Annotated in this window: 145 protein-coding genes, 1 tRNA gene and 1 pseudogene (1 of these 147 cut by a window edge); 82 read left to right on the top strand and 65 right to left on the bottom strand. The window is 66.8% G+C overall.

Annotated elements, in window-relative coordinates; genetic code table 11:
* The 4 genes and pseudogenes from DDE10_RS05480 to DDE10_RS05465 form a co-directional block, all read right to left on the bottom strand.
* Nucleotides 1-109, bottom strand: a pseudogene (locus DDE10_RS05480) (electron transfer flavoprotein subunit beta/FixA family protein); the annotation flags it as partial.
* Entirely contained in the window at nucleotides 106-858 is a 753-nt protein-coding gene (locus tag DDE10_RS05475; RefSeq protein WP_284734452.1) for a nitroreductase family protein, read from the bottom strand. The gene DDE10_RS05475 and the pseudogene DDE10_RS05480, both read right to left, overlap by 4 nt.
* Entirely contained in the window at nucleotides 855-1601 is a 747-nt protein-coding gene (locus DDE10_RS05470; RefSeq protein ID WP_114951641.1) for an antibiotic biosynthesis monooxygenase, read from the bottom strand. The genes DDE10_RS05475 and DDE10_RS05470 overlap by 4 nt, the downstream gene beginning before the upstream one ends.
* A gap of 16 nt (nucleotides 1602-1617) precedes the next feature.
* Nucleotides 1618-2382 (bottom strand): glucose 1-dehydrogenase, encoded by a 765-nt coding sequence (locus tag DDE10_RS05465; RefSeq protein WP_114951754.1) that lies wholly within the window; start codon nucleotides 2380-2382, stop codon nucleotides 1618-1620.
* 120 nt (nucleotides 2383-2502) lie between these two features.
* Here DDE10_RS05465 and DDE10_RS05460 point away from each other — a divergent pair, with 120 nt between their 5' ends.
* From DDE10_RS05460 to DDE10_RS05440, 5 genes are read left to right on the top strand one after another with little or no spacing between them, the layout of a single operon-like run.
* The gene (locus DDE10_RS05460) at nucleotides 2503-3297 is read left to right on the top strand and encodes an enoyl-CoA hydratase/isomerase family protein (protein WP_114951640.1); all 795 of its coding nucleotides are present in this window, start codon (nucleotides 2503-2505) and stop codon (nucleotides 3295-3297) included.
* A 38-nt stretch (nucleotides 3298-3335) separates the two neighbouring features.
* Nucleotides 3336-4271, top strand: coding sequence for a 3,5-dioxohexanoate:acetyl-CoA acetone transferase (gene kce, locus DDE10_RS05455; protein WP_114951639.1), 936 nt, complete (start codon nucleotides 3336-3338; stop codon nucleotides 4269-4271).
* 40 nt (nucleotides 4272-4311) lie between these two features.
* On the top strand, nucleotides 4312-5847 hold the full coding sequence (locus tag DDE10_RS05450; protein WP_114951638.1) for an acyl-CoA synthetase: 1536 nt from the start codon (nucleotides 4312-4314) through the stop codon (nucleotides 5845-5847).
* Nucleotides 5844-6644 (top strand): enoyl-CoA hydratase/isomerase family protein, encoded by an 801-nt coding sequence (locus tag DDE10_RS05445; protein ID WP_162806335.1) that lies wholly within the window; start codon nucleotides 5844-5846, stop codon nucleotides 6642-6644. The genes DDE10_RS05450 and DDE10_RS05445 overlap by 4 nt, the downstream gene beginning before the upstream one ends.
* Nucleotide 6645: 1 nt before the next feature.
* A complete protein-coding gene (locus DDE10_RS05440; protein ID WP_114951636.1) occupies nucleotides 6646-7833 on the top strand; it encodes a CaiB/BaiF CoA transferase family protein in 1188 nt (395 codons plus the stop codon).
* On the opposite strand, the gene DDE10_RS05435 is transcribed toward DDE10_RS05440, so the two are convergent.
* The 3 genes from DDE10_RS05435 to DDE10_RS05425 are packed head-to-tail and all read right to left on the bottom strand — an operon-like array spanning nucleotide 7830 to nucleotide 11101.
* Complete coding sequence (locus DDE10_RS05435; protein WP_114951635.1) at nucleotides 7830-8672, bottom strand: enoyl-CoA hydratase/isomerase family protein; 843 nt, start codon at nucleotides 8670-8672, stop codon at nucleotides 7830-7832. The genes DDE10_RS05440 and DDE10_RS05435 overlap by 4 nt on opposite strands.
* On the bottom strand, nucleotides 8672-9865 hold the full coding sequence (locus DDE10_RS05430) for an NAD(P)/FAD-dependent oxidoreductase (protein WP_114951634.1): 1194 nt from the start codon (nucleotides 9863-9865) through the stop codon (nucleotides 8672-8674). The genes DDE10_RS05435 and DDE10_RS05430 overlap by 1 nt, the downstream gene beginning before the upstream one ends.
* A gap of 3 nt (nucleotides 9866-9868) precedes the next feature.
* Nucleotides 9869-11101 carry an acyl-CoA dehydrogenase family protein gene (locus DDE10_RS05425; RefSeq protein WP_162806333.1) on the bottom strand — a complete coding sequence of 411 codons (1233 nt, stop codon included), beginning with the start codon at nucleotides 11099-11101 and terminating at the stop codon, nucleotides 9869-9871.
* A gap of 106 nt (nucleotides 11102-11207) precedes the next feature.
* Between DDE10_RS05425 and DDE10_RS05420 the strand changes: the two genes are divergently transcribed.
* Nucleotides 11208-12053 (top strand): enoyl-CoA hydratase/isomerase family protein, encoded by an 846-nt coding sequence (locus DDE10_RS05420; RefSeq protein ID WP_114951632.1) that lies wholly within the window; start codon nucleotides 11208-11210, stop codon nucleotides 12051-12053.
* Nucleotides 12050-13183 carry an NAD(P)H-dependent flavin oxidoreductase gene (locus DDE10_RS05415; protein ID WP_114951631.1) on the top strand — a complete coding sequence of 378 codons (1134 nt, stop codon included), beginning with the start codon at nucleotides 12050-12052 and terminating at the stop codon, nucleotides 13181-13183. Before DDE10_RS05420 ends, DDE10_RS05415 begins: the two co-directional genes overlap by 4 nt.
* Before the next feature lie 29 nt (nucleotides 13184-13212).
* On the opposite strand, the gene DDE10_RS05410 is transcribed toward DDE10_RS05415, so the two are convergent.
* The 3 genes from DDE10_RS05410 to DDE10_RS05400 all read right to left on the bottom strand — a co-directional run bounded on the left by DDE10_RS05410 (nucleotide 13213) and on the right by DDE10_RS05400 (nucleotide 18794).
* Nucleotides 13213-15348 carry a CoA transferase gene (locus tag DDE10_RS05410; RefSeq protein ID WP_114951630.1) on the bottom strand — a complete coding sequence of 712 codons (2136 nt, stop codon included), beginning with the start codon at nucleotides 15346-15348 and terminating at the stop codon, nucleotides 13213-13215.
* A 13-nt stretch (nucleotides 15349-15361) separates the two neighbouring features.
* Complete coding sequence (locus DDE10_RS05405) at nucleotides 15362-16516, bottom strand: acyl-CoA dehydrogenase family protein (protein WP_114951629.1); 1155 nt, start codon at nucleotides 16514-16516, stop codon at nucleotides 15362-15364.
* 64 nt (nucleotides 16517-16580) lie between these two features.
* The gene (locus DDE10_RS05400) at nucleotides 16581-18794 is read right to left on the bottom strand and encodes a TonB-dependent receptor (protein WP_162806331.1); all 2214 of its coding nucleotides are present in this window, start codon (nucleotides 18792-18794) and stop codon (nucleotides 16581-16583) included.
* Between the two features lie 306 nt (nucleotides 18795-19100).
* Here DDE10_RS05400 and DDE10_RS05395 point away from each other — a divergent pair, with 306 nt between their 5' ends.
* Entirely contained in the window at nucleotides 19101-20492 is a 1392-nt protein-coding gene (locus tag DDE10_RS05395; RefSeq protein ID WP_162806329.1) for a FadR/GntR family transcriptional regulator, read from the top strand.
* A gap of 44 nt (nucleotides 20493-20536) precedes the next feature.
* On the opposite strand, the gene DDE10_RS05390 is transcribed toward DDE10_RS05395, so the two are convergent.
* Nucleotides 20537-21547, bottom strand: coding sequence for an NADP-dependent oxidoreductase (locus DDE10_RS05390; protein WP_114951626.1), 1011 nt, complete (start codon nucleotides 21545-21547; stop codon nucleotides 20537-20539).
* 136 nt (nucleotides 21548-21683) lie between these two features.
* Between DDE10_RS05390 and DDE10_RS05385 the strand changes: the two genes are divergently transcribed.
* From DDE10_RS05385 to DDE10_RS05370, 4 genes are all read left to right on the top strand, one after another.
* A complete protein-coding gene (locus DDE10_RS05385; RefSeq protein ID WP_114951625.1) occupies nucleotides 21684-22829 on the top strand; it encodes an acyl-CoA dehydrogenase family protein in 1146 nt (381 codons plus the stop codon).
* 117 nt (nucleotides 22830-22946) lie between these two features.
* Nucleotides 22947-24110, top strand: a complete 1164-nt coding sequence (locus tag DDE10_RS05380; RefSeq protein ID WP_114951624.1) for an acyl-CoA dehydrogenase family protein — start codon at nucleotides 22947-22949, stop codon at nucleotides 24108-24110.
* 73 nt (nucleotides 24111-24183) lie between these two features.
* Nucleotides 24184-26394 (top strand): CaiB/BaiF CoA-transferase family protein, encoded by a 2211-nt coding sequence (locus tag DDE10_RS05375; RefSeq protein WP_162806327.1) that lies wholly within the window; start codon nucleotides 24184-24186, stop codon nucleotides 26392-26394.
* A gap of 12 nt (nucleotides 26395-26406) precedes the next feature.
* Nucleotides 26407-26718, top strand: coding sequence for a hypothetical protein (locus DDE10_RS05370; RefSeq protein ID WP_114951622.1), 312 nt, complete (start codon nucleotides 26407-26409; stop codon nucleotides 26716-26718).
* 17 nt (nucleotides 26719-26735) lie between these two features.
* Here DDE10_RS05370 and DDE10_RS05365 read toward each other — a convergent pair whose 3' ends face one another.
* From DDE10_RS05365 to DDE10_RS05355, 3 genes are read right to left on the bottom strand one after another with little or no spacing between them, the layout of a single operon-like run.
* Entirely contained in the window at nucleotides 26736-26978 is a 243-nt protein-coding gene (locus DDE10_RS05365) for a DUF768 domain-containing protein (protein WP_162806325.1), read from the bottom strand.
* Between the two features lie 11 nt (nucleotides 26979-26989).
* Nucleotides 26990-27415 (bottom strand): PRC-barrel domain-containing protein, encoded by a 426-nt coding sequence (locus DDE10_RS05360; protein ID WP_114951620.1) that lies wholly within the window; start codon nucleotides 27413-27415, stop codon nucleotides 26990-26992.
* Between the two features lie 55 nt (nucleotides 27416-27470).
* Nucleotides 27471-28622 carry a CaiB/BaiF CoA transferase family protein gene (locus DDE10_RS05355; RefSeq protein WP_114951619.1) on the bottom strand — a complete coding sequence of 384 codons (1152 nt, stop codon included), beginning with the start codon at nucleotides 28620-28622 and terminating at the stop codon, nucleotides 27471-27473.
* 146 nt (nucleotides 28623-28768) lie between these two features.
* Here DDE10_RS05355 and DDE10_RS05350 point away from each other — a divergent pair, with 146 nt between their 5' ends.
* From DDE10_RS05350 to DDE10_RS05335, 4 genes are read left to right on the top strand one after another with little or no spacing between them, the layout of a single operon-like run.
* Nucleotides 28769-29554 (top strand): SDR family NAD(P)-dependent oxidoreductase, encoded by a 786-nt coding sequence (locus DDE10_RS05350; RefSeq protein WP_114951618.1) that lies wholly within the window; start codon nucleotides 28769-28771, stop codon nucleotides 29552-29554.
* Nucleotides 29555-29564: 10 nt separating this feature from the next.
* A complete protein-coding gene (locus DDE10_RS05345; protein ID WP_114951617.1) occupies nucleotides 29565-30209 on the top strand; it encodes a glutathione S-transferase family protein in 645 nt (214 codons plus the stop codon).
* 11 nt (nucleotides 30210-30220) lie between these two features.
* Nucleotides 30221-31396 carry an acyl-CoA dehydrogenase family protein gene (locus DDE10_RS05340; RefSeq protein WP_114951616.1) on the top strand — a complete coding sequence of 392 codons (1176 nt, stop codon included), beginning with the start codon at nucleotides 30221-30223 and terminating at the stop codon, nucleotides 31394-31396.
* A gap of 19 nt (nucleotides 31397-31415) precedes the next feature.
* Nucleotides 31416-32567: an acyl-CoA dehydrogenase family protein gene (locus DDE10_RS05335; protein ID WP_114951615.1), complete on the top strand. Its 1152-nt coding sequence runs from the start codon at nucleotides 31416-31418 to the stop codon at nucleotides 32565-32567.
* A gap of 49 nt (nucleotides 32568-32616) precedes the next feature.
* Here DDE10_RS05335 and DDE10_RS05330 read toward each other — a convergent pair whose 3' ends face one another.
* The 11 genes from DDE10_RS05330 to DDE10_RS05280 form a co-directional block, all read right to left on the bottom strand.
* Nucleotides 32617-33333, bottom strand: a complete 717-nt coding sequence (locus tag DDE10_RS05330) for an SDR family oxidoreductase (protein ID WP_114951614.1) — start codon at nucleotides 33331-33333, stop codon at nucleotides 32617-32619.
* A 1-nt stretch (nucleotide 33334) separates the two neighbouring features.
* On the bottom strand, nucleotides 33335-34636 hold the full coding sequence (locus tag DDE10_RS05325; protein ID WP_114951613.1) for a spinster family MFS transporter: 1302 nt from the start codon (nucleotides 34634-34636) through the stop codon (nucleotides 33335-33337).
* A complete protein-coding gene (locus tag DDE10_RS05320; protein WP_114951612.1) occupies nucleotides 34633-35490 on the bottom strand; it encodes a MaoC/PaaZ C-terminal domain-containing protein in 858 nt (285 codons plus the stop codon). The genes DDE10_RS05325 and DDE10_RS05320 overlap by 4 nt, the downstream gene beginning before the upstream one ends.
* A 10-nt stretch (nucleotides 35491-35500) precedes the next feature.
* Nucleotides 35501-36379, bottom strand: coding sequence for an HpcH/HpaI aldolase/citrate lyase family protein (locus tag DDE10_RS05315; RefSeq protein ID WP_284734451.1), 879 nt, complete (start codon nucleotides 36377-36379; stop codon nucleotides 35501-35503).
* 4 nt (nucleotides 36380-36383) lie between these two features.
* Nucleotides 36384-36842, bottom strand: coding sequence for a MaoC family dehydratase (locus tag DDE10_RS05310; protein WP_114951610.1), 459 nt, complete (start codon nucleotides 36840-36842; stop codon nucleotides 36384-36386).
* Between the two features lie 29 nt (nucleotides 36843-36871).
* Nucleotides 36872-38074: an acetyl-CoA acetyltransferase gene (locus DDE10_RS05305; RefSeq protein ID WP_114951609.1), complete on the bottom strand. Its 1203-nt coding sequence runs from the start codon at nucleotides 38072-38074 to the stop codon at nucleotides 36872-36874.
* Between the two features lies 1 nt (nucleotide 38075).
* Nucleotides 38076-39512: a hydroxymethylglutaryl-CoA synthase family protein gene (locus tag DDE10_RS05300; protein WP_114951608.1), complete on the bottom strand. Its 1437-nt coding sequence runs from the start codon at nucleotides 39510-39512 to the stop codon at nucleotides 38076-38078.
* A 16-nt stretch (nucleotides 39513-39528) separates the two neighbouring features.
* Nucleotides 39529-40704, bottom strand: a complete 1176-nt coding sequence (locus DDE10_RS05295) for an acyl-CoA dehydrogenase family protein (protein WP_114951607.1) — start codon at nucleotides 40702-40704, stop codon at nucleotides 39529-39531.
* Nucleotides 40701-41846 (bottom strand): acyl-CoA dehydrogenase family protein, encoded by a 1146-nt coding sequence (locus DDE10_RS05290; protein ID WP_114951606.1) that lies wholly within the window; start codon nucleotides 41844-41846, stop codon nucleotides 40701-40703. Before DDE10_RS05290 ends, DDE10_RS05295 begins: the two co-directional genes overlap by 4 nt.
* 68 nt (nucleotides 41847-41914) lie before the next feature.
* Complete coding sequence (locus tag DDE10_RS05285) at nucleotides 41915-42319, bottom strand: SgcJ/EcaC family oxidoreductase (protein WP_162806324.1); 405 nt, start codon at nucleotides 42317-42319, stop codon at nucleotides 41915-41917.
* A 22-nt stretch (nucleotides 42320-42341) separates the two neighbouring features.
* On the bottom strand, nucleotides 42342-43583 hold the full coding sequence (locus tag DDE10_RS05280; protein ID WP_114951604.1) for an Rv3169 family protein: 1242 nt from the start codon (nucleotides 43581-43583) through the stop codon (nucleotides 42342-42344).
* Between the two features lie 151 nt (nucleotides 43584-43734).
* Here DDE10_RS05280 and DDE10_RS05275 point away from each other — a divergent pair, with 151 nt between their 5' ends.
* The 14 genes from DDE10_RS05275 to DDE10_RS05210 all read left to right on the top strand — a co-directional run bounded on the left by DDE10_RS05275 (nucleotide 43735) and on the right by DDE10_RS05210 (nucleotide 59533).
* Nucleotides 43735-44640 carry an SDR family oxidoreductase gene (locus DDE10_RS05275; protein WP_114951603.1) on the top strand — a complete coding sequence of 302 codons (906 nt, stop codon included), beginning with the start codon at nucleotides 43735-43737 and terminating at the stop codon, nucleotides 44638-44640.
* A 22-nt stretch (nucleotides 44641-44662) separates the two neighbouring features.
* Entirely contained in the window at nucleotides 44663-45592 is a 930-nt protein-coding gene (locus DDE10_RS05270; protein ID WP_162806322.1) for an NADP-dependent oxidoreductase, read from the top strand.
* Between the two features lie 74 nt (nucleotides 45593-45666).
* A complete protein-coding gene (locus DDE10_RS05265) occupies nucleotides 45667-46995 on the top strand; it encodes an aromatic ring-hydroxylating oxygenase subunit alpha (RefSeq protein ID WP_162806320.1) in 1329 nt (442 codons plus the stop codon).
* Nucleotides 46996-47036: 41 nt separating this feature from the next.
* On the top strand, nucleotides 47037-47531 hold the full coding sequence (locus DDE10_RS05260; RefSeq protein WP_114951753.1) for an aromatic-ring-hydroxylating dioxygenase subunit beta: 495 nt from the start codon (nucleotides 47037-47039) through the stop codon (nucleotides 47529-47531).
* A 27-nt stretch (nucleotides 47532-47558) separates the two neighbouring features.
* Nucleotides 47559-48473, top strand: coding sequence for a VOC family protein (locus DDE10_RS05255; RefSeq protein ID WP_114951600.1), 915 nt, complete (start codon nucleotides 47559-47561; stop codon nucleotides 48471-48473).
* Nucleotides 48474-48480: 7 nt separating this feature from the next.
* A complete protein-coding gene (locus tag DDE10_RS05250; protein WP_114951599.1) occupies nucleotides 48481-49266 on the top strand; it encodes an SDR family NAD(P)-dependent oxidoreductase in 786 nt (261 codons plus the stop codon).
* Nucleotide 49267: 1 nt separating this feature from the next.
* Nucleotides 49268-50284, top strand: coding sequence for an amidohydrolase family protein (locus DDE10_RS05245; RefSeq protein WP_162806318.1), 1017 nt, complete (start codon nucleotides 49268-49270; stop codon nucleotides 50282-50284).
* A gap of 45 nt (nucleotides 50285-50329) precedes the next feature.
* Nucleotides 50330-53821, top strand: coding sequence for an indolepyruvate ferredoxin oxidoreductase family protein (locus DDE10_RS05240; protein ID WP_114951597.1), 3492 nt, complete (start codon nucleotides 50330-50332; stop codon nucleotides 53819-53821).
* A 9-nt stretch (nucleotides 53822-53830) separates the two neighbouring features.
* A complete protein-coding gene (locus tag DDE10_RS05235; RefSeq protein ID WP_284734450.1) occupies nucleotides 53831-54601 on the top strand; it encodes an enoyl-CoA hydratase-related protein in 771 nt (256 codons plus the stop codon).
* Nucleotides 54586-55392 carry a nuclear transport factor 2 family protein gene (locus DDE10_RS05230; protein ID WP_114951596.1) on the top strand — a complete coding sequence of 269 codons (807 nt, stop codon included), beginning with the start codon at nucleotides 54586-54588 and terminating at the stop codon, nucleotides 55390-55392. The genes DDE10_RS05235 and DDE10_RS05230 overlap by 16 nt, the downstream gene beginning before the upstream one ends.
* Before the next feature lie 97 nt (nucleotides 55393-55489).
* Nucleotides 55490-56629: an Rv3169 family protein gene (locus DDE10_RS05225; RefSeq protein ID WP_114951595.1), complete on the top strand. Its 1140-nt coding sequence runs from the start codon at nucleotides 55490-55492 to the stop codon at nucleotides 56627-56629.
* Nucleotides 56626-57678 (top strand): phosphotransferase family protein, encoded by a 1053-nt coding sequence (locus DDE10_RS05220; RefSeq protein ID WP_114951594.1) that lies wholly within the window; start codon nucleotides 56626-56628, stop codon nucleotides 57676-57678. Before DDE10_RS05225 ends, DDE10_RS05220 begins: the two co-directional genes overlap by 4 nt.
* An 11-nt stretch (nucleotides 57679-57689) precedes the next feature.
* Nucleotides 57690-58172: a hypothetical protein gene (locus tag DDE10_RS05215; protein WP_114951593.1), complete on the top strand. Its 483-nt coding sequence runs from the start codon at nucleotides 57690-57692 to the stop codon at nucleotides 58170-58172.
* Entirely contained in the window at nucleotides 58172-59533 is a 1362-nt protein-coding gene (locus tag DDE10_RS05210) for a phosphotransferase family protein (protein WP_114951592.1), read from the top strand. The genes DDE10_RS05215 and DDE10_RS05210 overlap by 1 nt, the downstream gene beginning before the upstream one ends.
* A 61-nt stretch (nucleotides 59534-59594) precedes the next feature.
* On the opposite strand, the gene DDE10_RS05205 is transcribed toward DDE10_RS05210, so the two are convergent.
* Together DDE10_RS05205 and DDE10_RS05200 are read right to left on the bottom strand one after the other, a co-directional pair.
* Nucleotides 59595-60683, bottom strand: a complete 1089-nt coding sequence (locus tag DDE10_RS05205) for an NAD(P)-dependent alcohol dehydrogenase (RefSeq protein ID WP_114951591.1) — start codon at nucleotides 60681-60683, stop codon at nucleotides 59595-59597.
* Nucleotides 60684-60697: 14 nt separating this feature from the next.
* Entirely contained in the window at nucleotides 60698-62155 is a 1458-nt protein-coding gene (locus tag DDE10_RS05200) for an aldehyde dehydrogenase family protein (protein ID WP_114951590.1), read from the bottom strand.
* A 170-nt stretch (nucleotides 62156-62325) separates the two neighbouring features.
* Between DDE10_RS05200 and DDE10_RS05195 the strand changes: the two genes are divergently transcribed.
* The 4 genes from DDE10_RS05195 to DDE10_RS05180 all read left to right on the top strand — a co-directional run bounded on the left by DDE10_RS05195 (nucleotide 62326) and on the right by DDE10_RS05180 (nucleotide 67462).
* The gene (locus tag DDE10_RS05195; protein WP_114951589.1) at nucleotides 62326-64599 is read left to right on the top strand and encodes a TonB-dependent receptor; all 2274 of its coding nucleotides are present in this window, start codon (nucleotides 62326-62328) and stop codon (nucleotides 64597-64599) included.
* A gap of 16 nt (nucleotides 64600-64615) precedes the next feature.
* The gene (locus tag DDE10_RS05190; RefSeq protein WP_162806316.1) at nucleotides 64616-65869 is read left to right on the top strand and encodes a cytochrome P450; all 1254 of its coding nucleotides are present in this window, start codon (nucleotides 64616-64618) and stop codon (nucleotides 65867-65869) included.
* A 91-nt stretch (nucleotides 65870-65960) separates the two neighbouring features.
* On the top strand, nucleotides 65961-66626 hold the full coding sequence (locus DDE10_RS05185) for a TetR/AcrR family transcriptional regulator (protein ID WP_162806314.1): 666 nt from the start codon (nucleotides 65961-65963) through the stop codon (nucleotides 66624-66626).
* Nucleotides 66627-66682: 56 nt separating this feature from the next.
* On the top strand, nucleotides 66683-67462 hold the full coding sequence (locus DDE10_RS05180; protein WP_114951586.1) for a tyrosine-protein phosphatase: 780 nt from the start codon (nucleotides 66683-66685) through the stop codon (nucleotides 67460-67462).
* 42 nt (nucleotides 67463-67504) lie between these two features.
* Here DDE10_RS05180 and DDE10_RS05175 read toward each other — a convergent pair whose 3' ends face one another.
* Nucleotides 67505-67837: a non-heme iron oxygenase ferredoxin subunit gene (locus DDE10_RS05175; protein ID WP_114951585.1), complete on the bottom strand. Its 333-nt coding sequence runs from the start codon at nucleotides 67835-67837 to the stop codon at nucleotides 67505-67507.
* A gap of 128 nt (nucleotides 67838-67965) precedes the next feature.
* Between DDE10_RS05175 and DDE10_RS05170 the strand changes: the two genes are divergently transcribed.
* From DDE10_RS05170 to DDE10_RS05150, 5 genes are all read left to right on the top strand, one after another.
* Nucleotides 67966-69024, top strand: a complete 1059-nt coding sequence (locus DDE10_RS05170) for an NADPH:quinone oxidoreductase family protein (RefSeq protein ID WP_114951584.1) — start codon at nucleotides 67966-67968, stop codon at nucleotides 69022-69024.
* Nucleotides 69025-69142: 118 nt separating this feature from the next.
* On the top strand, nucleotides 69143-71491 hold the full coding sequence (locus DDE10_RS05165; RefSeq protein ID WP_162806312.1) for a TonB-dependent receptor: 2349 nt from the start codon (nucleotides 69143-69145) through the stop codon (nucleotides 71489-71491).
* Nucleotides 71492-71562: 71 nt separating this feature from the next.
* A complete protein-coding gene (locus DDE10_RS05160; RefSeq protein ID WP_162806310.1) occupies nucleotides 71563-72534 on the top strand; it encodes a DUF7064 domain-containing protein in 972 nt (323 codons plus the stop codon).
* Nucleotides 72531-73763 (top strand): phosphotransferase family protein, encoded by a 1233-nt coding sequence (locus DDE10_RS05155; RefSeq protein ID WP_114951581.1) that lies wholly within the window; start codon nucleotides 72531-72533, stop codon nucleotides 73761-73763. The genes DDE10_RS05160 and DDE10_RS05155 overlap by 4 nt, the downstream gene beginning before the upstream one ends.
* A complete protein-coding gene (locus DDE10_RS05150; protein ID WP_114951580.1) occupies nucleotides 73750-75048 on the top strand; it encodes a spinster family MFS transporter in 1299 nt (432 codons plus the stop codon). The genes DDE10_RS05155 and DDE10_RS05150 overlap by 14 nt, the downstream gene beginning before the upstream one ends.
* A 24-nt stretch (nucleotides 75049-75072) precedes the next feature.
* On the opposite strand, the gene DDE10_RS05145 is transcribed toward DDE10_RS05150, so the two are convergent.
* From DDE10_RS05145 to DDE10_RS05135, 3 genes are read right to left on the bottom strand one after another with little or no spacing between them, the layout of a single operon-like run.
* Nucleotides 75073-75834 carry an SDR family NAD(P)-dependent oxidoreductase gene (locus DDE10_RS05145; protein ID WP_114951579.1) on the bottom strand — a complete coding sequence of 254 codons (762 nt, stop codon included), beginning with the start codon at nucleotides 75832-75834 and terminating at the stop codon, nucleotides 75073-75075.
* Between the two features lie 12 nt (nucleotides 75835-75846).
* Nucleotides 75847-77004 carry a Rieske 2Fe-2S domain-containing protein gene (locus tag DDE10_RS05140; RefSeq protein WP_114951578.1) on the bottom strand — a complete coding sequence of 386 codons (1158 nt, stop codon included), beginning with the start codon at nucleotides 77002-77004 and terminating at the stop codon, nucleotides 75847-75849.
* A gap of 48 nt (nucleotides 77005-77052) precedes the next feature.
* Nucleotides 77053-77982 carry an SDR family NAD(P)-dependent oxidoreductase gene (locus DDE10_RS05135; protein ID WP_114951577.1) on the bottom strand — a complete coding sequence of 310 codons (930 nt, stop codon included), beginning with the start codon at nucleotides 77980-77982 and terminating at the stop codon, nucleotides 77053-77055.
* A 554-nt stretch (nucleotides 77983-78536) separates the two neighbouring features.
* Here DDE10_RS05135 and trbB point away from each other — a divergent pair.
* From trbB to DDE10_RS05085, 10 genes are all read left to right on the top strand, one after another.
* Complete coding sequence (gene trbB, locus DDE10_RS05130; protein ID WP_114951576.1) at nucleotides 78537-79532, top strand: P-type conjugative transfer ATPase TrbB; 996 nt, start codon at nucleotides 78537-78539, stop codon at nucleotides 79530-79532.
* Nucleotides 79532-79864 (top strand): TrbC/VirB2 family type IV secretion system protein, encoded by a 333-nt coding sequence (locus DDE10_RS05125; RefSeq protein WP_114951575.1) that lies wholly within the window; start codon nucleotides 79532-79534, stop codon nucleotides 79862-79864. Before trbB ends, DDE10_RS05125 begins: the two co-directional genes overlap by 1 nt.
* Nucleotides 79861-80133 carry a VirB3 family type IV secretion system protein gene (locus DDE10_RS05120; protein ID WP_114951574.1) on the top strand — a complete coding sequence of 91 codons (273 nt, stop codon included), beginning with the start codon at nucleotides 79861-79863 and terminating at the stop codon, nucleotides 80131-80133. Before DDE10_RS05125 ends, DDE10_RS05120 begins: the two co-directional genes overlap by 4 nt.
* Nucleotides 80127-82574, top strand: coding sequence for a conjugal transfer protein TrbE (gene trbE, locus DDE10_RS05115; protein WP_114951573.1), 2448 nt, complete (start codon nucleotides 80127-80129; stop codon nucleotides 82572-82574). The genes DDE10_RS05120 and trbE overlap by 7 nt, the downstream gene beginning before the upstream one ends.
* Nucleotides 82571-83296 carry a P-type conjugative transfer protein TrbJ gene (gene trbJ, locus DDE10_RS05110; RefSeq protein WP_114951572.1) on the top strand — a complete coding sequence of 242 codons (726 nt, stop codon included), beginning with the start codon at nucleotides 82571-82573 and terminating at the stop codon, nucleotides 83294-83296. Before trbE ends, trbJ begins: the two co-directional genes overlap by 4 nt.
* A 104-nt stretch (nucleotides 83297-83400) precedes the next feature.
* Entirely contained in the window at nucleotides 83401-84708 is a 1308-nt protein-coding gene (gene trbL, locus DDE10_RS05105) for a P-type conjugative transfer protein TrbL (RefSeq protein ID WP_114951571.1), read from the top strand.
* A 3-nt stretch (nucleotides 84709-84711) separates the two neighbouring features.
* Nucleotides 84712-85542: a conjugal transfer protein TrbF gene (gene trbF, locus DDE10_RS05100; protein ID WP_114951570.1), complete on the top strand. Its 831-nt coding sequence runs from the start codon at nucleotides 84712-84714 to the stop codon at nucleotides 85540-85542.
* Nucleotides 85539-86537, top strand: coding sequence for a P-type conjugative transfer protein TrbG (gene trbG, locus DDE10_RS05095; protein ID WP_114951569.1), 999 nt, complete (start codon nucleotides 85539-85541; stop codon nucleotides 86535-86537). The genes trbF and trbG overlap by 4 nt, the downstream gene beginning before the upstream one ends.
* Complete coding sequence (locus DDE10_RS05090) at nucleotides 86534-87751, top strand: TraB/TrbI/VirB10 family type IV secretion system protein (protein ID WP_114951568.1); 1218 nt, start codon at nucleotides 86534-86536, stop codon at nucleotides 87749-87751. The genes trbG and DDE10_RS05090 overlap by 4 nt, the downstream gene beginning before the upstream one ends.
* A 4-nt stretch (nucleotides 87752-87755) precedes the next feature.
* Nucleotides 87756-87977: a DUF2274 domain-containing protein gene (locus DDE10_RS05085; protein ID WP_114951567.1), complete on the top strand. Its 222-nt coding sequence runs from the start codon at nucleotides 87756-87758 to the stop codon at nucleotides 87975-87977.
* A gap of 252 nt (nucleotides 87978-88229) precedes the next feature.
* On the opposite strand, the gene DDE10_RS05080 is transcribed toward DDE10_RS05085, so the two are convergent.
* The 3 genes from DDE10_RS05080 to DDE10_RS05070 all read right to left on the bottom strand — a co-directional run bounded on the left by DDE10_RS05080 (nucleotide 88230) and on the right by DDE10_RS05070 (nucleotide 90745).
* Nucleotides 88230-88934, bottom strand: a complete 705-nt coding sequence (locus DDE10_RS05080) for a CoA transferase subunit A (protein ID WP_114951566.1) — start codon at nucleotides 88932-88934, stop codon at nucleotides 88230-88232.
* Nucleotides 88931-89758, bottom strand: a complete 828-nt coding sequence (locus DDE10_RS05075) for a TauD/TfdA dioxygenase family protein (RefSeq protein ID WP_114951565.1) — start codon at nucleotides 89756-89758, stop codon at nucleotides 88931-88933. Before DDE10_RS05075 ends, DDE10_RS05080 begins: the two co-directional genes overlap by 4 nt.
* 102 nt (nucleotides 89759-89860) lie before the next feature.
* Nucleotides 89861-90745: a LysR family transcriptional regulator gene (locus DDE10_RS05070; protein ID WP_114951564.1), complete on the bottom strand. Its 885-nt coding sequence runs from the start codon at nucleotides 90743-90745 to the stop codon at nucleotides 89861-89863.
* 129 nt (nucleotides 90746-90874) lie between these two features.
* Here DDE10_RS05070 and DDE10_RS05065 point away from each other — a divergent pair, with 129 nt between their 5' ends.
* Together DDE10_RS05065 and DDE10_RS05060 are read left to right on the top strand one after the other, a co-directional pair.
* The gene (locus DDE10_RS05065; RefSeq protein WP_114951563.1) at nucleotides 90875-92080 is read left to right on the top strand and encodes a mandelate racemase/muconate lactonizing enzyme family protein; all 1206 of its coding nucleotides are present in this window, start codon (nucleotides 90875-90877) and stop codon (nucleotides 92078-92080) included.
* On the top strand, nucleotides 92077-93060 hold the full coding sequence (locus tag DDE10_RS05060; protein WP_114951562.1) for a D-2-hydroxyacid dehydrogenase: 984 nt from the start codon (nucleotides 92077-92079) through the stop codon (nucleotides 93058-93060). Before DDE10_RS05065 ends, DDE10_RS05060 begins: the two co-directional genes overlap by 4 nt.
* 13 nt (nucleotides 93061-93073) lie before the next feature.
* Here the strand turns inward: DDE10_RS05060 and DDE10_RS05055 are convergent, their stop codons facing one another.
* Nucleotides 93074-93865 carry a DNA-binding transcriptional regulator gene (locus tag DDE10_RS05055; protein WP_114951561.1) on the bottom strand — a complete coding sequence of 264 codons (792 nt, stop codon included), beginning with the start codon at nucleotides 93863-93865 and terminating at the stop codon, nucleotides 93074-93076.
* 131 nt (nucleotides 93866-93996) lie between these two features.
* Here DDE10_RS05055 and DDE10_RS05050 point away from each other — a divergent pair, with 131 nt between their 5' ends.
* The 10 genes from DDE10_RS05050 (at nucleotide 93997) to DDE10_RS05005 (ending at nucleotide 106330) form a co-directional block, all read left to right on the top strand.
* Entirely contained in the window at nucleotides 93997-94806 is an 810-nt protein-coding gene (locus DDE10_RS05050) for a cupin domain-containing protein (protein ID WP_114951560.1), read from the top strand.
* 27 nt (nucleotides 94807-94833) lie between these two features.
* A complete protein-coding gene (locus DDE10_RS05045; RefSeq protein WP_114951559.1) occupies nucleotides 94834-97830 on the top strand; it encodes a TonB-dependent receptor domain-containing protein in 2997 nt (998 codons plus the stop codon).
* A 96-nt stretch (nucleotides 97831-97926) separates the two neighbouring features.
* The gene (locus DDE10_RS05040; RefSeq protein WP_114951558.1) at nucleotides 97927-99111 is read left to right on the top strand and encodes a mandelate racemase/muconate lactonizing enzyme family protein; all 1185 of its coding nucleotides are present in this window, start codon (nucleotides 97927-97929) and stop codon (nucleotides 99109-99111) included.
* A complete protein-coding gene (locus tag DDE10_RS05035; RefSeq protein WP_162806306.1) occupies nucleotides 99108-100136 on the top strand; it encodes a TauD/TfdA family dioxygenase in 1029 nt (342 codons plus the stop codon). Before DDE10_RS05040 ends, DDE10_RS05035 begins: the two co-directional genes overlap by 4 nt.
* A 255-nt stretch (nucleotides 100137-100391) precedes the next feature.
* Complete coding sequence (locus tag DDE10_RS05030) at nucleotides 100392-101723, top strand: ABC transporter substrate-binding protein (protein ID WP_162806304.1); 1332 nt, start codon at nucleotides 100392-100394, stop codon at nucleotides 101721-101723.
* A gap of 23 nt (nucleotides 101724-101746) precedes the next feature.
* A complete protein-coding gene (locus DDE10_RS05025) occupies nucleotides 101747-102628 on the top strand; it encodes an ABC transporter permease (RefSeq protein ID WP_114951555.1) in 882 nt (293 codons plus the stop codon).
* 13 nt (nucleotides 102629-102641) lie between these two features.
* Complete coding sequence (locus DDE10_RS05020) at nucleotides 102642-103559, top strand: ABC transporter permease (protein WP_114951554.1); 918 nt, start codon at nucleotides 102642-102644, stop codon at nucleotides 103557-103559.
* A 26-nt stretch (nucleotides 103560-103585) separates the two neighbouring features.
* Nucleotides 103586-104551 (top strand): ABC transporter ATP-binding protein, encoded by a 966-nt coding sequence (locus DDE10_RS05015; protein WP_162806302.1) that lies wholly within the window; start codon nucleotides 103586-103588, stop codon nucleotides 104549-104551.
* The gene (locus tag DDE10_RS05010; RefSeq protein WP_114951751.1) at nucleotides 104548-105534 is read left to right on the top strand and encodes an ABC transporter ATP-binding protein; all 987 of its coding nucleotides are present in this window, start codon (nucleotides 104548-104550) and stop codon (nucleotides 105532-105534) included. Before DDE10_RS05015 ends, DDE10_RS05010 begins: the two co-directional genes overlap by 4 nt.
* 58 nt (nucleotides 105535-105592) lie before the next feature.
* Nucleotides 105593-106330 carry an HpcH/HpaI aldolase family protein gene (locus DDE10_RS05005; RefSeq protein ID WP_114951552.1) on the top strand — a complete coding sequence of 246 codons (738 nt, stop codon included), beginning with the start codon at nucleotides 105593-105595 and terminating at the stop codon, nucleotides 106328-106330.
* Between the two features lie 257 nt (nucleotides 106331-106587).
* Here the strand turns inward: DDE10_RS05005 and DDE10_RS05000 are convergent, their stop codons facing one another.
* The 3 genes from DDE10_RS05000 to DDE10_RS04990 form a co-directional block, all read right to left on the bottom strand.
* A complete protein-coding gene (locus DDE10_RS05000; protein WP_114951551.1) occupies nucleotides 106588-106968 on the bottom strand; it encodes a VOC family protein in 381 nt (126 codons plus the stop codon).
* Complete coding sequence (locus DDE10_RS04995) at nucleotides 106965-107999, bottom strand: alpha/beta fold hydrolase (RefSeq protein WP_162806299.1); 1035 nt, start codon at nucleotides 107997-107999, stop codon at nucleotides 106965-106967. Before DDE10_RS04995 ends, DDE10_RS05000 begins: the two co-directional genes overlap by 4 nt.
* 118 nt (nucleotides 108000-108117) lie before the next feature.
* Nucleotides 108118-111066, bottom strand: coding sequence for a TonB-dependent receptor domain-containing protein (locus DDE10_RS04990; RefSeq protein ID WP_162806296.1), 2949 nt, complete (start codon nucleotides 111064-111066; stop codon nucleotides 108118-108120).
* A 472-nt stretch (nucleotides 111067-111538) separates the two neighbouring features.
* Here DDE10_RS04990 and DDE10_RS04985 point away from each other — a divergent pair, with 472 nt between their 5' ends.
* Genes DDE10_RS04985 through DDE10_RS04975 form a run of 3 tightly spaced genes read left to right on the top strand, consistent with a single transcriptional unit; the run spans nucleotide 111539 to nucleotide 114214 of the window.
* Nucleotides 111539-111994, top strand: a complete 456-nt coding sequence (locus DDE10_RS04985) for a type II 3-dehydroquinate dehydratase (RefSeq protein WP_284734449.1) — start codon at nucleotides 111539-111541, stop codon at nucleotides 111992-111994.
* Nucleotides 111991-113295: an MFS transporter gene (locus DDE10_RS04980; protein ID WP_114951547.1), complete on the top strand. Its 1305-nt coding sequence runs from the start codon at nucleotides 111991-111993 to the stop codon at nucleotides 113293-113295. The genes DDE10_RS04985 and DDE10_RS04980 overlap by 4 nt, the downstream gene beginning before the upstream one ends.
* Nucleotides 113285-114214: a shikimate dehydrogenase gene (locus DDE10_RS04975; protein WP_284734448.1), complete on the top strand. Its 930-nt coding sequence runs from the start codon at nucleotides 113285-113287 to the stop codon at nucleotides 114212-114214. The genes DDE10_RS04980 and DDE10_RS04975 overlap by 11 nt, the downstream gene beginning before the upstream one ends.
* 18 nt (nucleotides 114215-114232) lie before the next feature.
* Here DDE10_RS04975 and DDE10_RS04970 read toward each other — a convergent pair whose 3' ends face one another.
* Entirely contained in the window at nucleotides 114233-114808 is a 576-nt protein-coding gene (locus tag DDE10_RS04970) for a TetR/AcrR family transcriptional regulator (RefSeq protein WP_284734447.1), read from the bottom strand.
* Nucleotides 114809-115095: 287 nt separating this feature from the next.
* Here DDE10_RS04970 and DDE10_RS04965 point away from each other — a divergent pair, with 287 nt between their 5' ends.
* The 6 genes from DDE10_RS04965 to DDE10_RS04940 all read left to right on the top strand — a co-directional run bounded on the left by DDE10_RS04965 (nucleotide 115096) and on the right by DDE10_RS04940 (nucleotide 124325).
* Entirely contained in the window at nucleotides 115096-116952 is a 1857-nt protein-coding gene (locus DDE10_RS04965) for a bifunctional sugar phosphate isomerase/epimerase/4-hydroxyphenylpyruvate dioxygenase family protein (RefSeq protein ID WP_114951545.1), read from the top strand.
* 598 nt (nucleotides 116953-117550) lie between these two features.
* Nucleotides 117551-119755: a TonB-dependent receptor gene (locus DDE10_RS04960; RefSeq protein WP_162806294.1), complete on the top strand. Its 2205-nt coding sequence runs from the start codon at nucleotides 117551-117553 to the stop codon at nucleotides 119753-119755.
* Between the two features lie 43 nt (nucleotides 119756-119798).
* On the top strand, nucleotides 119799-120575 hold the full coding sequence (locus DDE10_RS04955; RefSeq protein ID WP_162806292.1) for a VOC family protein: 777 nt from the start codon (nucleotides 119799-119801) through the stop codon (nucleotides 120573-120575).
* Between the two features lie 10 nt (nucleotides 120576-120585).
* Entirely contained in the window at nucleotides 120586-121290 is a 705-nt protein-coding gene (locus tag DDE10_RS04950; protein ID WP_114951542.1) for a VOC family protein, read from the top strand.
* A 21-nt stretch (nucleotides 121291-121311) separates the two neighbouring features.
* Complete coding sequence (locus tag DDE10_RS04945) at nucleotides 121312-122541, top strand: acetyl-CoA acetyltransferase (protein WP_114951541.1); 1230 nt, start codon at nucleotides 121312-121314, stop codon at nucleotides 122539-122541.
* Nucleotides 122538-124325 carry an AMP-binding protein gene (locus DDE10_RS04940; protein WP_114951540.1) on the top strand — a complete coding sequence of 596 codons (1788 nt, stop codon included), beginning with the start codon at nucleotides 122538-122540 and terminating at the stop codon, nucleotides 124323-124325. Before DDE10_RS04945 ends, DDE10_RS04940 begins: the two co-directional genes overlap by 4 nt.
* 109 nt (nucleotides 124326-124434) lie before the next feature.
* Here DDE10_RS04940 and DDE10_RS04935 read toward each other — a convergent pair whose 3' ends face one another.
* Together DDE10_RS04935 and DDE10_RS04930 are read right to left on the bottom strand one after the other, a co-directional pair.
* The gene (locus DDE10_RS04935; protein WP_114951539.1) at nucleotides 124435-125586 is read right to left on the bottom strand and encodes a thiolase family protein; all 1152 of its coding nucleotides are present in this window, start codon (nucleotides 125584-125586) and stop codon (nucleotides 124435-124437) included.
* Nucleotides 125583-126596 carry an NAD(P)H-dependent amine dehydrogenase family protein gene (locus DDE10_RS04930; RefSeq protein ID WP_284734464.1) on the bottom strand — a complete coding sequence of 338 codons (1014 nt, stop codon included), beginning with the start codon at nucleotides 126594-126596 and terminating at the stop codon, nucleotides 125583-125585. Before DDE10_RS04930 ends, DDE10_RS04935 begins: the two co-directional genes overlap by 4 nt.
* Before the next feature lie 122 nt (nucleotides 126597-126718).
* Here DDE10_RS04930 and DDE10_RS04925 point away from each other — a divergent pair, with 122 nt between their 5' ends.
* Nucleotides 126719-128419, top strand: a complete 1701-nt coding sequence (locus tag DDE10_RS04925; protein ID WP_114951537.1) for a class I adenylate-forming enzyme family protein — start codon at nucleotides 126719-126721, stop codon at nucleotides 128417-128419.
* Between the two features lie 11 nt (nucleotides 128420-128430).
* Here DDE10_RS04925 and DDE10_RS04920 read toward each other — a convergent pair whose 3' ends face one another.
* Nucleotides 128431-129903 carry a carotenoid oxygenase family protein gene (locus tag DDE10_RS04920; RefSeq protein ID WP_114951536.1) on the bottom strand — a complete coding sequence of 491 codons (1473 nt, stop codon included), beginning with the start codon at nucleotides 129901-129903 and terminating at the stop codon, nucleotides 128431-128433.
* A 151-nt stretch (nucleotides 129904-130054) separates the two neighbouring features.
* Here DDE10_RS04920 and DDE10_RS04915 point away from each other — a divergent pair, with 151 nt between their 5' ends.
* The 4 genes from DDE10_RS04915 to DDE10_RS04900 all read left to right on the top strand — a co-directional run bounded on the left by DDE10_RS04915 (nucleotide 130055) and on the right by DDE10_RS04900 (nucleotide 133265).
* Nucleotides 130055-130462 carry an SgcJ/EcaC family oxidoreductase gene (locus DDE10_RS04915; protein WP_284734446.1) on the top strand — a complete coding sequence of 136 codons (408 nt, stop codon included), beginning with the start codon at nucleotides 130055-130057 and terminating at the stop codon, nucleotides 130460-130462.
* A gap of 21 nt (nucleotides 130463-130483) precedes the next feature.
* A complete protein-coding gene (locus DDE10_RS04910) occupies nucleotides 130484-131440 on the top strand; it encodes a winged helix-turn-helix transcriptional regulator (RefSeq protein WP_114951534.1) in 957 nt (318 codons plus the stop codon).
* 838 nt (nucleotides 131441-132278) lie between these two features.
* The gene (locus DDE10_RS04905; protein WP_114951533.1) at nucleotides 132279-132485 is read left to right on the top strand and encodes a helix-turn-helix domain-containing protein; all 207 of its coding nucleotides are present in this window, start codon (nucleotides 132279-132281) and stop codon (nucleotides 132483-132485) included.
* 183 nt (nucleotides 132486-132668) lie between these two features.
* Nucleotides 132669-133265, top strand: a complete 597-nt coding sequence (locus tag DDE10_RS04900; RefSeq protein ID WP_114951532.1) for an SOS response-associated peptidase — start codon at nucleotides 132669-132671, stop codon at nucleotides 133263-133265.
* Between the two features lie 266 nt (nucleotides 133266-133531).
* Here DDE10_RS04900 and DDE10_RS04895 read toward each other — a convergent pair whose 3' ends face one another.
* The 9 genes from DDE10_RS04895 to DDE10_RS04855 form a co-directional block, all read right to left on the bottom strand.
* A complete protein-coding gene (locus DDE10_RS04895) occupies nucleotides 133532-133801 on the bottom strand; it encodes a hypothetical protein (RefSeq protein ID WP_114951531.1) in 270 nt (89 codons plus the stop codon).
* A gap of 245 nt (nucleotides 133802-134046) precedes the next feature.
* Nucleotides 134047-134259 carry a DUF6961 family protein gene (locus DDE10_RS04890; RefSeq protein ID WP_114951530.1) on the bottom strand — a complete coding sequence of 71 codons (213 nt, stop codon included), beginning with the start codon at nucleotides 134257-134259 and terminating at the stop codon, nucleotides 134047-134049.
* A 6-nt stretch (nucleotides 134260-134265) separates the two neighbouring features.
* Nucleotides 134266-135492, bottom strand: a complete 1227-nt coding sequence (locus DDE10_RS04885) for a tyrosine-type recombinase/integrase (protein WP_114951529.1) — start codon at nucleotides 135490-135492, stop codon at nucleotides 134266-134268.
* Nucleotides 135493-135657: 165 nt separating this feature from the next.
* Nucleotides 135658-135733, bottom strand: a tRNA-Thr gene (locus DDE10_RS04880).
* Between the two features lie 81 nt (nucleotides 135734-135814).
* Nucleotides 135815-136252, bottom strand: coding sequence for a YqaA family protein (locus tag DDE10_RS04875; protein WP_114951528.1), 438 nt, complete (start codon nucleotides 136250-136252; stop codon nucleotides 135815-135817).
* Nucleotides 136253-136295: 43 nt separating this feature from the next.
* Entirely contained in the window at nucleotides 136296-136745 is a 450-nt protein-coding gene (locus DDE10_RS04870; RefSeq protein WP_114951527.1) for a DUF983 domain-containing protein, read from the bottom strand.
* 113 nt (nucleotides 136746-136858) lie between these two features.
* Nucleotides 136859-138043 (bottom strand): glycosyltransferase family 87 protein, encoded by a 1185-nt coding sequence (locus tag DDE10_RS04865; protein WP_114951526.1) that lies wholly within the window; start codon nucleotides 138041-138043, stop codon nucleotides 136859-136861.
* 65 nt (nucleotides 138044-138108) lie between these two features.
* Complete coding sequence (locus tag DDE10_RS04860; RefSeq protein WP_114951525.1) at nucleotides 138109-138531, bottom strand: hypothetical protein; 423 nt, start codon at nucleotides 138529-138531, stop codon at nucleotides 138109-138111.
* A 328-nt stretch (nucleotides 138532-138859) separates the two neighbouring features.
* Nucleotides 138860-142024 carry a TonB-dependent receptor gene (locus DDE10_RS04855; RefSeq protein ID WP_114951524.1) on the bottom strand — a complete coding sequence of 1055 codons (3165 nt, stop codon included), beginning with the start codon at nucleotides 142022-142024 and terminating at the stop codon, nucleotides 138860-138862.
* A 492-nt stretch (nucleotides 142025-142516) separates the two neighbouring features.
* Here DDE10_RS04855 and DDE10_RS04850 point away from each other — a divergent pair, with 492 nt between their 5' ends.
* Nucleotides 142517-142717 carry a hypothetical protein gene (locus DDE10_RS04850; RefSeq protein WP_114951523.1) on the top strand — a complete coding sequence of 67 codons (201 nt, stop codon included), beginning with the start codon at nucleotides 142517-142519 and terminating at the stop codon, nucleotides 142715-142717.
* Between the two features lie 204 nt (nucleotides 142718-142921).
* Here DDE10_RS04850 and DDE10_RS04845 read toward each other — a convergent pair whose 3' ends face one another.
* The 7 genes from DDE10_RS04845 to DDE10_RS04815 form a co-directional block, all read right to left on the bottom strand.
* Nucleotides 142922-144172 carry an SGNH/GDSL hydrolase family protein gene (locus tag DDE10_RS04845; protein WP_284734445.1) on the bottom strand — a complete coding sequence of 417 codons (1251 nt, stop codon included), beginning with the start codon at nucleotides 144170-144172 and terminating at the stop codon, nucleotides 142922-142924.
* Between the two features lie 57 nt (nucleotides 144173-144229).
* Nucleotides 144230-145081, bottom strand: a complete 852-nt coding sequence (locus DDE10_RS04840) for a hypothetical protein (RefSeq protein ID WP_114951522.1) — start codon at nucleotides 145079-145081, stop codon at nucleotides 144230-144232.
* Between the two features lie 109 nt (nucleotides 145082-145190).
* A complete protein-coding gene (locus tag DDE10_RS04835; protein ID WP_114951521.1) occupies nucleotides 145191-145553 on the bottom strand; it encodes an MmcQ/YjbR family DNA-binding protein in 363 nt (120 codons plus the stop codon).
* A 5-nt stretch (nucleotides 145554-145558) separates the two neighbouring features.
* The gene (locus tag DDE10_RS04830; protein ID WP_284734463.1) at nucleotides 145559-146842 is read right to left on the bottom strand and encodes a serine hydrolase domain-containing protein; all 1284 of its coding nucleotides are present in this window, start codon (nucleotides 146840-146842) and stop codon (nucleotides 145559-145561) included.
* Between the two features lie 79 nt (nucleotides 146843-146921).
* Nucleotides 146922-148247, bottom strand: coding sequence for a replication-associated recombination protein A (locus tag DDE10_RS04825; RefSeq protein ID WP_432653700.1), 1326 nt, complete (start codon nucleotides 148245-148247; stop codon nucleotides 146922-146924).
* 47 nt (nucleotides 148248-148294) lie between these two features.
* Nucleotides 148295-150520, bottom strand: coding sequence for a M28 family peptidase (locus tag DDE10_RS04820; RefSeq protein ID WP_114951520.1), 2226 nt, complete (start codon nucleotides 150518-150520; stop codon nucleotides 148295-148297).
* Between the two features lie 92 nt (nucleotides 150521-150612).
* Nucleotides 150613-151431, bottom strand: coding sequence for a DUF2189 domain-containing protein (locus tag DDE10_RS04815; protein ID WP_284734444.1), 819 nt, complete (start codon nucleotides 151429-151431; stop codon nucleotides 150613-150615).
* 214 nt (nucleotides 151432-151645) lie between these two features.
* Between DDE10_RS04815 and DDE10_RS04810 the strand changes: the two genes are divergently transcribed.
* The 3 genes from DDE10_RS04810 (at nucleotide 151646) to DDE10_RS04800 (ending at nucleotide 153443) form a co-directional block, all read left to right on the top strand.
* Nucleotides 151646-152674, top strand: coding sequence for an aspartate-semialdehyde dehydrogenase (locus tag DDE10_RS04810; protein ID WP_114951519.1), 1029 nt, complete (start codon nucleotides 151646-151648; stop codon nucleotides 152672-152674).
* A gap of 120 nt (nucleotides 152675-152794) precedes the next feature.
* Nucleotides 152795-153049 (top strand): FitA-like ribbon-helix-helix domain-containing protein, encoded by a 255-nt coding sequence (locus DDE10_RS04805; RefSeq protein WP_284734443.1) that lies wholly within the window; start codon nucleotides 152795-152797, stop codon nucleotides 153047-153049.
* Between the two features lie 31 nt (nucleotides 153050-153080).
* Complete coding sequence (locus tag DDE10_RS04800) at nucleotides 153081-153443, top strand: type II toxin-antitoxin system VapC family toxin (protein ID WP_114951518.1); 363 nt, start codon at nucleotides 153081-153083, stop codon at nucleotides 153441-153443.
* Here DDE10_RS04800 and DDE10_RS04795 read toward each other — a convergent pair.
* On the bottom strand, nucleotides 153438-154406 hold the full coding sequence (locus tag DDE10_RS04795) for an NAD(P)H-dependent flavin oxidoreductase (protein WP_114951517.1): 969 nt from the start codon (nucleotides 154404-154406) through the stop codon (nucleotides 153438-153440). The two genes, DDE10_RS04800 and DDE10_RS04795, sit on opposite strands and share 6 nt — an antisense overlap.
* Before the next feature lie 58 nt (nucleotides 154407-154464).
* Between DDE10_RS04795 and DDE10_RS04790 the strand changes: the two genes are divergently transcribed.
* On the top strand, nucleotides 154465-155445 hold the full coding sequence (locus tag DDE10_RS04790) for a zinc-dependent alcohol dehydrogenase family protein (RefSeq protein WP_114951516.1): 981 nt from the start codon (nucleotides 154465-154467) through the stop codon (nucleotides 155443-155445).
* Between the two features lie 22 nt (nucleotides 155446-155467).
* The gene (locus DDE10_RS04785) at nucleotides 155468-156406 is read left to right on the top strand and encodes an aldo/keto reductase family protein (RefSeq protein ID WP_114951515.1); all 939 of its coding nucleotides are present in this window, start codon (nucleotides 155468-155470) and stop codon (nucleotides 156404-156406) included.
* A 106-nt stretch (nucleotides 156407-156512) separates the two neighbouring features.
* On the opposite strand, the gene DDE10_RS04780 is transcribed toward DDE10_RS04785, so the two are convergent.
* From DDE10_RS04780 to DDE10_RS04755, 6 genes are all read right to left on the bottom strand, one after another.
* A complete protein-coding gene (locus DDE10_RS04780; protein ID WP_114951514.1) occupies nucleotides 156513-157391 on the bottom strand; it encodes an RDD family protein in 879 nt (292 codons plus the stop codon).
* Complete coding sequence (locus DDE10_RS04775) at nucleotides 157384-158382, bottom strand: stage II sporulation protein M (RefSeq protein ID WP_114951513.1); 999 nt, start codon at nucleotides 158380-158382, stop codon at nucleotides 157384-157386. The genes DDE10_RS04780 and DDE10_RS04775 overlap by 8 nt, the downstream gene beginning before the upstream one ends.
* Before the next feature lie 214 nt (nucleotides 158383-158596).
* A complete protein-coding gene (locus tag DDE10_RS04770; protein ID WP_114951512.1) occupies nucleotides 158597-159916 on the bottom strand; it encodes a DUF58 domain-containing protein in 1320 nt (439 codons plus the stop codon).
* 61 nt (nucleotides 159917-159977) lie between these two features.
* On the bottom strand, nucleotides 159978-160934 hold the full coding sequence (locus DDE10_RS04765) for an AAA family ATPase (RefSeq protein ID WP_114951511.1): 957 nt from the start codon (nucleotides 160932-160934) through the stop codon (nucleotides 159978-159980).
* Between the two features lie 103 nt (nucleotides 160935-161037).
* Nucleotides 161038-162294: a hypothetical protein gene (locus DDE10_RS04760; RefSeq protein ID WP_114951510.1), complete on the bottom strand. Its 1257-nt coding sequence runs from the start codon at nucleotides 162292-162294 to the stop codon at nucleotides 161038-161040.
* 4 nt (nucleotides 162295-162298) lie between these two features.
* Nucleotides 162299-162982 (bottom strand): hypothetical protein, encoded by a 684-nt coding sequence (locus DDE10_RS04755; protein WP_284734442.1) that lies wholly within the window; start codon nucleotides 162980-162982, stop codon nucleotides 162299-162301.
* 139 nt (nucleotides 162983-163121) lie between these two features.
* Here DDE10_RS04755 and DDE10_RS04750 point away from each other — a divergent pair, with 139 nt between their 5' ends.
* Nucleotides 163122-163694, top strand: partial view of a YciC family protein gene (locus DDE10_RS04750; protein ID WP_114951509.1) — the 5' portion only. 186 nt of this gene lie beyond the right edge of the window; the window shows 573 of its 759 coding nt (coding positions 1-573); its start codon is at nucleotides 163122-163124; its stop codon lies off the right edge, out of view.

Below are 163694 nucleotides of genomic sequence, written 5' to 3'. Positions count from 1 at the left end.
GGTTCATGCTCATCTTCACGTTGGCGAGGTCGATCCCCGTGCCGTCCGCCTTCACCCGCGGCTTCACATTATAGTCGATCACACGCTTCACAGCGGCGAGTATCTTCACAACTTTCCTCCAAATGGGATGGTGGTTTCTGCTTGTTCGAGGCCGATGAACGTCGCGAATTCTTCGAGCGGCGCTCGTGCGGTCGGGAATGAATTGACCGGGGCTTCCGGATCGGCTTCGCCGATGGCCATTCCGCAGAACAGCATCAGCCCGTCCGGCGCCGACAGGAAATCGGCGATGGTGCGGGGAAACAGGGCCCATGCTTCCTGCGGGCACGAATCCAGCCCTGCCTCGCGCAGGAGCAGCATCACCGACTGCAGATACATGCCGAGATCGGCCCATTGCGGCGGACCCATCGATCGGTCGACGAAGCAGAACAGCCCGACCGGCGCGTCGAAGAAGCGCCAGTTGCGAGCGAACCAGCGGCGGCGCGCGTCGCGATCCTCACGAGGGATGCCGAGGCTGCGATACAGGGCCTCGCCGACTGCAAAGCGCCGATCGGCATATGGGGAAGCGAGATCGGGCGGATAGACGTGATATTCGCTGCCCTCGCCACGCGGGCTGGAAGCCAGCTTCTCGTCCATGAGTCGACGGAGCCGTTCCAGCGGCTCTCCGGCGACGATCCATATCCGCCACGGCTGAAGATTCCCGCCCGAGGGGGCTCGCGCTGCCTTCTGGACGATATCGCGGATGAGTTTCGCATCGACCGGGCGATCGAGGAAGGCGCGAACCGACCGACGCGTCGCGAGGGCATCGCTGACGCTGGTCGCCGGGCGCGATCGCGAAGTGCTGGGGGAGGTGGGCCTCACAAGATTCCCTGGAACCTCGGCCCGAAGAAGCATGTACCCAGACCCTCCCTGAACCGGTCGGTCATGGCAGCCGGCACTGCGCCGAACAGCTCCACCTCGCTGTCCACCAGCTCGAGAATGCGGGCCATGAGGGGGCCCGCATTGGCCATATGGTCCTTGAGCGCGCCGATATCCCGATAGATGTCGATGGTGGTGCAGCGTGTGCCGCTTTCGTCCATGAACCACTCGTATCCGATGGTCCCCGGTTCCCGGGCCTCGATGGCGGCATGACATTGGCTCGCCAGATCGCGGAACGCCGCCTCGTTGCCCGGACGGACACTGAAGTGGGCGACGGCGAGGATCATCTCCGCGCCGGTCCCGCCCACCCGGCCCGGAGCAGGCGAGGAAAGTCGACCGAGGAGTCGTTTCCCGCCATTCTCGACCGCGCCGAAGCGTCCGCTCATCCGCTCAAGCATCTCGGCCGGGACGTCGCCGAGCAAGGCGAGCTGCTTCTCCTCGACATGCTCGAGCAGCGGCGGGATCGTGTGACCGACGCAGCGGCCGTGATGGGTCACGGCCGGTGCGCCGTCGTAGATTTCGACGACGATGCAGGCGTCGCCAGCGGGCGACAGGAACCATTCATAGGCATGGGTGCCGTCGAGATCGGTGAGCGCGGCGGCCATCGTCTCGTGCGCGCGGGTGACGAACGCGTCCGTCTGACCCGCCTTGATGTTGAAGCGCGCGATCCCGAAAATCTTGTCCACGAGGGCCTCCTTCGTCTCAGACCTGGGTGCCGCCGTCGATCGGCATGGCGATGCCGGTAACAAGGCGGCTCTCGTCCGAAGCGAGCCAGAGCACGGCGTCCGCCACCTCGTCGGGCTCGCCGGTGCGCTGCATCGGGATCCGCGCGGTCAGCATCGCGAGCTTCTCCTCCGCCCCGGCGAAATTGTTCGCGATCAGATCGGTCATGACCAGCCCTGGGCAGACGGCGTTCACCCGGATTCCCCGCGCCGCATATTCGAGCGCTACGGACTTGGTCATGCCCAGCACCGCATGCTTGCTCGCATAATAAGCGCTGGACCGCGGACCGCCGCGCAGCCCCGCATAGGAGCTGCAGTTGACGATCGCGCCGCCGCCGGCTTCCAGGATCGCCGGGATCTCGTATTTCATCGAAAGCCACACGCCGCGGACGTTGATCGCCATGACCTGGTCGAACATCGCTTCGTCGGCATCGGCGATCTCGGTGGTGACGTGGCCAGTGATGCCGGCATTGTTGTAGGCGACGTCGAGGCGCCCGAACGTGCCGAGACAGGAACGGACCATCTCCCGGACCGAATCGCGATCGGAGACATCGGTTTCCACGAAGGCGGCCTCGCCACCCGCGGCGCGGATGGATTCGACCGCTTCGTCGCCCTGGCTTCGGCGGCGCGCCGCGATCATCACCCGGGCGCCCTCGCGGGCGAAGGCGCGGGCCGCGGCCAGGCCGATACCGCCATTGCCGCCGGTGACCAGCGCGACCTTGCCCTCGAATCGGGGTGCTCTCATTTCCGCCATGGCTGCCTTTTCCGGGCTTTTTTGGTTGTGCAATCCGTACGCATCATTATCATAAGCCTGCGGCCTTTCAAGCCTCGGCGAGAGAAAGGCGCGCCAATGTTGGAGAGGTGAATGAGCAAGGCCTATCAGACGCTCACTTATGTCGAGGAAGGCGGCATTGCCCGGCTCACCCTGAACCGGCCGGAGCTGCTCAATCGGATGGATGACGTCACCACGGAGGAGCTGGTCGAGATCATCGAGCGGCTGCGGCGGCCCGGTGACGTGCGCGTTCTCATAATAGCTTCCACCGGAACGGCTTTTTCGGCGGGCGGCGACCTGGCCGAGGTGCTTCGCCTCGTCGAGGATTATGAACGGCGGCTCGACGCCTGGGACATGGGCCGCCGCCTCATCTACGGAATGTCCGAGATCCCGGTCCCAGTGGTGGCCGCCCTGCAGGGCGACGTCTACGGCCTGGGCACGTCGATGGTGCTTTCGGCGGACATCATCATCGCCAGCCGCAACGTCAAGATCGGGGATCCGCACGTCAAGGTCGGCCTCGCCGCGGGCGACGGCGGTTGCCTGGTCTGGCCGGCGGCATTCGGCATGGTGCGGGCCAAGCGCCACCTGCTCACCGGCGATCCGATCGGCGCGGAAGAGGCGCACCGCCTCGGCGGCGTGACCGACCTCGTCGATTCCCCAGACGACGTCCTGCCGCTGGCCGAGAAGCTGGCCGCCAAGATCGCAGAGCTGCCGCCGATCGCCGTCCAGTTCACCAAGCGCTCGCTCAATCACGCGATGCATCGCCAGGCGGTGGAGGTCTTCGAATTCTCCCTGGCCCTCGAGCAATATGGAATGGTGAGCGAGGACCTGAAGGAGGCGATCGCCGCCTTCAAGGAGAAGCGCAAGCCCGTCTACCGCAACCGCTGAGACGCGGATCGAACCGAGTAGCCGAGAGAGGACGAGACATGAGGAAGGCGGACAAGGTCATCATCACCTGCGCGGTCACGGGGTCGATCCACACCCCGTCCATGTCCGAGCATCTCCCGATCACGCCGCAGCAGATCCAGGACGAAGCGGTGGCGGCGGCCGAGGCCGGGGCGGCGATGCTGCATCTCCATGCCCGCGATCCCGAGACGGGCCAGCCGTCGGCGGATCCGGCGCTCTTCATGCAATTCCTGCCGCAAATCCGCCAGCGTACCGATGCCATCGTCAACATCACCACCGGCGGCGGCCTGGGCATGAGCCTGGATGATCGCATCGCGGCCGCCCGCCAGGTACAGCCCGAAGTGGCGTCGCTCAACATGGGCTCGATCAATTTCGGAATCTTCGAGGCGGTGAACGCGGTCGACCAATTCAAATATGACTGGGAGCGGCCCTATCTCGAGAACACCCGGGACTTCGTGCTCAAGAACACCTTTCACGACATCGAGCGCGTGGTGCGCGAACTCGGCGAGGAATATGGCACTCGCTTCGAGTTCGAGTGCTACGATGTCGGGCACCTCTACAATCTCGCCTATTTCGTCGAGAAGGGCCTCATCAAGCCGCCTTTCTTCGTCCAGTGCATCTTCGGGATCCTCGGTGGCATCGGTCCCGATCCGGAGAATCTGATGCACATGAAGGCGACCGCCGATCGCCTCTTCGGCGACGATTATTACCTGTCGGTACTCGGCGCCGGCCGCCACCAGATGCGCTTCGTGGCGATGAGCGCATTGCTCGGCGGCAATGTGCGCGTCGGGCTCGAGGACAGCCTCAGCCTCGGCAAGGGCGTCAAGGCGAAGAGCAATGCCGAGCAGGTCGCCAAGATCCGCCGCATCATGGAAGAGTTGTCGCTCGAAGTCGCCACTCCGGCCGAAGCGCGCGCGATGATGCAGCTGAAGGGCGGCGACCGGGTGAACTTTTAGGCAGGCGAATGAAGAACCGTTCCGAGACCTCGTGCTGACCATGCATCCACGCGACCAGCTGGCCAAGGATCCCGATCGCCCGGCATTGATCATGGCCGCGTCCGGCGAACGCATTTCCTTCGCTGAGCTTGATGCGCGCGCCAATCGATGCGGCCATCTGCTGCGTGCGCGCGGCCTTGTCCCAGGCGACCGAGTGGCGATCTGGATGGACAATATCCCGGCCTTCTTCGACGTCTGCTGGGGCGCGCACAATGCGGGCCTCCTCTACGTGCCGGTGAGCGCAAGGCTGACGATCGAGGAGGCGGCCTACATCGTTCGCGACTGCGATGCGAAGCTGGTCATCGCCTCGGCCGCGCTGGATCACCGAGACCTGGCGGAGGCGCTCGGCACGGCCTGCGACATGCTCGTCGCCGGCGGTCCATCGACTTTCGAGGCGGCGCTCGCCGAGCAGCCGGCGATGCCACTGCCCGATGAAGAACGCGGCGCCGCGATGGTCTATTCCTCCGGCACGACCGGGCGGCCAAAGGGGATCACGCCGGTGCTGGAGCCGGTCGGCATCGACGTCCCGCCGACCGTCACGGCGACGGTTGTCCGGCTCTACGGTTTCGACCCAGACACGGTCTATCTGTCGACGGCGCCCCTTTACCACACCGCCCCGCTCAAATTCTCGATGTCGGTGCAGCAGGCGGGTGGCACCGTCGTGATCATGGAGAGATTCGAGGCGCGGGCGGCGCTCGCCGCGATCGAGCGCTATCGAGTCACCCATTCGCAATGGGTGCCGACCATGTTCGTTCGCCTGCTCGCACTTCCCAAGGCCGCGCGCTCGGCCTTCGACCTGTCGACCCACCGACTGGCCATCCATTCCGCCGCGCCCTGCCCGGTCGACATCAAGACGCGGATGCTCGACTGGTGGGGCCCGATCATCCACGAATATTATGGGGGATCGGAGAGCGTCGGGATGTGCGCGATCACGCCGGAAGAGTGGCGTCGAAAGCCTGGTTCGGTCGGGCGCGCTTCCAGAGGACGGATCCACATCCTGGACGAGGAGGGCGGCGAGCTTCCGCCGAAGAGGATCGGCCTCGTCTATTTCGAGGGCGGAAGTCGTTTCGAGTATCACAAAGACGAGGCGAAGACCGCCCGCTCGGTTACGCGCGAGGGCTGGGGCACGTTCGGCGACATCGGCTATGTCGACGAGGACGGCTATCTTTTCCTCACCGACCGTCGCGATCACGTGATCAATTCGGGCGGGGTCAACATCTATCCGCAGGAGGCCGAGAACGTTCTGGCGTCCCACCCGGCCGTGGCCGACGTCGCCGTGTTCGGCATTCCCCATACCGAATATGGCGAGGAGGTGAAGGCCGTGGTGCAGCCGGCGGATCCCGACTCGGCCGGCCCCGAGCTGGAGGCCGAGCTGATCGAGCATTGCCGATCCCGTCTCGCGTCCAACAAATGCCCGCGTTCCATCGACTTCGAGGCCGAGCTCCCGCGCGAGCCGACCGGCAAGCTTCTCAAGCGCCTGATCAAGGCGCGCTACTGGCCCGCCCGCGGCGAGCCCAATCAGAGGATCCCCGCATGAGCGACCAGGAACTGATCACCGAAATCGACGGGCCGATCGCCCGGATCACCTTCAACCGTCCCCACGTCCGCAACGCGCTGACCAACAATATGGTCGTCTCTATGCGCGAGTTCCTGAAGACGATCGAGCACGATCCCGAAGTGCGCTGCGTGGTCATGACCGGCGCCGGCGACCATTTCATGGCGGGCGGCGACGTCGGCGGCTTTGCCGCGGCGATCGACGCCGGCCCCGAAGAGAGACGCCGCGATTTCGAGCAGCGTGCCGTCGCCGCCATGCCGCTCTTCGCAGTGATGGAGCGCTTGCCGAAGCCGATCATCGCCAAGGTCCGCGGCGCGGTAGCGGGGGCGAGCGTGGGATGGGTCGCGGCAAGCGACTTCGTCCTCGTCTCCGACACCGCCTTGTTCGTCGTCGCCCATATCGCCCTCGGCACCAGTCCCGACGGTGCGGTCACCTGGCACCTGCCGCGCGCTATCGGGCTGCGAAAGGCCAAGGAAATGGCGTTGCTCGGCGATCGGCTCTCGGCCGCTGAGGCGGTCGAGTTCGGTTTGGCCAACCGGCTCGTAGCGGACGCCGAGCTCGACGAGGAAACGGAGACGCTTGCCCGTCGGCTCGCTTCGGGCCCCAGCTATGCGATCGGCCGGGCGAAGCTCCTGTTGAACCAGTCATCTGCCAACACCCTGGCCAGGCAGATGGAGCTGGAATGCGAAGCGTTTGGCGCCTGCGCGGCGAGCGAGGATTTTGCCGAGGGCGTCCGCGCCTTCACCGGCAAGCGCAAGCCCGCCTTCCTGGGGCGCTAGGATGGGCGGGATCCTCGAGGACGTGCGGGTGCTCGACGTGACCCGCTATGTCGCCGGGCCGGTCGCTACGGCCCTGCTGTCGGACTTGGGGGCGGACGTCATCCGGATCGAGCCCCCCGGCGGCGGCGAGGACCGCACGCCCCTGCCATTCGCTGAGGGGTTTCACGGCGGCGTCGGCTTCACCCAGGCGGGACGCAACAAGCGCGGGCTCACGCTCGATCTGGCCTCGGAGAAGGGGCGGGCGGTGTTCGACCGGCTGCTCGCCACGGCGGATATCGTCGTCGCCAACCTTCCGCCCAAATCGGTGCGGTCGCTTGGACTCGATTACGAGCGCCTCGCCGCTCTCAAGCCGGACATCATCTTCGTCCACATGACGACCTTCGGCAGCGAAGGCCCCTATGCCGATCGCCTGGGATTCGACGCGATCGCTCAGGTGATGAGCGGCCTTACCCACATTTCCGGCGAACCGGGTAGGCCGATGAAGAACAACTCGGCCTGGGTCGACATGTCCACCGGGTTCATCGCCGCCTTCGGCGCGATGGCGGCGCTGCGGCATCGCGACCGCACCGGTGAGGGCCAGAAGGTGGAGGCCAACCTCCTCCAGACCGCCCTCACCGTCGGCAATTATTTCCTGATCGACCAGGCGTTCAACAAGACGGACCGGGGCGGGACCGGCAATCGGGCGCAATCGGGCGGGCCGGCTGACCTCATCCGCACCCGGGACGGATGGGTGTACATGGTGGCGCTGGGCAATCCGATGTTCCGGCGGTTCGCCCGGATGGTCGGCCGCGAGGAGGAGCTTCTCGCCGACCCGCGCTTCGCCGACGACGAGAGTCGGGCCGAGCACGGCGAGGCGCTGAGCGCGGTGGCGAGCCAATGGGCCAAGGACTACACCAATGCCGAGGTGCTCGAGATCCTGGCGAGGAACAATATCCCGGCCGGTCCCTTGCTGACCCCCCAGCAGGCGCTGGACGATCCGCACGTCCGCCAATGTTTCGTCGAACCGCTTGCGGTGGAAGGCCTGTCGCAGCCGGTGCCGTTCATCAAGCCTCCTGCTAGCTTCAGCCGGACGCCGGGCGCCATCCGCAAGGGACCGCCCCGTCCCGGCGAGGATAATGAGGCGGTCCTGGCCGAGGCCGGATTCAGCGCGGCCGAGATCGAGGAATTGCGCGCGGGCGGGGTGATCTAGGTGCGCGCCGCGCGCCGGGCGAAGAAGGCTTGCCGCATCGCGTGGGCTTCGTCGGAGCCCTTGCGCTCCGTCACCAGCGATCGCTCGAGCTCTACCCCGTCGTCGAAAGGCAGCGTCAGGGCGGCCCGTACCGCTTCGATCGCCTTGAGCGGTGCGGTCTCGCCGGGGCGCTCGACGGCCGCCCTGGCGAGCGCTCCCACGATGACGCGTTCCGGATCGGCCGGGCGTTGTACCGGCAGATCGCGCGTGCGCCTGATGCGCTTGCCCCGGAGGCTGCGCGCCCAAGCGACGGCGCGGCCGCGAAAGTCGGGACCGGGCCGGATACCGTCCAGCAGTCCCAGGCGCAGCGCGGTCTGCGCATCGACCCGGTCGCCGAGGGCGGCCATCGCAAGCGCCGCTTCGAGCGGGACGAGGCGCGGCAGCCGCTGCGTGCCGCAGGCGCCCGGTATGATCCCGACGTCGACTTCGGGGAGGCCGAGGGTCGCGCGGGGACCGGCGAGGCGGTAGTGGCAGGCAAGCGCGAGCTCGAGCCCGCCTCCCAGCGCGGCGCCGTTGATCGCCGCGGCGAGCGGCTTGGATAACCGGTCCATCGCGTCGAGCGCAGGGTGAAGCAGGAAGGGCTCGCTGCGCGGCGCCGTCTTCTTGAGGTCGACTCCGGCGCAAAAGGCCGAGCCGGCACTGACGATCAGCACCACCTCGACCTTCGGATCCGCATCGAGCCGTGGCAGAGCCGCTGCGATCCCGTCGCGCATCTCGTCGAAGAGCGCGTTTACCGGAGGGTTGTCGAGCTCGATCAGCGCGACGCCGTCCACAAAGCTGAAATTGAGCGGCTGTTCCATCAGGCGGCGAGCTTTCTCAGATCCTGCTTCGGATCGGCGAGCAAGCCCGGGTCGATGGCCCGGCCCTGCTCGATGAGCCGCTGGGCAAAGCGCATGTCCTTGGCCTGGTTGATGCCGACCGCTCCGGCGAGGCCGCCGGAGGCATCGCGATAGAGGAACATGAACCGCCCGCCGGCGGCATCGCCGCGCACGATCGGATCGCCGTGACCGATCCGGCCGCAGGTCTGCAGCTTGATGTCATATTGGTCGGACCACATGCTCGGCGCGGCACGATAGATGAGCCCGTGGCCGAGCATGTTGCGCGCCGCCGTCGCGGCATGATCCTGGGCGTGGCGCCAATTCTCGCAACGGATCAGCCTCCCTTCGTAGGAGCAGGGATAGCGGGCGACGTCGCCCGCGGCGAAGATGTCCGGCGCACCGGTCCGGGCGAGCTCGTCGACGATGATGCCGTTGTCGCAGGCGATGCCGGCCGCTTGCGCAAGCTCGCTATTGGGGACGACGCCGATGCCGACCACGATGAGGTCCGCCTCGATCCGGCCGAGGCGGCCGGTCGCAATGGCACTTCCCTCGATTCGGACCTCGCCGGCCGACAGGTGCAGCCGGACGCCGCGATCACGGTGCTGGCCGGCGATATACTCCGAGAAATAGGGCGGAACGACGCGGCTCATGACCCGATCGGCGAGATCCACCACGTCCACGCTGCATCCCAGCCTGACCGCGCTCGCCGCCACCTCGAGGCCGATCACTCCGGCGCCGACGATGCCCACCCGGGTGCCGGGCTTCAGGCTCGCCCGAAGGCGCTGGGAATCGGCGAGCGTGCGAACGACGTGCACTTCGCCCGTCGCGGCGTCGACGGGCAGGGTGCGCGCCCGTGCCCCCGTGGTCAGCAGCAGCTTCTCGTAGCGAATTGACTCGCCGTCCCGGAGCGTCAAGCGATGCGCGGCGACGTCGATCCCCGAAGCGCCGTTGCCAAGGCGCAACTCGATCCCCTGCTCATCGTACCAGCTCTCCGCGCGCAGGAAGAGCCGGTCGGGCGCCATGTCCTCGAACAGCATCTCCTTGGACAAGGGCGGCCGATCATAAGGCGGCAGGGCCTCGTCGCCGATCAGCAGGATGCGGCCGTCATACCCTTCCGCCCGCAAGGTCGCGGCCGCCGTGTCGCCCGCGAGGCTCGCGCCGACGATGCAGAACATGGTTCAGGCGGCCGCTGCGGAGGCGGCGGCCGATGCCGCGGCCCGACGCTCGGCCTGCCGCCGCAGCTCCAGCTTGGCCACGGTTTCGCGATGGACTTCATCGGCGCCTTCGCCGATGCGGACGGCGCGCTGATGCGCCCACAATTCAGCCAGGGGCGTGTCCCAGCTGAGGCCGGCGCCGCCGTGGAACTGCATCGCCCGGTCGATGACGTCGAGCGCGATATTGGGCGCGAGCACCTTCAGCTGAGCCACCGCTCCGCGCACCGCCTTGAGGCCGTGGGCTTCCATGTCCCTGGCCGTCTGCGCGATGAAGGCGCGGGCCTGGTCGATATCGATCCGGGAGCGGGCGATGGCGTCCGTGACCACGCCGCGATCCGAGAGCGGGCGGCCGCCGATCACCCGTTCCTCGACCCATTGGCACATCTCCATCATCGCTCGCTCGGCCGCTCCGACCGCGCCCATGCCGAGTTGGATCCGGCCGACGCCCAAGGTTGCCTGGATAAGGGTGAAGCCCTGACCTTCCTCGCCGAGCCGGTTTCCGGCCGGGACACGGACGTCGTCGAAAACGAGATCGCAATGGCCGAAGGGCGCGTCGTCGAACCCCATCACGGTCTCGATGCGGCCGAGGGTGAGGCCGGGCGTATCCTTCGGCACCAGGACCAGCGAATGGCGTTGATGTCGGGGAGCGTCCGGCGCGGTTGCCGCGAGGACGAGGATGAACTCGCATTCGCGCATCGCCGCGCCCGTCGCCCAGCTCTTGACCCCATTCAGCACATAGTCGTCGCCGTCGCGTCGTGCCTCGAACTTCAGCTCCGTGGGGTCGGAGGAGGGGATTCCGCGCTCGGTGATGCTGATGCAGGAGCGCGCCTCGCCCGACAGCAGCCGGGACAGATAGCGGGCCTTGAGCTCGTCGGACGCATTGGCGTCGAGCACGGTCGCGTTCGAGATGGTGCCGGAATAGCAGTTGAAGATTTCGGGCCCGAAGTTGCACCAGTTCATGCACTCGGCGATCGGCCCGAATTCGGTGAGGCTCAGGCCTCGCCCACCGAGTCGCTCGGGCAGCGGGAACAGCCACAGGCCGCGCGCCTTCGCCTCGGCGCGCAGCTCGCGCATGATCGGCGTATAGGTCCAACGGTCGGCAGCCTGCGCCAGCTGCGAGTGGTGGATCGGCTCTGCCGGGATGACCCGTTCGAGCATGAACTGCTCGACCTCGCGAAGCAGCCGTTCTTCCGCCATCATCATCTCCATCCTATATCGTACGCTTCCTAACTTCCCGACCCCGGTTGCGCAACCGAAGAAAGTACCCTAGCTTACTTTGTGGTAGCGATATTTCGGGCGGATCATGGGCGGGAGCGGGCAGGACGGGCGAATTACCCTGACGGTAGACCAGGGCGTCGCCCGCATCCGGTTCGACCGGCCGAAGGCGAAGAACGCCCTGACCTTCGTGATGTGCCGCTCGCTCGTCGGGATCATCGCCGCAATCGCCGCCGACGATTCGATCGGAGCCGTCCTGATCGACGGTGCCGGTGGCGATTTCTGCGCTGGGGCCGATCTCGGTGATCTCGGCTCGCTCCTCGAAGGCTCCCCGGACGCGCGCGCCGAGGCCGTGGCCGGCTCGGTCGTCGAGCTGACCCATGGGATCTTCGCCGCGCTCGCGGCGCTCCCCATTCCGGTGGTCGCCGCCGTTCGCGGATGGGCGGTCGGCGCCGGTTTCCAGTTCGCGCTCGGAGCGGACCTCTTGTTCGTTTCCGAGACGGCGCGCTTCAGGGCGCCGCAGATTGCCCTCGGCCACGTTCCCGACCACGGCGAGAGCTGGTTCCTGCCGCGCAAGGTGGGCTGGGCGAGGGCGGCGCAGGTCCTGTTGCTGGGTGAGACGTTGGACGCCGCACAGGCGGAACGATGGGGCCTGGCCAGCCGGATGGTTCCCGACGCCTCGCTCGATTCATCGGCGCTGGCGGCGGCACGGCAACTGGCCGACGGTCCCCGCCTCGCGATAAGGGAGACCAAGGCGCTGCTCCAGGCGGAGTCGGACAGCCTGTCGGCGCAATATGAGGCGGAGCTGGCCGCGGTCCGCCGCTGCGCGGCCAGCGAGGATTTCACCGAGGCCCTGACCGCCTTGCGGGACAGGCGGCCGCCGCGTTTCGGTGCGCGCGGCGTGGGCGACGGCATTCAGGAGAGAAGACAATGAGCAACAAGATCTGCGAGATGCTGCGCATCGAATTCCCGCTTTTCGCCTTCAGCCACTGCCGCGACGTGGTCGCTGCCGTCAGCAAGGCCGGCGGATTCGGCGTCTTTGGTGGCGCCATGATCGGACCCGATCAACTCAAGATCGAGCTGGACTGGATCGATGCGCATGTCGACGGCAAGCCCTACGGTGTGGATCTCGCCATTCCCGAGAATATGGCCGATCGCGATCAGTCGCAGCAGAGCAGCCGTCAGCTGTACGACAAGATCCCGCAAGCGCACAAAGACTTCGTCGATGGCCTGCTCACCCGCCACGGCGTCAATCCGAAGACGCCGGTCCCCGCGGACGAGGATCACGACATCTCCCACTTCCTCGATACCGCCGAGGCGATGGTCGACGAAGCGCTGCGCCATCCCATTCGCCTGTTCGTCAACGCCCTTGGCGTCCCGCCGCAGTTCATGATCGACAAGTCGCACGCCGCCGGCGTGCCGGTCGGCGCCCTGGTCGGTTCGAAGGAGCATGCGCTCCGCCAGCTCGCTTTGGGCGTGGATGTCCTGGTCGCGCAGGGAACCGAGGCGGCCGCCCATTGCGGCGAGGTATCGACGATGGTGCTCGTCCCCGAGGTGGTCGCAGCCGTGCGCGATGCGGGGTCAGATGTTCCGGTGCTGGCGGCGGGTGGGATCGTCACCGGCCGTCAGATGGCGGCGGCGATGACCATGGGCGCTGCCGGAGCCTGGACCGGATCGGTGTGGCTGCCCACGGTGGAATCGGGCGTCTCGGAGGCGGTGAAGCGCCGTCTGCTCGCCGCCCGGTCGCGGGATACCCTGCGGTCGCGGGCCATGACAGGAAAGACGGCGCGCCAGCTCCGCTCGGCCTGGAACGAGGCCTGGGAAGGCGCCGACAGCCCCGGTCCGTTGCCGATGCCTTTCCAGCATCTGCTCACCGATCGCGCCTTTCAGCAGATCGAGAAATCGGTCGCGGGTGGAAACGAGGGGGCCATGCCGCTCGTCACCGAGGGCGTCGGCCAAGGCATCGGCATGATCTCCAGCGAGAAATCCTGCCGCACCGTCGTCCAGGAATTCATGGAAGACTTCGCCGACGCGGTCGAAAACATGAAGGTCTGGACCGCCTAAAGCCGCGCACAGGCCGCGTGCGCGCCGGGTCAGGCGCGCAAGGGGTCGAGTATCTCCTGGTCATGCTCGCCAACCTCGTGCAGCGGCACATCGTTGCCGACCGGCGAGCGGGAGAGTGTGAAGAAGAGCCCGAGATCGCGCGTCCTGCCGTAAATCGCATGGCGCGTGATCCGGACGAGGCCACGTTCGGCGAGCGCCGGACTGTCCAGAAGCCGCTGCGCAACGCCCGTCCGGCAAGGTTCTGCCCAGATGCCGGCTTCGCGGAGCCGGGCCAGCGCGATTTCGGTTGCCAGGCTGGCCAGGGCGGCCGCAAGGGCGTCCCGGCCCGCTTCCGTCACCCCGAGAGCGGCTCCGATGCGGTTGGCCGCGCCCTTGCCGCGACCGACCAAGGCGATCCAGCCGTCGGCGGTACGGTAGAGCGAGTCCAGCGAATCGAAGCCCGTCCCCGCTTCATTGACTTCAGGGGCGCCGACGAATCGCCCGTCGCTGCGCTGGACCAATTCCGACAGCAGGAACAGGCCGGCATTGACCAGTGGCGCTTCCAGGCTGACCCCGACGCCCTGGCGGCGACGGGCGACGAGGGCGCACAATAGGGCGATCGCGCCTATCGTGCCGCCGGCGAAATCGACCATCGAAAGGCGGTTCCACATCGGCAGGCCGGAGGCCGCCCCGGCGCGATGCTCGAGCCCGGATACCGCCTGAATGACCATGTCGAAGCCGGCCCGTTCCGCGCTCGGCCCCTCGCAGCCATAAGCCGGGCTCTCCAGGACGATGAGATCCGGCTGCAACCGGCCCAGCGTTTCGGGATCGATGCCGAGCCGCCTCGATACGCCAGCGCGAAAGTTGCTCGTCACGACATGCGCCCGGGTCGCGAGCCTGCGCGCGAGTTCCTGCCCTGCGTCGGTCTTGAGGTCGAGTGTGACGCCCTTCTTGCCGCGATTGGCGGCGAGATAGCCGCGGACCAGGCCGCGGCTCGGCTCGCCGGCGGGCGGCTCGACCTTGACGACCTCGGCACCGAGGCCGGTGAGCAGCTGCGAGGCGAGCGGTCCGGCGACGAAAGCGCCGAAATCAACCACGCGCACGCCCTCGAGCGGCCGGTCGCCGCCCGGCAGCGGTCGCGGCTTGGCGGGCGAGCGAAGGCTGGCGCGGAACGGCAGCCCGACGCGGCGGCTCCCGTCCGGCTCGAGGACAATGACCCCGTTGCGCGCGATCTGCGGGTCGTCCCAGGCGCCGCCGGGCGGCAGCACCGGCTCCGCCGGAAGCCCGGCGGCCCAGAGCGCCTCGAGCAGCTCGTCGCGATCGCGCTGGGCGCAGCGCTCGGCGAGCAGGTCGATGTCTCCATAGAAGTTGCGCGGGTCACCTCCGGGCCGGGGCATGCCGCTGTCGCCAGGCTGGACCGTGGGATCGTCGATCCCGAGCACCTGGTAGAGCTTGTACTTGGAGCCCGCGGCGCCGATGACGAAATGCAGGAACTGCCCGTCGCGGCAGCGAAAGACGAGCGGCACCGCATCCTTCGGGGTGATGAAGGCGGCAGCCGGCGTCGGCGTCTCGAAATCCGCCCAGAACATGGGCAGCCACGACATCGCGCCTTCGAGGAGCGATGTGCGAACCGTCTGGCCGAGGCCGCTGCCCTCTCTTTCGAAGAGGGCGGCAAGGCCACCGAGCAGAGCCTGGAAGGCCGCGCCGATGCTCGCCGGCGCGAAGCACATCGCCACCGGCCGGTCGGGAAATTGCTCCCAGACCAGACCTGAGAGCGCCTGGGCAAGCAGCTCCGTGCTTGGGCGTCCCTCGCCGGCAAGGTCGGCCGGATTGCCATCGATCCGGACGATCACCAGCCGCGGATAGCGGCTGGCATCGACGAGATGATCGTGGCTTCGTCGGGCCTCCGGATGATCCTCTCCGCCAAGGATGCAGAGGTCGGCCTCGGCGAGAAATGCACGAAGCTCTTCGGACGAACCGGCGACCCGTGAACCGGAATGCCAGGCCCGATAGGCTGGATAGAGCGCATTGAAGGGGGAATCGGTCGCCGGCTCCGCCCGCATCACGTCCGCGCCGGCATCGGCCAGAAAGCGGGCGACGATCGCCGCCGCCATGCCCTGGCCGAGATCGGCCACGCGAAGGCCCGACAGCAGCTGGGCGGCCTCATTCTCGGAGCTCGTCCTCATGTCGCTTGGCTCCTCAGATGGAATGGGCGATTGCGTTCTTCTGGATTTCGGACGTGCCGAGGAAGATGCGATGGATTCGCGCTGTGGCCCAGATTCCGGAGATCGGCGTTTCCAGCGCGATACCCATGCCGCCGTGTAGCTGAAGGCAGCGATCGGCGACGCTGAATTCGGTTTCGGACGCGGCGAGCTTCGCCATGGCGGATTCAGCCGGGGTGAGCGTCCCGTGTCGGATCTTGTCGAGACACTGGTCGACGAACGGCCGCAAGGTCGCAATGGCGGTCTTCATCTCGGCGAGCGCATGCTGGGTGGCCTGGAAGTCGTAGACGGTCTGGCCGAATGCTTTGCGGCTGCGGACATAGTCGACGGTGAGATCGAAGGCCGTCTCCGCGCCGGCGAGGAAGCGGCAGGCCTGGGCGACCCGCATGTCGGTGATGATCTTGAGGACGCTCGCCATGGCGTTGCCCTGGCTCTCGCCGAGCAACCGGTCCGCCGGAACGCGAACGTCCTCGTAGAAGATCTCGGTCTCGGCGCCGCATCCGCGGTGGATGGTCTCGATCGGCCGACTCTTGGTCACGCCCGGCATGTCGCCGTCGACGAGGAAGATTCCGGCGCCGACGGAGCCGTCTTCCTTCTCGACCAGCGCATAGGTCAGCAGAAGATTGAGGTGGACGCCATTGGTGCACCACATCTTGGCGCCGTTGATGACATAGTCGCTTCCCGAGCGGCGGGCTATCGTCCGGATGGCGCGCAGATCGCTGCCGGCATGCGGCTCGGTGAAGCAGGCTTCGGCGATGACCTCGCCGCTCGCGTAGCGCGGCAGCCATTCCCGCTTCTGTCCCTCGGTGCCGCCGGCGAAGATGAGATAGCTCGAGCTGTCGGTGCTGAGTCCGCCGCCCATGCTGATCCCGCCCAGGGAGTAGCCGGCCTCCTCGTGGAGGATGGCGTGGTGGAGGAAGTCGCCGCCCATGCCGCCATATTCGGCGGGGATCCCCGCCTGCAGGATTCCGTATTCCCCGGCCTTGCGGAAGATTGCCGGATCGTAGATCCCGACCTTCTCCCAGGCCTTGTAATGGGGGTCGACCTCGTCGCGAAAGAAGCGGCGCACGGTCTCGCGAAACTGGTCATGCTCGCTCGAGAAGACCGGGCGTTCCTGTCGGGCCAACGTCATGGGATTTCCTTGCTTCGGAAAGGCGAGGGGAGGGGAGCGCCGGGGAGCGGGGGAATTCCCTGCATCAGTAATGGGCGCTCAGGGTGAGGCCGTAGGTGAGGGGCTCGCCGGCCGAATAGATCCTTCCGGCCGAGGTGCTGTTGGCCGCCGAGAAGAAGTGCGCATCGTTGAGGTTGCGTCCCCACAACCTCAGCCCCCATCGCTCGCTCGGCGATCGCCACGCCACCGATGCGTTGAGAAGGCCGTAGCCGTCCTGCACGACCGACTGGTCGGGCTCGAAGGCGTAGGCCCCGGTATGGAAGTAGCTCGCGGCAAGGGTGAGATTTCCGATGCGGGTGTCGAAGCTGTAGGACGCGCCGAGATTCAACGTGTATTTGGGCGCGAAGATCATCCGGTTGCCGGAGAGGTCGCAGCCCCCGGGAACCTGGGTCTGGCCGCCGGGCGCGCCGGCAGGGTAGGGAATGATCGCGCAGGTCGGCGGCGCTCCGTTGGGCGAGAAATGGGGGCCGTTCGGGAAGCTGGTATATTTGGCGTCGAGCAGGGACGCCGATGCGGTCAATTCCAGGCCCCGCAGCGGCCGCGCCGTGACCTCGATTTCCGCGCCGTCCAGCTTGGCGCGCGCCGCGTTCACGGTCACCGCCGTGGTTCCCAAGATCTGGGTCACCTGGATGTCGGAATAGTCGTAGTGGAAGGCCGAGACGTTGACGCGGAGGCGCCGGTCGAACCAGTCGCTCTTGAAGCCGATCTCATAGGAGTCGAGAATCTCGGGATCGACCGCCGGCGCCGCATAGCTGGTGATGTCGAAGACGCCGCTCTTGAAGCCGCGATTGTAGGACGCATAGGCAAGCAGATCGTCATTGATCCGGTGATCGACCGACAGGCGCCAGGTAAGGCGGCCGAACTCGGCTTCCTGCTCGGCGGAGGCGATCTGGGTGCCGTTGAACGTCGTGATGCCCGCGATCGAGCGCTCGTCATGCGTGTAGCGCAGACCGGCGGTCAGATTGGTACGGGGGAGGATCTCGTAGGTGGCCTGGCCATAAGCTGCGAGCGACCGGGACTTCTGAGCGGAGAAGACGAACTGCTGATTGGTCGATTGAATCAGCACTCCTTGGGGCGCGAAGCGGGTACTATTGTCGAAGAAGTAGGCGCCGAGAATCCACTCCAGCCGCGAGCCCGGCAGCGAGCGCAGCTGAAGCTCCTGGGTGAACGTGTCCGCCCGCGTGTCGAGCGTCACCCGCGTGATGTCGAGCCGTGACGTGTCGAGATCGTAGACGACGTCCTGGCGCACTTCACGATAGGCTGTGATGCTCGTGACGCCGAAGCCACCAAAATCATGGTCCACGCGCAGACTGCCGCCATAGGTGTCGACTTCGTTGGTCGCGTCGACATTGTTGGCCACGTTGTAGAACCCGGCATTGGGCGTCGCACCCGCGGTGACGGTGCCGGGAACGGCTGTGCGCAGCACGCCCTGCGCGCCCTCAAAATGATCATAGTCGCCGGCCAGCAGGATGCGCGTGTCAGGGCCGGGCTCGAACAGCAGCTTCGCTCGGCCGGCAAGCGACGAATAGGTGTAGGTGTCGCGACCGGTCACGGCGTTGCGTCCCCAGCCTTCGCCGCGGTCGCCGAAATGGATCGCGAGATTGGCGGCCAGGTTGGGTGCGAGAGCGCCGCTCGCATAGAGATTGCCGGTGATCGTTTCGTAATTGGCGATGCCGAGATCGGCATCGAGCGCAAGATCGTAGCCGGGGTCGCGGGTGATGACGTGGAGGACGCCGCCGACGGCATTGCGGCCGAACAGCGTACCCTGCGGACCTCGCAGCACCTCGATCCGTTCGATATTGTTGAAGTCGAACACCGTCGCGACGTTCGACGGGATGTAGATATTGTCGACATAAGTGGCGACCGACGGCTCGTTCGACGGCGATGCCGCCGCGGCGCCGATCCCGCGCATGAACGGCGTGTTCGAGGTGGCGCTTCGCACCAGCACGAGACTGGGGACCGCTTCGGTCAGGCCCTTGAGATCGCTGAGGCCGCGCGACGTCACCATCTCGCTCGAAACGGCGGTGACGGAAACCGGCACGTCCTGAAGCCGCTGCTCGCGGCGGTTGGCGGTGACGACGATGTCGCCTCCGGTGTCCGCCTCCCCGGCTTCGCCGGCCGGCGTCTCCGCCGGATCGGGGGACGAGGCGACATCCTGGGCACGAACGGCCGTCGAGGTCACGGCGAGGGCGGCCAGGCCAAAGCTGGCCGTGGTCCGGACGAGGATTAAACCTGTCACTCTTTCTCTCCCCTGATCGTCGCAACTTGGCCCGGACAGGACGAACATGGTCCGGGTGTCGCTTGTGATTGTCGTCAGCCTGATGATGATACACAGACGTACGAACTAGGGCAACACGGTAGAGAAGAGCGGCATCCGGCCAGGAAGGATTTTGAAAATTCCGACTTTTTCGGGATGTCTCGTATGCGGACGGACGCCGTGCCCGACCGAACAGGTTCGTGAAAGATGACACTCTTTATGGGTGTAGAGGGGCGATTCGCGCTGCCGGCGCTTGACGGGACAACCCGCACGCTCGACAGGGCCCTGATGTCAAAACTGAGCGCCGTCACTGCCGATCGCATGGTCGAACTCATCGCGGATGCCGGCTGGCCGGTCGGCGCGATGATCGCCACGGAAAGCGAGCTCAAGGAACGGTTCGGGGTGAGCCGCGCGGTCATCCGCGAAGCGCTCGGTCTGGTGGAATTGCGCGGGATCGCGGCGATGAAATCCGGCAAGGGCGGCGGCCTCGTCGTCTCGGCGCCGGCGTGGGACGCCGCGGTGATGGCGCTGGCCACGTTCCTCGAGGTCAGCGATGCCCGTCTCGAGGACATGATCTCGGTGATGCAGCGCCTGGAGTCGCTCGCCGTGGACCTCGCCATCGACCGGATCGACGAGGATTCGGCGGCCCTCCTCGAAGGTTTCGCCGCGGAGATGATCGAACCCCCGCGCGACGTGGATGCGGAGACGGCGACCTTTCGCGCCCATCGCAATGCCTTGGCGACGGCCTCGCGCAATCCCGTGCTCGCCATGATCGTCGCCGGCTTCCAGATTGCGCTCGCCGGCCTCTCCATGGCGCGGGTCTACGAAGCGACAGAATTCGAGCGACATCTTCGCATATCGAAGGCGGTGAAGGCGGAGCTGCTGAGCGCGGTTCTCGCCTGCGATCCCCATCGCGCGCAAACCGCGATCCGCAGCGACTATGGCAACCAGCTGCGGTCGATCAAGGCTTCAGGTATCGGCACGATGAGCCGGATCAACGCCGATGCCGCGCGGCACGGCATGAAGCTGCCGAGGTGGATCGCGCTCAAGATCAGCCGTCGCATCGCCGATCATGCGCTCGCGCCGGGCGAGCCGCTCGGATCCGAAGCGGAACTGATGGCGCAGTTCGGCGTGGGCCGATCGGTCCTCCGAGAGGCCATCCGGATGCTGGAAGCCTATTCGGTGGTGGCCATGAAGAGAGGCAAGGGCGGAGGCCTTCGCGTCGCCATTCCCGACCCCGAGTCCACCTTTCAGGCCGTGGTGCCCTTTCTTCGGTCACTGGACGGCGCGGACAGGCATGCCTTCGAGGTCCGGACCTGCCTGGAGGTCGAGGCGGCCGGCCTTGCCGCCCAACGTCGGGACGGACCGTCGATCGATGCGATCCGATCGGTCATCGCTTCGGCCCGCGAGCGTGCCGAACGACGCCCCGAAGAGACGCTCGAGGCCCTGGCCGAAATTTCTCGTACGGTCGTGGCGGCTTCCGGAGACAGGGTGCTGGAGGTCATTGCGGCCCTCACCCAGAGGGTGGTTCCGGGACGGCCGTCGGCGGACATCGACAGCACGGTCTTTCAGCGGTGCGATGCCATCGCAGGCGCACTTGCAGCGGGAGACGCGCCTCTTGCCCGTCGGCTCGTCCATGTCCAGCTGCGGGCGGTCCGGGAGGCCCATGCGAGAACTTGATCCATGAGCGACGAAACGCGCCAGACCGATCGGGGCGGGACGGGTCATTGCCCCAGTCGAATGATCAGCTTGCCCTTGTTGGCACCCAAATAGAGCTTGGCGATCGCCCCCGGGCAGCTTTCGATTCCTTCCTCCATTTCTTCCCGGAATCGGAGACGGCCGTCGCGGACCAATTCGGCGAGCCTTGCCGCCGTCGGATCGAAGGCGTCCATATGATCGAAGATGACGAATCCTTCCATTCGGGCCCGTTTCGTCAGGATGTGACGCTCGACGCGAGGGCCCGTCGGCGGCGGATCCCAGCGCGCGATCGCCGCCGTGCCGCAGACGACGACGCGAGCGCCAATGGCGAGATGCTTGAGCGCGGCGTCGCTGATCGATCCGGCCGTATTGTCGAAATAGACATCGACCCCCCGCGGGGCGAGATGCGCCAGCGCGGCGTCAACATCCTCCGACCTGTAGTCGATGGCGGCATCGTAGCCGAAATCGGACAGGCAGGCCGCCACCTTGTCCGGGCCGCCGGCAATGCCGATGGTGCGGCATCCTTGCAGGCGCGCCAGCTGGCCGACCGCCGAGCCGACGGCGCCCGCGGCGGTGGAGACGAGCACGGTCTCGCCGGGACGGGGGCGGCCGATCCGGTCGAGCCCGAGCGAGGCGGTCACTCCGTTCAGTCCGAGCACGCCGAGGGCAAGGGAAGGCGACAGGTCGGTTTCCCTGATGCGCCGGATCACCTTGTCCGGCGTTGCCGCCGCCCATTCTTGCCAGCCGAACCAGCCGAGCAGCAGCGCTCCCTTCTCGAAGCCGTCGACATTCGTCTGCTCGACGCAGCCGACGGCGAGGGAACGCATGACCTCGCCGATCGCGACCGGTGCCGAATAATTGCCCTTGTCCACGATCCAGCCGCGCATGGCGGGTTCGACGGAGAGATAGAGATTGCGGACCAGCAACTCTCCGTCGGCCGCCTCAGGGACGTCGTCCTCAATCATCGCGAAATTGTCGGCCTGCGGAATTCCATCGGGGCGCGAAGCGAGCCTGATCTGGCGATTGCGTCCGGTCATCGCTGAGCTCCATCTTGCACGGTAACGAACCGGCGTGCCGGCGCGTCGATCATGCCGCGGCATCCATCCCATTTGACATCGGCCGATTAGTCCGCTTCCTTATAATTCGCAAACGGACAATCACCAGGAGGGAAAGATGGCGCGGATCGGCTATTCTGACGAACATGAGCAGTTTCGTCGCACGGCCCGCGCGTTCTTCGACCGCGAGCATGAGCCGCAGCTGAAGAAGTTCGAGGCGGCGGGGGGAATCGACAAGGATTTCTGGCGGCGCGCGGGACAGGCCGGTCTGCTCGGAGCGTGCATCCCCGAGGAATATGGCGGCGCGGGGGGCGATTTCACCTTCAATGTCATCCTGGCGGAAGAGCTGGGCCGCACGCCGGGATCGGCCACGACCGGTTCTTCGCTGATGGCGGATATCGCTACCTACATTCTCGTCCTCCACGGCGATGACGCGCAGAAGCAGCGCTATCTTCCGGGCATCCTTGCGGGGGAGATCAGCCAGGCGATGCCGCTGACCGAGCCGGACGCCGGAAGCGACGCGACCGCCATCAAGACGACCGCGATCCGGGACGGCGACGATTATGTCATCAGCGGCGAGAAATATTTCATCTCGAACGGGGCCGGCGCCGACGTCCTCTATGTCGTCGCCAAGACCGATCCCAGTCAGCGGGGCCGGGGCATGAGCGTCATCATCGTCGATGCCGACACGCCCGGCGTCGCGCGACACAAGATCCCGATGATGGGCTGGGCCCATGGCGATACCGGCGCGCTCTCGTTCGACGATGTCCGCGTCCCCGTTTCGAACCTGATCGGCCGTGAAGGCATGGCGATGAAGATCCTCATGGACACGTTTCTCGAGGATCGGCTTCAGATTGCCGGCCGCTGCCTCGGCGCCGCCAGCGCCGCCCTCGATCTCACCTTGGCCTATGTGAAGAGCCGGATGGTCTCCGGCCAGCGCGTCTTCGATTTCCAGAACACGCAGTTCGTGCTGGCCGAGTGCAGGACCGACATTGCCGTCACCGAAAGCTTCCTCGACAGCTGCGTCGTCAAGTTCCGCGACAAGGCGCTGAGCTTCGACGAGGGCGCGATGCTCAAGCTGTGGGCGACCGAGATGGAAGGACGCGTGCTCGACAAATGCGTCCAGCTCTTCGGCGGTGCCGGGCTGATGGACGAGAATCCGATCTCGCGCATGTACACCGCCGCGCGCATCCAGCGCGTCTATGCGGGCACGTCCGAGCTTCAGAAAGTCGCCATCGCAAAGGGTCTGGAGGCCTTGGCCTGACCGGTGCTCCGTCCGGCCCGAAGGGGTTGCCCGACGCTTGGCCAGCGCTTACGGTGAGCATGCGAACGATATGGAAGCGACCGGTCCGCCGCTGAGCGGTCGGCGAGGAGAGACGAAATGCTGCAGACTGCGTCCTTGCCCGCTGGCGACGTCGAGTCGCCCTATGGCGAAGAGCTGGAAATGTATCGCGAGACCGTCCGCGCCTTCTTTCGGCGCGAGGTGGAGCCGCGCGTTCGCGAATTCGAGGAGCATGGATCGGACCGCGCGATATGGCGAAAGGCCGGCGAATATGGGATCCTCGGCGCGACGATTCCCGAGGAATATGGCGGCGCCGGCGCCCACCGGATGGCGATCATGGTCGCGGCGGAAGAACTCGGTTACGCCCCTTCGGGCGCCACGATGGGGTCCTTCATCGGCACCGACATCTGCACCAATTTCCTCGTCGACCACGGCACCGAAGAGCAGAAGAAGGCTTGGTTTCCGGGCATCCTGACGGGCGACGTCATCCAGGCGATGGCGCTCACCGAGCCCGAATCGGGCAGCGACGCCACCTCGATCCGCACGACGGCCGTTCGCGACGGCGACGACTATGTCATCAACGGCAGCAAGTGCTTCATCTCGAACGGCTCCAAGGCCGATCTCATCTACGCCATCGTCAAGACCGATCCGGCCGCGAAGGGCAGGGGGATGAGCGTGATCCTGGTACCGGGCGACACGCCCGGCGTCACCCGACGCCGCATGATTACCCAAGGCTATAAGGGCGGGGACACCGGGGAGATCTTCTTCGACAATGTCCGCGTGCCGGTCTCCAACCTCCTCGGCGAGGAGAACAAGGCCATGGCCATGTTCATCCCGACCATCGGACTCGACCGGATGCAGATCGTCGCCCGCTCGGTCGGCGCGGCGCAGGCTGCCTTCGAGCTGACGGTGGAGCATTGCCGCAACCGCAAGATCTTCGGTCAACGTCTCGTCGACTTCCAGAACACGCAGTTCATGCTCGCGCAGATGGAGACCGAGATCTCGGTCGGCCGCGCCTATCTCGACAATCTCATCCGCAAGATGTGGGCCGGGACGCTGACCGACGCCGATTCCTCGATGGCCAAGATCTGGCTGTGCGAGCTCGAGTTTCGCACGCTGGACAGCTGCGTCCAGCTATGGGGTGGCAATGGCTGGATGGACGAGAATCCGATCTCGCGCATGTTCACCGCCGCCCGTGTCCAGCGCATTTTCGCGGGCGCTACCGAGCTGATGAAGAGCCTGCTGGGCCGTCGCTACCTCTAGATCGGCCGACGACGGCCAATCAGGCTCGCGGTCGAAGCCGGAAAGAGCTGCCAGTGAACAGGAGTGGGCGCAGGTGTCGGAAGCAAGGTTGTTGGAAGGTCTCAACGTCGTCGATCTGGGCGTGGGCATGGCGCCTGCCCTGGTCGCGAGGTTTCTCGCGGATTCGGGGGCCCGGGTCACGCGCATCCCGCCGGAGCCAGGCGATCCGTTCGACTCTTATTATGCGGCTTATGGCGTGTGGCGCCGCGGCGCGACGTTCGAGGCGGGGGCATCGGCCGAGCGGCTCGAAGACTTGCTCGGTCAAGCCGACATCTGTTTGATCGGGGGCGAGGATCATCCGGACATCGAGCGGCGCTGCGACGGTCGTGCGATCGCCGCGCGCCATCCGAGGCTCGTGCTGCTCGACTTCACCGATGGGCCGGCCGGGACCGCTTATGCCGGCAAGCCGCAGACCGACCTGCTCGCGCAAGCGCGCTCCGGCCTGGCTTGGGAGCAGCTTCCCGACCGGCCGATCGTGAATGCCTTCGAGCCTGGCAATTACGGAGCGGCCCTGCAGGGGCTGATCGGATTGCTGGCCGCGCTGTACGAGCGGGAAGGCAGCGGGCTGGGCCAATATGTCGCGACATCCCTGTTCGAGGGAGCTCTGGCCTGGACCGGCTTCAACTGGGCCATTCTCGAGAAGCCGACGCCGGCGGCCGACTATGTCGTGCCCAGAGGCGTGTCGCCGCTCGTCTTCCAGACTCGAGACGGCGCCTATATTCACCTCGTCATCGGCGGGGCCGGCTCCAAATACGGCATGTACCAGGCGCTCGAGATCGACGATCCGACGGTGCTCCCCACCGACAGCGGGATGCCCAAGCCCGGTGCAAGCCCGCGAAACTTCTACGGCGACTACGATCTCCTCGCCGTCCATGTCGCGAAGAAGGACAAGGACGAGCTGCTCGAGGCGATCTGGTCCCGCGGGCTGCCGGCTGAACCTGTACTGGAGCCCGGCGCCTGCTGGGACGAGCCTCAGATCGCCCGCAACGGGATCATCGTGCGCGATTCCGACGGCACCCGCCGCGTCGGCCTGCCGTTCCTGGTGAGCCTGTCCCCGGCCAACGGACCGATGCGCCCTCCGGCGGCGCCGCGGCGGCCGCTCGAAGGGATTCGGGTCATAGACTGCGGGGCCTTCGTCGCCGGACCGCTCGCCGGCGTCTTCCTGGCCGACCTTGGTGCCGAGGTGATCAAGGTCGAAGCCAAGGCCGGCGATCCGAATCGATCCTTGTTCAAGGCGTTCACGCTCGCCAACCGGGGCAAGAAGGCGATCGGCGTCGACCTCAAGGACCCCGACGGGCGGGCGATCCTGGATGCCCTGTGCGCGAGCGCCGACGTCGTCATGAGCAACTTCCGGCCGGGCGTATCGGCCCGGTTGGGCGTGGATCCCGCGACGCTGCACGGGCGCAAGCCCGACCTCATCGTGGCGGAAGCGCCGGCTTATGGCACGGAAGGGCCGCTGGCGCTCAAGGCCGGCTTCGACATGGTCATGCAGGCCTGGTGCGGCCATGAGGCCAAAGCCGCCGGCCGAGGCAATCCGCCGCGCTGGAATCGCTCGAACCTCGTCGATTCGACGGGCGGAATGATCGGCACGGTCGCGGTGCTGGCGGCACTCTATCATCGCGCCCGCACCGGCGACGGCGCCGCGCTCGAGCTTCCCCTCGTCAATGCCGGCATCTTCGGCCACTCCGAGCTCTTTCAGCATCCGGACGGCCGTTTCGACGGCGCGCGGCAGCTGAGCTCCGGCTTGCGCGGCTATCATCCGGCCGAGGCGCTGTACGAGGCGAGCGACGGCTGGGTGGCGGTTGCGGCGCGGGGACGCAAGGCAGCGCTTGCGCTGCGCGACCGCCTCGGCCTGGCGGGCAGCCTTTCCGACCGTCCGGAGACATGGGAGGAAGCGGAGGAAGATGCGATCGCCGCGGCCCTTCGCGCGCAAAGCAGCGACGAGATTGTCCGATCGCTGGGATCGGCGGGTATCTGGGTCGAGCCGGCGCGCACCGACATGGAGCGCAGAATCCTCACCGACGAAGCGCTCGTCGCCCGCGGCACGGTGCGGACGGTGCCTCATCCGACTTTCGGGGTCGTTCGCGAGATCGGCTCGCTCGTGACCTTTTCGCGGTCGGCCTATGGCAATGACATACCCGCCCCGATCCCCGGAGGGTCGACGCGCGAGATCCTGGCGGATCTCTCCTATGACGAGAACCGGATCGAGGATCTCGATCGCCGCGGCGTGGTCGTCATTGCCTGAAGGAGACCCGAGGTGACCGAGATCATGCGCTGTCTGTTCGTCAACGAGACCGAAGCGGCCCGCGCCATGTCGCAGCTCGGCGCCGCGGGTATCCAGGACGAGGAAATGGACCTGATCCTTCCCGATAGGGATACGGATTCGCGGGCGGACGAGGTCGGGGTTCCCGATAGCGCCGCCTCCTTCTCTGGCCTGCGCGGTGGCGAGGGCGGAGAGAAGGGAGAGGTCGCGCGCGTGTGCCTGACCGTGCGGCTCGATCAGGCGCGTGTCGGACGCGAGCAGGTGGTGGCCATCATCCGCGCGGCTGGCGGAACGATCGACGACTGAGCCCGCGGACGACGCGATCAGGTGTCGCTCGTGCCGCTCTCCCCCATTCGGCGAAGTTGCTCGGCGGAGCGATCAAGGATCGCCCGTTCCAGATAGGCATCCAGACTGCCCGCTTCTTCCTCGATCTCGGCAAGCCCGATTCCGAGCGAATGCGCGTCACGAAGCAGGGCTTCACGGCAATCCTCGATACCTTTCGGCCCGATTTCGAAATGATTGTCCCGGACCCATTCCTCGAGGAAGGCAACGGCGCGGTGGCTCAAGGTAGTCCTCCTCAGACCGTCTGCGAGTTGAAATCATTCTCCTCGATCGGGAGCGGCAAGGCCGCCTCTTCCGAAGAGAGCCCGTAATAGCGGGCGAGTTCGTTGTCGCCGATCTCGCGGGGCCGCTCATCCTCGTCGAGCGTGAGGCGCGGCGCACGCGCGAGCAGGTCGGGCGTCAGCGCCACCCGGTAGCCGGGCAAAGCGGGATCGTAATCGAGCATTCCCCAGGGAAGCGGATGGACGCGCAGCGTCTCGTCGCCGCCATCGAGAAGCATGACCGCGTAGCGGACGCGCCCGCTTCTCTTGTCGATCATCAGGGAATGCACCGACCCCAGTCTTTGGCCCTCGAGGTCGTGGACGGCCGCGCCATCGATCCGCGCCGTCGAGACGAGGTCGTGCGACCGATCCAGAAGGCGCAGGGCCAATTCCCTGTTCATCCTCTTCTCCCTCGATGCTCCGCGCCGGACCGGCGATCGATGCCAGATGAACCCGTCAGGCGGCCTCGCGATCCTCCAGCCACTCGATTCCGGTGAGGCCCCATTCGCGCAGGGCGGCGAGGCCGCCGCTGTCGTCGGCGGGCGGCGGCGCGGCGATCCGTCCCGGCGTGCGGCTGAAGCGCGGCGCCGGCAGCGGCTGCTGGACTCCCGAATACATGCCGAATACCTCGCGCGCCCGGTTGTGGGGGTGCGCCGCCGCCTCGTCGGGGCTCAGGACCGGCGTTGCGCAGGCATCGAGCGCGCCGAAGATCTCTTCCCATTCCGCACGGGTGCGTTCGGCGAAGATCTTGGCGAACCGCGCCTTCATCGCAGGCCAGCTGGCGCGGTCGTGCTGGTGGGGGAAATCGGCAGGATCGATGCCGAGGCCGCGCAGCAGGTCGGCGTAGAATTTCGATTCGATGGCGCCGACCGCCATCCAGCCGTCGTCCGCCGTCCTGTAGACCTCGTAAAAGGGCGCGCCGCCATCCATGAAATTCTCGCCTCGTCGGTCGGACCAGCGGCCCATCGCGCGATAGGAATGGATCATGGTCGCGAGCAAGGCCGCCCCCTCCGTCATCGCGGCGTCGATCACCTGGCCCTGGCCGGACCGCCCTGCCTCGAGCAGGGCGCAGGCTATCCCGAAGGCGAGCATCATGCCGCCCCCGCCCATGTCGGCGACGAGGTTGAGGTTCGGCAGCGGGGCCTCTCCGGGTCGGCCGCACAGGCCGAGGCTTCCCGACAGCGCGAAATAGTTGATGTCGTGACCGGCCTTGTCGGCGAGCGGCCCGGTCTGGCCCCATCCCGTCATCCGCGCGTAGACGAGGCTTGGGTTTCGCTCGAGGCAGATTTCCGGGCCGACCCCGAGGCGTTCCATGACCCGGGGGCGATAGCCTTCGAGCAGGACGTCGGCCTTCTCGACAAGATCGAGAAGGACGTCGCGCTGGCGGGCGTCCTTGAGGTTGAGCGTGACGGAGCGGCGCCCGCGATGGAGGCTGTTCTTCACCGGGTCGATCGGAGGCACCAACGGCTCGGCACCCGCCCGCTCGATCCTGAGCACGTCGGCTCCCATGTCGGCGAGGAGCATGGCGCAAAAGGGTCCCGGCCCGACTCCTGCTACCTCGATCACCCTGAAGCCCGCGAGCGGCCCCGAACGCTCCACCTTACCCATTCCTGCTCCTGACATACGCAATTATAGTCTTCGGTCCAAACTGTCCGTACACGAACATTACGCTAGCGGACTTTATGCATGCATGCTAGTCCGTTTGCCAAGCGGGGCCACAGACCCGGCCTCGTCGCAGAAGGAGAAGCGCGCGCATGGCGAGTGAGGATTTTCCAGTCGGAACGGCGTTCGTCGCCGGTGGCAGCGGCGGGATTGGCGGTGCGATCGTGGAGGCATTCGCCCGGGCCGGTTCGGATGTCGTCTTCACCTATCGCAGCGGCGCCGGCCGCGCGGAGGAGGTTCGCAAGCGCGCGGCGGCTCATGGCGTCAGCGTGGAGGCGCGAGAGGTCAGGCTCGAGGATCCCGCATCGATGGCGGCGCTGCTCGGCGAATTCGCGAGCGCGAACCGGAAGATCCACAGCTTCGTCTATGCCTCCGGGCCGCGGGTGAAGGTCGGTTTCGTCAGCGACCTCGATGTCGATGACTGGCGCTTCACCTTCGAGCACGACACGATCGCCTGCTTCTCCTTCACCAAGGCCGCCATCGCCTATCTGAAGGCCAATCCCCTCTCGGAGCGGCAGGCGGGATCGATCACCGCCATCACCTCTTCGCAGCGTTTCCGCCCCGAAGCCCGGGGCATCCTCTCCGCCTCTCCCAAGGCCGCGATCGAGGCGCTGTACATGGCGGTGGCCAAGGAGAATGCCCGGTTCGGAATCCGCGCCAACATCATCCAGTCTGGCTGGGTCCTTGCCGGCCAGATCGCCGACAGCATGGAAGGCCAGCTGGACGATGCCGCGATGAAGTCGATCGTCGCCCAGATCCCGCTACGGCGCCTGGGCTCCCCGACCGAGGTGGCCGAAGGCGCCGTGTTCGTATCCTCGGCCCGCGCCAGCTTCATCACCGGCGCGACGCTGGCGATCGACGGCGGCATGCATCTTTGAGGACCGCCCGATGCTGACGCTCTACGGCCGAAAGCTGAGCCGTGCCGCGCGCTGCCTGTGGGCGCTCGAGGAACTCGGCCTTCCCTATCGCCAGGTGCCGATCGACACGAACAATGGCGAGAGCCGCCGCGAGGGCTATCTGGCGCTCAACCCGGCCGGCAAGGTGCCGACGCTCGTGGACGAGGATTTCGTCCTTCGCGAGTCGGTGGCGATCAACCATTATCTCGTCGGGCTCGCCCCGAACCCGCTCTGGCCGGATCAGCTTCGCGTCCAGGCGCTCATACTGCAATGGTCGAGCTGGTCCGTCACCGAGGTCGAGTTCCACTTCACGCTGGTCGTGCGCGAGCTTCGCCGAGCCGCGGCGGCCGAAGAGGCCCCTGACGCGAAGCTGGTCGGCGATGCGCTCTCGGCCGTCTCGGGGACGCTGGCCACGCTCGAGGCGCATCTCGCCGGCGGTACGGCATGGGTGGCGGGAGACGCGTTCACCATTGGCGACGTCAACACCGCCTTTCCGATCATCGGCCTGTCCCAGCGCATCGACATGGCTCCCTTCCCGGCGATCCGGGACTGGCTCGCCCGCTGCACCTCGCGCCCGGCCTGGCACCGGGTCCAGGCCATCGACGAGGAAAAGCTGCGCGCGGCATTCCTGGCCTGAGAGGAGCTTCCATGCCGACCCTGTTCGAAACCTGGCGCAACGCCTCGCCCTTTTATGACGAGAGCCACCAGGCGCTTGCCGACAGCGTCCGCCGTTTCATCGAACGCGAGGCCGTTCCTCATGTCGAGGGCTGGGAGGAAGCCGGCATCGTCCCCCGCGACTTTCATCGCAAGGCGGGCGGGGCCGGCCTGCTCGGCCTCGGATTTCCGGAGGCTCAAGGCGGCACGTCCGAGGGGATCGACATCTTCCACAAGCTCGTCCTGGTCGAGGAGACCGCGCGCTCCGGCGCCGGCGGAGTCCAGGCGGGCTTGTTCACCCACTATGTCTCGCTGCCGCTGCTCATCGAGCATGGCGACCCGACCCTCGTCGACCGGATCGCGCCCGAGGTGCTGTCGGGCGAGAAGATCCTGGCCATCGCCGTCACCGAGCCGTCCGGCGGCTCCGACGTTGCCGCGCTCAGAACGCGGGCCGTGCGGGACGGCGGCGACTATGTCGTCAACGGCTCCAAGACCTTCATCACCAATGGCATGCGCGCGGACTATTATCTGGTCGCCGTGCGTACCGGCGATGCCGAGACCGGCGGCATCTCGATGCTGCTGATCGAGGCCGACCGCGCCGGCTTCAGCCGCACCTCGCTCAAGAAGATGGGCTGGCATGCTTCCGATACCGCGACCCTCCATTTCGACGATGTTCGCGTGCCCGTCTCCAACCGGATCGGTGAGGAGCATCGGGGCTTCCGCAACCTGCTCAAGAATTTCAACGCAGAGCGACTTCAGGCGGCGCAGCAATGCACCTCCTTCGCCCGGATCTGCCTTGAGGAGGCGATCGCCTGGGCGGGCGAGCGGGCCACATTCGGCAAGAAGCTCGGTCAGCACCAGTCGATCAGGATCAAGCTTGCCGACATGGCCCGGCGGATCGGCGCCACCCAGGCCTGGATCGACCTCGCCGCCTGGCAATTCCAGCAGGGCAAGGCGAGCGCCGCGGACCTGTCCCTGCTCAAGGTCCAGGCGACCCTGATGTTCGAGAAGGTCGCGCGCGAGGCGGCGCAGATCCTTGGCGGCGCCTCCTATATCCGCGGCTCAGTCGTCGAACGCATCTACCGCGAAGTCCGGGTCGTCGCGATCGGCGGCGGCTCGGAGGAGATCCTCCTCGACATGGCCGGGCGCCAGATGGGCTTCGGCGAATAACAAACGGAGATCGGAGAGAATGTCCTATCCCTACAACCCGGATCTGTACGGCCCTGAGCACGAGATCTTCCGCGAGACCTTTCGTCGCTTCATCGCGGAAGAGATGGAACCCCATGTCGACGAATGGACCGAGAACCACCTGATCCCGCGCGAATTCTGGCGCAGGGCAGGCGAGGCCGGCATGCTCGGCGTGGACATTCCCGAAGACTATGGCGGCCCGGGCGGCGACTTCCTCCACCGCCTCGTCATCGCGGAGGAGCTCGGTTACAGCCGGGCCGGGGCGAGCATCGCCCCCGCTTTCATCGGCGACGGCACGGCCGAGATCCTGCGTCGCAACGGCACCGAGGAGCAGAAGCGCCATTGGCTTCCGCTGATGGTCAAGGGCCAGGCGCGCTTCGCCTTCGCCCTGACCGAGCCCGACAGCGGCAGCGATCCCGGGAGCATGCGCTCCACCGCGGTTCGGGACGGCGATGACTATGTCATCAACGCCGCCAAGACCTACATCTCCAACTTCGTCCATGCTGACGCGGTGATGCTGGCGGTCAAGACCGATCCGGAAGCCGGCAGCCGCGGCATCTCCGTGATCATCGTCGAGACCGACCGTCCCGGCTTCCGGCGGGGACGCAGCCTACGCAAGATGGGCAGCAATGCCGCCGACACGGGCGAGATCTTCTTCGACGAGGTGCGGGTGCCGGTCACCAACCGGATGGGCGACGAAGGCGGCGGCTTCAAGATCATGATGAGCGGCATCAACATGGACCGCATCACCTGGCCACTCATCGCCCATGCCGCCGCCACCCGCGCCTATCACGAGACGGTCGATTTCGTGAAGAACCGCAAGGCGTTCGGGCAGGCGATCTGGGATTTCCAGAACACCCAGTTCAAGCTCGCCGAGATCAAGACCGAGCTGGCCGTCGGCCGCGCCTTCCTGGACGAGGTGATCCGCGACTTCATCGCCACCGGAAAGCTCGATCCTCTCAAATGCGCGATGGCCAAGATGTGGCTTCCGGAGATGGAAGGGCGGGTGATCGACCAGTGCGTCCAGCTTCACGGCGGCGCCGGCTACATGGACGAATATACCGTTTCGCGCCTCTATACCGCTGCCCGGCTTCATCGCATCTTCGCCGGAACGGCCGAGATCATGCGGGTCATCGTCGCCCGATCGATCTGACGCGGCTTCCCGCCCGGGGCGGCCCCGGGCGGGGACGCTCCATTGCCGACTAGTTGCCGGCGGAGAGCAGGGGCTTGCCGCTGGCGTCGCGGCGCGAGATGCGCTGGATCGTCTCGGGGAAGGCGCCCGGGTCGGCGACGATCGCGGCGACCTGCTCCCCGATCTCCCGATCGGTGACCCAGAGCGGATCGGCGGCGTCGCGCGTGCTGGCGCCGTTCACGACCGACGCGACGATGAGTTCCCTCAGATGGATCGGACGGTCGCTCGTCTCGCGGGCGATGCCGCGATACATCATCCGAAGCGCCGCCTGGCCCAGCGACATATAGACTCCGTCCGGCAGCAGGAAATCGGCGGTGCCGCCGCCAATGCCGACATAGGTGCCGCCGCTCGTCAGGGCGGGCAGGAAGGCGCGGGCCGCCGTGAAATGGCTGATCAGGTCCTGGCGGACCAGACTCGCCACCTCCTCGGTCGTCTTGTCCAGGATCGGTCCCATCGATTGGCGCGGGGCATTGACCGAGACGACGACCGCGTCCAGCGGCGCGATGAGGCGCTGCGCCGCCTCTCGGAGCGCCTCGGCCTCGGCGTCCGATGCGAGCGAGCCGGCGACGGTCGCGAAGCGCGGCGGGTGGCCGAGCGCGTTGGCCAGCGCTTCCAGGCGGCCGGCCTTTCGGGCCGCCCCGACCACGCGGTGACCATGCTCGAGCAGGATCTCGACGATGCCGCGGCCGACGTCGCCGGTGGCGCCGATCACCAGGATGTTCGACATCTCACCCCTCCGACGAGAAATGGCGGCGGGTCTCGCCCAGCGCCTTGATGAACAGGAGCCCGGAGGCAAGGATGAACACGGTCGCGATGGACAGGGCCCAGCGCAGGGCTTCACTGCCGGCTGGCGCGATCAGCGCATCGCTCATCATCCCGACGAAGAGCGGCAGCAGGCCTTGGCCGACCACGCCGTTGAGCACGTTCGAGACCGCGGCTCCGGTTGCCCGGACATCGGGATCGCAGACATTCTGCATCGAAGCCTGGAAGGCGGGCGCGTAGAGGACGCTGAGCGCCATCGCCACGAAGGTGCCGGCGAGCGCGAGCGGCAGCGAGGATGTCCACAGCACCATCAGGTAGAGCGGCGGCAGGAGCAGATTGGCGACCACGCACAGGACGATCGGCCGGTGCAGCGACCGCGCCGACAGCCGGTTGCCCGCCCATGATCCGGCGATCATTCCCGCCAGCAGCCCCAAGGCCGCCGCGGGGCCGAAGAAGAGCCCGACCTGCTGGAGGCCGAGGCCGTGGGTGCGGATGAAGAATTGCGGCAGCCAGATCATCATGCCGAGGCTGGAGAAGACGCCGAGCGAGGCGGCGATGCAGAGCCAGATATAGGCCCGGTTGCCGGCCAGGAGCTTCAGCGAGGAGGCATAAGAGAGGCGGCGGGGCGGCGCGCTTTCGAACCGGCCGCGCGCCGGCTCCTTCACCCAGAGAATGACGGCGAGGCTGAGCAGGATCCCGGGAATGCCGGCCACGAGGAAGACCGCGCGCCAGCCGAAATTGGCGCCGATCCAGCTGCCGACGACGAAGGAAAGGAACAGGCCGACCATGCCGCCGGCGGCGAAGAGTCCCAGCGCCATCGGCCGCTTGGCGGGCGGGAAATGATCGCTGAGCAGGGACATCCCGGCCGGATTGGAGCCGCCTTCGCCGACGCCCACGCCGGCTCGGGCAAGCGCCAGCATCGGGAAGTCGCGGGCGAGACCGCAGAGCGCGGTCATGATGCTCCAGGCGGCGAGCGCGACGGCGATGACGGTCTTGCGGCTGCGGCGGTCGGCGAGCCAGCCGAAGACGAGGCTGGAGACGGCGTAGACGATGACGAAGGCCGGGCCGGTCAGCAGCCCATATTGCGTGTCGGTCAGCGAGAAGGCCTCGCGGAGCGGCTGCGACACCACCACCACGAGCATCCGGTCATAATAATTGAGCAGATTGACGAGCGCGAGGATCAGGCAGGCGGCCATCGCCCCCGTCCCGACGGCAGCGCCGCCGGCGGGGCCCGGCGCCGCAACCGCCGCTCTCGCCCAGAAGCTCATCCCGCGATTTCGGCCGTGCCGCGGTCGAGCACGACCAGGTCGCGCTCCGGCACGCGCGCCCGGAAGCGGACGATGCCGGGTGCAGGGTTCCAGAATTCGAACCTGATCCGGTCGCCGGGCAGCACCGGTCGGCTGAAGCGAAGGGCCATCGCCTTGAGGCGTGCCGGATCGAAATCGCAATAGGTCTTGAGGAGCGCGTATCCGGCCAGGCCCTTGGTGGCGAGGCCATGGAGGATCGGGCGCTCGAAGCCGGCATGGCGCGCCACCTCCGGATCGACGTGCAGCGGATTGCGGTCGCCGCTGAGGCGGTAGATGAGCGGCGCGATCTCCAGCGTCGGGACGTCGACCACCTGATCGGGCTCGGAGTCGGGGAGCCTTTCCAGCTCGGGCGGTGCCTCGCCATGATCGCCGCACCCGCCGTCGCCGCGAAGCAGGAGGCTGGTTATCACGGACGCGATCGGATCGCCGCTGGCGGCGTCGACCACCTGCTTGCGCTGGTAGAGGAACGCGCCCGATCCTTCGCCCTTGTCGCGCACGCCCATGATGTCGTGCCGGCCGATGACGTCACCGGTCGGCGGCAGCGGCCGATGCAAGGTGAGGCGCTGCTCGGCGTGGAGGAGCTTGCGCCAGTCGATGCCATATTCCGGATCACGGGCCCAAAAGCCGGGATGGCCGAGCACATTGGCGTAGGTCGGCGCGGCGACGAGGCCGTCCTCATAAACGAAGCGCAAATGCTTGGGATCGAGCGGCTCGGCGCCGAAGCCGACGCCGAGAGCATAGAGGATGGTGTCGCGGTCGTCGTAGCGGTGGCGGTTTTCGGGGAAGACGCGATTGACCACCTTGTCGAGATGCATGCTTCGTTCCTCAGGAGGAGGGGCTGGCGGCGAGCGCGACGATCTTCCGCGCCTGCACGAGATGGGGCATGTCGAGCATCCGGCCCTCCAGGCTGAGCGCGCCGGCGCCGGGATTGGCTTCGAACAGGGCGATCACGCGGCGGGCATGGGCGAGCTCGTCGGCGCTCGGCGTGAAGGCGCCATTGATCGTCTCGACCTGGCCCGGATGGATCGCGATCATGCCGGCAAAGCCGTCCCGCCGCGCGCGTGCCGCGGCCTGCGCGAGGCCCGCCTCGTCGCGGAAGTCGGCAAACAGGGTCTCTATGGCCGCGACCCGGGCGGCCGACGCCGCGAACAGGCAGAGTGAGCGCGCCACCGCATAAGGCTGGGTCCAGCCGCCGCTTTCGTCCTTGTTGGTCATCGCACCGATCGCGGCGCTGAGATCTTCGGCGCCCCAGGTGATCGCCGCCAGGCGATCGGCGACGCCGGCATAGCCGGCGAGCGCGAACATCGCTTCCGGCACCTCGGTCGCGACCGGCACGATGCGCGTCGCGCCGCGGGCAAGGCCGTGCTGCGCCTCGAACGCATCGAGATAGTGGCCGAGGCGGCGCACCTCCTCCGGCGACCCCGCCTTCGGCTGGACGATGCCGTTGGGCGCGCCCACCATGACGGCGGCGAGGTCGTCGAGCGCTTCCGGCGTGGTCAGCGGATTGATCCGGACGAAGAGCGGGACCCGGCGCTTGCCCCGTCCGGCGACCAGATAGTCGCGGACCAGCGCCCGGGCGGCCGGCTTGTTCGCCGGAGCGACCGCATCTTCGAGGTCGAGGATGATCGCGTCGGGGACGACCTGCTGCGACTTCGCGATCTTCTTCTCGCTGTCGCCCGGAACGAAGAGCATCGATCGGTACAAGGGTTCAGCCCTTCGGCTTGCGCAGCATGAGCGCCGAGCGCTTGCACCGCGCGACGAGCTGGTCCTTCTGGTTGAAGGCGCGATGTTCGAAGATCGTGATGCCGTTGTCCGGCCGCGACTTGCTCTCGCGCAGTTCGATCACCTCGCTCTCGACCCGGATGGTGTCGCCGTGGAAGAGCGGATGCGGGAAGCGGACCTCGTCCCAGCCGAGATTGGCGACGGTGGTGCCCAGCGTCGTGTCGCCGACCGAAATGCCGACCATGAGCCCGAGGGTGAAGGCGCTGTTGACGATGCGCGTTCCGAACTCGGTGTGCTCGCGGCAATATTCCTCGTCGAGATGCAGCGCCGCCGGATTGTGGGTGAGGGCGGTGAAAAAGACGTTGTCGGCCTCCGTCAGCGTTCGGCGAATGGCATGATGGAAGATCTGCCCGACATGGAATTCCTCGAAATAGAGCCCCGCCACCTGATTGATTCCCTTCGGTCCTGATGCCGTCAGTCGCCGTGGCGGCCGACGATGGTGATGGCGGCGACACCGTTGAAAGGCACGCCGCCGAGATTGTGGCTGAGCCCGTAGCGGACGTCGCCGAGCTGGCGGTCGCCGGCCCGGTCCTGGAGCTGGAGATAGTTCTCGTAGACCATGCGCAGTCCGGAGGCGCCGATCGGATGGCCGAAGCATTTGAGCCCGCCGTCGATCTGGCAGGGTATCTTGCCGTCGGCGTCGTAGAAGCCGTCGAGGATGTCCCTCACCGCCCCGCCGTCGCCGGAAATTCCGAGATCCTCCATCGTCACCAGCTCGGTGATCGAGAAGCAGTCATGCACCTCGATCAGGCTGAGATCCTCGCGCGGATCGTCGATGCCTGCCTCCTGATAGGCCTTGCGCGCCGCATTCCGGGTATTGGGCACATAGCTGCCGTCCCATTGGCCGGTTCCTGATTCCCGTCCGGCGCTGATCGACAGCTGGATCGACTTGATCGTCACCGGATCGGCCTTGCCGAGCGAGCGCGCGATCTCGGGCGTGGTGACGATCGCCGCCGCCGCGCCGTCCGACACCCCGCAGCAATCGAACAGCCCAAGGGGCTCGGCGATCATGGGTGCGCGCAATATCTGGTCGAGCTCGATCTCCTTGCGGATGTGCGCCTTGGGATTCTTGACCCCGTTGCGGTGGCTCTTCCAGGAGACACGGCCCATCGCCGTCTTCAGGTCTTCCTTCGAGATTCCGTATTTGGAGCGGTAGGCCGAAGCGAGCTGGGCGAAGCCCGCGGGCGCCGAACCCAGCGGCATCCAGGCGCTGTTGAGCGTGCCCTTGAACGGCACGGGCAGGCCGCCATAGCCGGTATCCTTGAGCTTCTCGGCGCCGATCGCGAGCGCGATGTCGACCGCGCCGGACGCGACCGCATAAGCGGCGCCGCGAAGCGCCTCGGTGCCGGTGGCGCACATATTCTCGAGCCGGGTCACCGGAATGCCTTCCAGCCGCAGGGCCATCGCCGCCGGGATCGCCGAGTTGCCGACATTCACATTGTCCATGCAGCTGCCGTACCAGGCGGCCTCGATCTGGCTTCGGTCGATGCCGGCATCGTCCAGCGCTTCGCGGAAGGCCTCGACCAGCAGATGCTCGGTGCCCGCATCCCATCGCTCGCCGAACCGGGTGCACCCCATTCCGACGATCGCGACCTTGTCCCTGATGCCCGTGGCCATGTCAGTCTCCTTGGCGGGCGACCGGCGTCGCCTTCCAGAAATAGCGGTGGAAGTGGCGTTCCGGATCCTTGCTTTTGACCCGGTAGACCATTCGCAGCGGTGTCCCCACGTCGATCCCGCCGGCGTCGACGTCGACGATCTCCATCATCACCCGGGCGCCATTGTCGAATTGGACGAGGCCGAAATAGAGCGGCGGAGCCGGGTAATATTGCAGCCAGTCGGCAGTGTAGGTCGCGATCCGCGCCGGCTCGTCGCGCAGCGAGAGCGGCCGCAGCGGATCGAAGGCCCCGCAATTGACGCAGCTCGCCAGTTGCGGGAACTGGACGGCGCCGCACCGGCCGCATTCGCCGGCGACGAAGGTGGCGAGCTGCTCGCGCGCTCGATATTGCTGGGTGAGGGCGATCTTCTCCCCGCCCTCGGAGCGCATGCCCCAGTCGAGCCCGAGCTCGCCGTGGAAGGAGAGGAGCTTGGTATAATGGCTCTCGCTGCGGCCGGAGGCGAGAGCATCGGCGACGCTCCGCCTCGGCTGATAATCGGCGATCGCCTCGGTCGCCTCGAACAGGAGGACGTCGCAGCCGGCGCCGAAGCTGGCCACGAGGATGCGCTCGCCCGGCTTCGCCCGCTCCAGCACCGAGGCGAGCATCAGCAGCGGATGAGCGGCGCCGGTGTCGCCGCATTGGCCGGCAAGTCCGTCGGCGACCGCCTCCGCGGCGATCCCGGCCTTGCGACCTACCGCTACAGCGATGCCCGGCAACAGCCCCGGCATGCAGAAATGGGCGATGTCGGTTGCGGCGAGGCCGGCCTGGTCCAGCGCCGTCTTGATCGCGGCGGGCACGATCTTGAGATAGCCTTCGTCACGGACCCAGCGCTCTTCCCAGTAATAATCGAACTTCTCGCCGGTGGCGCGGAAATGATCGACGAACGGCTCGGCCCGGCTGGCATGGCCGATCAACCGCGCGATGACGTCGCCGCCGCCGATCCGGAATGCCGCCGCGCCGGCGCCATAATGCATTTCCTGCGCGCTGCCGGGCTTGGCGGGACGAGCGTCGCCGGCAACGACGAGCGTCGGCGTCTCGTCGCGGCTGCGCAATGCGTTGAGCAGCGCCGACGTGCCGGCGCGAAGGGAGCCGGCAAGGTCGGCCGTGGCCACGTCGCCTGCGAGGCCGACCGCGGCGGCGACGAGCGTCGCATTCTGAAGGTCAGCAAAGGGCGGGTTGGTCGAGGCGAACAGGATCGAGCCCGCGTCGGCCGCGTCCACACCGCGTGTCGCCTCGACCGCCATGGTGACGGCGTCTTCGTCCCAGCTTGCGAGCGCCCTGCTGCCCTTGCCGAGCCCGCGCAGGGCGGGAAAGGACCAGCTGTGGGCGGCGGCGATCGCTGCGCGTTCGAGCCGGATTCGGGGGATGTAGGCGCCAAAGGCGGTGATGCCGCGTTCCATGGTTTTCCCGTCGTCGTCAGTAGGATTTGGGAAGGTCGAGCACCTTCTCGGCGATGAAGGAGAGGATCAGCTGCTCGGTGATCGGCGCGATCCGCAGAAGGATCGATTCGCGGAACAGGCGCTCGACCTGATACTCCTTCGCATAGCCCATTCCGCCATGGGTCATGACCGCGCGCGTGCAGGCGTCGAAGGCCGCCCGCGCGCCCAGGAACTTGCCGGCATTCGCCTCCGCGCCACAGGGCTTGCCGGCGTCGTAGAGCTGCGCGGCGCGCATGATCATCCAGTAAGCGGACTCCAGATAGGCCCAGTTTTCCGCGAGCGGGTGCTGGATCCCCTGATTCTCGCCGATCAGCCGGCCGAAGACCTTTCGCTCACGAGCATAGCCGGCGGCCCGCTCGAGCGCGCCGCGGCCGAGGCCCACCGCCTCGATCCCGACCAGGATGCGCTCGGGGTTGAGGCTGTGCAGGATGTAGTGGAAGCCCTTGCCCTCCTCGCCGATCCGGTCCTCGTCGGGCACGAAATAGTCGTCGAGGAAGGTGGCGTTCGAGTCGACCGCGTTTCGCCCCATCTTCGGGATGCGGCGGACCTCGACTTCCGACCGGTCGAGGTCGGTATAGAAGAGCGTCATTCCATCCGTCGGGCGCTTGCACTGCTCCTTCGGGGTGGTCCGCGTCAGCAGGACGATCTTGTCCGCCACCTGACCCGACGACGTCCAGATCTTGCGGCCGGAGACCCGATAGCCGCCCGGGACCTTGGTGGCGAAAGTCTTGATGCTGGTGGTGTCGAGGCCGGCATCGGGCTCGGTCACCCCGAAGCAGGCGCGCTCGGTGCCGGCGACCAGCGGCTTCAGCATCCGTTCCTTCTGCTCCGGAGTCCCGAAGACGACGATCGCGTGCGGCCCGAACAGGTTGAGGTGGATGGCGCTTGCCGCGGAATAGCCGCCGGCGCTCGACGTCACCGTATGCATCATCAAGGCGGCCTGGGTGACCCCAAGTGCCGAGCCGCCCGCTTCCTCGGGCATGGTAATGCCCAGCCATCCGCCCTCGGCCATCGCTTTGTGGAACTCGAAGGGGAAGCTCTTCTCGTCCTCGCAGCGGGTCCAATACTCGTCGTCGAACCGGTCGCAGACCGCCTTCACGCCATCGACGATCGCCTGATTGTGCTCGTCGTCCAGCTGGTCGGCGGCGCTCATCGCCCGAAGACCTTGCGGCTGATGATCTCGCGCATCACCTCCGAAGACCCGCCGGCGATGCGCCGGATGCGGGCATCGAGATAGGCGTGGGCGATCTGATACTCCATCATGTAGCCGTACCCGCCATAGAATTGCAGGCATTCGTCGGCGACGCGGCACTGGAGCTCGCCGGCCAGCATCTTCGCCATCGCCGCCGTGGTCGGATCGAGCGACTTGTCCACCGCCAGCTCGACGCACCGGTCGACGAAGACGCGCAGCGCCTGCGTCTGGGCCATGAGTTCGGCGATCTTGAAGCGGGTATTCTGGAACTCGGCGACGCTCTGGCCGAAGACCTTCCGCTCCTTGGTATAGGCGATGGTGTAATCGAGGATACCCTCGCAGGCGCCGATTGCGGAGACGGCTATGCTGAGCCGCTCTTCGGCCAGGTTGTGCATGGCGATGGCGAAGCCCTGGCCTTCCTCGCCGATCCGGTTGGCGACCGGCACCCGGACGTCGGTGAAGAACAGTTCCGACGTGTCCTGGGCCTTGAGGCCGAGTTTTTCGAGATTGCGGCCCCGCTCGAAGCCGGGCCGATCGGTCTCGACGATGATGAAGGTCATCCCGCGGGCGCCCGCCTGGCTGTCGGTCTTGCACGCCAGGATGACGAGGTCGCACAGCTGCCCGTTCGAGATATAGACCTTCTGGCCGTTGATCACATAATCGTCGCCTTCGCGAACGGCCGTCGTCTTGATCGCCTTGAGGTCGCTGCCCGCGCCGGGCTCGGTCAGCGCGATCGCTGCTATGGCCTCGCCGGAGATCATCTTCGGCAGCCATTCGGCTTTCTGTTCGGGGCTGCCGAAATTGAGGATGTAGCTCGCCGCCATGTCGGAATGGACGGCAAAACCGGGACCGGTGGCGCCCGCCCGCCCCAGTTCCTCCGTGAAGATCGCATTATATTTGAAGTCGGCTCCGGCACCGCCGAATTCGGCCGGGGCGTTGGAACAGAGGAAGCCGGCGGCGCCGGCCTTCAGCCAGACCTCTCTCGAAACCTTCCCTTCCTTTTCCCACTGCCGGTGGTGCGGGGTGATCTCGGTGGCGATGAACCGACGCACGGAATCCCGGTAGAGCTCATGCTCCTCGGTAAAGATGGATCTCGGGATCATCGCCCCTGCGACTCCTTTGGTATGCGTCGTTTACTGACAGCTGACGAATAATACACGTGCGTACAATGTCAACTGCCTGGGGCCGTGGGCTCGTCGGCTCGCTGCGCCTGGAGCGATCCGAAATCGAAATAGTCGCGGATCTGCGTGATGAGGCCATCCTCGACGACGACTGCCCCGGCGACGGGAATGTCGAGCTGTCGGTCCCCATAGTCGAGCACGTCGACCCGTTCGCTGAGCACCGTGCGTCCGTCCCTTGCTGTCGCGATCGCCGTCACCTTGAAGGCGATCGCGCGGCAGGCCTCGAAATAGGGGGCATACATGGCACGGATCTCGTCCGCGCCCCGAAGCACGTTCACCGCGCCGTTCACGAAGACGCAGTCGGGTGCGACGAACGCCATCACCTTCTCGAGATCATGACTGGCCCAGGCATCGAAGAAGCCGCGGGCCACCGCCTCGGCGTCGATATGGTTCATTTCAGTTTCCATTGGTCGGGATTCAGGCGATGCCGCGGCCGGTCAGGCCGCCCTGGTCGGATTGCCCCTCGAAGCCATAGGGCGCGTAGCGGCCGTTCAGGAAAATCTCGATCTGAGCGCGTCCAACGGTGACGGACCCGTCCGGCGCGGTCACGCGGACGGCCGCCAGATGCTCCACGCCGAACAGCTTTCGGGTTTCCCCAGTGCCCGGGAAGACATGGTCGCAAGGCTGGCTGGAGAAATCGAACTCGTCCCATTCGAGGGCCGGGCTGGCGCCATGATAAGTGTGGATGGTGCCGCCGTCGCGCCAGGCGCCGACATGATAGCCGATCGTCCCGAGCACATGTGGCGGGAGCTTCACCTCCATCTCCAGCGTCCAGTCGCCGCCCTTCTCGTCGGTGATGACCACGGTGCCCGAGGTCATCGAGCGCGTCCCCGGCCGCCAGGCGAGGGCGTGGCGGTGGCCGACGAGCTTCAGCTCCGGGCCGTCCCAGCCATGATTGATCCATCCCTCGAACGGCGTGCCGAACGCGTCGTTGAGCGGGACGTTCTCGCCCTCCGGTCCTTCATGGAAATGGAAATAGGACGAGAAGCCCTCGCTCTCGAGAAAGCAGGAGAAGCGCAGCGCGCGAGCGATCGGCGGCGGCGGCGCGGGGGGCAGCCACTTGCCGGGCCCGAGCAGGGGCGGGCGGCTTTCGTAGACGCCCCATGACCGGTCGCGTGAGCCGCCCCAGGGCCGGGCCTCGTCGATGATCGTCCGTTCGCCGTCGATCTCCAGCCAGCCGGTGGCGGTCCCGACCTGGTTGTAGCGGCTCTGATCCGTGGTGAAGCGGCCGTTGCGAACCGCCCGGTGGTGCGCCGACAGGTGGGGCGGCGCGAGCCCGCGCCAGACGAGGTCGTAGCTCATCCCGGATTCGTTCGGCTCGAGCACCATCCGGGTGGCGCGCAGCGGCTCGATGAACTCGTAGCGGAGCGGGCCGATCGCCACGCTGAAATCGTCCCGCCAGATCCGGCTGAGCCTGAGCGTGCGCTGGACGCCCCGGACATTGAACGCGCTATGCCCGCCGATGATGTTGCTGTTCGGGGCGATCCTCATGCCGTTCCACATCTGGATGCCGGCATCGAGGTCGTAGATCATGAAGAAGTAGCCATCGTCCCAGGCATAGTCCGTGTTGGGCACGTAGCTCATCGGATAGGGCGTGGCGTGGACGGGATACTCGTCATACGGCGTCAGCGGCATCCGCTCGAAATCCTGTTCGGTCATCGCCTCATCTCCCGCTTCCGATGATCGTCGCGGCGGTCCGCACCCCTCCGCTCCGTCTACATAACCGGTTGCAAAAGTGGTTTGCAATATGACAGTAAGCATGCTTTCTATTTTTGGAGCCGGGTCAGGCCGGCAGTGACTGGGGAAGAATATGACGAAGCTGTGCGAAGGACGTGTAGCCATCGTGACGGGTGCGGGCCGCGGCGTCGGCCGCGCTTACGCGGTCATGCTGGCGGCTCATGGCGCCAAGGTGGTGGTCAACGATCTCGGCTCGACGACGAGCGGGGAAGGAGCGGACCTCTCGCCCGCTCAGCAGGTGGTCGAGGAGATCGTCGCTGCGGGCGGCGAGGCGTATGCGGATGGATCCGACGTCTCCGACTGGGCCCAAGCGCAGGCGATGGTGGAGACCTCGATCGAGCGCTTCGGCCATCTCGACGTGCTGGTCAACAATGCCGGCATCCTGCGCGACCGGATGATGGTCAACATGACCGAGGAGGATTGGGACTCGGTCATCAAGGTCCACCTCAAGGGTACCTTCGCGCCGACCCACCATGCGGCGAATTACTGGCGCCGCGAGAGCAAGGCCGGCCGGCAGCGCGATGCCCGCATCATCAATACGTCGTCGGGCTCGGGGCTGTTCGGCAATATCGGCCAGGCCAATTACGGCGCGGCGAAGGCCGGCGTCGCTTCCTTCACCGTCATCGTCGCTCGCGAGCTTCAGCGGATTGGCGTGACCGTCAATGCCATCGCGCCGCGGGCGCAGACGCGGATGACGGAGGGGCTGCGCGAGGTGGAAGGGGAGATGCTCCTTCGCCGCGATCCGGAATGGATCGCTGCCCTCGTCACCTGGCTGTCCAGCGCGGAGGCCAAGGACGTCACCGGCCGTGTCTTCGGCGAGGTCTGGGGCTTCGGCTACTCGCTTGCGGAAGGATGGAGGCACGGACCGAAGGCCGAGGCCAGCCGGGACCCCGGCGAGCTCGGCGAACGGCTGCGCCATGTTCTGGCGGCGACCCGCTACAACCAGGGCATCGAGCGCGACACCTGGCAGATGCCCTGAGCCGGCGGCGGGAGAAAGCGCGATGAAGGCAGTACGCATTCATGATTATGGCGGCCCGGAAATGCTCCGCGTCGAGGATGTCGCCGACCCCAGTCCCGGACCGGGCGAAGTGCTGATCGACGTGGCGGCGACGAGCGTCAATCCGGTCGACTGGAAGATCCGCAGCGGGGCCGCCAAGGCCATCGTCCAATATCCGATGCCGCTCGTGCTGGGCGGCGACGTTGCCGGCACGATCGCGGCCGTCGGCGAAGGCGTGTCCGAATTCGGCGTGGGCGACGAGGTCTTTGCGTTGCTCGGCCTGGTGGGCGCCTATGCCGAACGGATCGTGGCCAGCGCGGAGATCGCCGCGCCCAAGCCCGCCGGTCTGAGCTTCGCCGAAGCGGCCTCCCTGCCACTGGTGGCGCTCACCGCGTGGCAGGGGCTTCTCGGTGACGGGCGCGATCTAGCCGATGCCCGTATCCTCGTTCACAATGCGGCCGGCGGCGTGGGCACGGTGGCCGTCCAGATCGCCAAGGCCAAGGGCGCCCAGGTGGTCGCGACGGCGTCGCAGAAGAATGCGGATTTCGTCCGTGGGCTGGGTGCCGACGAGGTGGTGGATTTCAGGCAGAGCCCCGTCTCCGGCTATCCTCAGGACATCGACCTGCTGCTCGACCTGGTCGGCGATCAGGACGCCCTCCGGCTCTGGTCTTTGGTCCGTAGAGGGGGAACGGTGGTCAGGATCGCCGGCGGCGCCGACGCCGCGGCCCTCGCGGAGGAGGGCGGGCTGAAAATCATCAAGGCACGGGTGCGCCCAAACGGCGAGCAATTGCGGGAGATCGCCGCGCTCGTGGAGGCCGGAAAGCTGCGGCCGGTCGTCTCCGCGATGATGCCGCTCGAACAGGTTGCTGACGCGCATCGGCTCAGCCAGAGCGGACATGTCCGCGGAAAGATCGTCCTGACGGCAGGGGCTTAGCTGGACCTTGAAAAGTTCGGTAGCTTACGATAAGAGAGCGTATCGCGTCGGCAGCACGCAAGAAGGATAGGATGATGGCACTGGAAGATCCCCAATGGGCCCTGGTCCAGGCGGACCCGGAGAAGCGCAGCTTCCGGGTTCACCGGAGCGCTTATAAGAGCCAGGAAATCTTCGAACGCGAAAAGGCGCTGATCTTTGGCAAATGCTGGCTCTATCTGGGCCACGGCAGCGAGCTGAACAAGAAGGGCGACTTCGTCACGCGGCGCGTCGGCGGGCGTGACATCATCTTCATCCGCGACAAGAGCGGCGAGATCGGCGCCTTCTTCAACACCTGCACCCATCGCGGTGCCAAGGTGTGCCGTGAGCGCAACGGCAATGCCCGCAATTTCAGCTGCCCCTATCATGGCTGGGTGTTCAGCTCGGAAGGGAAGTTGGTCACCACCAACGCCAATGGCGGCTATGGCGAAGACCTGAATGCCGACGGGCATCTCGATCTCAGGCGGGTGCCGCGCCTGGAGAATTATCGCAACTTCTACTTCATCAATTACAATCCGAACGCGATCAGCCTTCACGACTATCTCGCCGGCGCACGCGACGCGATCGACGCGGTGTGCGACCAGGCCGAGACGGAGCAGGTGATTCTGTCGGGCGAGCACAGCTATTCGATCCGTGCCAATTACAAGCTGCTCGTCGAGAACAGCTATGACGGCTACCATCTGGTGTCCGTCCACGCCTCCTATTTCGATCACCTGCGCGACCAGTTCGCCGGCACGCCGGCGGCGAGCATGATCGACGACACGATCGCGAGCTACAATACCCGCGGCGCGGCGCGCGGCCTCGGCATGGGCCATGCGGTGCTCGATTCCTACGTGCCGACAGGGCGGCCGGTGGCGCAGTGGCTGCCGTCGATGGGCGCGCACCTCAAGGCGCCGATCGAGGCGCGTCGGGCCCAGCTCATCGCGCGCTACGGCGAGGAGCGGGCCGACTATATCGCCGATACCCAGAAGAACCTGGTTATCTTCCCCAACCTGGTGATCAACGACATCATGTCGATCACCGTGCGCTATATCGAGCCTGAGGCGCCCGACTTCATCAAGGTCACCGCCTGGGCGATGGGGCCGGCCGAGGAGTCGGAGGAGCTGCGCGCCATGCGGCTCGACCAGTTCGTCTCGTTCCTCGGGCCGGCCGGCTTCGGCTCTCCCGACGACATCGAGATGCTCGAAATCTGCCAGGACGCGGCGCAGCATACGCCCGTCGAATGGTCGGAGCTGTCCAAGGGGATGGATTGGACGGACGACCCACGCACGCTGTCCAGCGCGCCGGACAACGAGCTGCAGATGCAGGCCTATTGGACGCAGTGGGACCGGGTCATTCGCGGCATCGAGAAGCTGGAGAGGGAATGATGGCTTCGCAGGCTGATCTGGCGAGAAACGAGGAGCCCGTCATGGCTGAGCTTCTGTCGCGCACCGAGGCCGAGGATTTCCTCTATCGTGAGGCGGAGCTTCTCGACGAGTGGCGGTTGCCGGAATGGGCGGAGCTCTACACCGAGGACGCGACCTACGAGGTGACGTCGCCGACGACGGCGGATCCGGTGAATGCCGATCCGGACCGCACCCTCTTCCTCATCTCTGATCGTATCGACCGCATCCGCGGCCGGGCAAACCGGCTGATGAAGAAGTCCGCCCATGCGGAATATCCGCGGTCGAAGACTCGCCATCTCGTCACCAACGTGCGCGTCATCGGCGGCGCGGAAGGGGGCACTCGAATCCGCTCCAACTTCGCCGTCTTCCGGACCAAGGAGGACACGACCTCGGTGTTCATGGGCGAGGTCTATCACATCCTGGTACGCGAGGCAGGCGAGCTCCGCATTCGCCGCAAGCGGGCGATCCTCGATCTCAACAGCCTCTACAATCAGGGTCGGCTGACGATCATCCTCTAGCGTCGATTCTTCTCACAGGAGCGGTCAATGTCCGTCGATTTCAGGTACAGGAAGCTCGGTTATCTGGTCCTCAACGTCAGCGATCTCGAGCGCTCGACGCACTTCGCCACCGACGTCTTCGGCCTGGACCTGGCCGGCGAGGCGGGCGACGGCGCCCGCTTCTTCCGCGCCGGGCCTGCGCATCACGACTTGATCCTCCAGCAGGCGGACTCGCCGGCTTTCGCCCGCAGCGCCTGGGAGCTCGAGACCGAGGCCGATCTCGACAAGGCCTTTGCCCATTATGAGCGTATCGGCCTTTCGCCGCAGTGGGTCGGCGACAATGAATGCGCGAACCTGCGCCTCGAGCGCGCCTTCCGCATCGTCGAGCCGGTGCTGCGCACGACGTGGGAATATTATTCGCGCATGTCCTACACCTCGGTCCCGCGCACGAATAGGCTGACCAAGTTCCAGGGCGGCAAGCATTACGGCCTCACCGTCACCGACTGCAAGAAGGTGACCGACTATATGGTCGAGAATATGGGCTTCCTGGTTTCCGACTATCTGGAAGGCTGGTTCGCCTCGCTGCTCCGGGCCTATCCGACCAGCAATCACCACAGCTTCGCGCCGCTCCAGCTTCCGGGCGCGAAGCCGGGCTTCCATCATCTCGCCTTCATGGTCGAGGAGATTGACGACATCGGCAAGCTCTTCAACCGGATCAAGCGCTACGACGTGAAGGTCCAGTTCGGCATCGGCCGCCACCCGACGTCCGGCAGCATCCACCTCTACATCTACGATCCCGATTACTTCGTCTGGGAATATACGCTCGGCATGGAGCAGTTCCCGGAAGTGGGTGCCCGCGAGCCGCGCCGCATGTCCGCCGCGCCGGAGAATTTCGACCTTTGGGACGCCGTTCCGGACCGGGAGCATGCCCATCTCTTTCCGCCCATCCTCCAGGCGGCCTGAGGCAGGCATGGCCAATCTCGAGGAGCGGGTCGCCGTCGTCACCGGCAGTGCGGGCGGAATCGGCCTCGCCATCGCCGAGCGGCTCGCCGCGGAGGGCGCGTCGATCGTCCTCTCCGACGTCAATGGCGAGGGGCTGGACGCGCTCTGCGGCCAGCTGAAGGGGAAGGGCGCGCCGGACGCGATCGGAGTGACCGGCGATCTCAGCCGCGAGGAAGGCGCATCGGCGCTTCTCGAGGCGACGCTGGGTCGCTTCGGCAAGGTCGACATCCTCGTCAACAATGCCGGCGGCGGCATCATCCGCCCGTTCCTCGACCATACGCCCGAGACGCTTCGCGCGACGATCGACCGCAATTTGTGGACGACACTCTGGTGCTGCCGCGCCTTCCTGCCGCCGATGCTGGAGCGCAAGAGGGGGCGGATCATCAACATCAGCGCGGACTCGGTCCACACCGGGACCTTCTCCCACGCCGGCTACAATGCGGCCAAGGGCGGCGTGAACGGCCTGACGACCGGCCTCGCCTTCGAATTCGGCAAACATGGCATCACCGTCAACGCCGTCTCGCCAGGCGGCGTGATGACGCCCGATCTGCGCAAGCTCATGGAGGCGGATCCCGAGACCGAGAAGAAGTACGCGCTCAAGGTCCATCCCCGCGTCGTGCTGGAGACAATCCCCACCCGCCGCTTCGCCGAGATGCACGAGGTGGCGGCGCTCGTCGCCTTCCTCGCCACGGATGATGCCGGCGCGATCAACGGGCAGGTGTACAGCGTCAATGGCGGGCAGTGGATGCTCTGACATGATCGTCGATTTCCACAACCATTTCCTGCCCGAGCGCTTCCCGGTCCTGCCCGCGGGGGTGACCGAGCCGGCCTGGCCGACGATGCGCCACGACCAGGGGGGCGGCGCCACCCTGCTCGTCGGCGAACGCCCCTTCCGCGCCTTCGAGGACATCTACTGGAACGTCGATCGTCGCATCGCCGCGATGGACTCGGACGGCGTCGACCTCCAGCTCATCTCGCCATTGCCCGAAATCCTGTCTTACTGGCTCGATCCGACGGCCGGGGCACTGCTCTGCTCCGAGGTCAACCGCCAATGCGCGGCCATGGTTCGCCAGGCGCCGGACCGGCTGAAGGGACTGGCTGTGCTGCCGCTGCAGGACATCGAAGCCGCCCTCCGGGAGATCGAGGAAGTCGGCCGGACGGGCGGGCTCGCCGGCCTCTTCGTCGGCAGCAACGTCAACGGCGTGTCGATCGCCTCCGAACGCTTCGATCCCGTTTTCGCGGCGGCCGAACGGCTCGGCCTGGTCGTGTTCGTCCACGGCATCCGGCCCGGCTCGCTGGAGCGGTTGGAAGGACCGCCGCTGATGGGCGCGGTGATCGGCATTCCCCAGGAGAATATGCTCGCCGTCGCCTCCTTCATGGCCCGCGACGTGCTCGGCCGCTTTCCCGGCCTCAAGCTCGTCTTCAGCCACGGCGGCGGTGGCCTGGGATCGGTGCTCGACCGGATGGACCTGGTGTGGAGCAAGTTCCCGGCGCTGCGCGAAGGGATCCCGACTCCGCCCACCGAATATGCCCGGCGGTTCTGGTACGATACGGCCGTCTTCGGGGCTCCCTATCTGCGCTATCTGGTCGAGCGCCTCGGCGCGGACCGGCTTCTCGCCGGCACGGACGGGCCCACCGAGATCGGCCAGAAGGACCTGCTCGGCTTCGTCGCCTCGGCCGGTGTCGAGGGCGAGGCGCGCGCGGCGATCTGCGGGAAGAATGCGGAGGCGCTGATCGCCTCGGCCACGTCCGGCGCGGCGCTGGCTGCCTGATTGAACGGCGCCCGCGCGGTGCGGGCGGTTGACCAAGGGAATGTGATGAAAACCGCAGTCAAGCTCGACGACAAGTTCACGCAGGATCATGGACGGATCTACATCTCGTCCAATCAGGCGCTCGTCCGGCTGCCGATCATGCAGCGCCAGCGCGACGCCGCCGCGGGTCTCAACACCGCCGGCTACATCAGCGGCTATCGCGGCTCGCCGATCGGCGTCTACGATACGGCCCTTTGGTCGGCGGCCGGCCACTTGCGCGACAACCACATCCATTTCCAGCCGGGCGTGAACGAGGAACTCGCCGCGGCCTCGATCCGCGGCACCCAGTGGCTCCATTACTACAAGGAGGCGCGCTACGACGGCGTCTTCTCGATCTGGTACGCGAAGAATCTCGGCGTCGATCGCGCCTTCGAGGTCCTGCGCCAGGGCAATCTCGAGGGCTCGGCGGCCAAGGGCGGCGTCCTCGTTGTCGGCGCGGACGATGTCGGCGGCAAGTCGACGGTAACCGCGACCTCCTCCGACCCGGTGTGGAAGGCGGCGCTGATGCCGATCCTCTACCCGTCGAACACCCAGGAATATCTCGATTACGGCCTGTACGGGTTCGGACTGTCGCGCTTCGCCGGCGTCTGGACCGGGTTCAAGGTGGTCACCGACACGATCGAGCTCACCGCCACCGTCGACGTCGATCCCGAACGCTCGCGCATCATCCTGCCCACCGATTTCGAGATGCCGCCGGGCGGGCTCAACAAGATCCGGGGCGACATCATGCCGCTGCCGATCGAGCGGCGGCTGGTCGAGTTCAAGCTGCCGGCCGCCATCGCCTTCGCTCGCGCGAACCGGCTCGACCGCGTCGTCTTCGACGGCGAGCGCCGCGAGCTCGGGATCGTCACCGCTGGCAAGCCCTACCTGGACGTCCGCGAAGCGCTCAGCGAGCTGGAACTGGACGAGGCCCGGGCCCGCGCGCTCGGCATCCGCCTTTACAAGCTCGGCATGATCTATCCGATCGAGCCGGCGGGGATGGAAGCGTTCGCGCTCGACCATAAGGAGATCCTCGTCGTCGAGGAGAAGAGCGCCTTCGTGGAGGAGCAGCTCGTCTCGCTCCTCTATCACGCGGACGCGTCGCGTCGCCCCCGCGTGGTCGGCAAGAAAGACGAGCAGGGCCGCCGACTCGTCCCCGATTTCGGCGAGACCAGCGTCCAGCTGATGATCGACGTGCTGGCGGCGCGCATCGAGGCCTTGGGCCTGGCCGACGATCGGCTAAGGGCGCGGATCGCGCATCTGCGCGAGCGCCGGGACAATGTCCGCCCGATCAAGCCGACCGGTCTCGTCCGGACCGCCTATTTCTGCTCAGGGTGCCCGCACAACACCTCGACCCGGACCGTGGACGGTAGCCTCAGCTTCGCCGGCGTCGGCTGCCATGGCCTCGCCAGCATGTTCATGCCCGATCGCCCGACCGAATGGGCGGTGCAGATGGGCGGCGAAGGCATGTTGTGGGCCGGGCTCCATCGGTTCGTCGACGTTCCGCACGCTTTCCAGAATCTCGGCGACGGCACCTATTTCCACTCCGCCATCCTGGCCATCCGCGCCGCCGTCGCGTCGGGCGCCAGCATGACCTACAAATTGCTCTACAACGATGCGGTCGCGATGACCGGGGGGCAGCCGGTCGACGGCACGCTGACCGTCGAGGCGATGGCCAACCAGGTCTATTGGGAAGGCGTGAAGCCGGTCGTCATCGTCACCGACGAGCCCGAAAAATATCCAGCCGGCATTCGCTGGCCCGAAGGCACCACCGTCCGCCATCGCCGCGATCTCGAGCAGGTCCAGCGCGAGATGCAGAAGCTGCCCGGAGTCTCGGCGATCATCTACGACCAGACCTGCGCCGCCGAGAAGAGGCGCCGGCGCAAGCGCAAGACCTTCCCGGATCCGCCGCGCCGGGTGTTCATCAACCAGGACGTCTGCGAAGGCTGCGGCGACTGCTCGAAGAAGTCGAACTGCGTCAGCGTCCAGCCGCTCGAGACCGAGTTCGGCCGCAAGCGCCGGATCGACCAGTCCAGCTGCAACAAGGATTTCTCCTGCCAGGAGGGCTTCTGCCCGTCCTTCGTCAGCGTGCTCGGCGGCAGCGTCCGCAAGTTCGGCGCGGCATTCCGTGACGAGGAGCTGGCGCACCTGTTCGCGGAACTGCCACGGCCCGCCCCGGTGTCGACGGCGGACGTCTACAATATCGTCCTCACCGGCATCGGCGGGACCGGGGTCCTGACCGTGGCGGCGATCGCCGGCATGGCCGGGCATATCGACGACAAGGGCGTCAGCGTGATGGACATGACCGGCATGGCCCAGAAGGGTGGTGCCGTTCTCAGCCACATCCGCATCGCCGCGACGCCGGACGCCCTGCATGCGCCGAGGTTGTGGTCCGGATCGGCCGACCTCGTCCTCGGCTGCGACCTCGTCGTGACGGCGAGCCCGCAGACTCTGGACATGGTCTCGCCGGGCACGCGCATCGTCGTCAATACCGACATCGTGCCGACGGCCCAGTTCCAGTCGAACAATGCGATCCGTCTGGACCCGGACGTGCAGCTGCAGCAGCTGCGGGACGTCGTCGGCGCCGATCATCTCGACGGCTTCAATGCGACCTCGATGGCGGCGCGCCTGATGGGAGACAGCATCACCACCAACATGTTCATGCTGGGCTTTGCGGTGCAGAAGGGCCTGGTGCCGCTGTCGATCGAGTCGATCGAGGAGGCGATCCGGCTGAACGGAACGCAGGTCGCGGCGACGCTCCAGGTCTTCAACTGGGGCCGGCTCGCGGCGCACGACCCGGCGCGACTCCAGCAATATCTGGACCGTCTCGGCGCCCGCGACGAAGGTGAGGGCTTCTCCGCCAGCCTCGACGAGCTCGTCGACCGACGGGTGAAGCTGCTCACCGACTATCAGAACCGCGCCTGGGCCGACCGCTATCTCGCCTTCGTGAACGAAGTCCGGGCGGCCGAGACCGCCGCGGTCCCGGGCGGCGCGCTCAAGGTCACCGAAACAGTGGCCCGCCAGCTCGCGCGGCTCATGGCCTATAAGGACGAATATGAGGTGGCCCGCCTCTACACCAATGGCGAGTTCCTGCGGCGCCTGAACCAGCAGTTCGAAGGCGACTTCAAGCTGCAATTCCATATGTCGCCGCCCATCCTGATGAAGACGGACAGGCCGGGCGGCGAGCCGCGCAAGATCGCCATCGGCGGCTGGATGTTCAACATGCTCAAGCTGCTGGCGAAGATGCGCGGACTGCGTGGCGGGGTCCTCGACGTCTTCGGCTATAATCGCGAGCGGAAGATGGAGCGGCGCCTGATCGACGAATATCGCACGCTGGTCGCGGACCTGCTGCCGCGCCTCGATGCCGGCAGCCAGGAAGGCATCGAGAAGATTGCGGCGCTGGCCGACATGGTCCGCGGCTATGGTCCAATCAAGGAACGCAACGTCGCGCAGTATGAGAAGGAGAAGGCGCGGCTGCTCGCCGAACTCGACGCGCCGGCGTCGCGGCTCGCGGCCTGAGCCGCGGCGGTGGCGGATTTCTGCACCGTCGAGCGCGACGGCGGCCTGCTCGTCGTGACGATGAACCGGCCCGAGAAGCTCAACGCCTTCCAGGCCGACGCGCACGAGCAGATGGCGGCGATCTTCAACGCCTTCGAGGACGATGACGCGCTGCGCGTCGCCATCCTGACCGGCGCGGGCCGCGCCTTCTGCGCCGGATCGGACATTTCCTGCTATGTCGACGGCACGTCGCGGCCGCTTCCCCCGGAAGGCGGCGCCGGCATCACCCACAATCGCCGCCTGTCCAAGCCGATCATCGCCGCCGTGAATGGCCTCGCCATGGGCGGCGGCTGCGAGGTGGCGCTGGCCTGCGACCTCATCGTCGCCGCCGAGGACGCCGCCTTCGCGCTTCCCGAGCCCCGGGTCGGCGCCGCCGCGCTCGGCGGCGGGCTGGTCCAGCTCTGCCGCAAGCTTCCCTTCTCGGTGGCGATGAGCCTGATCCTGACCGGCGACAGGCTGTCCGCGGTCGAGGCGCACCGCTTCGGTCTCGTCAGTGAGCTGTCGCCGGCCGGGAAGGTGCTGGAGACCGCCCGCGCCTTGGCGACGCGCATCCTGGCCGGAGCACCGCTGGCCATCCGCGCGACGCGGGCGATCGCCCGCGCCGCCCTCGAGGGAAAGCCGTCGGACGAGATCGACCGGATCGAGGCGACGCTCCGGGCCGATCTGATGGCCAGCGCCGACTTCACCGAAGGCATGACCGCCTTCATGGAGAAGAGGGCACCGTCATGGCAGGGTCGATGAACCCGGCCGATGCGGAAGCGCAGCGGCACTGGGTCGCCGATTATTATGTCCAACTATATTCCGCGGGCCGTGAGGCGGCGATGGAGCGATGCCTCGCCGACGACTATGTCGAACATCAATATACGGCCGGGTTCAGCCGCGACGGACTGGCGGCCTATGTCGACCAGCGCCTGCGGGATCACCCGGACCATGCGCTCCTCCTTCATCATATCCTGAGCGACGGCCCCTTCGTCTTCCTGTTCGTCGAGGAGCGCCTCGGCGGCGGTGTCGATTTTGCGCGCGCCGAGCTTTTCCGCCTGGAGGGCGGCCGGGTCGCCGAGCATTGGGGCTCGCACGTGCTCGACGAGAAGAACCGCAAGAACGACAACGGCACGTTCGACGGTGCGCGGGTCGACCGCCGGCTCGACCATGCTCGCCGCTTCGGCGCGCGATTCGAGGCGCTCGACCTTGCCGGCTTCAACGACCAGCAGCTCGACGCCTTTCTTGTCAGCCGCACGCCGGAATATCGCCAGCACAGCCCCAAAGGGGGCGATGGCCGCGACGGCCTCGTCGAGATCCTCACCGCATTGAAGGCCAATGGGACCTGGATGACGATGCGGCCGATCCGCAGCCTCGCGGACGGGAACATGCTGGTCAGTCACCGGCTCTACGACACCGACCCGCCGCATCCCCTGATCAACAGGATCAACACGTTCGACGTCTTCCGCCTCGATGGGGAGGGAAGGGCGGTCGAGCATTGGGACGTCATGGAGGAAGTGCCGTCGCCGGAGCTGCTCGAGCGCATGTTCTGACGGCAAGCAGAACGTAATGCTACCGCACAATATGCATGCATACGATATTGACCCCCGGGTCCGCGGCTCCTAGGGTCGACGGGAAGGAGACGGATCGATGCTGACGGCGATGGATGAGACGCTCCACCACCAGGGGCCGCTCACCTTCGATCACGTGCTCTCGACCGATCACCGCTTCTACGACCGGCAGCTGATGGGCGGGTTCAGCCGCGACGGGGAAGCCGCGTTCCTGGCCGGCATTTCCGTATTCAAGAACATGAACGTGATCGAAGGATTCGTGATCGTTCAGTCCCATTCGCGCCGGCAGCACAATGTCCGCTTCACCCGCGCGCTGAGGCCGGTGACCAGCGCCGATGCCCGGATCGGGCCGCTGCGCCTTGAGATCGTCGAGCCGTTCCGGGAGCTGCGCTTCGTCCTCGAGCCGGGCGACTATCCGATCGCGCTCGACATCGCCTTTCGCAACGTGCTGCCGCCGCGGCTCGAGCATCCTCATGTCCACCGGACCGACGGCCGGCTCCACACGGATTATCTGCGCTACAATCAGCTCGGCACGATCAGCGGCAGCGTCGAGATCGACGGCGAGCGTTTCGAGGCCTCGGACTGGTTCGGCTGGCGGGATCACAGCTGGGGCGTGCGCCCCGGCGTCGGCGGCTTCGAGCCGTTCACCGGCACCCGCTCGGGCGGCGGCGTCGCCTCCGCTTCGCGGACCGGCGGCAAGGGTCTCTTCCTGCTTCATGCCGGCTTCTGGAACGGCCGGCAGGGCGGCGCCGTCCAGGTGATCGAGGATGGCGAGGGCAACCACATCTATACCGACGGCGAGGTCCGGGACGGCGACGGCGAGCCGGTCGAAGTCGTGAAGATCCGGCACGACATCAGCTTCGTGCCCGGCACTCGGGTCTATGACACCGCCCGGCTCGAGCTCGACCTCGCGAACGGCGACACGTGGACGCTGGAGGCGAGGGCGGTCGGGCGACCCTGGGTCTATCGCGGCGCCGGCTATGACGGCGGCTTCGTCGACGGCCAGGGCCAGGGCGTCTTCCGCAGCGCCGAGCTGCTGACCGAGGTCGACAGCTACGATCTCACCCATCCCGAGCTGGTTGGATTTCCGGACGGCAGCACGGGCAAGACGAAGCATCGCGAGCAGCTTTCGGTCTGCGAGATCAACGGCGTCCCCGGCTCCGCCTACACGCCGCTGTTCGTGATCGGCGACCACCCCCGGTTCGGATTTGAAGGATGATCGACGAAGCCAGCATCGGCGCCTATTTCGAGGCACGCTTGGGAAGCGGCGCGCGCGTGACGCGGATCAAGCGCACCTTTCCGGGGATTTCCCGCGAAACCTATCTGGTGTGGACCCAGGAAGGCGCTGCCGAGGGCGGCTACATCTTCCGCACCGACTCCGTCGGGGGGCCCATCTGCCCGGTTCCGCTCGAGTTCGAATGGAAGGTGATGCAGCACCTCTATCCGACCGCAGTCCCGGTGGCGGAGCCGCTCTGGTTCGACGCGGCGGCAGAGGTGGCGAACGGTCGGCCGGTGATGGTCAGGCGCCTGGTCGACGGATCGAACGATCTGCCCGGCCTCTATGACGAAGGCGCCGAGGCGGCGGCCCGGCGGCAGCGCGTGGCGCTCGATCACGCCGAGAAGCTGGCGACGTTGCATACGCTCGACCTGGAAGCCGGCGGCTTCACCCGGTTCATGGATGTGCCTGCCTCGCCGGAGGAGGCAGCGCGTCACGATTTCGATCTCTGGATCGGTCGCTGGCAGACGATCCGCACCGACCCAATGCCGCTCGTCACCGAGGCGGCCTACTGGCTGGAGGAGCATCTCCCCCGCAACGCGCCCCGCGTCTCCGTGTGCAAGGGAAATAACGGCATGGGCGAGGAAATATGGAAGGACGATCGGATCGTCGCGATGAGCGACTGGGAGCTCGCCTTCGCCGGCGATCCCACCCAGGACTGGGCGCTGTCGCAGGGCATGCTCACGCTCGGCGATCCCGAGGTCACCATCGCCCATTATGAGGACGTCGCCGGCTTCCGGCTGCCGATGGAGAATCTCGACTTCTACCGGGTGTGGGAGGTGTGGAAGGCCGTGCCGACGTTGAACAACGGCCTGCGCGCCTTCCTGTCCGGAGAGGATAGGAGGGTGTCCCGGCTCAACCTCGGCTTCGGCCGGGTCAAGCTGTTCGAGCAGCTGCTCGGCATGATGATCGGCAAGCCCATCGACGAGGCGGCCGCCATCGTCACCCAGTGGCGCAAGAGTCCGTACCGCCCTGAAAACGCGGCCAGCTGAGCGAGGATTGGATGAAGCCGACCGTGCAGCAGATGATCGACGCGTCCCAGCAGGCGCTGCGCGACTATGTCGCGCCGACCGTCACCGACCAGTGGGCGGCGAGCGCGCTGCGCAGCGTGGACGTCATCCTCTCTCACCTCCTCGCGCGGGTTGCCGGCGAAGGACCGATGCTGTTCGAGGACAATGCGGACCTGGCCGAAACGCTCGCCGCGGCCAGCGCTTCCGGATTGGCCGCCGACGGGATCGCCTCCAGGATCGACGACTTCAGGACCCGACAGAGCGACCTCTCGATCGGATATCCTGCGGTGGACCAGCTCCTCGACCTCAATCTTGTCGGCCGTACGCTCGTCGACGAGCTGCTCGTCGCCTGCCACGCCCGCAAAGGGGCGGCGCAGGCCGATGATCTGCACGCCCGTCTTCGCGCCTATCTCGACCGCCACCTTGAGCGCGAGCGCGCCTATTTCTTCCCGGTCTATGTCGGGCGGCCGGTCTGATGGCCGCGCCCGCACCCCTTCTCGCCGCCAAGCTCCGCGCGCTGCTGGCGGCGCTGCGCGATGATCTCAAGCTCGACCTGCAGTCGCCTCAGGCACGCTTCCGCGCCGAGCTGATGGACATGCTGCTCGCGCGGCTTGCGGTCGAGGCGGAAACGGGGTTTGACGAGGACAGCCTCCTCGCTTCCCTCGAGCCCGTGATCGGCGAGGCGCTCACGCCGGAGGAGCTGGCCGCGCGGCTGGGCGAGGCCGGTGGCGAATGGTCGGACGGTGTCATTGCGGCGGTTTCGGCGGCCGAGCAGGAGCGTCGGGGGGCACTGGAATCGGCCATCGTCGCGGCCGCCAAGGCGCCGGCCTCGCAGAAGCGATCGGCGGGCGAGCTGAGCGTCGACCCGCAAGCTTTCACCGCTTATTTGCGCGGCCGCTTTCCCGACGATCCGGAGATAGCCGCAGGCCGCATCGTCCCGGTTCCCGGCGGGCGATCCAAGGGCACGATCCTGATCGACATCGCCTCGGCCAAAGGCGCGCGCGAGATCGTCGTGCGCAAGGACTTCGAAGCGAGCGTCACCGGCACTTCGGTCACCTACGAATACCCGGTGGTGCGGGCGGCTTTCGACGCCGGGCTGCCCGTCCCCGAGCCACTATGGCTGGAAACCGACACTGGCCCGGTCGGCGGCAGCTTCATCGCCTTCGCCCGCGTGCCCGGCCGGGCCATGGGCACCTTGTTCGAGAGCGACGCGTCGCCGGCATTCGTCCGGGCCTTCGCCGCCGCTCTGGGGCGGCTTCATGCGCTGGACATCGAGGCCGCCGGCCTCGCCGACACGCTGACTTGGGGCCGGGAGGCGCATCCGGTCCGGGCGATGCTCGACTCCTTCTATGACCGCTATCGCAGGAACGTTGTCCCGACTCCGCTCATGGACAGCGCCTTCGCCTGGCTGCGAGGACAGCTCGATGCCATTGGCGATGAGCGGGCGCTCGTGCACGGCGATGCGGGTCTCCACAACACGCTCGGCGAAGGCGATCGCCTGACCGCCTTGCTCGACTGGGAATTCGCCCACGCCGGCGATCCGGCCGAGGATCTGACCTACTGCAAATATCTGGTCGAGCGGATCCTTCCCTGGACCGAGTTCATGGAGGCGTATGTCGCGGCTGGCGGAAGACCGATTCCGGACGCGCGGATGAATTTCTTCACGGTGTGGCGCACGCTGCACCTGTCGATCCTCACCGGCGGTGCGCGCAAGCTGTTCGAAAGCGGCGGCGATCAGGATCTCCGCATCGCCAGCATCGGCTACAATACGTTCCCCAAGCAGCTGCGCGACCTCGCCGCGGACTTGGCCCGAGTCGCTCGGGATCCGCCAGCCTGATCCGATTCGACTGGGCGCCAAGACCGATCGCCGGCGTCTCCGGGGCGGCGGCAACGATGGGTCAGAAGCGGATGATGGGTTTCACCGTCTTTCCGGAGAGGCTGTCGGCCACCGCTTCGTTGATCCGCTCCAGCGGATAGAAGGCGACCAGCTTCTCGATTGGGAACGCGCCTCGCCGGTGCATCTCGACCAGCCGCGGGATCAGGATCGCAGGGTCGCAGTCGCCATGGACAACTCCGCGCAGCACCTTGCCGTTGATGAAGGGCAGGATGTCGACGCGGATTTCTCTGTCCGATCCCGCTCCGAGCAGGGCACAGGTGCCTCCCGGCCTGAGCGCGGCGACGGCAGCCTCGATCAGGGTCGCGGCGCCCGAGGTATCGACCGCCTGGTCGATACCGCCGATCGCGGCCATTCCCTCGGCGAGATCCTCCCGGCCGGTGTCGATGACGTCGGAAGCGCCGAGCTCGCGCGCCAGCTCGAGCCGCGCCGCGACCCGGTCGACGGCGACGATCCGCTCCACGCCGAGGCTTCGGGCGGCGAGGATGGCGGCCATGCCGAGCGCCCCGGCCCCGAAGATGGCGAGCACAGTGTGCGGCGCTGGTTTCAGCACGTTGAAGATCGTGCCGGCGCCGGTCGACAGGCCGCAGCCGAGCGGGCCGTACAGCTCCAGCGACCCCGCGGAGTCCAGCTTCACCGCGTTGCGGGCCTTGGCGATGGCGTGGCTGGCGAAGGAGGACTGGCCGAAGAACGCGGCGCCAACCGGCGCACCGGATGCGTCGGTGACAAGTGGGGTGCCATCGAGGCGGGTGCCGGCGAAGTTGAGCGCCGGATAGTCTGTGCAATAGGCCGGATGATGGTCCAGGCAGCTGCCGCAATGGGCGCAGCTCATGAACGTGAGGACGACCGGGTCGCCCGGGACCAGCGCAGTCACCGCATCGCCGACCTGTTCGACGATGCCGGCGCCTTCATGCCCCAGCACCATCGGCAGCGGCAGCGGCAGGAGCTGATCGACGATCGCGAGATCGGTGTGGCAAATGCCGGTGGCGACCAGGCGCACCACGATTTCGTCCTCGCGCGGCGTGTCCAGCTCGGCAGGCTCGATGACGAACGCGCCGTGGGGCTCCCGCGCAATGGCGGCGTTGATCTTCATGGCTCTTCCCTTCTTCAGATCTGCGCGAAGACGGACTTGGTCTGGAGATAGGCCTCGATGCCGTCCCAGCCATTCTCGCGCCCCCATCCCGACTGCTTGTAGCCGCCGAACGGCATGCCGAGATCGTTGGCCAGCTGGCAGTTCAGCCAGACTGTTCCCGCCTGCAGCTCGGCCGCGAGGCGATGGGCGCGGCCGATGTCCCGGGTCCAGACGGCGGCCGCCAGCCCGTAGCTGCTGTCATTGGCGGCGGCGAGCGCTTCCTCTTCCTCGTCGAAGGGGATGACGGCGAGGACGGGCCCGAATATTTCCTCCCGGTAGAGGCGCATGTCGGTGGTGACGCCGGTGAGCACAGTCGGCTCGACGAAATTGCCCGGTCGGTCGAGGCGCCGGCCACCGGTCACCACTTCCACGCCCGCGCTGCGTCCCTCCTCGATGAAGCCGATCACCCGCTCGGTCTGGCGCGGGCTGATCAGTGGTCCGAGATCCGTGCCGGAGTCGAGCCCGCTGCCGAGGCGCAGCGACTTCGCGATCGCGGCGAGCCCTTCCACGACTGGCTCAAAGACTTTCCGGTGGACGAACAGTCTCGAACCGGCGATGCAGGCCTGGCCCGAATTGGCGAAGATCCCAATTGCCGCGCCGGGGACCGCGGCGGCCAGATCGGCGTCGTCGAACACGATCACCGGCGATTTGCCGCCGAGCTCGAGCGTCACTTTCTTGAGATTCCCGGCGGCTGCCTTGACGATCTGCTTGCCGACCTCGGTCGATCCGGTGAAACCGATCTTGTCGACGTTGGGATGTGCGGCCAGCGCCGCGCCGGCGCGCTCGCCGCGACCGGTGACGACGTTGACCACCCCTTCGGGAATGCCCGCTTCCACCAGGATCGTCCCAAGCTCCATCGTGGTCAGGGGCGTTTCCTCGGCTGGCTTGATGACGGCGCTGCACCCGGCGGCGAGAGCGGGCGCAAGTTTCGCGCAGGCCATGGCGATCGGCACGTTCCACGGCGTGATCAATCCGGCGACGCCGATCGGCTCCCGCCGCGTATACGCATGATATTCCGCCCGGCCGCCGCCGATTGCCCCTTCAGTGACGATCCCGCTGGTCTGGCCGTGGATCTTCGTCACCCAGCCGGCATGGTAGCGAAAGGTCTCGGCCCCGTTGCGGATGGTGAACTCGGCCAGGGTCCGCGGCATGCCGTTGTTGCGCGATTCGAGCGCGATCAGCGCCTCGGCCTTGTCCTCGATGAGATCCGCCGCGCGCCACAGGGTCCGCGCGCGGACGGAAGCCGGGAGCCCGCGCCAGACCGCCGAGTTGAAGCTCCCCCGGGCCGCGCCGACGGCCTCATCGATCTCGGCTTCGCCGCCCGAGCGGACCTGTGCGATCCGCTCGCCGGTGGCCGGATCGTAGACCGGAATGTCCGTCTCTTCAGTCGGCTGTCGCTCCGCCCTTCCGCTCATGCCTGCTTGTTCGCTCATCGTCTCGCCTCTCCCGGACGTCGGCGTTCGCCGGTCGTTAATTAAACTGTTGCGTACGATTATTTCGTCGGATACGCAACTGTTACGTCAGCATACGATCAGGACGCTGAACTTTTCGCTTCCGCACTGAAATTTCGGGCGGGCCAAGCGGTTGACGGGGAGAGGAATCGATGAAGATCAGTGACCTGCGGAGTGCGTCCGGTCTGGCGATCGCCACGGCGGCTTGCTTGTGGAGCGTCGCTGCGCCGGCGCAGACGATCGATTCGGCGGTCGAGTCCGGCGCGGTGGAAGCAGAAAGCGGAGCGGTCTCCCAGGACGATCAGGGCCTCGCCGACATCGTCGTTACGGCACAGCGCCGGGCGGAGAATCTGCAGGACGTGCCGATCTCGGTCGCTTCCGTCGGCGGCGGTGCGCTCGAGGCCAATGGCATCGAGACCACCCGCGACATCCAGTTCGCCGTTCCTACCCTCGTCTACAACCAGGCCTCTTCCTTCGCTCAGCCATTCCTGCGTGGGATCGGCTCCGACATCACCGCCCCGAACGCGGATCCGAGCGTCGCGACCTATGTCGACGGCGTCTTCGTCGCCAACACGACGGCGGTGCTTCAGGGCCTGCTCGGCGTCGACCGGATCGAGGTGCTGCAGGGGCCCCAGGGCACGCTCTACGGGCGCAATGCGGTCGGCGGCGCGGTCAACGTCTACACGCTGACGCCGCGTCAGGAGCTCGAGGGACGGCTCACCGCCACCTACGGCAATTACGATCTCACCCAGATTTCGGGTTTCGTGTCGGGTGGCGTCACCGACACGCTCGCGCTCGGCATCTACGGTGCCTTCAGCCGCCGCGACACCTACCTGACCAAGATCAACCCAAACATCGTCGGCGAGCCGGATCATCAGACCTCTTACGGCGTTCGCGTCCGCGGCGTCTGGAACCCCGCCTCGAACTTCACGCTCACCGGCAGCTTCGAATATCAGCGTTCGCGCGGCTTCGAGGAGGCGGCGTTCCGCAATATCCAGCCTGACGCGCTGGCTTATCTACTCGGCGCGCCGGTCATCATCCGACGCCGGACGATCGACTCGGATTATCCTCAGATCTTCGAGCCGCAGCAGATCTCGGCCATGCTCCGTGCCGATGTCGACTTCGGCTGGGCCCAGTTCGTCAGCCTCAGCGGATATCGCGACCTCGACGGCGGACTCAGCATCAACGACCTCGACGGCACGTCGGCGCCGGTCCTCAATTCCTACGCGAATCCGATTTCGAGCCGCGCCTTCAGCCAGGAGCTCCAGCTGCTCTCGCCGAGCGGGAGCCGGATCAGCTGGATTCTCGGTCTCTATTACTACAATGAGCGCTCCGCCTTCGAACCCCAGGCTACCATCTCGCCGGGTAGCATCTTCCTGCCGCCCCCGATCGTCGCCGCGTTCAACAACAGCGTCGTCCATCTGAGCTCCTACGCGGCGTTCGGACAGGCAACGATGCCGCTGGGCTTCCTCAGCGACGATTTCCGGCTCACGCTCGGCGGCCGCTTCACCCGGGACGAGAAACGGTTCGACGCTTTCAGCTATCTGACCGGCGCCGATCTGGTGGAACTGCCGGGCACCCGAACGACCTATCCGCGGGACACGATCGGCTGGAGCCGGTTCACGCCGAAGATCACGCTCGATTACCGGATCGGCGAGACCCTGCTCTACGGAACATACAGCTCCGGCTTCAAGTCGGGCGCCTACAACGTCGCCTCGCCGGCGACGCCGGGCCCCGTTGATCCCGAGACCCTGGATGCCTTCGAGATCGGCGCCAAGAACGAATTTGCCGGCGGACGCATCCGGCTCAACCTCGCCGCCTATTTCTACAGCTTCAAGGACATCCAGGTTCAGCGGATCGATCTCGCCGCGGGCGGTGCGACGACGCTGCAGAATGCGGCGGAAGTCGAGGCCTATGGCATCGACGCCACGCTGACGGCGCGGGTCAGCCGCCATCTGACCCTGAACGCCTCGGCCGCCTGGGAACATGGGGAATATGTGAGCTTCCCGGACGCCGCGACCTTCCTGCCGCCGAATCCGGCCAGCCCCACATTCCCGGCAAACACTCCGGCTTCGGTGGACGTCAGCGGCAATCGCCTCCAGCGGACGCCCGAATGGACCTTCTCCGCCGGTGCCGATTTCCGATATCCGCTGGCCAATGGCGGCAGCATCAATGCGACCGCCAACTGGTATTATAATGACGGCTATTTCTGGGAGCCCACCAATCGCTTTCGGCAGTCCTCCTACCACTTGGTTAATGCGACTCTCGGCTATACCTTCCCCGGCGATCGCTTCACCGTGACTGCCTTCGTCCGTAACCTCACCAACTCCTATTATTCGAACTCGCTGCTCGTCGTTCCGACCGCGATCGTGGTCCAGGATGGCGAGCCGCGGATGTACGGCGTCACCGCCTCGGTGCGGTTTTGAGGCGGGGCGTGGGCCGATGAGCCAGACCGACCAAGCCGCCGCCGCGCTGGACTTCGCCCTGGATCCGCAGGCTTTGGGCGACGGCCTCTTCGAGAAGCTCGACGCCTTGCGGGCTGCGGGGCCGATCTTCTGGAGCGAGCAGAACCGGGCCTGGATCGTGACCGGGCATGAGGAGGTCCTCGCCGGCTTCTACGGCAAGCTCCCGCTGTCGGCGAACCGCCTTCCGCACCTCGCCGTCGGTCATATCCCCGAGCCGCTGCGCTACGAGCGATTCCCCAATCTGATGGAGGCGCCGAAGGCCTGGCTGCTCAACATGGACGATCCGGAGCACCAGCGGATCAGGCGCCTCGTCCAGAAGGCGTTCAGCAGGCCCGTCGTCGAATCCCTCCGCCCCGACGTCAGGCGCTATGTCGAGGAAGCGCTCGACCGAGCAGCCGGCATCGACGGAGCATTCGACTTCGTCGCCGAGGTGGCCCGGCTCATCCCGGGGCGGATGATCCTCAAGGTTCTCGGGCTCGGGGACGAGCTTATCGGGCGCCTCCACCATTGGTCGATCCTGTTGAACTCGGTCGGCAACATCAACGTCCCGCTCGAGCGGCTGGAGGAGATCGACGGGGCGCTCGTCGAGATGCGTCAATTGTTCGAGCCGGAATATGAGAAGCGCCGGCAGGCGCCTTGCGGCGACTTCCTCTCCGCGCTCGTCACGGCCACGGAGGATGGCGACCAGCTCTCCAATGACGAGATGTTCGGCATCTGCGTCATCACCCTCATCGCCGGCCATGACACCACGGCCAATACGATCGCGCTCGGTGTCGCCGCCCTCGCGCGTGAGCCCGGCGCGGCGGACGAGATCAGGGCGCGCCCGGACATGGTCGCCAATGCGGTGATGGAGCTGCAGCGCAAGGTGATGATGTCGACCCTGATGTCGCGAGTCGTCGCCGAGGATTTCGAATGGGCGGGGCACCAGCTTCGCGCGGGCGACTTCGTCCTCCTGGCCCAGGGTGCCGCCAATCGCGACCCCGCGATCTTCCCGGAGCCGGACCGGATCGACCTGGACCGCAGACAGACTCAGAATCTGGTCTTTGCGCCCGGCCTTCACCATTGCATCGGCCATCTTCTGGCGAAGATGGTCCTCGGCGAGTTCTTCCCGGAATATCTGCGCCGGTTCGACGCCGAGCTGGTCGACAAATCGCTCCTCTTCGGGCCGACCATCAGCTTTCGGGGACTCGATCGCATGCAGGTCCGACTGAAAAAGCGCCCGGCTGGCTGAAGCTGCCCCGGCGGCGGGACTTGGGCCCGGCCCGGGTTGCCGCTATCGCCGGTCCGCGATGGAGGCCGGTATAGAACAGGCGAGGCGAGCCTTGCGCCGACGGCGCGGCGCGGGACGACCGACGCGGGAAGAGGGAGAGAAGCTCGCCGCCCTGATCGTCGGCGTCGCGACGAGCCTCTTCCTCAAGCACGGCTATGGCGGAACCAGCATCGACCTGATCGCCGAGCGCGCGCGCATCTCCAAGGGCACCTTCTACACCCGCTTCGAATCGAAGGCCGCCGTGTTCGAGGCGGCGATGATCGAGATCGCGCGGCTGTTCATTCCCCCGCGCTTCGTGCCCGAAAGGGGCGAGGGGCCGATCGCCACCCGGCTCGAGCGACTGGCCGAGAATCTGCTCGAGATCGTGTTCCGCCCCGAAGTCATCGCGCTCGAGCGGGTGGTCACATCGGAAGGGGCCCGATTCCCGAACATGGCCCGCAGCGTGCATGAAAAGGGCACTCTCGAGGTCGTCCGGCGAATGACCGCCTTCTTCGCCGATGCCATGGCGAACGGCGAGCTCAAGCCGGGCGACCCGAGCCTTCTCGCCGAGCAGTTCCTCCAGCTCGCCGCCTTCCAGTTCCTGCGTCCCGCCGTCCATGGCGTCGGGCCGACGCGGCTCGACGCTGCACTCCGTTCGAGGCTCGCGGCCGTCGTCCAGCTCTTCCTGAACGGGTGCGGGGCTGATCGTGCCGAGGACGTCCCAATCCCGCCAACCTGACCGGCGACCAAGCGACGAAGCTGGATGGTAAGCAAGCTTACTGCTATAACAGTCGCATGAACGCTGACTCCGCCGTCTTCGAATTGCTGCTCAACTTTAGGGATTTCGGCGGTCAGGCGTGCGGGTCGGGCCGCGTGCGCCGCGACCGGCTTTTCCGGTCCGCGGCCCATGACCGGCTGACCCCGTCCGACCTCGCCCGGCTGGGGGCGCTCGGATTGGCCGTCGTGGTCGATCTCCGGCGGAGGAGCGAGCGCCGGCTGGCGCCGTCGCGCCGGCCGCAGGATTTCTCCGGGATGGTCGTCGAGACGGCCGACGAAGACGAGGTGGCGGCTCCCCACGAACGCTATCTGGCCGGCCCTTCGCTGACAGTGGAGACGTTGCGCTCGCGCGTGCTCGAATTTTACCGGAGCGCGGCTTTCGATCCGCGGCATCTCGACCTGTTCCGTCGCGGGATCGAAGCCATGGCGGCCTCCGACGGGCCCGTCCTCATCCACTGCGCGGCCGGGAAGGACCGCACCGGGATTCTCGCCGCGCTCGTGCTGGAACTGCTCGGTGTGGACCGGGGCGCGATCATGCACGACTATCTGGTGACCGCCCGGAACCGGGACCTTGTCGACTATCTGACCGATCGCGCGGTCGCGGCCGCGTCGCAGCTCGGCCAGTCGTTGCCGCGGCCGGTCGCCGAGATCCTCACCAGCGTCGATCCGGCCTATCTGGAGGAGACCTGGACGGCCATCGACGCGCGTCACGGCAGCCTGGAGCGCTATGTCGGAGCGCTGCAGCTCGCCCCGGGCACGGTGGAACGCCTCCGGGCGAGATATCGGGTCGCGGCCTGATGCGCCGCGGGGGCACCGTTTCGTCGGCGGACACGCCGGCCGTCAGATCTCGATATGGACGTCGCCGTCGCTGATGACGACCTTGTAGGTCTTGAGCGGGATGTTGCAGGGGAGCGCACAGGGCTCGCCGGTGCGGATATCGAATTGCCCGTCATGCCATGAGCAGGTGACGATGAAGCCTTCGTGGTAGCCGTCCTCGGACAGCGAGGCCTGGCCATGAGTGCAGACGTCGGCCGTGGCAAAGATCTCGTCGCCGACGCGGTACAAAGCGATCTTGCCGATGCCATCCACCTCGGACTGACGGATTTCCTCTTCCTCGATCTCATCCGCGCCGCAGATCTTGACCAACGTCTGTCCTGCGTCTCCGGTCGTCATGAAAGTTCCAATCCCTGCATAAGTACGTATGCTTACAATATCGAACCGGACGGGTTTTGCAAGCGTCGGCCCGTCCGGCTTGATTAGTTCGCTAAATAATGATGTGCCAGCGACCGAAAGGAAGGTCGATGCGCGTTCTGGCTTGTCGGGAATGGGGCGGACCGGAGCGGCTGGCCATCGAGGAATGGCCGAGCCCCGTACCCGGCCCCGGTGAGGTGCTTGTCCGGGTCGCAGCAGTCGGCGTCAATTTCACCGACGTGCTGGCGGTCGCCGGCCGCTCGCAGCTCCGCCGTCATCTGCCTTTCGTGCCGGGCGTCGAGGCGGCCGGCACGGTCGTCGCCGTGGGCCCGGGCGTGACCCGCCTCGGCATGGGCATGCGCGTGCTGGGGACAGTCGTCGACGGCGCCTTCGCCGAAGAGGCGCTGTTCCCTCAGGACGCGCTCGCCGTCATCCCCGATTCGATGGATTGGGACACGGCCGCGGTCTTCTTCATCGCCGCGATGACGGCCCATTACGCGCTCGTCGATCGGGCGCGCCTCAAGGCAGGAGAGAGCCTTCTCGTTCTTGGCGCCGGGGGCGGGGCCGGCCTTGCCGCCGTGGAAATCGGCAAGGCTCAGGGTGTCCGGGTCATCGCTGGAGCCTCGTCCGAAGAAAAGCTCGCGCTCGCCGTCGCGAGAGGCGCCGACGCGGCTATCCTTTATCCGGCCGGTTCGCTCGATCTTGAAGCCCAGAAGGCGCTGACCGCCGCCTTTCTCGCCAGAGCGGATCCGCTGCCGTCGGGGGGCATGGTCGAGCTGGAGCGGATCAGCAGCCTTCGTTCGGGCGCGGGATTCTCCGTGGTGTTCGACGGTGTCGGCGGCAGCTATGCCGAGCCCGCGTTGCGCGCGCTGGCGTGGCAGGGCCGCTATCTCAGCGTCGGCTTCGCGGCGGGCATGCCCAAGGTCGCGCTCGGTCCAGCCTTGTTCAAGAATGCGGACATCATGGGCGTCCAGCTCTCTGACGACGCGGTACGGCTGCCCGGCCGCAACGCCGACGCCATGGCCCGTCTGTTTCGATGGTTCGAAGAGGGTCGGTTGCGGCCGCAGGTCACCGAATCGTTCGACTTCGACTCGGCTGCCGAGGCGCTGCAGCGACTGGCACGGCGCGAGGCGCGCGGGCGGCTCGTCGTCAGGACCGGCCAGGGCTGAGCCCTCTGTCGCCGCGTCGGAAACATCGGTTCATGGCCTTATTATACGCCCCCTTGCCAATGCGGATGATTATGTTACGCTAGCGAACAACTAGATAATGCTGCCGAGGGAGAATGGGATGCGGTTGGCAAGGAACATAGGGAAGCTGCTCGCCTCGACGTCGCTTGTGGTGAGCGGCGCCGCTTTTGCGCAGACGGCTTCGCCTCAAGCCGAGGAAGCGACGGCCGAGGCGGCGGCGACGGCCGACCAGGAGGCCGTGGCCAGCGAGACTGGGACGCAAGGCGGTCTCGAGGAGATCGTCGTCACCGCCCAGCGCCGTGCGGAGAATCTCCAGGACATCCCGCTCTCGGTCGCGACCGTGACCGCGGACGTGGCCCAGCAGGTGGGCGTGACCAGCCCCGAGAACGTCTCGGTGCTCGTCCCGTCGGTCACCATGCAGCGGCAGGCGAGCGGCTTCGCGCCGTTCATTCGGGGCGTCGGTTCGACCTCGACCTTTATCGGCAACGAGCCGTCGGTCGCCATCTTCATGGACGACATGTACATCCCCACCGGCAATGCGGCGGTGTTCGAGTTCAACAACATCGAACAGGTCGAGGTGCTGAAGGGGCCGCAAGGCACCCTGTTCGGGCGCAACGCCACCGGCGGCGTCATCCATATCCGCACTCGTCGGCCATCCTACGAGACCACGGTCGATGCGACGATCGGCTACGGCAATTACGACACGCTGACCGCGCAGCTTTATGCTTCGACCGGGCTCAGCGACAATGTCGCGATCAACATCTCCGGCTTCTACGTGGACCAGAATGACGGCTGGGGACGCAACGTCACCGACGGTCGCGACGTCTACTGGAACGAATCCTGGGGCATTCGCAGCCGGCTGCTTTGGGAGCCGAGCGACCGCACCGAGGTGCTGATCAGCGGCGGCTACACCACCCGCCGCTCCGACCAGGGCATGGCTTCGCGCGTCGCCCCCGGCTTCTTCGGCTTCGCCGGCTACAGCCCGGAGGCGCTCGGCGCCGATTTCTACGACGGCGCCTATAGCGCGGAACGCGGCGGCCAATTCTACGACACCGAATTCTGGAGCCTGACCGGGCGCGTCAGCCACGAATTCGACAACGCCACCCTGGTCAGCATCACCAGCTACAGCGAAACCGATACCTATTTCGAGATCGACCTCGATGCGGCGCCGGCCAACATCCTCAGCGCCGACGTCACCAACTGGGCTCACACCTTCACCCAGGAGATCCAGCTCCTGTCGTCGTCCGATTCCGATGTCAGATGGATCATTGGCGGCTATTTCATGAAGGACACGTCGCGGTTCAGCCTGGAGGCTTTCGGCCTCGGCATTCCCGCGGCCTTCGGCCCAGGCGCGCGCCAGCTCGAGCAGGCCCAGCAGGACAGCTGGTCCATTTCCGGCTTCGCCCAGGCGACCTACGAGATCCTGCCGCGGACCAACCTCACCATCGGCCTGCGCTACACGTCCGACCATCGCGAGGAGACGGACGGTGGCGCCGCGATCGTGAGCGCGACCGGTGCGCCGCTGGTCGTCGCCGGCCCCTTCTCGAGCGACGTCACCTTCTCCAACCTCACCGGCCGTTTCGCAATCGACTATCAGGTCACCGACGACTTCATGGTCTATGCGGCGTTCAACAGAGGCTTCAAGAGCGGCGTCTACAACCTGCCCGGCTACAGCGTCGCCACGGGAGCACCGTTGCCGCCGGTCGAGCCCGAGGAGCTCGATGCCTATTCGATCGGCTTCAAGAGCGAGTTCTGGAATCGCCGCATCCGCCTGAACGTCGAGGGCTTCTACTACGACTTCACGAACATCCAGTTTCAGAACAACGTGCCGCCGCCCAATGTCGGCACCATCCTGTCGAACGCCGGCGCCGCGACCATCAAGGGCGTCGACATCGACCTCTCGTTCGCTCCGACCGATCGTCTGACGATCAGCGCCAGCGCCTCGATCATCGACGGCGAGTATGACGAATTCCCGGACGGGCCGACCTTTTTCCCGCTGCCGCCCAACGCGCCGATCGCGATCCCGGCCGGCTGCGGCTTCACCGCCTATCCGACCGGCGGCCCCGGCGTCCCCATGGCCCAGCGGGTCTGCGACCTCTCCGGGAACAACACGGTCAACACCGCGCCCTTCTCGAGCACGGTGAGCCTGCTCTACAACCTGCCGACGATCAATGCCGGGGAGTTCGACTTCGTGCTCTCCTGGAACCACGGCGGCGGCTATTATACGGAGCCGGACAATCTCTCCTTCGCCCGCCAGCCCAAATATGACCTGGTCAATGCCTCGATCCGCTGGACGGCACCCAGTGAAAACTATGATCTACGCCTTTGGGTGAACAATATTTTCGAAGAAGAATATTACGCCTACATCCAGCATAGCGGTACTTCGGGTACGAAATATTCTCCCGCAGCGCCCCGCACCTACGGAATCACGCTCGGCGTCCATTTCTGATCGACTCCTCCCTCCGGTGCCGGCATCCGCCGGCACCGTTTTTTTTGAACGGAAAGGCGGATCTCGAGAGCGTGACGAACCATGACGATCTTCCTCATCCGGTACCCCCACTGGCCTTCCTGAGGTGGAAGGAGAATTACTTCTTCATCATCCTGTCGCCGGACAGCGGCATCTTCGGCCTCGTCCATCTTAATTTCGAACCGGGCTTCGCTCGCGCCCGCTTCACCTGCAACCTGTCGATCGAGGGGCAGGTCGTTCAATATTCGAACACGACGGACTTTCCCGCCGATTTCGAGATGTCGCGCAGCCTCGGCGACGGCAGGATCTCGCTCACCTTCGTGCAGCCGCACGGCCGCTTCGACCTCGCCGTCCGCACGGACGAGGTCGCGCTCGATGCGGTGTTCGAGGCGCGCTTCCCGACTTACGATTACGCGGCGAGCAAGACCGCCGCGCCGGAGACGCCGTCCTTTCAGGAAGTGATGACGCTCGGCACCAACCTGCCCTACAATCACCAACAGCAGTCGCTGTCGGTCCGCGGATCGGTCAGGCGGCTCGCCGACGCCAAGGCGTTCGACATAGCGGGCTATGGCTATCGCGATCACAGCTGGTGCATGCGCACCGACAATATCGTCTCCGAGCACAGCTGGTGCGCGTTCAACCTACCGTCGCTCGCCCTTGGCGCGAAGACGATCACCACCCTCCACCGACCGGGCCTTTGGGCGCGCGAAGGCTATGTTGCGGATCGCGACGGCGTGCGCGCACTGCGCCGGATCGTCACCCGGCGCGAGGGCGAGGGACCGGACGGCCTTCCGGCCCGGCTGGTGCACGAGGTCGAGGACGTCTTCGGCCGACGCCTCACCATCGAGGCGGACCTTGCCGCTCGCCACGCTCACGTGCCGCTGGTGGCCGAGGCGCCGGGGGGCGGCGCCAGCTATCGCATCGTCGAGAATTTCTGCCCGATCCGCGTTCGTGAAACCGGTGAGGAGGGGGTCGCGCTGGTGGAGATGGGCCGGAGTTCCGCCCATGAAAGGGCCGCGGCGTGACGCATCCGCTTCCGGCGCTGCAGCTTCTCCGCCGCGTGTGCGAGGACGTCCGCGGCACGCTCGACGACGAGCGCGCGATTGCCCTCGACCGGGCCGCCATCCTCCTGACCCGCCTGATCGTGGAGGAGCGCACCGGCGAGCCGGGGGTCGACGACGACGATCCCGTCGCGGCGGACCTCGCCTGGTGGGAGGATTTCGACGCCGAGATGCGTGCAGAGCTGGGCCGGCGTGCCGAGCCGGCCGCGGCCGATTCGGCGGAGACCTTCGATCAGGAGGCGGTCGCCGATTTCCTGCGGCGCAGCTTTCCGGACGAGGAGGCGATCTCCGTCGTTTCCGCCAGCGTCGCGGCGCGAGGGTTCTCCAAGAAGACGATGCTGCTCCGGCTCGAAGGCGCCCGGCGGCTGCCCGGCGAGCTGGCGCTCAGGATCGATCAGCCGTTCAACTATCTCGGCACCACCGTCGTCGACGAATATCCGGTCATTCGCCATCTCTGGTCGAACGGGGTCCGCTTGCCCGAGCCGCTCGTGCTCGAGCCGAGCGGCGCGGTCCTCGGCCAACCCTTCATCGTCTTTCCGCGCGTCGCCGGCGGGCTGGTCGGATCGAATTTCGACAGCCCTCCGCGCAATCCGACGCTGATCGCCGATATCGCCGCCTGCCTGGCCGGGCTTCATGCGGTGCCGGTGGGAGAATTCGCTCGTCGCGACGGTAAGCCGCATCTCGACGAGGAGATTGATCGGGTCTTCGCCGACTGGTCGGCCCTGGGCGTTCGCTCGCCGCTGATCGAACGGGCCTTCGACTGGGTGAAGGTGCATCGCTCGCTCGGTCTCGGCCCGGTGAGCTTCGTCCACAATGACTATAATTTCAACAACATGCTGGTCGAAGGGGATCGCGTCCGGGCGATCGTCGACTGGGAGTTCGTCCATGTCGGCACACCAGCGGCCGACCTCTCCTATTTCTATTATTCCGCCGAGGCGACGAGCAGCTTCGATCACTTCCTTTCGGCTTATGCCGTGGCGGGCGGGCAGGTGCCGTCGCGCGAGACGCTGGAATTCTACATTCTCTGGGGACAGCTTCGTCTGGCCGTCATGGGCTTCCAGGTCGAGACCGGCTTTCGCCAGGGCAAGTTCGACGATATCCGCTTCGGACTTGCCGGAGCGCTCTATCTTCGCCAGTCGATGCTCCGGGTGGGCCGCAAGCTCCAGGAGCTGATCGCCCGTGGCGAGGGATGATCCGGGGGTCGGCGGCGAGCCGTCCGTGAACGGCGCGGCCACGCCAGAGCCGCGCCGCGGTGCCGGTCTTCTCGTCTTCTTCCTCTTCCTCGCCTATCTCCTGGCCTACTATGATCGGCTGATCACGGTCGTCCTGTCGGAGACGATCAAGAGCGAATTCGCGCTCTCCGACAAGGCCGTGTCGCTGATCAACGGCGGCTCCTTCGTCGCGATCTACGGTGTCGGCGGCGTGCTCTCCGGCTGGCTGATCGACCGCTACAGCCGCAAGCATCTGCTCGCCGCCTCGCTGGTCTTGTGGAGCGCGACCACGGTCCTCTGCGGCTTCGCGACGTCCTTCGTCCAGCTCGCGCTCGCCAGGGCGGGCGTCGGCGTCGGCGAGTCGGCGATCGTGCCGCTCGCTTTGTCCACGATAAGCGACGCGACGCCGAAGGCCCGCCGTCCTATGGCCATGGCCATCTTCTATTCGGGGGGCATGGTCGGCCTCTTCATCAGCTTCGTCGCCGGAAGCTGGATCGGCGCCACCTATGGCTGGCGGATGGCCTTCTATGTGGCCGGCCCTCCGGGGATATTGCTCGCCTTGCTCGTCCTCGTCTTTGCGCGAGAGCCCGAGAGGGAGCCGCCGCCGGAGCCGGCCCCGGGGGAGGCGCGCGCGGCCGGCTCCTGGTCGCTCATCACCGGCAACCGTCCCCTGATATGGCTGCTCCTGGGCGGCGCCCTCGCTACGTTCGGCAATATGGGCATGATGCAGTGGCTGCCCCTCTTCTTCATCCGCAGTCATGGGCTCAGCCTTGCCGAAGTCGGCCTCTATTTCGGGCCGGCCATGGCCGGCGGCATGGCCGCCGGCATGCTGCTCGGAGGGTGGATCGGCAACCGCGTGGCGCAACGCAACCTGTCTGACCTGATCCGGTTCAGCGCACTGATCCTGATCCTGGTCATTCCGCTCTATCTGACCGTGCTGACCGTCCCTTCCATGCCCGTGGCGCTCGGCACCACGTTTGTTGCGACCGCACTCAGCGTCCTCTACTCTCCGAGCTACACGGCCGCGATGCAGACCGTCTGCGATCCGCGCGTCCGCGGGATCACGGCGGGCGTGTCGAACCTTGCCAACTCCATCATCGGCGGCGCCGTCCTCACCTTCATGATCGGTGTCGCGAGCGATCTGCTCGTGCCGAGCTTGGGAGAGGAAAGCCTGCGCTACGCGCTGAGCGGCGGCCTTGCGATCTGCGCCGTCGCCGCCCTGTGCTTCATCCGCTCCGTGCAGCACCTGCCGGCGCCGATCCGATAGCGCCGGCTCGGTCGGGCGGCCAGCTCAGAGCGCGGCCGAATGACCTCCGTCGACGACGAGCGTCGTCCCGGTGACGAAGGAGGCGCGATCCGAGCAGAGCCAGAGGGCCGCCTCGGCCTGTTCCTCGGACGTCCCCATCCGCCGCATCGGAATTCGCGCCTCGATATTGCCCGCGGCGATGAGCCCTTTGCCCTTCAGCGCCTGCTCGACCATCGGGGTCAGAGTGAATCCGGGCAGCAATGCATTCACCCGGATATTGTCCGCGGCATGATCGACCGCCGCAGATCGGGTCATTCCGACAATCGCGGCCTTGGTCGAATTGTAGGCGAACAGGTTCGGCGCCGCGGCCTGGGCGTTGCGCGATGCATTGTTGACGATCGCGCCGCCGCCCCGGGCCAGCATGGCGGGAATTTCGTACTTCATGCACAGCCAGGTCGAGGTCATGTTGAGATCGACAATGCGGCGGTAGGCCAGAACGTCGAGCTCGGTCTCGTTTGCGTAGCGGCCGGGGCCGCCGGCATTGTTGAAGGCGACGTCGAGCCCGCCGAACGCCTCCACGGTGGCGGCTACCATGGCCGCCACTGCGGTCTCGGACGTGACGTCGGCCTCGACGAAGATCGCCTTGCCGCCGGCGGACGTGATCGCGCTGGCGGCTTCCTGCCCTCCATCGACATCCCTGTCGGCGATGGTCACCTTTGCGCCCTCCCTGGCAAAGAGGAGCGCGGCGGCACGGCCTATTCCCGAGGCACCGCCGGTGATCAGGGCCGTCTTGCCTTGGAGGAGCATAGCCCGGAGCCGTCAGAGAAGGTGATCGAGCGTCTGGATGCCGTGACAGTGCCGAGCGCGCAGCTTGCGCCATTCAATGAGCATGAAATCGTCCTCGACGAGGCATTCCTCGAGCCAGGCGCGGTCGTTGCCGTAGAAACCCTGAGCGGATTCCCGGGCCATGATGTCCTGCTGGAGGAAGCCATCCACCGCGAGCGGCTTCCATCGCGCCTTGTAGGCCTGCCTGAAGAGGTCCGCCTCCTCGTCGGTCGCACAGGCGCTGCCGATGGTCATGAAGCAGCGGTGGCTGGTCTCGTCGATCGGCACATACCATTCGAACAGGGTGAGGCCGGGGCCGGGAAATCCCTCGACCTTGAGGCAGGCCGGCAGCCAGACCGACGCATAGACGGCTCGGCGCCCCTCGGCGCCGAAGTTCACGCCCCTCACGACCGTCTTCTCGTCCAGCTGGGCGTCGAAATACATCTTCTCCGCCTTGAAATGATCGATCAGGCCCTTCGGACCGTCCTCGTCCTCCACCATCTCGAACTGGCCCCGTACGGCCTTGTGGCCAAGCGGCAGCGAGGACTTGGTGTTGAGCAGGAGGGGCGCCTCGCGATGGAGATAGCGGTGGATCTCGTCAATGCCGCCCTCGGGCCCAAGCCGCCAGTTCGACTTGACGACCCGGCAGTCGCCCTCGACCACCACGGCATCGTCCAGGAAAGACGGTGGGCATTCGTGGCGCAGGGGCGGTGCTGCGAAATCGGCATCGCCGACGAAGACGAAGACGAGGCCCTTGGCCTCCTCCACGGGATAGGTCTTGATCCGCTTGGTGCCGACCGCGGAGCTCTCCGGAGCGCCGACGATGGCGGTGACCAGCCCGTCTTCCCAGCGGAAGGTGAAGCCGTGATACCAGCAGGTGATGGTCTCGGCGTTGTGGCACTCGACCTTGTCGGAAAGCTTCACCCCGCGGTGGATGCATCGGTCGCGTATCGCATGCACCTTGCCGTTGATGCGCCGCAGCAGGATGCCCTCTCCCATGATCTTGCGGGCAAGCACCTCGCCCTCCGCGATCTCCCGTGAGAAGCAGGCGACGTACCAGTGGTTGCGGAAGCCCAGCTTTGCGGCGAAATATTCCTTCCAGCTCTTCTTGGCTGCCAGGAGCTCGGGGTCGACTAACGGCTGCGTGGCCATGATCGGTCCTTTCTCATCCTCTCCGTGCCGCTTCCGCTCGTGCGGAAGTCATTTGTGCATCGTCTGCATCCGGGCAACGCGCGCCGCGACGCTCGGCTCGATGCGCGGCGGGCCGGTCGCGACCCGGGCCATGCCGGCTTCCTCGATCAGCTCCGGCGTCCATCTCGGATGCTGGTGGAAGGACCGCTCGATCGTTGCCATTCTCCACAGCTGAATTTCCGGTCCCTGGATTTCGAAGAACTGGCCCGACACCGTTCCGGCCGGTTCGGAAGCAAGCCAGACGACGATCGAAGCCGCCTCATCGGGGGGATAGCTGCCGAGGTCGCGCGCGCTGATGTCGTGCGGCTTGCCGGCGGCTTTCAGGGCGGCACGCACCTTGTCGTGGAGCGGCCGGGTCAGATCGGTCTCCACGATCCCGACGACCCCGTTGACGGTGATGCCGTGGGGGGCGAGCTCCTGCGCCCAGGTGAGCACGGCGCCCATGCCGCCGCCCTTGGAGGCAGCATGATTGGCATTGTTGAATTGTCCGGTGAAGCCGCCGCCGCCCACCATGTTGATGATGCGGCCGCCGTGGCCGGCGGAGATCATGTGCCTGGCTGCCGCCCGGGAGGTGCGGAACTGGGCCGAAAGCTGGGTCGCCAGGACGCTGTCCCACTGATCGTCCGTCATCTCGACCAGAGGGGCCGAGGCGAGAAATCCGGCATTGTTCACGAGAATGTCAATGTCGCCGAACGCGGAGATTGCTGCGTCCACGACCGCCTGCGCGCCTTCGATCGTGCCGACATCGGCGACGCAGGGTGAGGCTTCGCCGCCCGCTGCCCGGACAGCCCCGCACGCCAGGGCAACGGTTTCCGGTTGACGTCCGTTCACGATCACGCGCGCGCCGCGTGCTCCGAATTCGACCGCTATGCCCCGGCCCCATCCGCGCGCCGATCCAGTGACGACGGCTACCTTTCCTTCAAGACCGAGCTTGCCCATGAGCGGAGTAGATCGGTTCGGTACCTTATAGTCAACTGGCTATCGAAGCAGAACCGGGTGGGTTGCTGGATTCTGAGCTTGGACCGGACTGGCGGATTCGGACGGGAACTCCTTCTTTGGGGATGGGAGCATGCTGGGCCATTGCCAGCCACCTCCCGTTCGGTGCGCGGAGCGGAGGCAAGGACGCCGCGACGGCGGCTCTGGAGCAGGCGGGCCCCCGTGACCGGGATCGCTATGATGACCCGGGTGCTGCCGCCGCATCCTGTTCCTGGCCATGCGCATGTCCTCCTTGATGGACAGTCACGACTGGCGATGCGCTGGAGACCGGCCGGCCCTGGTCCGGGGCCCGATGCCGCACGGGGCCTGGAGCGGCGCCGGATTCGCCGAGCGGACACGCCGTGCGGCGGAGGGACGCTAACGCCGAGACGGGCGATGGCCGATCTAGGCGGCGTCGCCGGCGCTGTGCCGGCCCTGGAGCCGCCAATGACTCACTTGCTCGTCAGGGACCCTGATCATCGGGCGCGGGTCCGGCGCTTCGGTTCCGGCAGCGCCCGATGAGCGCGGTCGAGTCCGCCGAGCGCAAGCGCGCGATGCTGCGTACCGCGATGGGTCCGGACATCGCCGCGGCTTTGGCCGATCCGCTGGTCGTCGAGGTGATGGTCAATCCCGACGGCGCGCTCCGGCTCGACCGGCTCGGCGAGGGGCGGGTCGACACCGGCCGGCGGCTCGACTCCGCGCAGGTCGAGCGGGTGATCCGGCTGGTCGCCAGCCATGCCCGCGGCGAGGCCCATGCCGCCGCCCCGATCGTCAGCGCCGAGCTGCCGGCCCATGGCGACGGCCTCGCCGGCGAGCGGTTCGAGGGCGTGCTGCCGCCGGTGGCGACCGCGCCCTGCTTCTCGATCCGCAAGCCTGCCTCGCGGCTCTACACGCTGCTCGATTATGTGACCGACGGGACCATGAGCGCCGAGGCGGCGCGGGCCCTGGCAGGCGCCGCGGTCGAGCGGCGCAACATCCTGGTGGCGGGTGGCACCAGCTCGGGCAAGACCACGCTTGCCAACGCGCTTCTGGCCGAGATCGCGGCCTTCGACGAGCGGGTGATCCTGATCGAGGACACGCGCGAGCTCCAGTGTGCCGCGCCCGACAGGGTGGCGCTGCGCACGCGCCCGGGAGTGGCGACCATGGCCGACTTGGTCCGCTCGACGCTTCGGCTTCGGCCTGATCGCATCATCGTCGGCGAGGTGCGCGGCGGGGAGGCGCTCGACATGCTCAAGGCCTGGAATACCGGACATCCGGGCGGCATCGCCACCGTCCACGCCAACAGTGCCGTCGCCGCGCTCCATCGCCTCGAGCAGCTGATCCAGGAGGCGGTGGTGACCGTCCCGCGACGGTTGATCGCCGAGGCGATCGACCTCGTCGTGTTCATCGCCGGCCGCGGCCCCGCGCGGCGGGTGGAGACGATCGTCGCGGTCGCCGGGCTCGACGGCGACGGCGACTATGCGGTCGCGCCGCTCGCGCTCGAGGCGCCGGCTTTTCCCGAAGGAGAGGATTGATGGAGATCGAAGCCCGCTTCGCGCGCGCTCAGGGTCGGACCCTGGCGTTGGCAGCTTGTGTCCTCGTGGCCGCCGGGCCGGCGGTGGCGGCGGGCTCGGGTATGCCCTGGGAGGAGCCGCTGCAGCAGGTGCTGGAATCGGTGCAGGGGCCGGTCGCCAAGATCGTCGCGGTGATCATCATCATCACGACCGGGCTGACTTTGGCCTTCGGCGAGACGGCCGGCGGGTTCAGGCGCCTGATCCAGATCGTCTTCGGGCTGTCGATCGCCTTCGCCGCTTCCTCCTTCTTCCTCTCCTTCTTCAGCTTCGGCGGCGGGGCGCTGGTGGCATGATCGGTGCCGGCGGTCATATCGAGGGGTTCGAGGCGCCCATCCACCGCTCATTGGTCGAGCCGATCCTGCTGGGCGGTGCGCCGCGCTCGATCGCCATCGTCAACGGCACGGTGGCGGCGGCGTTGGGGCTCGGGCTCCAGCAGTGGATCGCCGGCCTCGTCGTCTGGGCGCTCGGCCATACGCTGGCGGTGTTCGCCGCCCGGCGCGATCCGAATTTCGCGGCGGTGCTTGCCCGCCACCTGCGCCTGTCGGGGCATCTCGCATGCTGAGGATCGGCGAATATCGAAGCCGCGCCGACCGGCTCGCCGACCATCTGCCCTGGGCGGCCTTGGTGGCGCCGGGCGTGGTGCTCAACAAGGATGGAAGCTTCCTGCGGGTGCTGCGCTTCCGCGGGCCCGACCTCGAGAGCGCGACCGAGGCCGAGCTGGTCTCCGCCTCGGCGCGGGCCAACAATGTGCTGCGCCGGTTCGGATCGGGCTGGGCCTTGTTCTTCGACGCCGAGCGCATCGAGGCGCCGGGCTATCCCGAGAGCCCATTCCCGGATGCGGCCTCCTGGCTGGTCGACAAGGAAAGGCAAGCGGACTTCGAGGGCGGCCGCGCCCATTATGAGAGCCGCTATCATCTGAGCTTCGTCTGGATGCCGCCGCCCGACGGCCAGGCCAGCGCCGAGCGCGCCTTGGTCGAGCGGCCGGCGCGCGAGAGGGGACGCGACTGGCGCGAGGCGCTGGCCTCGTTCGCCGCCGAGACCGACCGCGCGCTCGACCTCTTGTCCGGCTTCATGCCCGAGGTGCGCACGCTGGACGACGCGGAGCTGCTGACCTTCCTCCATGGCTGCGTGTCGACGCGGCGCCACCCGGTGGCCGTGCCGGAGACGCCGGTCTATCTCGACGCGCTGCTAGCCGACACGCCTTTGGTCGGCGGGCTCGAGCCGATGCTCGGCCAGACGCATCTGCGCACGGTGACCTTGCTCGGCTTCCCGGCGATGAGCCGCCCGGGGATCCTCGACGCGCTCAACCACCAGGATTTCGGCTATCGCTGGGTGACCCGCTTCATCGCCCTCGACAAGGCCGAGGCGACGCGCGCGCTGACCCGGCTGCGGCGGCAATGGTTCAACAAGCGGAAGTCCGTCGCCGCTTTGCTGCGCGAGGTGATGTACAACCAGCCGGCGCAGCTGCTCGACAGCGACGCCGACAACAAGGTCCTCGATGCCGAGCTTGCCTTGCAGGCGCTCGGGGCGGATCATGTCTCCTTCGGTTATCTGACCGCGACCGTCACCGTCGCCGACGAGGATCCGGCGGCGGCGGATGAGAAGGTGAGGGCGGTGGAGCGGGTCGTGAACGGGCTCGGCTTCACCTGCATGCGCGAGCGGATGAATGCGGTCGAGGCCTGGCTGTCGAGCCTTCCCGGCCATGTCTATGCCAATGTCCGCCAGCCGCTCATCCACACTTTGAACCTCGCCCATCTGATGCCCCTATCGTCGGTCTGGGCCGGGCCCTCGCGCAACGCCCATCTGGGCGGGCCGCCCTTGCTCCATGCGCAGACCAGCGGCTCGACGCCGTTCCGGCTGTCGACCCACATCGGCGATGTCGGCCACATGCTCGTCGTCGGCCCGACCGGCGCCGGAAAGTCGGTGCTTGTCGCGCTGATGGCGATGCAGTTCCGCCGTTACCCGCGCGCGCGCCTCTGCCTGTTCGACAAGGGCTGGTCGGCGCGCGCCGCGGTGCTCGCCTGCGGCGGTGCTCATCATGCGCTCGGCGGGGGTGGGGAGGGCGAAGCGCTCGCCTTCCAGCCGCTGCGGCGGATCGACGCGCCGGCCGAGCGAAGCTGGGCCGCCGAATGGCTGGGCGCCCTGCTCGCGCATGAGACGGTGGCGGTCACGCCGGAGGTCAAGGAAAGCCTGTGGTCGGCGCTCGGCAGCCTCGCGTCCGCGCCGGCCGGGGAGCGCACGCTGACCGGCCTGTCGCTGCTCCTCCAGTCGAACGCGCTCAAGTCGGCGCTGCTCCCCTTCACCCTGGAAGGGCCGTTCGGCGCCCTGCTCGACGCCGCCGAGGACCGGCTCCATCTGGCCGACCTGGTCTGCTTCGAGACCGAGACGCTGATGGGCCGTCCGGGCGCGGTGATGCCGGTGCTGACCTATCTGTTCCACCGGCTTGAGGAAGGGTTTGACGGGCGGCCGACCCTGCTCGTCCTCGACGAGGCCTGGCTGTTCCTCGACCATCCTTTGTTCGCCGCCCGCATCCGCGAATGGCTGAAGGTTCTTCGCAAGAAGAATGTCGCGGTGGTCTTCGCGACCCAGAGCCTGGCCGACATCGCCGACAGCAGCATCGCGCCGGCGATCATCGAGAGCTGCCCGCAGCGCATCTTCCTGCCCAACGACCGGGCGGTCGAGCCGCAGCAGCGCGCCGCTTATGCGCGCTTCGGGCTCAACGACCGCCAAATCGAGCTGATCGCCCGGGCGACGCCGAAGCGCGATTATTATCTCCAGTCGCAGCGCGGCAACCGCCTGTTCGACCTCGGCCTGGGGCGCATCGCGCTCGCTTTCTGCGGCGCCTCCGATCCGGCCGCCCAGCGGCGGATCGACCGGATCCTCGCCGAGCATGGCGCCGCCGACTTCGCCCGCCACTGGCTCGAGGCCTGCGGCCTCGACTGGGCCGCGGCCGCGCTCGACGACTTTCCCGCCCCCGACAGACCGGAAGGAGAACTCGCATGAAGACCAGATTTGCTGTTCTGGCGCTGGCCGCCGCCGCGCCGCTGGCGATCGCGCTGCCGGCAAAGGAGGCGGCGGCGATCCCCGTCTTCGACGCCACCAATTATGCCCAGAATTTGCTTCAGGCGGCGCGGGCGCTCGAGCAGATCAACCACCAGATCCAGTCGCTGCAGAACGAGGCGGCGATGCTCCAGAACATGGCCCGCAACCTCGAGCGTCTCGATTTCCCGCAGCTCGAGCGGATCAATGGCGCGATGCAGCGCATCGACCAGCTGATGGGGGAGGCGGAAGGGATCGACTTCCGGGTCGACCGGCTCGACGAGCGCATCCGGCAGCTCTTTCCGGGCGAGGCCGGGCGGCTGCTCTCCGGCGACGCGCGGATCGCCGAGGCGCGCGCGCGGCTCGAGGCGGCGGTCGGCGGGTACCGCCAGGCGATGGGCGTGCAGGCGCAGGTGGTCGAGAATGTCCGCGAGGATGCCGGCCTGCTCGCCGAGCTGGCCGGCCGCAGCCGCGACGCCGCGGGCAGCCTCCAGGCGCAGCAGGCGGTGGCCCAGCTGCTGGCGCTCGGCGTCAAGCAGCAGCTCCAGCTCCAGAGCCTGATGGCGGCCGAGCATCGCAGCCAGGCGATCGAGCGGGCGGCGCGGACCCAGGCCGAGGCGGAGGGGCGCGCCGCCACCCGCCGGTTCCTCGGGACGGGCCGCGCCTATCGGCGCGACGCCGACTGACCCCTCTTGGCGCGCGGCCTCTGGCCGCCGCGCCGGCCGCGGGGCGCCTCGTGCCCCCTGGGTGCCCCGCGGCCCCCGATCCTCGAGCCTGCGCTGGAGCCGGCATGGACGACCTCAACGTCATCGACCGCTTCATGGAAGCGTTCATCCGCTACATCGACAGCGGCTTCGGGCTGCTCGGCGGCGACGTCGCCTTCCTGACCACCGTTCTAGTCGGAATCGACATCACTCTGGCCGGCCTGTTCTGGGCGATGGGCGGCGAGGACGACGTCATCGGCCGGTTCCTGAAGAAGATCCTCTATGTCGGCGCGTTCGCGCTGATCCTCGGCTCCTTCCCGATGCTCGCCGACATCATCTTCCGCTCCTTTGCCGGGCTCGGGATCACCGCCGGCGGCGGCACGATGACGGCCGAGGACCTGCTCCGCCCCGGCTATGTCGCCGGCACCGGCTTCGAGGCGGCCTGGCCGCTGCTCGAGCAGGTCGGCGAGATGACCGGCTTCGTCGGCTTCTTCGAGAACTTCCTGGCGATCGCGGTCCTGCTCATCGCCTGGCTGTTCGTGATCATCGCCTTCTTCGTGCTGTCGATCCAGCTGTTCATCACGATCATCGAGTTCAAGCTGACCGCCTTGGCCGGCTTCGTGCTGGTGCCCTTCGCGCTGTGGAACCGGACCAGCTTCCTCGCAGAGCGGGTGCTCGGCAATGTCGTCGCCTCGGGCGTCAAGGTGATGGTGCTGGCGGTGATCGTCGGCATCGGCTCGGGCTTCTTCGACGAGTTCGCCGCCGCTGCCGGCGAGGAGACCGACATAGCCGAGGCGATGAGCCTGGTGCTGGCGAGCCTCGCTCTGTTCGGGCTCGGCATCTTCGGTCCGGCCATCGCCTCCGGCCTGGTCGCCGGCGCGCCCCAGCTCGGCGCAGGCGTCGCGGTGGGGACCACCGCCGCCGCGGTCGGAACATTGGCGGTTGCCGGCGGTGCAGCCGTCGGCGGCGCGCGCGCCGCGGCGGGCGGAACGATGGGCGCGCTTCGCGCCGGCACGTCGATGGGATCGGCCGCCGCGACATCCTACCGGCTCGGCCAGGAGACCTCCGGCTCCAGGAGCATCGGCGCCGGCTTGGTGGGCGTGGGCCGTGCGGGAGGCGCGGCGTTGAAGGCGAAGCTCGGCGATGCGGCCGGCTTGGGGGCCGCCGCGGCCCAGGGCCGGCGGTCGGCGATGCACGCCGGCTCCCCCACCGTTTCTTCGACTGCGGCAGTTTCCGGCGGCGACGCGGCCGCCGACGCTGCGCCTTCATGGGCGCGCCGCCTGCGGTCGGAGCAGACCGCCCGTCACCACCGGCACGTCGCCCTGCAGGCGGTCCGCGAGGGCGACCGCGGCGGCGCGGGCGCCGCCCCCGACATCAGGGAAAGGGAGGATTGAGCGATGAGGTTCAGGCGCGCGGTGCAGCGTTACGGGCGAACGCCCGAGCCGGAGACACCCTATCAGCGGGCCGGGCAGGTGTGGGACGAACGGATCGGCTCGGCGCGGGTACAGGCGCGCAACTGGCGGCTGATGGCGTTCGGCGGGCTGCTTCTGTCCGCCGGGCTTTCGGCGGGGCTGCTCTGGCAGTCGATGCAGAGCCGGGTGGTGCCCTATGTGGTCGAGGTCGACCGGCTCGGCGAGGCGAGGGCGGTCGCGCCGGCGGTCTCGGACTACCGGCCGACCGACCCGCAGATCGCCTGGCATCTCGGCCGGTTCATCCGCAACGTCCGCTCGGTCTCGCTCGACCCGGTGCTGATGCGCGAGAACTGGCTTTCGGCTTATGATTTCGCGACGGAGCGCGCCGGCCGGTTCCTCGGCGAATATGCGCGCGCGGCCGATCCATTCGGCCAGATCGGCGAGCGGACCGTGTCGGTTCAGGTGACCAGCGTCGTCCGCGCTTCGGACCGCTCGTTCCAGGTCAAATGGACCGAGACCGAATATGAGCGCGGCAGCCTCGCCGGCAGCGCGCGCTGGACGGCCATCCTGACGGTTGTCGTGCGGCCGCCGCGCTCGGCCGAGACGCTGCGGAAGAATCCGCTCGGCCTCTACGTCGACGCGATCGACTGGAGCCAGGAGCTCGACGTCCCGGCGCCCGCGCCCGCGCCGGCACCGGCCGCGCCAGGCTGGCCGCCGCGGGCTGCGCCTTCGCTGCCGCTCGGCTCGCCGCTCGACCCGGACCTTGCCGGTCCGTCCGTTCCCGAACCCTTGCCTTCCGAGAGGACCAGCCGATGACCCCAAACCTCCTTCTTGCGATGACCTCCGTCCTCGGCCTCGGCGCCTGCGTGGGGAGCACGGCCGTGGAAGCGGCTCGCCCCGAGCCCGCGACCGCCGCCTATGCGCGGGCCATTCTCGTTCCCGACGCGCAGCCCGAGCCAGACTCGCCTGCAGCGACCGCGCCGGTGCCGGTGGAGCAGCTCCTGCCGGCGCCGGACCCCGCCCGCAGGCGCGCGGCCGGGCCGCCGGTCTCGCGGGTCGAAGCCGCCAATCGCGCCGCGACGCGCGAGCCGAGCCGCGATCATTATGTCAATGCGGTGCAGGTCTATGCATGGACCGAAGGCGCGCTCTACCGGCTCTACACCGCGCCCGAGCGGGTGAGCGACATCGCGCTGCAGCCGGGCGAGGCCCTCGTCTCGGTCGCGGCCGGAGACACCGCCCGCTGGGTGATCGGCGACACGACGAGCGGCGCCGGCGCGCAGCGGCGGACGCATATCCTGGTCAAGCCCTCGGCCGTGGGCCTACGCACCAATCTCGTCATCAGCACCGACCGGCGCGTCTATCACGTCCAGCTCGAGAGCACGCCGCGGACGGCGATGGCGAGCATCTCCTGGACCTATCCGGAAGGCGAGCTGCTGGCGCTGCGCAACGGCGGTGCCGCCGATGCCGAGCCGGCGGTCGCCGCCGGCGTGGCGGTCGAGGCGCTCCAATTCGGCTACAGGATCCAGGGCGACGACCCGCCGTGGCGGCCGCTGCGCGCATTCGACGACGGCAGCCAGGTGTTCATCGAGTTTCCGTCGAGCCTGGCGCAGGGCGAGGCGCCGCCCTTGTTCGTGCTCGGGCAAAGCGGCCGCGCCGAGCTCGTCAACTATCGCGTGCGCGGCCGCTATTATGTGGTCGACCGCCTGTTCGCCGCCGCCGAGCTGCGGCTCGGCGAGCGGCGCCAGCAGGTGGTTCGGATCGTACGGGACGACGAGGGCGGCCCGCGGCGGCGGCGCGGGAGGCCGTCATGACCGACGCGCCTCGGGAGCTGGCGCCGCCGCCGAAGGAGGATCCGGAGACGCTGGTGCTGCGCGGCGCGCCGCGGCCGGTGGTCCGGTTCCGCCGGGGCTTGATCATCGGCATCACCGGCGCGGTGGCGGCGACCCTCGCGGCCCTGGCCTGGGTGGCGCTGGAGCCGCCGAGCTTCCGGATGGCGGCCGGCGACGGACAGGCCGGCGAGCCGGCCGCCACAGCCGCACCCGAGGCGCTGGCCGGCGCTCCGGCCAGCTATGGCGAGGTGCCGGTTCTGGGGCCGCCTTTGCCGGGAGACCTCGGCCGGCCGATCCTCGAGCACCGGCGCAGTCTGGGTGTGGAGGGCGCTCCTCCGCCGGACGGCGCAAGCGAGGCCGAGCGGGCGCGCGCGGCGGCCGAGGCGGAGCGCCAGCGCCGGGCAGCGGCCGAGGAGGCGGCGCGTGCGTCCGCCCTCTTGGTGCAGCTCGCCGGCCGTGGCGGGGCGGAGGGGCAGGCGAGGCCGGCCGCGACCGTCGGCGCCGACGTGACTGAGGTGACGGCCGCAGCGCCGCAGGCTGCCGGCGCGGCCGAGGCCGGCGGCGCGCGGCGGCTGGAGTTCGCGCGCTCGGAGAGCGGGGACGTGAACCCGCATGCGCTGCGGCCGGCGCCGTCGCCCTCGACGCTCAGCGCCGGCACGATCATTCCCGCGAGCCTCGTCACCGGGCTCAACTCCGACCTGCCCGGGACGGTGATCGCGCAGGTGACCGAGAATGTGCGCGACAGCGCCACGGGGCGGACGGTGCTGGTGCCGCAGGGCGCGCGGCTGATCGGCAGCTATGACAGCCTGGTCGCGTTCGGGCAGCGCCGGGCCCTGCTCGTCTGGCAGCGTATCGTTCTCCCGGACGGATCCTCAGTGCGGCTCGACAACGTGCCGGCGACCGACCTGTCGGGTTATGCCGGCATCGAGGACGGCGTGGATTTCCACACCTGGCGGCTGCTGAAGGGGGTCGTGCTCTCGACCTTGCTCGGGATCGGCACCGAATTGAGCTTGGGCAGCGCCGAGAGCGATCTCGTGCGCGCGGTGCGGGAATCGACCCAGCAGAATGCCGCCCGCGCGGGCGACCGGATCACGTCGCGCAACCTGGACGTGCAGCCGACTTTGACGGTGCGGCCGGGATGGCCGCTGCGGGCGGTGGTCCACAAGGATCTCGTTCTTCGGCCGTGGCGGGGATGAGGCGATGGCCGAGCTGCGACTGAAGAAGCTGCCGGACCGGACCCCGGTGAAGGTGACGGTGAGCCTGCCGCCCGAGCTGGGCGAGGCCCTGGCCGAATATGCCGAGCTCTATCGGGAGACCTACGGTCAGGCCGAGCCGATGCAGGAGCTGATCCCGGCGATGTTGGCGGCTTTTCTCGAGGCTGACCGGCAGTTCGCACGCCGGCGGCGGGACAGGCGGAGCTGATCCGATGGGCGGCTCAGCTCGCGCTATCCCTGGCGACGCCGGTTTGGGCATGATCACGGTGGAGGAATTTGCGCGCCTGGCGCGGCTGTCGCGGCGGCAGATCGACCGGCTTCGCCGACGGCGGCCGGAGGGTTTCCCACGGGAGTATGAGCTGGGTAGCGGCGGCAGCAAATACAGGCGCTGTCCGAGGTTTAGACTAGCGGACGTGCAGAGATGGCTGGATTCGCGGGCGCTCTGGTAGGAATGCCATCCTCAATTCCGCGGTCGAACGGTACGCTTTTCGATCCGCTTCTCGTTTATGGTGCTCTGCACGATGCGATCCACGTAAATGCCCGGCGTATGGACGTGATCCGGGTCGAATGTGCCGACCGGAACGATCTCCTCCGCCTCGACCACGGTTACGCGCCCCGCGGTGGCCATCACCGGATTGAAGTTGCGCGCGGTCTTGCGGTACATCAGGTTACCTTCCAAATCGGCGCGCCATGCCTTGACGATGGCGAGGTCGGCGCGGAGCCAAGTCTCCCTCACATAAGTTTCGCCGTCGAACGTCTCGGTCGGCTTGCCCTCGGCGACGATCGTGCCGACGCCGGTACGCGTGTAGAAGGCAGGGATGCCTGCCCCGCCGGCGCGAATGCGCTCCGCAAGAGTGCCCTGAGGCGTGAGTTCCAGTTCGAGTCGCCCGGACAGATACTGTTCCTCGAACAGCTGGTTGTCTCCGACATAGGAGGAGACCATCTTCGCGATCTGCCCAGATTGGAGCAGCATCCATAAGCCGAATCCGTCCGCGCCGGCATTGTTCGAGATCACCGTGAGGCCCTTCACGCCGGCGGCACGGATCTCAGGGATCAGGCTCTCCGGGTTTCCCGCGAGGCCGAAGCCACCCGACATGATAGTCATGCCGTCGAACAGCAGGCCCGCCAGCGCCGCGCGGGGGTCGGCGTAGACTTTGCTCCTCACGCGCCGGCCGGGATCAGGCTGCCGCCCTCGACGGCGACTCGATGCATGAAGCGGCGGCGCCCCTGATAGTCGTTCGCCGCATAATGCCAGACCTGGATATTGTCCCAGATGGCAATCGAGCCGGGGCGCCACTGGAAGCGGCATTGATATTCCGGCTTTTGTCCGTGCACCTTCAGAAACTCGAGCAGCGGCGCGCTCTCGCGCTCCGTCCAGCCATCGAATCGCAAGGTATAGGCCGCGTTGATGAAGAGCGATTCCCTACCGGTGAGAGGGTGGCGGATGACGACCGGGTGACTGACTTCCGGGCTGAACTCGTCGGTGAACTTCTTGCGTCGGCTCGATCGGAGCACACGCTCATTGCCATGGATGGCGCGCAGGCTGCGCAACATGTCCCGCAGACCGGGCGAAAGCCCTTCAAATGCCGCGGCCATGCCGGCGAACAGGGTGTCGCCGCCGCGCTCCGGCAATTCGCGCGCCACCAGAATGGCCAGCGCCGGTGGGCGCTCATGAAAAGTCAGATCGGCATGCCATCCGCCGCCGATATTGTCATACTGATCCTCGGCCTTACTGACCTCGCTCATTTCGGGGTAGCCGGGGACGCTGGTCGCGTGCTTGGACACGAGGATCGGTTTCCCGAAGAGTCGGGCCAGCGCGAGATGCTGATCCGGAGTGATCTCCTGATCCCGGAAGAATATGACGCCATGGTCGGCCAGCGCACGGCGCAGATGGTCTGCCGTCCCCGGCTCGATGGCCGCGGAAAGGTCGATGCCGCGGATCTCCGCGCCAATATAGTCGCTCACCGGAATCACGTCGAGTTGCGCCATATCGTCCTCCCATCGTCCTTGTCGGGATCCTAGACGATGCGGCCGGCGCAGAAAGCGGCCAGGGGGAAATTCACTATTTCGAATGCGGAAATGATCGCCGCGCTAGGCAGCTAACAAGGCCAACCGCGCCTTCAGGAAATCGACGAAGGCGCGTACCCTCATCGGCATGTGTCGGGAGGCGGGGAAGATCGCATAGAGGTTCAGCGAAACCGGTGGCCGGTCTGCCAGGAGCGTGCGCAGCCTGCCCGAACGCACATCCTCTTCGATCATGAAGCGCGGGAACATGGCGATGCCTTGACCGGACAGCGCTGCCGACCGCAGCACCTCGAGCATGTTGGTCCGCAGCGAGCCGCTCACGGCGACCGCCGTCTCCCCATCCGGTCCCTCGAACCGCCATGTGTCGGAGCTGGTCACGAGGCAATTGTGACGCCCGAGTTCCTGCACGGACGCCGGCCAGCCGCGCCGCTCTAGATAGTCATCGGCAGCCACGACCGATCGCGGCACGGTCGCGAGCCGTGTCGCCACCAGACTCATATCCTCGAGCTGACGGGTGATCCGAAGCGAGACATCCCACCCTTCGGCGACGATGTTGGCACGGCCGTCGTCCACATGAAGCGCGACCTGAACGTCGGGATGCGCCTCCAGGAATTCCTGCAGGACCGGCGTGTGATGGAACAGCCCGAACGATGCCCGCACGCCGATGCGCAGCACGCCCCGCGCCTCACCGACCGCGCCGCGGACCGTCTCGTCGAGCGCGTCGATGCGCGCGACGATGTCCGTGCCGAGCTCGAGAGCGGTCATTCCGGCTTGGGTGACGCTCACGCTCTTGGTGGTGCGCATCAGCAGCTGAGCCCCGAGACGGCGCTCCAGCCAGGCGACATGCTTGGTCACATTGCCATTGGCCATGCGCAGATGCTCCGCCGCCCGGGAGAAGCTGCGCCGCCGGGCGACCTCCGCGAATACCTTGAGCGCGGTGACGAGATCCATGGGCAGGCTCCGCGGGCGACAAGTCTGTTCGTGAAATACTTTTTCGGAATTGGAAATACAACTCGCCGCTGAAGCCGCCTATCATCACGCCGCCGGATCACGACGATCCGCGGATCGGAGCGGTTGCGGATGCGGATTACAGGTCTCGACATATTGCATGTCGACGGAGGCTTCTCGGTCTTCTCCTATCTCAAGGTCACGACGGACGCCGGTCTCACAGGCTGGGCTGAATTCAGCGGCCATGAAACGATCCCCGGCCATCTTCGCGAGATGAAGCGCCGGATCGCCGGCGCCGACCCGTGCGATCTCGCGGCGCTCGATGCGGTGCTGTTCACCTACCAGCGGCACCACCCCGCGGGTTCGGTCGGCCGAGCGATCGGCGCGGTGATGAATGCGTGCCTGGACATCAAGTCGAAAGCCGCCGGCCTGCCGGTCCACGCCTTGCTGGGCGGCGCGGTGCGACGGCGGATACCCCTATACTGGTCCCATTGTGGCCTCTTTCGAGTCCGGTTCGCCGACTTGTTCGAGACGATTATCGGCAAGCCTCCGATTCGCACGCTCGACGATCTCAAGGCGGCGGGACGCGAAGTTGCCGATGCCGGGTTCCGCGCACTCAAGACCAATCTGATCCGCTTCGATTCCGGCACGGCCGCGACGTACAGCCCCGGCATCGGCCGCTCGACTTTGGTCGGCCATCCCGAACTCAACATCGATCCCGCCATCCTGAGGGCATTCACGGACCAGATCGAGGCGCTGCGTGACGGGGCCGGGCCGGACGTAGAGATCGCGTTCGACTTGAACTGCAACTTCAGACCCGAGGGTTACCGGAAATTGGCGCGCGCCGCTGAGCCGTTCGACCTGATGTGGCTGGAGATCGACATGCTGGATGCTCGGGCGCTGGCGTCATTGCGGGCGTCGACGACTACGCCGATTGCCTCGCTGGAAAAGATAATGCGGCGCCACACCCTGCGGCCCTATCTCGAACGGGAGGCGGTGGATGTCGCCATCATCGATGCGCAATGGACGGGTGTCTGGGAGAGCGTGAAGATGGCGCACATGCTCGATGCCTATGAGATCAATGTCGCAGCTCACAATTCCGCCGGCCCGCTCGGCGCACGCATGAGCGCGCATTTCTGCGCGGCGATCCCGAACTTCCGGATCATGGAGCATGAGGTGGATGCGGTGCCCTGGGCAGCCGGACTGCTGGAGCCGCCGAACCTCATCGAATCCGGCGAGTTCGTGATCGACGACGGCCCCGGCTGGGGCGCCGAAGTCGACGAGGAGGCGGCTCGCGCCCACCCCGCCACGGATCGCCCGGAGGAGAAGCTGCTATGAGCCGGGAGCGTATTCCCATCGTCCTTTTCACCAGGGACATTTATCGCGACGCGATCGTCGCGCGGATCGGCAAGGCGACCGATGTGGAACTCCGGATTGTCGATGACGAAGCCGAACTTGCGGGGGCGCTCGATCAGGCTCAGGTGCTGATTGCCAGCGGAGCCGGCTCCCGCTTCAGCGCGCAGACGGCGAACATTCTCCGCAGCTGCGCCCCGAAGCTCCGGTGGGTTCATACGACATCGGCCGGCAATGACGGCATCGCCAGGCACGGCCTACCCGAGCATGTCCAGCTCACCGGCGGAGGCGGGCATTCGGCGGCGAATGTCGCGGAGCACGCGCTGGCACTGCTGCTCGGCATCGCGCATTGCCTTCCCGACTTTGTGGCGAACAAGGCACAGGCGCGCTGGGACCGGAGCTTCAAGCCACGCTTCAGCGTGCTTAGCGGCAAGAATGCGACCGTGCTTGGATTTGGCCCGATCGGACAGACAATCGCCCGCCATCTGCGTGCGCTCGGACTCTACGTCACCGCCGTCACCCGTTCCGGAAGACCCGACGAACTCGCTGACGCGACGCTGCCGGTGACGCGGCTGGACCATGCGTTGGCCATGTCCGAGATCCTCGCAATAGCAGCGCCGCTGAGTTCGGAAACCAGGGGCCTGATCGGCGCGGCCCAGCTGCGCGCGCTGGGAGATTCGGGTTATCTGGTGAACGTCGGTCGGGGCGCAATCGTTGACTCGGAGGCGCTTGCCGATGCGCTGGAGCAGGGAACGATTCGCGGCGCCGCAATCGACGTCACCGTTCCCGAGCCGCTGCCGCCCGATGACCGACTATGGCGCGCGCCCAATCTGATCATCTCGCCGCACACCGCGGGCGGCGGTGGTCGCGCTTCCGTGGAGCGAATGGCCGACAGCGTCGAGGCGAATCTCGAGCTGTTTCGGGCTGGCCTGGCCCTCCGCAATCCGGTCACCCTGTATCCCTAGGGGCCATGCGGCCTCAGCCGATTTCCGCACGCGCCGCCGCAAGCTCGGACAGTCTTCGCGATATGTCCTTCGCGGCTTCCCTCATTGTCGTCAGATAACGTTCGACCGCCTTCTCTATGTCGTAGGTCGACCGAAACCAGGTGAAGCCGATCGAGGCGGTGACGGTGCTGTCCATGAATATGGGCACGGCGAGCGTGGAGGATACCGGCCGGACCAGAGGATCGCGGATGGCGTAACCACGAGCACGTGTCTCGCTCACGATCTTGTCAATCATCTTCGCATCTCGCGCATGGTCGGCACCTTCGCCGCCGCCGCTGGCTACGAGGTCGAGCAGCGCCTGGCGCTCCTCGTCGCTGCAATAGGCCAGATAGGCCCGGCCCAGAGCGCGGGTGACGAGGCTCAGTCGCATGCCGATCGAGGAATGGAGCAGAGACAGCGAGGAGCGCGGAATCGTGCTGTAGCGGACCACCATTGCGCCGCCGTCCGGCACCGCCACCGCCACCGGCCACTTGATCTCCCGCGTGATCTTCTCCGCGACCTGCGCGGCGGCTTCGACGATCATCGGCGAGCTGTGGTAGCCGGAGACGAGGGAGACCAGTCCGCTGCGCAGCTCATAGGTTCCATAGCGCGGCCCCTTGCCGGCGAGTCCCGCATGTTCGAGCGTTTGCAACAGGCGGATGAGGGTCGCCTTCGGCAATCCGGTTTCGCGATGAAGATCCGCGAGCGACGAGATCGGCCGCAGGTTCATCGCCTTCACCACGGCGAATGCGCGCAGCACGGATTCGATGGGGCGGGGGGCGTCCATATCGCTTGATCTAGCACGAAGCCCCCGGAAAGCAGCGCTGGCTGCCGTTCCGCACAGCGGAAAGTTCTAATTTTGCCGTAGCTGACTCGCATGGCCGTTCACCAAGGTTCGCGAAACGTGAGGAGAGTCGAGTGTCGGATAGGGGCAGCCAGGTGCAGCGCGCGCACCTGATTGATTTTCGCGGACCGGGGCGCCGGGCCGCACGGGCGCACAATTTCTTCGTCGAACTGTTCGATCCGCGGAAAGCAGATGCGCAGGCCGTCGAGAGCGGGCACGAGATGATGCTCCTGCTCCTCGATTGCGAGGCGCAGGTCGACAGCGATGACGTGTCGACCTTCGTTCCGTCGCGCAGCGTCGCCTTGTTGCCCGCCGGGCGTCATGCGCTGCGGTTCAATGGCGACTGCCCGGCGGTCCTGCTTGCCTCCGACCGGCCTGACCTGTCGGACGAGGCGATCGTCAATGGCCACCTCTTTGTCGAGCGCGACAGTCGCGTTCTTCCCGTGGCGGAGGTCGATGCCCGCAAGGACGGTCATAGCGTCCAGGTCATCGGGATCGACAGCTTTGCTGCCCCGGCCGACAATCCGAGGCTGAAGATGCTCCGTTCCGCAACGATGAGCATCAACTGGTGCGAGTATGAAGGTCCGCGCGACCGCACCCAGCTGTCACCGCACAGTCACGCCGAGTTCGAGCAGGGCAGCCTGGCGATGCGCGGCACCTTTCACCACCATTTCCGCGTGCCCTGGGGCAGGAATGCGAACCTCTGGCGTGCGGATGAACGGATCGAGGCGCTCAGTCCGTCACTGGCCGTCATCCCGATCGATCTGATCCACACGACCGAAGGCGTGGGCGACGAAATGCATCTGTTGATCGACATTTTCTCGCCGCCGCGCGGCGACTTCATCGCCCGCGGCTGGGTCCAGAACTCAAGCGACTACGAATGACACAATAAGACCAAGGGGAGAGGTTTCATGCTGAATGTGCACATCGGATGCTCGGCCAGGCGTCTGCGCTGCGCAGCCTGTCTTTCGTCCGTGGCGACGGCGCTGCTCTACTGCGGCACCGCCATCGCCCAGCCGTCGGCGCCGGCCGATGACGAGGATGTCGTGGAGTCTCCGGCGTTACAGCCGGCCGAAGCCTCTGGTCCCGCCGAATCATCCGACATCGTCGTGACCGCGACCCGGACGCGCTCCCCGTTCCAGGCGCCCAGCCCACTGCAGGTCATCGACGCAAGCGAGATCGAGGCCCGCGGAGCGACAAGCGTGGTGACGCTGCTGCAGGAGAATCCGGCGACCAGCGGCACGCGAGCCAACACTGCCGCGAACGGGGTGCGGACGCAGACACCCGGCCAGAATTTCATCGATCTTCGAGGTCTCGGTACGCCGCGGACGCTCACCTTGGTGAACGGCAGGCGCTTCGTGCCGACCGTGCCGGGCAACAGCGTCGGCAATCCGTACCAGGTCGATGTCAACTTGATACCTTCGCTGATGGTCGAGAGGATCGAGATCGTAACCGGGGGCGCGTCGGCGCAATGGGGATCGGACGCGATCGCTGGGGTGGCCAACATCATCCTGCGGCGTCGCTTCGACGGAATCCATTTTGAGGCACAAGCCGGCATTTCCCAGCGCGGCGACTATGACGAGCAACGTATCGGCATCCTCGCCGGATCGTCTTTCGCCGCCGGCCGCGGCCACGTCGTCTTTTCAGCCGATTACGTGCGCAACGGCGGCATGAGGGATGGATCGCGCGACTGGGCAGACGACAATTGCTACTTCTTCACCGACGCGACCTCGAACGTTGCGAACGGACGGCCCAGCCAGGTGCTCGCCTGCGATGCTCAACCTGGCAATTTCACGGGAGGCGGCCTGATCGTAAGCGCCACGGGCGGCACGGTGGATCAGCGGGCCGGCCTGGTCGGACTACAGTTCGACAGCGCCACAGCCGTTTCTCCGTTCGTGCGCGGTCTTTACAATCCCCTCAGCCAGACCGTGACCGCAACGACGACCACTCAGACCTTCTCCGGCATCCAGGCGGGCGGCCAGAACCCGGAACAGGATCGCAACAGTCTCTTTGTCGGTCTGGAGCGCCTCGTTCTCTACGGACATGCCGAATTCGAGGTGAGCGACGCCCTCACGCTCTTTGCTCAGGCATCCTATGGCGAATCCACCGGAACGCAGGACAGCAGGGCGCTCCGCGATCAGAGCGGCGTGTACAGTCCGACGACGGGCCGCGGTTCCCAGGTGCGCATCTATGCCGACAATCCGTTCATCCCGGACGCGCTGCGCCCGTTCATTCCCGCGCCCGCGGGGCCGCCGTCGACGACCGCGCCCGCCGGCCAGTCGTTCGTGATGTCACGCGGAAACTATGATTTTCCGCAATCGGGAACGCAGCTGACCGACCGCGCCTATACCGTGACCATTGGCGCCGAAGGCGGTTTGGGCGGCAGCTGGCAGTGGGACGCCTCGTTCATCCACGGCCGGAACGACTATATCCGCTTTCGCTACAACAGCCGCGACCGGGACCGCTATGCGCAGGCGGTCGACGCCGTTCGCGATGCGGACGGACAGATCGTCTGTCGTTCCACGTTGACCGATCCCGGCAATGGCTGTGTCCCCTTGAACCTGTTCGGGCAGGGAACGCCCTCGGCCGAGGCCCTGGACTATGTCCTGTTCACGCAGCGCGGACAGGTCACCTATGTCCAGGACGCGGCACAGATAAATCTGCAGGGCAATCCCTTCTCGACCTGGGCGGGCGAGGTCGCTTTGGCGGTCGGCGCGGAATGGCGTCAGGAATCCGCTGATTCGACCGTCGATGCCCGCTCGGAGAGCGGCGTACCCGACAGCCCGGTCGGGTCCATTTATCAGGGTGAGTTCACGGTCATCGAAGGTTATGCCGAAGCCACCGTGCCACTGTTGAGGGATATACCCTTCGCCCATTCCCTCTCGGTGAACGGCGCCGTCCGTCACGCCAATTATTCGGGCGACGCGAGCGCCACCGGCGGTGAAACGACCTGGAAGGTCGGCGCGACTTGGGAAGTCGTTCCAGGGCTGCGGCTTCGGGCCACGCGCTCGCTCGATATCCGCGCGCCCAGCCTCTACGAGCTCAAGGTGCCGGCGACGGCGACGAACCAAAACATCGTGTTCAACGGCGTCCAGTACAATGCGGTGCGCGTGAGCCAAGCCGGCAACATCAATTTGGTGCCTGAACGGGCGAACACCTTCACCGTCGGCGCCAGCTTCGCACCGCGATTCGTGCCCAGCCTCCAATTCTCCGTGGATTATTTCAGTATTGAGCTGAACGACGTCATCACCACCCTGGGGGCCATTCCGATTGCGCGCAATTGCGCGGCGGGCATCCAGGCGTTCTGCGATCTCTTGATCTTGGAGAACGGCGCCTTGCGCGGGGTGAACGATTCCTTCCTGAACCTTTCATCCTACGAGACGAGCGGACTGGACTTTGTCCTGTCCTACGCGCGTCCACTGTTCAACGGAGAGCTTCGACTGCGCGGCTCCGCCACCTACACCGACAGGTTCACCATAACCACGCCCGACACGCCTCCCGTCATCGAGGATTATGCTGGGATCAACGGCACGCTGTTCCAATTCGCGGTCCCCCACTGGAAGGGTTCGCTGACCGCCAGCTACGAGCAAGGTCCTTTCACTATCAACATCCAGGCCCGTTATGTGGGGCCCGGGCGCAACGACAATCTGCGCGAGTTCCCGACGGCGACAGAGCCGCCCGAGGTCAGTTCACAGGCCAATCGCGTCGGAGATTATGTCGTGTTCAATATCGGCTCGCGGATCAGGCTTGGCAGCAGCGACAGGGCCGAACTTTTCTGGAATATCGACAATGTGTTCGATCGGGACCCGCCCATCCTGCCCAACTTTTCGTCTGCGATGCAGACCAACGGCGCGCTCTACGACATGATCGGACGCTATTTCCGATTTGGCGCCAGGCTGCGTTTCTGAGCCGATGCAGTCCTTCGAATCCGGTTGGGAATGTGAGGACGCGGCCAGGGGATCCGCCCTGCGGCCGCGTCCCTGCCGCAAAGCCGGGACCAAGTGATGAAGATCAAATCGATCGAGTTCCTCAAGCTGGTTCGCCGCTTTCCGGAGCCGCGAACCCCGCCGCGTGGTCCGTTGCTCTCCGCCATGGGCAAGCCGGGCCGGGCGCGGAACAATCCGCAGCCGATCCATCGCTACCAGGCCAATCTCAATGGCCTGCACAGCCCCGGAGAGGCGTTTTTCACCCAGACGGCCTATGTCCGCGTTACCGCCGAGGACGGGAGCTGGGGGATCGGCAGCACGCATTGGGGCGAATATATCAAGCCGATCGTGGAGCGGCACATCGCGCCCTTGCTTGCAGGGCGCGACTGCATGGCGACCGAATTACTCAATGACCTGATGTGGCGCTCGTTCCAGCGCATGGGACATGCGGGTCTGACGGCCATGGCACAAGCTGCGGTCGACATCGCGCTCTGGGATCTCAAGGGCAAGCTGCTCGGGGTTCCGGTCTATTCGCTGCTTGGCGGACCGGCCCGCGACGAACTCGACGTCTACGTGACGACCGGCAATGTCGATTGGGCCATGGAGCTCGGCTTCAGGCGCTTCAAGATTCACAACTTCATCCAGCCGGGTGATGGGCTCGAGGGCATAAACCGCCTTGAGGAGTATGTCGCCGAGACGAGGGAGAAGATCGGCCCCGACGCGGAGCTGATGCTCAACGCGGTGATGAGCTACGACGTGGAATTTGCGATTCGGGTCGCAGAGCGGCTGCTTCCTTATCGGCTGTCATGGTTCGAGGAACCGCTGATGCCTTGGGACGATGACGGCCACGTCCGGATCAAGGCGGCCGTGCCGGGCCTCCCGCTAGCCACCGGTGAGACCCATCGAGGACGCCATGCCTTCCGATCGCTTATCGAGCGGCGCGGTGTCGACATCGTCCAGCCGGACATCAGTTGGACCGGCGGCATGACAGAAACCGCCAAGATCTATGGGCTGGCGGAGGCGGCTGGGCTTGCCATGGTCCTCCACGTCGGCGCCGGACGGCCCGAAGGGCAGCACTTCTCCCTCGCCATGCCCGGCATCCCCCAGGCAGAGTTCAATTTGCGCACCCCGGCCGGCATTCCCCTCGAGGAGCTCTCGCGGGTGCCGGGCATGGCGCTGCCGGTGAACGGCAAGATCCGCGTGTCGGACGCGCCGGGCCTCGGGCTCGAATATCGGGCCGACGATTTCGCGCCATTCGATTGAGCAAGGATCGCTTCAGCTCAAGGAGACGCCAGATGACGGATGTACCACGCAAACTGATCCAGGACCCAAGCGCATGGAGCGCTCTTCCCAAGGCGGAGTTCGTCCATGAATTCGGGTCGGCGGAGATCGAGGCGCTCGCGACGCTGGTCTCCAAAACCGGTCATCGCGGGGTCCGGGAGGTCACGCGCGCGGAGTTCGCCGCGCCGGAGGTCACGATGCTCGTCAGCCGGATCATGACCGAGCTACGGACCGGAAAGGGCGCCATCATCCTCGCCGGCCTGTCCCCGGACCGCTTCGACCCGGAGGCGTTCGAACGGATCTACTGGGGCCTTGGCGTCAATCTCGGCGCGCCGGTGATCCAGAACCATCTCGGTGACCGCATATCCTATGTCCAGGACGAGCCGGACAAGGACAACCCCTACGACACCAAGACCAAGGGACGAGGCTACCGGAACTCAGAAGCCGCCGGCTACCATACCGACACCAACGAGATCGTCGGGCTCATGTGCGTCGAGCGCGCCGAGCGAGGTGGTGAGAGCATTCTCGCCAGCGGTGCGGCGATCTACAACGACTTCGTTCGAACTCGCCCGGACCTCCTCGAGGCGCTCGAGGAGGGCTATTATCATGCAATCGGTGAACAGGAGGTCTTGACGGTAGAGAAGGCGCCGGTCTTCGCCTTTCCCGACGGTCTTTCGATCTACGTTCATTGGCGCTCGATGTTGCTGGCCGCGAAAAAGCGGGGTGAGGCGCTCCCCGATAAGCTGCGCGAAGCCATGGACTTCTTCAACGAAAGCGCGAGTCGCAACGAGACAGAGTTCCTGCTGGAGCCCGGCGAGATCCTGCTTTGGAACAATCGCAACCACATCCATGGCCGGCGCAAGTTCGAAAACTCGGCCATGCGACAGCGCCTGCTATTGCGCCTCTGGGTGGAGCCGGACCGGCCGCTGCGCATCCCGGCAAACTCGGCTGAGCATCTGAAGACGCGCCTTCGCGAGGAAGCTTATGCCAACTCGCAGGCAGCCTGACAGCGTGTCGACGTCGAAGTGACCAGCCGGTGAGAAAGTCGTAGAATGGCACGCTGGACGCGGCGGCAGGTCATGGCCGGTACCGGGGCGGCGACAGCCGTCGCCGGTGTCGGAGCATTGCTCTCGCCGCGGAGCAGGGGCGGCGAGGGTCGCTTCACCGCGGTCACCAATCAGTCGCCGCCGATGCTGGATCTCAGCAAGTCGGGCGGCTCGCTCAACCTGCTCAAGCCGGTCACCGACAACATTTTCGAGACGTTGCTCGACAACGGGCCAGATGGAAGCGTGGGACCCGGCCTGTGCGAAGCGACGATCTCCGACGATCAGCGGGTGGTCGAATATCGCGTGCGGCCAGGTATCCGGTTCCACAACGGCATGCCTGTCACCGCCGAGGACATCGCCTTCAGCCACGAACGATGCATGGACGGGCAGCCCACCTATCGCAGCCGCTGCTACGACCTCGAGCGCCTGGAAGTGGTGGACGAGCGGACGATCCGCTTCCATTTCCGCACATCCGGCGGCACCTACTTGCGGACGCGCGGGACCTACGTATTTTCGCGGTCCTATCTGCGCGACGTCGGCGAGGAGCGTTTCGCGACGCATCCCGTCGGGACGGGCCCCTATCAGTTCGTTCGCTTCGTTGAGAGCGAGTTTGCCGATCTCGATGCCTTCCCCGCCTACTGGCGCGAGCGGCCTCAGATCCACAAGGCTCGGATCATTTTCGCGCCTGAGGACATGACCCGGGTGGCGATGCTGCAATCGGGCGAGGCGGATATCGTGATGGCGGTGCCATTTCCGATGGTCCCGGAACTGCAGCGCCAGGGCTTCGCGCGGGCGGACGCGAACGTGCATCCGACCTTCGCGCTCCGATTCCACATGCTCAATCCGGAGGCACCCTGGTATGATCGCCGTGTCCGGCTGGCCATGGCCCATGCGATCGATCAGGAGGCGATGGTCAACGGGGTCTTCGGAGGGATTCCGAGGACGCTACCCGGCCTTTTCCCGGACGAAGTCGGATACGATCCGGAGCTCCGCCGCCGCGCCTATGACCCGGCCCTCGCGCGTCGGCTTCTGGCGGAGGCCGGCTATCCCAACGGCTTTCGTATGCCGCTCATTTATTTCGTCGGTAACTATCAGGGCGGTCGCGAGACCGCGGAGGTGGTGACGCTGTTCCTGCGACGCATCGGCATCGACGTTGAGCCGGAGGGCGTGGATTCGGCCGGGACGCCTGCTTTCAATCGAGAACATGCGCGAAATCCACATAGCATGATGGTGAATATCGCAACGGCGGTGTTCGCCAACTATTCGGATTCAGTCGAGTCGATGCGCTTCAGCTACGGTTCGCGCCCCCCCAATAGCTGGTATCGCAGCCCAGTCTTCGACCGCCTCGTCGATCGCGCGATACGCGCGCCCACAGAGGCGGAACGCGCGGAAGCGGTGCGCGCGTGCGTCCGCCAGATCCACGAGGACGTCGCCATCATTCCGCTCTGGAACAACGTGGTTGTCTACATGATGCGCGAGGGCGTGCACTTCAGGCCAACGAATCGCGACGTGCCGCTGCTGCGGCTGCGCGATGTGACGCGCGCTTGAACGGAAGAGAACCCCCCGGTCCCATGTCATCGACCTACCCGACGCCACCATCCCCCGAGGCGATCCGCGTATCCGGATCGAGGCCGCGCCTGCCATGGTTCGCCCTCGCCCTGCTGGCGCCCGTGCTCGTCTTCGGGATTTTCGGTCCCCTGCTGTTTCTGCACGATCCAACCGCTATCAACCTGATGACGCCGCAGAAGCCTCCCGTCTGGCTGGCTGGCGGCGAGTGGGCTTACCCGCTCGGTACCGACCAGCTCGGTCGAGACCTGCTAAGCCGGCTCATGGAAGGCGCGCGCGTGTCGCTGACCATCGCGGCCGTGGGCGTGCTGCTCGCCGCGATGATCGGGATCACCGCCGGTATGGCGGCGGGCTATTTCGGCGGGTTCGTGGATACCATCATCAGCCAGATAGTGGACATCAAGATGTCGATCCCGGCGACCTTGCTGATCATCCTGCTCGGTGCGGTGATCGGCGGCGGGCTCGTTACGATCGTGGTGTCCGTGATCTTCCTGTTCTGGGCCGACTATGCGCGCATCATCCGGGCGGAGGCGCTGTCGCTGAGGGAAAGAGGCTACGTCCTTCTGGCGAAGGTCGCGAATGCGGGCCATGGGCGGATACTCCGGCGTCATATCCTGCCCAACCTCTTCGGGACATGCATTGTCCTCGTCACGCTCCAGGTCGGCCGCGCCATCCTCATCGAAGCCGGAATCAGCTTCATCGGGCTGGGCGTCCAGCCGCCGGCGACCGCGTGGGGCATGATGGTGTTCGAGGGCCGTTCCTATCTCAGCACGGCCTGGTGGTTGCCGACCTTCTCCGGTCTCGCCATCACGATCACCGTGCTCGGCACGAGCCTGTTCGGCGACTGGCTCCGGGACCGGCTCGATACGCGTGCGAGCGCGTTGTGAGCGGAGCGCGCTGATGCTGTCCTATTTCCTACGGCGCCTGGGACGGGCCGCGATAACGATCGTCGCGGTGTCGCTGATCGTCTTTGTCGCCGTGCGTGCAACGGGCGACCCGACCTTCAGCCTGGTAGCCGAGGACGCCACGGAGGCCGAGATCGCCGAGGTGCGCGCCGAACTCGGCCTCGATCGCCCATATTTCGTCCAATATGCGATCTATGTGGGAGATGTCATCTCCGGCGATTTCGGCACCTCGCTGCGCTATAAGCAACCGGCGTTCGACCTGGTCGTGCAACGCCTCCCCGCCACGCTGCAGCTTGCCCTCGCGGCCTTCATCCTGTCCACGGTATTCGGCATCCTCCTCGGCATATTGGCTGCTTTGAGGCAAGGGAGATGGCCGGACATGGCGATTCGCGCCTTCGCCGCGCTGGGCCTTTCCGCGCCGAGCTTTTGGGTCGGCATCCTTGCGATCCTGCTGTTCGGAGTCATGCTCCAGTGGCTGCCGACCAGCGGGCGCGCCCACCCTTTGTCGTTGCTGCTGCCCGCCATGACCCTGGCGCTGCATTCGATGGCATCTATCGTGCGGCTGACGCGATCCGCGATGCTCGAGACGTCCAGCGCGGAATATATCAAGTTCCTGCGCAGCAAGGGCCTGCCGGAACGGTTGATCATCTGGAAGCACGCCCTGCGCAACGCGCTGGTTCCGATCGTCGCGATCCTCGGCCTGCAGCTCAGCAACCTCGTGGGCGGTGCCGTGATCATTGAAGTGGTGTTCAACTGGCCGGGCGTCGGCCGCCTGATGATCGAGGCGCTGGTGAACCACGACTTTCCCGTTATCCAAGCCGGGGTGTTGCTCATCACGCTGAGTACCGTGCTCGTCAATCTCGCCATCGACATGTCATACGGTGTGATCGATCCTAGGATAAAATATCAATGAGGCCGGTGACGTTTGACGAGACCGCGGTGGCGCTGGAGGCGATCAATCTGAGCGTCACGCTGCGCCGGTCGCGCGATGGTGCGGACATCCCGGCCGTCAACGGCGTCAGCTTCACGCTGTACCGAGGGCGCACCCTGGGCATCGTCGGCGAATCGGGTTGCGGCAAATCGACAACCGCGATGTCTTTGCTTCGTCTTCTGCCCAGGACCGCCCGGATCGCCGGCCAGATACGGTTTCGCGGCGAGGATCTTCTTGCGGCGAGCGAGGAGCGGCTTCGCGCAATTCGCGGCCGGTACATCTCGATGATTTTCCAGGATCCGATGGTCGCTCTCGATCCGCTGTTCACGATCGGAGATCAGCTCGCGGAGCCGTTGCGGATCCATTGCGGGTTGGAGGGCGACGCTTTGCGCGCGCGCCAGGTCGAGCTGCTGGCGGCTGTCGGCATCTCGACCCCGGAGACGCGCCTTACACAATATCCGCACCAGATGAGCGGCGGGATGCTGCAGCGTATCGTCGGCGCGATCGCCATGTCTTGCAATCCGGACGTCCTGATTGCCGACGAGCCAACCACCGCGCTCGATCCAAGGGCCCAGGCCTCTTATCTCGATCTGCTGAAGATGTTCGGCGAGACCTACGGCCTGGCGCTGGTGATGGTGACTCACGACATGGGCGTGGTCGCCCGCGTCTGCGACGACGTTCTGGTCATGTATGCGGGCCAGGCGGTCGAGAAGGGGCCGGTTCGGCAGATCTTCAACGCACCGAAGCATCCCTACACCAGGGCCCTGCTCACTTCGATCCCGAATGGCGAAGTTGAGCGCGAATGGCTCCCCACCATCGCCGGTCAGCCGCCGGATCTTTCGCGTCTGCCGCCGGGCTGCAGCTTCGCGCCACGCTGCAGTGCAGCGCAGGAACGTTGCTCGCGGGAGGCGCAGATCGAACGGGTGGTGGGAGATCGGCATCGGGCGCGTTGCTGGCGCGCGGTGGCGCCATGACGCTTCCGGTTCTCGAGGTCAGCGGCCTCGCCAAACATTATCCCGTCGGATCGCCGTGGTTCCACAGGGGAGAGCGCTCGGTCGTGCGCGCCGTGGACGGCATCAGCTTTTCGATCGCCGAAGGAGAGACGTTCGGGCTCATCGGTGAATCCGGATGCGGCAAGACGACGACCGTGAAGATGCTTCTAGGACTTGAGCCCTCCACCGCGGGACGGATCCTTTTTCAAGGCGAGGAGGTCCAGAATGCCGACGCCGCGACGCTTCGACAATATCGCGCTCAGATCCAGACGGTTTTTCAGGATCCCTATAGTTCGCTCAGCCCCCGGATGCGTGTCGAGGAGATCATCGCCGAGCCGCTGATCACCGATGGACGGCTAAGTGCTGCCGACCGACGGGATCGCGTGGCCGAGCTCCTGGAAGTTGTCGGGCTGCCGAAGGAGGCGGCGACGCGGTTCCCGCACGAATTTTCGGGCGGGCAACGGCAACGCATCGCCATCGCGCGCAGCCTTTCGCAACGGCCGCGCCTGCTCATCCTGGACGAGCCGGTTTCTGCGCTCGACGTGTCGATCCGCGCCCAGGTGCTCAACCTCCTCCGGGATCTCCAGCAGCGCCTCGGCCTGAGCTACCTGCTCATTTCGCACGATTTCGACGTAGTGGCACACATGTGCCGGCGCATCGCCGTGATGTATCTCGGGCGCATCGTGGAGACGGGGCCAACCAAGATCGTCCGCGACCGGCCGAGCCATCCGTACAGCAAGGCGCTCTTCTCGGCAGTGCTCGCGCCTGATCCGGACGCGGTGCACCGGCATATCCGCCTTCCTGGGGTTCCGCCGTCGCCGATTGATCCGCCCTCCGGCTGCCGCTTTCGAACCCGCTGCCCGCTCGCCCAGCCGCTCTGCGCCGAGGTCGAGCCGCAATTGTTGGCTGGCGCAGGAGGAGCGCTCGCGGCGTGTCATTTCACGGAGCGGATTGACTCCATGTGATCCGCATCCCCGGCGCGCAAAGGCGCGCTCGCTCGATCCCGTTGGAGGCTCTTCATTCATGTCCTACCGATTGCCGACCGCCGGAGTACATACGGGCACGTTCATAAAGACGCCGGCACCGCAGATCGTCGAAATCCTGGCTCTCGCCGGTTTCGACTTCGCGGTTCTCGACGAGGAGCACGCGCCGCTGGAACGGGGGGACATCGATCTCGCGATGATCGCCGGTCGTGCCGCCGGATTGCCCCTTTTCGTTCGCGTCCGGGATAAGCAGCCCTCGACCATTGCCAGCAGTCTCGACTCCGGCGCCGCCGGGCTGCTCGTGCCGCACGTCAACACGGCGGTTGAGGCTGTCTCAGTCCTTTCTGCTGCCCGCTTCAACGGCGGGACGCGTGGCTATTCAGGTTCTCCGCGCTCGTCGTGCTACGGGACGCTCCCTGCGAACGAAGCCGTTGCCGCCGGAGACGCGAGGCCGGTCATCGTCCAAATCGAGAGTGCGGCCGCCCTCGCGAATGTCAGCGAGATTGCGGCGACGGCTATCGATGGATTGTTTATTGGGCGTGCCGATCTTGCGCTGTCGCTTGGCGGTCTCGGCCAGGATGACCTACTTTTGAGTCAAGCCATCGAAGACATTCTGGAGGCGGGAAGGCTTCACAGCAAGCCGGTCGGCGCTTTCGTATCCTCGCTCGAGGAGTATCGCTTCTTCAGGTCGCAGGGGATATCGTGGTTCGTCTTTTCGTCCGACCAAGGGCTATTGAGAGCGAAGGCCGCCGAGATTACCGCCAGCTTATCCGTGTGATGATGCGATGGGAGGCGGGAGGACGTGGACTGAAGAGCCTACTGCCGCCGAAGCGCGGGCTGATGACCAATCCGGCGCATGTGCGATGCTGAGCGCGCGCACGAGGATTACCGGACGGCGAGGGCTTCAGAGCAGGGCGTTTACTTCGTAACGGTCCAAGTCGCAGGCGCGCGCACAAAGCCGGCTGCCGGCGGGCGGTGGACTGTCGGCCTCACGGGCATGATCCTGGCTCATCTCCCTGTGATGACCGCCGGGTGTCACTCGGGAAAGTTGAGCTCCAGCCGGATGCCGTTGGGATCATGCAGAAAGATCTGCCGCATGCGGCCGTCCCCGCCCGAGAGCCGATGAGGAATGTCTGCCCTGTTGAGGGTCTCCAGCATCGCAGCGAAGCCGGAGCATTGGAAGGCGACATGATTGAGGCGGCTCAGTCCCTCCAGCGGGGGTTCGGCTTCCCCCGGCGCCGGCATGTTGATGTGGACCAGCGGCCGACCCTTCTCGTCGTAGAGCCACGCGTTGCGCAGCGGGTCCATGTGCGGCGGCGGTGCGGCCTTGAGCCCCAGTACCTGCTCGTAAAAGGTGATGGTCTCCGCGAGTGCTGACGTGCGGATGTTGATATGGTCTATCCCGATGATGGTCATCGCGTCGAGGGCTGCAGCAAGGCGTCGATGAAAGCGATCGTCTCCCCCAGGGCCCGTCGCGTCGACTCGGCCGTCATCGCCGCGCTGTCCCCGATGAAGCTGTGGTCGACATTGGGGATGAGGAGGAGCCGCTCGGGTATCCCCGCGAGTCTCAGGGCTTCCGCCATCCGCACCGACTGCTGGTACCGGACCAGCCGATCCTGCATGCCGTGGATCAGCAGCATCGGCGGATCCGTGGGATCGACATGGTGGATCGGGCTCGCCGCCGACATGACCGACGGTTCGCACGGCGACGCCCCACAGTCCAGGTAGACGGCTTCGGGCGTAGGCGGGCTCGGACGAGCGGCCGCTTGCGGCCGCAACGTCGTGAAGTCGAAGATTCCGTACCAGCTCACCACCCCGCGGACGCAATCCGACTCGGCTGCGAGCTCGGGGGGCAATCCGGGCGGGGTGAGCGCGGCGACGCCGCAACTGGTGGCAGCGAGCGCGGCCAATTGGGCGCCGGCCGATCCACCCCATAAAGCCACGCGGTCTCGATCGATGCGGTATCGCCGTGCGTTCCTGCGGAGCCATCGCAACGCGGTCTTCACGTCATGGAGCGCGGCCGGGAAGGGCGCCTCGCCACTTAGCCGGTAATTGACGGAGGCGACGACGTAGCCCTTCGCCGCGACAGCGGAGAGAAAGCCGGGAAAGTCGGCCACTGCGCCCGCATGTCGGGCATGTCCGCCCATCCAGGCGCCCCCGTGCAGGTAGAGTATCAAGGGCCGGCCCGAGGGCGCGCTGCGACTGGAGGCGGGAGGCAGATAGAGGTCGAGGGTCAACGGCCGGAATCCCGGGACGACCGAATATGTGAGGTCCGGCAAGCCGGTCACGCCCCGGCCGAACTCGACCGTCACTCTGGGATACCGGTCATCGAGTATTGGCGCATCGGCGATCACGACCTCAGCTGCGATATTCTGCGACGCGGCCGGCATCGCGGTGGCGGCGGTCAGCGCGACCGCTGCAGCGAGACAAGAGACTCGCCTCGACACGGCACACGCTCGGGAATCGCGGAGAAGGGACTGGCGGCGAGGGTCGTTCCCGTGGGGCCTCGCCGCCAGTCCAGGAGCTTGGGCTGCGTTAGCGAAGCGCAAGCCCGGGGAGGTCTGCCTAGAAACGGATCGTGGCTCCCGCATAGAAGGACCTGCCGATGATGTCATAGGTGCCGGGCTGGGTCTGCCCGAGCGTCCCTCCTACCACAGGCGGGTCGGCGTCGAAGAGGTTGGTGACGCCAAGGTTGAATCCGAACTGCTCGTTGACTTCCCACGCCGCGTTGAGATCGAAGATGTCATAGGAGGGGACTCCCGGGGCGGGATTGGCGGGCCGGGTGACCGACGTCACATCCCGCATCGACGGGAGGTGGCGCCAGCGCAGCCCGATCGTCCCGGGCCCGATGCCATAAGAGATATTGGCGAAGATCTTCGACTTGGGAAGCGGCAGCCCCACGGGCGGAGTGGTCGCGGCCTGGGTCCCGTCGATCGTCCCTGCATATTCGACGAAGGCGGCGCCCGGGAGGATCTGCACGCGATAGCTGTCGAGAAAGTTCACGACCGCGTTGAGGTGAAGCCGGCCGGGCACGCCGATGGTCTCCTCCAGGTTGAGACGCCAGTCGGCCTGGATGTCGACGCCGCGCGTGCGCAGGCCTCCAAGGTTCAGATAGGGCGTCGACACGACCGAGATGCCGCCTGTCGCGTCGCGGCTGATCAACTGGCAGAATGCATTGTCCGGGTCGTAACTTGGATTGGTTCCATCGAGGTTGTAGCATTTGTTGAGGGTTGTCACGGCCGAGACCTGTGAGATGACGTCGCGGATCCTGATGTCGTAGAAGTCCGCCGACAGCGACAGCCCGGAAAGCCATGGATTGCCCGTAGGCGCGGAGAGCACCAGCCCGGCGGTGATGGTGTCGGCGGTCTCCGGCTCGAGAGCCGTGCTGCCGCTGGTGGCAGACGCAATGGCGACCGTCGTATATTGGAACAGGTCGATGATCGGTGCCGGCACGCCGGTGGCCAGGCACAGGGTTCTCACCTGTCCGGCATTGGCGCCTGTCCGAGCCGCCGACCGGACGTCGCAAGGATCGCCGCCGCTCGGCGGCGAGCCGAACTGGACCTGCCCGGTCTGGCTGGTGCTGAACAGTTCGCCGATATTGGGCGCACGCGTCGCGCGCTCGTAGCCGCCACGGATGAGCAGTGCGCGGATCGGGCGCCATAATCCCTCTGCGCGATACGTGTTCACCGTTCCGGTGATGTTGTAGTCGGAAATTCGGTAGCCGAGATTGACCTCCAGCGTGTGCGCAAAGGGCATGTCGCGAAGGATAGGGAGCAGCAGCTCGACGCCGAGTTCCTTAACGTTGATCCGGCCCTGGGTCGGGACGGACGCGAGAGTGCCGATCAGGTCGCCATTCTCGCGGATCGGGTCGGGATCATATTCGTACCGGTTGCGCCGGTAGGTGCCCGTGACGGCGAAGCGGACGTCGCCTCCGGGCAAGGCGAACAACCCGCCGGTCAGGTTGGCCTCGAGGACGTCCTGACTCGTCTCGGTGAAATCGTGCGTCTCGGTCTCGACATAGTCGCGGCACGCCGGCGAGACGCTCGTCGACGCGGCAAGACCGAATGGATTGTAGCCGCCGGCGCAAAGCGACGCCCCGCCGTCGGGAGCATTGAGCAGAGGCTGGAGGCGCGACAGCAGCAGCGCCGCGTCCTGCGTCTCGACCAGATCCATCGAGTCATGGAGGCCGTAAATGTCCCAGGTCCAGTCGGACACTCCGAGCTCGCCGCGAATACCGAAGACATATTGGGTGACGTTCACGTCGGAGATGAACTTGCGATCCTCGAAGCCAACGAAGCGCTGGTTCAGCGTGAAGGGGGCCGTCGGGTCGGGTCGCGAGGCGAGGATTGTCCTCAGATCCGCCGGGATGAACGGATTGGTGACCGGAATGGTGATCGGGGCGACGAACAGGGTCGGCGTCCAGCCGACCTGACCGGTGACCTGATAATCGGTGTGGAGCGCCTGCACGTAGGCGGTGATGCTGTCGGTGAGGTCATATTCGGCTGACCCGTACAGGTTCAGCCGATGCAGGGGCTGGACGATATATTCCTGCATCGTCACCGGCTGCCGCACGATGCCGCCGAAGGTGGAGAACAGCCCCGTCGTCGGACCCCGATAGTTGCTCGCGCCGATCTGCGAAAACAGCGTGCCGTTGTCGTTGAAGCCGAGGCTGCGCGAATTGGGCACCGCGCCGGGCGCGATGCCATATTGCGCGAAGACCGCATTCACGACGGATTGGTCGGGGAGATTGGTCGCCGAGGGAACGTAGGTCCCCTGGGCGATGAACGAGGAGAGGACGCCGAGCGCGAAGAATTCCTCGCGGTCGCTGCCCCACAGGACCTCGCGATCGTTGTAGCTGAGCGAAAGGACGGCCCGCGCGCGGTCGTCGCGTGTGCCGGTGCCGACGAGGACGCCGAAGCTTCGGGTGCCCGCATCCCCGTGGAAGCTCGAGCCGATCCGCGCGTCCAGCTCGACGCCCTCGAATGCCCGGCGCGTCCGGAAATTGACGACGCCCGAAATCGCATCCGAGCCGTAGACCGCCGACGCGCCGCCGGTGATCGTCTCGACGTTCTCGATGATGTTCGGCGGGATGATGTTGACGTCGACGACGGCGAAGGCGTTGGACAGCGGCAACCTGCGTCCGTTCAGCAGGACGAGGTTCCTGGTCTCGCCCAGGCCGCGCAAGTTCAACGTTGCGCGTCCGCCGCCGGCGACGGCGCCGATGGCGCTCTGGTTCTGGCCTTGCACGAATTGGGGAAGCTGGTTGAGAACGGACTCGACGCCGACCGACGGGGTACTCTCGAGCGTTTCCTGCCCCAGTGTGACGAGGGGGCTCGTCGAGACATAATCCTGTCGCGCGATGCGGGACCCGGTGACGAACAGCTGTTCTCCTGCTTCCTCCTCGATCTGTGGCGCCGGGTCGGGCGCCGCGGCGGGGTCCTCCTGGGCATAGGCGGCGCTGCTCAGCAGCGACGCCACCAGGGAAAAGGTTGAAAGCCGATCGAAACGCCGCATCGCCGAACTCCCCCATTGTCCATTGCCCTTGGTAACGGTCCGCATGGGGACTTGCGCAAGCGACGGCCCTGCGCCGGTCTGTTCGGCACTTTCGGAGCCTCCTCTCCTGCGCGACTGTCCCGCCGCGTCTCGTCGATTCGTGTCTGTCATATACGAACCGTTTTGTACATAGCGATGTTTCGATGGGAGTGCACTTGTCCCGGCGCCCATGCCTCGGCCGGGTAGCCGAGGCCATCGCTTCCGTCCTGTGTCCAGAGAAGGAATGAGAGAGAAAGTTCACCTCCCGTTCTCGCTTGCAGCGCGAAAGCGGCCTCTACCCAATGAACGACGGCACCGGCTCTCGGTGCTGCGCCGGGGGCCATTAATGTGAACCCGACGGTACAAAGTGGCTGGTGCGCCGGCGCAGATTCATCTAAGGATCGGCCAAGAAGAAGCCGGAGCCTGGGGCCTTCGGAAAATGGGGGAGGGTGAGTTGGACGCGCCTGGAATCGTCTTTGTTCTCAATGGACCGAACCTCGACCTTCTCGGCCTGCGCGAGCCCGGCATCTACGGCCATGCGACGTTGAGCGATGTCGAGGCCCTATGCCGCAGCGAGGCCGAGGCCTTCGGCCTGCGTCTTCGGTTCCACCAGACCAATGCCGAACATGAAATGATCGCCTGGCTGCACGAGGCCCGCACCGGCGCCGCCGGGATCGTCATCAATCCCGCAGGCTTCAGCTACGCGGCCTATCCCGTCCTCGATGCGCTCAGGATGTGCGACTGTCCCAGCATCGAGGTTCATATCAGCAACATCCATCGCCGTGAGGCGGACTGGCGCTCACGATCGATCATGACGCAGGTCGTCACCGGCAATGTCGCCGGCCTCGGCGTGCAGGGATACGCCCTCGCCGTGAGGTACATCGCGCTGCTGGCGCAGGGCATTCAATGAGGAGTGCTCCGCTGGACGCCACCGGGGCGACGCCGCGCACGAGGGCGCGCCTGTGGGTGCTTGCGCTCATCACGGGCGCGACCATGCTCAACTATCTCGATCGCGCCGTGCTCGGCGTGGCGGCGCCGGCCCTGACCGACGAGCTCGACATCTCTCCGGCTGTGATGGGCCTGATCTTCTCCGCCTTCTCCTGGACCTATGCCTTGGCGCAGGTTCCCGGCGGGATTGTCCTCGATCGCTTCGGAACACGGCTCGTCTATTCGGCCTCGCTGGTTCTGTGGTCCTTCATGACACTCCTGCAGGGACTCGCCCACAATGTCGGCTCCCTGCTCGCTTATCGCCTTGGTCTCGGATTGGCCGAGGCACCCTGCTACCCCAGCAACAGCCGCATCCTCGCCAGCTGGTTTCCGCAGGCGGAGCGGGCTCGCGCCACCAGCGTCTATGCGGTTGGCCAATATTTCGGGCTCGCCTTTCTCAGCCCGGCGCTCTTCTGGGTCGTCGCATCGTTCGGATGGCGCTGGATGTTCGTCATCGTCGGATCTCTCGGCATCCTGTACGGCCTGTTCTTCTACGCCGCGTATCGTGATCCTTCGCAGAGCCGGCGTGTCGCCGCCGCCGAACTCGAGCACATCCGCGCCGGCGGGGGGCTGGACCAGGGCGAGACGGTGGTCTTTTCCTGGACCGCCGTCCGCGAACTAATGTCGAAGCGGCAGATCCTCGGCGCCTCCATCGGTCAGTTCGCCGGTAACTCGACCCTGGTCTTCTTCATCACCTGGTTTCCGACCTACCTGGCCACCGAGCGCGGGCTGGATTGGATAAGATCGGGGTTCTTCGCGGTCCTGCCCTACATCGCCGCCTCGGTCGGCGTGCTGGTCGGCGGCTTTCTCTCCGACTGGCTGATCCGCCGCACTGGCTCCGCAAATCTGGGACGAAAGCTGCCGATCGTCAGCGGCCTCCTGCTCGCTTCCACGATCGTCGCGGCGAATTATGTGGACAGCAACACCCTCGTGATCGCGGTGATGTCGGTCGCCTTCTTCGGCCAGGGCATGGTCAATCTGGGTTGGACGCTGATCACCGACGTCGCGCCTAAGACCCACATCGGCCTCACCGGAGGGATCTTCAATTTCTGCGCGAATGTGGCCGGCATCCTGACCCCGGTCGTAGTGGGCTTCGTGGTCGCGAGCACCGGCAGCTTCCACTGGGCGCTTGCCTATATCGGCGCACTCGCCCTCGTTGGAGCCGTGGCCTACATCTTCATCGTGGGGGATGTGAGAAGGCTGGAGCTGGCCAGTGCCCGCTAGCCGTGCCCAGCCAGAGGGCGAGCCGGACGGCCACTGGGCCGCGACCAAGGTCGACGAGCAGATCGCGCGCGCGCGTTCGACCGGAATTCTGGCCGGGCTGTTCGGCAACGACATTTCCGGCTCGCGCTCGCCCTTTCTGCATCAGCGCGAGGCTGACGCCCAGGGCCTGCGGCTCGTGTACCGCCTTTACGATTTTGCGGCCCTGGGCCTTGGACCTGCCGACCTCGGGCCGATGCTGAGATCCGCCGCGGACATGGGCTTTGCGGGGCTCAACATCACCTATCCGTTCAAACAGTCCGTCGTCGCGCTCCTCGATGAATTGACCGACAATGCCGCGCGCGTAGGCGCGGTGAATACGGTGATCTTCGCCGGCGGACGCATGATCGGCGAGAATACCGACAGCCTGGGATTCGCCGAAAGTCTGGGACGTGGGCTTCCAGGCGTGACTTTGTCCCGCGTCGTGCAGATCGGCGCCGGAGGCGCCGGCGCGGCGACGGCAGACGCATTGCTGGCGGCGGGGACGCAGGAGCTCGTACTGGTCGAAGTCGATCCCGAGCGCGCCAGGGCGCTCGCCGACAATCTGCGGCTTTCCTATCCCGGCCGAGCGATCAGAATCGGCGAAGACGCAGCTTTCGAGATCGGTCTGGCCGACGGCCTGGTCAACGCGACGCCGATCGGCATGGAGGGACATCCCGGCGCTCCGGTTCCGGCCGAGGCGATTCATGCGGGTCTTTGGGTGGCGGACATCGTCTATTTCCCGCTCGCAACGGCGCTCCTCCGCACGGCGCGGGCAATCGGTTGCCGCACCCTGGACGGCAGCGGGATGGTGGTCTTCCAGGCCGCTGCAGCGTTCGACGCCTTCACGGGTTGCGAGGCCGACCGGGACCGGATGCTCCGATCCTTTGCCGAATTCGGATAGGCTGACGTCCACCGAAGATCATTGCGGTGCGACGTAGCGCATCACGATATCACCGATCATCTTGCGGTGGCGTCGCCGCACGGCCGGATCGCTGAAGTCGGTCCCGAAGATGGTGCCGAATGTATAGCGGTTGGAGACGCGGAAGAGGCTGAGCGCGCTGATCACCATGTGCAGGTCGGTCGGGTTGATGTCCTTGCGGAACACGCCCGCCTCGGCACCTCGCCGCAGGATGTCGCTCAGGATCTCGGTCGCGCTGGCGTTGTTGGTCTGGATGCTCGACGAGCCTTGGACGTGTCGGCCGTAATTGATGTTCTCGATCGCGACCAGCCGGAACAGATGCGGGCGGGAATCGTCATATTCGACAGTGCTCTCGACCAGCTTGCGAAGCGCCCTTTCCGGCGGCAGCCTCTCCAGGCCGAGGTCTGCCTCCCGGGTGCGGATCTCGCGATAGACGTTCTCGAGGACGGCCTTGTAGAGCCCTTCCTTGCTCTCGAAATAATAGTAGATCATCCGCTTGGACGTGCGGGTCTTCTCCGCAATCTCGTCGACCCTGGCGCCATCGAGGCCGTTCTCCGCGAACTCGCGCGTCGCCACTTCGATGATGTTCGCCCGGGTCGCGTCGGGATCCCGCCGCGTCGCCCTCTGGGAAGCGTTCGCGCCGGCGTCCTTCGGGGATCGGCGCCTGGTTCCGGCCTTCGTTGACACCATGCCTCGCGTAATGAAGTCGGCCGGCTGGCGCCGCCCTCTCCCTCACTTTGCCGGTTGGAGGGCGCACGGACAAGGCCGCTCGGCGGGTGACGAAGCAGTTTGCGGATGATCGGCGCATTGACTGAGAACGTACTGGTTCGTACACGTCAGAACTTTCACGGGGAACCAGCTCCTTGCTCGCGTCGATTGCCACCGTGTCGCTGAGCGGGCCGCTCGATCGGAAGCTCGAGGCGATTGCCGCCGCTGGGTTCGACGGTGTCGAGATCTTCGAGAACGACCTCGTCGTGCATCCCGCTCGACCTGCGGAGATCAGGAAGATGATCGACGCTCTCGGCCTCGTCTGCACGGCGTTCCAGCCATTCCGTGATCTGGAGGGGATGCCCGAGGCGACGAGGCAGCATGTATTCGACCGCCTCGAGCGCAAGTTCGACCTGATGGAGGAGCTCGGCGCCGACTTCCTCCTCGTCTGCTCGAACGTCTCGCCACATTCACTGGGCGATGCCGATCGGATCGCTGCCGACCTGCACGAAGCGGGTGAACGGGCGGCGCGGCGGGGGTTCAGGATAGGCTATGAAGCACTGGCCTGGGGACGGCATGTCAACGATCATCGGGATGCCTGGGCGATGGTCAGGCTCGCTGATCACAAGGCGGTGGGGCTGGTGCTCGACAGCTTCCACAGCCTGGCGCGTCGGATCCCCAGCGCCTCTATCGCCACCATCGATCCCGCCAAGATCTTCCTTGTGCAGGTGGCCGACGCGCCGCTCCTGCGGATGGACGAACTCGCTTGGAGCCGGCATTTCCGCAACATGCCGGGGCAGGGCGATCTCCCGGTGATCGACTATGTCGCGGCGCTGGAGGCGATCGGATATCAGGGGCCGCTCAGCCTTGAGATCTTCAACGATCGTTTCCGCGCCGGCTCGGCGCGGGAGATCGCGCTCGACGGCCGCCGCTCGCTCCTGGTTCTGGGAGATCGGGTGGGCCGACGCCGAGGAGCTCCCTCCCTGCCAGACCGGGTGCGCGTCGAGGGTGTCGAGTTCATCGAGTTCGCGGCCAATGTCGAGGAGGCCGAGCAGCTCGGCGGGCTCTTCGCCGCCCTCGGCTTCGCCTGCGTCGGTCGGCACCAGGTGAAGGCCGTGAGCGTCTGGCAACAGGGCGAAATGCGCCTGGTCATCAATGCGGAGCCGGTCGGCTTCGCCCACAGCTACGACCTGGTCCATGGGGCGTCCGTCTGCGCGATCGGCCTTCGGGTCGCCGATGCCGGCGCGGCACTCGAACGGGCGCGAGCGCTCGCGATCCCGGTATTCGAGGCGAATGCGGCCGAAATCCGGCATTCGTTCCCCGCGGTGCGTGGAGTCGGCGGTTCCCTGATCTACATGGTAGACGCGTCGCTTGCCGAATCTGTCTGGGACGCCGAGTTCGAGCCGCTGCCCGCGGAGCCGACGCAGGTGGGCCTCAATCGCGTCGATCATGTCGCTCAAGTGATGTTCTACGACGAGATGCTCACTTGGGTACTATTCTATGCGAGCCTGTTTGAGGTGGACAGGACGATGCCCAGCGAATTCACCGACCCTTCGGGGCTGGTCGAGAGCCAGGCACTGGAATCCGCCGATGGGAAAGTGCGGCTGGTCCTCAATACCTCTGCCGCGCCGCAGACGCTCGCTCGTCGCTTCCTCGACCATCATTACGGATCGGGCGTCCAGTCGGTGGCACTTGGGACGGAAGACATCTTCGAGGCAGCGTCGGCCATCCGGGAGGCAGGGCTTCCGGTGCTCGCCATCCCATCCAACTATTATGACGATCTCGCTGCAAGACTCGCGCTGGACGAGGCGTTTGTCGAGCGGCTGCGGGCGCTCGACCTGCTCTATGACCGCGACGCCTCCGGCGACTATTTTCAGCTCTACACCCGCGCGTTCGAGAAGAGGTTCTTCTTTGAGCTCGTCCAGAGACGCGATTATTCCGGCTACGGCGCCGTCAATCAGCCGGTCCGTCTTGCCGCCCAGGCACGCTTCGTCGACCAGTTCGTGGACTGATTCGGGCCGGATCGAGGGCAGCGACGGCCCACCCCGCCTCAGGTGCTGGAGGCAGCGCCGAGCACCGATCGTCTCCTCACCCATCGTTCACGATATTCGACAACACCGCGCGGCTCGCAGCTTCTCTCGGTCAAGGTGATCATCGAGCTTCGCCCGCACGTCATGTGCCTGTTGATTCAATTCCAGCCGCATTCGGCTGATCAGCTCTGCGCCCCTGCATTCATGCATTGCATCGGCCGAGTTCGACACCGGCCGGGGTGAAGCACCCAGGCACCCTGAAGGTCACAGAAACACCAGGACTGATGGCTGTGGGCCGGTTACGCGTCTGAATTCAGTCATTTGCATCAATGGGATCTCCATCCTTGCGCCCGTGAATTCTTCGGGCGACGGTGAACCCCGCGAGGGTTCAATTGTGCAACTGAATGAGAGGAACGGCGCCTGTGCCCATTCCCTGATCTCTGCCTAGAGCCGCTGGCGGCATTTGTAGCATTGCATTGACCCTAGTAACTTGTATAACCGAACCGACAACCAAAAAAGGGGAGAGGGGATGCGGGTTCGGCTGTACAGCGGGGTGCCACTGTCCGTCTTGATGTTGGCAATGCCGACGGCAGGTTGGGCGCAGGCGGTCGAGACCGACACCAGCGCGGACGGGGCGATTCCTGATATCGTCGTTACGGCTCAGCGGCGTGAGCAAGGCCTAGCCGACGTGCCGATCTCGATCAGCGTCGTGAGTGGGCAGGAGCTCGAGCGGATCGGCATTAGCCGGGTCGAGGACCTTTATTCGATCGTGCCATCCTTCTCCTTTTCTCCTGCCCAGTCCTCCTCCGGGGCAGGCCTGCGCATCCGCGGAGTCGGCAGCGCCGCCTTCGGCTCGGCGACTGAGCCGAGCGTGTCCACCATCGTCGATGGCATCGTGGCGGGGCCGGGTGGGTCCAGCCTCGTCGACTTCTTCGACGTCGAGCGCGTTGAAGTGCTCCGCGGTCCGCAGGGCACGCTCTTCGGCAAGAACGCTTCCGCCGGCGCGGTCAACATCGTCAGCCGCGCTCCGACCGACCATTTCTCAGCTTTTACGAATGCGCGCTACGGCGAGCAGCTCGACGAACTCCGCCTCGAGGGCGCGTTGAGCGGCCCCATCGGGACCGGCGTCAATGCGCGTGTCGCCGGCTATATTCTGACCCAGGGCGAGGGTCAGGTCTACAATCCGGTGCGGGGCACCGACGAAAACAAGCGCGACCGCTGGGCCCTTCGCCTGCGCGGGGATTTTGAACATGGCGGTACCCTGCTGCAGTTCATTGCCCAATATGAACGGCAGGACAATGAATGTTGCCGCACCAGCTTCTACGGACTTGAGCCGATCGCATTTGGCGCGCTGACGCGACTCTATCTGCTGCCGCGGCAGGCCGCGAACGGCGTCGTCCCAGGGCCCGACAATCGACTGTCGATCGCCGACGGCCCACTGCGCGAAACCACCGACACGCTTCAGCTGACCGGCATCGTGAACCATGAGCTGCGCAGCGGCATCACCTTCCGCTCGATAACCGGCTACCGCAGCTGGCAAGAGCTGGACACAATCGACGTCGACGGCGTCGACGTAAACATCGGCAACGATGCCCGCCAGCAGCGCGACCTCAGCCTCTTCACCCAGGAATTCCAGCTGCTCTCGCCGGACAGCAGTGCCCTCAGCTGGGTGCTCGGCGCCTATTACTACCACCACACCTTGAACACCAACACGATCACCGCTGGCGGCGCCGGCACGATCCTGGGCCAGACCTCGACCCAGGGCCGCGGGACCACGAAGACGAACAACTATGCGCTGTTCGCGGACGGCACCTACGATTTTTCCGACCAGTGGCAGGCCTTTGCCGGCCTGCGCCTGCTCTACGAGGATCTCGCGGTCAGCAGCTTTCGCAGCGGCAACTATTTCGCCTTCACGCCCGGGACCTTCCAAGGGTCGATCTCGACGGACGACACCGACTGGGTCGGCCGGGCCGGCATCCGCTTCACCCCGTCACCGCGGCAGAGCGTCTATCTGTCGGCATCACGCGGCTACAAGGGCAAGGCGATCGACACCAACACCGGCAACGTCTTCTTCCTGTTCCCGGAAAGGGCGGTGCTCGATCCCGAGACCGTCCTCTCGTTCGAGCTCGGAGCGCGTACCAGCTGGTTCCGTAATCGCCTGACCTTCAATGCGACCTTGTTCTACAGCGATTTCAGCAATTATCAGGCCTCTTCCTTCGACAACGTCACCTCCTCGCAGATCCTGCGCAATGCCGGTAAGTTGCGAAGCCAGGGCATAGAGGTGGACCTTGCGGCACGGCCTTGGCGCGGCGCCACGATCACCGGCGGCGCGGCCTTCATCGATGCTGTGTTTGACGAATATGTCGGCGCCCCCTGCACCGTCGTGCAGAACGCCACGGGGACCTGCCCGGTCGGCGGCCAAGACCTGTCCGGTGAGCGGCTCAACAACAATCCGCGTTGGCAGTTCACCCTTCGCGGCCAACAGGATTTCGAAATTGCGAGCGGCACGACAGCCTATTTGCGCGCAGAGTATAACTGGCGCGACGACGTCATCTACGGTGGCGATCTCAATGCCTCGACGCGGCAGCCGGCTTTCGGAATTGCCAATTTCCGTGCGGGTCTGACCTTCGCCGACGGGGCTTATGAGATTGTCGGCTTCGTCGAGAATGCATTCGACGAAAGCTACGCGCTGCGTATCTATGACTCGCCGGGCTTCACCGGCTCCTACTCGGCCTTTTTCGGCCCGGCGCGCACCTGGGGCGCCGAGCTGAGAGCCCGATTCTGACATCCACGCGGAGGAGTTCATGTCGACAAGTCGGGCTTTTGCCATGAACCGTCGGACGGTTCTCGGCGGCCTCGCCGCCGGCCTTGTGGTACGGCCTGCGCTTGCCACCACCGGCGAGCGTCCTACACGCATTCGCCACTATGTCCTTGCGACACGCGAGATGAACTTCGTGTGCGACCAGATATACGAGGTGCTGGGTCTCGCTCCGCTGCAGCGCGAGGGGCCGAGCCCGACCGAGACGTATGGCTTCTACAGCACGATGATGAAGATCGGCACGACGATGCTCGAGGTCGTCGAGCCGATGCGACCCGATCATCATCTCAATCAGTGGCTCGACGAGCGTGGCGGCGATGGCGGCTACATGGTGGTGATGCAGACCTTCAATTCGGAAGCGCTGAAGGCCCGCGCTGCGGCCGAGGGGCTGACTCTAACGCGCGACTTGATCTTTCGCGGCCAGCATATGCTGCAGTTCGATTACCGGCATTTCGGCACGCATTTCGAGTTCTATCAATATTCCCCGCCGGAAGACTGGTGGGGAGACCCCAATGGACGCCCTTACCCTCTGGCGCGTGTCGCCACCGAGATCGTCGGCGCCGAGGTCGCGGTCGAGGATCCACAGGCGATCGCGGCCCAGGCCGCCCGGCTGTTCGGCGCGGGCGATAGAGACGGCACGCGACTGAACTTTGAGGATCGCGCCCTCAATTTCGTCCCCTCTCGGGGAAATTGGCGCGGCTTGGTCGCGCTCGATCTTCGCGCCCGCGACCAGACCAGGGGAGGCGACTGGGCACGTATAGGCGGCATCACCTTCCGCTTCGTCTGAGGAGAGAGCGATGACCGACCCACGCCCACACGTCGTCCGGCACTTCGTACTCGCCACCCCCGAAATCGATCGCGTATCCGAAGAGGTGCAGCGATTCCTCGGCGTACCACAGGGCTTTCGGCACGACATGTCGGCCGTGCTGGGCTTCCGCAACGAGATGATGATGATCGGCAGCACCATGTTCGAGCTGGTGCAGCCGACCACGCCCGATCATCGCCTGAACCGTTGGTTCCGAGAACATGGCGGCGAAGGTGGCTACATGATCGTATTCCAGACGTTCGACGCCGACGCCTTTCGCGCCCGCGCGGCCGCCGAACGGCTCCGGCTGACTAGGGACATGTTGTTCCGTGGCCAGGACATGATCCAGTTCGACCCGCGGCGCTTCGGCACGCATCTCGAGACCTATCGATACTCGCTGCCCAACGGCTGGTGGGGGGACCCAGTGGGCCGCAATTATGCGCGAAGCGAGGTGGCTGAGGAGATCGTCGGCGCGAAGGTCGCCGTCGAGGCGCCGCCGTCCGAGATCGCGGCACAGGTCGGCAGGCTCTTCCAGTCCCGGGTCGAGGGAACCGACGTACTCTTCCCGGGCAAGCGCATATGTTTCGTTCCGGCATCCGGGCGTGCGGGTCTGGTCGGACTCGACTTCAGCGCCATCGATCGCACCGCCGCGGGAGGTTCCAGGCGGATATGCAACATGGATTTCCGGCTCGTCTGAGCCCTTCGGAAAGGATGCGCGATGGTCTACATCCTCGGTGGCTGGCAGAGCGATTTCTCCCAGAACTGGGCGCGGGAGGGACGCGAGCTCGCCGATGCCTTCGGCGAGGCGGTCCATGGCGGACTCGAAGCCACGGCCCTCGATCCGGCTGAGGTGGAGTGCGGCCATGTCGGCAATTTTGTCGGCGACCTGTTTGCAGGCCAGGGCCTGCTCGGCGGCTTCTTCGGGCTTGTCGATCCGGCCTTCGATGGGATGCCCACGGCTCGCCACGAAGCCGCGTGCGCATCCGGCAGCGTCGCGCTGCTCGCTGCCATGGCGGAGCTCGAGGCCGGTCGCTACGGGCTGGCCTGCGTGGTCGGCATCGAGCAGATGCGCAACGTGCCGGGTAGAGCCGCAGCGGAGCATCTCGGCGCAGCCGCCTGGGCCGGACACGAATGGCAGGACGCCCAGTTCGTCTGGCCGGCAGCCTTTTCCGACGTCGCCGACGAATATGACCGGCGTTACGGACTGCGCGACGAGCACCTGAGGCGCATCGGCGAGATCAATTTCGGCAACGCGCGCAAGAATCCGTTCGCTCAGACGCGAGGCTGGTCCTTCGAACCCGACAGCTTCACGGCGAACGACGAGCTCAATCCGGTCGTCGAAGGGCGTCTGCGCAAGCTGGATTGCGGCCAGGTCACGGACGGGACCGCCGTCCTGTTCCTCGCCTCGCCGGAGCGCGCGGCCGCCTATGCGGCCAAGCGCGGCATTGCATTGGACAGCCTCCCGAGGATCTCCGGCTGGGGCATTCGATCGGCTTCGATCTCCTTCCGCCAGAAGCTGGAGGCGAGCACCGGCCATACCTACATGTTCCCGCAGGTCCGTCGTGCCATCGAGGAGGCGCGCGCGCGCGCCGGCATAAGCAGCGTCGACGAGATCGACGCGGTTGAGACGCACGACTGCTTCACGATCTCCGAATATATGGCGATCGACCATCTTGGACTGACCGCGCCGGGAGAGAGCTGGAAAGCGGTCGAGCAGGGCTGGATCGAAACAGGCGGCCGCCTGCCGATCAACCCGTCCGGCGGCCTGATCGGCCTCGGTCATCCGGTCGGCGCCACCGGCGTCAGGATGGCGCTCGATGCCTCCCGGCAGGTGAGCGGGACCGCCGGCGACTGTCAGATCGAGGGCGCGCGCACGGTTCAGACGCTCAATATCGGCGGATCGACGACGACGACTGTCAGCCTGGTGGTGACGCGGGGTTCCGCTTGAGCGCGGCCGACATTCCGTTTCGCGAGGCCCAGTTCCTGCCGGTCGACCTGGCGATCAGGCGGCGACCCGACGGCACGATCGATCTTCGCTCGAACATCGCGCTCGAGGTCGACGATCCGAACCTGCCCCGAGCGATCCTTCGCCGCGCGTCGGCTCAAGGATCGAAACCGGCCATTGCCTGGCGGGGTCCGGACGGCCAATGGCAATATCTGCGCTATGACCATCTCAGGCGCGACATCGAGGCGGCCGCGCAGTGGCTGATTGATCACGTTCCGCGTGGCCGCACCTTCCTGGTCATGGCAGGGAACGGGCCGAAGGTCGCGGTCCTCACCGTCGCGGCCTGGGCCGCGGGAGTCGTACTTTGTCCCGTCGGACCCGCTTACGGCCAAGTCGGCGGTAATCTGACACGGCTCCGCCACGTCTTTGCCAAGGCAAATCCCGCCATCGTCTATGCCGATCCGGACCCCGCGCTCGCGGCCGCCATCGAAGCCGTGGCCGGGACGAATGTGATGATCGTGGCCAGTGATCCCGGTCTCTATTCCCGGCCCGCCGTGCCCTTCGGCGAATTGGTCGGGACGGCTCCGGACCAAGGCCTTCACGTCGCGATCGACGCGCTGGACCCCCACGACGTCTCTACCTGCATGCTGACATCGGGCTCGACGGGCCTGCCCAAGCTCGTGGCCCTGTCGCTCTCCAATCTCGCGGCCAACAGCGCGCAGGGTTACATGTCGATCGGCCGCGCCGCGGGCTGGGACGACGTCATGATCGACTGGCTGCCCTGGCATCACGCCGCCGGCGCGGGACTGCTGCGCAACACCCTGCTCAACGGCGGCACCCTCCACATCGATGCGGGCAAGCCGGCGCCTGGGTTGTTCGACGAGACCGTGCGCAACCTGCGTGAGATCTCCTCCGCTTGGTTCAGCAACGTCCCCGCCGGCTATGCCATGCTGCTGGATGCGCTGACCCGGGATCCGGTGCTTCGGTCCACCTTCTTCTCGAAGATGCGCCTGATGCTCTACGGCGGCGCTGGGCTTGCCCAGCCGGTCTACGACGCACTCCAGGCGCTCGCGGTCGAGCAGACGGGACATCGCATCCACATGAGCACCGGCTACGGTATGACCGAAAGCGTGTCGGCCTGCATGACCACCCATTTCCGGACCGAGCGCGTCGGGATCGGGCTTCCCGCGCCCGGGCTCGAGGTCAAGCTCGTTCCCTATGGGGAGCGATACGAGGTGAGGCTGCGCGGCCCAAACATCATGCGCTCCTATCTCGGCGAGCCGGAGATTACGGCGGCGGCATTCGATGGAGAAGGCTATTATCGGACCGGCGATCTTGCCTGCTTCCACGAGCCGGATCGCCCCGAGGAAGGCCTGGCCTTCGCCGGCCGCATTGCCGAGGAATTCAAGTTGGCCGGCGGCACCTGGGTCTATGGCGGGCCGATGCGCGATGCGCTGCTAGACGCACTCTCTCCGCACATAGCCGAACTTGTCCTGTGCGACGACAATCGCGACGTGCTGGGCGTGCTCGCCTGGCCCAAACCGTCGGTGCCGGCGGAACTGCTGGACTGGGCCGCCGCCAGGCTGGCGGTGTTCAACGCCGGTCAGCACGGCGAGAGCGCGCGGGTTCGCCGCTTCGGCCTTTTCTCGAACCCACCCGATCCCAGGGCGAGCGAAGTTTCCGACAAAGGCACGATCAACCGCAGAGCCGTGCTCGACAATCGGCGCGATGAGGTCGACCGGCTCTATGCCGCGGCACCGGGTCGGGACATCCGGGTGATCCCGTGACCTATGCCTGGTCCATACGACACTAATGACGCGACCGTCCTGGCTGCCTTGTCCGCCTGATTTCGAAATCCGCGAAGTGTCCCGATCGATGCGCATTTGGCACTCGGCACTATCCCAGCCGTTCCACCACCATCGCCGCGCCGATGCCCTGCGCGCCGGTCGCCACCGCCATACCGTAGGTCCCGTCCGCGGCGTCAAGCGCGTCGAGCAGGGTGGACAGCAGGATCGCTCCGGTCGCACCCATCGGGTGTCCTTTGGCGACATGGCCGCCGCCGACATTTACACGCTCCGGATCTGGCGATCGGTCCCGCAGGAACTTGGCCATCGTCACGGCAAAGGCTTCCATGAATTCGATCCGGTCCATGTCGCCGAGTGCCAACCCCGCCAAGTCCAGCGCCCGGTCCATCGCCGCGAATCCCGCGAGCAGCGAATCGCGCGGGTCGCCGCCGGCCTCGGCATAGCCGAGGATCCGGGCGCGCGGGTGTTCGCGGCCGGGGGAGCCGATCAACGCGAGACCTGCGCCGTCCGCCATCGGCGGGGCATGCGCAACGGTGTGGCGATGATCGACCGACTCCTCGCCTAGGGCCGCCCGGTAACTGTCCGCGAGCGTGGCGAAGGCCGGTGGCAAGGCGGCGATGGTTTCGGCGGACAGGGACCTCGGCGCTTCCTCTCGCGCCAGGCCGCCGACGGAGATGCGCGAGACGAGGAGATCGGGTCGCGATTCCGCGTTCGCCGCGCGTTGCTGGGAGGTGAGGGCCACGGCATCCAGCTCCGCTCGGGTGATGCCCTCCTTCACCGCAAGCAGGTCTGCGGCGAGCGCGACGGGAATATAGCGCAGACGCAGCGGCAGATCGGTCGCGCTATAATATTCGGCCTTGTCCGCCATGAAGGGGACTCGCGACATCATTTCGACGCCACCTGCTAGCGCGTTCGACAATATCCCGGCGTCGACCATCGCGGCCGCCTGTCCGATCGCGGACAGGCCGGCGGCGCAGAAATTGTTGACGCTGTGCACGATGGTCCCGACGGGAAGTCCGGTGGCGAGTTTGGTCACCATCGCGACGTGACCGCCCTGAGCGCCGACCTGGCCTACGCAGCCGAGGCCGAGAAAGTCGGCGTCGCGACGCGGTTCGCGTCCGCGCGCCTCGATCGCGTCGATCAGTGCGCCGACGAGCGACGTCGGAGTCTGGTTCGCCAGCCCACCGTCAGGACGCGCCTTACCGCGGACCGTTCGGACCGATTCATAGATGAGCGCTTTCATCCGATCCGCCTCTGCCAGGCGGAGGTCGGCCGAAATGCAAATAGCCCCGGCGGCGCAGCGATGACATCCGGAATCGCTCGCACTGCCACGGCAACGGTGGCGTCGGTAAGGGCGCGCGACGGTGGCGCGGTTGGGTCGCCTTCGCTAATGTCCAGCGTGAGCCGGACGTTCGGCCGGCCTGTTATGCTCATGGTCCAGTGTCCGGTGGAGTCGTTGCCGTGCAGACGCGGATCGGCGGTCCACCGGATGGCAAGGGCGAACTCGACTCCGTTGCGGAGCCTCGTGGTCCAGCGCCAGAGCGTCGCCGCCACCTGACCCGGCGCGATCATTCCGGCCGGCAACCTGATCTCGTGCGGCGCCAGCGTGAGCTCATGATCGGGCTCGATCGTCCCGACCTCGGTTTCCATTTCGTTTGCGACGAAGTGGAACACTTCGCTGAAGAGGGTGGCATAGAGATCGGCGAGCGGCCCCCGCCGGATGTCGCGATCGGCCGGATCCGATCCCATCCCCATCAGCCCGAAAACGAAATCAGGCGACGTCATGGCAGAGGCGTCGACCGTCTCCTGGACGTCGATACGGTCGATCTGCGCGCAAAGTACGGTTGCGGACAAGGTCAGGCGCTCCACGACCAGACCGGGGCTGACGCCGACGCCGGCCAGCGTCACGCCACCCTTGATCGCGGCGGCTTGAAGCCGCTCCGAATAATCGGAACCATGCGCCTGCGGCCAATGGAAGCCGGCCGTGGAAACGACGTTCTTTCCGGATTGGAGCAGCTGGATTACTTCTTCCGCCATCGCTTCGTAGGGCAGTGTGAGACGGGGCGTGTGGAGAACCACGTCGGCCTCGGTTTCGAGGATCGACTGAATGTCGCTCGTCGCCTTCACGCCCGTCTCCGGCCGCTTGGCGATCTCGCCGGCGTCAAGGCCCTGCTTTGCGGGACTATAGACGTGCATGCCGACCAGCTGCAGCGACGGCTCGTCGATGATTCGCCGCAACGCCGTTCGGCCCATTGCCCCGGTGGCCCATTGTACGACGCGGATCATTTCTGTCCCCCTTGGACCCTGCATAGAACGATTGCCGGACGTTGTCAGTCTGTTTATGCAAGTCACATGGCCGACACGAGGAGCAGACCATGTTTCTGACCCCACGCGAACGCATCGCCGAATATGAGGCTCGGGGCTGGTGGGAGGGGATCAGCGTCGACACACTCTTCCGCCGCGCTGCAGCCGAGGGCGGGGCGCGAACAGCCGTCGTCGATCCGCCAAATCGGGCGGCGCTGGATGGACGCCCGCCCGAGCGGCTGGACTGGATCGCGTTGGAGGAGCGGGTCGGCCGGATGTCCGGTGCCCTGCTGGAGGCAGGCCTGCGCAAGGACGACGTCATCTGCGTGCAGCTGCCGAACATCGTCGACGCGGTCATCTTGTTCCTGGCCGCGGCCCGGCTTGGGCTCGTGATCAGTCCGGTGGTGATGCAGTATCGCGACCACGAACTGGAATATCTGCTGGGCTTGGCCCCGCCGCGTGCCATCGTCACCGTGCCGGTCTTCGCCGGCCACGATCATGCGGCGATGGCACTTCGGCTTGCCTCGACCGATACGGTGGTGCTGGTGCTGGGGCCATCGGACGGCGCCACCGATCTTGCGGAGCTCGCATCAACGGCCGATCCGCTCCGCGCCATCGCATATGCCGAGGCGCATCCAGTCTCCGCCGGCGAAGTGCTGACGCTCTGTTGGACGTCAGGAACCGAAGCGCGACCAAAGGGCGTGCCGCGCGATCATAATCATTGGGTGCTGAACGCCCGGCTCGTCATCGAGGCGGGCGACATGCGCCAGGGCGAAACGCTGCTGAACCCCTTCCCGCTCGTCAATATCGGCTCGATCGGCGGCCTCGTCATGCCATGGCTCGCGATCGGCGGCACGCTCGTGCTGCACCATCCGTTCGACTTGGCCGTCTTCATCGCCCAGATCGCCGGCGAGCGGGTCAATTACACAATCGCCCCGCCCGCCCTTCTGACAGCGCTGCTCAAGCAGCCCGCGATGCTCGCCGGCACCGACTTGTCGTCGCTGCGCGCGATCGGATCTGGCTCAGCGCCGCTTTCGCCCTGGCTGATCCAGAGCTGGCGAGATCAGCATGGGGTAGAAGTCTGTAACATGTTCGGGTCGAACGAGGGTACATCGCTCTTCTCGAACCATGTCGACGTGCCTGATCCGGCCGACCGGGCGCGCTACTTTCCCCGCTTCGGCGGCAACGGCCTTGACTGGCCTTGCCTTATGCACCGCGTTATCCGCTCGCGCCTCATCGATCCGGCAACTGAGGAGGAAGTGGTCGAGCCGGGCCGGCTCGGTGAGTTGCGCGTGGGCGGCGCCTTCCTGTTCAACGGCTACTGGGGCGATGCAGACCGCACCCGCGAGGCCTTCGACGCGCAGGGGTTTTTCCGCACCGGCGATCTTTTCGAGATCGCCGGCGAGGGCGACCTCAGGCGCTTCTATCGTTTCGTCGGACGTTCAAAGGAAATCGTCGTGCGCGGCGGCGTCAACATCTCGCCGGCAGAGCTCGACGACCTTTTGGCGGGACTTCCGTCCGTCCGGGAGGCGGCAACCGTCGGACTCCCCGATCCGGACCTGGGCGAACGGCTCGCAGTGGTCGTTGTGCCGGACGGCCGCGCACCCTCGCTCGCGGACATCGCCCGTTGGCTCGACGCGCGCGGCGTTGCGAAGTTCAAATGGCCGGAACGGCTGGTGATCGCCGAGTCACTTCCGCGCAACGCCATGAACAAAGTGGTGCGGTCGGAACTGCGCCAGATTGTGCATCAGGCTTTGGCTCCAACCTCTTAGGCGTGCTCGCCCTAGCGGCTCCGGAACGGGTCGAGTGAGCTCCGGTTTACCCAGTGCGAATGGGTTCCGCTGCAGATCTTGTGCGGCAGAGCGATCCGGCAAACGGGCCCATCCTCGAAGCGCCGGCAGTCGATCAGGATGCATTCCGACGTGCCGCGATTTTCGTCGATGATGAAGCTCACGAGGTAGCCGTCATCCTCGTCCGTAGCGCCGAGCCGCGGCACGAACGGAGCCTCGCTCGCATAGCGTCCCTCGTCCAGCGCCACTGACCAGCTCTCACCAGTCACCAGGTCGTGCTTGACGAAGCCGGTAAACAGGAACCAGCCGGGCCGAGTCGTCGTGCTGTACGCATAGCGGTAGAAGCGGCCGGCATAGGCTTGGTTGAACATCCCGAACTCGAGGTTCCGCTCGTCCAGATGTTGCTCGTGCGTTGCGCCCGTCCTGAGGTTGAACCGCCAACGGTGCAGCTTGGGCCGGAAGCTCTGCTCGTCGAGATAGCCCATCAGATGGCCGTGCTCGCCCATGCCGTCGAGCGGCTCTGGGATCGGATTCTCCTGGAAATAGCCGTCCATGACGACCTCCTCTCCTTCCTCATAGGCGTTGAGGAAATGGAGGATGTAGGTCGGCTCAGCCTCGAACCATCGCACGTCCTCGGTCCGCCCGTGGCGGGGGATCAAGGCGAAGCGAGAGGGGATTCCTTCATGGAGGCGCACCGCATGCACGTCGCGCTTCAGCAGGTCCTGATCCCAGAAGACCGGCAGATCGTTCAAAATCGACCAATTCTCCGAGAAGCACATGTCGTGCGGCAGGCGCGGTCCCGGCAGCGGGATTGGGACATAGGTGACGAGGCGCCCGTTTCGGTCGACCACGCCGTAATGCATGAAGGGCGGGTATTTCGAGTAATTGAAGAAGAGAAGCTCGCCGGTCCGCTCATCCACCTTGGGATGAGCGGAGATGCCATCGAGCGGCACCCACGGCGCAATACCGTTCTGCTCGAGCGTCTCGGGATCGAGCAGATAGCCCTCGCCACACTGATAGAAGGTGGAGATCGCCTTGCCGGCGTGGACGACGATGTCGGTGCTGGAAGAATCCTTGAGCCGGCCGTGTGCGCCGAAACCGGGGCGGGTGGAGACACCCGGGCCGTCCATCAGACCGCCCCACAGCGACTTGCCCGCGCGCTGCTCCGCCTCGAAGCAGCGGGTCCGCACGAAGCGGTTGCGATAGCTGGCGACGCCGTCGCAAAAGTCGATCTGGTGGATCATTCCGTCGCCGTCAAACGGGTGATAGCGGCCGAGCGGCTGATGCACCTGATTCTCGGTGTTTCGCAAATAGACGCCATCGATGTCGTGGGGAATTCGTCCCTCGATGACTTCAAGCTCGAACGCGTCAACCTCCTCGAGCTGCGGCGTCCACGCACCCGAGAGATAGGGGTGGTTGCTGGGCATCAGCGATGAACGGACAGCCGGATAGTGTTCGACCTTCACTTTTCATTCCCCTGATACCTGCATTGCGTGGGTAGCAATGTGGGTTTGTTTGTGCAAGTTAGTGCTATCGGCTTTCGAAAGCGAGGGCCGCGGCACGCATGCCTGGTCGCCGGAAGGGCTCGCCACTTCCGGGAAGTCGGAGGAGTTTGTAGTGAACGCGGATCAGAAAATCGCAGTGGTCAGGAAGATGATCGACGCCTGGAACCGGCGGGACTGGCAATTGGTCGGTGACCTTTTCGCCCACGACGGCGTGCTCCATTCGATGATGATCGAACCCGTGCGCGGGCGCGAAGCGATCGCGACGCGCATCGAGGGGCTTGGGGCCGGGATCGACTCAATCACATTGCACATCGTCAACATTGGGGTGGTCGGTGACGTCGTGGTCATCGAGCGAGTCGACGAGTTCGTCTATAACGGCCACGCCGGCAAGGTGCCGGTGGTCGGCGTCCTTGAGATCGAGGACAACAAAGTGAAGGCGTGGCGTGAATATTATGATCGCGCTCAATTGCTTGGTGAGATGGGGGTCGCGCCCAAGCCGCACTATGAGAGCGCCCATTGAACGCCGGGTGGGCACACGCTGATGGGTGACATCACGCCACCGTCGAGCCAGCATCTGATACGGACCTGCTCTATTTGGCGCGCGCTCGAGGTGGTCGGCGACACGCCCACGTTGCTCATCCTCGAGGCCAGCTTGCTGGGCGACCGTCGCTTTGACCAGTTCCGCCGCCGAACCGGGCTTTTGAAGGCGCTACTGAGCGACCGCCTGAAGCGGCTTGTCAACGCACATGTTCTCGAGAAGCGCCAGTACAGCACCCATCCACCGCGCGACGATTATGTTCTGCTCGAAAAGGGGCGCGCGCTCTACTGGACCGCGCTCATGCTGCTCCGGTGGGAGCAGGAATGGGGGGACCGCGAGGGCAAAATGGTAGTCGAGCTCACCCACCGGAACTGCGGCAAACGTTTCATTCCAGAGCCGGCCTGCGCCGCCTGCAAGGGCACGGTCAATGCGTCGGCAGTCGACTGGCGCGAGGGGCCGGGTGTGGGTTGGATGGCGCCGATCTACAGCCGCCGCCGACAGCAGCGCGACAGCAGCGAGGGCACCGCACTGTTCGAATCCGCCGCGCAACTGATGGGCGACCGCTGGGCCAGTCTCATCATGCGATCGATCTTCACCGGCATCAATCGCTTCGATGATATCAGGCGGGATACCGCGATTGCGACCAATGTGCTGACCGAGCGCCTGAATTGGCTGGTCCAGTTCGGGGTTATCCGTCAAGTTCAATACGCGGACAATCCACCGCGCCTCGAATATCGCCTACGTCGCAAGGGGATAGAATATTATCCCGCCTTGCTCATGCTCATGCAGTGGGGCGATCGTTACTACGCAGCTCCCGAAGGTCCACCTCTGCACCTCAGCCACCGCGATTGCAACAATCGACTGGAAGCGGTTGTCGTCTGCTCAGAATGCCGCGAGCCGGTCTATCCAAACGACGTTATGTTCAACGTCCAAGATACCCACGGCGGCAACCCGACCTGAGGGACCCGCATAGTGCCGGGGCCAGTTCGTATCACAAGCTCCCAAAATGATCAGCCTCTGTCGAAACGGCTTTTCTCGGGTCGGTCTCGTTCAGCCGCAGTTGCGCATTCGGACGATTGGAGATGTTGCGAACACCGATGGCCGAGGAGGGTTTGGACGAAAGGCGGGTGGGGTCGATTGAGAGACGTCGATACTGGCGCGAACGCGGGTCCACCAGCGTCGTGGTGCTCCGCACCGTGTACCGATTTGTGTCCTGATTTCGGTTGCGCAGCCGTTTGGGTCGGCTAAACGCTTCATCAGCCGCAGATTTCTATGGTCTTCGGATGGCTAGCCGCGGCTTTTGGTACTGGTGCCTCTCTCCTGTCGCGACGGGCTGCTCGCGTCGCTCGAGCCGAAGCGCTCGCGGCCACCGAAACGCTCAAATATTGGATAGGGGCTAGTTTCACAGGTACGACCAGCACGGCTGAGTATATTCGGACGCTGCTGCCCCGCCCTTCGACAATGCGGCCATGGCCGTCGTTCTTGATCGATCGCCCGACACGGCGGATGTCGTATCAATGACCTGGTTGGGGCTCAGTGCCGTCCATTTTCGAACCATCCAGCGACGCGCTCTGCGCGAGATTCGTTGAAGAGTATGTTGCCGCGGCGGGCGCGTCCTATTCCCGAATGGGTAGATGACCGATGCGTTTGATCTGTGGCCGGCGCGAGGCGGGCGGGGGAGTACACGCTAACTACTGAGTTGAGGCCCGAACGGACGCTGGCGGTGTGAGGTTCAACTTCTCCCAGCTGGCCGCGATCTATCACTTTTCGTCTGGGGTCGTCGAGGAAAGGAAGGCCTATGAACTTCGAAACTGGCCCTTCCACAGATGGCGCGCTTGAGCCCATCAGCGTTCGGGTTCCCCAAGCCGTCCGGCTGACCGGGCTCAGTCGGTCCCGCATTTACGAGTTGATGAAGTCCGGGGAGATCGAATTCGTGAAGGTGGGCGCTTCGACCTTGATTCTGGTGGAGAGTCTTCGGGCCTATATCGTCGGCCGGCGCCGATGAAGCTTCAATCGGAGCCCGCCTGAGCGAAAGCTAGCGTTCGAACGGACTTCGCCGTCCTGCGATAGATCGGACTCGCGGGCAGTTCGAAAAGATGCCGGTGAGTCAGGCGGCGGCGATGCCGAAACATATAAGGTGCATCGGCGGGGCTTGGAAGCGGTGCCGTGCGCCGGCTAACCTCCCGCCATGTGCAATCTCTATCGCCAGCGCGCCACCGAGAATCTCTCCCGCATCTTCGAGGCCTCGCCCTTGCTCGATCTGCCGGAGCTGCGCGCCGACATCTATCCCAAGTACGACGCGGCGGTGATCCGCAAGGCGGAGGGGCGGCGGGTGATCGACGTCATGGCCTGGGGCATCGTCCGCACCATGCCGGGCAAGAGCGGCAAGCCGATCGCCAAGGCGGTCACCAACGTGCGCAACCTCGAAAGCCCGTTCTGGCGCTCCACGATCGCCAATCCGGCCCAGCGCTGCCTCGTCCCGTTCACCTCCTTCGCCGAGCCGCGGCCCGGCAAGGACCCCGCGACCGGCCGGCCGGCCAATTGGTGGTTCCATGTCGAGGGCGCCGAATGCTGCGCCTTCGCCGGCATCTGGCGGATGAGCGAGGGCCGGCCGCGCTTCGCCTTTTTGACTTGCGAACCCAATCCCCTGGTCGCGCCGCTCCACCCCAAGGCGATGCCGGTCATCCTCGCGCCGGAGGATTATGATCGCTGGCTGGACGGGGAGGCGGGGGATGCGTGTGCGTTGGCGCAGCCCTTTCCTTCGCAGTTGATGCGCGTGGCCTGAAAGTTCGGCCCCGGCGCCTGCCCCCGAGCCCTCGTTTTGGTCCTGCTGCTCGCCGCCTGGCCGGGCAATAGGGTGGGCTTGGGCGGGAACGGCGTCCTTCATCGACGCGGTAGCCTGGATATCATGGAGAGACGTTCCGCTGTTCGGACGCCGACTCGTCGGGAAGAAGATAGGGATCTGCCAGTTGGGATTGCGCCCGTCAGGAGATGTGGGCGTTACCAGGCGATGCCGAACCGGCACAGCTGCAAGGGGCGGGACCGAACGGTTCAGTCGGCTGCGTCAGTGGTGGCTTCGCGATAGGCATCGAGCTGCGTGGCCTTGCGCGTCACTTCATAACCGGAGAGACGCATTTGCTCGGCCAGATAGCGGGCGAGCTCTAGCTGGGCATGCTCGCGCTTCGTCTGGTCAGGCCGCTCGTCGCGGCGGGTCCACAAGTCCCGCAGCACCGCGGATCGGCGCTGCCCGAGCACCTTCAGCCAGATCACCAGCGTCTTCGCCAGTTCCTCGGTCGAAAGTGAAGTGCGCGACTCGCCCATATCAGAACATGTAGCGAACGAAACTGTGGGCGCCAATCTCAGAAATCCGAGCATCTCGGGACTCGGACTGGCGCGGAGGAGCTCGGCTGCACGGCATCGCCATGTCAGGGCCGGAAGTCGGAACGGCACGTGGTCGATGGGCATGTGGACCTGCGGTGAGCGGGATGTCAGCCGCCGCGACATTTTCACATGCAAGTCCGATCGATGTCGTGACCGGCATCGCTGAACCAAGCGCTGTGAACCGCTCAGTGCCTGGTTGGAGAGGGCGACAGCAGCTCCACCGCGTTGCTGGCGATCAGGCGCCACACTTTCGCGCCTTCGAGGTCGCCCGCTTCGAGCAGGGCATCCGAGCGGAGGGCTGCTTGGACCGGTGCATCATCGCCATGGCGACGCACCATCTCGTTCGCGCAAGCCCATAGTTCCCAGTCGCTGAGGCCGGTCGGGGACGGATCAGTCATCGGTTGTTAGGCACGTTCGGCGGTGCGGCCGATGGGAACGACCTCGCCAAGGCCGCGATAGCGGTCGAGCTCGTCGGACCACCATTGCATCATCCTGACCCTCTCCTGCCAATGCGCTCCGCGATGATAGGCGGCCCTCACGCGATTGCCGTCCCGGTGGGCCAAGGCCCGCTCGATGGCGTCTGGGTGCCACTGCCCGGATTCGTTGAGCAGCGTGCTCGCCATCGCCCGGAAGCCGTGGGAGGTCATCTCGTCGCCGCTATAGCCGAGGCGTCTCAGAGCGGCATTGAGCGTGCCGTCGGACATCGGCCGCCTAGGCGTCCGGATCGAAGGGAACAGGTAAGGGCTCGGATTGTCGAGCGCGCGAACTCGCTCGATCAGCGCGAGGACCTGCCGCGAAAGCGGGACCGCATGGAGCTGGCGCATCTTCGTCTTCTCGGCGGGGATCTTCCAGACTCGAGCCTGCAGGTCGAACTCGTCCCATTGCGCCGTACGAAGCTCGCCCGGTCGAACGAAGACATGGGCCGCCATCTCGAGCGCGATCCGGGTCTCCTCATGGCCGTCGAAGGCGTGGATGGCGCGAAGCAGCCCGCCGACCTCATGCGGCTCGAGAAGGGCGGCATGATGACGGACCTTCGGCGTCGCGAGGGCGCCGATCAGAAGGTCGGCCGGATTGGCCTTTGCCCTCATGGTGACGACGGCATAGCGGAAGACGCGGCTCATGAAGGCGCGCAGGCGATGCGCCGTCTCGCGATGGCCCCTCGCTTCCACCTTCCTGAGGAAGGCCAGCAGTTCGTGCGGGGTGATCTCGGCTATCGGACGGTGGGCGACATCCCGCTCCAGCAGCTTGAGAAACCATCGCGCCTTCTTGATGGTGGCGGGGGCGCGATCCTCCACCAGCATCTTCTCGATATATTCGTCCGCAACGCCCCGGAAGGTGGTCTGGCGCGAGAGCGCCGCTTCGATCCTGGCCCTCTGCTTTTCCGCGAGGGGATCGATCCCGTCCCGGATCTGGCGACGGGCTTCCTCGCAGCGGATCCGTGCCTCCTTGAGGCTAACTTCGGGATATTGGCCGAGGGAAAGCTTCTTTTCGAGTCCGCGAAAGCGGTATTTCAGGCGCCACAAGCGCGCGCCGGATGGCTGAACAAGCAGGAACAAACCCTGTCCATCGGCCATCTTGTAGGGCGATTCTTGTAGAGGATTGTTACGTATTTTCAGATCTGTAAGCCGCATTTGGGGGCCCCGGCTACAAGAGGGTTTTGCCGTGGCCCCAAAAAGGCCCCCAAAACAGCCCGGATTTGGCTGGATTGGTGTGGACATCCAGGGACAACGACAGTCCCTAAATAGCAGAAAAAGCGCGACTTTCCGAGGGAAATTGGAAGCGCCAAAATGGTCGATTGGTGCCGGGTGTCGGACTCGAACCGACGACCTACCGCTTACAAGGCGGTTGCTCTACCAGCTGAGCTAACCCGGCCCGGCGTCGACATGGTGCAGGTTCCATCGAAGGTCCAGCCCCGACCGGTGCCCACGCGCCCAGATAAGACGCCGTCGCACGTCACGTCCAGCCCAGGGTCAGGGCGGCGAGGACGACGTATCGGCCGGTCTTGGCGAGGGCGACGAGCAGCAGAAAGATTGGAAGCGGTTCGCGCATCAGCCCGGCGGCGACGGTGATCGGGTCGCCGACGATCGGCACCCAGCTCAGCAGCAGCGACCATCTGCCCCAGCGCCGGTACCAATGCTCGGCCCGCTCCAGCCGGTCGGGTCGGACCGGGAACCAGCGCCGGCCGGCGAATTGCTCGATGCCGCGGCCGAGCAGCCAGTTGAGCGTCGATCCCATGACATTGCCGACACTGGCGACGGCGACGAGCAGCCAGGCCGGCTGCGCGCCGAGCAGGAGCAGCCCGACCAGCACGGCCTCCGACTGCGCCGGCAGGATCGTCGCCGCGGCCAAGGCGGCGAGAAACAGGCCGCCATAAGCGGCAAGGTCGCTCATGATGGGCCGTTACCGCCGTCGCCGGGCCGTCCGAAATGCGCTTCTACCAGGGATGCGGCGCCGACGAGACTTCCGGCCCCGCATCGCCATAAGGCCGCCATGTCCCGACGATCCGTCCCTCGCGCGCCTTGTAGAAATACTGGCTGCAGACCAGCCAGCCCTTGAGCGGGCGAAGCGGCAAAACGCAGGTGACGAGCAGGAAGGGCAGGCTCGTCACGAAATGGACCCAGACCGGCGGCGCCGCCCACAGCTCGAGAAGAAGCGCGAAGACGACCGCGGGAATGCAGCCGAAGCAGATGACGAAAAAGGCCGGCCCGTCTGCCGGATCGGCGAAGGCGTAGCTCAATCCGCAACGGTCGCAGCCGTCGCGCAGCTTGAGAAAGCCGTCGAACAGACGGCCCTCGCCGCAGCGCGGGCAGCGTCCGCGCACGCCGGTCTGCACCGGGGACAGCTTCGGCCACGGGACCGGCGTGTCCGAGCGGGCGTCATTCATCGCGACCTCCAGATGGTCCGCGTCGGTTCGGCCGAGTGCCGGATCGCGCGGTCTTTCCAGCTATATAGGAAGCCCGGCGCCGAATGGCAGGCCCGTGCGAGGCTTCCGCGCGATCAGGCAGGCTGGGGCCGCTCCCCGCGCCTCTCGGGTGCCGCCGAGCGAAGAGCGAGCCAGACCAGAGGTGCCCACAAGGCGAAGGCGCCCAGCGCCAGCCCGGTCGACAAGGCCAGCGGCGCCGCCAGCAGCGGCACCACCATCGCCGCGGCGATCGCGGCGCGCCCGCGCTCGTCCGCCTGCGGCCACAGCCAACAGGCCGCCAGCGTCAGCATCACGCAATCATAGTCGCTGACATAGAGCGAGCCGGCGAGGGCGCCGAGCACGAGCGCTGCCTTCGCCTCCCTCTCTCCCGGCCTGGCGTGCCACAGGCGCGCCACCAGAGCGGCGACGGCCAGGCTTGCCGCCGCCTGCGCCGCATAAGCGATCCAGAGCGGTGCCCCGGCGTGGCGGACGAGGACGAAGACCGAAAGCATCCGATGCCAGGTGCCGCTGCCCGCCTCGAGGATGACGCTCTTCAGCCGGGCGCCCTGCTCGGCATAGGCAATCCAGGCTTCCGTCCCGAACATCAGCCAGGATAGGCCGAGCAGCAGCGTTGCCGTGCCCGAGAAACCCGCCAGGGCGCGCCACTGCCGGCCGGCGAGCAGCGCGAGCGGGATCAGCCAGCCGAGCTGCGGCTTGATCACGAAGGCGGCGAGGATCGCCCCTGCAAGCAGCGGCTTCCTCTCGAGCAGGATCAGGCCCCAGCCCAAAGCGGCGGCCGTCCAGGCCCCGTTCTGTCCGCCCAGGAAATTGATCAGCAAGGCCGGCGAGGCGAGCGCGATCAGCCGCCAATGGTCGGGCGCGATCCGGCGGACGGCGGTCGCGAAGGCAATCAGGCCGCTTGCCTGCCACGCCGCCCACGCGACCGGATAGGGAAGGGCGCCGAACGGCGCCGTCAGCAGCCAGGTCACTGGCGGATAGCTGTAATGGTAGAAGTCGATCGGGCCACCGACCGTCATCGTCTCGAAGCGGTGGAACGCCGCCATATCGTAGATGCGGGTCCATTCGCCGGCGAGGCTCAGCCGGGCGCCCGACCAGAAATTGAGGAAATCCTCGCCGAACGGGTGGCCGGCGCCGTCGGTCCAGCCGGCGGTCAGCTGGCGTGCGAGATAGGCGGCGGCCAGCAGTGGCGCGATCAGGCACCACAGGCGCGCCGCGCGGACGAGCCGGTTGCGGTCGAGCAGGGTGGAATGGGCGCCCATGCCCACGGCATAGCGCCGAGCCGTTGCCGAAGGATGAAGTCACGCTCACCGCGCTCCGGAAGAGCCTAGCGCCGAGGCCTCGCCTCGTCCGTCACCGGCACGAACCGGCCGAGCGGGCAGGGGATCGCCATCCTGTAGGCGGCGCCGACCCCGGCACCGGAGGGGTCGACGACGCGCACGCGGTCGCCGCGGCACAGCCGGTTGCCGTGGACCTCGAAGGCCAGGGCGCCGAAGCCGTTCGCGCTCTGGGCGAGGCCGGGACAGCGGCCCGGGAGGCGGTTGTCGAGCCGCTCGCCGCCGATCAGCTCGAACCGGATCGTCCGCTCGTCGAGGGCGCGCCGGCTCGTCGCCGCGTCGAGGCTGATGCAGTCGCGCGGTCTCCCCGCGGCGCCCTCTGCCGCGGCCCTGGCTGCGGCGGGCGGCGCCTCGGCGGGCGCACATTGGACGAGGGCGATCAGCAGGATCGGCGCCGCTTGCATCCAGCTCATCGGCAAGGCTCCTTCTCCCGATCGGGGCTTTGCCGATAAACGCCCGGCGCCCGCCTTTGTGTCTCGGCGAGTGCGAATGCGGCTTTGACGCGGCAAAGGTCAGCCGATGCGTGAACAGGCAGCGCCGGAACCGTCTCTCGGGCGGACCTCGCGGCGCGGAGCGGCCGGGATCGGCGAGCGGGCAAGGAGCGGCCGATGCCCGGGCCGCCACCGGCCCCGGGCAAGCCGGGAGCGCCGCCGGGGATGGTGGCGGCGCTCCCGTCGGGCGCGGCGGGGGCCGCGATCCGGACCGGTTGGTCTGGTCCGCGGGCCGGCCGCTTTGCCTGCCCTAGAAGCTCCCCCTCAGCCCGACCAGGATGGTGCGACCCGGACGATAGGAGGTGAAGGCGGCATTCTCGAACTGGAAGTAGGAACGCTGCTCCGCCTTGAAGATGTTGACCACGTCGAAGGTGAGCGTCGGCATCCGCGGGGTGCCGAAGATCTCGGCGAGGTCGAAGGCGGAGGAGAAATCCCACTGTTCGTAGTCGTTGCTGAACAGTGCCGCGTTCGGGATGCCGTTCTGATTCGTCCCCGTCGATTGCGAGCCTTCGTTCCAGGTGGTGGCGATGCGCGCGCTGATGCCGTGATTCTCGTAATAGAAGCTGGCATTGTAGGAGTAGCGGGCGACGCCGATCGCCACCGCCGGCGCCGCACCTTCGCCGTCCTGGTCGATATAGGTGCCGTTGACCGAGAAGCCGAAGCCGTCGAGGCCCCAGCCGCCGATCAGCGGATCGAGCGACTGGACCCAGGTCGCCTCCAGGCCGCGCACCCGAAGCTCGCCGGAGGCGTTGACCTGCTGCGTGAGGACGACGGTGGCGACGTCCGGGCCGCCGCGAGAGGTGATCGCCGCCTGCTGGGTCGGCGACAGCGTCTCGAAGGTGATGCCGTATTGGGCGAGATCGCGGAAGGGCAGGGTGACGTTGCCGTTGACGGTGAAGCCGGTCACCTTCTTCTGGAAGCCGGCGAGCGCGATGTAGCTCTCGGCGCCCATATACCATTCGACGCCGAGGTCGAGATTGTCGGAGATGAACGGCTCGAGCGCCGGATTGCCGCGCGATCCGATATCGGCCGACGGGTTGCTGAAGTTGACGCCCGGCAACATCGCGTTCGGGTTCGGACGGGTCATCGTCTTCGACGCGGCGAACCTCAGCAGCAGGTTGTCGGTCAGGTTGTAGGCGAAATTGCCCGCCGGGAGCCAGTTCTCGTACCGATTCTCGGTCTCGACGAAATTGAGGACGTTCGGGAAGCGCGCGCCGTCGGGAAGGGTGGCGTTGCGCGGATCGGAGATCGACACGAAGCCGCCGATCGTCTGGTCGGTCTGCACCCAGCGCACGCCGACATTCCAGCGGAAGCGATTGCCCCACAATTCGGTGTCGCCGTTGAACTCGAGATAGGCGGCCAGGATCTGCTCGCGGACGAAGCCGGCGCTCGCCCCGGTATTGGCCGATCCGGCGAGCGGTGCGTTCGCCTGGAACTCGTCATAGTTGGAGTCGGCGCGGAACCGGTCCCAGTCGACGGTGACGAAGCCGCTGGGCCCGGGGCGAAGATAGGAGGCCAGGGCCGATTGCGGGATCAGGGAGCCGAGATAGGTGACGGGCGGGGTACGTCCTGCGGTGAAGCCGGTGCCGTAGCCCGGATAGGTCGGGTAGCCCGGCGGCGCCGCGCCCGGGGCGTTGAGGCCCTGGCAGGGCGGCTGGGTGTTCGGGTTGGGCAGGAAGTCGCTCGGCTGGTTGCCGCAGACGGCATTCTGCCAGGCCTGGCTGTTGTCGAACGCCTCGATCCGCCGCTGGATGTCGTCATAGGCGCTGCCGACACGGATGTTGAACACGTCCTCGCCCCAGAACAGGTTGCCGCGGATGCCGCGGGTGCGGGTCTCGCGGCGCTCGTCCTGGATGTTCACGCGGCCGCCGGCCCAGACGAAATTGTTGGGATCGTTGAGATCGATATTGGTCTGGATGTCGGGAATGTCGCCGTCATTGGTATAGTCGACGGTGACGCCGGAATTGGCCGGCGTGGTGACCAGCACCGTCGGCGACTCGCGATGGAAGTTGCTCTCGGTCCAGTTCGCCTGGACGTCGATGCGGGTGCGGTCGCCGATCTGCCATTCCATTCCGGGATTGACGCCCCAGAGTTCGACGTCCTCGATGAACGGCCGATATTCCAGGAACCATTGGGCGTTGGCGTAGGTCCCGTTGGTGACGACGCAGCCGGTGCTGCAATCCTCGCGGTCGACCTCGACGTTGATCGGGATGATCGCGCCGTTGCGGCCGACCCAGTTCATGTCGATGCGCTCGAGGTCGTTCTCCCGGCGTGCGTAGATCGAGTCGATGTAGAAGTTGAGCGTGTCGCTCGGCCGCCATTCGAGCGCCAGGATCGCGCTGATCCGTTGCTTGCGCCCGAACTCCTCGGCCGGGCGTCCGAGGCGCGGGATGATCGCATTGTCGAGCTGCTCGAGCGTCAGCCCGGGGTTGTTGGCGAGCAGGAAGTCCTGGTTGATGGTCGCGCCCGGCGTCAGTCCGTTGCCGGCATTGCTCGGAACGGTGCCGGGGATGGTCCAGTTGCCGCCGCCGGTCGCGTTGCAGGCTCCGCTGCGGCACTGCGCGTCGAATATGTCCTGCGCATCGGGAACGGCGCCGGCGCCCCGGCGCGAGGTTGCCAGCGACTGCGGAGTCGTCAGATTCGGGTTGGTCCAGCCGATCGTCTCGAAGCCCGGCACCCGCACCTCGGTGCGCACCGCGGACACGCCGACCAGCGCGCCGAAATCGCCCCAGGTGCCGCTGGCGATCAGCGAGCCGCGGCCGCCCCACCGGTCGGTATTGCTGTTGTTGGTGAGCTGCGCCGAATAGTTCAGGCGGAGTCCCGGTCGGTCGAACGGCCGAGCCGAGCGCATGTTGACGGTGCCGGCGGCGCCGCCTTCCACCAGGCTCGCCAAGGCGCTCTTGTTGATGGTGAGCTGGGTGAACAGCTCGCTCGGGAAAAGGTCGAGGTCGACCTCGCGATTGGTGTTCTGGGCGTCGGTGCGCCCCGTGGAGGCGATCGCGACCGGCGCGCCGTTCAGCAGCACCCGGGTGAAGTTGGTGCCGAGTCCGCGGATCGCGATGTTGAGGCCCTCGCCGGTGATTTCGCGGCTGATCGTGATGCCCGGAACGCGGTTGAAGGATTCGGCGAGGTTGGTGTCGGGGAAGTCGCCGATATCCTCGGCGAACACCGATTCGGTGAAGCCGACCGATTCGCGTTTGGCATTGGCGGCGTTGGCGAGGCTGGCGCGAATGCCGGTGACGACGATCTCGCCGTCATCGGAGGCGGCGCTCTGCGGCGCGCCCTGATCCTGCTGGACGGTCTCGTCCTGGGCGGCAGCCGCGGTCCCGGCGGCGGCGAACAGGCCGCCCGCAAGGATGGTGGCGCAGCGCAGGAAAGCCTGGGCGCGCGCGCGTCGATTGTGGCGTTGGTTCATTTCGGATTCCTCCCCTTGCGTCTCGAGGCGCTTTTTTTCGGTCTTCCGGATGGCGATCTGGTCTGTGGTCGGTCGGTGCGGCTCGTGCCTCCAATGGTAGCGCTCACATTTTGTGTGACTCTGTTGCGCTTCCGTGTCAATCCGGCGTGGTCGGACGTCGCGTCATTGCCGTCGGGTGTGGCGGCCGCGCCTCACCCCTAGCCTGCCGTCGCCTCGGCTGGCCCCCCTGTCTACCGAATTGTCAGACAAGAACTTTCCCGCGGCGGCCGAGGCCGCTGCCGCCGTCGTCCGGCGGGTCGCTGCCGCCGATGGAGTCCGGTTCGGCGGCCATGGATGTGAGCGTTACCAAGTTGATGGGAGAGCAGGCACGATCGTGAAGCGCATGGCTGCCCTGGCGGCGGCATTTCGGGACCGGCGCTGCTGCTCGGCGCGATCCAGCCGGCCGGCACTCGGGCGGCCGGCTCGCTGACCACCGATTCCGGCTCCGGCGCGATGGCGCTCATCGACGCCGGCACGCCTGCGGCGATCCTCGTCGACGCCGACCAGGCGCCTGGCGTCGCCCGCGCGGTGGCGGACATGCGAGCCGTCCTCGGCTGGGTCCGAACCAGCCGCCACCGCATCGACCGCCCAGGCGCCGCACGGTCCGGCTCCGGGCGGTCGATCCGGGCCTGGCCTTCCGGCGCGTCGTGCTGAACCGAGAGCCGCCCCCCCACCTATCTCGGCCCTCAGGCAAGTCGGCGGGCGCTTTCGCGCTAGCCCGTATTTCCTCCCAGGCTTTTACCGGGGAGGGGGACCGCACGAAGTGCGGTGGAGTGGCGTCTTCAGCGCAAGAATTCCCCTCCACCATGCTGCGCACGGTCTCCCTCCCCGCGAAATCGCGGGGAGGAAAAAGGGGCCTCACGGCTCTAAAAACAGGTCCAGGTCGACCGCCGCCGCCATCGCCTCGTAACCGGCGATCGACGGGTGAAGCCCGTCACCCGAATCCCAGCGCGCCGCCATTCGCGTCGGATCGGCCGGGTCGCGCAAGGCCGCGTCGAGATCGATGACGGCGTCGAAATGGCCCGGCGTCCGGATCCAGGCGTTCACCGCCTGCCGGTCCGCTTCGTTGGCGGCGTCGGGATGATAATATTCGGAAGGCCCGTAAGGCAGGATGGTCGCGCCGATCGCCTTGATCCCGCGCTCGCGCGCGCGCTGCACCATCTGGGCAAAGCCGCCGATCATGTCGGCGACGAGCTGGCGATGCGCCTCCGGGCTCGCCGGCGCATCGCGGGTGAGGGTGCCGAGATCGTTCACCCCGATCAGCACGATCAGGTAGCGCACGCCGGGCTGGCCGAGCACGTCGCGGTCGAACCGCGCCATCGCATTCGGTCCCAGCCCGTCGCGCATGATCCGGTTGCCGCTGAGTCCTTGATTGAGCACGGCGAGGTGGCGCGTGCGCGGGTCGGCATGGAGCCGCCGCGCCAGGAAATCGGGCCAGCGCGTGTCGGTGTCGGGCTGGACGCCGAAGCCGTCGGTGATCGAATCGCCGAAGAGGACGATCGCCTCCGCCTCCCGCGGCGCGACCACGTCGACCGCGGCAAGCTGGTACCAATGGACCACCTTCTGCGCCTCCGGTAGCGCCTCGGCGGCGGCGTGATCCCCATGGACGACGTAGGACGTCGCCCGTGAACCGGGGTGGCTCGTCTGCCGCGCCGGCGCCTCCGGCAGGTGCATGGAGATGGTGAGGTGGCTCATCGGCGGCGCCGCCAGCGCGACCGGATCGGAGACAAAGTCGGCACCGGCGGGGACGAGGATCTCGGAGCGCCCGCCGAAGGTGACCGCCCGGTCGGTCGCCGGATCGATCCGCGAGGTCGCCGGATCCGCGGAGCGCGCGACATGCACCGATCGCACGCGCAGCGGCTCCGTGCCGAAAAGGTTCGATACCCGCACGCGCAGCCGCTCGCTGCCGATGGTCAGCCGAACGACCTGCCGCAAGGTCGCGTCCTGGAGGTCGGCGGAGGGCAAAGCGTTGCGGTCTTCCGGCACCTGAAGCGTCGTCGTCCAGCTGCGCACCCAATGCTCGCTTGGCGGTGCCTGCGCCGGCGCCGCCACCGGGACGACGGCGAAAGCCAGGACGAGCAGCCGTAGCCGGTCAATGAAGCGCATCATCGTCATCCTCCCCTATGTGAGCGGTAACATAGCGGAGGCCGTCCGGGGGGAAAGCGCCTAGAGAACGCCGAACGTCCATCCTTCGGTTCGCGCGAGGAGAGGGGTCAGTGCCGGGGGAGACCAATAGGGGCGTTCGGGCGCGATCGTCCGCAGCCCGGCGGCCGCGATCAGGACGTCGGTTTCGTGGTCGTTCGGTTCGCGCGTCATCCGCAGGGTCTCGCTTCCCAGCGCCGTCAGCGCTGCATCGAGCTGATCCAGCGTCCTCACCTTGCGCCCACTGAGGCCCGCCAGCCGGATGAACACCCGCGTGTAGATCTCGACCACCGCGCTGGTCGGTTTGGCGGGAATCGCGTCGAAGGGCCATACCGGCACCCGCCCTTCCAGCCGATTCAGCAGCCGCATGCCGGCGAAGCTCGCCTTGGCGACCTGCGCCGCGCCGATCGCGTCATAGAGCGTCGAGGCCTTGCCGCCGCCGGTGGCGTTGAAGGCATGCTCGCAGACGCGATGATGAAGATAGTCACGCTTCACCCCGTCGGCGGCGCCGAAATAGAAATGGCGGCGATGGACCCGCTCGAGGAAGCTGGCCGCCCCGAGATCCTCGTCGTCCGAGCAGGCGTCGACATAGGCCCAGAAGCCCTTGGCTTCCCGGGGAGTCTCGTCTCCGGGCAGATAGTCCCCCCGTTCAGCGATCGGTGGGACGAAGCTGAAGTCGAAGCCGAACAGCGTCGGCGCCGCCTCGGCCTCGTCCAGCAGCCATTCCAGCACCTCGGTGCGGGACCAGGCATGACCGGGCCGCACCAGCACCGGCGCCGTAGCGCCCGCCTCGCACACGGCGATGGCGATGCCCTTGTGCCGCCGGCCCTTGGCGCCCGACCAGTCGATGGCGGCAAAACGTTGGAAATCAGGCAAGAAGCGCCACCTCTCATCGTCACCGCGACGCAAGCCGGGTCCCGCCAACACGGCGGGCGAAATAGGGAGCCGGCGCGCCAACGCCATCCCATGGGTAGCCGGCCCGGCCTTACGGCCTTTGGCCGCCGCGAAGCGCCCTTTGTGCCTTGCTCGCCCGGTCCCACCAGGCGCGCTCGATCAAGGTCTCGATCCGTTCGCGCGACGGGCTGCCGTAGCGGACCAGCACCGCCGGCCAGCCGCGATAATGGGGCGTCTCCCAGAAGCTGTCGGGCTCGGTCTCCATGAGCAGCGCCTTCTCGTCCATCGGCGTCGACACCGCGAAGCTGCCCGGCTCGCGGCCGGGATAGACGAACGCCTTGCCGCGCACCTTCACCGCCGGCCGGCCGTAGGAGGTGGAAAGCTCGGTCTCCGGCAGCGACAGGGCGAAGGCGGTGAGGTCCGCCCAGCTCTCGAACGACGGAGCTTCGGCCATCCTGCTCACTCGAGCGCCGCCACCACCGCGGCGGTGAAGGCGGCGACGTCGAACCGTTCCGCGCTGGTGTCGTAGCCGCGCCGGACGATCACCAGGTCGCGCGACGGCACGATCACCAGATATTGGCCGCGATTGCCGAAGGCGGCGAAGGCATCGGCGGGGACGCCCTCGCTCCGGCTCATCAGCCAGAAGGTCGCGCCATAGCCGAACTCGCCCTCCGGCTGCGGGCCGCTGGGCCGCGTGACATGATTCCGCCAGCCTTCGGGGAGCAGCCGCTCGCTCTGCCAGATCCCGTCGTTGAGGTAGAGCAGGCCCAGGCGCGCGAGGTCGCGCGCGCTGGTCCACACCTGGCTCGAAAGGATGAAATTCCCCTGCCAGTCGGTCTCGGCGATCGTCCGGGTCATGCCGATCCGGCGGAAGAAGGCGATGGGGAAGCCGAGCCGCTCCTCCGTCGGCAGCCGCTCCATCAGGGCCATCGTCGCCAGCAAAGTGTCGTTATTGGCGTAGCGGAACCGCGTTCCCGGCGGGTGGAGCAGGGGCCAGCGCGGCGATCGGTCCGTGACCGCCGTTCCACCCATATAGAGATCGTCGGTGCGGTTGCCGGCGGTATCGCTGGTGAGGCCGCTCGCCATCCGCATCAGCTGGTCGACGCTGATCGCGGCGCGCGGATCGCCCGGGGATCGCCATGCGGCAAGGTCGGCCGGCGCGTCGGTCCGGATCAGCCCGCGCTGGACGGCATGGCCGATCAGCGTCCCCGCCAGCGACTTCGCCACCGACCAGGTTCGCTGGGTGGTATGCAGGTCATGGCCGCGACCATAGCCTTCGGCCGCGATCCGCCCCCGGTGGACGACCAGAACGGCGCTGCTCCGGCCGCCATATTGGTCTTGGGCGATGACGCTCGATGCGAGCAGCTGCAGCCCCGAAGTGCCGGCAGTGGCGCCGATGCGTCCGCGGCCGTCGCCCATGGGCCATGGCCGGCTGTCGAAAGCGGCAATATCGAAGTCCGGTGCAAGTGCAGGCACGTGGGCGCCGGCCTCGGGCGACGCGCCGATCGGCAGCGACGCGCAGCCCAGCCCCGGTCGCCATTGCGCGGTTCGAGGTGGCATCGCCTCGCCGAACGCGACCCGCACCTGGCGCCGCTCCTGGTCGATCTCGGCTGGCAGCGTGGGCACGATCGCCTGGATGCGCTCGTATATGCCGGCGAGTTCGTCCGCCTCGATCTGCGTCTGGGTGCGGCCGCCGTTCCAAAGGCCGGAGCAGAGGAACTGCGCCTTGTATCCGGCCGCCAGCGCCCGGTCGTAGAGCTCGCTTTCCGTCGGCGCCTGGGCCGCCGCCGGCGCCCCGAGCAGCAGCGCCAGCAGCGCCAGCCTAGTCCTTGCGTTCCCGCCTTTGCTCGTCCCACCAGGCGATCCGCTCGGCCACCTTGCGCTCGAAGCCGCGGTCGGTCGGTCGGTAGAAGCTCCGCGGCTCCATCTCCTCCGGCCAGTAATTGTCGCCTGAAAATCCGCCTTCCTGGTCATGGTCGTAGCGATAGTCCCTGCCATAGCCGATCTGCTTCATGAGCTTCGTCGGCGCGTTGAGGATGTTCTTGGGCGGCATCAGCGACCCGGTCTCACGGGCCGACGACCAGGCCGCCTTCTGCGCCTTGTAGGCGGCGTTCGACTTGGGCGCGGTGGCGCAATAGAGGCAGGCCTGCACGATCGCGAGCTCGCCCTCCGGCGAACCGAGGAAGTCGTAGGCATCCTTCGCGGCGAGGCACTGGACGAGCGCGTTGGGGTCGGCGAGGCCGATATCCTCGGAAGCGAAGCGGACGATCCGCCGCAGCACGTAGAGCGGTTCCTCGCCGGCGGTCAGCATGCGCGCGAGATAGTAAAGCGAGGCCTGGGGGTCGGAGCCGCGCATCGCCTTGTGGAGCGCCGAAATGAGGTTGTAATGGCCCTCGCGGTCCTTGTCGTAGACCGCGACCCGCCGGTGCAGCAGGGCGGCCAGTCCGGCCGGATCGAGCGGTGCCGCGAGCTCGACCGAGAACAGGGTCTCCGCCTGATTGAGGAGGAAACGGCCGTCGCCGTCGGCCGTGGCGACGAGCGCCTCGCGCGCCTCCGGCGTCACCGGAAGCGCCCGTTCGACCAGCGCCTCGGCGCGGTCGAGCAGCTGGGACAGCGCCGCGGCGTCGAGCCGATTGAGGATCAGCACCTGCGCCCGCGACAGCAAGGCGGCGTTGAGCTCGAAGGACGGATTCTCCGTGGTCGCGCCGACCAGCACCACCGTGCCGTCCTCGACATAGGGGAGGAAGCCGTCCTGCTGAGCGCGATTGAAGCGGTGGATCTCGTCCACGAACAGCAAGGTCTGCCGGCCGAGCCGCCGGTGCTCGCGCGATTCCGCGAAGACCTTCTTGAGGTCGGCGACTCCCGAGAAGACCGCCGAGATGGCGACGAAGCGCATGCCGACCGCATCGGCGAGCAGCCGGGCGATCGTCGTCTTGCCGGTGCCAGGCGGCCCCCACAGGACCATCGAGGCGAGCTTGCCGGCGGCGACCATCCGCCCAATCGCGCCGTCGGGCCCGGTCAGATGCTCCTGCCCGACCACCTCGTCGAGCCGTCGCGGCCGCAGCCGGTCGGCGAGCGGCGCATCCTCCGCCGGCCCCTCGTCGCGCGGGGGCGGCGGCGGCGCCTGGTCCTGGAACAAGTCGGCCACGGGCGCCGATTAGCGCAAATCGCCGACGTGCGCACCAGTATCTCCCCTCACAACCGCACCCGACGCACGGCGATGCTGGAATCGGGCGCATATTGCGGCCGTGCCAGTCGGGGACGCTGCGCCGCCAGCGCCGCGCCCTGCGGCGGTAGTCCGGTGCGCGTGCCGATCAGGGTAAGCTCCACCGGTGCGGTCCCGGCGAGATCCAGCTCGATCAGGGCGCCGTCACAGCTTCGCCCGATGCAGCGCACGATCCTCTTGTCTTCGCCCGAGCCTCTGCCGAGCGGCCGCAGCCGTCCCGGCACGCCGGCGCCGCGCAGGGGCGCCTCTGCGGGCGCGACCAGGCTCACCGCCTCCGCACCCCGGGTCCGCAGCCGCAGCCGGACCCGGCGGCCTTGCGCCGTCCGAACCTCGCCGACCCGCTCGACCTCCGGCGCGGGCGCGTCGAAGGCCGGCGCCGCCAGCGCCCAGCGCCGGCGCGACGTGTGGGGCAGCTCAATCCTCTCCCAGCGGCCGGCATAAGGCACCGGCGCACCGTCATTGTTGACCGCCCACCAAGCTTGTCCGGAATCCGTGTCGGCGACATGCTCGAGGGTGAAGAGCTGCTGCCGATCCTCGCTATAGGCCGGCGTCAGCGCCACCGCGATCCAGGGCAGGACGAACAAGGCGGCAGCGGCCGCATCGAGCCGGCTCGGCGGCACCCGATTCATGAGCGGCCTGAGCTCGACCAGCGCCGGGAGTAGGATAAGCGCGCCGATCGGCGCGAACATCCAGTGCGGGCCATTGCTCATCAATTCCTCGAACAGCGACAGAGCCGGACCGAAGCTGAGGAAGAGGAGGAGGAGGGCGAGGAGCGCGCCGATCCGCTCGGCGCCCGGCCGCCACCGCTCGATCGACATTCCGAGCCCGGCGATCAGCGGCGGGAACAGGAAGTAGACGGTGCCGCCGGGCGCCACCGAGGCGAGGCCGGCGCCGAGCAGCAGGAAGAACAGCCAGTAAGCGGCGCGGAGCTTCCCGATCTCGGCCTCGCGCGCGATCAGCCGCAGCGCCACCAGGCCCGCCGCCATCGCCGAGCCGTAGACGGCGAGCTCGGTCACCCAGGGATGGCCGCGCATATAGTCGCCGGCGCGGATCAGCCCGAGGATGAGCTGCCCGATCAGAGCGACCGCGCCGGCGCCGGCCATGGCGATGGCGAACGCGCCCAGCGGCCGGCCCAGCGCCCGCCGCCGCCAGCTTTCGAGCAGGAAGAAGATCAGGAGGATGACGAGCATGACCAGCCCGAACGCCGCCGGCATCGTCACCAGCTGCCGTCCGAGCAGGTCGGCATAGAGACGCTCGCCCTGCGCCGCCGGCGCCTCGCGCGTCGCGAAATCGACGGTGAGAGCGACCGCCTGGTCGCCCATATGCTGTAGGCTGCGGCGGTCGAGCGCGGCGAGCTCGTCGCCCGGGCTGTGATAGCGCGTCTCGTTGCCGATGATCGCGAAGTTGAGGATCGTCCAGTCGCGTTCCTCGAACACGGCGACGTCAGTGGAATTGGGGATCAGCCGGTAGAGATCGGTGGTCATCGAATTGGCGAGCGGCCGGTCGGCGGCGCGGGCGAAGCGGGCGATGGCGGCCGCGTTCGGACGGCTGGTCTCGAACATCGTCGCGGGGCCGGTGACGCCGCGCGCCTCGAAGTTGAGCAAGGCCCCGACCCGCGGCGCGAGCGGATCGCGGTCGAGGAAGTCGCGGGCGCCGATCAGTCCCATCTCCTCGCCCTCGTTGAACAGGAAGGTGACCGGGCACGCTATCTCGCGGCCTCTGATCAGCGCCGCGGTCTCGAGCAGGGTGGCGATGCCGATGCCGGCATCGGCCGCGCCCGGGCCGGCGAAGGTGCCGTCATAATGGGCCGACAGCATCAGATGCGGCCGTCCGCGCGCCACGGCGGCGGCCGGCACGATGGTCGCGACGACGTTGCGCACCCGGGCGCAGGCGACCGCGCGGTAGCGGGCGAAGCCGTTGCAGGCGAAGCCGTCCGTCACCCGCGGCTCCAGCCCGGCCGAGCGCATCTCGGCGATCAGCCGGGCCCGCACCGCGTCATTCGCGTCGCTGTCGACCGGGTGCGCGCTCTCGTCGCCCAGCACGCGTGCCAGGCGGTCTGCGGCGCGATGGGCGTCGAAGCCGGCGCCGCTGGGCGCGTGCGGCGGCGAGGGCAGGGCGATCAGCGCGCCCTTGACCGTCATCGCCGCCAGCAGGAGCAGCAAGGCTGCCGACAAGATGAGACCGGCTCGAACCATCCCACTCCCCCTTTTCAGGGGGCATAGCAGAGGCCGCGGCGGCGTTCACGCGGAGGAATCGCGCCCTCCGCGCGGTCGAAAGGAGGCGTGATCTATTCGCCGCAGGTCGCGAGCGCGCTGCGGTCGACCAGCCGGGTGTAGAGGTGCCAGGTGGCGTAGCCGAGCCACGGCAGCACGAAGGCCAAGCCGATGAAGGCCGGGATCGAGCCGAGGACGAGCAGGACGGCGACGATGATTCCCCAGCGGAACATGACCGCCTTGTTGGCCATCACCGCCCGCCACGACGTCGACAAAGCGGTGCGCGCGTCGACATCGCAATCGACCAGCATCGGCAGCGACACGACGCTCACCGTCAGCACGAGCGCGGCGAAGCCCAGCCCGACCAGATTGCCGACGAGGATCAGGCCCCAGCCCTCGCGGGTGGTGAAGACGGCGCGCAGGAAGTCGCCCATCGTCTCGGGCATCGCGCCGATGAAGGCGGCATAGAGGATCCAGGCGGCCGCCACCCAGGCGAAGAAGAGCACGAACAGGATGCCGGTGACGGCGACGATCGCCTCCCAGGACGGACGACGGGTGACGTCGAAGAAATGGCGCCAGCGCGAGTCCAGCCCGGCTTCGCGCCGCCGCGCCAGTTCGTAGAAGCCGAGCGCGGCGACCGGCCCGAGGAAGCCGATGCCGGCGGAGATCGGGAAGAAGAGCGGGATCAGCGCCCCGCCGAGGGAGACGACGGCCGCGGCGAAGCCGATGATCGGATAGATGAGCCCGATGAAGAGCAGGTCGCCGCGCTTGTCGAGGAAGTCGCCATAGCCCTCGCGCAGCACGGCGCCGAGGTCTGAAGAGTCGATCGTTCGCACCGGCACGGGATCGGCCGGCATCGCCATGTCGGTCGGGATCGTCTGAGTCGCAGCCATCAGGCCTCTCCTTGATCGAGGCCGGCGCCCAGGCGCCCCCCAGGCGCCGCCGACTCGCTTATAGCAGATGTGGCGAAGGAAGCGCGAGGCGGCAGAATAAACCCGGAAATCGGGGCCTGGCCGACGGCTTTTGTGCCGCGGCCGCGGCCTGTGCCTTGGTTTCCGGACCTCGGCCCATTAGATCGCTGCCTCATTCTCTTTCGAAAGGCGGATCATGGGCTATCGGGTGGTCGTCGTCGGCGCGACCGGCAATGTCGGGCGCGAGATGCTGAACATTCTCGCCGAGCGGGAATTCCCCGTCGACGAGGTGGCGGCGGTGGCGTCGCCCCGCTCGACCGGCGACGTCATCGAGTTCGGCGAGACCGACCGCAAGCTCACCGTCAAGAATATCGAGCATTTCGATTTCGCCGGCTGGGACATGGCCCTGTTCGCCGCGGGCTCCGGACCGACAAAGATCCATGCGCCGCGGGCGGCCGCCGCGGGCTGCACGGTGATCGACAACAGCTCGCTCTACCGGATGGACCCGGACGTGCCGCTCATCGTGCCCGAGGTGAATCCGGATGCGATCGATCTCTACCGGCGCAAGAACATCATCGCCAACCCGAACTGCTCGACCGCGCAGATGGTCGTCGCGCTGAAGCCGCTCCATGATTTCGCCCGGATCCGGCGGGTGGTCGTGTCGACCTACCAGTCGGTCTCCGGGGCCGGCAAGGCGGGCATGGACGAATTGTTCGAGCAGAGCCGCAACATCTTCGTCGGCGATTCCAACCAGCCGGTGAAGTTCACCAAGCAGATCGCGTTCAACGTCATTCCGCACATCGATTCCTTCCTCGACGACGGCTCGACCAAGGAGGAATGGAAGATGGTCGTCGAGACCAAGAAGATCCTCGATCCGAAGATCAAGGTGACCGCGACCTGCGTGCGCGTGCCGGTCTTCGTCGGCCACTCGGAATCGATCAATATCGAGTTCGAGGAGGAGATTTCGGCGAAGAAGGCGCAGTCGATCCTGCGCGAGGCGCCCGGGATCATGCTCGTCGACAAGCGCGAGGACGGCGGATACGTCACGCCGGTCGAGTGCGTCGGCGAATATGCCACCTATGTCAGCCGCGTCCGCGAGGACCCGACCATCGAGAACGGCCTCAACCTGTGGTGCGTCTCCGATAATCTCCGCAAGGGCGCGGCCTTGAACGCGATCCAGATCGCCGAATTGCTCGGAAGGCGGCACCTCAAGAAGGCGGCTTAGCCGGTTTCTTCCCATCCCAAGGCTGGCGGGCTGCTCGTCCTGGCATCGGCGCGTCATGGCGCCCTCGTCGATATCGCTCGATGCGTCGACCGGGTGATAGCGAAATGATAGCTTCTACTCATGGCACAGGCGCTGATCCGCAATATCGACGAGGAACTTCTCGACGCGTATCGCGAGTCGGCACGCCTGAACGGCCGCTCGCTCGAGGCGGAGTTGCGCGACGCGCTACGCCGGGCGAAGCCGATGACGCCGCGCCGCCGCGACGAGCTTGTCGAGCTGTCGCGGCGATTGCGGGCCATGACTCCCAAGGACGTGGCGCAGACGCCCAGCGAGCAGCTCATTCGCGAGGATCGGGAAGGATATCGCGGGCCTTGACGCTGGTCGTCGACAGCAGCGTCGCCCTCAAATGGTATGTGCAGGAACCGAGAGCGATCGCGCCGGGGCCCTGATCGGCGGCGAGCTCCATGCGCCGGACCTGATCCTCGCCGAGATCGCCAATGCGCTCTGGAAGAAGGTTCGGAGAGGAGAGATCGAGACCGCCCAGTCCGAGCCGGTCCTCTCGCTCCTCAGGACGACCCTTCTTCTCCAGCCATCCGCTCCGCTGGCCGAGCCTGCGCTCGAGGTGGCCTTGGAACTTGGCCATCCGGTCTGTGACTGCTTCTTCCTGGTGCTCGCCCGAGAGCTGGACGTCCAGCTCGTGACCGCCGACGCGAGGCTCATCGGCCGCTGCCGCGGCACCGGCCTTGCGCGCCTCGTCCGCCCCTTATAGCCCCGCTTTCGCCCTCAGCTCTTCCTTCGCCTTTTCATATTCCGCCGCCAGGCGCGCGACATAGTCGCCCGCCGCCAGCACCTCTGTCACTGCGCCGATGCCCTGGCCGGAGCCCCATATGTCCTTCCACGCCTTCGTCTTGGAGGTGCCGGTGGCGAAGTCCATCGTGCTGATATCGCCCTCGGGCAGCGCGTCGGGATCGAGGCCGGCAGCGCGGATCGACGCCTTGAGATAATTGCCGTGGACGCCGGTGAAGAGGCTCGAATAGACGATGTCGTCGGCATGGCCCTCGACGATCGCCTGCTTGTAGGCGTCGGCGGCATGGGCCTCGGCGGTGGCGATGAACGGCGAGCCGATATAGGCGAGATCGGCGCCCATCGCCTGCGCGGCCAGGATCGCGTGGCCGTTGGCGATCGCGCCCGAAAGGATGAGCGGCCCGTCGAACCAGGCGCGTATCTCCTGCACGAGGGCGAAGGGCGACAGCCGCCCGGCATGGCCGCCGGCACCGGCCGCCACCGCGATGATGCCGTTCGCGCCCTTGTCGATCGCCTTGTGGGCGAAGCGGTCGTTGATGATGTCGTGCAGCGTGATCCCGCCCCAGCCCTGCACCGCCTGGTTGAGCTCGGGGATCGCGCCCAGCGAGGTGATGACGATCGGCACCTTCCACTTCGCGCAGGTCGCCAGATCCTCCTGCAGCCGCGCGTTGGAGCGATGGACGATCTGGTTGACCGCGTACGGCGCCGCCGGCGCCTCGGGATGGTCGCGATCCCAGGCGGCGAGCTCCTCGGTGATCCGGTGCAGCCATTCGTCGAGCATCGACTGCGGCCGCGCGTTCAGCGCCGGGAAGGAGCCGACGATCCCCGCCTTGCACTGGGCGATGACGAGGTCGGGGTTGGAGACGATGAACAGCGGCGAGCCGATGACGGGCAGCCGCAGGCGGTCGAACAAGGCGGGGAGGGTCATGCCGAAGGCGTAACGGAGCCGTTGCGAATTGCAACTGGGCGCTCATAAGGAAAGGATGATGCGCGCCATGCAGCTCGATCGGCCCGGCGAACCGCTCCGACCCGTCGAGCGGCCGATTCCGCAACCCGGTCCCGGCGCGCTTCTGATTGAGGTCGCCGCCTGCGGCATCTGCCGCACCGACCTCCATGTCGCCGACGGCGACCTGAAAGGGCCGCTCCCGATCGTTCCCGGCCACGAGATCGTCGGCCGTGTCGCCGCGATCGGCGAGGGCGCCGCCGGCGTCGCGATCGGCGACCGGGTCGGCGTCCCCTGGCTCGGCCGCACCTGCGGCCATTGCCCCTATTGCCGCTCCGGCCGCGAGAATCTGTGCGACGATCCGCTCTTCACCGGCTTCACCCGCGACGGCGGCTTTGCCAGCCACTGCGTCGCCGATGCCCGCTTCTGCTTTCCCATCCCCGATGGCTATGGCGACGTCGCGGCGGCGCCTCTGCTCTGCGCCGGCCTGATCGGCTACCGTTCCCTCAAGCTGGCCGGGGAGGCCGAGACCCTCGGCGTCTACGGCTTCGGCGCGGCGGCGCATATCCTCGCCCAGGTCGCGGTCGCCCAGGGCCGCCGCGCCCACGCCTTCACCCGGCCGGGCGACGACAAGGCGCAGGCCTTCGCCCGGCGGCTGGGCTGCGCGTCGGCCGCCGATTCAGGCACGGCCCCGCCGGAGCCGCTCGACGCCGCGATCATCTTCGCGCCCGCCGGCGCCCTCGTGCCCGAAGCGCTCCGCCACGTCCGCAAGGGCGGCCGCGTCGTCTGCGGCGGCATCCATATGAGCGACATCCCGGCCTTTCCTTATGCCGATCTGTGGGGCGAGCGCGCGATCCTCTCCGTCGCCAATCTCACCCGGTCGGACGGGCGCGAGTTCCTCGAATTGGCCGCGCGCCTCGGCGTGGCGACCAAGACGACGGCCTTTCCGCTGGAGCGCGCCAACGAGGCGCTCGATCTTCTGCGTGCCGGCCGGATCGAAGGCGCGGCCGTGCTCGTTCCATGACATTCCGAAGGAAAGGCAAGGCATGAAATACCGGCAGCTCGGCGCCAGCGACCTCATGGTCTCCGAAATCTCCCTGGGCTCGTGGCTCACCTACGGCGTCGGCGTCGAGGCCGAGCAGGCGCGCGCTTGCCTCGACCGCGCCTTCGAGGTCGGCATCAACTTCATCGACACCGCCAACGTCTACGGCCGCGGCGCCGCCGAGACCTTCCTCGGCGAGGCGCTGGCGGGCCGCCCCCGCACGTCCTACGTCCTCGCCACCAAGCTCTTCTTCCCGATGAGCGACGCCGATCGCGGCCTCTCCCGCGCCCAGGTCGAAAAGCAGCTCGACGCGTCGCTGCGCCGCCTGCGCACCGACCATGTCGATCTCTACCAATGCCACCGCTTCGATTTCGACACGCCGCTCGAGGAGACGATGGAGGCGCTCACCCGCGCCGTCGACAGCGGCAAGGTCCGCTATATCGGCTTCTCCGAATGGCCGACCGACCGCATCCGCGCCGCGATCGACATGGCGGGGGTCGCCCGCTTCGTCTCCAGCCAGCCGCAATATTCGCTGCTCTGGCGCGATCCCGAGGCCGAGGTCATTCCGCTCTGCGCCGCCAACGGCATCTCGCAGATCGTCTGGTCGCCGCTCGCCCAGGGCGTGCTCACCGGCAAATATCTCCCCGGCAGCCCGCCGCCTTCGGGCAGCCGCGCGACCAGCGAGGAGATGGGCGGCTGGATGGACCGGCTCCTCGCCGACGAGATATTGGAGCGGGTCCAGCGGCTGAAGCCGCTCGCCGCCGAGGCCGGCCTCAGCCTCGCCCAGTTCGCTTTGGCCTGGGTGCTGCGCGAGCCGAATGTCGCCAGCGCCATCGTCGGCGCATCCCGTCCCGCCCAGGTCGACGAGAATGCCGCCGCCTCGGGCACGAGCGTGGACCCGGCCCTGTTCGAAGAGGCCGAGCGGATCGTCGCGGGGCCTTAGCCGTCATCCCGGCGACGGCCGGGATCTCACTTCCTCTTCGCTGGCTCCGACAAGGCATTGAGATCCCAGCTTTCGCTGGGATGACGTTGAACGGATGCGAGCGTTCTCAGCTCCCCCTATCGAACTTGTCCTCGCGCCTCTTGCCGAACAGCAGGCCGCGCTCCATCCGCGCGCGCGCCGCATCGTAATAAGCGACGAGGAAGTCGCGGTCCCACCCTTCGTCGGCGGCGCCGATCTTGTGGCGGATGGTCGCCGCCACCGAGGCGATCGAATCGGCCTGGTCGTCGCGCAGCACCTGCTCGAGCGTCTGCAGCTCGTAGATCCCGTAGACGTCGAGCTGGGCCTCGGTGAAGCGATAATGCTCGGCGCGGCTCTCGCCGGTGAGCGTGTCGACGCTCAGCTTGCGCTTGGGCGCCTTCACCACCCAGGTGCCGGCGAGCAGGTCGCCGATGCGCAGCCGGTCCTTGTTGAACAGGGGGAAGAGCAGGAAGATCAACGTCCAGACCAGCCCCGCCAGCGCGGTGAAGCCGCCGCTTATCCCGGCCGAGAGGTTGTAGAGGAGGAAGGAGAGCGGCAGGTAGAATTCGATCTCGCGCATCAGGTTGCGCGCGATCACCCGGTCGGCGGTGAGCCGCTCGCCGCTGCGCGCGATCACCCGGATGCCGACCGCCCTCTTGCCCCAGGTCGCGGCGCGCGGCCCGATCTCCATCAGGGTGAAATAGAAGTTCCTGAGCAGGAAGAAGCCGAGCAGCCAGATGATCGCGCCGACATTCGCGCCTTCGGCGCCGAACGCGCCGACGATGGCGAGCGCGCTCAAGCTAAGCGCGATCAGCGCCGCGAACATGATGACGAGGTCGAGCAGGAAGGCGCCCACCCGCTGGCCGCCGTCGGCCAGGCTGAGCTGCAGATCGACCCCCTCCGGCGTCACCAGTGTGCGCCGGCGCCCGATCAGATGGCGTCGGTTGACGGCGGCGTAGTCAGCCATTGGGAATCCGCCGCGGCCGGTAGAAATAGGCGGACCATCCGGCGAGCATCGTCAGGCCGATCGCGTAGCGGGCGAGGTCGCTGGTGATGAGCTGCCGGCCGAACCCTTCGAGCAGCCCGGCGCAGAGCAGCATGATCACCACCCCGCCCATGACGATGGCGGCGCCGCGGCCGGCGCGCGCCGCCGCGTCGATGCGCGATTCCTCGCCCGGGAAGATGACGCTCCAGCCGATGCGGATCCCCGCCGCGCCGGACAGGATGATCGCGAAGAATTCGGTGGTGCCATGGATGATGAGCCACCCGCCCATCTCCAGGCCGAGGCCGTGATGGCTGAACAGCGCCATGAAGGCGCCGAGCGTGTTGCCGTTATAGACGAGCAGCATCGCGGTCGGCACGCCGAAGGCGAAGCCCAAGGCGAAGCACAGGATCGACACCTGGCTGTTGTGGGTGAACAGGAAGGCGGCGAAGAGGTCGAGGCCGCTCTCGCTGCCGCCATCGTAGAGGGTGGATCGCAATTGCTCGGCGGAGGCGCGGAAGTCGCGGCCCTGCGCCATGTCGCCGGGCATCAGGCTGTCATACCAGCTCGGATCCGCGGTCACGAGTCCGTAGCCCGCCAGTATCCCGACCAGGGTGAGCAGAAAGGCGGCGAGCGTCTCCTTCCACAGGCCGCGCACCGCGTCCGGCCAGTCGCGCGCGAAGAAGGCGCGCAGCCGCTGGCCGGCACCGGTTCGCACGCCGTAGACGAAGAAATAGGCGCGGGCGCACAATTCCTCGAGATAGGAGACGAGCTCGAGGTCGAGCGACGTCTCGCGCGCCACCGACAGGGAGGAAAGGGCGCCGCGATAGAGGACCGGCAGCGCCAGCAGATCCTCGTCGGACAGCGCCTTGACCGATCTGCCCTCGGCGGTGGCGACGATATGCTCGAGCCGCCGCCACTCCGCCTCGCGCTCGGCCCGGAACCGGCGGGAATCGGCGGGGAGGGTGGGGGTCATGCTCTCCCTCCCCTCGGGCCCGATCCGGCCGCACCTGATCCTCCCCTGCAAGGGGAGGGGGACCGCCCGCAGGGCGGTGGAGGGGTGTCAGCGCCGGTGCCCGGCACGGCGAACGAAGGAGGGGCGGAGACGCTGACACCCCTCCACCGCGCGACGCGCGGTTCCCCTCCCCTCGAAGGGGAGGATCTTGGCGCCGAGATCGGCACGAGCGACTTCACAGCGTCCCTCTCCGCTTGAGCTCGAGATAGGCGTTGACCAGGGCAGGGCCGGCCTGGTCGGCGGCGGCCTCGATCACATGCACCCCCATGTGCCGCAGGCGGGTCAGCACCAGCCGGCGCTCGCGAAGCAGGCTTGCCGCCATCACCGCCCGGCTGACATCCTCGGGCTCGGCCGGCTCGGCGGCGGTCAGCGCTTCCAGCTCCTCGTCGCGCAGCACGACGAACAGGACGAGGTGGCGCTTGAGCAGCGCCCCGGTCGCGCCGAGCATCAGCTCGGCGCTGATCGTGTCGGCGAATTCGGTGAAGAATATGATGAGCGACCGGCGGCTCAGAGATTCCGCCAGCGTCGCCATGGCGAGGGTGTAGTTGGTCTCGTGGGCCGAATAGTCGATCCCCGCCGCCACCCGTTGCAGCATCGGGAAGGCGCGTGGGCCGGAGATCGGGCGGCTCGACGCGCGCGGCCGCGAATCGAAGGCGAACAGGCCGACCCGGTCGCCGTCGCGAAGTGCGACGAAGGCGGTGAGCAGGGCGGCGGAGACGGCGCGGTCGACGCGTGGAAGTCCGTCGACCAGCGGCTCGCACATCGCCCGGCCGCAATCCACCGCCATGACGACATGGTTGTTGCGCTCGGTGCGGAATTCCTTGGCGATCAGCATCGTGTGCCGCGCCGAGGTCTTCCAGTCGATCGAGCGCCGGTCCATCCCCGGCCTGTAGTCGGCGAGCGCCTCGAACTCCGCGCCCTCGCCGATCTGGAGCTGGGCGATCTGGCCGTGCATCGCGTCGCGATTGACCATTTGCGCGCCTTTCTCGCGGACCGGCCGGATGTCGGGCGTGATCAGCACCGCCTGGTCCAGCCTTATCTGGCGCTGCTTCCAGGCGAGGCCGAGCGGGCCCTTGCAGCGCAGCCACAAGGCCTCGATCCCGGCCGTGCCGCGGCGCTCCGCCTTGAGCGCGACCGCGGCGGCGGCGATCGCCGGCTGCCGCCATTCGGCGCGGGCGCGATAGCCGAGCGGCGCCGCGACCGGCCCCGACACGCCGATCGCGACCTCGAGCGCCCGCGGCGCCGCGCCGTCGAAGCGCACCTCGGCGACCAGGGCGAAGGTCTCGCCGACCCCGACCGACTTCGGCCCGTCGATCCCCGCCGAGGCGCGCCGCAGGCTCGCCCCGGCGAACGCATCCACCACGCTTAGGGCGACGAGCAGCACCAGCAAGGCCAGCCCCGCCGTCCAGAAAGCGGGCACCATCACGCCGATCAGCAGCGCCACCGGCGCCACCGCCGCGGCGAGCAGGATCGCCAGGCGCGTCGGATAGATCACTTTATTCCCCTCCCTGCACGCAAGGAGGGGAGATGCGGCGAGCATGACTCCCCTGACATCCTCACCGCGGCGCCCCGACCTCTTCGATGAGCCGCCCGATCACCGCCTCGACCGGCCGTCCCTCGATCTCCGCCGCCGCCGACAGCAGCACCCGGTGCCTGAGCACCGCCGGCGCCAGTGCCTTGACGTCGTCGGGGATGACATAGTCGCGCCCGTCGAGCGCCGCGCGTGCCCGCGCCGCGCCGGCGAGCATCGCCGCGGCGCGTGGGGAGGCGCCCGCCTCCAGGTCCGGCGCCTCGCGGGTCGCCCGCACCAGCCGGACGACATAGTCGGTGACCTCGTCGACCATCGGCACCGCCGCCGTCGCCGTCACCGCCTCGTCGAGCTGTCCCGGCTCGACCTGGCGGGTGATCCCCCATTCCTCAGCCCGCGGCGCGCCGAAGCGGGCGCCGTGGACGGCGACGATCCGCATCTCCTCCTCGGCCGAGGGGTAGCCCATGCGGTGCTTGAACAGGAACCGGTCGAGCTGCGCCTCGGGGAGGGGATAGACGCCCTGCTGCTCGATCGGATTCTGGGTCGCGATCACCATGAATCGCGGCGGCAGCCTGTGGGTCTCGCCGTCGATGGTGACGCTGCGCTCCTGCATCGCCTCGAGCAGCGCCGCCTGGGTCTTGGGCGGCGTGCGGTTGATCTCGTCGGCGAGCAGCAGTTCGCAGAAGATCGGCCCGCGCGTCAGCGTGAACTGGCTGGTCTGGAAGTTGAACAGGTTGGAACCCAATATGTCGCCAGGCATCAGGTCCGGCGTGAACTGGATCCGCCCGAAATCGAGGCCCAGCGTGCGCGCGAAGCATTGGGCGAGGAAGGTCTTCGCCGTCCCCGGCGGCCCCTCGAGCAGGATGTGGCCGGAGCTGAACAGGGCGATGAGCATCAGCTCGACCGCCTCGTCCTGCCCGACGATCGCCCGCCGCACCTCGTGGCGGATCGCCTCCGCCAGCCTTTTCACTTCCGATACGTTCACGTCGTCATCCCCCGTTCAAATGCTCGGGACTGGGGACTAGGGGCTGGGGACTGGGAAGTCAGCATCGCTCCCAGTCCCCAGTCCCCAGTCCCCAACCCGCCCCTCACTTCACCACCTCGCGCTTCCACCGCATCATTGCCCGCGCCGCCGCCATCAGCGCATGCCGGTCGCGCGCCCGCGCCAGCTCCGCGGCGAGCGCGGAAAAGCTCGGCCCGTCGCGCGGCCCCAGCCGGTCGAGATAGGCGTCGGTCTCCGCCGCCTCCCGTCCCGGCGGCGCGTGCACCGCCCTTGCCACGTCCTGGCGGACGACGTCGGCATAGGCGCCGCCGAGCCGCGCCTCCCGCCCGGCGAGGCGGATGAGGCCGGCGCTGTTCTCGACCAGCGCCGCCTTGCCGAAGGCGATCGCCCGCTCCGGCCGGCGCACCGGGCCGAAGCGGAAGGCGCCGTGGAGGCCGGCGAGCAAGGCGGCGAAGAGAAGGGCCAGGGTCATCGCCAGGAAGGGCGGCTCGAAGGCGAGGCGCAGCATCGATCGCGCCTGGGCGGCGCCGAGCCCGTTCACGGTGAGGTCGAAATCGACGAGGTCGGGCTCGTCGGTGTTGAGCCGCTCGATCATCGCGAGCGCGGCCCGGGCCGTCGCCGGATCGCGCAGGCCGTGATTGTTGACGAGGTCGGGATCGGCGACGACGTAGAGCCGGCCCTCGCCGACCCGGGCGACGAGCGCCGGGCCGCTTGGCGCCTCTGCGCCCGGCTTCTTGCCCGGGGCCGCGCCGGCCGGGCCGTTCGCGGGACCGAGCGGCACCAGCACTTCGATCCCCTGGCCTTCGATGCCCTGCGGCGCGCGCGGCACCGGGAAACGCAGGCCGGCGAGCGCACCCTGGCCCTCGACCGGCGCGTCGCTCTCCTGGGAGCGATAGGTCGCCACCGCGACGTCGGCGCCGATCACCTCCGCCATCGATCCGCCCAGGCCGGGGATGACGCCCCGTACCCAGCCGCGATGCGCCCGGTCGGGGACGGTCTGCCATTTGGGCAGGATGATCAGGGTCGGCCGGTCGCCGCGCAGGTTGAGGATGGTGCGCACGTCTTCCGCCCGGCTCTGCGGCTCGACCGCGATGACGGCGAGATGATCGGTGTCGAGATCGGCCACGTCCTCGACCAGATGGGTCTCGGTGAAGGTGCCGACCAGGTCGACCAGTCCCTTGTAGCCGACCGCCGACACCGACAAAGCATGGGCGCGGCCGTCCTGGCCGGTGCCGATCCGGCTGCCGAAGGCGAGCAGCAGCACCAGCGCCGCGAAGGCCAGGATGCCCGCGACGACCAGCCCGACGACGAGGCGCGGGTTGAACGGCTGGTGCTGGCTCATCGGCTCACCCGCGCCAGCCTTCCGCGAAGGCGAATTCCTCATAGGCGGCGCGGCAGTCGCGCCAGTCGCCCTCGGCGAGCGGCCGCCGCGCGAACAGGCCGCGCTCGACCAGCATCGCGATCCGCGCGAAGGCGCCGCGCGGCCGCTCCGGTATTGCCGGCAGCCCGGCTATGTCGCGGCTGGTCAGCGCCGGCCTCAGCAGACCCGGCCGCCGCGCCTCGACATCCTCGAGGCTGCGGAACAGGAGGAGGTGCGCGGCCTCGGAGAACAGCCCCCGCGCCGCCAGCGCGTCGGCCTCGGAGAGCAGGGCGCGCGCCGTCTTTTCCTCGATGAGCCGCTCGTCCAGAGCGGGGTCCGAGCTCGTCGAAGACCCGTATCGAAGGGCCCACAGCCACCGCGCCACCAGCCAGAGGATGAGCAGGGCCGCGGCGCCGAGCAGGATCCAGAGCAGGCCGCGCAGCACCGGATGGTCGGTCGACAGGAAATTCGCCAGCCATTGGAGCCAGCCCGGCGGCTCCACCGGCTCCGGCGGCCGGAACATCGGCAGGTCGAACTGGATCGCCTCGTCGGCGAGCAGCCGCCGGTGCGCCTCGGCGAATTCGGCATCGCCGATCGCCGGCGGCGCATCGGCCGTCGGTTCCGCCTCGGACGGCCTTGGAACCGTGACGACGGGCGGCTTCTCGAACATCGGCCCCGAATTTCCCCCAGCCCGCAACCGCCGGGCGCCCTCATCCTAGGAGGCGAGGCCGCGGCGGCGCAAGCGCTTAGCTGAGGGCATCTGGACAAGGAGGCGCCTCCTGGCGAGAACGGCCGGCGGAGGCGGGGCAATGGCGAGCGCGGCCGAGGGATGGACGTGGCTGTATCTCGGGCGGGTCTTCGGGAGCGCGGCCGATCTGCTTCGGGACAGGTTCTTCGCTTATGGGCTGGCCGCCTCGCTCCTGGTCGGGGTGCCGGTGGCTGCGTACCAGATCGTCCCGGCCCAGGAATATCGGCTTGCCGGCCTGACGCTGAACGGCTCGCCGCTCGGCGCAGCGCTGCTGCTCGCGGGCCTTCTGCTCGCTTTCTACCTGTTCGTCGCGTTGCTTCGCGACTCGCTGGCCCTTCTCGGCGACGATAGGCCGCGCTTCCGGGACGGTCTCGTCGAGGCCTGGGCGTGGATGCCCCGCGCGCTCGCCCTTCAGATCGTCACATCCTTCTTCGTCCTGGCGGGATTCGTCGTGCTGATCGTCCCGGGCATCATCGCCTATGTCATGCTCTTCCTCGCCCTTCCCGCGATGATCGGCGAGCGGCTCGGCATGCGCGCAAGCCTGCGCAGGAGCCGCGAGCTCAGCCGGGGCGCCCGCTGGCCCCTCTTCCTCCTCGCGCTGCTGCTCTTCCTCGGGCCGGAGGTCCTCCGCTGG

It is taken from the genome of Sphingosinicella terrae (assembly GCF_003347635.1).
In the GTDB taxonomy this organism is placed as follows: domain Bacteria; phylum Pseudomonadota; class Alphaproteobacteria; order Sphingomonadales; family Sphingomonadaceae; genus Allosphingosinicella; species Allosphingosinicella terrae.
This window is presented reverse-complemented; position numbering and strand designations above follow the sequence as displayed.

Bases quoted from the DNA above. Each gene is read 5' to 3' on its own strand.
- DDE10_RS05360 (WP_114951620.1), bottom strand. From the start codon at position 27,415: ATGAACAGGGAATTGGCCCTGCGCCTTCTGGATCGGTCGCACGACCTC.
- DDE10_RS04945 (WP_114951541.1), top strand. From the start codon at position 121,312: ATGGTCTACATCCTCGGTGGCTGGCAGAGCGATTTCTCCCAGAACTGG.
- DDE10_RS05280 (WP_114951604.1), bottom strand. From the start codon at position 43,583: ATGACCGAACAGGATTTCGAGCGGATGCCGCTGACGCCGTATGACGAG.
- DDE10_RS05245 (WP_162806318.1), top strand. From the start codon at position 49,268: ATGATCGTCGATTTCCACAACCATTTCCTGCCCGAGCGCTTCCCGGTC.
- DDE10_RS05220 (WP_114951594.1), top strand. From the start codon at position 56,626: ATGATCGACGAAGCCAGCATCGGCGCCTATTTCGAGGCACGCTTGGGA.
- DDE10_RS05230 (WP_114951596.1), top strand. From the start codon at position 54,586: ATGGCAGGGTCGATGAACCCGGCCGATGCGGAAGCGCAGCGGCACTGG.
- DDE10_RS05145 (WP_114951579.1), bottom strand. From the start codon at position 75,834: ATGCTCCTCCAAGGCAAGACGGCCCTGATCACCGGCGGTGCCTCGGGA.
- DDE10_RS04760 (WP_114951510.1), bottom strand. From the start codon at position 162,294: ATGAGCCAGCACCAGCCGTTCAACCCGCGCCTCGTCGTCGGGCTGGTC.
- DDE10_RS04950 (WP_114951542.1), top strand. From the start codon at position 120,586: ATGACCGACCCACGCCCACACGTCGTCCGGCACTTCGTACTCGCCACC.
- DDE10_RS04905 (WP_114951533.1), top strand. From the start codon at position 132,279: ATGAACTTCGAAACTGGCCCTTCCACAGATGGCGCGCTTGAGCCCATC.
- DDE10_RS05255 (WP_114951600.1), top strand. From the start codon at position 47,559: ATGTCCGTCGATTTCAGGTACAGGAAGCTCGGTTATCTGGTCCTCAAC.
- DDE10_RS04795 (WP_114951517.1), bottom strand. From the start codon at position 154,406: ATGACCCTCCCCGCCTTGTTCGACCGCCTGCGGCTGCCCGTCATCGGC.
- DDE10_RS05085 (WP_114951567.1), top strand. From the start codon at position 87,756: ATGGCCGAGCTGCGACTGAAGAAGCTGCCGGACCGGACCCCGGTGAAG.
- DDE10_RS05225 (WP_114951595.1), top strand. From the start codon at position 55,490: ATGCTGACGGCGATGGATGAGACGCTCCACCACCAGGGGCCGCTCACC.
- DDE10_RS04755 (WP_284734442.1), bottom strand. From the start codon at position 162,982: ATGTTCGAGAAGCCGCCCGTCGTCACGGTTCCAAGGCCGTCCGAGGCG.
- DDE10_RS05205 (WP_114951591.1), bottom strand. From the start codon at position 60,683: ATGAAGATCAACGCCGCCATTGCGCGGGAGCCCCACGGCGCGTTCGTC.
- DDE10_RS05395 (WP_162806329.1), top strand. From the start codon at position 19,101: ATGTCAAAACTGAGCGCCGTCACTGCCGATCGCATGGTCGAACTCATC.
- trbG (WP_114951569.1), top strand. From the start codon at position 85,539: ATGACCCCAAACCTCCTTCTTGCGATGACCTCCGTCCTCGGCCTCGGC.
- DDE10_RS04835 (WP_114951521.1), bottom strand. From the start codon at position 145,553: ATGGCCGAAGCTCCGTCGTTCGAGAGCTGGGCGGACCTCACCGCCTTC.
- DDE10_RS04780 (WP_114951514.1), bottom strand. From the start codon at position 157,391: ATGGCTGACTACGCCGCCGTCAACCGACGCCATCTGATCGGGCGCCGG.
- DDE10_RS05000 (WP_114951551.1), bottom strand. From the start codon at position 106,968: ATGACCATCATCGGGATAGACCATATCAACATCCGCACGTCAGCACTC.
- DDE10_RS05325 (WP_114951613.1), bottom strand. From the start codon at position 34,636: ATGAGCTTCTGGGCGAGAGCGGCGGTTGCGGCGCCGGGCCCCGCCGGC.
- DDE10_RS05295 (WP_114951607.1), bottom strand. From the start codon at position 40,704: ATGAGCGCCGCCGACCAGCTGGACGACGAGCACAATCAGGCGATCGTC.
- DDE10_RS04875 (WP_114951528.1), bottom strand. From the start codon at position 136,252: ATGAGCGACCTTGCCGCTTATGGCGGCCTGTTTCTCGCCGCCTTGGCC.
- DDE10_RS04910 (WP_114951534.1), top strand. From the start codon at position 130,484: ATGGGTGACATCACGCCACCGTCGAGCCAGCATCTGATACGGACCTGC.
- DDE10_RS04855 (WP_114951524.1), bottom strand. From the start codon at position 142,024: ATGAACCAACGCCACAATCGACGCGCGCGCGCCCAGGCTTTCCTGCGC.
- DDE10_RS05445 (WP_162806335.1), top strand. From the start codon at position 5,844: ATGAGCGACCAGGAACTGATCACCGAAATCGACGGGCCGATCGCCCGG.
- DDE10_RS05345 (WP_114951617.1), top strand. From the start codon at position 29,565: ATGCTGACGCTCTACGGCCGAAAGCTGAGCCGTGCCGCGCGCTGCCTG.
- DDE10_RS04810 (WP_114951519.1), top strand. From the start codon at position 151,646: ATGGGCTATCGGGTGGTCGTCGTCGGCGCGACCGGCAATGTCGGGCGC.
- DDE10_RS05335 (WP_114951615.1), top strand. From the start codon at position 31,416: ATGTCCTATCCCTACAACCCGGATCTGTACGGCCCTGAGCACGAGATC.
- DDE10_RS05420 (WP_114951632.1), top strand. From the start codon at position 11,208: ATGGGCGGGAGCGGGCAGGACGGGCGAATTACCCTGACGGTAGACCAG.
- DDE10_RS05210 (WP_114951592.1), top strand. From the start codon at position 58,172: ATGGCCGCGCCCGCACCCCTTCTCGCCGCCAAGCTCCGCGCGCTGCTG.
- trbJ (WP_114951572.1), top strand. From the start codon at position 82,571: ATGAAGACCAGATTTGCTGTTCTGGCGCTGGCCGCCGCCGCGCCGCTG.
- DDE10_RS05140 (WP_114951578.1), bottom strand. From the start codon at position 77,004: ATGGCCACGCAGCCGTTAGTCGACCCCGAGCTCCTGGCAGCCAAGAAG.
- DDE10_RS05380 (WP_114951624.1), top strand. From the start codon at position 22,947: ATGCTGCAGACTGCGTCCTTGCCCGCTGGCGACGTCGAGTCGCCCTAT.
- trbF (WP_114951570.1), top strand. From the start codon at position 84,712: ATGAGGTTCAGGCGCGCGGTGCAGCGTTACGGGCGAACGCCCGAGCCG.
- DDE10_RS05070 (WP_114951564.1), bottom strand. From the start codon at position 90,745: ATGGATCTCGTCACCGCGCTCAAGGTATTCGCGGAGGTCGCCCGGCGG.
- DDE10_RS04815 (WP_284734444.1), bottom strand. From the start codon at position 151,431: ATGGCTGCGACTCAGACGATCCCGACCGACATGGCGATGCCGGCCGAT.
- DDE10_RS05450 (WP_114951638.1), top strand. From the start codon at position 4,312: ATGCATCCACGCGACCAGCTGGCCAAGGATCCCGATCGCCCGGCATTG.
- DDE10_RS05355 (WP_114951619.1), bottom strand. From the start codon at position 28,622: ATGGGTAAGGTGGAGCGTTCGGGGCCGCTCGCGGGCTTCAGGGTGATC.
- DDE10_RS05305 (WP_114951609.1), bottom strand. From the start codon at position 38,074: ATGGCCACGGGCATCAGGGACAAGGTCGCGATCGTCGGAATGGGGTGC.
- DDE10_RS04900 (WP_114951532.1), top strand. From the start codon at position 132,669: ATGTGCAATCTCTATCGCCAGCGCGCCACCGAGAATCTCTCCCGCATC.
- DDE10_RS04845 (WP_284734445.1), bottom strand. From the start codon at position 144,172: ATGATGCGCTTCATTGACCGGCTACGGCTGCTCGTCCTGGCTTTCGCC.
- DDE10_RS05340 (WP_114951616.1), top strand. From the start codon at position 30,221: ATGCCGACCCTGTTCGAAACCTGGCGCAACGCCTCGCCCTTTTATGAC.
- DDE10_RS04925 (WP_114951537.1), top strand. From the start codon at position 126,719: ATGTTTCTGACCCCACGCGAACGCATCGCCGAATATGAGGCTCGGGGC.
- DDE10_RS05055 (WP_114951561.1), bottom strand. From the start codon at position 93,865: ATGGACGCCCCCCGCCCCATCGAATCCGTGCTGCGCGCATTCGCCGTG.
- DDE10_RS05180 (WP_114951586.1), top strand. From the start codon at position 66,683: ATGAACGCTGACTCCGCCGTCTTCGAATTGCTGCTCAACTTTAGGGAT.
- DDE10_RS05410 (WP_114951630.1), bottom strand. From the start codon at position 15,348: ATGAGGACGAGCTCCGAGAATGAGGCCGCCCAGCTGCTGTCGGGCCTT.
- DDE10_RS05010 (WP_114951751.1), top strand. From the start codon at position 104,548: ATGACGCTTCCGGTTCTCGAGGTCAGCGGCCTCGCCAAACATTATCCC.
- DDE10_RS05430 (WP_114951634.1), bottom strand. From the start codon at position 9,865: ATGTTCTGCATCGTCGGCGCGAGCCTCGCGGGCGACACGGCGGCCGCG.
- DDE10_RS04955 (WP_162806292.1), top strand. From the start codon at position 119,799: ATGAACCGTCGGACGGTTCTCGGCGGCCTCGCCGCCGGCCTTGTGGTA.
- DDE10_RS05390 (WP_114951626.1), bottom strand. From the start codon at position 21,547: ATGACCGGACGCAATCGCCAGATCAGGCTCGCTTCGCGCCCCGATGGA.
- DDE10_RS05240 (WP_114951597.1), top strand. From the start codon at position 50,330: ATGAAAACCGCAGTCAAGCTCGACGACAAGTTCACGCAGGATCATGGA.
- DDE10_RS05250 (WP_114951599.1), top strand. From the start codon at position 48,481: ATGGCCAATCTCGAGGAGCGGGTCGCCGTCGTCACCGGCAGTGCGGGC.
- DDE10_RS04895 (WP_114951531.1), bottom strand. From the start codon at position 133,801: ATGGGCGAGTCGCGCACTTCACTTTCGACCGAGGAACTGGCGAAGACG.
- DDE10_RS04960 (WP_162806294.1), top strand. From the start codon at position 117,551: ATGCCGACGGCAGGTTGGGCGCAGGCGGTCGAGACCGACACCAGCGCG.
- DDE10_RS04865 (WP_114951526.1), bottom strand. From the start codon at position 138,043: ATGGGCGCCCATTCCACCCTGCTCGACCGCAACCGGCTCGTCCGCGCG.
- DDE10_RS04805 (WP_284734443.1), top strand. From the start codon at position 152,795: ATGGCACAGGCGCTGATCCGCAATATCGACGAGGAACTTCTCGACGCG.
- DDE10_RS04800 (WP_114951518.1), top strand. From the start codon at position 153,081: ATGGTATGTGCAGGAACCGAGAGCGATCGCGCCGGGGCCCTGATCGGC.
- DDE10_RS05025 (WP_114951555.1), top strand. From the start codon at position 101,747: ATGTCATCGACCTACCCGACGCCACCATCCCCCGAGGCGATCCGCGTA.
- DDE10_RS05195 (WP_114951589.1), top strand. From the start codon at position 62,326: ATGAAGATCAGTGACCTGCGGAGTGCGTCCGGTCTGGCGATCGCCACG.
- DDE10_RS05165 (WP_162806312.1), top strand. From the start codon at position 69,143: ATGCGGTTGGCAAGGAACATAGGGAAGCTGCTCGCCTCGACGTCGCTT.
- DDE10_RS04890 (WP_114951530.1), bottom strand. From the start codon at position 134,259: ATGACTGATCCGTCCCCGACCGGCCTCAGCGACTGGGAACTATGGGCT.
- DDE10_RS05040 (WP_114951558.1), top strand. From the start codon at position 97,927: ATGAAGATCAAATCGATCGAGTTCCTCAAGCTGGTTCGCCGCTTTCCG.
- DDE10_RS05330 (WP_114951614.1), bottom strand. From the start codon at position 33,333: ATGTCGAACATCCTGGTGATCGGCGCCACCGGCGACGTCGGCCGCGGC.
- DDE10_RS05045 (WP_114951559.1), top strand. From the start codon at position 94,834: ATGCTGAATGTGCACATCGGATGCTCGGCCAGGCGTCTGCGCTGCGCA.
- DDE10_RS05120 (WP_114951574.1), top strand. From the start codon at position 79,861: ATGATCGGTGCCGGCGGTCATATCGAGGGGTTCGAGGCGCCCATCCAC.
- trbB (WP_114951576.1), top strand. From the start codon at position 78,537: ATGAGCGCGGTCGAGTCCGCCGAGCGCAAGCGCGCGATGCTGCGTACC.
- DDE10_RS04775 (WP_114951513.1), bottom strand. From the start codon at position 158,382: ATGACCCCCACCCTCCCCGCCGATTCCCGCCGGTTCCGGGCCGAGCGC.
- kce (WP_114951639.1), top strand. From the start codon at position 3,336: ATGAGGAAGGCGGACAAGGTCATCATCACCTGCGCGGTCACGGGGTCG.
- DDE10_RS05435 (WP_114951635.1), bottom strand. From the start codon at position 8,672: ATGGAACAGCCGCTCAATTTCAGCTTTGTGGACGGCGTCGCGCTGATC.
- trbL (WP_114951571.1), top strand. From the start codon at position 83,401: ATGGACGACCTCAACGTCATCGACCGCTTCATGGAAGCGTTCATCCGC.
- DDE10_RS05005 (WP_114951552.1), top strand. From the start codon at position 105,593: ATGTCCTACCGATTGCCGACCGCCGGAGTACATACGGGCACGTTCATA.
- DDE10_RS05415 (WP_114951631.1), top strand. From the start codon at position 12,050: ATGAGCAACAAGATCTGCGAGATGCTGCGCATCGAATTCCCGCTTTTC.
- DDE10_RS05465 (WP_114951754.1), bottom strand. From the start codon at position 2,382: ATGAGAGCACCCCGATTCGAGGGCAAGGTCGCGCTGGTCACCGGCGGC.
- DDE10_RS04785 (WP_114951515.1), top strand. From the start codon at position 155,468: ATGAAATACCGGCAGCTCGGCGCCAGCGACCTCATGGTCTCCGAAATC.
- DDE10_RS04935 (WP_114951539.1), bottom strand. From the start codon at position 125,586: ATGAAAGCGCTCATCTATGAATCGGTCCGAACGGTCCGCGGTAAGGCG.
- DDE10_RS05285 (WP_162806324.1), bottom strand. From the start codon at position 42,319: ATGAACCATATCGACGCCGAGGCGGTGGCCCGCGGCTTCTTCGATGCC.
- DDE10_RS05020 (WP_114951554.1), top strand. From the start codon at position 102,642: ATGCTGTCCTATTTCCTACGGCGCCTGGGACGGGCCGCGATAACGATC.
- DDE10_RS05200 (WP_114951590.1), bottom strand. From the start codon at position 62,155: ATGAGCGAACAAGCAGGCATGAGCGGAAGGGCGGAGCGACAGCCGACT.
- DDE10_RS04980 (WP_114951547.1), top strand. From the start codon at position 111,991: ATGAGGAGTGCTCCGCTGGACGCCACCGGGGCGACGCCGCGCACGAGG.
- DDE10_RS05460 (WP_114951640.1), top strand. From the start codon at position 2,503: ATGAGCAAGGCCTATCAGACGCTCACTTATGTCGAGGAAGGCGGCATT.
- DDE10_RS05090 (WP_114951568.1), top strand. From the start codon at position 86,534: ATGACCGACGCGCCTCGGGAGCTGGCGCCGCCGCCGAAGGAGGATCCG.
- DDE10_RS04885 (WP_114951529.1), bottom strand. From the start codon at position 135,492: ATGCGGCTTACAGATCTGAAAATACGTAACAATCCTCTACAAGAATCG.
- DDE10_RS05265 (WP_162806320.1), top strand. From the start codon at position 45,667: ATGGCACTGGAAGATCCCCAATGGGCCCTGGTCCAGGCGGACCCGGAG.
- DDE10_RS05320 (WP_114951612.1), bottom strand. From the start codon at position 35,490: ATGCATCTCGACAAGGTGGTCAATCGCGTCTTCCCCGAAAACCGCCAC.
- DDE10_RS04870 (WP_114951527.1), bottom strand. From the start codon at position 136,745: ATGAATGACGCCCGCTCGGACACGCCGGTCCCGTGGCCGAAGCTGTCC.
- DDE10_RS05190 (WP_162806316.1), top strand. From the start codon at position 64,616: ATGAGCCAGACCGACCAAGCCGCCGCCGCGCTGGACTTCGCCCTGGAT.
- DDE10_RS05075 (WP_114951565.1), bottom strand. From the start codon at position 89,758: ATGGCGCAACTCGACGTGATTCCGGTGAGCGACTATATTGGCGCGGAG.
- DDE10_RS05215 (WP_114951593.1), top strand. From the start codon at position 57,690: ATGAAGCCGACCGTGCAGCAGATGATCGACGCGTCCCAGCAGGCGCTG.
- DDE10_RS05425 (WP_162806333.1), bottom strand. From the start codon at position 11,101: ATGGCGGAAGAACGGCTGCTTCGCGAGGTCGAGCAGTTCATGCTCGAA.
- DDE10_RS05405 (WP_114951629.1), bottom strand. From the start codon at position 16,516: ATGACGTTGGCCCGACAGGAACGCCCGGTCTTCTCGAGCGAGCATGAC.
- DDE10_RS05060 (WP_114951562.1), top strand. From the start codon at position 92,077: ATGAGCCGGGAGCGTATTCCCATCGTCCTTTTCACCAGGGACATTTAT.
- DDE10_RS05170 (WP_114951584.1), top strand. From the start codon at position 67,966: ATGCGCGTTCTGGCTTGTCGGGAATGGGGCGGACCGGAGCGGCTGGCC.
- DDE10_RS04990 (WP_162806296.1), bottom strand. From the start codon at position 111,066: ATGCGGCGTTTCGATCGGCTTTCAACCTTTTCCCTGGTGGCGTCGCTG.
- DDE10_RS05300 (WP_114951608.1), bottom strand. From the start codon at position 39,512: ATGGAACGCGGCATCACCGCCTTTGGCGCCTACATCCCCCGAATCCGG.
- DDE10_RS05385 (WP_114951625.1), top strand. From the start codon at position 21,684: ATGGCGCGGATCGGCTATTCTGACGAACATGAGCAGTTTCGTCGCACG.
- DDE10_RS04860 (WP_114951525.1), bottom strand. From the start codon at position 138,531: ATGAGCTGGATGCAAGCGGCGCCGATCCTGCTGATCGCCCTCGTCCAA.
- DDE10_RS05275 (WP_114951603.1), top strand. From the start codon at position 43,735: ATGACGAAGCTGTGCGAAGGACGTGTAGCCATCGTGACGGGTGCGGGC.
- DDE10_RS05135 (WP_114951577.1), bottom strand. From the start codon at position 77,982: ATGGGCAAGCTCGGTCTTGAAGGAAAGGTAGCCGTCGTCACTGGATCG.
- DDE10_RS05125 (WP_114951575.1), top strand. From the start codon at position 79,532: ATGGAGATCGAAGCCCGCTTCGCGCGCGCTCAGGGTCGGACCCTGGCG.
- DDE10_RS05440 (WP_114951636.1), top strand. From the start codon at position 6,646: ATGGGCGGGATCCTCGAGGACGTGCGGGTGCTCGACGTGACCCGCTAT.
- DDE10_RS05065 (WP_114951563.1), top strand. From the start codon at position 90,875: ATGCGGATTACAGGTCTCGACATATTGCATGTCGACGGAGGCTTCTCG.
- DDE10_RS04790 (WP_114951516.1), top strand. From the start codon at position 154,465: ATGCGCGCCATGCAGCTCGATCGGCCCGGCGAACCGCTCCGACCCGTC.
- DDE10_RS04820 (WP_114951520.1), bottom strand. From the start codon at position 150,520: ATGGTTCGAGCCGGTCTCATCTTGTCGGCAGCCTTGCTGCTCCTGCTG.
- DDE10_RS04850 (WP_114951523.1), top strand. From the start codon at position 142,517: ATGGCGCTCATCGACGCCGGCACGCCTGCGGCGATCCTCGTCGACGCC.
- DDE10_RS05290 (WP_114951606.1), bottom strand. From the start codon at position 41,846: ATGATCCCGAGATCCATCTTTACCGAGGAGCATGAGCTCTACCGGGAT.
- DDE10_RS05175 (WP_114951585.1), bottom strand. From the start codon at position 67,837: ATGACGACCGGAGACGCAGGACAGACGTTGGTCAAGATCTGCGGCGCG.
- DDE10_RS05350 (WP_114951618.1), top strand. From the start codon at position 28,769: ATGGCGAGTGAGGATTTTCCAGTCGGAACGGCGTTCGTCGCCGGTGGC.
- trbE (WP_114951573.1), top strand. From the start codon at position 80,127: ATGCTGAGGATCGGCGAATATCGAAGCCGCGCCGACCGGCTCGCCGAC.
- DDE10_RS05260 (WP_114951753.1), top strand. From the start codon at position 47,037: ATGGCTGAGCTTCTGTCGCGCACCGAGGCCGAGGATTTCCTCTATCGT.
- DDE10_RS04930 (WP_284734464.1), bottom strand. From the start codon at position 126,596: ATGGGCCGAACGGCGTTGCGGCGAATCATCGACGAGCCGTCGCTGCAG.
- DDE10_RS05270 (WP_162806322.1), top strand. From the start codon at position 44,663: ATGAAGGCAGTACGCATTCATGATTATGGCGGCCCGGAAATGCTCCGC.